The following is a 223,816-nucleotide window of genomic DNA, read 5'->3' as shown; positions in this document are numbered from 1 at the left end:
GATAGAGGCAGTCTCGATCGTCACGCCGAACCATGTGCATTTTGCCGCCGCCAAGGCCTTTCTCGAGCGCGGCATCCATGTGATCTGCGACAAGCCGCTGACCTCCAATCTGGAAGATGCTAAACAGCTCCAACGCGTCGCCCATGGCGCGGACGCACTGTTCATCCTGACCCACAACTATACCGGCTATCCGATGATCCGCCAGGCGCGCGACATGGTGCTCGGCGGCGAGCTTGGTACGCTTCGCGTCGTGCAGGTGGAATATGCGCAGGACTGGCTGACGGAAGCCGCCGAACTGACGGGTGCCAAGCAGGCGGTCTGGCGCACCGACCCGGAAAAGTCAGGCGCCGGCGGGGCGACCGGCGATATCGGGACGCACGCCTACAATCTCGCAAGCTTCGTCTCCGGCCTGACGTTGAAGAGCCTGGCCGCCGATCTCGACAGCTTCGTCGAGGGGCGCCGTGTCGACGACAACGGCCATGTGATGATGCGCTTCGAGGGCGGCGCCAAGGGCATGCTCTGGTGCAGCCAGGTGGCCCCCGGCAACGAGAACGCGCTGAAGCTCAGGGTCTATGGCGCCAAGGGCGGCCTGGAATGGGAGCAGGAGAACCCGAACCACCTCTGGTTCACGCCGTTCGGCGAGCCGAAGCGGCTGATCACCCGCAACGGTGCCGGTGCCGGTCACGCTGCCGCCCGTGTCAGCCGCATTCCGGGCGGCCATCCGGAAGGCTATCTCGAGGCCTTCGCCACCATCTACACCGAGGCCGCCGCCGCGATCCGCGCACGGCAGAGCGACACGCCTGTTGACCCGGCCGTCACCTATCCGACCGTCGATGACGGCGTGAAGGGGGTGGCTTTCGTCGCGGCTTGCGTGGAGAGTTCGAAGAAGGACGGGGCCTGGGTGAGCGTCTGAGCTGTTCCGTCCAAGACCGTGAAGTGCGCCCGACCGCGCCATGGCTCTCCCGTGCCGCGGCCGGGCGGCCGTGGATGACAATCGTCAGAGAGGTGAGGCTTGATTGTCCTTTTCGATGGATCGCTGATGGCCGACTATCATCAGGTGGTCGTGGCCGATGCGGCGGCGGCGCCTGATTTCGCCGTCGCATGGGACGCGGCTGCGCTAGACGCGCGCATGGCGCTCGGCAAGGGCTGGATGGTGGTCGCCACCGAACGAGACATGCCCGTCCCCGTCCGCGTGACGCTCTATGAGCGCGACCCGGAAGGGATCGATGACCTGGTCGATCATGCGGTTCTCGGCCACCTGCTGACACATGGCGACGTCGTCATCGCCGGCCTCAACGATTATTGGCCGACAGCCACGCATCTCACCGTACCCGCCGGCTGGCTATGGGCCCGGTGGCTGTCGATTGGCCTGTCGAGCCTTAGCGCCGACGGACTGGAGGGCGATGATCGCTACGAGATGCAGTTCTGGCCTGCAACGAGCGAAGGGGGTGCTCAGCCGATGATTTTGAAAAATCGAGCGCCGGACTGAGATTTTGCTTGCCAGGCGTGAGCAAGGTCCTTGCTGGCCCCCGTTCTCATCTGCCGGGACGTAGGCGAAATCCCTGCTCGCAGATCCCCCACAAGAAGGGAGAGTTCAACGTGGTGGTGCGTCAGTAACCAGACTTCTCTGAAAGGAAATATATCGTTCGGCCATGAAGGGCCTGCGCATGCCTGGTCCGGCGCCTTCGCCGCGCTCACCGTTTCGATAGATCGGGTAGAATCCCTGCAACGTTACAGTTTTTCCGCGGCGGCCCTTCACGCTTCCCCAGGTTTGTCGTAGAGGGTTTGCACCGGGCTGCTATGCGGCTTGGGGTTGCAGTGATGCCGGAAGGCTCAAGAAAAGCACGTGGAGACTGTACCATGATCGATCCCAAAGAATTCGCAGACCGGTTTCCCGGCGACTTCACCTTCGGGGTCGCGACCGCGTCCTTCCAGATCGAAGGGGCGGCGAGGGAGGACGGGCGCAAGCCGTCGATCTGGGATGCCTTCTGCAACATGCCGGGACGTGTCTTCGAGGGGCATAACGGCGATGTCGCCTGCGATCACTACCACCGGCTCGATGATGATCTCGACCTGATCAAGGCGATGGGCGTTTCCGCCTACCGGTTCTCGATCGCCTGGCCGCGCATCATTCCCGACGGCACCGGCCGGATCAACGAGCCGGGACTCGATTTCTACGATCGCCTCGTCGACGGGCTGAAGGCGCGCGGCATCAAGGCGTTTGCCACCCTCTACCACTGGGACCTGCCGCTGACGCTGATGGGGGATGGCGGCTGGGCGGCGCGGTCGACCGCGCATGCCTTCCAGCGCTATACCCGCACGGTGATGGAGCGTCTCGGCGATCGTCTGGACGCGGTCGCCACCTTCAACGAGCCCTGGTGCTCGGTCTGGCTGTCCCATCTCTACGGCGTGCATGCGCCGGGCGAGCGCAGCATGGACGCGGCGCTGGCCGCCATGCATTACACCAATCTCGCCCATGGCCTTTCCGTCGAGGCGATTCGGGATGTGGCCCCGCAGGTGCCGGTCGGCATCGTGCTCAATGCGCATGAGACCCTGGCAGGCTCCGACAGCGCTGCCGACCAGGCCGCCGCCGAGCGCGCCCACCAGTTCCACAACGGCGCCTTCTTCGATCCGATCTTCAAGGGCGCGTACCCGGCCGAGTTTCTCTCGGCCCTCGGCGACCGGATGCCGAAGGTCGAGGACGGCGACCTGAAGGTGATCTCGCAGAAACTCGACTGGTGGGGGCTCAACTACTACACGCCGATGCGGGTCGCCGACGATCCGGCCGAGGGAGCCGAATTCCCGGCGGCCGTCGATGCGCCGCCGGTCGCGGACGTCAAGACCGATATCGGCTGGGAGGTCTATGCCCTGGCGCTGAAGTCGCTGGTGGAACGCCTCTATGCGCGCTACGAGCTGCCGGACTGCTACATCACCGAAAACGGCGCCTGCTACAATATGGGGCCGGGGGCGGATGGCGAGATCGACGACCAGCCGCGTCTCGACTACTACGCCGAGCATCTGGGCATGGTCGCCGACCTGATCTCCGAAGGCATCCCGATGCGCGGCTATTTCGCCTGGTCGCTGATGGACAATTTTGAATGGGCGGAAGGCTACAGGATGCGGTTCGGCCTCGTCTATGTCGATTACGAGACCCAGGAACGGACGATGAAGAAAAGCGGCAAATGGTATGGCGCGCTCGCCAGCGAATTTCCGCGGGGCAATCACGGTGGCTGAGCCGGCCATCCGCCGTGATATCCTGTTCCTGCTGGGACCCGGATTCGAAGATCCGGCCTATCCCGGCCAGCAATTTTATTGCTGACACAGTGCCCTGATGGAAGGCGTGCTGGCCCGTTTCCGGCTTTGGCCGCGCGGCTCGACGTCAGGCGGATCGCCTGGACCAGACCGCCTCCGGCAGTCCTCGCCGGTGCTGGTGCTTGCCGATGGCGCCATCTCGCCGCACCAGACCGGACCGTATGCCGGGCATGCTTTCCTTGCCGAAAAGGACGCGATCCTGGCGGCACTTTCCGAGCGTCACGGTTTTCCCATGCCGCCTCCCTGAGGTCTGCCGTCTTCACCGACATCCGGCAGGAATTTCCCCGATCCTCGAAAAAGCCGGAATGGCTTTGCTCGGTTTTGGCCAGCCAAGGTGCGATAAGTCTGCAGCGACAGGCGCATGGCTGGCCTGCGGCTCCGGGGTTTGAAAACAGGAAAGCAAAGATGGTAAAGCGGCGCCAAGCCCTTCGAATGTGTCGATCGCTCTAGTCGTCGGTCACCCCATCTTTGCCCGGTTGCACCGGGTTTTCCTCTGCGAGACTTTCATGATCATCCCTCTGACATCCCGTGCTACCGGCAGGAGCGCGCCATGACCAACATCACCGCATCCCCATCCGATGCCGCACAATCCATGGTCCGTTTCGACGGTGTATCCAAGGTATTCCCGGCCTCTTCCGGCCGCTCGGCCTTCATCGCGCTCGACGGTATCGACTATGCCGTGCCGAAGGGCGCGATCACCGGGATTATAGGTCGGTCGGGGGCCGGCAAGTCGACGCTGATCCGGCTGGTCAACGGGCTGGAGACGGCAAGTGCCGGCAAGGTCGTCGTCGACGGCGTCGATGTCGGCGGGCTGGATGCCGCGGGGCTGAGAGGCCTTCGCCGTCAGGTCGGAATGATCTTCCAGCACTTCAATCTTCTGTCGTCGCGTACCGTCTATGACAATGTCGCGCTGCCGCTGGAGATTGCAGGGGTCGATCGCCAGTCGATCGACAGGCGGGTAACGTCGCTGGTCGATCTCGTCGGGCTCTCGGACCGTGCCCGGCGCTATCCGGCGGAACTCTCCGGCGGGCAGAAACAGCGCGTCGGCATTGCCCGGGCGCTCGCCACCGAACCGAAGCTCCTGCTGTCGGACGAGGCGACCTCGGCGCTCGACCCGGAGACGACGCAGTCGATTCTCGAACTGTTGAAATCGATCAACCGCGATCTCGGCCTGACCGTTCTGCTGATCACCCACGAGATGGAGGTGGTCAAGACCATCGCCTCGCAGGTGGCGGTGATCGACAAGGGCAAGATCGTCGAGAGCGGCCGCACCTTCGACGTGTTTACCCGTCCGGTTCAGGAGACGACGAAGATCCTGCTGTCGGCCGCATCGGGCGTGAAGCTGCCGGACTGGATCTCTTCCGACCTGAAGCCCGCGCCGTCCGCCGGCGACCGCGCCTTCGTGCGGCTGATCTTCATGGGCGAGACGGCATTCAAGCCGCTGACGGCACAGCTGGCGGCGGCCATCGGCCCCGATCTCAACATCCTGGCGGGCGCGATCGACGAGATTGCCGGTGAGCCCTTCGGCTCGCTGGTGGTCGCCTATCCGGCCGAGCCGGACATGCTTTCGCGTGCCGAAGCCTTTTATGCCCGGACAGGCCTGACAACGGAGGTGCTCGGCTATGGCGCCTGACATGCTCATCCATCTTCTGACCAAGGCACTCTGGCAGACCGTCCAGATGGTCGTGGTCGCCGGTTTCATCGGCAGCGTCATCGGCCTGCCCATGGGCGTCTTTCTGGCGACCAGCGGCAAGGGCGAACTCTACGAGGCGCCGCTTATCAACCGGATCGTCGGGCTGATCGTCAATGCCACGCGCTCGACGCCCTTCATCATTCTTGTCGTTGCGATCATTCCCTTCACGCGGCTGGTAACCGGCACGTCGATCGGCACCTGGGCGGCCATCGTGCCGCTGACGATCGCCACCATTCCCTTCATCGCGCGCCTGATCGAAGCCTCGATCCGCGAGGTCGACACCGGGCTGATCGAGGCGGCGCGCGCCATGGGTGCCACGCCGTTCCAGATTGTCACCAAGGTCCTGCTCGCCGAGGCGCGGCCGGGCATCGTGCTCGGCCTGACCCTCACGCTGGTCAGCCTGATCGGCTACTCGGCCATGGTCGGGGCGGTCGGCGGCGGCGGGCTCGGCGATCTCGGCATCCGCTACGGCTATCAGCGCTTCATGCCGGAGGTGATGCTGGCCGTGGTCGTCGTGCTGATCGTGCTGGTGCAGCTGGTGCAGAGCGCCGGCGATGCGCTGGCCCGCCGCTTCGACAAGCGCAGCCGCCGCGACTGATCCGGCGCAACATCTTCGAATACCAAGACAATACACCCAAGGAGAGAACATCATGAGGAAACTGTTTATCGCCGCTGCGGCCACAGCCCTTCTCGCGACCCAGGCACTGGCCCAGGACATCAAGGTCGGCGTCACCGCCGGCGAGCACGCCAAGATCATGGAGAAGGTCGCCGAGGTCGCCAAGACCAAGGGGCTGAACATCGATATCGTCGAATTCTCGGACTATGTGGTGCCGAACCAGGCGCTGAACGACGGCGACCTCGATGCCAATTCGTTCCAGCACCAGCCCTATCTCGACAACCAGATCGCCGATCGCGGCTTCGATCTGGTCAGCGTCGGCACCACGATCACCACGCCGATGGGCGTCTACTCGAAGAAGATCAAGTCGCTGGACGAATTGAAGGACGGCGCAACCATCGCCGTTCCGAACGATCCGACCAATGGCGGTCGCGCGCTTCTGGTGCTGCAGAGCAAGGGGCTGATCAAGGTCAATCCGGATGCGGGCCTGAAGGTCGGTCCGGCCGACGTCACGGAAAACCCGAAGAACATCAATTTCGTCGAGCTCGACGCCGCCCAGCTGCCGCGCAGCCTCGATGATGTCGATGCGGCCGTGATCAACACCAACTATGCCATGGAAGCCGGCCTCAACCCGCGCGCCGATGCCATCGCCATCGAGAGCGACAAGTCGCCCTATGCCAACGTCATCGTCGTGCGCAGCCAGGACAAGGACAAGGACTGGGTAAAGACCCTGGTCGCCTCCTACCATGACGCCGCGATCCGCAATTTCATCAACGAGGAATACAAGGGCGCGATCATCGCGTCCTGGTAACACTAGCCCGACCCGACGGATCGCAAATGGCTCTCCTTCGGGGGAGCCATTTTTTCGTGGACGGAGGTTCACGGGGGGGGAGGCCGGTGGCAGCCCCGGGGGATAATGGCCACCCGAATCGGCATTCAGAGGCTCCGATGACCCGCAGTTTCAAGCTCTATGCCGTCAGCGGGTCGTTGCGCGCCCGGTCGACCAACATGGCATTGCTGAGGGCCCTGCAGGATAATGCGCCTGCCGGCGTGGAGATCGCGATCTGCGACCTGATCGGCACCCTTCCGATCTTCAACCCCGATGACGAGGGCGCGGCGACGTCGGCAAGCGTTCTGGAATTTGCCGGACAGATCGCCGCCAGTGACGGCCTGATCGTCAGCACGCCGGAATACGCCCATGCGCTGCCGGGCGGCCTGAAGAATGCGCTCGACTGGCTGGTGTCGCGGTCGGAAATTCCGGGCAAGCCGATGATGATCGTGCATGCCTCGCATCGCGGCGACATGGCGCTCGAGGCCCTGCACGAAGTGCTGAACACCATTTCCGGTGCCGTCTGCGCGGAGGCTTTCCTGCGGGTGCCGCTGCTCGGCCGGACGGAAGAGGAGGTCGCCGTACGGCTGGCCGCACCGGACCTGCGCGCCGACCTGTCGAAGGCTGTCGGCCGATTCGTCTCGGCCATCGCGTTAACCAGCGACGAAACCTGACCCTCAGGGGCGCTGTGGTGCGGGCGACGGGCGGTATACTGCATGTGCCTTCTTGCGTCCTGCGCATCGATCCCTAACTAGGGGGCCACATCTAGGACGTGCCGAGCACCGGGTTTTCAGATCCGGTTTCGCGACTCCCGTCATCTCCCCGGAAAGGACATGCAAATGCTGCTCGAAAAGCTGAACTGGCGCTATGCCACCAAGAAGATGGATCCGGCCAGGCCGGTCGCGGCCGACAAGGTCGAGCGTATCCTGGAAGCGGCGCGGCTTGCCCCGACCTCCAGCGGCCTGCAGCCTTTCCAGGTGATCGTCGTCACCAATCCGCAGGTTAAGGAAAAGCTAAAGGCGGCGGGCTTTGGCCAGGCCCAGTTGACGGACGCCTCCCATGTGCTCGTCTTTGCGGCCTGGGACAATTACACCGAAGAGCGGATCGACGGGGTGCTGGAGCAGACCAATGCCGAGCGCGGTGGCCCGAACGAGGGGCTGGATGCCTATTACGCCCGACTGAAGGGCATGTATCTGCCGCGGGATGCGCAGACCAATTTCGAGCACGCCGCCCGCCAGGCCTATATCGGTTTCGGCATGGCGATCGCGCAGGCCGCCTTCGAAGGCGTCGATGCCACTCCGATGGAGGGTTTCGAGCCGGAGAAGTTCGATGAGATCCTCGGCCTTGGCGCCAAGGGCCTCAGGTCGGTCTGCATCCTGCCGCTCGGCTATCGCGGCGAAGGCGACTGGCTCGCCCCGCTGAAAAAGGTCCGCCGCCCGAAGGACAAGTTCGTCACCGAAATCGCCTGAGGCACGGTTGTCCCGGGGCAAATGTCCCGGGCCGCCGCCCCGCGGCCAACCTTGACTGGCTGGGCTTTGCTCAGCCGCCGATATGGCGCTCGCCACGTTTTCTGGCGAGCGCGATCTGTTTCTGCCGCTCCCGGTAACGGTTGCGATCCTCTTCCGTGCGGCCGTCATGGCAATGCGGGCAGGACACGCCTTCCTCGAATTTTTCCGAGGTCACGTCCTTAGCCGTCAGCGGATAGCGGCAGGCATGGCAGAGCGTATGCTCGCCCTCGGCCAGGCCATGGGTGACGGAGACGCGCTCGTCGAAGACAAAGCAGGCGCCTTCCCACAGGCTTTCCTCTTCCGGCACGTCCTCCAGATATTTCAGGATACCACCCTTCAGGTGGTAGACCTCGTCGAAGCCCTGTTCCTTCATGAAGGCGGTCGCCTTCTCGCAGCGGATGCCGCCGGTGCAGTACATGGCGATCTTCGGCTTGTTATGGAGGCCGGTATTGTTCTTCACCCAGTCGGGGAACTCGCGGAAGGTCTTGGTGTTCGGATCGACCGCGTTTTTGAAGATGCCGATCGCCGTCTCGTAGTCGTTGCGAGTGTCGATGACGATCGTCTCGGGATCGGAGATCAGCGCGTTCCAGTCCTTCGGCTCGACATAGGTGCCGACGATGCGGTTGGGGTCGATGCCCTCGACGCCCATCGTCACGATCTCCTTCTTCAGCCGCACCTTCATCCGGATGAAGGGCATTTTCGACGCGCGGCTTTCCTTGTGCACCAGGCCGGCAAATTCCGGCTGGGCGCGCAGGAAGGCGAGAACGTTCTCGATGCCCGCATCGGTGCCGGCAATCGTGCCGTTGATGCCCTCGGCGGCAAGCAGCAGCGTACCCTTCACGCCGTTGTCGCGCGCCACAGCGTCGAGTTCGTCCCGGAAGCTTTCAAAGCGCGGGAAACGGGCGAAGTGATAGAGGGCGGCGACGCAGAAGGCGCCGCCGTCTTCGTGACGGTGGGAGGAAAGACTGTCGCTCATGGGCGCGGACATACATCCAGATGCCGGTTTTCGCAATCGGCAAGTGCCGCCGAGGCCCTGCGACACAATGGATTGACGATCGTCAAGCGGCGGCCGTTTCGGCAAACACCCGGATGCGATGGCCGTCCGGATCGGCAGCCAGGAATGTGCGGCCGAAGACCATGTCGGTTGGTTGCTGGAGGATCGTGACGCCGTCGGCCTGCCAGTCGGCGAAGGTCCGGTCGACGGCGTCAGGGGCGTCAAGGACGATCCCGATCTCGCTGCCGCCCGGCGGGGTGACATCGGGTGCAACACTCGACACCGACCAGAGGCCGAGTGTCAGGCCGTCGCCGAGGCCAATGCTGGCAAAGGTCGGAAAGCTCTCGAAGGCTTTTCGGCCGAGACGTTTCTCATAAAAGGCGAGGCTGGCAAGGGTATCCGCGACATAAAGCAGGATATAGGCAGTGGGTCTCATGAGGATCTCCTTCGGGGTTGGGGCAGAAGGAGAGTAGCGCGGCATACTGCCAAAAAATGGCAGTATGTCAGCTGGCGACCTTGACAGGCTGGTAGGGGCCTTCCTCCGCGCGGAGTGCCCGCCATTCCTTCAACAACTGTAGCCGCCGACGGGGGTAGCGGGGTCCGCCGACGTTCAGCTGCAACACCCGGTCGGTGCGAAAATGGCGAAAGTTGTTGCGCAGTTCGCACCAGCCGATGATCAGCCGCTGTTTTTCGAAATAGCCGATTGCGATCGGCCAGATCGTCCGTTCGGTGGCGGCGCCGTTGACGTCGGAATAGCTGATCGTCAGCTTGCGTTCCTCGCGGATCGCTTTCCGCACCTGGGCGACGTCGATGGCATCCATGGCGTTGTCGTGGCCGGGGGGCACCAGCAGACCGGAATTGTGCAGGTGGTTCTTCAGGTCGGCGGGCAGCACCGCCTCGATCTTGGCGAGCGCATTGCGGGCGGCGTCATTGAGCTCATTGTCGGCGCGGCTGGCGACCCAGAGCGAGCCGAGCGCCAGGGCCTCGATCTCCTCGATCGAGAACATCAGCGGTGGCAGCATGTAGCCGGGGCGCAGCATGTAGCCGACGCCGGGTTCGCCCTCGATATCGGCTCCTTGCGCCTGCAGCGCGGCAATGTCGCGGTAGAGCGTGCGCAGGGATATGCCGAGCTCGTCGGCAAGCACGCGTCCGCTCACCGCCTGGCGATGGCGGCGCAGGATTTGCAGGAGATCGAGCAGGCGGACCGAACGGCTCATGGGGCAAGCATAGCGGAAATATGCTGACAGATCATGTCAGCATGATAGGCCGACCACAGGTGACAGTCAGCTGTTTCTGTGGGTCGCCGAAAGCCAGAGGGCGGCGATGATATCCGCCTCCTCCTGTGGACTGTCGGCAAACAGCTTTCCGGCCAGACAAAGGCTTTCCCGGCGCAGTGATTGCTGCTCGCGGATCAGGACGCCGAGCAGGTGCGACAGGGTCTGATCATCGCGAACCAGTTCGGGTTCCCGGTCGAGCAAAGAGGCGAGCATGGCGATATCGTGGTCGCGCCCGAGCAGGGCCGCGAGCGTCTTGGCCGTGGTGCGTTTTCCGGCAATCGCCGAGGGCCAGACCGGCTCGACAAGGGCCAGATGCCGCCAGTAGGTCTGGGTCGCCTTGCGCAGCTCGTGAAAGGCCTCGGCATCGGCCGTGACGCTGCAATTCTCAAGCGCGACCCGGGCTTTCTCCAATGCCTCTTGCCAGCCATCGGCAAGCAGGCGTGCGGCCTTTTTCGGCTTGGCCGGAAGGTCGAAACCGTCGAGTGCGGCGATCGCCGAACCGAGTTGCTCGATTGCGTGGGCCAGCGTGGCGGCCACATCGCCGCCGTCTCCCGCGACGTGGTCGCGTCTTTCCGCCAGTGCCTGGAGCGCCGTGTTGATGGCGCGCCGCTCGTCGTCGTTCAGCGCCTTCTGGCACAGGGCTGTCAGGGTCTCGATGAAGGCCGCCGCGTCGCGCAGCGCAGAAAGGCTGCTGGCGACATCCCGCAGGCGGGCATTCTCGCTCTTGTGAAAGTGTTTCCGGTCTGTCGCCACCAGCCGGTAGAGGGCGCGCACGCGCTTGATCGCCTTGCGCGACTGGTGGATCGCCGCATGCAGGCCGTCCGGTTGCCGGTCGAGCAGGTCGCGGGCCTTTTCGAGCTGCCTTCTGGCAACCCGTCTGGCTTCATCGCCGAGCGGATGGTCGGGCCTAAAGCGATAGGGCATGAAGCAGCTCCGCCGGGCCGGATTCCACCGCGAGATAGTGATTGGAATAGCGCGCGTCGCCGGTGACCTCGCGCCCGAGCCAGGCGGGCAGTTCAGGGTCGTCCTTGGTCGAGGACATCTCCACCTCGGCCATCACCAGGCCCTTATAGGCACCTTCGAAGACGTCGATCTCCCAGACGAATCCCCCGAACTTCACCTTGTGCCGGGTCTTTTCGATGACATTGCCGACGGCGAGCGCCATCATTTCTTCGGCCTCGTCGACGGGGATATCGTATTCGAACTCGTCGCGGACGAGACCGCTGCCGCCAATCTTGATCGTCAGCCTGGCCTTGCCCTTGGCGGTGATGCGCACCCTGACAGACCGGTCGGGGCCGGAGGCGATATAAGCCTGTCGAAGCTTGGCCGCGTCCCTGGCATTTTCCCGCCAGCTCCGGTCGGCCACGAGAAACTTCCGCTCGATTTCCTTCGCCACCGCCACTCTACTCCCGGCTGACACTCTTGCCATACACTAGCCGAAACGTATGGTGGTGCAAATGCTTGGCCCGCCGCATGCGCATTTGTCTCGACATCAATGTCGTGCCGGGCTAAGCCAACCCCAATTCAATCGTTTTAAGAAAGGCGCTTCATCATGGGTGCGAAAACCGAAAAGCTCCTCGCCGTCCTGAAGTTGCAGCCGGTCGTGCCGGTGCTGATCGTCGAGGATGTCGCAAGCGCGGTGCCGCTGGCCCGTGCGCTGGTCAAGGGCGGATTGAAGGCCATCGAGATCACCATGCGCACGGAAGCTGCGCTGGAAGCGGTCAGCCGCGTCGCGCAGGAAGTGGAAGGTGCCGTTGCCGGCGCCGGCACGATCCTCAACCCCGCCCATTTCGCAGCCGCAGTCGAAGCCGGTGCGCAGTTCATCGTCAGCCCCGGCACGACGCAGGAGCTGCTCGACACCGCCCGCAAGTCGGACATTCCGCTGCTGCCGGGCGCTGCGACCGCCAGCGAAGTCATGGCGCTGCGCCAGGAAGGTTATCAGGTGCTGAAATTCTTCCCCGCCGAGCAGGCCGGGGGAGCCGCCTATCTGAAATCGCTGTCGTCGCCGCTTGCCGGCACGATGTTCTGCCCGACCGGCGGCATTTCGCTGAAGAATGCCAAGGACTATCTGTCGCTGCCGAACGTGATCTGCGTCGGCGGCTCCTGGGTCGCGCCGAAGGACCTGGTTGCCAGGGGCGACTGGGACGGCATCACGCGTCTGGCCGAAGAGGCTTTCGCGCTGACGGCCTGAGGCACTCTCCAGACATCGTCATCGACATAGCATGGCCGCTTCCCTGTTCGGGGGGCGGCCTTTCCTTTGGAATTTGCCGCCCGCCTTCCTATCTGTGTCGAAGCACGGCTAAATGAGGGAGATGCACCGATGTTGGATGCGAAAAAGCTGCTCGACCAGTTCCTGGGTTCGGAAATTCCGGGGCTCACCGGCACGGTGAAGGAGAGGGCAGGGCAGGCGGGCGACATGGCGCGCAACAATCCCTGGAAGACCGGCGCGATCGCAGCCCTGCTGCTCGGCACCAAGACCGGCCGGTCCTTGACCGAAAATGCGGTGAAGCTTGGTGGTGTCGCAGCCGTCGCCGGTCTCGGCTATCTCGCCTACCAGAACTACAAGGCGGGCAAGATGCCCGAGCAGGCGGCGCCCGCAACGCCCGCTAACGCACCCGAGCTTCTGCCGCCGCCAGCCGAATCACCCTTCCATCCGCAGTCGGGCGAATTTTCCAACGATTTCGCCCTGACCCTGGTGCGGGCGATGATCGCCGCTGCCAAGGCCGATGGCCATATCGACGCTGACGAGCGCAAGCAGATCATGGAAAAGGTGCATGCGGTCGATCTCGGCGCGGAAGCGGAAGCGTTCCTGGAAGCCGAGCTTGCCAATCCGATCGATCTCGATGCTCTGGTAACGGCTGCCCGCACCGAAGAGCAGAAGGTCGAGATCTACACGGCGTCGCGGCTGACGATCGAACCCGACAGCCGGGCGGAGCGCGGCTATCTCGATCTTCTGGCCGGCCGACTCGGTCTTCCGGATGCGCTGATCGATCATATCGAGGCGGCGGTCGCTTCTGCAAAGACCAAGGCCGTCTGAACGGCGCAGGGCGCTTGCCGGAGAGTCTCGTTGCCTTTCTAAGCGGGCTCGCCTAATCCTTGCGCACTTCAATGCCAAAGGTAACCCGATGTCCGATCTCAGCCAGTACAAGGTGGAAGCGCCCAAGCCCGTCACGATCGAAGGACGGCGCGTGACCGTCAAGCCTTACGATCGCGCACGGCATCTGTCGGCACTCTGGGACGCGCTCGGCGGCGAGGAGGTCAACGCGCTGTTGAAATATTTCCCCCAGGCGCATTTTGCCGGACCCGCGCCATTCGGCGACTGGCTCGACCGTGCGCGCGACACGCTCGGCTGGGTGACCTGCGTTTTCCAAGACAAGGCGAACGGCGACATTCTGGGCATGGCGAGCTATATGCGGCCCGATCCGGCAAATGGTGTCGTCGAGGTCGGATCGGTTGCCCATGGCGCCGCGATGAAGCGCTCGCCGCTCTCGACCGAGGCGCATTACCTGATGGCGCGGCATGTGTTCGAGGGGCTTGGTTACCGGCGCTACGAGTGGAAGTGCCACAACGGCAATGAGCCGAGCAAGGCGACCGCGCGCCGATTGGGCTTCACCTTCGAAGGCGTGTTTCGCCAGCATATGATTTCCAAGGGCGAGAACCGCGATACCGTATGGTTTTCGATGATCGACGGCGAATGGCCGCAGCTGAAGGCCGTGTTCGAGGCATGGCTCTCGCCGGACAATTTTGACGCCGAGGGTCGGCAGATCCGCAAGCTGGATGATATCCGCAGCAGCATGGCGGGATCTGCCGCATGAGCGATCCCGCCAACAACGACCGCTCTTCGGCGATAGCCGCAGCCGTCATTCTCCTCGTGGTCGGAGCGGGGATCTATTTCCTGCCCAACCTGACCCTCTGGATCGGTCAGTATTCGCCGGTTCTGGCCGCGACCGTCGGCGCGGTCGTCATTCTGTCGTTCTTCCTGATTTTCTGGGTCAGGACGATCTACAAGCGTCGTCGCGACAACAGTCGATAGGACCGGTCAGTTCTTCAGCGTGGCCAGCAAAAGAAGGGTGCCGAGCGCGATCACGGCGATCGCGCCGGTGATCTCGATCGCGTGGCCGACCATGGCGCCGGATCTCGATTGCCGCCCGGCAAGTCGTGTCGCAAGGCCCTTGGCGCCGACGGCGAGAATGGCGAGCAGCGAGACGGTGATGGTCGTGCCGAGCGCCATGGCGAAGACCGACAGGATGCCGCCGAGATAAAGCCCGTTCAGCAGCGAAAACGTCATCACCAGCAGCGCGCCGGAACAGGGCCTTAGGCCAACGGCGACGATGGCCGAGGCCACTTCTCCAAGCCCGAAGCGATCGGCCTGCAGCAGCGAGGGATCGGGCAGATGGGTCATGCCGCAATCGGCGCAGACAGCACCTGCCTGCAGAGCCTGATGGTCATGACCGATCTCGATGGCGGAGAAGGAGAGACCGGTCGCCTGTGTCGTGCGGGTGGAGACACCGGACGTGCCGAACAGGGCGCTTGCCGTATCTCCCTGGCGGACAAAGACAAGCCCCTTGAGCTTGCGCACCAGCAGCCATGCGCCGAAGGCGATGACGAGACAGTAGCTGGCGATCTCCATCGCATTGGTCGCTTGCGTCAGCGTGATGCCGGAGCCGCGCAACAGGAGATAGGCGCCGGCGACGACGCCGATTGCGACGACCGCCTGCAGCAGGGAGGCGATGAAGGAGATCGCGATGCCTCGGCGAAGCTGGGTCTCGTTTGCCAGCAGATAGGAGGAGACGACCGCCTTGCCGTGGCCGGGGCCAGCCGCATGAAAAATGCCATAGGCAAAGGAAAGGCCGATCAGCAGCCATAGCTTGGCCGGATCCTGGCGCATCGCCACCAGCGCACCGGTGAGCTGCCGATAGAAGGCCTGCTGATAATAATTGACCCAGACCAGCAACGAGCCGAACAGGCCGGTGGTGTCGAAGGAGGGCTCGGCGGTGCCGACGCCGAGCGGCGAGCGGGCATGGGCGATGCCGGCGAAAACCGCCAGTCCGAGACTTGCAATCAGGGCAAGGCGCAGGCGAGGCGGCAATCTCATTTGCAGGTCAGCTCCAGTCGGGTGGCAAACAGTTTCGACATGTCGGTGCCGGTCGGATCGTTGAAGAAGGCATCGGTCAGGCTCGTCTGGTTCTGGGCGATCACCTGGTCGGCATCGGGGCGGACGACCTTGCGGGCGCAGCCCGTAAAGCCGGCACCCCTGGCGGTCAGGTCATCATCCTTCTTGAAGTCGAGCGAGGTGTAAAGCGTCGGATCATGGATGCCGAAGGAGAGGCGTCCCTTCAGCGGCAGCGGTGCCTTCGGCTGCATGGTGAAGGAGACGGTCAGCCGGCTGTCGGCATAGGTGGCCGTCAGCACCCTGGGCGGGACCATGGCGATCTGCTTGCCGTTGGCGGTGACGAAGGTGAAATAGTCGTATTCGCCAAGCGACGCGCGGATCGTCTCCGCCAGCTTCTTCAGCTCTTCGGTCCCGAGTTTCAGGTCCATATTGGTGTCGAAGTCCATGATCACGCTGGACGAGAAGACCTCGTCGAAGCGCCAGGTGTTTTTCAGATCCTTGATCGTCCCGTCCGGACCGGCAACCACGTCGAGTTTCGCATCGATGAAGACATGGGGATGGGCGGCCGCGGCGACCGGGGCCAGCAGGACCAGGCAGGCGGCGGCGGCGAACTTCTTCAGCATGATCGAATGCGGTTCCTTTGACGATTGGGTAGTCGTTAGCCGCGTCACCGGGCCAAATTGCGGCTGGCCGCGGCTAGGCGTTCTTGCGAAACCAGGCGTGCAGAAAATCGACAAAGGCCCGCACCTTGGCCGGCAGATAGCGACGATGCGGATAGACCACATAGATGCCCCGGTCGGTCGGCAGGAATTCCTCGAGGATCGAGACCAGTTCACCCGAATCGATATAGGCGCGGGCGATGAAGTCCGGGATCATCGCGACACCCAGGCCGGCGCGCGCCGCACGCAGGGTCGCAAGCGGGCTGTTGACCTCGATCGGGCCATGGACGGCCACCGATATCCCGCCGCCATCAGGCATGGCGAAGCGCAGCGAATTGTGCGAGCGGGCATTGGTGTCGACCAGGACCGGTACGCGGGCAAGGTCCTGCGGATGCTTGAACGGGCCGTGTTTCCTGATGAAATCCGGGGTGGCCAGGGCAAAGACGCGGAAGTCCGAGATCTTCTTGGCAATCAGTCCCGAATCATCCAGCCGCGTGATCCGGATGGCGAGATCGAAACCTTCCTCGATCAGGTCGACGAAGCGGTCTTCCGCCAGGATTTCCAGCGAGATGTCCGGGTTCTGCGTGGCGAAATCGATCAGCGACTGCCCCACTTCCGCGTCGATGAAGGTGCGCGGCACCGAGACCTTTACCCGGCCTTTCAGGTCGGTATTGTTCTCGCGCACGAGATCGGCAAGGCTGTCGATCTCCTTCAGGATGTCGGCGGCATTGCGGTAATAGAGCTGACCGGCCTCGGTCAGCGAGAACTGCCGCGTGGTGCGGTTCAGCAGCAGTGTGCCCAGTTCATCCTCGAGTTCGCGCACATATTTCGACAGCAGCGCCTTCGAGCGGCCGGTCTTGCGGGCGGCGGCCGAAAAGCCCTCCGCGTCGACGACATCGATATAGGCTCTGATCCGTGTCAGCGTGTCCATGGCCGTCTCCAGGTTGTCTACACTTCTTGAACGAAATCCTTTCGTCGTTCACCCAAAAAATCAAGTGAGCAAGCAAAAAACACTTGATTGTGACGGCGAATATTCTTATCTCCCGTCTTGCCCAAAGTCGCACGTGCCTGTGGGTGTCCGCCGATCCTCGAATGGTGAGAAATCGGTAAGGTACCTGGAACTAACCCCTCCAGTCGTTATTCCGGCCAACTGGAATATGCGAGGACATCTTGAAGCAACGACGGTGCGGGCCTTTCTGGTTCTCTTCCGGCATTCCAACCGCCGGGGTCACTGAAGAGGCACACCATCATTGCCGGAAGTGCGGTCGGGTCTCCCGTTCCAATCCATGGCAGACAAAGCGGACATGCGTACGTTCTCGTGCGTTGGTCCAATTCATTCGTCGAGCATTCGCCGATGCCAGTGTTTCCACCTGCTGGTTTCTGCCGGGTTTTCGTCGTCCTTTGTCCACATGGAGTCGCTAGACTCCAGCCGTTACTGTTTGGAAGGGTTGAGACCGATGACCACTGCACGCATCCTCGACTTCATCAAGACCCGTCGCCCCGAAGGCCCCTGCCTCGTCGTCGACCTGGACGTCGTTCGCGAGAACTACAACGCCTTCCGTCACGCCCTGCCGGACAGCGCGATCTACTACGCCGTCAAGGCCAACCCGGCTCCGGAAATCCTGAAGCTCCTGGCTTCACTCGGTTCGAACTTCGATTGCGCATCCGTCGCTGAAGTGCAGATGGCGCTCGACGCCGGTGCTTCGCCGGAGCGCATCTCGTTCGGCAACACGATCAAGAAAGAACGCGACATTGCCCGCGCCCATGCGCTCGGCATCGACCTGTTCGCCGTCGACAGCCACGAGGAAGTCGAAAAGATCTCCCGTGTAGCGCCCGGCGCCCGCGTGTTCTGCCGCGTACTCACCGATGGCGAAGGCGCCGAATGGCCGCTCAGCCGCAAGTTCGGCTGCGTGCCGCAGATGGCCGTCGACGTTCTCGTCTATGCACATCAGCTGGGCCTCACCTCCTATGGCGTCTCGTTCCATGTCGGTTCGCAGATGACCAAGGTCGATGCCTGGGATGCGGCGCTCGGCGATGCCAAGCGCGTCTTCGCACAGCTGGCCAAGCAGGGCATCCACCTGGAAATGGTCAACATGGGCGGTGGCTTCCCGACCAAGTACCTGCGCGACATTCCGTCGGCCGAGGCCTATGGCCAGTCGATCGCGTCTTCGCTGCGCAAGCACTTCGGCAACCAGCTGCCCAAGACGATCATCGAGCCCGGTCGCGGCATGGTCGGCAATGCCGGCGTGATCAAGGCGGAAGTCGTCCTGATCTCGAAGAAGTCGGACAATGACAGCCATCGCTGGGTCTTCCTCGACATCGGCAAGTTCGGCGGTCTGGCCGAAACCATGGACGAGGCCATCCGCTATCCGATCCGCACCGAGCGCGACGGCGACGAGATGGAGCCCTGCGTTCTCGCCGGCCCGACCTGCGATTCGGCCGACGTGCTCTACGAGAAGAACATGTATCCGCTGCCGATCTCGCTTTCGATCGGTGACGAGGTTCTGATCGAAGGGACGGGTGCCTATACCACGACCTATTCGGCTGTGGCCTTCAACGGTTTCGATCCCTTGAAGTCCTACGTCATCTGACATTGCTGAGGCTCCGGTCCGTGAAAGGGCCGGAGCCGACGACACCCCTTATTTCAGAGCCGCTTGAACGGTTTTTCAGCTTCGGAGGCCCAGAATGGCCACTGTACTTGAAAACGTGCGCGCATTTTTCGCGCCGCATACCTTTACCATCGATGCAGAGACGCCTTCCGACGTTGTCGCGCGGGAAAACCTGCTGGACCGCGCCATGGGGCCGGATCGCAAGAAGAAGTCGTCGGAAAAGATTCGCCGCGGCCGTCTGCCGGCCGAGGGCCTGGCCCTCGTCGCCCGTGACACCAAAGGCCATCTGGTCGGAACCGTCAGGCTCTGGAACGTCGAGGCAGGCGTGACCGCCGATGGTGAGCCGGTCTCGGCGCTGCTGCTCGGCCCGCTGGCGGTCGATCCCGCGCTGGAAGGCAAGGGCGTCGGCTCCGCGCTCATGCGTGCTGCGATCACCGAGGCGAAGAAGCGCGGCCACGGCGCGGTCCTGCTGGTCGGCGATGCCGCCTATTATGAACGCTTCGGCTTCTTTGCCGACAAGGCACGCCATCTCGTCATGCCCGGCCCGTTTGCCCGTGAGCGGTTCCTCGGTCTTGAGCTTTCCGCCGGCCATCTCGACGGTGCCGTCGGCGTCATTGTTCCGACGGGGCGCAAATTGTCGCGTCCGGGCGTCATCCACCGGGCTCGCCGGGCCGCGTGACGCGGCCGTCCGCTTTTCTGAAAAGTTCCGCAAGAGATTCAAGCCCTTCCGTTCACTCGGAAGGGCTTTTGCCTATCCGCCGATCGGATTGGGCACAATGGGTATGTGATATAACTGTCACGGTGGCCGGAGAGATGAGCCGAACGAGGGGAACCAACGGAAACATTGCCCCACTTTCGACAGTTATGAGGTCGTGAATAGCCACAGACGTTCCGCAGGACGGAGCGTTGATGAGTAAGACCCAATGGGGAGTAACCCAATGAACACCAAGATCCTTCTCGGCACAGCCGCAATCCTGCTGACCGCTTCGACAACTTCTTTCGCTGCAGACGTCGTCATGGAAGCACCGCCGGCTCCGCCGGTTGCCGTCGAAGCGCCCGCCACGTTCTCGTGGGCCGGCGCCTATGTCGGTGCTGAAGGCGGCTACGGCTGGGGCGACGGTGACGTCGACGGCTTTGGCTCGGGCGACTTCGACGGCGGCCGTCTCGGCGGCTTCGTCGGCTACAACTTCGATGTTGGCAGCAATGTCATCCTCGGTGTCGAAGGTAACCTCGACTACGACTGGAATTCCGACAGCGTTGCCGGTGCCGATTTCGAAACCGGCCTGAACGGCGGCATCCGCGGCCGCGTCGGTTATGCAGTCGACCGTGCGCTGCTCTTCGCAGCCGGCGGTTGGACGGCCACCGATGCCAAGCTCGACACCGGTGCCGGCGAGGACAGCAAGATGATGAACGGCTGGACCATCGGCGGTGGCGTCGACTACGCCTTCACCGACAACATGTTCGGTCGCGTCGAATATCGCTACAACGACTACGGCGACAAGGATATCGGCGGCACCAATGTCGACTTTACCCAGCACGTCGTCAATGTCGGTCTCGGCGTGAAGTTCTAAGATTGCCAATCGGGGCCCCCCGACGGTCCCGATGTCATAGCCGGCCAGTCTCCGAGAGGAGTCTGGCCGGTTCTGTTTTTTCGGGAGAACTGGCCTCTGCTGGCAAAAAGGCGCCGGCTAGAAGCTGCCGCTTAAGCGGGTAACTACACTCGTGTCGTCATAATCTTCTGCCGCGTCCGCTTCGGTATGCAGCCGGCGGACATATTCCAGTGCCAGCTTGCGCTCGTGCCCGACGTCAAAGGTCAGCGTCGCCGTCAGATAACGGTCCTTGCTCGCATAGTCGTAGTAGATCCAGTCCCGTCGTAGCTGCTCCAGGGCAAGGTCGAAGCCGATCCCTTCTGCGGGCTTCGTCCTGACCAGGACCTGGGTCTGACGGACGAACTCGCCGATCGGATCGTCAACATCGCTCAAGGCATAATCCTGCCGGTAGCTGGCGCCGAGCGCCAGCCAGTCGGCCATTTGCCATTCTACCTCCGTGCGCAGATAGGGGCGGGCGCGGTGCAGGGACGCGCCGACATCCGGACCAGCCAATGCCGTGGCTCCGAATTCGACCAGCGCGGTGATCCCGTGGCCGACCTCTCGCCCGTAGGCGATGGTGCCGCGAAGGGCGGAAGCGGGATAGCGAAGATAGAGATCGCGCTGGTCCTCGGGCACGAAAAGGCGGCGGTAATTGATCGCGACGCCCGCTTCTCCGCCGAGCAGCGCCACGACGTGCTTGCCCATCACGTCCAGCAGCGCCTCGTCGGCATCAAGCCGGGCCGGCAGCAGCAGGTCGGGCTTGAAATCGACCTTGCCGTTGCGCTCGCCGGAAAGCTTCGCCGTGAGGCTGGTCGAGCCGCCGAACTGCGTGGTCGTCACACCTGCACCGCCCTGCAGCCTGTAGCTGGTGTTGCGGTATCCGAGCGGTACAGTCGAAACCAGCGCCAGCAGATCTCCGGTCTCGGAGCGACTGCCGCGCAGCTCGATGGTCCACTGCGTCGTCTCGGTCGCGTCGACGGCCAAGCCGAGTTCCGCTACCGTTTCGTGCGTATCGGCGAAACGGTAGCGTGGCATGCGCCTTTCCAGGTGCGACAGACGCAGGCTGGCGGTGCCGCCATCAAAGGACTGGGTGCCCCGCAGCGCGACCTCCCCGACGAAAACATAGCCATCGAGCCGCTCCGGGCCGTCGAACAGGTTGCTGTGATAGCCTTGCTCCCCCTTGTAGTCGACGACCGTCTCGGCAGCGCCTGCGGCTGTCGCAACGACCATACCGCTTGCCATGGCTATCAATCGGGTTAACTTGCGCATCCTTTGCCTCCACTAATGAAGTAAATGCTAAAATTTATTCATTAACGGACTGTTTTGCTGAGTCTGTCCATTTTATGTCGTTTGCTCAGCACCTTAGCGACGGCAAGTACAGTTTTAACGGCATTTTAATCGTTAGTGTTAACGGTTTATTATAACATTCGACTTTGCTTGAATAAGAAATCGCTAACGATATTCTTCGACGTGTATCCAGAGGGGATACGACACTTCAGAGGAGGAAATACCATGATCGCCAAACTCGCCACAGTCAGCTTCGTTCTCGCATCCGTCGTCTGCGCGGCCCCGGCCCATGCCGGCATGTTCGGAGGCTCGTCTTCCGGCAGCTCGCTGATCAACGTCTCGCCGAACGTCAACGTCGATCGCAACAGCATCCTCAACGGCAATGCGATCCTCAGCGGAAACAATACCTCGGTGCTGAGCGGCATCCTGAGCGGCAATTCGACCGGCGTCGGCATCCTGAATGGCGGCGATGACGATCACGGGTCGAAGGGTAAGAAGAAGCGCCACCACTAGGCGCCAACCTGAGACGTGGCGAAGGGGAGACGCCACGCTTCATCCTGGTCCGGCCACCGGACCCCATGCCAGACGACAAGAGGCCGGGATCGATCCCGGCCTCTTCTGGTTCAAGATCAAGGGCAATGCTGGCTCAGGCAGCGATATCGACCACGCCGCAATCGCCGGCTTCGGACGCAAAGGCCAGCAGCTTGCCGTTGGCGTTCCAGGCAAGCGAGGTGATGGCGCCCTTGCCGGGGCGGCGCATCAGGGCTTCCTTGCCATCGGCCATCCGCACGGCCAGCACCATGCCGTCGATAAAGCCGATGGCGAGCACTTCTTCCGCCGGATGGAAGGCGACTTCCGTGACGAGGATATTGGAGCGCGTGCCGAGTTCCTGCGGCGCCTTGCCCATCGGGCCGTCCTTGCCGGCAAACGGCCAGACGATGGCAGCGGGGGCGCCGGAGGAGGCAAGCCATCGGCCCTTCGGCGACCAGGAGAGCGACTTCACCTTGGCCGGATAGCCGGTCATGCGCATATGGCGGCTGTCGGCGCCGGCTTTGCTGTCGAGCTTCCAGCCATGCAGGGCGTTTTCCTGCATCATGGTGACGACGAAACGGCCGTCCGGCGAGAAGGTGACGCCTGTGTGGGCGCCCTTCCACTCCAGATCGACGGGCGCGCCGGCGACACCGACCCAATGCAGCGAGACACCGTTATAGCGGGCGATGCCGATGCGCATGCCCTTCGGCGCAAAGCCAATGCCTTCGACCGTGCGCGCTTCGGTGAATTCCTTGACCGTGCCGTCGGCAAGGCGGACATAGGCGGTGCGCCCCTGCGCATAGCCGACCGCACCCTGCGGACCGGCCTCGACCACCGAGATCCATTTGCGCGGCACCTCGGCCAGTTGCTCGACGCTGCCGTCGGCCTTGACGCGGCAGACCCTGCCGTCTTCGCCGCCGGTCACCAGCGTATCGCTGGCGGTATCCTTGACGCAGGCCAGCAGGCCATTATGCGCCTCTGTGACCCTTTCACCGCCTTCCAGGCGGTGAATGGTGCCGGCAGCGGAGGCAAAAACCGGCACGTCGCCGAGGAAAGCCGTCTTCAGGATGTGGCCGTCGATGTCGAAGGGAGCAACCGACGGCATCAGGCGCGCGCCTCACGAAAAGTCCCATGGCTTGCAGTCTGCATCATGCCGTCAAGCCTCATGCCGCTGCCTCGCAGGCCTTGAAGCTGGCTTCCAGCTTTTCGCGGTCGAGTTCGCGGCCGATGAAGACGAGGCGGGATTCGTGTTTCTCGCCATCCTTCCACGGACGCTGGTGATCGCCCTCGATGATCATGTGCACGCCCTGCACCACATAGCGCTCGGCGTCGCCCTTGAAGGCGATGATGCCTTTCAGGCGCAGGATGTTGGGCCCTTGCGTCTGGGTCACCTTCTGGATCCACGGGAAGAATCGGTCCGGGTTCATCTCGCCGCCGCGCAGCGACACCGAGGTGACGGTGACGTCGTGGATCGCCGACGGGCCGTGATCGTGATGGTGATGATCGTGGCCATGGTCGTGATCGTGGTGATCATGATCATGGTGGTGATGGTGAGCATGGTCGTGCCCGTGATCGTGGTCGCAATCGGGACCGCAGACATGCTCGTCGTCGTGGCTGAGGAAATGCGGATCGTTTTCCAGCGCCCGTTCCAGGTTGAAGGCACCCTGGTTCAGCACGCGGGCGAGATCGACGCCCGAACGGCTGGTCGAATAGATCCGCGCCGACGGGTTGATGGCGCGGACGATGTCCTCGATCTGGTGCAGTTCGTCATGGGAGACGAGGTCGGTCTTGTTGATGACGACGACGTCGGCGAAGGCGATCTGGTCTTCGGCCTCGCGGCTGTCCTTCAGGCGCAGCGGCAGATGCTTGGCGTCGACCAGCGCCACGACGGCGTCGAGCTCGGTCTTGGCGCGCACATCGTCGTCCATGAAGAAGGTCTGGGCGACCGGCACCGGATCGGCAAGGCCGGTGGTCTCGACGATGATGCCGTCGAAGCGGCCGGGGCGGCGCATCAGGCCCTCGACGACGCGGATCAGGTCGCCGCGCACCGTGCAGCAGACACAGCCATTGTTCATCTCGTAGATCTCTTCGTCGGACTCGACGATGAGGTCGTTGTCGATGCCGATCTCGCCGAATTCATTGACGATGACGGCGTATTTCTTGCCGTGGCTTTCCGACAGGATGCGGTTCAGCAGGGTCGTCTTGCCGGAGCCGAGATAGCCGGTGAGCACGGTGACGGGAATGGGGCTTGGGGAAGTTTCAGTCATGGAAAGACCTCGACGGGAACGGGGCGCTTCAAGGACGCCGGTGTTACACAGTTACCTCCATATAGGCTGAGCCGCGAACGAGTTCAAAGGGTTTCTGAAACACCGCGACCAAGGGATCGGTAGAGGCTCGGCCGGTTTGACAGCGTGCCGGCTTTGCCATACCACCCGCAGCAATGGAAACCGGGCATCTGCGGTCGCCGGCCGGGTGCAAATGCAGGCAGGTTCATGCCGATCGCGTCTTTTCTCCAGGGTCTTTCAGGTCTGCCCGAACGCCTCGGCGAGGGCATTGCCGGCCGTCGCGACGGGGTCAAGGCGCTTTTGGCCTGGACCCGGTTCTCTTCATCCCTGCGCCACGATCCGGCCCAGTACGACCACCAGCAGCGCGATCTCATCCGGCTCGGCAGAATGGTCATGACGCTCTACCCGGGTATCATGATCGGCATGGCGCGCGATGTGGCGATGCTGGCCGAAGGCATGGGCGACGAACGGGCATTCCGGATCGCGATGCAGCGGGCGCTGAAGGACGCAGGTCGGCTGGAAGCCAGGCTCGATCGCGGGCTGGCGGCCACCGTCATGCTGTTCGACTTCTACGTCTCGCTGATGGATTTCGCCGCTGCCCGCCGTGTGGCCGAGCAATTGCTGGTGGATAATTCGCAGGCGGCCCATGACTTGCTCGAGCGGCTTGCCGACCTGAAGGCCGAATGCGCTGACTGGCTCGGCGTGTTGCAGGCCGCGCATGGGAGCCTGATGGCTCGGATCGAGGGCCAGCCGACGCCGGAGCGTGCCGGCACCGTCGTCGTCCATATCCCGGTTCCCGGTTTCCGCAGCAATATCCGCGACTATCCGGGCTTTCGCAGCGATATCCGCACGGCCTTTCGCCAGATGCTGACGGTGCTCGCCGAGCGGGGCGTGCCGGTGACGATCAGGGCGAGGCTTGCCAAGCACGGCGTGCTCGCAGGCGAGGGGCCGTATATCGCCTATCATACCGTCGGGTCCGATCGCCGCGGCCTGCACATCAAGGAGAGCGACCGGCGCCAGTATTTCAGTGGCGACCCCGGCGGCTATTCCGGCTGGGCCAGCTTTGCCGACCGACCCTTGCCGGAGGCGGATGCCTTCGACCGGCAAGCGGTCGAGGTCTTTATCGCCGAGGAAAAAGCGCGGCTGATTGCCGGCAACCTGTCGAAATACGATCAACCCGATATCGTTGCGGACCTTTCCCTGCGCGACCGCCCCTATGTCTTCGTCGCCCTGCAGGTCGTGGACGACGCCGTCCAGCGTCAGGCGAGCCTGCACATGTTCGACATGCTGCAGGAGGTGGCCGACACCTGTGCCGCGCGGGGCATCGATCTGGTGGTCAAGCGCCACCCGCTCTGCCGGTCTGTCGCCGTCGCCCATGTGCTGCGAAGGGGCGCGCGCCACGGCCGGTTCCGGGTCGCGACTGGTTCGATCCATCCGCTGATTGCCAATGCCTGCGCCGTCTGCGTCACCAATTCCGGGGTTGGTGCCGAAGCGCTGCTGCATGGCCGGCCGGTCTATACCTTCGGCCGCGCCGAATACCAGGCGGCGACCTTTCAGGTCCGCCGTCCCGGCGATTTCAACCGGCTTTTCCTGCCCGATGTGCTGCCGGCGGACCCTGTACGGATCGAGGCGCTGCTCTATGCCCTGCGGCACGACTATGCGGTGGATCTGCGCGACGAGGAACGGGCCATGGCATTCTGGCGTCGCCGGATCGACGATCTGCTAGAGGCCTGAGCGCGTCCGGTCGAACAGCGACAGATCGAAGCGGTCAACGTCTTCCAGCAGGTCGGAGATCCCGGCAACCGCGTGGGCGAGCAGTTGTTCGCCCTTTTCAGCCGTGGCGGCGGAGGCGTCGCCCGCCACGCCGTGGTCGTTCAGGTCGCGCATCTTCCAGCCGAAGGCATGCGGGCCATAGGCGCGCAGATGCGTGAAATCCCGGATGAAATCCGCCTGACGGGAGGAAAAGGCCGCAGCCTTCGCCATGTCGACCCTCTCGGGGCAGAGCGCCAGCATGACCGAAGTCTCGATGTCGCCGCCATGGATGTCGATCGCCTTCTTGTCCGGTGCGATGAAACCCTGAGGCTGGCCGAAGCGGGTCCAGCTGGTGGCGACGCAGAGCATGTCGAACTGCACGCGGGCTTCGGTCGCGACGATTGTCAGCAGCGGGGAATTGCCGCCATGGGCGTTGAGCAGCACGAGCTTGCGGACGCCCTGGCGGGAGAGTTCGCCCGCGATCGTCAGCCAGCGGTAGACGGCGGCATCGAAGGCGAGGCTGCGGCTGCCCTCGACATCCATATGCTCGATCGAATAGCCGATCGGTTCGACCGGCAGGAAGGTGACGGGCAGCGCAGCGGGCAGGGCACCCAGCAGCCGGTCGACAATGCCGGCGGCAATCAGCGTGTCGGTTTCGAACGGCAGATGCGGCCCGTGCTGTTCATGGGCGCCGAGCGGCAGGACGGCGATCCAGGTCCGCCGGTCCTCCGGGCTGAGCGACGGGTCGTTGTCTTCGAAGCGGCGGGCGGGGCGCGTCATGAAAAGTCCTGTTCTCCTGCTTTGACGAGCTCTTGCCCCGTGTCGTAAGGATGGGGGAACGAGGCTTGAGGTTCGGCGGGGCGACAATGGCGAAAAAGAACAAGGACGACAAGCTCAAGGCGGGCGAGCGGTCCGGCGCCGAGAAGAAGGACGCCGACAAGAAGGTGAAGGCGCGCAAGAAGGAGGCATCCGAGGATGCGCTTCGCGAGCTGGCGCCGGCCATCGTCCAGGCGGCCCGCTCCGTGCGCACCGAACTGTCGCGCAACCTTGCCGAATGCGGGCTCTATGCCGGTCAGGACGGGGTCATCCATGCACTGTCCGGCGCCGACGGCATGACGCCCGGCGCGCTGGCCGCCCGGCTGGGCGTCAAGGCGCCGACGATGACCCGCACGATCCACCGGCTGGAGGCGCAGGGCTTCGTCGAGCGGCGCGACGACAGCGCCGACGGGCGGCTGACCAAGGTCTACCTGACGGCGGCGGGCGAGGCGACATTGACCCATATCGAGGCCGCCACGGAGGAGTGCAATCGGCTCGCCGTCAAGGGCTTTTCCGGCAAGGACGTGCGCACGCTGGTAAAGCTGTTGAAGTCGATGGATGCCAATCTCCTCGACGGGCGGGCTTCGGACGGCTGAATGTTCCAGCCGTCCACAGCGGCCGCGGCCTGCCTGTTGCATATCCGGGTTAAATTGTTTAATTAAAAAATTTAACTGAGGGGCGTGCCGCCGGGTGAGGGCCCGGCAGGGAGGACATGTGGCGCAGAAGATCAAGCTTTCCACCATCGCGGAATCGCTCGGACTGTCGACGGCGACGATATCGCTGGCCCTGCGCGACAGCCCGCTGGTGGCCGTCGATACCCGCGAGCGGATCAAGGAACAGGCCCGCACGCTCGGCTATATCTACAATCGCCGCGCCGCATCCTTGCGAACTTCGCGCTCCGGCATCATCGGCGTCGTGGTCCACGACATCATGAACCCGTTCTACGGCGAGATCCTGAAGGCAATCGAGAGCGAACTCGACCGCAGCCGGCATACCTTCATCCTGTCCAACCATTACGATTCGGTCGAAAAACAACGCAATTTCATCGAGACCCTGCTGCAGCTCGGCGGCGACGGCGTGATCATGTCGCCGGCCATCGGCACGCCGGACGAGGACGTGATGCTGGCCGAGCAGAACGGCATGCCGGCCATTCTGGTGGCCCGATCGATGGAAGGTCTCGACCTGCCGACCTATCGCGGCGACGATGCCTATGGCATCTCGCTTGCCACCAATCATCTCATCGGCCTGGGCCATCGCGCCATTGCCTTTATCGGCGGCACCGACCAGACCTCGACGGGACGCGATCGCTACCAGGGATATGTGAACGCGCTGCGCAAGGCCGGCATCGAGGTCGATCCGGACCTGCGGATCCAGGGGCCGCGCACCAAGCAGGGCGGGTTCGAGGCGGCGGTGAACTTCCTCTCGCTTGCCCAGAAGCCGACGGCCGCCGTCTGCTGGAACGATCTCGTGGCGATCGGCCTGATGAACGGCATTGCCCGCGCCGGGCTGGTGCCCGGCCACGACATTTCGGTCACCGGCTATGACGATCTGGAAGAGGCCTCGATCGCGACGCCTTCACTGACGACGGTCGCCAACGGCCAGACAGAGGTCGGTAGGCTTGCAGCGCGCGCGCTTCTGGATAAGCTGGCGGGCAATCACGATCCCGATGGTATCCATCTGATCAAGCCCGAAATGCGGATCCGTCAGTCGACCGAGCCGCTCAACCGCTAAAGGCAATCACCGTGACCGACACCAAGCCGACCGTTCTCGTTCCAGGGAAGATCCATCCGCGCGTTCTCGAGCGCCTGCAGGGCCAGTTCGATGTGTTGCAGGTACCGGTCGGCGACGATCCGGCCTTGAGCGATGAACAGGCGGCGACCGTGCGCGCCATCGCGGTGGCCGGTGCGGTCTCGGAAACGCTGATGGCAGCGCTGCCGAACCTGGAGGTCATCGCCAATTTCGGCGTCGGTTATGACGGGGTCGATGTCGCCGCCGCAGCGAAACGCGGCATCGTCGTTACCAATACGCCGGATGTGCTGAATGACGAGGTCGCCGACACCACGATCGCGCTGCTGTTGAACACGGTGCGCCGCTTCTACGCCGCCGAGACCTGGCTGCGCGACGGAAAATGGGAGAGCGAGGGCCCGTTTGCGCTGTCGCCGCTGTCGCTGAAGGATCGCCATGTCGGTCTTTACGGGCTCGGGCGGATCGGACAGGAAATCGCCAGGCGGCTGGAACCGTTCAAGGTCAAGATCAGCTATCACACCCGCTCCAAGAAGGATGTGTCCTATACCTATGTCGGCTCCTTGAAGGAGCTGGCGCAAAGCGTCGATACCCTGATCTGCATCGTGCCGAAGACCGACGAGACCCACAAGGTGATCGATGCCGAAATCCTCGCGGCGCTTGGCGACAACGGCGTGCTGATCAATGTCGGCCGCGGCTGGTCGGTCGACGAGGACGCCCTGATCGCCGCCCTGGAAAAGGGCACGATCGCGGCTGCCGGTCTCGACGTCTTCTACGACGAGCCGCATGTCTCGAAGGGGTTGATGCCGCTTGCCAATGCGACCCTGTTGCCGCATGTCGCCTCGGCCTCGGTGCCGACCCGCAACGCCATGGCCGACCTGGTGGCGGACAATCTCATGTCCTGGTTCGACAAGGGCAAGCCGGTGACCCCGGTTGCCGAAACGCCGGTGAAATAACACCATGAGCGGGGTGGTCGACTGGTCCGCGCTTCCGGTGCCGACGGATGACGGGGCCGCGCGTCATCTCGCCGGCATGCGGTTGCCTTCGGTGACCCTGCCATCGACTTCGGGAGACAGGGTAGACCTCTCCACGCTCGCCGGTCTCAGCGTCGTCTACGTCTATCCTATGACGGCTCAGCCCGGTGTCGACCAGCCGCGGGGGTGGGAGATGATTGCCGGCGCGCGCGGATGCACGCCGCAGTCCTGCGCGTTCCGCGACCACTTCGCCGAGTTGAAGGCGGCCGGTGCCGACCATCTCTTCGGCGTCTCGGTCCAGGACGGCGACTGGCAGAGGGAAGCGGTCGAGAGACTGCATCTGCCTTACCCGCTGCTGTCGGATCGTGACCTGTCCTTTGCCCGCGCCCTGCAACTTCCAAGCTTTGCGGCGGGCGGCCAGACCCTGTTGAAACGCCTGACGATGATCGTCAAGGACGGCACCGTCTCGGCGGTGTTCTATCCGGTTTTCCCGCCGGATCGCGATCCGCTGAATGTTCTCGACTGGCTGGGATCCAACATGATCCGAGCCTAGGTTCTGCCCTCGGCATACGCGCGCGCTGCCTCGCCGAAGGCTTCGAACAGTTTGCGGGAGGGTTGGTCGGTCTCGGCCCAGTATTCCGGATGCCACTGCACGCCGACGGCAAAGCCCTTGGCACCGATGACGGAGACGGCTTCGACGGTGCCGTCGTCTGCGACCGCTTCGACCGCAAGACCGGGGGCAACCGCGCCGATCGCCTGGCGATGCAGCGAATTGACGGCAACGCGGCCGGCGCCGAGATAGCGGGCGATGCAGGAGCCCTCGGCGATCACCACCTCCTGGCGGATGGCGAAGGCGTCGTCACGGCTCTGCGTATCAGGCTTGCGGTGATCCCACTTGCCCTCCTGCTCCTGGATCTCGCGGGCGAGCGTGCCGCCGAGCGCGACGTTCAGCTCCTGGATGCCGCGACAGATGGCGAGCACGGGAATGCCGCGGGCGAGGGCGCGGCGGATGAGTTCGAGACTGGTGGCATCCCGGCCGGGATCGAAGGGGCCGTCGCGGCCCTCGTCGGAGGTCTCGCCGTAGAGCGAGGGATGGACGTTGGAAGCGGATCCGCTGACCAGCAGGCCATCGACCCTGTCGAGCAGCGCGTCGGCATCATTGCCGCTCTCGAAGGCCGGAATGATGACGCTCATGCAATCCGCGGCGACCAGGGCTGCATTCAGATATTGATGCTGGGCGGCGTGCCAGAGGGTTCCGTCGAGTTCGCGGACATCGGCAGGCACGGCAATGATCGGCTTGGGCATTTCGAGTGGGGCTCCAGTCGGGATTTTGCCCCTTTTTGCGGCCAAGCCGCGGATCAAGTCAACGGCTATCCGCAGGGCGCTGGCCGGTCGCGTGCTGCAGCGCGATCTCGCGCCGCAGTCCTTGCCCGATATTATCCCTCAATATTATTGGTCTTTTGTCTAATGCACCACGCTCGCCCGCTTGAAAGCCTTGAGGCAACATGGTTAGCTCGCTGCATCTCGCCGACGGGAGGAGCCATCGGCAGTGTCAGATCATGAGGGAGGATATTCATGGATCGTCGTTCGTTTATCAGAAAAGCAGGGGTGGCGGGTGCGGGTGCCGCGGCATCGACCGTGCTGGCAGCACCAGCCATCGCGCAGGAAAGCCCCAAGATCACCTGGCGCCTGACCTCGTCATTCCCCAAATCGCTCGACACCATCTATGGCGGCGCTGAAGATGTCGCCGAGCATTTGAAGGCTGCAACGGACGGCAATTTCAACATCCAGGTCTTTGCCGCAGGCGAGATCGTGCCCGGCCTCCAGGCCGTCGACGCGGTTGCCGCCGGCACCGTCGAGGCCGCCCATACCTGCTCCTACTATTTCTGGGGCAAGGATCCGACCTATGCGATCGGCACGGCCATTCCCTTCGGTCTCAATGCGCGCATGCAGAATGCCTGGTTCTACCAGGGCAACGGCAATACGCTGATGAACGAGTTTTACGGCACGCAGGGCCTCTATGCGCTGCCGGCCGGCAATACCGGCGTGCAGATGGGCGGCTGGTTCCGCCGCGAGATCAACACGGTCGATGATCTCAAGGGCCTGAAGATGCGCATCGCCGGCCTCGCCGGCAAAGTCATGGAAAAGGTCGGCGTCGTGCCGCAGCAGCTGGCGGGCGGCGACATCTATCCGGCGCTGGAGAAAGGCACGATCGACGCGGCCGAATTCGTCGGTCCTTATGACGACGCCAAGCTCGGCTTCAACAAGGTCGCCAAATACTACTACTATCCCGGCTGGTGGGAAGGTGGTCCGGTGGTTCACGCCTTCTTCAACCAGGAGAAATACAAGGCGCTGCCGAAGCACTATCAGGACGCGCTGACCGATGCCTGCGCCTTTGCCAACACCAACATGATGGCGAAATACGACGCCAAGAACCCCGGTTCCCTGCGCGAACTCGTCGGCCAGGGCACGGTCCTGCGTCCGTTCAGCCAAGAAATCATGAGCGCCTGCTACGACGCGGCCATGGGCATCTATGCCGAAATGTCGTCGCAGAATGCGAGCTTCAAGAAGGTCTACGACGACCAGCTGGCGTTCAAGAAGGACGCCTATCTCTGGGCCCAGATCGGTGAATACACCTATGACACCTTCATGATGATCCAGCAGCGCGCTGGCAAGATCTGACGCACTGGACGATCATTTGACCTGAACGATGAAAGCCCCGGAGCCGATGCTCCGGGGCTTTTTCCATTCTGCTGCGGATGTCGTGGCGGCTGCCGGCCGCGGTCGCTCAGTTGAACGACGGCGGCTGCGACAGGTCGGGGGCTGCCTTCGGGGCATCCGGCGGGACTGTCGGCGTCGTTGCGGCATCCGGAGCCGACGCGGGGCCGTCGAGCTTCAGCGGCGGCAGGCCGAAGGACGGGGCAGGCTGGCCGGCCGGGGCCGCATTGCCGCCGCCGGCACCGCCGAAGTCGAGTGGCGGCAGGCCGAGCGACGGGCTAGCCGGCGCACCGGCACCATTGCCGCCGCCATTGTCCTGATTGGCGCCATCGCTGCCGAGCGGCGGCAGGGACAGGCCATTGCCGCTGCCGAAGCCCGGAACATTGATCTGCACGTCTGCCGGATCGAAGACCGGGTCGTTGGCCTTGTAGCGGGTCACCAGGCTCGGGAAGACGATGACGATGACGATCACGATCGCCTGGATGATGATATAGGGCAGTACGCCCTTGTAGATCTGCGAGGTGCGTACGCCCTCCATCATCTTTCCGGTCACCGCGTCCTTCCATGTCTCGCTCGGCGTCGTCGAGCGCAGGTAGAACAGCGAGAAGCCGAAGGGCGGGGTGAGGAACGAGGTCTGCAGGTTGATGCCGAGGATGACGCCGAACCAGATCAGATCGATGCCGAGTTTTTCCGCCACCGGCGCCAGCAGCGGTACCATGATGAAGGCGATCTCGAAGAAGTCGAGGAAGCAGCCGAGAATGAAGACGACGATGGTGACAATCGCCAGGAAGCCGTATTCCTGGCCCGGCAGGTTCGACAGCAGGTCCTCGATCCAGACATTGCCGTTGATGCCGTAGAAGGTCAGGCCGAAGACGCGCGAACCGATCAGGATCATCATGACGAAGGCGGATAGCCGCGTGGTGGAATCGAGTGCGTGCTTGACCGTCTCGAGGTTCAGCCGCCGCTTCGCCAGCGCCATCAGCAGGGCACCGGAGGCGCCCATGGCGCCGCCTTCAGTCGGCGTCGCGATGCCGAGGAAGATGGTGCCCAGCACGAGGAAGATCAGCGCCAGCGGCGGGATCAGGACGATGATCACCTGCTGGGTGAGGCGCGAGATCAGCGACCAGCCGAACGCCTTGTTGGCAATGGCGACGACATAGACGATCAGCACGGCGAAGCAGAGGGCCGCCACCAGGCGCCATTCGGGCGATGCGATACTGGCAAACAGCAGGTGGAAGCTGGCGAAATACAGCACGAGCGAGAGCACCAGCATCACCAGCAGCGAGGTGACCCCCCCGCCGAGCGTGCGGGCTTCGGCCGGCAAGGCCGGTGTCCATTGCGGGCGGACCAGCGAAATGGCGAAGATATAGGCGCAGTAGAGGGCGACGATCAGCAGGGCAGGGTAGAGCGCGCCGACATACATGTCGCCGACCGAGCGTCCCAGCTGGTCGGCCATGACGATCAGGACAAGCGAGGGCGGCACGATCTGGGCAAGCGTGCCCGAAGCCGCGATGGTGCCGGCAACCAGCGGGCGGTTATAGCCGTAGCGCAGCATGATCGGCATGGAAATCAGGCCCATGGCGATCACCGAGGCCGCGACGACGCCGGTCGTGGCGCCCAGCAGGGCGCCGACGAGGATGACCGCATAGGCGAGACCGCCGCGCACGGGACCGAACAGCTGGCCGATCGTGTCGAGCAAGTCTTCGGCCATGCGGGAGCGCTCGAGAATCAATCCCATGAAGGTGAAGAACGGGATCGCCAGCAGCGTGTCGTTGTACATCACGCCGTAGATGCGTTCCGGGTGGGACTGCAGGAGCGGCCAGAACAGCTTGATCTGCGGCGATATAGACGAGAGTTCGACGCCGACGGCGAAGTAGATGAGACCGCCGGCTGCCAGCGTGAAGGCCACGGGATAGCCGAGCAGCAGCATGGCCATCACCGAGATGAACATGATCGGGGCGAGGTTGTGGGCGATGAAGTCGATCATGTCAGACGAGTTCCTTCTCGACCGAAGCGTGCGGCTGGTTGCCTTCCGGATCCTCGATGCGGCCGGCGATGATGGCGGCGCGCTTGATGATTTCGGAAATCGCCTGGGCGGAGAGCAGGATGAAGCCGATCAGCACCATGGCCTTGGCCGGCCAGATGATCAGCCCCCCTGCATTGGTCGACATTTCGCCGCTGCGGAAGGACAGCCAGAACCAGGGCCAGGCGAGCCAGACCATCAGGAAGGCGAAGGGCACCAGGAAGATGATGTGCAGGACAAGGTCGATCCAGTCGCGGGTGCGCTTGGACCAGTGGGCGGAGACGACGTCGATGCGGATATGCTCGTTCTGGAGCAGGGCATAGGCGGCAGCCAGCATGAAGACCGTGCCGTAGAGATACCACTGCAGTTCGAGCCAGGCGTTGGAGGAGATGTCGAACATCTTGCGCACGATCGCATTGCCGGCGCTGACCAGAACGGCCGCCAGCAGAAGCCAGGATACCGATCTGCCGATCGTGCCGTTGATCGTGTCGATCACCCGGCTCACCATTAACAACAGTCGCATGAGCGCTCTCCCTTTTCCCGTCGCTCAATAGAACATGGATGTGCCCCGCGCAACCGCCAGACATACGGGTTTTAAGGGGTTTTGGAGGATGCACTGCAGCGATTAGTCACCTGAGCAGATTTTCGCGCGCAGCTGTCGCTCGTGATGGCAAAGCAAGTGCTTGCGTGCGGTCGCGCGCAGTGCAACCTGGAGATTAGGCTCCGGTTAACGATCCCGCCAGCTTTCCTTTGCTTGCCCAGTTGATCTGGTGCAGGGATATTCCACTTTTGCTTGCAGATGTTCTTTTAAACCGCGCTATATTTCAGTCTGGACTAACTTCGCCTGTGCATGTGTTTCGTTCGCTTCTCCGTTTTCCAGGCCCAGGGAGGCTACCAATGAAGGTCTGGAGCGATCACGCATTGCCGCCGGAGGTTCGCCAGTCGCTTGTGGGTTCGCTGTTTGCGAACCGGGCGACGCTGCTGACCGGCGTTCTGGTGCATGTCTTTGTGTACCTGGTCGTCTTTCACAAGACCGCCGATCCCTTCTTCATCGCGCTCTGCTTCGCCATCCTGGCGATCTTCCTCTACCGGGCGCAGGTGTTTCTGCGCTTCGGTCGAGCCGACAAACCCGCCTCGACTGCTGCCGATGCATGGCGCTGGGAGCGTCGCTATCTCGTCGGGGCCACGTTGACCGCGGCGACGCTCGGCATCGGCTGCGGCTATGCGGTCTATGGTTATGCCGACAGTTTCGTCGAGCTGGCCTGCATCTCCGTCACGCTCGCATCTATGGTCTCGATCGTCGGGCGCAATTACGGCTCTGAGCGCGCCGTCGACCTGCAATGCCTCGCCTGCTGTCTGCCCATCATCGTCGGCGCCCTGGGCAGCGGTGACCTCTATATGATCCTTCTGTCCCTGCTGCTTCTGCCCTTCATTCTGACCACGCGGTTGATGGCCGCGGCGGCGCGGGACTTCCTGGCGGAAAACGTCATCGCTTCGCGCCAGATGAAGAAGATGGTCGACAGCTTCGACACGGCCCTGAACAACATGACCCATGGGCTGATCATGCTGGACCCGGACAGCCGGATCCAGGTGATCAACCGCAAGGCCTGCCATCTGCTGCGCCTTGGCGACCGCAACCGGCTGCAAGGCTGCGCGCTGGAAGTCGCGCTCGAATTCGGTGCGCGCGACGCCGCCGGCCCCGAGCCGCTGTCGCACGTGCTGCTGGATCAGATTCGCAGCCTCGGCGGTGGTGCGCAGGATCGGGTGCAGATGCACATTTCCGACGAGCTGATTCTCGAGTTTTCGGCAAACCGGCGCCCGGAAGGCGGCGTCGTGCTGATCTTCGAGGATGTCACCGCACGCATTACGGCCGAGCGCCGGGTGCTCGACATGGTGCGCTATGACAGTCTGACGGGTCTGCCGCTGCGGGACCATTTCATCGAGCTTGTCGGCGATCGGATGGGAGATCCGGACGGAGAGGCTGCGGCCGGACTGATGCTCCTCGATGTCGATGGCTTCCGCCATGTCAACGATCTGAAGGGACATCTGACCGGCGACGAGCTGCTGATTGCGATTGCCCGGCGATTGAAGTCGGTGCTGCCGTCCGCACCCGTCGCGCGGCTGGTCGGCGACCAGTTCGTCGTCTTCCTGCTCGATCCCGGTGGAGCGGACGGCCTGACCGCGAGGATGGAAGACCTGCGCGTGGCGCTTGGCCAGGACTACGATCTGCCGGGCAGCATGGTGCGGGTCAAATTCAGCGCGGGCGGCCTTGTCGGGGCGGAAGACGATGACCGTCTGCTCCAGCAGGAATGGCGGCGTCGGCTGGATCTGGCGCTGTTTGAATCCAAGGCGCGGGGCGGCAACAGCCTGACCATGTTCACCTGCGACATCGATGCCCGCTATGTCGAGCGCCAGCGACTGGAGGATGATCTGCGTCAGGCCGTGGCTGAGGGTGCCCTGACGATCGTCTACCAGCCTGTCTATACCGCCGACGGCACGCGGATCGATCGTTGCGAGGCGCTGGCGCGCTGGCATCACCCGGTCAAGGGCCATATTGCGCCCAATATCTTCATTCCGATTGCCGAGGAGATCGGCATCATCAGCGACGTCACCCGCGTCGTGATGGAGCAGGCCTGCCGCGATTGCATGACATGGCCGGAGCCGGTGTCGGTCTCGGTCAACCTGTCCAGCCAGGACCTGCGCGACGAGCGGATCGTCGAGGTCATCCGCAACGCGCTTGCATCGAGCGGGCTTTCGGCCTCCAGGCTGCACGTCGAGATCACCGAAACCAGCCTGATGGAGGAGATCGCGACGGCCCGTGCCGTGCTCGACCGGCTTCAGGAAGATGGCCTCACCATTGCCATCGACGATTTCGGCACCGGCTTTTCCAGCCTCAGCTACCTCGACAGGCTGCCGGCACAAGTCGTCAAGATCGACCGCTCCTTCGTGCTCGACATCGCCAACCAGCCGCGCCGGCTGCAATTGCTGCAGGGGATCGTCCAGCTGACGCGCCGGCTCGGCCTTGAAATCGTCGTCGAGGGCATAGAGACTGAGGATCAGCTGGCTCTGGTCAACAAGCACAAATGCGCCGATTTCGTGCAGGGTTTCGTCTATTCGACGCCGATACAGGGCGACAGGATCGCGGATCTGGTGGAACAGGCGCGCCGCAAGTACGGCGTGCGCGGCATCCATGTCGCCTGAGCGATCGGTCATTCTCTCTGACGGCTTCGGTCTCGTCCGGCGCTGGTGATAGCGAGGACAATTGCGCTACGGCGTCGATTTGTGTATCTGGGAAGGCAAGGGACGCTTGGGAATACCGGCGTCTTCAGGAGGTTGGCCAGGGCGAGATCAGTCGTCCGCGTCTAGGGGAGAGCAGGCATGAGCGAACATCACACGGGTCCGGTCGAAACCGGTGCGCAAATGGACTATGCGGAGCATGAGCGCACCTATAACCAGTTCATCGCCGCTGCCAAATACGGCACGGCCATTCTGGTCGCTCTGATGATCGGCATGGCTGCGGGCTTTTTCACGGCCGGTGGAGCGATCGGTGGCGTCGCCGCCTTCATCGTGTTCTCGGTGATCGGCGTTTTCATGCTGCGCTGAGCCCAACCGCTTCACCATAGGCTCCATACAGTTCGGCCCGCTTGCGCGGGCCGTTTGTCTTTCAGCGACAGGCTTTGCCGCGAGCTCAGCTGCCGAGGCGGGCCAGACCCTGCTGCGCCGGGCCGTATTTCGGGTCGAGGCCGAGGGCGTGGCGATAGGACTTCGATGCCTTGGCCTTGTCGCCCCGGCGCTCATAGATCAGCGCCTGGTTGGCCCAGGATTCGGCAATCTTCGGATCGAGTTCGATCGCGTGGTTGAAATCGGCGAAGGCGTTGTCGTCCTGGTTCAGCGCGACATACGAGACGCCGCGGCCGTTATAGGGCGCCGGCGAGCTGGGTGCGAGCGAGATCGCCTTGGAGAAGTCCTCGATCGCCTTGGCGTGCTGGCCACGCAGCTGATAGATCAGCCCGCGATTGTGATAGGCGCGCCCGTCCGTCGTGTTGAGCTGGATCGCGCGGTCGAAATCGCGGAAGGCCTCGTCGGTCCGTCCGGCCTGGCGGTAGAGATTACCGCGGCCGATATAGGCGGCGTCATAGTTCGGATTGATCTTCAGCGCCGCATTGTAGTCGTTGGCCGCTTCGACCTGCTTGCCCATGTTGCGGTAGACCAGCGCGCGGTTGGCATAGGCCTGGTAGAAGCGCGGGTTCAGCTGCAAGGCGGTATTGAAGTCGTCGACCGCTCTGGAAAACTCGCCTGCACGGCCATAGGCCGAGCCGCGGACGTTATAGCCTTCAGGGTCGCTCGGATTGGCCTCGATCACGCCGGTCAGCGAGGAGATGTTCTCCTTGGAGCCCTGGGCGGTGTCGATGCGGATGAGGTCGTTGCTCTGGGTCGACTGGCACCCGGCAAGGGCGACGGTGGCGGCCAGTGCCGCTGCCAGCAAGGGGAGGGGGTATCTGCGCGTGGTGTCTGCGCGGCGGGCTTCGGTCAACGAGGTCAGCATATTCAAACCCATGGAATGCGCGCTCTCCGTCCTGTGACTGGGGGCCAAGTGGCATATCTCTCTTGAGGCATTGAAAAAGGGCGGTGCGAACAGTCGCATCCGCCCTTTGATCATCGGAAAACGTCTAAAAGACGGCAATTAACGTGCGCGGGCAACCGTGCCGACGCCACTTTCGCGCTGGGCGCGCTTGCGAGCCAGCTTGCGGACCCGACGAACGGCCTCAGCCTTTTCGCGTGCACGCTTTTCAGAAGGCTTCTCATAATAGTCGCGCATCTTCATTTCGCGGAAGATGCCTTCGCGCTGCATCTTCTTCTTGAGAGCGCGGAGCGCCTGATCAACGTTGTTGTCGCGGACAAGTACCTGCACGTCTTAATCCCGTTCCTTTGGTTTGTTCGAGTTGGTATCCGCAGACTTGATCGGTTCAGCGGAAAGCAGAGATTCCACTCGCAAGGCCATGAGGCCAGGCGATTTGGCACGCGGGATAGCAGAACATCCCGGCAAAGTCCATATGCGCCAGTGCGTGTGGCGGGAAAAAATGCATGGCTGCGGCATAAATCCGGGGCGTGTCGAAACACGGCGCAAAATGCGTCGCAAAAGAGACTTCGCCGCAGTGCTTGATTTGCGACTGCTTAAACCATACCCAAGTGCCGGAACATGAGGAGTTGTCAGGCTAATGCGCAAATATTCGGTTTTTGCCGTCGCGCGCGAGGCACTGCGAGCCCACAAAGGTTGGGGCGCGCAGTGGGCATCGCCCGAGCCACGGTCGTCCTATGACGTCATCATCATCGGGGGTGGCGGGCACGGCCTGGGGGCCGCCTATTATCTCGCCAAGGAACACGGCATCACCAATGTCGCGGTGATCGAGAAGGGCTGGATCGGCGGCGGCAATACCGGCCGCAACACCACGATCATCCGCTCCAACTATCTCTATGAAGAGAGCATGGACATCTACGAGCATTCGCTGAAGCTCTGGGAGGGCCTCAGCCAGGATCTCAACTATAATGTCATGTACTCGCCGCGCGGCGTGATGATGTTGTCGCACAATATCCACGACAAGCAGTCGATGAAGCGGCACATCAATGCCAACAATCTCTATGGCATCGACAATGAATGGCTGACGCCCGAGCAGGCGAAGGACTTCTGCCGGCCGCTGGATATCTCGGCGTCCGCCCGCTATCCGGTCAACGGGGCTGCGCTGCAGCGCCGCGGCGGCACGGCCCGCCACGACGCGGTCGCCTGGGGCTATGCCCGCGCGGCCTCCGATCGCGGCGTGCACATCATCCAGAACTGCGAGGTCAAGGCGATCCGCCGCGGACCGAACGGCGAGGTGACGGGCGTCGACACGACCAAGGGCTATATCGGTGCGCGCAAAGTCGGGGTCTCGGCCTCGGGCCACAATTCGGTGATCATGGAGATGGCCGGCGTCAAGCTGCCGCTGCATTCCAATCCGCTACAGGCGCTGGTGTCGGAGCCGATGAAGCCAATCTTCCCCTGTGTCGTCATGTCGAACACCGTGCATGCCTATATCTCGCAGTCCGACAAGGGCGAACTGGTGATCGGTGCCGGCACCGACCAGTACACCTCCTATTCGCAGACCGGCGGCATCCAGATCATTACCCACACGCTGGATGCGATCTGCGAGCTGTTCCCGATGTTCCGCCGCGTCAAGATGATGCGCCAGTGGGGCGGGATCACCGACAACACGCCGGACCGCTCGGCGATCCAGAGCGTGACGCCTGTGCAGAACCTGTTCGTCAATGCCGGCTGGGGTACGGGCGGGTTCAAGGCGACGCCGGGTTCGGCCAATCTCTTTGCCCACCTGATCGCCCGCGGCGAGCCGCACAAGCTGGCCCAGGGTCTGACGCTGGAACGCTTCAACACCGGTCGGCTGATCGACGAGGCGGCGGCTGCCGCCGTCGCGCACTGAGGATACGGGCTGACCGATGAGCTGGAATGTGGACAACAGGGCGCAAACTGCCGCGGGCAGTGTAGCCTGGGGCTCGGCCGGTGACGGCCAGCCGCTGGTGCTGGCGCATGGCTGGCCCTGGTCGTCCTTTTCCTGGCACCGGGTAATCCCGGCACTCAGCCCGTTTTACAAAGTCCACTGGTTCGACATGCCGGGCTACGGCCGGTCCGACAAGACCGCCGGCCAGCCGACCTCGCTCGATGTGCAGGGTGCGGTGTTTGCCGAAATGCTGTCGGTCTGGGGATTGGCCTCGCCGCTGGTATGTGCCCACGACTTCGGAGGGGCGGTGACGCTTCGCGCACATCTGCTGCATGGCTGCGACTTCGACAGCCTGCTGCTGATGAATGTGGTGGCGCTGAGTCCCTGGGGATCGGCTTTTTTCGACCATGTCGGTCGCCATCGGGATGCCTTCACCGGGCTGCCGCCGCACATCCATGCGGCGGTCGTCGAAGCCTATATCAAGGGCGCGCTGGTGAATGATCTCGACAGTGACGATCTTGCGGCCCTGGTGGCCCCGTGGCTGGGCGCGGAGGGGCAGGCAAGCTTCTACAGCCAGTTCGCCCAGGCCGACGATCGCTACACCGACGAGATCGCCGACCGCTTTGGCGATATCCGCTGCCCCGTGACGGTGATCTGGGGCGAGGACGATCCCTGGATCCCGGTCGATCGCGGCCGGACGCTCGCTACCAGACTGCCGGGTTCCGGCTTTTCTACACTCTCCGGTGTCGGCCACATGCCGCAACTCGAGGCACCGGACACACTGCTTCACCTTCTGGCGTCGCTGCCGGACGACTTTCCCAAAGTGGAGGGACACTAAGCTCATGTTCCAGATCAGATGCCCCTATTGCGAGGAAGACCGCTCGGAGCTCGAATTCCGCGGCTCCGGTGAGGCCCATATCGCGCGGCCGACGAATATCGCCGAGATTTCCGACGCGGAATTCGCCGACTTCTTCTTCCTGCGGGAAAATCCGAAGGGCCTGATCTTCGAGCGCTGGCGGCATATCCATGGCTGTGGCCGCTTCTTCAACGCGGCGCGTGACACGGTCAGCGACAAGATCCATTTCACCTACAAGGCCGGAGAGCCGATGCCCGATGCGGAACTGCTCGCAGCATCTGGTATCGAGACGGGAGCGAAGAGATGAGTGCTGCCAATCGCATCCCCGGCAAGGGCCGCCTGACGCCCGCCCGCACCGCGCGCTTCACCTTCGACGGCCAGACCTACAGCGCCTATGAAGGCGACACGGTGGCCTCGGCGCTGATCGCCAACGGCATTCACCTGACCGGCCGCTCGTTCAAGTATCACCGTCCACGCGGTATCCTGACCGCCGGCCCGGAAGAGCCGAACGCGCTGCTCGACGTGTCGCGTGACAGTGCCCGTCGCCAGCCGAACGTCAGGGCGACCGTGCAGGAAGTCTTCGACGGCATGAAGACCGGCTCGCAGAACCGCTGGCCGTCGCTCTCCTTCGACATCGGCGCGCTCAACGATACCTTCTCGATGTTCTTTGCCGCCGGCTTCTACTACAAGACCTTCATGTGGCCGCGGGCCGCCTGGCATGGCCTCTACGAACCCTTCATCCGTCGCGCCGCCGGCCTCGGCGTGGCGCCGACCGAAGCCGATCCGGACCACTATGCCAACCGCTATGCGCATTGCGACGTGATGGTGGTGGGCGGCGGAGCGGCCGGTCTTGCTGCTGCCCTTGCCGCCGCGGAAGCCGGCGCCGAGGTCATGCTGGTCGACGAGCAGCCGGAAGTCGGCGGTGCCTTCCACCACGACACCGGTGCAACCGTCAACGGCGCGAACGGCTATGACTGGGCGCAGGAAACGGCAGCACGGCTTGCCGCCATGCCCAATGTCACGGTGCTGACCCGCACCACGGCCTTTGGCTACTACAACCACAATTTCCTCGGCCTCGTCGAACGCGTAACCGACCATGTCGCCAAGCCCGGCCGTCATGCACCGCGCGAGCGGTTGTGGCAGGTCCGTGCCAAGACGGTGGTACTTGCCACCGGCGCGATCGAGCGGCACATGGTGTTCGCCAACAATGACCGCCCGGGCATCTTGATGGCCTCGGCCGGCCGCACCTATCTCAACCATTTCGGCGTGGCCGTCGGCGCCAAGGTTGCCGTCTACACCGCCCACGACGCTGCCTATGAGGCCGCCTTCGACCTGAAGCGGGCCGGGATCTCCGTGCCGGTGATCGTCGATTGCCGTCCGCAGCCGGGTGCAGGGCTGCTCAACGAGGCCCGCGCCCTCGGCATCGAGGTGCTGTCCGGCTACTCGGTGCTCGATACCAAGGGCCGCCTGCGGATCAAGGCAATCAAGGTTGCGCCGAACGGCAGCCGCTCGCCGCGCACGATCGAGGTCGATGCTCTGCTGACATCGGCCGGCTGGACGCCCTCCGTCCACCTGTTTTCGCAGTCGCGCGGCAAGCTGAAATTCGATGCGAAAAACCAGCGCTTCCTGCCCGACGTCTACGTGCAGGAATGCGTAAGCGTCGGCGCCTGCAACGGCACCGACGACCTGCAGACCCTTCTCGGCGAAGCCCGTGACGCCGGGCTCGCCATGGCGCAGAAGGCGGGGGCCACAGGCGGGGCTGTCACCACGCTCGAAGGTACCAATGCGCATCCCTGGACCGGCGGCATGATCGGTGCTGCAGACGGTGCCGGGCCCGACGATGCGGTCAAGGCCTTCATCGACTTCCAGCACGACGTCTGCGCCAAGGATATCCGGCTGGCGGTGCGCGAAGGCATGCACTCGATCGAGCACATCAAGCGTTTTACCACCAACGGCATGGCCTCCGACCAGGGCAAGCTATCGAACATGCATGGTCTGGCGATCGCCGCCGAGACACTCGGCAAGGAGATCCCGCAGGTCGGCCTGACCACCTTCCGTTCGCCCTATACGCCGGTGACTTTCGGTGCGCTGGTCAGCCATTCGCGCGGCGACTTCTTCGATCCGGCCCGCAAGACGCCCATGCACGACCTGGAAGTCGCCCATGTTGCCGCCTTCGAAGATGTCGGCAACTGGAAGCGCGCCTGGTATTTCCCGAAATCGGGCGAGGACATGCATCAGGCGGTCAACCGCGAATGCCGGACGGTGCGTGAAACGGCCGGGATCTTCGACGCCTCGACGCTCGGCAAGATCGAGGTCGTCGGCCCGGATGCGGCGAAGTTCCTGAACCTGATGTACACCAATGCCTGGGACACGCTGAAGCCCGGCAGATGCCGCTATGGCATCATGGCCCGTGACGACGGCTTCGTCTACGACGACGGTGTTGTCGGACGCATTGCCGAGGACCGGTTCCATGTGACGACCACGACCGGCGGTGCGCCGCGCGTGCTCAATCACATGGAAGACTATCTGCAGACCGAGTTTCCCGATCTCAAGGTCTGGCTGACCTCGACCACCGAACAGTGGGCGGTGATCGCGGTGCAGGGACCGAAGGCGCGCGAGATCATCGAACCCTTCGTCGGGGGTATCGATATTTCCAACGAGGCCTTCCCGCATATGAGCGTTGCTGAAGGCACGTTCTGCGGCGTGCCGACACGCCTGTTCCGGGTGTCGTTCACCGGGGAAGTCGGGTTCGAGATCAATGTGCCGGCTGATTTCGGCGCTTCGGTCTATGAGGCCGTGTGGAAGCGGGCCGAGGCGCTGGGCGCCTGCCTCTACGGCACCGAGACGATGCACGTGCTGCGCGCCGAGAAGGGCTACCTGATTGTCGGCCAGGACACCGACGGCACGCTGACACCCGACGATGCGGGCTATGGCTGGGCCGTTTCAAAGAAGAAGACCGATTTCGTCGGTATTCGCGGGCTGAAGCGGCCGGATCTAGTGCGCGAGGGCCGCAAGCAGCTCGTCGGCCTGAAGACCCGGGATGGCAAGACCGTACTGGAAGAGGGGGGGCAGATCGTCGCCGACCCGAACCAGCCGAAACCGATGACCATGCTCGGGCATGTTACTTCGTCCTACTGGTCGGAAAATCTGGGGGCGCCGATCGCGCTTGCCGTGGTTGCCGGTGGCCGGGCTCGGATGGGCCAGACACTCTACGTGCCGCTGAAGGACAAGACCATCGCGGTCGAGGTCACCGATACGGTGTTCTTTGACAAGGAAGGGAGCCGGATCAATGGTTGATCTGATGCAAGCAATCCGCAAGCCTGTGCTTCAGGGCCTTCGTGGCGGTGGTTCCGGCGTTCGCCTGACCGCAGCCGAGCCTGCCGGGCGTTTGGTGCTGCGCGCCGCCGAAGTGGATGTTGCGGCCCTGTCGAAATCGCTCGGCGTCAAGCTGCCGGTGAAACCGAAGACCTCGGCTGCGGCAAAGGGCCGGCTCGCCTTCTGGATCGGGCCGGACGAATGGCTCGTCATCGACGAAAAGGGCGAGGGGTTGATGGCGGCGGCCGCTGCCAGCGAAACCGTCCATTCGGCGGTCGATGTCTCGCATCGCAATACGGCGATCATCGTCTCAGGCCCGCAGGCAGCCGAGGTGCTCAACAGCGCCTGCCCGCAGGACCTCTCGCTGAAGGTGTTTCCCGTCGGTGCCGTGTCCCGCACGGTCCTCGGCAAGATCGAGGTGATCGTCTATCGCATGGACCAGGACACGTTCCGGGTCGAATGCTGGCGCTCGTTTGCCGGCTATGCCTTCGGCCTTCTGGCCGAGGCGGCGGAAGAAGCCGCGGCCTGAATTCAGCCGGATTCCAGGCAAGAAAAAAGGCGGCGCCCGCAAGGGCAGCCGCCTTTTTTCATGGGATGTGGTGACGCAGGATCAGGAAGAGCACTTGGTGTTGAAGCGGTCTTCGAACTGCTTCAGTTCGGCCTTCGGACCCGACAGCAGGATGGCGCAGGCGGAATAGTTGCCGACCAGCTTGCCGTTGTCCATGTAAGTCCAGTCGTAGATGTCGTCCTTCTTGAAGCTGATCTTCTGGCCGTTACGGACATTGCGGACAACCTCCGGCTCGTTGGCGAGCGTGGCGCTGAAGCCGTCGCCTTCCGGCTCGACATCGATCAGCCAGAAATATTCCGCATTGCGCGGCTCGCCGCCGACCGTGACGCCACCGTTCTGGTCGTCTGCCAGTGCGACCTTGACCGCGTAGTTCGACGTGCCTGCCGGCGGGTTTGCTTCCTTGGCGAGGAAATCGTCCAGACCGTCATGGGCCTTCATCGATGCGGCTGCGAGGGCCGGGTCGGCCGTGGCCACCTGGTGGGCGGCCGTCAGATCGTCTGCGGCTACCGTAAGCGGTGCGATGAGCAGGAGTGCGGACAAGCACCAGGCGGATTTCTTAAACTGAGGCACCAACTAGGTCTCCATTGTACTGCATCGACGACGACGCCAGGCGCCTGTCGCGACGTGCAACGATGCTTAAAACTCTAGCATCGCGCGGGAGTTACTCCGGCCAGATGGCAGCCGATCTAGCCGAGACAAGGGATCGCGGAACGCGCCGTGAGGCTGCCAATTTCTAGGTGCTGAAATCATTTGTTGCAGTGCAAATGTCAAGTTACATTTGTGCAAGGCAGCGATGCATCACGCCATTTCGTGCGGTCGATCCTTGGGGTCGAACTGCACGATCGTCAGCCAGGACGCGGTGAGCGCCGGCTTTTTTTCCTCTTCGATTTCAACGGTCACGTCATAGGTCGTCATCAACATTCCGGCGCCGCGGAAGCGAGCTTCCGCAAGGACGAAATGGCCACGCACGCGCTTGCCGCTCTTGACCGGCGAGACGAAGCGGACCTTGTCGAAGCCGTAGTTCAGACCCATGGTCTGTTCGCGGATCTTCGGCAGCCCGCTGAAATTCATCGCCGATAGCAGTGACAAGGTCAGGAAGCCGTGGGCGATCGGACCGCCGAAAGGCGATTCCGCTGCGGCGCGCACCGGGTCGACATGAATGAATTGATGATCGGAGGTGGCATCGGCAAATGCGTCGATGACCGGCTGGTCGACGAGCATCCAGTCCGACACCCCGACCTCCGTACCTACCAGACCTTCAACCTCGGCCAGCGAAATCTCGCGTATCATGAACCCTCACAAGAGCGATTAGTCTCAAGGGGTTATAGGGCGGATTTTTCGGCTCCGCCATGCGCGTCGATACGATCCGCGTGAAAAATGCTCAGCATTCTACAAATATCGCGATGCTGCGTGGTGCAAGTTCCGCCGTCGATGTCGTCTCGTCGGAGGAAAGCGCCCGCCAGCCCTTGTCCGCAGGCGGCAAAGTGACGCTCTGCGGGCGCCGCTGACGGTTGATGGCAATGGTGATCCGGGTGTCGAAGCTGTGAAGCGTGTCATGCGTGGCAAGCACCATGAGGAGCGCCGGCGTCTCGGCCGCTTCCCATTCGCCAACCGTCATGGCGGCACCGCCGGCAGAGAACCAGGCGACATCGTTTCCGTCACCGGTGAAGAAGGTCGTCTGGCCGAGCGCGGAGAAGCGTTTTCGCAGACGCGCGAGTCGTGCCGTATGGTCGATCAGCGCTTCGTCGGCGGTGCTCCAGTCGATCCAGATGCTTTCGTTGTCCTGGCAATAGGCATTGTTGTTGCCATGCTGCGTCCGGCCCAGTTCGTCGCCGGCCGTCAGCATGATCGTGCCGCGACTGACAAAGAGGGTGGAGAGGAGCGCCATCACATCCTGGCGTCGCCGCGTGAGGATCCCGTCGTCGGCGGTCTCGCCTTCGGCGCCATTGTTCCACGACAGGTTGTCATTGTGGCCGTCGCGGTTGTCCTCGCCGTTCGCCTCGTTGTGCTTATGCTCGTAAGAGACCAGATCCATCAGCGAAAAGCCGTCATGGGCGGCGATGAAGTTGACCGAGCGGGTCCGCGGCGCACCATCGCGGGCAAAAACGTCGGAAGCGCCGGCCAGCGCGGTCGCCATGTCACCGGTCATGTGTCCGTCGCCGCGCCAGAACCGCCTGATGCGATCGCGCGACTGGTCGTTCCATTCGAGGAAGGCGTCGGGAAAGTTGCCGAGCTGGTAGCCGCCATGGCCGATATCCCAGGGTTCGGCAATCAGCATGCGATCGGCAAGCACCGGGTCAGCCATCATCTGTCTGAGGGTCTCGGCGTTCGGATCGAAGCCCTCGGGGCCACGGCCGAGTACCGGGCCGAGATCGAAGCGGAAGCCATCGACGCCGGCGTTGAGGGCGAAATGGCGAAGGCTGTCGAGGATCAACTGCCGGACGAAGGGATGGTCGCAGGCCAGCGTATTGCCGCAGCCGGTGACGTTGACGAGATCACCCGGCCGTCCCGGTTCGTGGGCGTAGCAGGACAGGTTGTCGAGGCCGCGCAGCGACAGCGTGGCGCCGTGCCGGTCGCTTTCGCCGGTATGGTTGAAAACGAGATCAAGGATCACGCCGATGCCGGCCGCATGCAGCGCCGCGACCGTATCGCGCAGTTCGGCCACACCACCCGGCGCCAGTCTGGGGTCGATGGTCATCAGGCCGACGGGATTGTAGCCCCAGGCATTGCTGAGACCGAGCGGCGGCAGATGCCGCTCGTCGATCCAGGCGGTGATCGGCATCAGCTCCACCGCATCGACACCGATGCGCTTGAGATGGGCGATCACGGAGGGGTGGGCGAGCGCCGCGATCGTGCCACGCTCGGCTTCCGGCACATCCGGATGCCGCATGGTGAAGCCCTTCACCGCAATCTCGTAGACGAAGCCGCCCGGGGCGAAGCGCGGTGGCGCGGGCTCGACCTGTTCATGCCGGCGCACGACGGCCTTCGGCATCAGCGCAGCCGTATCCTCGCCGAATTGCCCGAGCCTCGGATCATAGACGAAAGGCCGGTCAATCTCGGTCGCATAGGGGTCGAGCAGCAGTTTCGCCGGGTCGAACCAGAGGCTCTGGTCCGGGACGAAGGGGCCGTGGGCGCGGTAACCGTAAAGGGTGCCCAGCGCAATGCCGGGCACCGAAAGCTCGAAATGGCCATCGCCTTCGTTGCGCATCTCCAGCCGATCCGTCTCGACCGCGCCGGTCGGATCGTAAAGACAGAGATGGATGCGTTCGGCATGGCCGGACCAGACACGGAAGATCACGCCCGGTGGGGGCGATTGCGGGGCGTCTGCCCGCTTGTTGCGCGTCTTGCCGCCTGCCACGCCGTTCAAGCCTTAGGTGATCACGGTCGGCGCATCGCGCCCGGTGCGGCTCTTGATGCCGGCTAGCTCTTCCGCGGCTGCGATCAGATCGGCCAGGGCCTCCTGCGTCTCGATGTTGTGACGGGCCGCATCGGGCTCGTAGCGCTCGATATAGACGCGCAAGGTGGCGCCGGACGTGCCGGTGCCGGACAGGCGGAAGACGACGCGGGAGCCACCGTCGAAGAGGATGCGGATGCCCTGATGCTTGCTCACCGATTCGTCGACCGGATCATGATAGGCAAAGTCGTCGGCCTCGCTGACCGTCAGATCGCCGACCTTTGTGCCGGGCAGGGTGTCGAGCTTGCCGCGCAGAGCCTCGACCAATTCGTTGGCCGCATCGCTGTCGACGCCCTCGTAGTCATGGCGCGAATAATAGTTGCGGCCATAGGTGGCCCAATGCTGCTGGACGATCTCGCGGGCGCTGTCGCCGCGCGAGGCCAGGATGTTGAGCCAGAGCAGCACGGCCCAGAGCCCGTCCTTTTCGCGCACATGGCTGGATCCGGTACCGGCGGATTCCTCGCCGCAGATCGTCACCTTGCCGGCATCGAGCAGGTTGCCGAAGAACTTCCAGCCGGTCGGCGTCTCATACATGCCGATGCCGAGCTTTTCCGCGACCCGGTCGGCGGCGGCAGACGTCGGCATGGAGCGGGCTATGCCGGCAATGCCGTCGGCATAGCCCGGCGCCAGATGGGCATTGGCGGCAAGGATGGCGAGGCTGTCGGACGGGGTGACGAAAATGTCCTTGCCGATGATCAGATTACGGTCACCGTCACCGTCGGAGGCTGCGCCGAAATCGGGCGCATTGTCGCCGCTCATCATCAGGTCGTAGAGGTCTTTTGCATGGACAAGGTTCGGGTCGGGATGGTGGCCGCCGAAATCGGGAAGCGGGGTGGCATTGCGCACCGTGCCGGAAGGCGCACGCAGGCGATTTTCCAGGATTTCCTTGGCGTAGGGACCCGTGACCGCGCTCATCGCGTCGAACACCATGCGGAAGCCGAGCGAGAACATGTTGCGGATGCTGTTGAAGTCGAACAGCTCTTCCATCAGGTCGGCGTAGTCGGCCACCGGATCGATCACCTCGACCACCATGCCCTCCAGGTCGAAGCTGCCGATCTGGTCGATGTCGATATCGGCGGTCTGCAGCGTCTTGTAGGCATCGATCGACTTGGTGCGCTCGAAGATCGCGTCGGTGATCTTTTCCGGTGCCGGGCCGCCATTGCCGGTATTGTATTTGATGCCGAAATCCTCGGTCGGGCCGCCGGGATTGTGGCTGGCCGACAGGATGATGCCGCCGAAGGCCTTGTATTTGCGGATGACGTTCGAGGCGGCCGGCGTCGACAGGATGCCGCTGCGGCCGACCATGACCTTGCCGAAACCGTTGGCGGCGGCCATGCGGATGGCGATCTGCACGACCTCACGGTTGTAGAAGCGACCGTCACCGCCGATCACCAGCGTCTGGCCCTCGAAGCCGTCGAGGCTGTCGAAGATCGACTGGATGAAGTTCTCGGCATAGTTCTCCTGCTGGAAAACCGGCACCTTCTTGCGCAGGCCGGACGTGCCGGGCTTCTGATCCAGATAGGGACGGGTCGCAACGGTCTTGGTCATTCTGTCATTGGCCTTTCAAAAGGAGACGTTCGTAAAGGTCCAGATAGTTGGCGGCACTGCGTCCCCACGAAACGTCGGACTTCATGCCGTTCTTCTGCATCTGGCTCCAGGGCTTGCCGGCGTGAAACAGCCGGTTCGCGCGTCGTAATGCCTGAATAAGCCCCTCTTGCGACATGGGCGTGATATGAATGCCGGTCGCCACATTGGCGGCCAGGGCCGCTTCGTTGGCGTCGATCACGGTGTCCTTCAGGCCGCCGGTGCGGGCAACCACCGGCACGCAGCCATAGCGCAGCCCATAGAGTTGCGTGAGGCCGCAGGGCTCGAAGCGCGAGGGGATCAGGATGGCATCGGAGCCGGCCTGGATCAGGTGCGACAGCGGCTCGTCATAGCCGATCGTTACCGAAACACGGCCGGAGTGGCGCGCGGCGGCATCCAGGAAAGCGCCTTCCAGCGGTCCATCGCCCGATCCGAGAACCACCAGCATGGCACCGTCGGCAACCAGCTGGTCGATGATGCCGACCAGGACATCCATGCCCTTCTGCCAGGTAAGGCGGGAGACGACGCAATAGATCGGCCCGCCGTCATCGGCAAGGTTGAACCGGGAGACCAGAGCCTCGCGGTTTTTCACCCGCTTCTTCAGCGATGAGCCCGTGTAGTTGCCGGCAATCAGAACATCGCTGGAGGGGTCCCAAATGGTCGCATCAATGCCGTTGACGATGCCGTAGAGATCGCCGGCGCGGCTGGCGATGACGCCATCGAGGCCCATGCCGAATTCGGATGAGAGGATCTCTTCGGCATAGGACGGGCTGACCGTGGTGATCGCATGGGTGGTGTTCAGCCCGGCTTTCAGAAAACTCAGCCGGCCGTAGAATTCGAAGGCTTCATGGAAGGCATGGGACGGCAGGCCGAGTTCGCCGAAGATTTCCGACCCGAATACGCCCTGGAAGGCGATGTTGTGGATCGTCATCAGGTTCGGGATCTCGAGTGCCTCGCCGTAGCGCATATAGGCGGGCGTCAAGGCCGCCTGCCAGTCGTGGCCATGTACCAGATCGGGCTGCCAATCCGGCAGAAGCCCCGCCGCAATCCGTGCCCCCGCCAGCGACAGGGCCGCAAAGCGTTTCCAGTTGTCCGGATAGTCCCTGTTGTCGGTATCGAGATAGGGGCCGCCGGCACGATCGTAAAGCGTCGGCGCATGCAATAGCAGGATGTCGAGCCCGTGATGCTTGACGGCGAGCAGGCTTGCCTGTTCGCCGAGCAGGTCGAGATCCATCAGTTTCCGGGTCTTGCCGACTGCTGCCAGGACCGTCGGATAGCCGGGCAGCAGCGTTTTCGTCTCCACCCCCAGATGTTGCAGGGCAAGCGGCAGTGCGCCCGCCACGTCAGCGAGCCCCCCGGTCTTGATCAGGGGGTAGAGTTCGGAGGTGACGGACAGCACTTTCATGATCAGATCAGCTCTCCAGCTTGTCGATCATGGCCTGGGTAATCAGGCAGATGCCGCTTTCCGTGCGCCGGAACCGCTTGGCGTCCATTTCCGGATCCTCGCCGACGATGAGACCTTCCGGGATGACGACGCCGTGGTCGATCACCACATTGGCCAAGCGCGCATGCCGACCGATCTGCACCTTGGGCAGGATCACCGCCCCTTCGAGGCGCGAATAGGAGTTGGCCCGCACGCCGGTGAACAGCAGGCTGTTGAACAGCGAGGAACCGGAGATGATGCAGTCGCCGGAGACCAGCGAATAGATCGCCGAACCGCGACGGCCTTCGTCGTCATGGACGAATTTCGCCGGCGGGTTGATCTCCGCATAGGTCCAGATCGGCCAGGACTTGTCGTAGATGTCGAGTTCCGGAACGATGGCGGTCAGGTCGATATTGGCCTGCCAATAAGCGTCGATGGTGCCGACATCGCGCCAGTAGGGGGTCTTCTCGAAATCGGAACGCACGCAGGACTGGGCAAAGCGGTGAGCCACCGCCGTGCCGTTCTTGACGATATAGGGAATGAGATCCTTGCCGAAATCGCGGCTCGAATTCGGATCGGCGGCGTCGCGGCGCAGGAGATCCATCAGGAACTTCGTGTGGAACACGTAGATCCCCATCGAGGCCAGGGCGAAGTCGGGATTGCCGGGAATGCCCGGCGGATCGGCGGGCTTTTCGACGAAGTCGATGATGCGGTCCTTGTCGTCGACATGCATGACGCCGAAGCCGGTCGCCTCCATGCGCGGCACTTCCATGCAGCCGATGGTGACATCCGCGCCGGAATCGACGTGCTGCTGCAGCATCAATTCATAGTCCATCTTGTAGATGTGGTCGCCGGCGAGGATGACCATGTATTCCGGGCCATAGGGCTCTATGATGTCGATGTTCTGGTACACGGCATCGGCGGTGCCTTCATACCACTGGGTCTCGGATACGCGCTGTGACGCGGGCAGCACGTCGAAACTCTCGTTGCGTTCCGGCCTGAAGAAGTTCCAGCCGTGCTGCAGGTGGCGGATCAGCGAATGCGCCTTGTACTGGGTCGCCACCCCGATGCGGCGGATCCCGGAATTCATCGCGTTCGACAGGGCGAAATCGATGATGCGGGCCTTGCCGCCGAAATAGACGGCCGGTTTGGCGCGGCGGTCCGTCAGCTCCTTCAGGCGGCTTCCCCGACCGCCTGCGAGCACATAGGCCATCGCGTCTCGGGCCAATGGCTGTGATCGTCTTTCTGTCATGTCTTCCAAGCCTCCCATACGCTTTTATTCCTGCTCCAGCATGACCGTTGCCAGAGGTGGCAGTGACAGTCCGGCACGGATAGTGCCGTCCTCCTGGCGGTATGCGTTGACGCGCCCGCCATTTCCCTTGCCGCTGCCGCCGTAGATGTCTGCATCGGTGTTGAGGATCTCCCGCCAGCGGCCCTCGGCCGGCAGCGGTATCGTATAGTGCTCGTGATAGACGGGCGTAAAATTGCAGATGACCGCAACCGGCTTTTCGCCCGGCGCCTTGCGCAGCCAGGCAAATACCGAATTGGCATCGTCATCTCCGATCAGCCATTCGAAGCCGTCGGGTTCGCAGTCATGGGCATGCAGTGCAAGCTTGGCGCGGTAGGCGAAATTGAGATCGCGCACCAGCCGCCGCATGCCCTCGTGCATCCGGTATTGCAGGAGGTTCCAGTCGAGCGCGCCTTTCTCGCTCCACTCGCCCCACTGGGCGAATTCCTGGCCCATGAACAAGAGCTTCTTGCCGGGATAGCCCCACATGAAGGCGTAATAGGCGCGCAGATTGGCAAATTTCTGCCAGTCGTCGCCCGGCATCTTGGCAATCATCGAGCCCTTGCCGTGCACCACTTCGTCATGGGAAATCGGCAGGACGAAATTTTCCGAATAGGCATAGACCATGCCGAAGGTGATTTCGTTGTGATGGTATTTGCGGTGCACGGGATCGCGGGCGAAGTAGCTCAGCGAGTCGTGCATGAAACCCATGTTCCACTTGAAGCCGAAGCCGAGCCCGCCTTCATGCACCGGCTGGGAGACCTTCGGCCAGGAGGTGCTCTCCTCGGCGATGGTCATCACGCCGGTATTCTTGCCGTAGAACTGCCGGTTCATTTCCTGCAGGAAACGCACCGATTCCAGGTTTTCCCGGCCGCCATATTCGTTCGGCACCCATTCGCCTTCCTTGCGGGAATAGTCGAGATAGAGCATCGAGGCGACGGCATCGACGCGCAGGCCGTCGAGGTGGAATTTCTCCGCCCAGTAGAGGGCGTTGTTGATCAGGTAGGACACGACCTCGGTGCGACCGAAATTGTAAATCGCGGTGTTCCAGTCCGGATGAAAGCCCTGGCGCGGGTCCTCGTGCTCGTAAAGCGCCGTACCGTCGAACCAGCGCAACCCGTGCGCGTCCGTCGGAAAATGGGCGGGAACCCAGTCGAGGATAACGCCGAGGCCGACCTTGTGGCAGCCGTTGACGAAGCGGGCAAAGCCCTCCGGCTCGCCGAAACGGGCCGTCGGAGCATATAGGCCGGTCGTCTGATAGCCCCAGGAGGGATCATAGGGGTGCTCGGTGATCGGCAGGAATTCGATATGGGTGAAGCCCATGTCGACGCAATAGGGGATCAGCCGCTCGGCCAGTTCGTCCCAGCTGAGCATCGACCCGTCGTGATGGCGTTGCCAGGAACTCGCATGGACCTCGTAGATCGCAATCGGCTGCCGTCGCTGGTCGACGCTTGCCCAATGCGCCCGGTGGGCCTCGTCGTCCCAGGCAAAGTCGAGCTCGGCTGCGGTGACGGATGCATTCTTCGGCCGAAGCTCCGCCCGGCGTGCGAAGGGATCGGCCTTCAGGGGCAGGAGTTCACCGTTCTTGCCGATGATCTCGAACTTGTAGGCATGGCCGGTCGAGACGTCCGGGGCGAAGATTTCCCAGATGCCGGTGTCGCGGCGCAGCCGCATCACATGGCGCCGCCCGTCCCAGTCATTGAAGTCCCCGACGACGGAGACGCGCCTGGCATTGGGAGCCCAGACGGCGAAGTGGAATCCGTTGACGCCCTGATGGGTGATCGGATGGGCGCCCATCTTGTCGAAGAGCCTGAGATGCGAGCCCTCGCGGATATAATAGTCGTCCATCGGCCCGAGTACGGGCCAGAAGCTGTAGGGGTCGGTGACGGTCCATTCCGCATCCTCGCGGCTGGCGCGGTAGCGCACCGGATAGATTCCGTCGAGGGCGACCTTGCCGACAAAAAAACCTGCCGGATCGAGGCAGGTCATCTCACCGATCGGATTGCCATCGAGCGACAGCACCGTGACTTTCTCGGCGCCCGGAATGAAGCAACGGGCGACATGGCCCTTGGCTGTCTGGTGTACGCCCAGAACGCCGAAGGGATCGCCGTGGCTGCCATTGACGATCGCCACGATTTCCTCGTTCGAGGGATGCTCTGCCTGTCCGGTATTTTCGTTTGTCGTCTTTGCTTTGGTCTTGGCTTTCGCCATCAGGCCCTCCAGATCTCTTCGGCATATTGCCGGATGGTGCGGTCGGAGGAAAACCAGCCCATGCGGGCGGTGTTGCGGATGGTCTTGGCGTACCAGCTAGCCTTGTCGGTCCAGGTCTGATCGACCGAGCGCTGCGCTTGCGCATAGCTGTCGAAATCGGCAGCGACCATGAACCAGTCATGCTGGTAGATGCCGTCGATCAGTTCCTTGAAGCGGTTCCGGTCATCCGGCGAAAACACGCCGGACTGGATGGCCGAAAGGGCTTGTGACAATTCGCGCGATGCTTCAATGGTAGCGCGCGGGTTGTGACCCTCTGCACGGATTTTCGCGACTTCGTCTGCGGTCAGTCCGAAAATCACGATATTCTCCTCCCCCACATGATCGCGCATCTCGACATTGGCGCCGTCGAGCGTGCCGATCGTCAGTGCCCCATTCAACGCGAACTTCATGTTGCCGGTTCCCGATGCTTCCATTCCGGCGGTAGAAATCTGTTCCGACAGGTCGGCAGCCGGCACCATCACCTCGGCCAGCGAGACATTGTAGTTCGGCACGAAGACGACCTTGAGCAGGCCGCGCACCGACGGATCGTTGTTGATCGTGCGGGCCACGTCATTGGCGAGCTTGATGATCAGCTTGGCGTTATGGTAGCTCGGCGCCGCCTTGCCGGCAAAGAGCTTGACGCGCGGCACCCAGTCGCGTTCCGGATGGGAGCGGATCTGGTCGTAGAGCGCGACGGTCTCGATAATGTTGAGCAGCTGGCGCTTGTATTCGTGGATACGCTTTATCTGGATGTCGAATAGCGCGTCGGGATCGAGGCGTACGCCCATGCGGCTGGCGACCAGCTGGGCAAGGCGCTCCTTGTTGGCGCGCTTGACCGCGGCGAACTTCTGCTGGAAGCCCGTGTCTTCCGCATAACCGTCGAGCTGCTGGAGCTTGGCTGCGTCGTCGAGGAAGTCGTCGCCGATCGTTTCGCGCAGCAGATTTGTCAGTCCCGGATTGCACTGCATCAGCCAGCGTCGCGGCGTGATGCCGTTGGTCTTGTTGTTGATGCGGCCGGGGAAGAGCTTGTGCAGGTCGGCGAACACCGTCTGCTTCATCAGGTCGGTGTGGAGCGCCGAGACGCCGTTGATCGAGTGCGAGCCCATGAAGGCGAGATTGCCCATGCGCACGCGCCGGTCGCCGCTCTCGTCGATCAGCGAGATATGGCGGATCTCCTCGTCGGTGAAATCCGTCTGCTTGCGTGCATGGATCAGCATCTTGGCATTGACCGCATAAACGAGCTGCATGTGGCGCGGCAAAAGCCGCTCGAACAGCGGTACCGGCCAGCTTTCCAGTGCTTCGGGCAGCAGCGTGTGATTGGTGTAGGAGAAGGTCTTGGAGGTGATCTCCCAGGCATCGTCGAGGTCCAGGCCGTGCACGTCGCAGAGCAGCCGCAGGAGCTCGACCACGGAAATCGCCGGATGCGTGTCGTTCAGCTGGATTGCGACCTTGTCTGCGAGATCGGCAAGCTCGTTGCCCTGCTGCAGATGGCGGCGAAGGATGTCCTGCAGCGAGGCGGAACAGAAGAAATATTCCTGGCGCAGGCGCAGTTCCTGGCCCGCAGGCGTGGCGTCGGCGGGGTAGAGCACGCGGGTCAGCGTCTCGGCCTTGTTGCTCTCGCGCAGCGCGCCGATATGGTCGCCGGCATTGAAGGCATCGAGCAGGATCGGGTCGATCGGCTGGGCCGACCACAGGCGCAGCGTATTGACCCGCTCGCCGCGCCAGCCGACGATCGGTGTGTCGTAGGCGGTGGCGATCATCCGCTCATTGGGTTTCCAGACGTGGCGCATGTCCTCCTCGACGCCGACCAGCGCATCGACCGTGCCGCCGAAGCCGATCTCGTAGGAACTCTCACGCCGCTCGAATTCCCACGGATTGCCGTGGGCGAGCCAGGTTTCGGGCAGTTCGACCTGCCAGCCATCGGCCATCTGCTGGCGAAACAGGCCGTGCACATAGCGGATGCCGTAGCCATAGGCGGGGATATCGACGGTCGCCATCGATTCCATGAAACAGGCGGCCAGGCGCCCGAGACCACCATTGCCAAGCGCTGCGTCCGGCTCGAGGCCGGCAATCAGGTCGAGATCGACTCCAAGCGAACCGAGCGCTTCGCGGATGTCTTCGACGAGGCCCAGATTGGACATCGCGTCGCGCATCAGGCGACCGATCAGAAATTCCAGCGAGAGGTAGTAGACCCGCTTGGAGTTGGTGTCGTAGCTGGCGCGGGTCGATTCCATCCACTTGTCGATGATCCGGTCGCGCACCACCAGAATGGTGGCCGTCAGCCAGTCATGCGGGGTCGCGACCTTGGCGTCCTTGCCGATGCCGTAGGTCAGCCGCTCGATGATCTCGGCGGCGACGGTTTCCGGGTCGGACTCGCGCGGCTTGGGAAGCGGGATATCGGCTTTGCTCTGAGACTTGATCATCGTATCGACACCCACCTGGCTCGTCATGGTCGTCTCCCGCGAACTCTGGAACGCCGGCAACGTCAATCAGCAGTTATGCATCGATACGGGACAGTTGCAACATGGGAATGCCGCAGTTGCGAAAAACCAGAAGCCGTCACGGCTCAAGTTAAGCTACTGAAAATAAAGGGCCGCTTCGTCGTCTGACGAAGCGGCCCTGACGGACGGGTGATGTCGGCTGCCGGCCTTTTGGCAAAGACCCGCAAAAGCCTCAGTTCGTCAGGCGTGTACCGGCTGCGGCGGCCTCTTCACCGATCTTGGCGAAGGCTGCGATCAGCTGGTCTGCGTCCTGGGCGTCATAATAGTTCTTGGAGGACGAGGCGCAGGCCGACAGCAGCGCCTTGCCCCCGGACGGTGCCATGAAGGCCACGGTGTAGACGGTGATGTTCTGCTTCTTGGCATCGTCACACCATTTCAGAGTCGCGGTGTTGTCGCTGCTGCTGTTGTTGTCGCCGTCGGTCATGAACAGGATGAACTTGTCCGGAACCTGGCCATTCTTGGCCTTGTGGGCCTGGTCTTCCTGCTGCGACACCAGGGTCGTGTAGGCGAGCTTGACGGCCTTGGTCGATGCCGTGCTGCCTTCCGCGTCGAGTGCCTTGACATAACTCAGGGCTTTGGACGTACCCCAGGCAAAGTCGCTCTCCGGCTGGACATCGCCATTGTAGGACACGGCGGCGGTGCGGACGAACTTGGAGTCGGGATCGACGATCTTCAACTGGTTCATCAGGCTTTCCGTGGCCACCTGAAGGGTCGCAATCTTCGTCACATAGCAGGGGCTGGTGGCCTTGGTCTTGCTGTTGCCCCAGTTCTGCGCCGTCCAGTTGATGCACTTGCTCTGGGCCGTATTGATCGTGTCGGTGCGCCAGGCCATGGAGCCGGACTTGTCGAGGACCAGATACATCGAGATCGCATTCTGGGTTTCGGCCGTGCTCTTTGCCGAACTGGAGGCTGCCAGCGATGCCGTCTTCCAGCCCAGAAGCTGCGTCATCGGGTTCAGAGCGAGATTGTAGCCGGCCTGGACGGTGACGTCGAAGGCGGCATTGCCATCCTTGACGGTCTTGTTGGCGATGACCGCCGTGTCGTCCTGCATGTTCTTCTGCATCTCGGCCTGCTCTTCTGCGGAGAGCTCGGCGCCGGTGTAGAGATTGGCCATCTGGGAGGCGAGGAATTTCTTGGCCAGCTGGATGGCATCCTCTTCGCTCATGCCCTTGCTGGCCATGGCGGAGGCGGCTGCCAGCGCCGCGGAATCGGCTGCGTTCTGCAATTCCGACCGGATCTGGACCATGCGCGTCAGGTCCATTGCGACCCCGCCCGAAGCCAGCAGTACCGGCAGCAGAATTGCGGTTGCAACACCAAAATTGCCGCGTCGATCAAACGCGATTCCATGCAATATTTTTTTCAATGTGCTTTTGGAGATCATCATGGTCATCCAGACATACGGGTTCCAATTGAGGCGTACACTACGCCGCAAAAATAGACTTTCGCTTAATCGGAAGGTTCGAATTTTATAGAAGAAGCAACTATCCGGCAGGAACCACGTCGACGGCCTGGATGATGTCGTGACTACCGTAGCTTTTTAGCACACCGATGACCGGGGCGACATCGGAATAGTCACGGCCATAAGCGACAACCACGTGGTCGGCGCCTGCCGGAATGTCATTGGTCGGATCGAGCTCGATCCAGCCGGTGGCGCGGCCGCACCATACCCGAACCCAGGCATGCATGGCATCGGCGCCTTCCAGCCGTTCCTTTCCGGGCGGGGGCAGGGTGCGCAGAAAGCCGCTGACATAGCCGGCCGGAATGCCGAGACTTCTCAACGCCAGGATCATCACATGGCTGAAATCCTGGCAGACGCCACGCTTCAGCTGGAAGGCCTGGGCCGGGGTCGTGTCGACCGATGTGGCCTCGCCGTCATAGGTGAAGTCCTCGTGGATACGCTTGCACAACGCTTCGGCCACCTGTCGGACGGTCTGACCCGCCGCCAGCCGCTCACGCCCGTAGGCCGCGATTTCCGGAACCTCGGCGAGCCGCGGGCTGGGCCCGAGGAAATGATGCGGCGAGGACCCGTCCAGCGCCCGATGTGCCGTCAGTTCGCCGTCGAGCCGGTCTAGCATCGGCGAGAAATCGGCGCTGTCCTGCGCGGCGGTAACGGCCACCCGCGCCTGCATGCGGATGTCGAGCTGCTCGTGGGCGCCGCGCAATTGCAGATAGGTCGCGGGATGCCGGAAGAAATCGGTAAAGCCGGTGACCTCGTCCGGGTCGGGATCGACCCGGATGCTGCCAGCGACAAGGCGTTGCCGCTCGCCGAGATTCATCGGCACCAGCCGCAGGATGTGATGGGAACCGGAGGCCGGGACGTCATAGACGTAGCTCATCCGCAGGGTAATGTCATACAGCATCCGGGATCAGCTCAGATAGGTTCGAGACAGGAGATCGGAGAGCTTGTCGAGCTCCTCTTCGATGGACTTGTACACCGCAGCCGTAATGTCTTCCGGCACCATGACGGCGACGTTCGAATGCAGCTTCATCGCCTCGCGATAGAAGGGCGACATCTGACCGTTCTCGAAGGCGTTCGGCAATTCTTCCACCTGGTTCTTGATCGCGGTCAGCTGGAACAGGATCGAACGCGGGTTGAGACCATCCAGGACGAGCAGGTCGGTAACCGTCAGGTGGGCGGTGTTGACGTTGTAGCGTCGGCGATGGGTCATGACGCTGTCGGCGATTTCCAGAAGCATGTCGAGCGCTCCGTCGGGGGCGTCCTCCCCCAGGAGATGGCCGAGAAGGCGCGTCAGGTGCATGCTGCGCTCGACATAGCGCCCCAGGCTGAGGAAGCGCCAGCCGGTGAAGCGGTACATGTTTTCATGCAGCAGGCCCGCAAAGCCGGCGAGCTTGCGCAACAGCACGGTCATTGCGTGCGCCGCGTCATCACCGGCCTTGACCCGCTCATGCAGGCGGCGTGCCGTCTTTGCCAGGTCTTTCAGCGCCAGCCAGCCGTCCGGGGAGAAGCGGTCGCGGATCCGGCTTGCCGAATAGACGGCGCTGTCGATGTCGCGCATCAGGCTGTCGGGAACACCCTTGCCGTCTTCCATATCGACGCCGAGGTCGTCCAGATAGAGGCTGACATTGGCGAGCAGCGGTTCCTCGCGATTGGCCGTCTCGGCATAGCGCGAATGCCAGGCCCGCAGGATGCGCAAGGTGCCTTCCGCCCGCTCGATATAGCGGCCGAGCCAGTAGAGATTGTCGGCCGCACGGCTCGGCAGGCTGCCCGGCAGGTTGCGGGTGAAGGCGTCATTCGTCTGCAGCAGCGTGGTGCGATCGACCGGCTTGTCCGAGACGATCCAGACATCGGCGGCGCTGCCGCCGCGCTGCATGGCAATCGCCGCCACATCATTGCTGCTGCCGATGCGGGCAAAGCCGCCCGGCATGATCTGCCACCCGTCCTTGGTGCGGGCGGCATAGACCCGCAGGCTCATCGGGCGCGGCACCAACTTGCCGTTATCGTAGACCGGCGTCGTCGACAGCGTCACGACCTCCTGGCCGACCAGCGCATGGCCGTCGGTGTCGAGCCATTTGGCGACCGATTCCTGCGCGGTCGTGCGCAGTGCAGAACCGAGCACCGAGCGGCCATTGTCGTCGAAGAAGGGTAGGCGCGAATAGGCCGGGCCGATCACCATGCGGTCGATATTGCGCGATACGTGCTCACGCTCGCTGTCCTGGCCGCACCACCAGGTGGCGACCGAGGGCAGGGCAAGCTCCTCGCCGAACAGGTCGTGGCAGATCGTCGGCAGGAAGGCGAGCAGGGCGCGGGTTTCCAGAATGCCGGAGCCGAGCGCGTTGACCACCGTCACCGTGCCGCTGCGCAGCGCCTGGGTAAAGCCGGGCGTGCCGATATGGGAAAGCTGGTTGAGTTCCAGCGGATCGGCATAGGACGCGTCGAGGCGCCGCCACAGCACGCCGATCGGCTTCAGCCCGGCGACGGTGCGCACCATCAGCCGGTTGTTGACGACCGCCAGATCCTCGCCCTCCAGCAGCATGAAGCCGAGATAGCGGGCGATATAGGCGTGTTCGTAATAGGTCTCGTTGGCAAGGCCGGGGGTCAGCACGGCGATCCGGTCGTCGGGGTGCTGCTTGTGGGATTGCAGCGCATCGCGAAACGCGGTGAAGAAAGAGGCGAGGCGGTGCACATGGGTGTCGGCATAGATGTCGGAAAAGGCGCGCGCCGTCGCCACCCGGTTTTCCAGCGCAAACCCTGCGCCCGAAGGGGCCTGCGTGCGATCGGCCAGAACCCACCAATCGCCATCGGGCCCGCGGCCGATCTCGAAAGAACAGAAATGCAGATGATGCCCGCCGACCGGCTTGACGCCGACCAGGGGGCGCAGAAATTCCGGATTGGAGGCGATCAGGGCTGCCGGCAGGATACCCTGCTCGACCAGCTTGTTGTCGCCGTAGATGTCGGCGACAATCGCTTCCAGCAGGTTGGCGCGCTGCACCAGGCCGGCTTCCAGCGCCTGCCATTCCTTTTCGGCGATCAGCACCGGTATGGGGGAGAACGGCCAGGGACGTTCGGAACTCTCGCTGGCGTCATAGGCGCGGTAGAACACGCCGGCATCGCGCAGATAGCGATCGGCACGCGAGAAGCGTTCGTGCAGTTCCTGCTCCGACATTGCATCGATGGCGGCGACGAATTTCTGCCAGACCGGCCGGATCCTGCCCTCGGCGTCCAGCATCTCGTCGGCGACGCCGGGCAGCGCACGGTAATGCGCCGCCCCCAGCGCACCGCCGGCCGCCGCCTGCGGGCTCGCTTCCTTCACCGATGCATCCACCATTTACAATCCCCGGGGGCGCCGCAGATCCAGAGTATGCGGGAATTCCTGCGATGTCTGCTCTTGCGCCAACTGATATCGGCCGGCAGTGTGCCCCCAAGGTTCGAAACGCGCAAGCCGCCTGGCTTCCGCCTCGTTGCCATTCACAGGGAATGTCTCGTAATTGCGCCCGCCGGGGTGGGCGACGTGATAGACGCAGCCGCCGATCGAGCGCGACGACCAGGTGTCGTAGATGTCGAAGGTCAGCGGGGTGTTGACCGGCAGCACCGGGTGAAGCCCGGATGCCGGCTGCCAGGCCTTGTACCGGACCCCGGCAACGGCCACGCCGTTCATGTCGGTGCGTGCCAGCGGCACCATCCGGCCGTTGCAGGCCACGCGGTAGCGATCCGGATTGCCGGTTTCCAGCTGGACCTGCAGGCGCTCGACCGAACTGTCGACGAAGCGCACGGTGCCGCCGATGGCCCCTTGTTCGCCCATTACATGCCAGGGTTCCAGCGCCTGGCGCAGTTCCAGCTTCGAGCCTTCGTATTCGACCTCGCCGAAGAAGGGGAAGCGGAATTCGAGTTGGGCTGCAAACCATTCCGGCCGGAAATCGAAGCCGTTTTCGCGCAGATCCGCCAGAACTTCGAGGAAATCCTGCCAGATATAATGCGGCAGCATGAAGCGATCATGCAGCGACGTGCCCCAGCGGACGAATTTGCCGGAGGTCGGATTTTTCCAGAACCTGGCGATCATGGCGCGGATCAGAAGTTGCTGTGCAAGGTTCATCCGCGCATTCGGCGGCATTTCGAAGCCGCGGAACTCCACGAGACCGAGACGGCCGGTCGGGCCGTCCGGTGAAAACAGCTTGTCGATGCAGATTTCCGAGCGGTGGGTGTTGCCGGTCACGTCGATCAGCAGGTTGCGGAACAGGCGGTCGATAAGCCAGGGCAGCGGCGGTGCGCCATCGCCGGGCATCGGCACCTGGGAAATGGCGATTTCCAGTTCATAGAGGCTGTCATGACGTGCCTCGTCGATGCGCGGCGCCTGGCTGGTCGGGCCGATGAACAGGCCGGAGAACATGTAGGAGAGTGCGGGATGGCGCTGCCAGTGCAGCACCAGGCTCTTCAACAGGTCCGGCCGGCGCAGGAAGGGACTGTCGTTCGGATTGGCGCCGCCGACCACGACATGATTGCCGCCGCCGGTGCCGGTGTGGCGCCCGTCGATCATGAACTTGTCGGCGCCGAGACGCGTCTGGCGTGCTTCCTCGTAGATCGCCTGGGTGGTTGTTACGCAGTCGTCCCAGTTGCTTGCCGGGTGGATATTGACTTCGATCACGCCCGGATCGGGAGCGACGCGGATGACATTGAGGCGCTCGTCATGCGGCGGCGCATATCCTTCGATATGGACAGGCAGGCCGAGCGAATTGGCCGCCGTCTCGGCAGCCGTCACCAGTTCCAGATAGTCCTCGACGCGCTCGACCGGCGGCATGAAGACGCAGAGGCGGCCATTCAGCTTTTCAACCGAGATCGCGGTGCGCACGGCACCGCCGATCTCGCCAAGGACCTGTTCGACGCGGTCCTGCTGGCCCCCTTCATCGGCCTGGAACGAGGCTTCCGGCATGGCCCGGCCCGCCGGCTCCCGCTTGACCGGGTCCGGCAGCGGCTTGCGGGGCTCCGACGGATCGGCCGGGTGGATGAAGGGAAATTGCGACTCCGACAGATAGGGCAGGGTGCCGAGCGGCAGGCGGTAGCCGACGGGGCTGTCTCCCGGCACCAGGAAGATGCGGCCGCGTCGGGTCCGCCATTTCTCGCTCACCCATTTGCGGCCGGAACCTGTGGCCTGGCTGTTCCAGACCTGCACCGGCAATACATAACCGGCGGCCTCGGTAAGGCCGCGCTCGAACACCTTGGCAATGCGGCTGCGCTCCTCGGGATCTTTCAGCTTGGAGTTCGACGGATCGACATTGTCCGGCAGATTGCCTTCCTTCAGCAGCCATTCGGCCGGATCCTCATAGGCCGGCACCACCATGTCGGGTTCGATTGCAAGCTCGCCGGCAATGGCCGTCAGCAGCTTCTGCGCGTCTTGCGGCGTCGCCTCCGTTTCCTTGCCTTCCTCGGCAATCAGTTCCGGGTTCTGCCAGATCGGCTTGCCGTCGCGGCGCCAGTAGAGCGAGAAGGTCCAGCGCGGCAGGCTTTCGCCGGGATACCATTTGCCCTGGCCATAATGCAGGAAGCCGCCTGGGGCGAAGCGGTTGCGCAGGCGCCGGATCAGCGCGTCGGCCAGATTGCGCTTGGTTGGTCCCACGGCGCCGGTGTTCCACTCGTCGGACTGGAAGTCGTCGATCGAGACGAATGTCGGCTCTCCGCCCATGGTCAGCCGCACGTCGTAGTCGGCAAGCTCGCCATCGACCTTGCCGCCAAGCGCATTGAGCGCATCCCAGGATTCGTCTGAGAACGGCTTGGTTATGCGCGGATGCTCGGCGACGCGGCGGACCTTCATGTCGAAATCGAAACTGGTATTGGCCTCCCCGACATAGCCGCCGGAAATCGGCGCGGCATTGCGATAATGCGGCGTGGCGGCGAGCGGAATATGGCTCTCGCCGGTCAGCAGACCGGACGTGGGATCAAGGCCGATCCAGCCGGCACCCGGCAGATAGACCTCGACCCAGGCATGCAGGTCGGTGAAATCGACCTCTGTGCCGGAAGGGCCGTCCAGCGATTTCAGGTCGGGCGTCAGCTGGATCAGGTAGCCGGAGACGAAGCGGGCGGCGAGCCCGAGGCGCCGCAGGATCTGCACCAGAAGCCAGCTGGAATCGCGGCACGATCCCTTGGCAAGCGTCAGCGTCTCGTCGGGCGTCTGTACCCCCGGCTCCATGCGCACGATATAGCCGATCTGCTGCTGCAGGCTCGCGTTGAGGCCGACGATCATGTCGACGGTCGGCTGCCCTTCGGACCTGTCGATCGTGGCCATGAAGGCGGTCAGCGCCGGGGTATCGGGTTCGGTGCGCCGGTAGATCTCCAGGTCTTCCTTCAAGTCCTGCGGATAGGAAAACGGCCACTTGCTTGCCTCTTCCTCGACGAAGAAATCGAAGGGATTGTAGACCGACATGTCGGCGACCAGATCGACCTCGATCTTCAATTCGGTCACCGGATCGGGAAAGACGAAACGGGCGAGATAGTTGCCGTAGGGGTCCTGCTGCAGGTTGACGAAGTGATTGGCGGGCGAGACCTTCAGCGAATGACTGATCACCTTCGTGCGGGAATGGGCGGCAGGCTTCAGGCGGATGATCTGCGGGCTGAGGCGGATCGGATTGTCGTATTTATAATGGGTGAGGTGATAGATACTCGCCTTGATCGACATACGCGCCCCAGTCTGTTGTTTGATTATTGGCTTTAGCCTTGCATTGCGTCGATCTTGTGCAATGCAAATTTATAAAGCAAGCACAAGCGTCCGCCGGCCAGGGTCTTTTGGACCATGCTTCCCTGTTTGCCCGCGGCGGATGGCAATCGTCGAGACGGTCTAGCCGGGCGACAGATTGCAGACGACGAAGCGCGGGGACAGCAAGACCAGCGCAGCCGGCGAGCCGAGCAGCGGAACCTCGAAGACGAACAGGCCGGCAAGGGATGATGATAATGATGATGATGATGACGGTCTGCGCTTGGCCGACCGCCCCATAGGGCGCGAGCTTGCCGAGCATGATTTTCAGCGGCTTGATCGGCATGGAGAGCCGGTTTTCCTGGTGCCGCGCTCGATCTCGTGGCTGGCCGCAAGGGCGGCAAGCGGCCGGTGAGATGCAGCCCGGCGGTGAATGGATACCGTAAAGGGCTTCAGCGGCGGAAAAAGGGCTTCGGCGGCGGATGGGACGGACATCGAATTGCTGAAGCGGCTGCTCTTGTAGGTTCTGTTGAATGGCAAAACGAACGAGCCCCGCAGCGCGCGCTGCGGGGCTCGTTCACCTCATCTGCGATGGCGCGGGATCAACTGCGGCCGAACTCGTCCACCAGGCGGATAATGTCATCCTCGCCGAGATAGGAGCCGGTCTGGATCTCGATCAGTTCCAGGCGGATCTTGCCGGGATTGCCGAGCCGGTGGACTGAACCCTGCGGAATATAGATCGACTGGTTCTCGTGCAGCAGCGTCACCTTGTCGTCGATGGTGACTTCGGCGACGCCGCGCACCACGATCCAGTGCTCGGCGCGGTGATGGTGCTTCTGCAGCGACAGCTTCTTTTCCGGCGTGACGAAGATGCGCTTGACCTGGAAGCGGTCTCCATTGATCAGCGAGGTATATCCGCCCCATGGCCGCAGCGAGGTCGGGTGCAGCTCGGTCAGCTGTTCGGTCTTCTTCGAGCTCTTCAGCTTCTTGACCAGATTGCCGACTTCCTGGCTCTGGTCGAGGTGGCCGATATAGACGGCGTCCTCGCTGGCGATCACCGCGATACCGTCCATGCCCTGCACTGCCATATGGCTGTTGCGCGACATGACGAGCGAGTTCTTCGTGTCCACCAGGGTGGCATTACCGGCGACGACATTGCCGTTTTCGTCCTTCTTGCCGAGCTTCCAGATCGCGTCCCAGCTGCCGAGGTCGGACCAGGTGATCTCCGAGGGGACGACGACGGCATTCTTGGTTTTTTCCATCACGGCATAGTCGATGGAAATGCTCGGGCTCCTGGCGAAGGCTTCCCCGTCCAGGCGCACGAAGTCGAGATCTTCTGCCGCCTTTTCGAGCGCTTCGCGCGAGGCTTCCAGCACTTCGGGGGCCAGCTTTTCCAGCTCACTGATCATCTTGCCGGCGGCAAAGACGAACATGCCCGAATTCCAGTAATATTTGCCGCTTTTCAGCATTTTCTCGGCGGCTTCAAGTTCCGGCTTCTCGACGAAGCGCACGACTTTCAGCGCGCCTTCCGGCGTCTTGTCTCCACCCTCGATATAGCCATAGCCGGTGGCCGCTTCCGTCGGCTTGATGCCGAAGGTCGCCAGCTTGCCGGTCGCAGCGGCGCGGCGGGCGGTCTCGACGCACTGCTTGTAGGTGTCGTCCACCTCGATCTCGTGGTCGGAGGGCAGCACTTCCATGATCGCGTCCTGGCCAAAGCGCTGGGCGACCAGTTCTGCGGCGACCGCGATCGCTGCGGCGGTGTTGCGCGCTTCCGGTTCCAGCACGATGGCGGAAAGCTCTATACCGGCCTCGCGCGCCTGTTCGGCGACCAGAAAGCGGAATTCTTCATTGGTAACGACGATCGGCGCTTCGAATATGGCCGGATCGGACAGTCGCTCCAGGGTGCTTTGAAAAAGGGTCTTGTCGCCGATGAAACGGATGAACTGCTTGGCTGCGGTTGCCCGCGACAGTGGCCACAGGCGCGTTCCCTTGCCACCCGCCATTACAACGGGGACGATCCTGTTAGTCATAGAGCTTTACCTTTCTGCTGGAGAAAACCTGGCGTGGCGATGCGTGCGTAGGCCTCGCCTGCCATAGGCGCCGTGGGGCATGGGGATGCCATGCGCTGCCGCGTCTCGCCCGATGAAATGAGGAGGCCGAAATGTGTGTAGCGGCAAAGTATGAATTCTGTTCAGCCGTCATGGCGTCCGAGGCTATTGATGGGATAACTGTTGAAACGACAAGCGAAAAGATATGTTCCAATGTCTTATACGAATTCGCGCTGATGGGAACCTGCCGTGCTGCAGCATTTTTCCAGACTGACAGGAGCAAGCCTGAAGCCAAGCCTCGTTGTCCTGCTCCTTGCGACGACGATGCATGGCGCCGGGGCGGAGGAGAGGCGGGCCGATGCGGAGCGGCGCCTGCCGTTCGCGCGCGCCGGTGACCGCATCTGGACGGATCGGCCCGTCCGCGTCGATCGTGACAACCAGCCGTATCAGCGGATTCCCGGCATCAGATATCGGTTCACGCTCGGCCTGCGGGCCGGGCGCGGTGTGACGGTCACGGATGGCGGCTCGTTCATCCTGAAGGGCACGGTATATCTTCTTTCCAGGGTGTTTGCACCGCCACCGCACAGGCTCTGCCGCACGGATGAAGGTCAACGCTTCGTCTGCGGTGCACGGGCACGTGCCTATCTGCGAAAGACGATTCTCAACCATTATCTGGAGTGCCGATCCGATCGGCTCGGCCGGTATGTCCGGCTGATCGATTGCCGTCTTGGCAATCTCGATCTCGCGCAGGTGCTGGTAGAAAGCGGCAATGTGCGCGCGGTGGCCGGCGCCGGGCTGGAGGCGGTGGAGGCCCAGGCGGTCGCTTCGCGATCCGGTACCTGGGCCGATCCTCTTTGTCGCGCCGGCGATTGTTGACCGGTCAGGTGATCCTGAGCGGTGCGCGGCTGCGCTCATTGACCGCGTCGGCGGCCTTGCGCAGCATCCGCATGAACAGGATCCGTTCATCGGTATCGAGCCCCTGCAGGAGCAGTTCCTGCGTATCGCGCACAATCGGGCGCACTTCCTCGAGGATCTTGGAGCCTGTCTCGGTCAGATAAAGTTCGCGCGCCCGCCTGTCGGTGGCGCTGATTTCGCGGCGTACGAATTTCTTCTGCACCAGCCGGTCCACCACCCCACCAATGGTGACGCGGTCATAGGCGATGTGATTGGCAAGTGTCGCCTGGTCCAGGCCAGGACGGTCGCTGATGGCGATCAAAGCACCATACTGCACCGGTGTAAGATCATAGCCCCGCTTGCCGGTTTCTTCCATGAACATCGAGACCGACGCCTGGTTCAGGCGTCTTACCAAATGCGATGGCATCTCAAAGATTTCCAACATGTCGTGTCCCCTTCTGCCCCCGCAGATCGAATTTACTCGGCGTCGCGATCATGTCGCAACTAACTTTCACAAACAACTGACACGTAGATATTATTCTACTGCATTACCATCGGTTATCCTTCAAATCTTATTTATTTCGTCGGAGTACATATTAGCATAACTTCTAAAATAAGAAAGTAGAATACGACAGGAGCGTGCTTTTAGGTGTTCTGGCGGCGTCCCATTTTGCGACGCGACTGCAATCCTGGCATTTAAAACAACGACTTGCACGCACTATCCAGCCACCCAAAAAATTATCGCGACGTTCACTCCAATGGCGTGTTTCAAAGTTCGTCGCATTGAACTATGCCTTTCGGACCACATTTTCGAGGCCTCCACAGACGGAACTTTCTCTCATGAAAGCATTGTTCGAAACCCCCTCCACCCCTCTCGTTCCGGTTGCGGGCGAGGTGGACGGATTTCCTGTTCACCGCATCTTCTGCGTCGGTCGCAACTACGCCGCGCACGCCGCCGAAATGGGGGCGGAGGTCGATCGGGAGGCTCCCTTCTATTTCACCAAGCCGGCTTCGGCCGTGGTCATGGCTGGCGCAACGGTGCCCTATCCGCCCGGCACATCGAACCTGCATTACGAGATGGAACTGGTGGTGGCGATCGGCAAGCCTGCGTTTCGCGTCAATTCAGCCGATGCGATGCAGGCCGTCTACGGATATGCCTGCGGTCTCGATATGACCAGACGCGATCTGCAGAATGTGGCCAAGGAAAAAGGGCGGCCCTGGGATTTCGCCAAGGCATTTGAAAACTCGGCCATCCTGGGGACGATCAGCAAGGCTGAGGATGTCGCGCCGATCGTGGATCAGCGCATCACGCTCTCCGTCGGCGGCGAGACCCGTCAGGATGCGGTGCTGTCAGACATGGTCTGGTCGGTGCCGGAGATCATCAGCCATCTCTCCGGCTACTATCACCTGCAGCCGGGCGACCTGATCTATACGGGCACGCCGTCGGGCGTGGGCGCTGTGGTTACCGGCGATGAACTGCACGGGACGATCGAGGGGCTCGAACCCGTCAGCCTGATCCTCGGCCCGGCCGAATAGCAGGCCGGTTCATCCCTCATTATAACCGTGGCAGGAGCAGGCTCTGCTTGACGCGGACGCCTGCTGCATCTCCCGGTTTTCGCCGCAGCCGGTTCAGGCCGACGCGTCCGGCCCTGACTGCATGATGTGTTGGGTAATTAGTGCCTTGAGGCGATCCATGTCGCGCATTTCGAGACAGCGCACCATATCGTAGTGCTCCAGGCTCGATTGCTGAATGCGCGCGCGCGTCGTCCATTGGGAGACGGGGGCAGACGAGGTGCGTTGGCGGATTTCCGTCACGACCTTGACCAGTTCGGCATTGCCGCACAGCGACAGCAGACGATGATGAAAGGCAAGATTCGCCTCGTAGAGCTCGATCGTGGTGCCGGACATGATCAGCCGATCGAACTGGTCTGCAAGACTGTTGAGCGCCGTGATATCGGCAGCGCTTGCATTGTCGATGATCCGGCCCGCGACCCCCAGTTCCAACAGCAGGCGGACTTCGCTCACCTGGCGGGCCTGATCGCCGTCCGGCTCGAAGACATGATAGCCGCGATTGGGGACGTGCTCGACGATTCGCTTCTGCGTCAGTCGATCCAGTGCCCGGCGGATTTCGGGGCGCGCACAGCCATAGCGTTTTTCAAGATCGATCTGCTTCAGCCAGCTCCCGGGCGCCAGTAGCCCCGTCTGGATGTCATGAAGAATAAGGTCGGTGACATCGACGGTGTTATCGCCGCCCGCTTCGTCTCGCCTGTCCGGTTTCATCGCCTCTCCTCCGGCCCTTCGGAATCATCGCTGGCCGCAAAGCAGAAATATAGTTGAGACAGGCACTTGCGCAATTCAAAAATCGGAGCATAAATTGGCGCCAATATTGGTTTAGTAGAATTTCAAGGGCAGCGGCATGAATAATTCGGATTTGGTCTGGGCATTGGTCGATGACAAGGCACCCGCATTTGCCGAGCTCAGCGACCGTATCTGGGACACGCCCGAGACCAATTATCTCGAATATGCCGCCGCTGCCGAACATGCCGACATGCTGCGCCGGGAAGGTTTCCGGCTGACCGAAGGTGTAGCCGACCTGCCGACCGCCGTCATGGGCGAGGCGGGGGAAGGCGGACCGGTGATCGCCATTCTCGGCGAATACGACGCCCTTCCAGGGCTGAGCCAGGCAGCCGGCGTTGCCGAGCAGCAGCCACTGGTCGAAGGCGGCAATGGCCATGGCTGTGGCCACAATTTGCTCGGCTCCGCCTCGATGCTCGCTGCCGCCGCGGTCAAGGACTATCTCGCGCAGAACAACCTGCCGGGCCGCGTTCGCTATTACGGATGCCCGGCAGAGGAGGGGGGCTCGTCGAAAGGCTTCATGGTCCGCGCCGGTGTGTTCGACGACGTGGACATCGCCATCTGCTGGCACCCTGCCGCCTTCACCGGCGTCAACAACCCGGTGTCGCTCGCCTGCAACGAGATTCTGTTCAGCTTTACCGGCAGGGCGGCGCATGCCGCGTCCTCGCCGCATCTCGGCCGCAGCGCGCTCGATGCCGTCGAGCTGATGAATGTCGGGGCGAATTATCTGCGCGAGCACATGCCGATCAGCGCCCGTCTTCACTATGCGATCATCGATGCCGGTGGCCAGGCGCCGAACGTGGTGCAGGCGCAGGCCTCCGTCCGCTACCTGATCCGCTCGCGCAGCCTGCCGGAATTGCTGGAACTGGTCGAACGGGTCAAGGATGTCGCCCGCGGTGCGGCGCTGATGACAGGTACCACCATGCGCCACGAGGTGATCAGCGGCGATGCCGATCTCGTCGGCAACACGCCGCTGGAACAGCTGATGCATCGCAATCTGGAGCGCCTCGGTCCCGCACAGTTCGATGACAGCGACCGCAAGACGGCGGCGGAATTCCAGAAGACCTTTACGGACGCCGACATCAGGGCATCCTTCGAACGCTTCGGTGTCAAGCCGCGCAAGGGGCTGGCCCTGTGCGACCTGATCTTTCCGCCGGAAAGCGGGGATCGCAATTCGGTCGGCTCGACCGACGTCGGCACCGTCAGCTGGGTGGTGCCGACCGTGCAGATGCGCGGCGCGACCTACGCGATCGGTACGCCCGGCCATTCCTGGCAACTGGTGGCGCAGGGCAAGCTGCCGGCGGCCCACAAGGGCATGACCCATGCCGCCAAGGTGATGGCAGCCACGGCCGTCGACATGTTCAACAATCCGCAGGAAATCGAAGCCGCCAAGGCCGATCATGCCGAGCGGCTGGACGGTCGTCCCTTCGTCAATCCGATCCCCGACGACGTCGAACCGCCGCTGCCGGAAAAGCGTCATGCATGATATTCGACGCGCATCGCGTTTCCGCGTCCCCGGCGCTTGCGCCCCTCTCGGTCTGAGATAAGGATCCGTCATGGCGCAACCGGGTTTCTTCGAATTGTTCGGCTTCGGCCCCGAAGGCTGGGGAGCAGCGCTTCTGACCGGTGCCATGATGACCATCGTCATCGCTCTTTCCGGTTTCGCCATCGGTGCCTGCATCGGGGTGCTCGGCGCCTGGGTGAAGATTTCCGGCGGCGTCGTCGGCCGCGCCATCGCCGGTGCCTATACAACGGTGCTGCGCGGCATTCCCGATCTGCTGGTCATCTATCTCTTCTATTTCGGCGGCTCGGCGGCAATCTCGGCGATCGGGCGGCTTTTCGGCAATGACGGCTTCATCGGCTTTCCCGGCCTGCTGGCCGGTGCCCTTGCCGTCGGCATCACGTCGGGCGCGCAGCAGACCGAAGTCTTCCGCGGCGCCTTTCGTGCCGTGCATCCCGGGGAATTGGAAGCGGCGATCGCCTGCGGCATGCCGCGCTTCCTGCGCTTTCGCCGGATCATCGCGCCATTGACGCTGCGTCACGCGCTGCCGGGCATGGGCAATGTCTGGCAGGTGGTGCTGAAGGAATCGGCGCTCGTCTCTGTCACCGGCGTCGTCGAACTGTTGCGCCAGTCGCAGATCGGGGCGGGGTCGTCCGGCCTGCCCTTCGATTTCTATGTGGTGGCGGCAGCGCTCTACCTTGCCATCTCCACCGTCTCCGGCCTGGCGCTGAATGCGGCCGAGCGGCGCACCCGGATCGGCACGAGGAGAAACCCATGAACCTTCCCTTCATGTGGGCGACCTTCCTCGAACTGATCGCGGCGGTGCCGAAGACGCTGGAGCTTGCCGCCGCCTCGATCTGCCTTGGGGCGGTGCTGGCGCTGCTGCTCGCGCTTTGCCGCGTCTCGGGGATCGCCGTTCTCGACTGGCTGGCCCGGACCTATGTCTTCGTCTTCCGCGGCACGCCGCTTCTGGTGCAGATTTTCCTGATCTATTACGGCATGGGCCAGTTTCCGGCCGTGCGTCACAGCGTGTTCTGGGTGGTCCTGCGCGATCCGCAATGGTGCGCCATCATCGCACTGATGATGAACACGGCCGCCTATTCCAGCGAGATCATCCGCGGTGGCCTGCTCTCCGTGCCGCAGGGGCAGGTGGAGGCGGCCCGGGCCTGCGGCATGTCGCGGCCGCTTGCCTTTCGCCGGATCATCCTGCCGCTCGCCATTCGCCAGGCGCTGCCCGCCTATAGCAACGAGATGATCTCGATGGTCAAGGCGACCTCGCTCGCCTCGATCATCACCATCATGGAGGTGACCGGCGTCGCGGCCCGGATCATTTCGGAAAGCTATCGGGCCATCGAGGTCTTCGTCGTCGCCGGCCTCATCTATCTCGCCCTCAACTTCATCCTGACGCAAGCCGTCGCCCTGATCGAATACCGGCTGAGCGGCCATCTGCGCCCGCGTCAGTCGTCCAGGCCCTCAAGGATCGGAACCCCGTCATGACAGAGATCGCCGCGCCCAACGCCCCCGTCGTCGATGTCGCCGATCTGCGCAAGAGCTTCGGCCCGCTGGAGGTGCTGAAAGGCATCTCGCTCAAGGCGCAGCAAGGCGAGGTGATCTCGATCCTCGGCTCGTCCGGGTCGGGCAAGTCGACGCTGCTGCGCTGTATCAACATGCTGGAAACGCCCAATTCCGGAACGATCAGCATCGCCGGCGAGACGATCCGCATGGTGCCGGCCAGGCATGGCAAGAGCAGGCCCGCCGATCCGCGCCAGGTCGACCGCATCCGCACCGAACTCGGCATGGTCTTCCAGAGCTTCAATCTCTGGTCCCACAAGACCATTCTGGAAAACCTGATCGAAGCGCCGGTGCACGTGCTGAAGCGGCCGCGCGCGGAATGCATCGCCGAAGCCGAGGCGCTGCTCGAAAAGGTCGGAATCGCGGAAAAGCGCAACGACTATCCGGCGCATCTGTCCGGCGGCCAGCAGCAGCGCGCGGCGATCGCCCGGGCGCTCGCCATGCGGCCGAAGGTGATGCTGTTCGACGAGCCGACCAGCGCGCTCGATCCGGAACTCGTGGGCGAAGTGCTGCGGGTGATGCGCGCGCTCGCGGAGGAGGGACGCACCATGCTGGTCGTCACCCACGAGATGGGCTTTGCCCGCGATGTCTCCAGCCGGGTCGTCTTCCTGCACCAGGGCGAGATCGAGGAGCAGGGGACGCCGCAGGACGTGTTCAGCCATTCGCAGTCGGAACGCTTCCGGCAATTCATCAGCAAGTGACCAACAGGTCCAGAACCGCAACGAAAAGGGGAATACCGAAATGAAGAAACTGATCCGCACCGTATCGGCGAGCGTGCTCGCTGTCGCCTCGCTGGCGACCGTCTCGGCCCATGCCGAGGAAAAGCAGTGGACCGAGGTGACTATCGCCACCGAAGGCGCCTTTCCGCCCTACAACTTCACCCGGCCCGACGGCTCGCTGGATGGCTATGACGTCGAGCTCGGCAACGAGCTCTGCAAGCGGATGGAGGTGAAGTGCACCTTCGTCGCACAGGCCTGGGACGGCATCATCCCCGCTTTGCTTGCCGGCAAGTTCGACGCGATCATGGCCGGCATGTCGGCCACCGAAAAACGCAAGGAAGTCATTGCGTTCTCGGAATCCTACGGCAGCACCGGCCAGGCCTTCGCGACCCTGAAGGGCAGCGATCTGGTCGACCTGCCGGAAAAGGGCAAGCTCTACTCGCTGGCGAGCAATGAAGAGGGTGCGCGCAAGGCGGCCGAAGAGCTGAAGCCGCTGTTGAAGGGCAAGGTCATCGGCGTGCAGTCCGCCTCGATCGCCGCGCGCTTCGTCAACGAATATCTGAAGGATGCCGTCGAGGTGCGCGAGTACAAGACGACCGAGCAGCACGATCTCGATCTCGTCGCCGGCCGCGTCGATCTTACCATGGCCTCCATGGGCTATCTCAGCACCGCCGTCGAGAAGCCGGCCAATTCCGATATGGAAATCGTCGGTCCGCGCTTCCAGGGCGGCATGCTGGGGGCCGGCAGCTCTGTTGGCCTGCGCAAGGAAGACACCGGCCTGAAGGCAAAGTTCGACAAGGCGATCGCGTCCGCCATTGCCGACGGCACGACCAAGCGCCTGTCGGAAAAGTGGTTCGGCTTCGACGTCACCCCGCAATAAGCATGAACGCCCGGCCGGCTCGTCCTTGCCTTCGAGCCGGTGATGGCAATGACACCCCCCGTGGCGCGGCCGTGTTCCTTGATCCCTGGTGGAGACTGGACCACGGTCTCGTCAAAACCCTGCGAAAGCCGGCTGCCGCTGCAGCCGGCTTTCGTCGTTATGGGAGAGGGCGATCGGCGCATTCAAAACGAAGCCGCTGCGGTCGGATCGATTCGCGTTTGGAAGCCGCCAGGACGCTCCTGCAGGCGCACTTTCGTCCCATGGGTGGGACAGATGCACGTTCCGCCGTATTGCTGCCAGGGGCCGTCTCCGTGGTCTCGGGACCCGCTCCTCGTTTGAGGCGAGGGCGGTCTGCAGATGCGTCACAGATGCTCAGGTTTTGCGTGGCGTGGGCTGGAAAGCAAAGCGCCGGCCACGAGGGGCCGGCTGCTTTTTGATCTGGATGGTGGGCGTGACAGGGATTGAACCTGTGACCCCTACGATGTCAACGTAGTGCTCTCCCGCTGAGCTACACGCCCATCCGATGGCGGCGGATAGACCACAAAACCGGCGGAGGCGTCAATAGCCTTTTTCGGTTTGTGGCGGCTTTTTTCCAGAGCCCCCGCAATGCCTGCTCAGGCAGCCAGCATCTTGTTGACTTCATTGACAAGATCACGCAGGTGGAACGGCTTGGAGAGAACCTTCGCGTCCTTCGGAGCGTTCGAATCGGCGTTCAGTGCAACGGCGGCGAAACCGGTGATGAACATCACCTTCAGGTCCGGGTCGAGTTCGGTCGCGCGACGTGCAAGCTCGATGCCGTCCATCTCCGGCATGACGATATCGGTCAGCAGCAGCGAGAAGGGCTCTTCGCGCAGGCGATCATAGGCGCTGGCACCATTGTCATAGGACAAGACGGCATAGCCGGCCTTTTCCAGAGCCTTGACCAGGAACCGGCGCATGTCATTGTCGTCTTCGGCGAGGAGGATTTTCTGTGTCATTTCGTATTGACCGTTCAAGGAGTGGATGGACGCTTCGCCCGGGACGTTAACTTTTTCCCGGTAAACATCGGGTGAAGACATTCGTCTTAACCGTCGCGCACCGGATCGCCAGTATGGACTTTGCAGGACCCTGCTGGCAACATGCGCAAAAGACAACATAGTGATTTGGTAAAGAATGAGGCGCAATGAGCCAGGTGGTGCCCGAGGCTGACCTGTTCGAAGTGCGGGAGCCGGACACCCAGGCCATCCCCTTCGTCTATAGCTCGCCGCATTCCGGTCGTCGCTATCCGCCGGCCTTTCTGGAACAGTCGAAACTCGATGCGGCGGCGATCCGCCGGTCCGAGGATCATTTCGTCGACGAACTCTTCGGCGCAGCGCCCGATCTCGGCGCCCCCTTGCTGCTGGCCCATTTCCCACGTGCCTATGTCGATGTGAACCGCGAGCCTTACGAACTCGATCCCCGCATGTTCGACGGTGCCTTGCCGCCCTTTGCCAATTCGCATTCGCTGCGCGTCGCCGGCGGTCTCGGCACCATTCCGCGCATCGTGGCGGAGAACATGGACATCTATTCCCGACGGTTGCCGGTCAATGAAGCGATGACCCGGATCGAGACAGTCTACAAACCCTACCACATGCGGTTGCGCAAGCTGATTGCCCGCACCCATGCACGCTTCGGCCACGGCATCCTGATCGATTGCCATTCGATGCCCGGCAATATCCGTTTGAGCGGCAGCGGGCTTCGCCCGGATTTCATCATTGGCGACCGCTACGGCACCAGCGCCTCGGCCGACCTGTCGCGGGCGGCAATGGAATTCCTCGAAGACCAGGGGTTTACCACCGTTCGCAACAAGCCCTATGCAGGCGGCTTCATCACCGAACATTACGGGCGTCCGGCGCGTGGCCTGCATGCCCTGCAGATAGAGGTCAACCGCTCGCTCTATGTCGACGAGGCGACGCTGGAGAAAAAGCGCGATTTCGATGAGCTGAAAGGTGCCGTCACCACGCTCATGCAGCGCATGGCCGAATTTGCCGAGCATTTCGCCGGACCCGCCTCGCTGGCGGCAGAGTAGAGCCTCGTCGCGAGCGTCGCCTTTTGGCCTTGCGCGTCGCCATCTCCCTGATTTCAGGCAAAAAAAACCGCGCCATCGGCGCGGTTAAGTCTAGGGAGGAAACACCCAAGGAGGGTATTTACAGTCAAAAGACTGTGACATGACGTTAATGTTGCGATGCACAAGTGTCAATCATATTTTGTACGTTTTTTGATCGTGCCCAAAATTAATGCACAGGCGGTTTTCAGGGGGTGGCCTTGCATGTCGGCCCCGGATATCGAAAAAACCAAGCGCACTGCCAACAGGATCCAATTATCGTGAAACTTCCCGATCGTGCCTTTCTCGAACGCCTGGCCGATGCCGCCAAGGCCGAAACCCTGCCGCGCTTTCGCCGGGGCATAGATGTGGTCAACAAGGACGCCGGCGGCTTTGATCCGGTGACGGAAGGCGACCGGGCCGCGGAAGCCGCCATCCGCCGCGTCATCGAGGCGGAATTTCCAGACCATGGCATTCTGGGCGAAGAGCACGAGAATTTCGGCACGGACCGGGAATGCGTCTGGGTCATCGATCCGATCGACGGCACGCGGGCCTTTATCTCCGGCCTGCCTGTGTGGGGCACGCTGATCGGCTTTCGCCGTAACGGCCACGCCGTCATGGGCATTGCCGAGCAGCCGTTCACCGGCGAGCGCTATGTCGCCGACGGCAGCCATGCCTGGTATTCCGGCCCGGACGGCAAGCGGCAGATCCGCACGCGCGACTGCACATCGCTTGAACACGCGATCCTGTTCACCACCTCGCCGCATCTGTTTTCGGAAGGCACCGAAAACCGCCGCTACAAGTCGGTCGAATCGCGCGTGCGGCTGTTTCGCTATGGCGTCGATTGCTATGCTTACATGATGCTGGCCGCGGGCCATGTCGACCTGGTGATCGAGAACGGGCTGAAGCCCTATGACGTCGGCGCGCTGATCCCGCTGATCGAACAGGCGGGGGGCGTCATCACGACCTGGGACGGCGGTGCCCCGGATGGGGGCGGGTCGATCCTGGCCGCCGCGACGCCGGCCCTGCATGCCGAGGCGATGGCGTTGCTGACCGCTGGCTGAGCGTCAGGCGTCTGCCTCCAGCATCTTCTGGGCCTGGCCTTCGGGATCCGAGCCCGGAAAGAAGGCGGCGATCGCCGCCATTGCCTGGGCGCGGTAGCGCTCCTGCTCCTGCAGGATTTCGTGACGCGAGCCGGCAATCGGAATGAACCGCGACGCACGGAAATATTGTGACATCCATTCCTGCGCCGGAAAGGAGACGACCGTGTCGCGCACCGGCGCGATGACGATGGTCGGCACGGTAATGGCATAGAGATGGGCCGGCGTCAGGACGCGCCCCATCGCCTTCAGGCATTCATAGATCCAGCGTGCCGTCGGCGGCCCGATGTCGAGTTGCGGGTGTTCGACGATGATCGCCCGGTTGCGCGCATAGCGTTGCGGATCGGAGGTCACCGGATTGTCGTCGAAGGTTTCCGCCCGGCGCTTCTGCAATTGGGTAAGTCCGAGGCCGGTCCAGCTGAGAAGGCGGGTCAGCCAGAAGATCTTGCCGGCCGAAAGCGGCTGCGGCGCCAGCCCGACAAAGGGCGCCGTCACCGCCATGCGGTCGATGCGGTTGGCAAGCCTGGGCGCCATGTCGAGGGCGATCAGCCCGCCGGTCGAATGGGCCAGCAGGAAGAAGGGCAGGCGGGTATCGGGCAGCACCACCTGTTCGAGAAACAGTTCCAGGTCGCGGCAATAATCGCTGAAACGGTGGACGTGGCCCTTGCTCGGATCTTTGGTCACGCGATCCGACCCGCCCTGGCCGCGCAGATCGAAGATCGCCACCCAGAGGCCTTGGTCATTCAGCGCGCGGATCGTCTCGTAATATTTCTCGATGCATTCATTGCGGCCCTGGACGATGACCACGGTGCCCTTGGCAATCGAGACTGCGGCACGGCAGACCGCATAGCGCAGCCGGATCCCGCCATGGCCGGTGAAATGGCCGGCGGTGACATCGTCGGGCGCGGGATTGTTCTCGGTTGTAAAGAGAATGTCGCTGTCTTGCGTCATGATCGCGGCTGTTCCGTCAGTCCTGTCGGCAAAGGCATAGGCGCCACAAGGCCTGAGGTCAAAGAAAAAGCGGGGTGGTTTAGCCAAGTCTTGAAGTTCGAAAAAACAACTCCCATCTCATGCTTTGGAGGCCGCCAGCGGCTCCACAACGGGTCCAGGTATCGCCTGCGGGGATGCCGAAGGCCCATCATTATCGCAACCGTCGCTTCTTAGGAGGACACCTATGCGTCACGTTGATTTTTCTCCGCTCTACCGTTCCACCGTCGGCTTCGACCGGCTCTTCACCATGCTCGACAGTCTGGCCCAGCCGGACCAGGGACAGGCCTATCCGCCCTACAATATCGAGCGCACCGGTGAGAACACCTATCGCATCACCATGGCCGTTGCCGGGTTCGACGAATCCGAACTCAGCATCGAGGCCCATGCGCATGTTCTGACCGTCAAGGGTGAGAAGGGCGAAGGCGACACTGCCGAACAGAGCGAATTCCTCTATCGCGGCATCGCCAAGCGTGCCTTCGAGCGCCGCTTCCAGCTTGCCGACCATGTCGAGGTGCGCAATGCCTCGCTGAAGAACGGCCTGCTGCATATCGATCTTCTGCGCGACATTCCCGAGGCGATGAAGCCTCGCAAGATCTCGATCGCGGCAGAAAATGCCAATCAGGCGAAGGCGATCGAAGCGCACGTCAACTGATCTCTACGCCCCTCGGGGGCGGGATAGTTGGGCTATATGCATGGGCGGTTCCCTTCGGGGCGCCGCCCATCTTCATGTCCGCCAGTGCGTTACGGACTGTCGAGCCGGCTGACTGCCTCAGCGCAGCAGGTCGATGAACTGGTCGACATCCGCTTGCGTCGTTGCAAACGAGGTGACGAGGCGTACCAGAACCTCGTTGTCGCCCAGCATGTCTGGTGTTTCTGCCGGCACGGGCCAGTCGTAGAAGCGGGCGCCTTCGGCCTCCGCCTTCTTGGCGACAGCCTTGTCGAGAACGGCGAACACCTCGTTGCTGCTGGTGTTCCAGGCAATCCGGCTGGTGTTGGAGGAGGCGAGCGCGCTGCGCAGACGGTCGGCGGCACTGTTGGCCGTGCGAGCAAGTTCGAGCCAGAGATCACCCTCGAAATAGGCCTCCAGCTGCGCCGATATGAAGCGGGTCTTGGAGAACAGCTGGGCGGAGCGCTTGCGCAGGAACGGCAGGTCGGCGGCAAGATCCGGGTTCATCACGACGATGGCCTCGGCGCACCAGCAACCGTTCTTCGTGCCGCCGAAGGAGAGGATGTCGACGCCGCGCTTCCAGGTCATCTCGGCCGGGGTGCAGTCGAGCGCCACCAGCGCATTGGCAAAGCGGGCGCCGTCCATGTGCAGCGGCACCCTGGCGCCCTTGGCGATGTCGCCGATCACGGCAATCTCGTCTAGGCTGTAGACGGTCCCCATTTCCGTCGCCTGGGTCATGGTCACGGCCATCGGGCGGCCCTGATGCACGGCGCCGGGCGGAAAGCGGCCGATGGCGGCCTTGAGATTGTCCGGGTTCATCTTGCCGGCGGATCCCTCGACCGGATAGAGCCGTGTGGCGCTTGTCAGGAATTCCGGCGCGCCGCATTCGTCGGCCACCACATGCGCCTCGGAGTGACAGAAGGTCACGCCACCCGGTCTTCCGACCGCTGCGAGCGACAGCGAGTTGGCCGCCGTCCCCGTGCCGACGAAGAAGACCTGGACGTCGCGTTCGAAGATGTCGTTGAAACGCTGCTCGATCCGGCGATCGAGATCGCTTGTACCATAGGCGGCGGCATAGCCGGTTGCTTCCCGCACGAGGCTTTCAGCGATCGCAGGGTGGGCGCCTGCCCAGTTGTCGGAGGCAAAATACATCGAAACCATCCCGGGAAGTGACAGAGAAAAATCGAGCGGCAATCTAGCGGCTTGAGACGGGTTAGCAATCCCCGGCCAGATCGGACCCATTTTGCGTTGCGGCATGCGCATGGATAAGTCACCTGATGTCGGCATTTGCGCAACAAAAGAACGCGTTGAGCCGTCATACGATAATTTTGCTGCGCCCGTCGTTCGAAAAATTTATCACGTACTTGCGTGACGATTTTCTTTCTGGCATAAAAATTGAGAAAAATAGGTCAGCTAACTTGACCTAATTGGTAATGGCTTCCAGGTGACGCCCGCTGCAGCTTGCGCTAATGTGTCGAGCAACGTGCATGCTAAAGCCCCCTGAATTGCCGGACCGGAGGAAAGTCGATGAGCGATAGAGAACCGTCCAACAAGGTCAGCCTGAGTGCCGAGACCGCTCGCGGTAAGGCGACCGGCATCGGTGCGCTGCCGCCAAAGCAGGGTCTCTACGATCCGAAGAACGAACATGACGCCTGCGGCGTCGGCTTCATTGCCCATATGAAGGGCCAGAAGTCGCACCAGATCGTCAAGGATGGCCTGTTCATTCTGGAAAACCTGACGCATCGCGGCGCCGTCGGCGCGGACCCGCTGATGGGCGATGGCGCGGGTCTGCTCGTGCAGATCCCGGATCGCTTTTTCCGCGAGGAGATGGCAGCCCAGGGGATCACGCTTCCCAAGATCGGCGAATATGCTGTCGGTCACTTCTTCTTCCCGCAGGATGAAGAGCAGATCGCGCATTTCAAGAAGGTCATCGCCGAGGTCTGTCAGGCCGAGGGCCAGACGCTGATCGGCTACCGCGACGTGCCGGTCGACAATTCTTCGCTCTCCAAGGCGCCGGAGATTGCCGCAACCGAGCCGCGCCATATCCAGGTGTTCATCGGAGCCGGTCGCGATGCCGCCAACCAGCACGCCTTCGAGCGTCGCCTGTTCCTGCTGCGCAAGGTGATCTCCAACCGCATCTATGACGAGTTCGGCGGCCAGGAGACCGGCTTCTACCCGGTGTCGCTGTCGTCCTCGACCATCGTCTACAAGGGCATGTTCCTCGCCTATCAGGTCGGCGTCTACTATAAGGATCTGGCCGATCCCCGGTTCGAATCGGCAGTCGCGCTCGTCCACCAGCGATTCTCGACCAATACCTTCCCGTCGTGGAAGCTTGCCCATCCGTATCGCATGGTTGCCCATAACGGCGAGATCAACACGCTGCGCGGCAACGTCAACTGGATGGCGGCACGCCAGGCTTCGGTGTCCTCGCCACTCTTCGGCGACGACATCACCAAGCTGTGGCCGATTTCCTATGAAGGCCAGTCCGACACCGCCTGCTTCGACAATGCGCTCGAATTCCTGCAGCGTGGCGGCTATCCGCTGGCGCATGCGGTGATGATGTTGATCCCGGAAGCCTGGGCCGGCAACCAGCTGATGGCGCCCGAGCGCAAGGCCTTCTACGAATACCACGCAGCCCTGATGGAGCCCTGGGACGGGCCTGCCGCCGTCTGCTTCACCGATGGTCGCCAGATCGGCGCCACCCTCGACCGCAATGGCCTGCGTCCCGCCCGCTATATCGTCACCAATGACGACCGTATCATCCTGGCGTCGGAAGCCGGTACCCTGCCGGTTCCCGAAGAGCAGATCGTCAAGAAGTGGCGCCTGCAGCCGGGCAAGATGCTGCTGATCGACATGGAAGAGGGCCGGATCATCTCCGACGCGGAGGTGAAGTCCGACCTCGCCCAGAGCCATCCCTACCGCGAATGGCTCGACCGCACCCAGTTGATCCTCGAAGACCTGAAGCCGGTCGAACCGCGCGCGCTGCGCCGCGACGTCTCGCTGCTCGATCGCCAGCAGGCCTTCGGTTATACGATCGAGGATACCCGTATCCTGATGTCGCCGATGGCCACCACCGGCCAGGAAGCGATCGGCTCGATGGGCACGGATACGCCGATCTCGGCGATGTCTTCGAAGTCGAAGCTGCTCTATACCTATTTCAAGCAGAACTTCGCCCAGGTCACCAACCCGCCGATCGACCCGATCCGCGAAGAGCTGGTGATGAGTCTCGTTTCATTCATCGGTCCGCGCCCGAACATTCTCGACCATGACGGGGCGGCCAAGGCCAAGCGCCTGGAAGTGCGCCAGCCGATCCTGACCAATGGCGACCTGGAAAAGATCCGCTCGATCGGCCATACCGAAGACCGCTTTGACACCAAGACGCTCGACTTCACCTATGACGTGGAGCGTGGTGCCGAGGGCATGCCGGAAATGCTCGACCGTCTCTGCGAACGGGCGGAAGCGGCCGTGCGCAGCGGCTACAACATCATCGTGCTCTCGGACCGTCAGGTCGGTCCCGACCGCATCGCCATCCCGGCGCTGCTGGCGACCGCCGCCGTCCATCATCACCTGATCCGCAAGGGGCTTCGTACCTCCGTCGGCATCGTGGTGGAGACCGGCGAGCCGCGCGAAGTGCACCATTTCTGCTGTCTGGCCGGCTATGGCGCCGAGGCGATCAACCCCTATCTCGCCTTCGACACGCTGCTCGACATGCACAAGCACGGCGAGTTTCCGAAGGAAGTCGATGCCGATGAGGTGGTCTATCGCTACATCAAGGCCGTCGGCAAGGGCATCCTGAAGGTGATGTCGAAGATGGGCATCTCGACCTATCAGTCCTATTGCGGCGCGCAGATCTTCGACGCGGTCGGCCTGTCGTCTGAGCTGGTGGAGAAGTATTTCTTCGGCACCGCCACGACCATCGAAGGCGTCGGTCTTTCCGAGATCTCGGATGAAACCGTCAGCCGTCACCATGCCGCCTTCGGCAAGGACCCGGTCCTCGCCAACACGCTCGATGTCGGCGGCGAATATGCCTACCGCATGCGTGGCGAAAACCATGCCTGGAGCCCGGATTCGATTGCCTCGCTGCAGCATGCGGTGCGTGGCAACAGCAAGGAGCGCTACGCCGAGTTCGCCGAGATGGTCAACGAGACCGCGCTCAGGATGAACACCATCCGCGGCCTGTTCAAGATCAAGACCGCCGCGGATATCGGCCGCAAGCCGGTCTCGATCGACGAGGTCGAGTCCGCCGCCGATATCGTCAAGCGGTTCTCGACCGGCGCCATGTCGTTCGGCTCGATCAGCCGCGAAGCGCATTCGACGCTCGCCGTGGCGATGAACCGGATCGGCGGCAAGTCCAACACCGGTGAGGGCGGCGAGGAATCCGATCGCTATCTGCCGCTGATAGACGGCTCGCGCAATCCGGAACGCTCGGCGATCAAGCAGATCGCGTCCGGCCGCTTCGGTGTGACGACCGAATACCTGGTCAATGCCGACGTGCTGCAGATCAAGGTGGCGCAGGGTGCCAAGCCCGGCGAGGGTGGCCAGCTGCCCGGCCACAAGGTCGACGCGACGATCGCCAAGACCCGGCACTCGACCCCGGGCGTCGGCCTGATCTCGCCGCCGCCGCATCACGACATCTATTCGATCGAGGATCTGGCGCAGCTGATCTACGACCTGAAGAACGTCAATCCGGAGGCCGATATCTCGGTCAAGCTGGTGTCGGAAGTGGGCGTCGGCACGGTTGCCGCAGGTGTCGCCAAGGCGCGCGCCGACCACATCATCGTCTCGGGCTTCGACGGCGGCACCGGCGCCTCGCCGCTGACCTCGCTGAAGCATGCCGGCAGCCCCTGGGAAATCGGCCTTGCCGAGACCCAGCAGACGCTGGTGCTCAACGGTCTGCGCTCGCGCATCGCCCTGCAGGTCGATGGCGGCCTGAAGACCGGACGCGACGTGATCGTGGGCGCCATGCTCGGTGCCGACGAATTCGGCTTTGCCACGGCGCCGTTGATTGCGGCCGGCTGCATCATGATGCGCAAGTGCCATCTGAACACCTGTCCCGTCGGCGTCGCCACGCAGGACCCGGTCCTCAGGAAGCGCTTCAAGGGCACGCCCGAGCACGTGATCAACTATTTCTTCTTCGTGGCCGAAGAGGTTCGCGCCATTCTCGCGTCGCTCGGTGTCACCCGGCTCGACGAGATCATCGGTGCGTCCGAGCTGCTCGAAAAGGATGCCATGCTGGCGCACTGGAAGTCCGAGGGGCTCGACTTCTCGAAGATCTTCCACAAGGTCAAGGCCGAGAAGTCGGCCACTTACTGGACCCAGCGGCAGAAGCATCCGATCGACGACATTCTCGACCGCAAGCTGATCGAGAAGGCCATGCCGGCACTCGAAAACAAGCAGCCGGTCGTCTTCGACGTCGATATCAAGAATGTCGATCGGTCTGCCGGCGCGATGCTGTCGGGCGAACTTGCCAAGCGTCACGGGCACAAGGGCCTGAAGGACGACACGATCCATGTGACGCTGAACGGCACGGCCGGCCAGTCCTTCGGCGCCTTCCTGGCGCGCGGCATCACCTTCGATCTGGTTGGTGACGGCAATGACTATGTCGGCAAGGGTCTGTCGGGCGGCCGCATCATCGTCCGGCCTCCGGAGAACACCCGGATTGTCGCAGAAGATTCGATCATCGTGGGCAATACGGTGCTGTACGGCGCGATCGCCGGCGAGTGCTATTTCCGCGGGGTTGCCGGCGAACGCTTTGCCGTGCGCAATTCCGGTGCTGTCGCGGTTGTTGAGGGCGTCGGCGACCATGGCTGCGAATACATGACCGGCGGCGTCGTCGTCGTGCTCGGCGGCACCGGTCGTAACTTCGCGGCCGGCATGTCGGGTGGTGTTGCCTATGTCCTCGACGAGAGCGAGGACTTCACCAAGCGCTGCAACATGGCCATGGTCGAGCTCGAGCCGGTCCCGGAAGAAGACGACATGCTGGAAAAGCTGCACCATCACGGTGGCGACCTGATGCACAAGGGTCTGGTCGATGTGTCCGGCGACATGACGCGTCACGACGAGGAACGGCTTTATCAGCTGATTTCCAACCATCTGCACTACACGGGTTCGGCCCGCGCCAAGCAGGTGCTCGACAGCTGGGCGGAATACCGTCCGAAGTTCCGCAAGGTCATGCCGGTCGAATATCGCCGCGCGCTCGAAGAGATGGAGCGCATGCGCATGGGCATCGCAGCCGAATAAGAATTGCCACCCGGCATCCCGGCGCGTTCGTCGGGATGCCCTCGCGCACGCGTGTCGTGCAGACGAAGGCTCAAGGTATCAGGACGAAAAAATGGGTAAGGTTACAGGCTTCATGGAAATCGACCGGCAGGTGGGTAAGTACCAGCCGGCGTCCGATCGCATCCGCCATTTCCGCGAATTCACCATTCCGATGTCGGACCCGGAGGTGCAGAAGCAGGCGGCGCGCTGCATGGACTGCGGCATCCCGTACTGCCACGGCCCGACCGGCTGTCCGGTGCACAACCAGATCCCCGACTGGAACGACCTCGTCTACAACAACAAGTGGGAAGAGGCGATCCGCAACCTGCATTCGACCAACAACTTCCCGGAATTCACCGGCCGTGTCTGCCCTGCGCCCTGCGAGGAAGCCTGTACGCTGAATCTCGAGGACGCGCCGGTATCGATCAAGACGGTCGAACAGGCCATCGCCGACAAGGCCTATGAACTCGGCTTCATCGTGCCGCAGCCGGCCACCATCAAGTCGGGCAAGAAGGTCGCCGTCATCGGGTCCGGTCCGTCCGGCATGGCGGCTGCCCAACAGCTCGGCCGCGCCGGCCACGAAGTCCATGTTTTCGAACGCGAGAGCAAGCCCGGCGGATTGCTGCGCTACGGCATCCCGGACTTCAAGATGGAGAAGAACTTCATCGACCGCCGTGTCGAGCAGATGAAGGGCGAGGGTGTCACCTTCCATTGCGGCGTCAATGTCGGCGTCGACATGACCGTCGAGCAGCTCACGGCCGATCATGATGCCGTGCTCTATTGCGGTGGTTCGGAGACCCCACGCGCGGCCGGCATCCCGGGCGTCGAACTGAACGGTGTCTACGATGCCATGCCGTATCTCGTGCAACAGAACCGCCGGGTCGGCCGCGAGAACATCGACAGCAATGGCTGGCCGTCCGATCCGATTCTTGCCGGCGGCAAGCATGTCGTCGTCGTCGGTGGTGGTGATACGGCATCCGACTGCGTCGGCACCGCATTCCGCCAGGGCGCGGTCAAGGTGACCCAGCTCGACATTCGCCCGCGTCCGCCTGCGACAGAGGACAAGCTTGCGGTCTGGCCCTTCTGGGCAACCAAGATGCGCACCTCGTCGTCCCAGGCCGAAGGCGCGATCCGCGAATTTCAGGTGGGTACCCTCGAATTCGTTGGCGAAGACGGTGTGCTGACCGGCGTCAAGTGCTGCCAGGTGGACGAGAAGCGGCACCCGATCGTGGGCTCGGAATTCATCATCAAGGCCGATCTCGGCTTTATCGCCATCGGCTTTTCCGGCCCGTTCACCGACAGCGTGCTGAAGGAACTCGATGGCCGTCTCGACCTCAACACCGACCGGCGCGGCTCGACCAATGTGATCGCCAGCGAAAAGGACTACAAGACCTCAGTCGACAAGCTCTGGGCGGCTGGCGACGTGCGCCGCGGCCAGTCCCTGGTCGTCTGGGCGATCCGTGAAGGTCGTCAGGCTGCCCGCGCGATCGACGAGGCGCTGATGGGGTCGAGCGTCCTGCCGCGTTAAGCGGCGTTCACCGTGGTCCGACGGCAGATGAACAGACCGTTCCCTGGACACCAGGGAGCGGTCTTTTGTCTTTATGGGACGGGCGCCTTGGCTTCTGGCCCGCTTGCCAATGCAGGCGCCTTGCTGCCGGGCATTCTGAAATCATCGATCCGGCCGGCGGGAGCGGGCGGCGGGTCGCCCTTGTCGACCAGCATCTGGCGCGGGGAGGGGATCGGCGACGGCTTGAACTCGGCCGCGTCGAGCAGGCCGGCGCTGCCATCGAGATCGGGATCGGACAGATCGATCGGCCGCGTCTTGACGATATTCTGGATTTCGGAGGGCGGCAGGCTGACCAGTTCGGGCAGGTTGCTGCCGTCGAGATGCATCTGGTCGAGGCTCGGCAGGTCGCCGAGCACGCGCTTGACCGCCTTCTCGGTATAGAAAGCCATCTTGCGCTTGCCGGCCGCCGTCAGGCCGATGCCGTCTGACCCGCGCAGGCGCACCTGCTGACCGTTGATGTCCGAGCCGGTCATGACGAAGCGACCGTCGACATCGACGAAGCCGTCCCAGATATCGATGAATTCGCCACCGGCCTTGGTCGCCGCCTGGCGGTAGATGCTGTTGAGCTTTAGCGCATCCGCCGTCATCGTCGGCGAGCTGAAGGCCGGCACGCCGACCCAGACGAGGGGGATCTTGTGATCCGTGGCAATCTTGGCGAAGGCGGTGACGCGGCGCTCGTATTCCCGGTACCAGTCGTCGGTGCGGAAATCATAGCGTCCGGCATCGGTCACCAGCTGCTGGCGGTCGTTGGCGCCGATATCGATCATCACCATGGCCGGCTTCTCCTCCTCGATCAGGGCGGGAAGCTTTTCGGGCCAGTCGTAATAGTCGTCGCGCACCAGGCCGGAGGAACCGTTGGTGTGTCCTGAAATGACGACCTGCGGCGATTGGGCGAAGGCCTCACTGAGGCCATTGGCAAGACCGCTTGCGAAAAAATCCCCGACCACGAGGATCTTGCGGGCATTGTCGAGCTTTTCAGGTGCGGCGGGTTCTTTCGGCGCAGAGGTGATCGTCGTCACGCTACGGCTGGGCGAGCTCTTCTTCACGCGCGCAGGCGGCGCGCGTCGCACGGCGCGGGGACGCGGCTCGGTCTGCGGCGGGTTGCGATCGCCGAACAGCAATTCGAGCAGGGTGCGGCGCCGCTGCTGGGCCTCGGCCGTGCTGACAAGCGTCATCAGTGTCGCTGCGGCTGTTAGCAGGACAACGGTTTTGGCGATCGCTTGTCTGGCAGACGGCATGGTCATTGTTTCTGGTTTCGCCGGCGGCGCTCCCGGCTCCTTCGGTGTCGGAGCCGGAAACTGGAGCGCCGCGCAGCGGAAGTCAATTGCGCAGGGCGTTCAGCAACTGCTTGGAGGGCTCACCATTGCTGCTCATGCCGAGCCGCTTCTGGATGGCCTCGATGGCGCTCCTGGAGCCCGAGCCGAAATTGCCGTCGATATTGCCCTCGTAATAGCCAAGCTCTTTCAGTTTGGTCTGAAGCTCGAACTTCTCCGAGATATCGAGTGCCCCGTCAGGACGCGGCCAGCGCTGGTCGACGCCGCCGAAGCCGGCGATCTGGTCGGCGAGGAGCCCGACGGCAAGCGCATAGCTGTCTGCGGCATTGTATTTCTTGATGACGAAGAAGTTGCGGGTCATCAGGAAGCCCGGACCGTTGGCACCGCCCGGCATCTTCAGTTCGGCGCGGTCGCCGGGACGCGGGAAGCCCTTGCCGCCGGGGCGGCCGAAGCCGAGCTTGGCCCACTGGCCGAGCGTCATGGTCTTGCCTTCGTAGCGCGCGCCGCCATTCGGAACGACGGTCTCGTAGCCCCAGGTCTTGCCGGTTTCCCAGCCGTTCTTGGCCAGAAGATTGGCAGAGGTGGCAAGCGCATCGGGAATGGAATTCCAGATGTCGCGATGACCGTTGCCATCGGCATCCACAGCATAGAGCAGATAGCTCGTCGGGATGAACTGCGTGTGGCCCATGGCGCCGGCCCAGGAGCCGGTCAGCCCCTTGGCGGAGACATCGCCGTTCTGCAGGATCTTGAGGGCGGCGACCAGCTGCGTGCGGGCATATTTGGCCCGGCGCTTGTCGGCATAGGCAAGCGTTGCCAGGGCCTGCGGCACGTTATGCAGCCGGCTGTCGCTTTCAAGCGCGGCGCCGTAATTGCTTTCCATCGACCAGATCGCCAGCAGGACGTTGCGATCGACGCCGAAATGGCGCTCGAGGGCGGCCAGTGTCCGGCCATGCTTGGTGGCCATCTCGCGGCCGATCTGTACGGTGTAGGGATTGACCCGTGAATCCAGATAGTCCCAGATCTTGGACTTGAATTCCGGCTGGTATTGCGCCTTGCGCAGCACGTCGGTATCGGGGCTCGTCACGCCGGCAAAGGCGGTTCGATAGGTGGATTTGGTAATGCCGCTCTTGGCGGCAGTGGAATAGAAGTCATTGATCCAGCGCGTAAACCCACTGTCTGCATTGGCGCTCAGGGGCGTCAGGCAGGCGGCAGCGGAGAGAATGAGAGCCGGAAGCAGACCGTGGCGGAATCGTTTCATGATTGTGATATCCATCCATTCGTGTTTGCGGCCGCGCCACTTACGTGGCACTCATCGATCGAATATAACTCCAGTTGGTCAACAAATTCTTTACCATGTCGCAGCGCTGAGGGATTGCAATTTTTCCCGCAAATGATTGAATTTTGTCGGTTTGCAATAATTGTGCCTTAGATGCTCGGCTACGAGGGTGTCTCAGTTTTTTGTCAAGGAGCAGATTTTGGTCAACATGAAACCTCTACGCAAGGCAGTCTTCCCGGTCGCGGGCCTTGGGACCCGCTTTCTTCCGGCCACCAAGGCGGTGCCGAAGGAAATGCTGACCGTGGTCGACAAGCCGGTCATCCAGTATGTCGTCGACGAAGCCGCAGAGGCAGGCATAGAGCACTTCGTGTTCATCACCGGACGCGGCAAGGGCGTCATCGAGGACTATTTCGACATCCAGTTCGAACTCGAGCAGACATTGAAGAGCCGCAACAAGAATGCGGAGCTGACGCTGCTGGAAGACCTGCTGCCGACCGCAGGTTCTGCCAGCTTCACCCGCCAGCAGGAACCGCTGGGCCTCGGTCACGCCGTCTGGTGCGCCCGCGACATCGTTGGGCCGGAACCCTTCGCGCTGCTCCTGCCAGACATGATCATGCATGGCGAAAAGGGCTGCCTGAAGGGCATGGTCGAGCTCTACAACAAGGTCGGCGGAAACGTCGTGTCGGTCGAGGAATGCGCTCCGGAACTGGCCCATAAATACGGTATCGTCGGCATGGGCGAGGCGCTCGGCGACGGTTTCCGCATTACCGAGATGGTGGAAAAGCCGGCCAAGGGCACGGCACCGTCCAACTATTTCATCAATGGCCGCTACATCCTGCAGCCGGAGATCTTCGATATCCTGTCGACCCAGGAGCGCGGTGCCGGCAACGAGATCCAGCTGACCGACGGCATGCTGAAGCTTGCCGGCGACCAGTCCTTTGCCGCCTATCCCTTCGACGGCCGGACCTTCGACTGTGGTGCCAAGGATGGCTTCATCCTCGCCAACGTGTTCTTCGCCGTTCAGCGCGACGACATCCGTCCGCTGATCGCCGAGCCGCTGCAGCAGCTGCTCGCTGCCCTCAAGTAAGACGAGGATATCCGGCTTCAGCGCTTGGCGCTGACGCCGATGGTCGCACGCAGGGTCTCGGTGTCGTCCGAGCTCCGGCGCTGCGTATATTCATAGCCAAGACCGCCGGTCAGCGCGAAATAGCGATTGAGCCCATAGGCAAGTTCCGCCTTGGCGCCATAGGTGGTGCTGTTGCTGTCGGACAGTCCGGGATATCGCGTCCATTTCGTCTCGCCGGAAAGCGTTGCGACCAGATCGTCCCGCACCTGCTGGGTGATGCTGACATTGGTGGCATAGACCACCGAGCCGCTGGCTCCGGCCGTGCTGGTCGGGTCGAGGGAGGTGGAAAGCCCGATCGCCACGTCGGTGCCCTCATGCGGCGACCAGCCGAGGCTGCTGTCGATCGTCATCGCCGAAATGTCATCCAGACGGCCGTCGTCGAACCGCTCCTGGGTATAGCCGAGGGCCAGCTCGCCGCGCAGCTTGTCGCGCAGGTCGAGGCTGACGCCGGCCTTGGCGGCGTAGACGTCGGCGGATCTTTGATAGCCGGAGCTATCGCGCTTCTGGTCGTATTGCAGGCGGCCGAGCGATGCCTCGACGAAAGGCGTCAGCGCCGGCGAGACTTCATAGCCGAGACGCAGCCGGAGTGCGCCGTAGTTGCGGTCACGGTCGGAGAGCGAAAGTCTGGTGCCGTCATTGAGTTCGGCGTCGGTATAGATCCAGCGCGAGCCGCTGAGACCAACCGTGCCACGCAGGCGGCCGACGTCGTGTTCCACCGCCACGCCCGCGTCCAGCCGGTGAATGCCATATTGTGTCCTGGCATTGTCGACGGCCTCGTCGTTATTCGGGTCCTCGCGGCTGAAGTCATAGCCGGCATTGAAGGTCACCGTCGTCTGGTCTGCGAGATCCAGTCGCAATTCGGCGCCGAGATTGGCGCTGGAGCCTTCGTCGCTGCGGCCGGAGAGAACCTTTTCCAGCGTGCCATTGCCGGTGACGGTCAGCAGATGCCGCGACCAGTCCGACGTCAGGACGCCCTTCAGCTGGGTCTCCGAATAGACGCTGGTATCTTTGGAGGCACCGGTCCGGGTGCGTTCGACCTGGATACCCTGGGACAAAGTCGGGCGCAGGATCATCGTGCCGAGATGCACGCCGGAGGGATCGGCCTCGGCATCGCGCAGCCGCAGATCGTCGGGACCAGTCTGCCGCAGGTTTTCGCGCTCCACCGCGGCATTCGGCTTGAAGTCGGCATTCTCGTCACCCGCCTGCAGCAGGTCGTCCGATGTCGGCACGGCATTCGCAAGGTCCGTGCCATCCGTCCCCTCGGGCGCAGCCGCGGTGCCGGTGTCCTGGCCGTAGGTCGGCTCGGTGCTGTTGCCCGTGTCGGTCGTGCCGTAGGGGGATTGGGCCGAGGATTGCGCAGCGGTCTGGGCGAGGGCTGCGCCATGACCGGCAATGCCGAGTGCGGCCGCCAGCGCGGCGATGTGCACCCGGCGGCAGATCTTGCCCGTTCGGCGGTCGCTCCGCTGCTTGGAGGCCATGATGCGCTCGTTTATCCCTGGATATATATGATTACTCAAGTCTAAAGCGACATGGTTAACAATCCATTGCGCAACCGGAGATCAACGCTGGTTCACAACGCGATCGCCGGCGTAATCCTCTGTGACCCTTGCGGACTACGAGACACATGGACACATCCGTTCGAAGAGGTTAATGAAAGCACATGAACAAGCGCGCTGTAAAACTCGTAGAAGCCGGAGCAATCGCCTCAGCCCTGAGGACGATTTCCATTGAAAAGGCGGGTCTCGATGCCCTGGAAAGGGAGCTTGCCGGACCGCTGGCCGCCCCCTTCTGCAATGCAATCAAGATCATCGGCGGGGTATCCGGCCGGGTGATCGTCACCGGCGTCGGCAAGAGCGGCCATATCGGCTCTAAGATTGCCGCGACCTTCGCCTCGACAGGAACGCCGGCGTTTTTCGTTCATCCGGCGGAAGCCAATCACGGCGATCTCGGCATGATCGCCCGCGACGACGTCATCCTGGCAATGTCGTGGAGCGGCGAGAGCGCCGAACTGCATGGGATTATTTCCTATTCTCGGCGCTTCCAAATCCCGTTGATCGCGATGACGACGAATGAAAGCTCGACGCTCGGGCGCGAAGCGGATGTGGTTCTGCTGTTGCCGAAGGAGCAGGAAGCCTGCCCCCACGGCATCGCGCCGACCACATCGACCATGCTGCAGCTTGCCATGGGCGATGCGCTGGCGCTGGCTTTGCTCGAGGCGCGCGGTTTTACCGCGACCGATTTCCGTGTCTTCCACCCGGGCGGCAAGCTCGGCGCGATGCTGACTCATGTCCAGGACCTGATGCATACCGGCGCGGAGATCCCGCTGGTGCCCGCCGGCACGCTGGTGCCCGAGGCCATCATGATGCTGGCAGACAAGCGTTTCGGCTGTGTCGGCGTTACCGATGCGGACGGCTGCCTTTGCGGGATCGTGACCGACGGCGACATTGCGCGCGGTCTCAGTCGCAACCTCGCGGACATGGCGATCGAGGATTTCATGACGGCCAATCCGAAGACGGTAAAGCCCGATGCCTTGGCAACGGCCGCCATGGCCCTGTTGAACCAGCACAATATTTCGGCGCTATTCGTCGTCGGGGAGGATCGGATTCCGGCCGGCATCGTCCACTTCCACGACCTGCTGCGCATCGGCGTCGCCTGATTTTCTCGGGCCTGCCGGTGCTGTGCTGTCAGTGGAGCGGTGCGTTTCAGGCGGCTCTCACCGGTTCGACGCGCAGCTCGCGCCCCTTGCTTTCCATGATCCTGACGGTGCTGCCGGCTGCGGTATCCGGTCCGATCACCGACCAGGTCGTGTCATCGAGATGGATGCGGCCGCGTCCATTGACGATGGCTTCCTGCAATGTGGCGGTACGGCCAACGAGGCTTGCGCCCCGCTGGTTGAGAAAGGGCTCGTCCGTGGTCGATGAGCCGCTTGCCAGAAACTTGCGCCCGATCAGGATCGACACCACCGACAGGGCGGCGAAGACCAGCAACTGAACCTGCCAGCTCCAGAGATCCGCGCCCCACAGGAGGAGCGACAGGACGCCGGTCGCGATCGCGCCGAGGCCGATCCAGACCAGGAAGACACCGGGTACCGCGAGTTCCGCTGCCAGCAGGACCAGGCCTGCGACCCACCAGCTCCACGGTCCGAGTTCCAGGGCGAGTTTCGCCAGCATGGATCAGGTCTCCCCGCGCGGATCGAAGGGGTTGACCGGGGCGGCCGTCGTCGTTGTGCGGATGGAGGGCGTCGAGCGGGACGGCGCCGTCGGGCCGGGCGCGCGGCGGCTTGCCTGCCCGTCATCGCCGAACACCTCCCGCGCGATGGCGCCGATGCCGCCGAGCGAACCGATCAGGCTGGAGGCTTCCATCGGCATCAGCACGATCTTCGAATTGCTGGCGGTGCCGATCGCCGCCATGGCCTCGGTATATTTCTGCGCGACGAAGTAGTTGATCGCATTGACGTCGCCGGCCGCGATCGCCTCGGAGACCATCATCGTTGCCTTTGCCTCGGCTTCGGCCAGGCGCTCGCGGGCCTCGGCTTGGCGATAAGCGGCCTCGCGCTCACCCTCGGCCTCGAGAATGGCTGACTGCTTGGCACCCTCCGCGCGCAGGATCTGGGCATTGCGGAAGCCTTCGGCCTCCAGCACCTGGGCACGCTTTTCGCGCTCTGCCTTCATCTGCCGGGCCATCGCCGTCACGAGATCGACCGGCGGGGCAATGTCCTTGATCTCGATACGCGTGACCTTGATACCCCAGGGACCGACGGCCTCGTCGACCACACGCAGCAGCCGGTCGTTGATGACGTCTCGGTTCGACAGCAACTCGTCGAGATCCATCGACCCCATCACGGAGCGGATATTGGTCATGGTCAGGTTCTGGATGGCGAATTGCAGATTGGTGATCTGATAGGCGGCCTGGGCAGCGTTCAGCACTTGGTAGAACGCCACCGCATCGGCCGAGACCGAGGCATTGTCCTTGGTGATGACTTCCTGGGTCGGAATGTCGAGCACCTGCTCCATCACATTGAGGCGTGCGCCGACGCGGTCGATGAAGGGCAGGATCAGGTTGAGGCCCGGCTCCAGCGTGCGGGTATAGCGCCCGAAGCGCTCGATCGTATAACGGGTGCCCTGGGGGACCGTCTTGATGCCGGCGATAAGCACCAGGATGACGAGCGCTGCCAGTGCGATTACCATGATATCGAAACCGGTCATCTGGGCAAATCCTTGTTGAATTAATCGGTTACCGTCTGATGTAGCGATCCGCATCATAGGTTACCAGCCGTCGGCGGGCAATTCGCGCCAGCATGGGCCGCTTTCGGTGCGGGTTCCCTGCAGGCGCCGGTTTGCCAAACCGGTCCTGCATCGATAGAACGGCTCCGCAATTCCAACCGGTCGCAGCCTACCCGGTCAAAACAAGGGACAAAACCATGAAAACGCTCGTCGTCTGCTCCGGCGGACTGGATTCCGTCACGCTCGCCGACAAGATCGCGGCGGAACAGGAACTTGTCGGCCTCGTCTCCTTCGACTACGGCCAGCGCCACAGCAAGGAGCTGGCCTTTGCCGCCGACTGTGCCCGGCGGCTCGGCGTGCCGCATGAGGTCATCGATATCACGGCGATTGGCGCCAGCCTTGGCGGTTCGGCGCTGACCGACGACATCGACGTACCCGACGGACACTATGCCGAGGAAACGATGAAGGTCACGATCGTTCCGAACCGCAACGCCATCATGCTGTCGATTGCCTTCGGCATGGCGGCGGCGAAGAAGGCCGATGCCGTCGCAGTGGCCGTCCATGGCGGCGATCACTTCATCTATCCGGACTGCCGCCCGGGTTTCATCAACGCCTTCCAGGCAATGCAGGACGAGGCGCTCGACGGCTATGCCGCGGTCAGGCTGATGGCTCCCTTCGTGACCCTGTCCAAGGCCGACATCGTCACCGAGGGTGTCCGCAACAAGACGCCGTTCGAGGCGACCTGGTCGTGCTACAAGGGTGGAGACGTCCATTGCGGCCGGTGCGGTACCTGCGTCGAGCGGCGGGAGGCGTTTCACCTGGCAGGAGTCGAGGATCCGACCGTCTATGCCGATCCGGTATTCTGGAAATCCGCGACGAAGAGCGGGTGAGCGTACCGGACGCGAAAGCGCGCAAGGTGTTCAGAGCTTTCAGGCAGACGGGGAGGGGGCCATGGAACAGGATATGATTGGGAACAGAATATGACTGAGGGCTCCTGCCACTGCGGCGCGGCGCGCTGGCGTTTCAGGGGCAGGATCTCGTCTGCGACGATCTGCAACTGCACAGTCTGTCGTCGCTACGGCGTGCTCTGGGCCTATGGCCACGAGGGCGAAGACATCACGGTGGAAGCCGGGCCGGACATTCTCAAGCCGTACAGCTGCGGAGACGGCACGCTCTCCTTCAACACGTGCCGACATTGCGGCAATCTGGTGAGCTGGCTGGGACTGAAGGTCCAGGCGGACGGCCGCCGCAGGATCGCCGTGAACCTGCGGCTCGCTGAACCCGACGATGTCGCCGACATCCCCTTGATACGGTTCGACGGCCTGCATTCGTTCAAGCCCCTGCCGGACGAGGGGCTTGCCGTTTCGGATAGATGGTTCTGAACTGTCGGAGGGGGTTTTCTACACCCAGCCCATCAGCTCGCGCCGAACCACGGTTTCCAGCACCCGCATGCCGTCTTCGCTGTCGTTCAGACAGGGAATGTGGGTGAATTTCTCGCCGCCGTTGTGGGTGAAGATCTCGCCTGCCTCGCCGGCGATTTCCTCCAGGGTTTCCAGGCAGTCGGAGACGAAGCCCGGGTTGATCACGGCGATCTTCTTCACCCCGTCCTTGGCAAGCTTTTCGACGGTCTTGTCGGTATAGGGGTTCAGCCACTCTTCCGGCCCGAAACGGGACTGGAAGGTCAGCATGACCTTCTCCTTCGGCCAGCCGAGCCGGTCGATCAGCAGACGCGTCGTCTTGTAGCAATAGCAATGATAGGGATCGCCCTTTTCGAAATAGGACATCGGTATGCCGTGATAGGAGGTGAGCAGCAGCTCCGGTTCCCAGTCGAGGCTTGCGATGTGCTTCTCGATCGAATTGGCGAGCGCGTCGATATAGACGGGGTCATCGGCATATTGCGGCACGGTGCGAAGCGCCGGCTGCCAGCGCATGGAGAGCAGCTTCTTGAACGCCTCGTCGTTGACGGTGGCGGTGGTCGCTGCCGCATACTGCGGATAGAGCGGGAAAAGCAGGATCTTTTCGCAGCCGTCCTTTTGCAGTTCGTCGATCTTCGACTTGATCGAGGGCTGGCCGTAACGCATGGCCCAGTCGACGCGGACATTGGGCAGATCCGTCATCGCGATCGCCATCTTCTCCGCCTGGTTGCGGGTATAGGTGCGAAGATAGCTTTCGCCCTTTTCGTGGTTCCAGATCTCCTCATAGGCCTTGCCCACCTTTTGCGGGCGGCGGTTCAGCACGATGCCGTAGAGGATCGGATACCATTTCCATGGCGACCATTCGATGACACGCTTGTCGGTGAGGAATTCCTCCAGGTAGCGGCGCATCGATTTGTAATCCGTGCCGTCCGGTGTGCCCAGATTGACAAGCAACACGCCCACTTTGCCGAATTTGACGGGTGGATGGTTGACGGGCAGATGGTCACGATCTGTCATGGTGTTATCGGTTCCGGCTTTTGTTTGACGATGCAGAGACTTACGTTGCGGCAGACGTCCTGGCTCACTTATGTCATGAAAAAACCGGCCCGGGAAAGCCCGGACCGGTCAAAGACATGCGGCAAACCGTCTTACTTGGCCGGCAGGACCAGTTCCTGGCCGACCATCAGCGCATGGGGTGACTTCAGCCTGTTGGCCTTGGCAATCATGGTCCACATGTGCCCGTCGCCATAGGCTTCCTTGGCGATGATCCAGAGGCTCTCGCCCTTGGCAACCGTGTGGGTCTTCTTGTCGCCGGACGCCATGGCGCTGTCGGCGGCGGGCATGGCCGGTTCTGCGGGCTTGGCGTCTTGAGCGGCCTTGGCCGGGTTTTCAGTCGGGATCGGCGGCACCGAATTGGCAAGCGTCGCGGAGGCGTCGGGCATATCCGGGGTGGTGATCTCGGCTGCCGGGGCGGGCGCAGGTGCAGGTGCCTCGGCGTCCTTCTTCGCATCCGTAGCCGGCGCCTCGGCCGGTGTCATGTCGGCTGGTTTCTCAACCGGTTCGTCTGCCTTCGGCGCATCGGCACCCGCGGCCGCGGCCTCGACGATGCGGCCGTCGGTATAGGGCTTGTAGGGGCTGTTCTTGGCGATGTAGTCGGCGACCACCGTTTCGAGCCCCGGACCGTAGTCATAGGCGTTCATGCCCTTGGCCTCGAAGACGCTGTAGCCGTCACCGCCGGTGCGCATGAAGTTGTTGGTGGCAACCTTGTAGGTCTTGTCCATCTCGAGCGGTGTGAAGCCGTCGCCCTCCTTGACCTCGACCGAAACAACCCGGCTGCCGGCCGGCTTGGACTTGTCGTAGGTCAATTTCAGGCCGGAGACCTGCGGGAAGCGGCCGGCGCCTTCCTCGATCTGGCTGAGGCCGTTTTCGAGGGCTGCGACGATGTCGGCCCCCTTCAGCTCGAAGGTGGCAAGCGTGTTCTGGAACGGCAGGACCGTCAGCACCTCGCCCATGGTGACGGTGCCGGCGTCGATCGAGGCACGAAGGCCGCCGCCGTTCTGGAAGGCGATCGTCACACCCTGGTCCTTGACCCGGTCGACCATGGCGTCGGCGACCAGATCGCCCATCGAGCATTCCTCGGCCCGGCAGATGTCGCGCGAACCTTCGACCGGACCCTCGGTTTCGCCGATTTCCTTGGTCTTCAGTTCCTCGATCGGCCCGGCCAGTTCCTTGACCCTGGCAGCGGCGGCCTCGTCCGGCTTGAACTTGGCGTCGACCAGGATCGGATCGCCGGAGGCGGATTTCACCACGCCGCTATCGTCGAACACGACGTCGAGATTGCCGAGATATTTCGAATAGGCGCCGGCCTGGACGACGGGAACCTTGTAGCCCCCGGGATTGTCGACCATGGTCGGGTAGGGTCCCTCGGCTTTCTCGTCGGTGTTGGACAGGAGGCTGTGGGAATGGCCGCCGACGACGACATCGATATCCGGGATCTTGGCAATCGCTGCGAGGTCGCGCGGATAGCCGACATGGGTGAGCGCGATGATCTTGTCGACGCCTTCGCCCTTCAGCTTCTCGACCTGCGCGGTAATCGTCGCCACGTCCTCGGCGATCATGATGTTCGGGCCGGGAGAAGAAAGCTCGTCGGTGTCGTTGGCGACCGCGCCGACAATGCCGATCTTCTGGCCGCCGACGTCGAGCACGATCGACGGCTTGACCTGATCGCCGATCTTGGAGGAATAGCCGGGCAGCACATTGGCACTGACGACCGGGAATTTGACCTTGTCGAGAAAGCCCTTCAGGCCGTCCTCGCTGTCGTCGAATTCATGGTTGCCGATGGTCATCGCATCGAAGCCCATCATGTTCATGAACTCGGCTTCGGCGGCGCCCTTGTAGGTGGTATAGAACAGCGAGCCCTGGAAGTTGTCGCCGGCATTCAGCAGAATGACGTTCTGGCCCTCCAGCGATTTGCGGGTCTCCTTGATCGCCGTGATGAAGCGCGCCGCACCGCCGAAGCACTCCCCCTTCTCGTCGTCTTCGGACGCGCAGGTCGAGTCGTATTTGTTGATCGATTCGATGCGCGAATGAAAATCGTTGTTGTGCAGGATGTGAAGCTCGAAGTCGGCAAAGGCCGTGCTCGCCGATATGGCGAGCACCGATGCGCTGAGCAGGCCGAATTGCAAGATTTTCAACATAAGATGGTTCTCCTGATGCGCTTGAACAGGGTCGCCGCCTTTGTCCCCCGGCGGTTCCCGTCGACCCGTTGGCGGCAATGTTTTCATCGGCGGTTTCAAACTGCAAGTGAAAACAGGAACGCCCCCGACCTTGGTCGGAGGCGTTGCGCAAAATCTGCATGTTCGACCGGTGGCCGAACGAAAAGTCAGGACCGGCGGGTCAGGGAGAACTGCGAGCCGCCCTCGGCGGTGCAATTCAGCTGGTTGGAGGTCACCAGCGCGCAATTGACCTTCTGCTGGGTGTTGCGGATCAGCGAGGTCATGTTGATTTCAACCAGTCGCCCGGACAGCTTTGTATAGGTGCCGGATGCGAGCATCTGGTTGGTGTCGGTGGTGCGGGTGGTGAAGGCGCCGCCCTGGAAGGTGGAGACGATGCCGTTCGGATCGACCCAGGCGCCTTCGACGCCATCGGCCTGCATCGGCGGCGGAAGACGACGCGGGCCGGGCGAGGACATGCACGCACTGAGCGCCAGCGGAACGACGCTGAGAAATACGAGAACTTTGGTCTTCATGGATTTGCCTCCGGCATTCGCAAGTCACGGGCATGCGTCACACTTTTGCTCAGACCATGGCCCCAAGGCTTAGGAAAAGCAAGATCTTGGCGGCTTTGACAGCAAGTTATCCCAGTGCCGCCGCTTCAACGTCCGCATCATCACGGCGACAATGAGATGGGCCGCGGCGGGTTCCCGCGGCCCATGCAATATTGCGGCGTGCAGAGCATCAACGTACGAGGATGTTGCGGAACTGCCACGGATCCTTCTCGTCCAGATCTTCCGGGAACAGGCCCGGACGGCCATCGAGCGGGGTCCAGTCGGTGTAGTGGCCTTCGACCGGGCCGAGATAGGGAAGCTGGACTTCCAGGCAGCGCTTGTAGTCGATCTCGTCGGCCTCGACGATGCCGGCCTTCGGGTTTTCCAGCGCCCAGACCATACCCGCCAGGACAGCCGAGGTCACCTGCAGGCCGGTGGCGTTCTGGTAGGGGGCGATGTTGCGGGTCTCTTCCAGCGACAGGCGCGAACCGTACCAGTAGGCGTTCTTGTCGTGGCCGTAGAGCAGCACGCCGAGTTCGTCGACGCCGTCGACCAGCTCGTTCTCGTCGAGCACGTGCAGAACCGGCTGGGCCGTGCCGCCATTGCCGAACATCTCGTGCAGCGAAAGGACCGCGTCATTGGCCGGATGGTAGGCATAATGGCAGGTCGGGCGATAGCTGACATCGCCGTCCTTCTCGACGGTGAAGTAGTCGGCGATCGAGATCGATTCGTTGTGGGTGACGAGGAAGCCGTATTGCGGGCCCGGGGTCGGACACCAGGTGCGCACGCGCGTATTGGCGCCCGGCTGCTCCAGGTAGATCGCCGCCTTGCAGCCCTTCTTGTGCTTCTTGGCGTTTTTCGGCATCCAGTTTTCGTGGGTGCCCCAGCCCAGTTCGGCCGGCTGCAGGCCCTCAGAAATGAAGCCCTCGACAGACCAGGTGTTCCAGAAGACGTTCAGCGGCTTCGGGTTCTTGGCACGCTGGGTGTCGCGCTCGGCGATGTGGATGCCCTTGACGCCGACCTTCTTCATCAGCTTGGCCCAGCCCTCGCGGTCATCCTGCGAAGGCTCGTCGAACTTGACGCCGAGTTCGTTGGCGACGTTGACCAGCGCCTGCTTGACGAACCAGGAGACCATGCCCGGATTGGCACCGCAGGTCGAAACGGCCGTGGCGCCGCCCGGGTTCTTGGCCTTTTCCTTGCGCACGGTTTCGCGCAGCGCATAATTGGTGCGCTCGGAATTCTTCATGCTCTTGTCGAAGTAGAAGCCGAGCCAGGGCTCGACGACGGTGTCGATATAGAGCACGTCGAGCTTGCGGCAGAGCTTCATCAGATCGAGCGAACCGGTGTCGACCGACAGGTTGACGCAGAAGCCCTGGCCTTCGCCCTCGGTCAGGAGCGGCTTCAGCAGCGTCTTGTAATTTTCCTTGGTCACATGCGCTTGGATATGCTTGACGCCGTGCTTGGCCAGAATGCCGCTCTCGTCGGCATTCGGATCGATGACCACCATCCGGCTCTTGTCGAACTTGAAGTGGCGTTCGATCAGCGGCAGGGTGCCGCGACCGATCGAGCCGAAGCCGATCATCACGATCGGTCCGGTGATCTCGCCATGGACCGGATAGGTTTCACTCGTCATTTGCTTCTCCTAGAAAGAAAAATTGCCGCGGTAGCGTTCGGCCGACTAATCGCCCCATGCCCCGCAGACACCGTTTCGGCGGGAAGTTGAACCGGCTCTAACCACACTTCGCTGACATAATAAAGACAGCGCGCACGGCCGGTCATCGCGCTTCGTAACATTTTTTCGCGGCGACTACTCTTGCAAGTAGGCACAAAGGGCGTCGACCCAAGCAGAAAGTCCCTTGTAGGCGATCTGCTCGGGTGCCAGAGCAGCCAACTGATCGCTGAGCAGCCGGGCCAGACGCTTGCCGTCTGGTGACTTCTTGAAGGCTGCCAGCGGGTCGAGATAGATGCGGATGGTAAACACGATTGCACCGGTCACGGGCAGGCGGCGCAGGGTCTGGCGTTCGACGCGGATGAAGGCGTGCTCGGGTTCTCCCTGTTCCCTGGTCCATTTGAGCCCGGGCGGGTGGTAGAGCGCATAGGCGCGGTTGATCGACCAGTTGAACCGCTCGACCGGCAGATCCGGCTGCAGGTTGTCGAAGATCCGGTTGACCAGCGTCGCGTTGCGGGTGCCGCCGGAAAAGCCGGGCACATGTGCATGCACGGCGTCCATCGGCTGCAGAAATTTTTCTGCCAGTGACCAGGAGGACGGGAAAGCCAGATGCGCGGCCGTGATCGTCCAGCCCCCGGTCTTGCGCTCAAGGATCACCAGGTCGTCCTGCACCAGCGAACCGGCCGTGAAGATCGGCGGATGGGCCTCGTCTGCGAGATCGACGGCATCGCTGTCTGCAATCGTCATCAGGTCAGCGCTTCGCCGGTAGATGTTGGGATGCCAACGGGCCAGATAAGCGCCGAGCATGTCGAGACATTCGCGCTGGGCCGGCAGGCTTTCTGTGCTGGAACGCAGAATGTCGTCCAGTCGCTCCGCGGCCAGCCGGCGCTTTTCGGCAAGCTGGCTTGCCAGATCGCCATCCGGCTCGATCCAGCGATCCGGGTCGAGACCGGAAAGCCCGATGGTAAAGGGGCGCGAGGAGCCGTCATACGGCGTATAGGTGGGTGCAGCCATGGCCCGCATCATGAAGCCGATCATTTGCCGGCGGCAAGGGGGTCTGGTAGAATGAAGGCATTCTTTTGGAGATCGCATATGGCCGGCCGAACCCTGACGATTGGTGTGAGCAATGCAACGATGGAGCGCCTTGCGGAAACGGCTGCGACGAGTGCTCGCAAGCAGGACGATGTCGTGCAGGAAGCGCTCAGCGAATATTTCGACCGGCGTGATCGAGAAGTGGCACTTGTCGAGCGTAATAGGCAGGCAGCAAGCAGTGATACGGTGATATCCAATGATGCCATGACCGACTGGCTGCAAAGCTGGGCACGGGCACGGAGACCACACCCCCACAGCCGGAGACCGGTCGCCGTTGATGGCAAGGATCGTCTGGTCGACAGCGGCCCGGGACGATCTGATAGCCATTCGTCGCTACATCGCGACAGACCACGCGACTGCGGCACGCGTGGTAGCCCAACATATCCTTTCGGTCGCCCAACTTCTCGCGTCGCATCCCGAGATGGGAACGATGACGCGGATTATATCCGTCCGGCGGCTCGTCGTGGGCGCCAGTCCCTATGTCATCTGTTACAAGATAACAGGTGACGATCTCGAAATTCTGGACATCTTCGACGCCCGGCGCAATCTGCCGCGGACCGCACCGGACTGAAAGCCCGCTGTTGTTGGGCAGACCGGCTAAGAAAGCGGGAATATCTGGGAATATGCTAAACTTGGTGCGAGAGCCTGAAATTAGGCCGCCTTAAGAAGAGGGCCGAGAACAGTGTCTTGTCCTGTTTTTCGCACGCTTGATTCCCGTGCCATCTTATTCCGGCCTTACCCCTTCAACACCTCGAGCCCCTCGGCTGTGCGGCTCAGATGGACCTCGGTGATCTCGTAGTCGGCAATGCCTTCAAGCATGAAGGGGTCGCTTGCGACGAAGGCTTCGATGGCGTCGCGCGGGCCCTTGGCGAGGATCACGCCGCCGGTGCGGGGCTGCTTGCGGCCGGATGCCAGGAACCAGCCCTTGTCATAGCCTTCTGCGACCCAGGCGATATGCGCCTCCATCGCCTTGTCGGCCTCCTGGCTACTCTTCTTGTAGACGAGGGATAAAATCAGCATCAGCTGTCGCTTTCCTGCAATTGGGCGCGGATCAGGCCGCGCAGGGAATTTCCGACATATATCGTGCGGTCGACAATGTCCTGCGGCCGCAGCACGCCATTTCTGGCGCGGCGCTCCCGGATCAGTTCGGCGCGCAGCACGCCCGGCAGCAGGCCGCAGGAGAGGGCGGGCGTGATCATGCCACCATCAGGGCTCTCGGCGAAGAGGCTGGTGATCGTGCCCTCGCACAGTTCGCCCCGCTCGTTCATCAGCAGCACCTCGTCGGCTTCGTCTGCCGAATACTCGGCTCGCGCGGCATCGTAGACATCGCGTCTGGACGTCTTGTGGCGCAGGAAGCTGTCGTCGGATTGGACCCTCTGGACCGCGATGCGCAGCCGCCAGACCGTATTGTCGCTGACGGGCTCGAAGGGGGTGGTTGCGACTTCGACCTCGCCGCGGTGATTCAGCGTCAGCCGGACCCGCAAGGGAGTCTCGCCGCCTACCGCATCCGTCAGCGCTTTCTCGGCCTTTTCGGGGGCGCGGAAGCCCAGGGCGTCGGCCGAGCGGCCGAGCCGGCGCAGATGATGCTCCAGCCGGAGGAACCCGATGCCGGGTTCCCAGCGCAGGGTCTCAATCAGCTCGAGAGCTGCTGGTTTGCGAGCGCGAACCGCGCCTTTAGAAGACATTCCCGATATTCCGCCTCGACCTTCGAATCGTAAACGATGCCACCGCCGACATTGAAGACCGCACGATGGTCGTTGAATAGGGTGATCGTGCGGATGGCCACCGAAAATTGCATCGGACCTACCGGATCGCACCAGCCGATCGCGCCGCAATAGACATCGCGTGGACCGGTTTCCAGGCGATGCAGGATCTGCATGGCCGACAGTTTCGGCGCCCCGGTGATCGAGCCGCAGGGAAACAGTGCCTCGAAGATGTCGCCAAGCCCCGCGTCGGGCAGGAGTTTTGCCCTGACATGGCTGACCATCTGGTGCAGGGTCGGATAGGTTTCGATGTCGAACAGTTTCGGCACGTCGACGGAGCCGACTTCGGCAATTCTCGACATGTCGTTGCGCAGCAGGTCGACGATCATCCGGTTTTCGGCGAGCGTCTTCTCGTCGGAGAGCATCGCCGCGATGATCTCCCGGTCTTCTTGCGGCGAGGCGCCGCGGGCCGCGGTGCCCTTCATCGGATGGGTCTCGATCATGCCCGTGGCATCGACCCGGAAGAACAGTTCCGGCGAGCGCGACACGATGGCCGGGCCGCCGAGCTCGGCAAGCGCGCCGTAGCGCACGGGCTGGCGGGCCGTCAGCGATTGAAAGAGCGAGGCGGCGTCCCCCTGCCATCTCGCGCTCACCGGCATCGTCAGATTGGCCTGATAGCAATCGCCGAGGCGCAGGTGCCGGTGCAGGGCCTCGAAGCGCTGCCGGTAGGTCCGGATATCCCAGGCTGCCTGCGGGTTCGACAGGACGGCGCCGGTATCGATGACCGCGTCGCTGCCGGCAAGGTTGGCGGAGGCCGAGATCTCGGGCGGGTCGAAGACCCCCATACACACCAGCGGTGTTTCCCGGTTTTCGGGTGCCAGGGGCGCAAGCTTGGGTTCGAACGCAAAGCCGGCTTCATAGGCGACGTAGCCCGCGAGCCAGTATCCCTCTCTTTGCCAGCCTTCCAGTTGCCGGAAAGCCGGGCGAACTTCATCGATCGTTCTGGCGATCACGCAGGCGCGCGGCTCGGCAAACAGCCGGTTTTCCGCCCGCATGTCGTCGCGGAAAAGGATATAGGGTCTTTTGTCCGACATTGCCGCGTCCCGTTGAAGCGAAGGCTTCTATCAGGTTCGACTGCGCATTCGCCAGCCTCCCTGCGCCGCGGCGTCGCCGATATTAGACATGGCGAAATGCCGCAGCCGCCAGATGTTCGGAACCCTGCCTCCGGCCGGACCGTTCGCTCTCTGACATATACAGTCGGACAGAACGAAAGGACAAACACCATGGATCGCTTCAACGACAAGGTCGTCATCATTACCGGTGCCGGTTCCGGCATGGGCAAGGCAACCGCTGAACGGTTTGCGACAGAGGGCGCGAAAGTGGTGATTGCGGGGCGCCGAAAAGCCCCGCTCGACGCCCTTGCGGCCGAATTGTCTCCGGCAAAGGTGCTGGTTCAGACCTGCGATGTGTCGCAGGAAAGCGAGGTCGAGGCGCTGGTGAAAGCCGCGGTAGATGCCTTTGGCGGCATCGACGTTCTCGTCAACAATGCCGGTGTCGTCGTCTCCGGCGATGTGACCCAGACCTCGACGGCCGACTGGCGCAAGGTCATGTCGATCGATCTCGACGGCGTTTTCTTCATGAGCCGGGCCGCGATGCCGCATCTGAGGGCGTCGAAGGGATCGATCGTCAATGTCGCCTCCGTGTCCGGCACCGGCGGCGACTGGGGCATGGCGGCCTACAATGCGGCGAAGGGTGGGGTGGTGAACCTCACGCGGGCCATGGCAATGGATCATGGCAAGGACGGTGTGCGGGTCAACGCGGTGTGCCCGAGTTCCACCCGGACCCCGATGGGCGAGGGGGTCGTGACCAATGACGCGCTGATGGCAAAATTCCAGGAGCGTTTCGCACTCGAAGGTCCGGCGGAACCGGAAGATATCGCGGGCGCTGTCGCGTTCCTCGCCAGCAGGGACGCCCGCTTCATCACCGGCGTCAACCTGCCGGTCGATGGCGGCATCTCCGCCTCGAACGGCCAGCCGCAGCAGTAGCCCGTCCCCATCGACGCGAGCGACAAACGCCGAAGGGCCCCGGCGCGGAAATACGCGCCGGGGCTCTTCCATATTTGCGTCGACAGGTGCCCGATCAGGCGTCCGTGTCGAGCGCTTCGAGTTCGTCGATCAGGCCTTCGATCATCGACAGGCCCTTGGCCCAGAAGGACGGGTCGGTCGCATCGAGGCCGAAAGGCGCCAGAAGCTCGGAATGGTGCTTGGTGCCGCCGGCCTTCAGCAGTTCGAAATACTTGTCCTGGAAGCCCTGGTCGGCATTCTGGTAGACGGCATAGAGCGAGTTCACGAGGCAGTCGCCGAAGGCATAGGCATAGACATAGAAGGGCGAATGGATGAAGTGGGGGACATAGGTCCACCAGTTCTCGTAGCCTTCGGAGATCCTGATGGCCGGCCCCAGGCTTTCCTCCTGAACCGACAGCCAGAGCTGGCCGATTTCCTCGGCCGTCAACTCGCCGTTCTTGCGGGCGGTGTGAACCTTGCGCTCGAATTCATAGAAGGCGATCTGGCGCACCACGGTGTTGATCATGTCCTCGACCTTCTGGGCGAGCATGATCTTGCGTTCCTTTTTCGTCTTTGCCTTGTCCAGCAGGGCGCGGAAGGTCAGCATCTCGCCGAACACGGAAGCCGTTTCGGCAAGCGTGAGCGGCGTCTGGCACATCAGCGCGCCCTGTTCGCCGGCCAGTACCTGATGCACGCCATGGCCGAGCTCGTGGGCGAGCGTCATCACGTCGCGCGGTTTGCCGAGATAATTGACCAGGACGTAAGGATGGGCCGACGGGACCGTCGGATGGGCAAAGGCGCCCGGCGCCTTGCCGGGACGGGCCGGGGCGTCGATCCAGTTCTCGTCGAAGAAGCGCCTGGCGATCCCGGCCATTTCCGGCGCAAAGCCATCATAGGCCGACAGCACTGTTTCGCGCGCCTCGTCCCAGGGGATCACCCGGTTGACGGTGTCGGGCAGCGGCGCATTGCGGTCCCAGAAATTCATCTGGTCCATGCCGAGCCATTTGGCCTTCATCTTGTAATAACGGTGCGACAGGCGCGGATAGGCGTCCTTGACGGCGGCGGCCAGCGCGTCGACGACCGGGCGCTCGACGCGGTTGGCCAGATGGCGGCTGTCGGCGATGTCCTCGAAGCCGCGCCAGCGATCGGAGATCTCCTTGTCCTTGGAGAGCGTGTTGGTGACCAGCGTGAAGATCCTGAGATTTTTGGCAAAGACCTCGGACAGCGCCTTGGCGCCCTTTTCGCGGGTTGCCGGGTCGGGCTCCTGCAACAGGTTCAGTGTCGCCTCGAGCGGCTGTTCCTTGCCATCGACATTGAAGGTAAGGCTCGCCAGCGTCTCGTCGAACAGGCGGTTGAAGGCGGCAGCCCCCGTCATCGATTTCTCGAGAAAGAGCTGTTCGACCCGGTCTTCCAGCTGATGGGGCTTGTCCATCCTGAGGTCGAGCAACCATGGGTGGTAACGGGCGGCAACCGGATCCTGGTCGAGGCAGGCATCCACGGCCGCATCGCTCAGGCGGTTGAGCTCCAGGGCGAAGAACAGAAGGTGCGAGGACCAGTCGGTGAGCTTGGCCTGGACGTCGCCGAAGAACTTGGCGTTCTTCGCATCGGTCATGTCGGAATAATAGGTGAGGCCGGCATAGGAGGCGATGCGGCCGAGCAGATCGTCAAGCGCTTCATATTGGGTGATCGCGGCACCAAGCCCCGTCGCACCGGTGCCGGCAACGGCCTGTTCCAGCTTGCCCTTCCAGGTCGCCTCGAATGCGAGCGCCAGTTCCTCTGCCTTTTTCATGTCGCCAAGCAGCGCGTCGGAGGTCTGCGACGGATAGAGATCGGAAAGACGCCATACCGGCAGGTTGTCGATCGCGGTATCCGCGCTCACGGCTTCGGCGGGCATAGCGGGCAGGGTGGCGAGAGGCCACGAAAAGCGGCGCATGGCGTGCTCCTTCTGGAATTCGATACTGTCGGGTCAACCTAGTGTCCCGTCCCTGCGGAAACAAGCGCGTGAATATTAAGGAGCGGCAAGGATCGGACGGTCAGGGAATGTCGACAGGGACTGCGTCGCCTTTCGCCCCTTTGACTGTGCCATTGTTGGCATTGGTTAAAATCCGACCTTTTGTTCTCATCGCTTGTTGAAAGTTGGATGTCAGGTTCGGGCAACGGATAACGCTGCCTTCGGCATGCACCGACCTTCAGATCTCGGGAGTTCAAGTGGTGACCGCGCACATCCTCGTCGTCAACAGCGATCCGGCTCAGCGCCGGCAAATCAAGTCGCTGGTGGAAACCCAGGGCCATGTGGTGCATGCGGCCGAAAATGCAGCCTCGGCCTTTGAAAAAATGGTGAGCCTTGGCAGCGATCTGCGTGTGGCATTGCTGGATCTGACCATGAGCGGGCTGGACGTCAACCATTTCCTGTCGCTTGCCAATCAGTCCGAAGGCGATGCGGCGGTCGTGGTTCTGGCCGACGACGGCAAGGTCGAGGCGGCGGTCGATGCCATGCGCCACGGCGCCTTCGACTTCATCGTTTCACCGGCAGCCCCCGAGCGGATCGCCCATGCGGTCAGCAATGCTCTTCGCGTCAACGAACGCAGGGCCGCCCGGCTGTCGCGCAGCCGCCGCACGAGCCAGATCTCGTTTGGCGAGATCGTCGCCGTCAGCGGTGCGATGACCCGGGTCGTCGATCTGGCACGGCGTTCCGCCAGCAGCGCGATCCCGGTGATCCTCGAAGGCGAGAACGGTGTCGGCAAGCAGATGGTCGCCCGGGCGATCCACGGCGCAGGCGATCGCTCCGGCAAGCCCTTCGTCGCCGTCAGTTGCGGCGCGATGACGCCGGAGAGCCTCGATGCGATGCTGTTTGGCGAGGAGGGCGGCGCGGATGAGCATGGCGCGGGCAAGATCGCCTCGGCGCATGGCGGCACGCTGTTTCTCGATGAGGTCGATGCGCTGCCGCTGGACGTACAGGCGCGTTTGCTGCAACTCGTCCAGGGTGGTGAAATCAGCAGTCACGACGGACGACGCCAGCGCAAGGTCGACGTTCGGTTGACGTCGTCGACCCGCAAGGACCTGATCGAGGAAGTGAAGGCCGGCCGTTTCCGCGAAGACCTCTATTTCCGCATGAACGTCTTCCCGATCATGATTCCGGCGCTTCGCCGCCGACGCGACGACATTCCCTATCTGGCACGCGCCTTTGTCGAGCGCTTCTCGGCCGAACAACGCCGCGCGCATCCGCTTGGCATTTCAGCGGATGTTCTGGCGCTGCTGACCAGCTATGACTGGCCGGGCAATGTCCGACAGCTGGAAAATGCCGTCTACCGGGCCGTCATCCTGGCCAGCGGCAGCGAGCTTACCGAAGCCGACTTCCCCCAGATCGCGATCCAGGTCGCAAAGAATGCCGGAACCGACAGACATGCTGCCGCCCAGGAGCCTGCGGCACACCGCTCCTTCAACCGCGACGCGGAAGAAAAGGCTGCGGCCGGCAGCGCGATGGGGCTGTCCCACCGCGATTCCGAGCGGCTGGTGGCGGCCGCGCAAAATCCGGCCGTGCTGTCCGACAATTATATCGTCAGCGTCGACAGCGCCGGCAATGTTCGAAAGCTGTCGGAGATCGAGGAAGAGCTGATTCGCTTCGCGCTCAAATATTATCGCGGGCAGATGAGCCAAGTCGCACGCAAGCTGGGGATCGGCCGCTCGACCCTCTATCGCAAGCTGAAAGACTACGGTATCGACCCCGACAACCCGCAAAGCGACGTCGCCTGAGGCGCATGCTTCCCGCTTTTTGTTAACCCTCGTGCAAAGTTCGTCTGTTAGGACGGATTTGTTTATCTGTTAGTGTTTCATTCACCGACAGACAAAAGGTTGTGCGTCTGTGGCTAATTTGCCATGGTGTTACCGCATTTTGCAGTCAAGTGGGGTGGCGTGGGACGTCATCAATGTACGGGGACGGTTTTGCTGGACAGGCAAGCGATTAACACGCCTCTCGGCGTGAAGAAGCGTAGCTTTGACGTTACGCAAGGACGGACTGGTTTCAGGGCCGTTCTGACTGCGCTTGTCGTCGCGGTGGCGTGTGTCTTGATGCTGTGTTCGATGGCGGGCACGGCGTCTGCCGAGACGCGATCCCTGAAAATCTATTTCGTTCATACCGGCGAAAAGGCCGATGTCGTGTTCAAGCGCAACGGGCGCTACGATGCGGCGGGCCTGAAAAAGCTCAGCTATCTGCTGCGCGACTGGCGCCGCAATGAGCCGACCAAGATGGATCCCCGGCTTTTCGATCTCGTCTGGGAAGTGTATCGCCGGTCGAATTCGAGCGGCTATATCAATGTTCTTTCCGGTTATCGCTCGCCGCAGACCAATGCCATGCTGCGCGCCCGCTCCAGAGGCGTGGCCAAGAAGAGCCAGCACATGCTGGGCACGGCGATGGACTTCTTCATTCCCGGTACCGGCCTGAAGAGCCTGCGCGAGATCGGCATGAAGCTGCAGGCCGGCGGCATCGGCTATTATCCCAATTCCGGTTCGCCGTTCGTCCATATGGATGTCGGTGGCGTACGTGCCTGGCCGCGGATGTCGCGCAGCGAACTCGTGCGTCTGTTCCCGGACGGCAAGACCCTGCATATTCCCGCCGACGGCAAGCCTCTGCCGGGCTACAAGCTCGCGCTTGCCGACTACAAGAAGCGGCTCGCCAACAACGAGATCGTGATTGCCGGCTCCAGCGCGCCGAGCAAGCGCAAGAACCTCTTCGCCATGCTGTTCGGTGGCGGCGACGAGGACGAGGAAGAAGACGTCGCGATGCCGGAAGAACGTCCGAGCATGGTCGGTTCGGCCCCGGCCGTTGCTGCGCCGCCGCCCGGCGTCTCGGCTCCCGATCCGGTCTCCGTCGCACCGCCGGTCGAGACCGCCGTTGCCGCGATCGATGCACCGGTGCCGCTGGCACGCCCGTCGCTGACGTCAGCCAATGGCAGCACCAGCCTTGCCGTGGCGCTCTATTCGCAGAACGAGAGTGCGGCAGAGCAGGCCCTCAACAAGGTTGCGGCCGTCGACCAGACACCGCCCACCGGCGACTATCCCGATCTCCAGGCCTACAAGATCCCCGTTCCGACGCTGCTTGGACCGCGTGGGATGAAGGGTGACGCCGAGCCCGAAGTGCTGACGGCATCGCTGGCGCCCGACGCATCCTCGGCCACCGATATCAATGGCGAGCCCGTGCCGCTGCCGATCGACCGTCCGTCGATCGCTGAAAAGCTCGAGGCGCAGGTCGACGTGGATGCCGAAGCCGAATCCGATGTGGACGAGGTCCAGCAGGTTATCCTGTCACCCGAGGCGGCGCAGGCCATGGCCACTGCCGCCAAGCGCCTGTCGCAACCGCCGGCCATGCCGACGCTTGCACCGGCAGCTGTCGCTGCAGCCGTGCGTGAACCGCAGCCGGCGCTGACGGCCAAGCCTGCTGCCAAGCCATACCAGGTTGCCGCCATCGATCCGCCGCAGCCACTGCTTGATCGCTTCGGTGACGCCTTCGACGTGCCGGAAACCTCCGGGCAGAGTGTGAAGTCGGCAGAGCCGGGCAAGGGCGGACGCCCCGGTGAGGCGATGCGCGGCGGCAAGCTGACGAAGGACATGCTGTCGAACTGGGCGCTGAACAACAAGAAGTTCGACCCGGAAAGCCGCAAGGCACCGCGGGTTGCGGCCCGCACGCTGACGGCGGAAGCCTCCTATGTCTATGCCGTGGGCTTCAAGGAAACCCACGCCCCGGTCGATCCGGCCCGCTTCGGCAAGCCGGTGAACGACTGATCCGCGACCCACCCTGAGACACGCCATTAAAAAAAGCCGCGGAGTTCAATCCGCGGCTTTTTTGCTGATCGTCTTTGCGTGACGCTTATTCGTCGGCCGGCGGGCTCTCGAGCATGCCGAGGGCGGCCAGATAGGTGTCGAGGATCAGGTCTTCTTCCATGCGCTCCTGCTCGTCCTTCTTGCGCAGCGCGATGACCTTTTTCAGGATCTTGGTGTCGAAGCCCATGGACTTGGCTTCCCCGTAGACGTCCTTGATATCGTCGGCGATCGTCTTCTTTTCTTCTTCCAGCCGTTCAATGCGCTCGACAAAGGCGCGAAGTTGGTCCCGGGCAACGCCGTGGGCTGCATCAGACATCTGCATCTCCTGTAGAAAGTATTGGGTCGGGGCGTGACCTGCCGCGAAACCACGGCACGCGTCAAGGGGAAAGCCGACAATCGTGGCTATTCTGCGCGTGGCTTATTGTTTTCGAAGGCCTGTTTGTCCGCGTCCGACGCTTGCGTCTGATGCTGTTGCTTCCAGTCCTCATAAGGCATGCCGTAGACATGTTCGCGCGACTGGTCCTTGGTGACCGGCAGGCCGGCCTCGGCGGCGGCGTCGAGATACCAGTTCGACAGGCAGTTGCGACAAAATCCGGCCAGGTTCATCAGGTCGATGTTCTGCACGTCTGCGCGCTCGCGCAGATGCGCAACCAGCCGGCGAAAGGCGGCTGCCTCGAGTTCGGTCTGCTGTTCCCGCGTCAATTCGCTCATCAGGCAATCTCCAGGCGTTCGGGTGTATAGGGACCGGTGCGCGAGGCGTGCATCACGACCTCGTGCAGGTCCGGCCGGTCGTTGAGGGCGGCGAAGATTGGTGCAAGGCGTGCGGCCCAGGCGGCGACACCCGCCATATCGCCGATTTCGTCCTGGCGCACTTCGAGCAGCGCGTGGGCAAGGCCGCGCCGCATGCAATGGCGATACATCGTATCGCCCTTCAAGGCGCCATCATAAGGTTCGTTGTCGCCGACCACGATATCCCCGGCCGCCGCCAGCATGTCGAGCAGGGGGCTGACCGCCCGGTCGTCGCTGTCCCAGAGCACTGCCGCATGCCAGGGGCGGGCCACGCCCTTCCAGGCCGGCGTGAAGGAGTGTAGCGACAGGACCAGCGGCGCCTTGCCGCTTGCCGTCGCAACCTTGCCGATCGTCCGGTCGACAGCGTCGTGATAGGGCCGGTGGTAAAGGTCGATGCGGCGCTGCCATTCGGCCTCGCCGATCGGATGATTGCCGGGCACGACCGCGCCGTCTGAAATGCGCATGATCAGCGTCGGGTCGTCCTCGCCGCGATTGGGGTCGATCAGCAGACGGGAGAAGCAGCCGAGCACGGCGGGCACGCCCAGACGGGTGGAAAGATCGCGCGTCAGGGCTTCGACGCCGATGTCATATGCGATATGACGTGCAAAGGCGCTGTCGGGCAGACCGAGGCGATGGTAGTCTGGCGGCAGGCGGTTCATGGCGTGGTCGGCCAGAAGCACCAGACCTTTGTCATAATCGCCGTCCAATATCTCGAAAGGGACAAAATCTTGCATTTCTTACCGGTCTTGTTGTCGCGCAAGAGAGATGGCATGCAGGCCCGGTGGGTGCAAGCCCGGCCGCCGATGCCGGCTGTAACATAATTCCCGGCGCCGATTGCGGCGGGAATTTAATCGATTGAATTGACGTTGACATTCCGGCCCTATCGTCGCAAGAAGGTCCGTGTCGACAAACCGTGGAGTCCATCGGAAGCCGTGCTGAACCGATATAAACCCCATTCGCCTTCATGGTCCGGACTGGTATCCCGCATCGGTCTTTTCCTGGGCCTGTCCCTGGCATCCCTATTCCTGGCAAACAGTGCCCACGCGGAGTTCCGCGTCTGCAATTCCACGCCCAATCTCGTCGGCGTCGCGATCGGCTATCGTGCCACAAGCGGCTGGGTGACCGAGGGCTGGTGGCAGGTGCCGGCCACGACATGCGCCACGCTGATCGAAGGCGAACTGCAGTCGCGCTATTACTACCTCTACGCCGAAGACGCCGCACGCGGTGGCCGCTGGGCCGGTGACGTCAAGATGTGCGTGGCGGAAAACGAATTCAAGATTACCGGTGTCCAGGACTGCTTTGCCCGCGGCTATCAGCAGATGGGGTTCAAGGAATACGACACCGGACGTCAGGGCAGTTGGATGGTCCAGTTGTCTGATACCCCGGGTACGCAAGAAAGCCAGAATTGATGAGACGTAATCGCAAGGTCAAAATCCTCGCAACCCTCGGCCCCGCCTCTTCCGAGGAAGCGATGATCCGCCAGCTGCATGAAGCCGGAGCGGACCTGTTCCGCATCAATATGAGTCATGCAAGCCATGACGTGATGCGCTCGCTGATCCAGAAGATCCGGTCCGTCGAAGAACAGTGCGGCCGCCCGATCGGTATCCTCGCCGACCTCCAGGGCCCGAAGCTGCGCGTCGGCAAGTTCAAGGACACGACCGTCGAGCTGAAGGCCGGTCAGACGTTCACCCTCGACAGCAATGATGCACCGGGCGATGCGACCCGCGTCTACCTTCCGCATCCGGAAATCCTGGAAGCGGTCAAGGCCGGTGACCGGCTGCTGATCGATGACGGCAAGCTGCATCTGAAGGCCGAGACCTGTGACGGCAAGTCGATCGTCACCACGGTCGTCTCCGGCACGAAGATCTCCGACCGCAAGGGCGTCAGCCTGCCCGACACCATCCTCGAAACGGGTGTCCTGACCGACAAGGACCGGGCCGATCTCGACGCGGTGCTGGCTACCAACGAGGTCGACTGGGTGGCGCTGTCCTTCATCCAGCGTCCCGAAGACCTGGTCGAGGTTCGCCGTATCGCCGGTGGCCGGGTCGGCCTGATGTCGAAGATCGAAAAGCCGCAGGCCGTCGAGCGGATCGAGGAGATCATCGAGCTCTCCGATGCGCTGATGGTTGCCCGCGGCGACCTTGGTGTGGAAATGCCGCTGGAGGCTGTTCCCGGCATCCAGAAGCAGCTGATCCGCGCGTGTCGCCGTACCGGCAAGCCGGTGGTCGTCGCAACGCAGATGCTCGAGTCGATGATCTCGGCGCCGGTGCCGACCCGCGCCGAAGTGTCGGACGTCGCGACCGCCGTGTTCGAAGGCGCCGATGCGATCATGCTGTCGGCCGAATCCGCCTCCGGCAGCTATCCGGTCGAAGCCGTCTCGACCATGGCCTCGATCGCCCGCACGATCGAGCGCGAGCCCCACTATCCGGGCATCATCTATGCCCAGCGCGCCCAGCCGGAAGCTACCGGTGCCGATGCGATCTCGCTGGCTGCCCGCCAGATCGCCGAGACGCTCGATCTGAAGGCGATCGTCTGCTACACCTCGTCGGGCACCACCGGCATGCGCGCCTCGCGCGAGCGGCCGGAAGTTCCGGTCATCGCTCTGTCGCCGGTCATCCAGACCGCTCGTCGGCTGTCCGTTGCCTGGGGCCTGCACTGCGTGGTCGCCAAGGAACCGACGGATCTGGACGACATGGTCAACCGCGCCTGCCGGATCGTCGTCGAGGAAGAATTCGGCGCGCCCGGCGACCGGATCATCATTTCTGCCGGCGTGCCGCTTGGAACACCGGGGGCGACCAACATGCTGCGCATCGCCTATATCGGCGCCGACGGCCAGTCGGGCGTCTGAACGCCACAAAGCCGGACGTTGTAAAGAAAGCCGCCTCCGGGCGGCTTTTTTCGTCGGCCCGGTACCAGCGCTTCAGCGCTGCTCCTTCTCCAGCCGCGCCTCGACCTGCTTGGTGATTTTTTCGAGATCGGGTGTCTTGCCGGCGATGGTCTCGATGGTGGCAACCACCAGATCGGTGGCCTTGTAGTCCGGCTTGTGGCCGAGGCCCTTGACCCGGATCAGCCTTGCGCCCTCGATATCGCGTGCCAGGCCCTCGGAATGGATTTCCTCTGCGACGATGTGGTCGCTGTCGCCGGTGACGATCATCGTCGGCGCGGTGATCCGGCTGTAATAGGGCTGGAACTTGGTGACATAGTCGTTCAGCTTGACCACGTCGATGGCATTGGCGCGGAACACCTCCGGTCGCAACACCAGCTCCGGCGCGCTTTTGACATTGTAATCCAGCGGACGCTTGTTCGGCAGGAAGACATTCTGGGTTGCCTGGTCGAGGATCGCCAGACCCGCATGCAGCGCGACCGCCTTGCAGAAGAACCTGCCGTATTTTTCATGTGCGGCGAGCCGGTAATACCATTCGACACGGCCCGGCCAGGGGTGGCTTGCAGGGGCGAGCAGCACAAGGCCGGCTGTCCTTGCCGGCATCAGGGCCGCAAAGGTTGCGGCAATCGCGCCGCCGAAGGAGTGGCCGACGATGATCGCCCTGTCGATGCCGAAGCTTGTCATGGTTGCGGCGATCGCCTTAGCCTGGCCGAAGGGGATATCGTTTTCCGGGCTGCCGCGGTCTGAATAGCCGTGGCCCGGACGGTCGACGAAGAGCAGATCCGCGCGGTCATGCAGAATGTTGAGAAAGGCCCCCGCCTGATCGCGCAGATTGCCGCTGGCACCGTGGATGAACACGATCGGCGGCAGGTCTGCATTGGGGCCGGCCGGCATGTGGAGGGCGTTGATCATCACGCCGTCGCCGATATCGACGCGCGTTGCGATATTGGGGATCCGCCGGGTGATCTGGGCGCTGCGCCAGGGTGCGGCGACGGCGCCCGCAAGTACGGCCAGGGCCACCATGATTGCCAGGGCCATCACCATGGTAAAGAGGAGCACGACGAGGAGCATCAGGGACGCTCGCCACGGTCAGCTGAAGGCATCCGCGGCCTGCCGATCACAGCTGCGCTCACAGACGGCTGCCCGCCAGCTTTTCCGACAGCTTGGTGACGGTGTCCTGCGCCTTGCGGTCGGCGGGATAGATGTCGAGATAGCTCTGCCAGGCCGAGAGCGAGGTCTCCTCGCGTCCGGATGCATCCAGAATCGCCGCCAGCCCGGCAAGGGCGCCGAAATGATGCGGCTCAAGTTTCAGCACCTGATTGATGTCGGACATCGACTTGGCATAGTCCCCATGGGCGAAGTGCAGCGTCGCACGCTTGTTCCAGGCGCCGACAAAGCCCGGATCGAGACTGATTGCCTGTCCAAGAAAGTCGAGGGCAGCCGGCTCGCGATCCTCCGAGATCGCCTTGTCAGCCCATTGCATCAACAGATCGACCGTGGCGCTGCCGGACACGTTCCAGAGCCGCATCAGCCGGTTTGCCGTCTGCTGGGCCTTGTCGGGGTCGCGCTGACGTTTCAGTGCGGTGAGCAGCGATTCGACGGTGTCCGGCTCGGTGATCTGCTCTTGCGGCGGCAGCGTGATGCTTTCAACGGCCGGTGCCCCGCTGTCCGTCAGCGGTCCCTCGGGCGAGGGTATAGCCTCCGCCGCCAGAGCCGGCGCGGCAAGCAGGGGAATCAGAAGGGTGGCCAAACGAAAACAGCGCATGCAGACCATATTAGTCGGCATGCGCTGCCATTCAAATCGAAAATGCATCATCCCCGAAGCGTCGCTCCGGAACCGCAATCAGCCCTGACGAGCCTTGAAGCGCGGGTTCTGCTTGTTGATGATGTAAACGCGACCCTTGCGGCGGACCAGACGGTTGTCGCGATGGCGGGCCTTGAGTGCTTTCAGCGAGTTCTTGATCTTCATTTTACCGATCCGCGAGTTTTGGCTTGAACCGATCCGATTCGACGCCTGTCTCAAACATTCAAAAGCGCGCCGCGGGGCGCGCTCGTTTTGGGTTGATGGCACATACTCCGAGGGCGACCTCGATGTCAACCGTCACCGGTGTTTTTCCCCGTGCACACGGGGAAAAACGGGCGCCTAGCGCAATTCCGTGACGTGGCCCATCTTGCGCCCGGGCCGTGCCTCGGTCTTGCCGTAGAGATGGACGAGCGCCTGCGGACGGGCAAGCCAGGCGGCGAGATTGTTCATGTCGTCGCCGATCAGATTGGTCATCACGCAGTCGGAGTGCCGGGCCGGATCGCCGAGCGAAAGGCCGGCAACGGCGCGAACATGCTGCTCGAACTGCGAGATCACGCAGGCTGCCTCCGTCCAGTGGCCGGAATTGTGCACCCGCGGCGCGATCTCGTTGGCAATCAGGCTGCCGTCGGACAGCACGAAGAACTCGATGCCGATGACGCCGACATAGCCGAGGCCGGCCAGCAGCTTTTCAGCCGATTCGCGCGCGGCCTTTTCCGTCGCAGGGTCGATATGCGCCGGAACCGTCGAAGTGTGGAGGATGCCGTCCCGATGAACGTTTTCCGCTGCGTCATAGCAATGCACGGTACCGTCGACGGCGCGTGCCGCGATGATCGATATCTCGCGGGCAAAGGGCACGAAGCTTTCGAGGATCAGCGGGACGGCGCCCAGCGCATCATACGCGCCGCCCGGCGCATCGTCCTTCGAGCGGAACACGCGCTGGCCCTTGCCATCATAGCCTAGGCGGCGCGTCTTCAACACGCCGGCTCCGCCGAAATCGTCGAGCGCCTGCTCCAGATCCTGCTGGCTGTCGACCGCGTGGAAGCGGGCCGTCGGGATGCCGACATCGTTGAGGAAGCGCTTTTCGGTCAATCGGTCCTGCGCCACTTCCAGCGCCTTCGGCGGCGGGTAGACCGGCACCCTGGCCGACAGCATGGCGGCCGCTTCGACGGGCACGTTTTCGAATTCGTAGGTCACGACGTCGCAAAGTTCCGCCAGTTCGGCAAGGGCCGACTGGTCGTCATAGGCGGCGGTGATCTGGCGGTCGGCCAGCTGGGCTGCCGGACAGCCATCCTGTGGCTCGAGAATGATGGTCCTGTAGTTCAGGCGCGCTGCGGCCATGGCCAGCATGCGGCCGAGCTGTCCGCCGCCGATGATGCCGATCGTTCTGACGGTCATGGAGCCTCGTCTACCGGATAGTCTGCGATCGACGCGGTCTGGCTGGCGATCCAGGCGTCGAGCTGGTCGGCAACGACGTCGTCGTGAAGGGCAAGGACGCGGGCGGCGAGCAGGGCCGCGTTGATGGCGCCTGCGCGCCCGATAGCCAGGGTGCCGACGGGAATGCCGCCCGGCATCTGCACGATCGAATAGAGACTGTCTAGGCCGGACATGGATTTAGACTGGACGGGAACGCCGAAGACGGGGAGGGGGGTGAGCGAGGCGAGCATGCCGGGCAGGTGGGCCGCGCCACCGGCGCCGGCGATGATGATCTCGAAACCCTCGTCGCGCGCGCCCTTGGCGAATTCATACATCCGGTCTGGCGTGCGGTGCGCCGAGACGATGCGCGCTTCGTAGCTGATGCCGAGCGCTTCCAGCGTGTCGGCGGCGTTCTTCATCGTTTCCCAGTCTGACTGGCTGCCCATGACGATGGCGATGGGCGGGCGCTCTTCGCTCATTCCTGCTGGCCCTTCCTTCAGGCGATGATGTCGGGGATGATCTGATCTTCGAGATTGCTCATCCTGTCCTTGATGGCAAGCTTCTTCTTCTTCATGCGCTGGATCCGCAAGGTGTCGCAGCCGACCTGGAGCATGGCATTGATGGCGACATCGTAGTCTTCATGTTCCTGGCGCAGCCGTGCGAGAGAGAGCCGGACATCGGCTTGTTCCTGATCGGACATGGTTTGGTCCCCATTCGAGCGTGGCTCGATCTTTTCCTCGACGCCAAGGATTCGCGCAAGCTCCTATCATCAAATACCGGTAACGGGAAGTTATCCCTAGTCATGAAATGGCCCTTTGCGGGTATGTTTTCGCCTTCGACAAAACACATTTCTCATGTCACATTACCGTTGCAATGCCTGAAACTCCCGCGGTTGAGGGTGGGAGGTAGGCGAAAGGAAGGACGTGACAAATGACCATACAGGCTCATCTGGAATCGCTTGCTAAAAAACATGGTGCGTTGGAGGAACGCCTGCATGATGCCCTTACTTCTCCCTCCATTGATGATCGGGAAATTGCCGAACTCAAACGTTCCAAGCTGCGTATCAAGGATGAGATGGAACGGCTCAGGTCTTCTACCCGCCATTGAAGACGCCGGTTCTTGAACTGTACAGCGTAATTTGCGCGAATGCGTAAGGTAAGGCCCCGGAAACAGAGCGTTTCCGGGGCCTTCTTTGTGGAGGAATGCGTCCGGAACGTTGAGAGAGCGACGGTCCGGCGCGGGTCAGGACCAGAACTGGTCGAGCCAGATGGTCATGCCGTCGAAGCCTTTGGTATTGACCGCATAGATCCGCCGCGTGCCCTTGCTGGTGACGCTGACCAGATTGCTGTCGAGCAGTGCCTTCAGGTGCTGGGAAACCGCCGGGCGGCTGATCGGCAGGCCCTTGGCGAGGTCGTTGACCGTCTGCGGCGCACGTCTCAGCTCTTCCAGCAGATGACGCCGGTTCGGATCGGCTATGGCGGTGAACGGATCCTGGTTCATCATGGTGAAACGCTACGCCAAACCGGCCGGGTTCGCAAGTTCAATTGTGCGTTGCAACACGCAAGCGGCGTCAGAACCCGAGGCCGTCATAGAGCAGCTTCGATCCGGCGATCAGCGCCATTCCATAAGTGAATGGATAGAAAACCTGCGGTTTCATCAGGCGCACGACCCAGGCGCCGGCAAGCGTCGACACCAGCGCCACCGGCAGCAGGTAGGCCGACAGTTCCAGATTGCTGGTGTCGAGTTCGCCGAGCGCGAAATAGGGGATGACCTTGATCGCATTGACGATGGCGAAGAACCGCACGCTGGCGCCGGTATAGCTGCGCGGATCGAGCCTCAGCGGGAGGGTATAGATCTGGAACGGGGGGCCGCCGGCATGGGAAACGAAGCTGGCATAACCGGCGATCGTGCCCCAGAAGGTGGCAAGCGGCGTGCTGTGCGGCCGCGGATGGATCTCGATGCCCCGGTAGCTTTTCCAGGTCTGGACGAGATAGCGCAGCACGAAGAGGATGGTGATGACACCCAGCACAAGCCGCATGGCATTCGGCGTGATGTAGCTCGACGTCGCCCAGCCGAGCGCGATGCCGAACACGGCGCCCGGCAGGAGAATGAGCAATGTGCGCCGGTCGTTGTCGCGTCGCCAGGCCCAGAGTGCGACCATGTCCATGACGATCAGGATCGGCAGGAAGATCGCGGCGGCCTGCATCGGCGGGATCACCAGCGCCATCAGCGGCACCCCGATCAACGCGAAGGCGCCACCGAGGCCGCCCTTGGACAGGCCGACAACAGCCACCGCGGGGATGGCGACGAGAAAAAACTCTGGCGAGGGAAGCATGGAGGCCTGTTGATCCGTGGAGCGTCCCGGTCTATCGGATTTCCCTCGCGGATGCGAGCCCGCAGATGTAGAACAGCGCCGTGCGGCAGAATTGACGCATGGGGGACGCTGTAGCACTTTGAATTCGCATGAGACCCGGCAAACCCGAAGGGGCCCGAGGACTTGTGCCATCAAGACGACCCAGGAAAGGGATAGTCATTCATGACCGCTGCCGACAATCGATGCCGTCTCGTGCTGATTGCGCCGGATCATTCCGATACGGATGCCTGCGTCAAAATGATGGAGGATGCGCTGAAGGGCGGCGACGTCGCCTCCGTCATCATCCCGCAATACGGCCTGGACGACCGTCTGTTTCAGGATCGTGCGGAAAAGCTGGTGCCGGTCATCCAGGCGGCCGGTGCGGCAGCGCTGGTTGTCGACAACAGTCAGGTCGCCGGGCGCGCCAAGGCCGACGGCCTGCATGTCAGCGGGGCGGTCGCAGATCTTGCCGAAGCAATCGAGAAACATGCGCCCAAGCTGATCGTCGGGGGCGGCAACGCCAAGGAGCGGCATATTGCGCTCGAGATCGGCGATGCCCAGCCCGACTACGTCTTCTTCGGCCGCCTTGAGGGCGACATCAAGCCGGAGGCCCATTCTAAAAATCTGGCGCTCGGCGAATGGTGGGCGGCGATGATCGAGATTCCCTGCATCGTCATGGGCGGCACCGCAATCGAAAGCGCACTTGCGGTCGCGCAGACCGGGGCCGAGTTCGTCGCCCTTCGGCTTGCCGTTTTCGAGGTGCCCGAGCGGGCCGCAGCCGTCGTTGCAGAGATCAATGCGCTGCTTGACGAAAAAGCGCCACGGTTTGACGGTTGAAGCCTTTTATGACCTTTTTGCCAGCCGATCGCCGCCTGATCCGTCTTCCCGTTGTCGTCGTTGCATGCATGCTGCCGCTGCTGGCCGGTTCGGCGCGGGCGCAGGATGCGATCACGCGGCCCTTGGACGACAATGCAAGCGAACTGCAAAGAGGCGGGCGCGCCGGCACGGGCAGCAAACCGGGCGTTGCAAGTGGCGAAAAGGCGGACACAGGCGCGCCTGTCGCCCAGCCGACGATCAATGGCGAGGTGCCGCAGGGGCTGCAACTCTATCAGCGCATGGGCGCGCCGCTGCCGCCCTTGCCGAAGGACAAGCCCTACAAGGGGCCGGTCGACGAGGCTTACGGCGCCTATCAGCGCGGCCTCTACCTGACGGCGCTCGACAAGGCGCTGCCGCGGGCCAAGAAAGGGGATCCGGCGGCCCAGACGCTGATCGCCGAAATGACCGAGCGCGGTCTGGGTATCAAGCGCGATCCGAAGGCCGCGGCGTTCTGGTATCAGCAGGCGGCGGCCGGCGGCGATCCTGCCGGGATGTTCCAGTATGCCCTGATCCTGATGAACGGCAACACGGTCAAGCAGGACAAGGCCAAGGCCGACGAATACATGAAGAAGGCTGCCGATGCGGGCAATGCCTCGGCGCAGTTCAACTGGGCGCAGATCCTGGTGTCCGACAATCCCGGCCGAAAGGGGCTGGAACTTGGTCTGCCCTATTACGAGAAATCGGCCGACCAGGGCATCGCGGACGCCCAGTATGCGGTGGCGCAGCTCTATAATTCGCTGCCCGGGCTCGACAAGAGCAAGCGCGATCTGGCCCGCGACTATCTGCGCAAGGCCGCAAGAGCCGGCTTCGACACGGCGCAGTTCGACATGGGCATCTGGCTGGTCAACGGCATCAATGGCCCGCGGGACTACGAAAAGGGTTTCCGCTGGATGAGCATTGGCGCCAATCACGGCAATGTCGCGGCCCAGAACCGCCTTGCCCATCTTTATATCGAAGCGCTCGGCACCCGGCCGGACCCCGTCGAGGCTGCCAAATGGTATGTCCTGTCCCGCCGTGCGGGGATGAAGGATCCGGATCTGGAGGACTTCTATCTCGGCCTCACCGACGAGCAGCAGAAGAAGGCGATCGACAAGGCCAACAAGTTCAGGCTCCGTGCGCGCTGATGGTGTGCCGGCTTGGGCGGCCTTGCGTTGCGTGGGCATGTCCCGGGCGCCCAGACCCCATGGGCTGCCAAGACCCCTTGAATTCCGGCGTTATTTGTGGTCTTGAACCGGCCCGACGCTAAATCGCGATTGGCGCCCGCCGTTTTCGGCAGTGGCAGCCTGATACAGTCAACACCCTTGTCCGAGGAAACCGCCCGATGGCCCGCTCAGCCCTTCTTAATGTCATGGTCCAGGCCGCGCTCAAGGCCGGCAAGTCGCTGGCCCGCGATTTCGGCGAGGTGCAGAACCTGCAAGTCTCGGTCAAGGGACCCGGTGATTTCGTTTCGCAGGCCGACCTGCGGGCAGAGCGGATCGTCAAGGAAGAGCTGATGAAGGCCCGTCCGACCTATGGCATGCTGGCCGAGGAAAGCGACGAGACCGAAGGCACGGACGGTGCGCATCGCTGGATCGTCGACCCTCTCGATGGCACGACGAACTTCCTGCACGGCATTCCGCAGTTCGCCATCTCGATCGGCCTGGAACGCAATGGCGAAATGGTTGCCGCCGTGATCTTCAACCCGGCGACCGACGAACTCTATACCGCCGAGCGCGGCGGCGGAGCCTTCCTCAACGACCGTCGCATCCGCGTCGGCGCGCGCAAGGTGCTTTCCGACTGCGTCGTGTCCTGTGGCATGCCGCATCTCGGTCGCGGCCAGCACGGCAAGTTCCTGGTGGAACTTCGCCATGTGATGAACGAGGTTGCCGGCGTCCGGCGCATGGGGGCGGCGGCTCTCGACCTCGCCTATGTTGCGGCAGGACGCTTCGACGGCTTCTGGGAAGACAGCCTGATGCCCTGGGACATGGCGGCCGGCATTCTGCTGATCCGCGAGGCCGGCGGCTTCGTCGGCGACATGAAGGGCGGCAATGACATGTTCAACAGCGGCGCGCTCGTCGCCGGCAATGAATATATTCAGAAGGCCCTGATCGAGGTGGTCAACCGCCCCGTGCCGAAAGCTTGACTTTCAGGTGGTAAGATCGGGCTAAGGCCCTTCAATTCGTCGTATTTTTCCACTAGCCTCCGGTCCAAAGATTAGCCGGAGGCAGATGAATTATGACGCAAGTGGAGCTTACCGATCTCGATCGAGAGAGGGTCGCAGAGGCAAGCTACGGGAACAAGTTATCAAGTCCGATGCCGTTCTTCACGACGATGGTGTTTTTTCTCATCATCGTCGGGTTCATCGCTGCCATCCTGTACCGTCAGGCCCATGCCGCTTTCGTCACCAATCCCGGTCTGAACGGGTTGATCCTCGGCGTTCTGGCCGTCGGCATTATCCTGGTGTTCACCCATGTTCTCGCCTTGCGGCCGGAAGTGCGCTGGTTCAACTCGTTCCGGGCCGCCGGCGGCGCCGACAAGGCCGGGCGGGATCCGCGGCTTCTCGCGCCGATGCGGGCGCTGATCGGCAGCAATCGCAAGGTTGCGATATCGACCACGGCCCTGCGCTCCATCCTCGATTCGATTGCCACCCGCCTCGATGAAAGCCGTGACGTCTCCCGCTATCTCATCGGCCTTCTCGTCTTTCTCGGGCTGCTCGGCACCTTCTGGGGCCTGCTCGGCACCATCGGTTCGATCAGTTCGGTCATCCAGTCGCTCGACCCGGCGTCCGGCGATGGCAACGATATCCTGCAGGCGCTGAAAAGCGGGCTGACCGCACCGCTTGCCGGCATGGGCACTGCCTTCTCGTCCTCGCTGCTCGGTCTGTCCGGTTCGCTGATCCTGGGGTTTCTCGACCTGCAGGCCGGTCGCGCGCAGAACCGGTTCTATACCGAGCTGGAAAACTGGCTGTCTTCGGTGACCGACGTCGCCGGCGAGGGGCAGCAGGCGCCGCAACCGGCAACGGTTGCCGCCAATCTGGAAATGAAGAAGCTGCTAGAGCGCCTGACCAAGGCAACCGAAGCTGCCGGCGGCGGCGACCGCGCGTCTCTCGCCGGTCTTGCCGAGGGCATACAGGGGCTGGTCAAGAACATGCGCAACGAACAGCAGATGCTGCGCGACTGGATCGAAGCCCAGCAGGAGGACGCCCGCGCCATGCGCAAGACGCTGGACCGGCTGAACGACAAGCTGTCCGACAAGGTCGGCGGGGATAGCTGAGGATGGCCCTTTCCCGCAACCGTCGACGCGACCGTAGCGTCGATTACTGGCCGGGCTTCGTCGATGCCCTGTCGACGCTGCTGCTGGCGATCATGTTCCTGCTCACGGTCTTCGTCGTGGCACAGTTCATCCTGAGCCGCGAAATCACCGGCAAGGATGAAGTCCTGAACCGGCTGAACAGCCAGATCGCCGAACTGACCCAGCTGCTGGCGCTTGAAAAGGGCAACAAGCAGGACATGGAAGACCAGCTTGCCTCTCTGCAGTCGTCGCTTGCCCAGTCGCAAAGCGAAAGGACCCGGCTGCAGGAATTGCTGACCAACGGTGCCGGCGCTGCGGACACGGCCAATGCCAGGGTCAATGGCCTGACGGCCGAACTGGATGCCGAAAAGCAGGTGAGCGAGCGGGCGATGAGCCAGATCGAGCTGCTGAATCAGCAGATCGCCGCATTGCGCGCCCAGATCGCTGCCGTTGAACAGGCCCTGCAGGCGTCGGAAGCCAAGGACCGGAATTCGCAGGTCAAGATCGCCGATCTCGGCAAGCGCCTCAATGTGGCGCTTGCCCAGCGTGTCCAGGAGCTCAACCGCTACCGTTCGGACTTTTTCGGCCGCCTGCGCGAAATCCTGTCGGACCGCCAGAATATCCGCATCGTCGGCGACCGCTTCGTCTTCCAGTCGGAGGTGCTGTTTCCGTCCGGCAGTGAAACGCTCAATCCCGCCGGTCAGGTGGAGCTGGGCAAGCTTGCCGCGGCCCTGCTCGACATCGCCAAGGAGATCCCGCCCGAGATCAACTGGGTGCTGCGGGTCGACGGCCATACCGACAATGTGCCGCTCTCCGGTACGGGGCGCTACCGCGACAACTGGGAACTGTCGTCCGAGCGGGCGATCTCCGTGGTGAAATACCTGATCTCGCAGGGCGTGCCGGCAAACCGCCTGGTGGCTGCGGGCTTCGGTGAGTACCAGCCACTGGTGTCCGGCGACACGCCGGAGGCAAGAGCGCAGAACCGGCGTATCGAGCTGAAGCTCACCGAACGGTAGGGTCGGCGGTCTGCCGCCGGCCATGGCCGCTTGCCCGCAAGGGAGCGTTTGCGAAAGCCAGGGGGAGGTGGCCATGCAATGGGATGTTCTGGTCGTCGGGGCGGGGCTCGCCGGGCTGGTGGCGGCAACCGAAGCCGTCGATCGCGGTCTCTCGGTGTGCGTCGTCGATCAGGAGAGCGAAGCCAATCTCGGGGGCCAGGCCTTCTGGTCGTTCGGCGGCCTGTTCTTCGTCGACAGCCCCGAGCAGCGCCGGATGGGCATTCGCGACAGTCTGGCGCTTGCGCAGCAGGATTGGGCCGGCACCGCCGGCTTCGACCGCCCGGAGGATTACTGGCCGCGCCAGTGGGCGCAGGCCTATCTCGACTTTGCCGCAACCGAAAAGCGCGCCTGGCTGCACGGCATGGGCATGCGCTGGTTTCCGGTGGTCGGCTGGGCGGAGCGCGGCGGCTCGCTGGCAGATGGCCACGGCAATTCCGTCCCGCGTTTCCACCTGACATGGGGTACCGGCCCTGGCGTGCTGGCACCGTTCCTGAAGAAGGCCGAGGCGGCGGTCAGGCACGGCCGTCTCACCTTTTCCTTCCGCCACCAGGTGGAGCAGCTGCTGACGCGGAACGGCGCGGTTGTCGGTGCGCGCGGCGTCGTGCTGCAGCCCGACACGCAACTGCGCGGAAAGCTCAGCGGTCGCGAGGCTGTCGGACAGTTCGAGATCGAGGCCTCTGCCGTGATCGTCGCGTCCGGCGGGATCGGTGGCAATCATGATCTTGTGCGAAAGCACTGGCCGGTCGACCGCTTCGGCCCCGCACCTCGTGCGATGGTCGCCGGCGTGCCGGCCTATGTCGATGGCCGCATGCTGGACATCGCGCAGGCGGCCGGCGGCTCGGTGATCAATGCGGATCGCATGTGGCATTATACCGAGGGGCTGCGAAATTACGATCCCATCTGGCCCAATCACGGTATCCGCATCCTGCCCGGGCCCTCGTCCTTCTGGTGCGATGCGGAGGGCAACCGGTTTGCAAGCCCCGCCATGCCCGGCTTCGACACGATCGCGACGCTGAAGGCGATCCGGGCCACCGGGCACGACTACAGCTGGTTCATTCTCAATCGCGCGATCATCAAAAAGGAGTTCGCGCTGTCGGGGTCCGAGCAGAACCCGGACCTGACCGGCAGGAGCCTGCGCCTGCTGTTGCAGCGGCTCGGCCCCAATCCGCCAGGCCCGGTGCAGGCCTTCATGGACAAGGGCGAGGACTTCGTCGTGCGCGACACACTGGAGGATCTGGTGGCGGCCATGAACGAACGCACCGGCGAGCACCGCCTCGGCGTGCGTCGCATCCGCGAGCAGATCGAGGCACGTGACCGGCAGCTGGACAATGCGTTTACCAAAGATGCGCAGATCAATGCGATCCGCGGGGCGCGGGCCTATCGCGGCGACCGGTGGATCCGGACCGCCAGATTGCGGCCTCTGCTGGATCCGACCTGCGGGCCGTTGATCGCCGTCAGGCTGCATATCCTCACCCGCAAGTCCCTGGGCGGGCTGCAGGCCGACCTGTCGGCCCGGGTGCTCGACGCAGCCGGCATGCCGGTGCCGGGACTCTATGCCGCCGGCGAGGTGGCGGGCTTCGGCGGCGGTGGCATGCACGGCTATCGCGCGCTCGAAGGCACGTTTCTCGGCGGCTGCCTGTTTTCCGGCCGGGTTGCCGGTCGCGCGGTCTGCCTGTAGCGCTCCGCCGGCCGGCCCCGCACGGCGGCGGCCGGCCGCAGGATCAGGCGCGGTGAGCCGCCAGCTGGTCGCCGGCAATGTCGAATTGCAGCCGGGCGAGCTTGGCATAGATGCCGCCGTTGCGGCTCAGCGTCGCGTGGGTGCCTTCCTCGACGATGCGGCCGTCGTCGACAACGAGGATCCGATCGGCCTTCAGCACGGTTGCAAGGCGGTGGGCGATGACGATCGTGGTGCGGCCCTGCATCAGACCGTCGAGCGCCGTCTGCACCAGCTGCTCGCTTTCGGCATCGAGTGCGGAGGTCGCCTCGTCGAGCAGCAGCACCGGCGCATTCTTCAGGATGGCCCTGGCAATCGCGATGCGCTGGCGCTGGCCGCCCGATAGCGTGACGCCGCGCTCGCCGGCCGGCGTGTCGTAGCCACGCTCGAGCCTTGTGATGAACTCGTCGGCATGGGCAGCTTTCGCGGCCGCTTCCACGGCCTCGCGGCTGGCGCCGGGACAGCCGAACGCAATGTTGTCATGCAGGCTCGAGGCGAAGATCGTCACATCCTGCGGCACGATGGCGATGCGCTCGCGCAATTCGTGCAGATCGGCCTTGCGGATATCCACGCCGTCGAGCGCGATCGTCCCGCTGGTCGGATCGTAAAAGCGCAGGAGCAGGGAGAAGATCGTGCTCTTGCCGGCGCCGGACGGGCCGACGACGGCCACGGTCTCGCCGGGCTTCACCGTCAGGGCCAGGCCCTTGAGCGCGGAACGATTGGGGTCGCTCGGATAGGCAAAGCGCACGTCATCGAAGGTCACCGCGCCGCGCGCCGGCGAGGGCAGGGGTGTCGGCGTCTTCGGGTTTTCGACGGCGGAGACTTCCTGCAGCAGTTCGGTCAGGCGCTCTGCGGCTCCGCCCGCCTGCGACAGTTCACCCCAGACTTCCGAGAGGCTGCCGAGCGCGCTTGCGGCGATCACCGAATAGAGCAGGAACTGGCTGAGCGTGCCGGCGCTCATGGTGCCGGAGAGAACGCCCTGCGCGCCGACCCAGAGAACGGCAACCACGCTGCCGAACACCAGAGTGATGGCGATCGCCGTCAGTATCGAGCGGGCGCGGATAGCGGCACGGGCGGCGTCATAGGCAGCCTCGACCGATCCGCCGAAGCGGTTTGCAGCAGCAGCTTCGCCGCCAAAGGCCTGGACGGTGCGGGACGCGCCGATCGTCTCGGCGGCAAAGGCCGAGGCGTCGGCCAGCGTATCCTGGGCAGCCCTGGAGCGCTTGCGCACCGAGCGGCCGAAGGCCACGAGCGGGAAGACGATGATCGGGATGGCGATCAGCACCAGCACGGACAGTCGCGGGCTGGTGTAGGTCATCATGCCCATGGCGCCAAGACAGAGGATCAGGTTGCGCAGCGCCTGCGAGGCGGTGGCACCGAAGGCGGACTTGATCTGGGCTGTGTCGGCCGTCAGCCGTGAGACGATTTCGCCGGACTGGGTGACATCGAAAAAGGCGGGCGACAGGGTGGTGACATGGGCAAAGACGTCGCGGCGCAGATCGGAGACGATTCTCTCGCCAATGCTGATCACATAGTAGTATCGCAGGGCGCTTGCCAGGGCCAGCACCACGGCGATGACGAGCAGCATGCCGAAGTAGTTGTTGATGAAGCCGCGATTGGCTTCGTTGAAGCCGTGGTCGATCATGCGGCGAACGGCGAGGGGCAAAGTGAGCGTGGTTGCGGCCGCCAGCGTCAGGAAGAACAGGGCGGCGGCGACCATGCCGCGGTATCGCTTGAGATAGGGAATGAGGCTTGCCAGAGGTCTCGGTGAGCGTCGCGGCGATGCGGTGCCGCCGTCTCGATTTGTCACTTGATCCATGCTCCTGCGTTCACGTCGTTCGCTGCCGCCTTGGCTCTTGTTATCCGCGCGTCCTTCATGTATAGGCACCGCATCGAATTGGAAAGCCGTAGCCAAGTCAGACTACGGCTTCATTTATTCAAGACGGTCCGCTGACGCAATTGCGGCATATGGACCCTCCGGCAGATCAGGAACATCGCTATGAAGGCTGACATTCATCCCGAATACCACAAGATCAAAGTTGTCATGACCGATGGCACCGAATACGAGACCTTTTCGACCTGGGGCTCCGAAGGCGCAGTCATGAACCTGGAAATCGACCCCAAGTCCCATCCGGCTTGGACGGGCGGCAACCAGCAGCTCATGGACCGTGGTGGTCGTCTCTCCAAGTTCAACAAGCGTTTCGGCGGCCTCGGCCTCTAAGTCTCCGAACCGTTTTCGACTTTGCAAAAAGCCCGGCTTCGTCCGGGCTTTTTCACGTTGTTCGCTTTCGATCCAATCACGGCAGCGACACCGGGGAGAAAGGATACAAGAAAAAACCCGGTCTGCGTCAGGCAAACCGGGCGAAAATAGTGCTGAGTGGCGGTGGATCGTCGTGTCAGCCAGCGTTGAAGGCCGTGCGCAGCAGATTGAGCTGCGCCTGTACGCTGTTTTCATTGTCAGGAACGATGCTTGCCTCATCCGGGCGATAGATTTCGCGGTCGAGCAGGGAAATGCGGTTCTGCAGGCGCAGCGAACGTTCGACCAGGTCGCGGAAGGATTCCGGCAGATCGCTCCAGCCGGGGGCCGCACGATCGACGTTGAAGCCGTCGAGGCGCACCTTGTTCTTTTCCGACAGAACCTGATCGTGGCTCATTTCGCCGTTGTTGACCGCACGCTGCAGCAGAAGCCAGGAGGCCATCTGCATCAGGCGGGTGGTCAGCCGCATCGATTCTGCGGCATAAAGGACAGAGGCCATACGCGGCAAAACCTTGGCGGCAGCGCGGCCGGGGCCGTCGAGATAGGCAGCTGTTTCTTCAACCAGGCCCATGCCTTCGGCGTAAATCGTCTTGAACTGTGACGATTGGGCGGCGCGATTGGCAAAGCTGATTGTATTCGCGCTTTGATCCGTCATCGGTTGTTTCCCTGTTTCACGCATCACTTAGATAATTACCGGACCCTAACGCATTAGGATGGCTATTTGTTCTAAACATGATGCCAATACCTGAAAACCGCAAGCCGATAATTAAGAAAGGGTTAATTCCCACATCTTCGTGAAAACGGGGTGAGCATAAAAAAAGAGCCGCAAAAGCGGCTCTCAAGGTAAAACAGGGAGAAAAATCAGACCTATTCGCCGAGTGGAGAAACTGCCTGAGTCCGGAAGAACCGGACATATACATCTTGGCTGAAACTAGTTAATGTCCCGTTAATGCATCTGCCAATTCAGTGCCGGCCTTGGTCTGCTTGGCCTCTGCAAGTATTGCGTGTTTCGTCCTTATTTGCGGAAGAAGCTTTCCGCTGCAAGCTTGCCTGCCTGTTTCTTGCCGCATTCCACTTCGAGCCGGCGGATTTCTTCCGAAAGGAGATCAATCCTGGCGCGCAGCTCTGCGGCAGACAGCAATGTGAGGTCGCAGCCGATTTCGTGGCCGACAGGCTTTTTCGGACGATCGTCATCGAACAGGCTCATGCATCTTTCCTCTTCGTTGTCATTCGGCCGGGGCCGGACGCTCTTCTTGCAGGTTGGCACGCGGGTCGAGTTGCAGACCTTCCGGCGTATTGACCGGGTGGCCGGCGACCGACAGGCCCGGCGCCGGTCCACGGTCCTCGATCGGAACGGCGGCGCGCAGACGGCTGCGGAACATCGCATAGGCCGCAACGCCGACATGGGCAATGGCGGTGACGGCAAACAGCTTGTAGGGGCCGAACATGGTCATGATCGGACCGCCAAGGGTCGGGCCGATGATCGTGCCGATGCCGAACAGAAGCAAGAGGCCGCCGGATACCTTGACGAACTCCTCCGGCGAGGCAAAGTCGTTCGCATGCGCAACAGCGATCGGGTAGAGCGTGTTGGCGGCGGTGCCGTAGACCGCGACAAGGCCGATCAGCAGGATCGGGTTTGCCGGATTGATCACCAGGATGGCGATGGCCGCAAGGGCGGCCACAGCGGCAAGGCTTGCCAACACATAGCGCCGGTCGGTCATGTCCGATGCCTTGCCGGCCGGCATCTGGGCCAACGCTCCGAGAAAGATGGTGAAGGACAGCATGGCTGCGATGCTGCCAGGCGCAAGGCCCACGCGGGAGCCGAACACGGCGCCGAGCGTGCCATAGGCGCCATTGGCGATGCCGATCAGCAGGATGCCGACGCAGGAGACGGGCGAGTTCTTGTAGAGTTGCCTCAGATCGAGCTTCACCGATTTCAGCGGCTGCGGGGAGGCGGCAACCGAAAAGGTCGTCGGCAGCATGGCGATGCAGTAGAAGATGCCGCAGCACATGAACAGGATCGGCGTCAGCGTATCGCCGAAACCGACGATCATCTGGCCGCCGACCACGCCGATCAGGGTGATCGAGATATAGAAGGAAAAGATCGTGCCGCGGCTCTCGTTCGAGGCGCGCTCGTTCAGCCAGCTCTCGATGATCATCTGCGTGCCGGCGGTGCAGAAGCCGGTGAGCGCGCGAAGGCCGACCCAGGCATAGTCGTCGACGAAGATGCCGGTGGTCAGCGCGATGATGGCGATCATGGCGATGAAGCCGGAAAAGGCCCGGACATGGCCGATGCGCATGACGAGCTTCGGTGCATAGAAGCATCCCAGCACGAAGCCGGATGCCCAGGAGGTGCCGAGCAGGCCGAGCACTTCGTTGGAATAGCCTTCGGCCGAACCGCGAACCGGCAGGAGCAGACCGTGCAGGCCATTTCCGAGAAACAGGAAGAGGGTTCCAAGCAGAAGCGCCAGGACAGGCAGGAGATTTCGTCTCATGATGTCTTATCGTCAATCGTGGCTGGAGGTGGCGGAGGTTACGAAGAAGCGCTCTTCCTCGTAACGAGCTTTTGTCGCGTCGGTTGCACTGTAAACTTCAAAAGGCTAACGAATTCTGGCTCAAGCCTGAAGCCGAATGGTGGTCTGTTCGTGGCAGGAGCAATTTTGACCCGGGAGTCTGCATGGCCAAGATCATATCCGTTCTGCTGATCATGGCCATGATTATCCAGATCATCAAGCCGCTAGGCCTGCCGGGCTTTCGCAAGCGGCGGGATTTCTGGAAAATTGCGATCGTCGCTTTCATCGCCTGGTCGCTGGTCCTGCTGATAAGACCTTAAGACGCGCGCGATCTTTGCGATTCGGGGCCTCAGACGCGAAGCATGCCGCGCATCACCTCGACGCAGGGGCCGGCGACGCTGACGGCGCGCAACCTGCCGGCATCGCTTTCGACATCGACCACAATGCGGCTTGGCCGCCCCATCTCGACGCCCTGGTCGATGGTGAAGGTGGTCCGGCCCGATAAGGCATCGATATGCGCCAGATAACTGCCGAGCGCGGCGGAGGCGCTACCAGTGGCCGGATCCTCCGTGACATTGTCGAGCGGGGCGAACATGCGCGCCCGGATCCCGTTGTCGCCGCCCCGGACATAGAGGAAGGTGGCGCAGTCGCAATTCTCGTCCGCATGCGCCGCGCAGAGCGCCTTCAGCGCCTGCAGATTGCTTTCGGCCCTTGCCAGAGCATCGAGATCCCGGAGCTCGACCATGATGAATTTCAGCCCGACGGAAACGAAGGCCGGCAGGTGTCGCCCGGTCGCGATGTCACCCGCGCCTAGCGACAGGCACTCGGCAATGGTTGCCGTGTCCACCTCAGCGCCGATGGTGAGCGGACCGGGGGCGGTGATCCGCGCGCCGACGACTTCTCCTGCCTGCCGCTCAAGCCGCACCGCGACCAGCCCGGCCTTTTCCTCGAAGCGGAGATCGTCCCCGACAGGCTTGCCGAAGATCTCGTTCATCCGCCCCAGAGCAAAGCCCGTTCCGACATTGGGATGCCCGGCGAAGGGCACTTCGGTCACCGGCGTGAAAATCCTCACCTGCGCGGTATTGGCAGTGTCCTGCGGTGGCAGGACGAAGGTTGTCTCGGAATAGCCGAACTCGGCGGCGACCGCCTGCATCTGCAGATCGCTCAGGTCCTCGGCGTTGAAGACCACGGCAAGGGGATTGCCGCTGAACCGCTCTGCGGTGAAGACATCGACGGTGACGAAGCGGCATTCAGGCATGGGATCTCCTTAAGGTGTGCGGGGTGCAAACCTAAAGAAAAAGGCACTCGCGGGGAGTGCCTTTCCTGTCACGATGACAATAGAGAAGGGTGCGCCTGGCTGGGCCCTCAGGCCGCGCGCTCCAGTTCCTTCTTCCAGTTGCCGAGTGCCGCCAGGCCGTTCATCCGGGCCCGGTGGGTAAAGGCGCGCTGGCCTGCCGCCACGTTTTCCGACTTGCCACCCCATGCGTTCAGCGCATCTTCCTGCAGCGCGCGGCCATAGGAGAAGGTGAGCTTCCAGGGGAGGTCGTAGTTGGCGATCATCGCCGACAGATGGGCTGTCGCTTCTTCCGAGGTCTGGCCGCCCGAGAGGAAGGCGATGCCGGGAACGGCGGAGGGCACGGTTGCCTTCAGCACCTTCACCGTCTTTTCGGCCACTTCGGCGGCCGAGGCCTGGCGCAGCTTCTTGCCGTCGATGACCATGTTGGGCTTCAGGATCATGCCTTCCAGATTGACGCGGGCGTCATAGAGATCGGCAAAGACGGTATTCAGCACCTTCTCGGTCACCTCGGCGCAGGTGTCGATCGAATGGTTGCCCGGATCGCCATCCATCAGCACTTCCGGTTCGACGATCGGCACGATGCCGGCTTCCTGGCAGAGTGCGGCATAGCGGGCGAGCGCCTGCGAATTGGCCTTGATGCTGCCCCAGGTCGGGCGGTTCTCGCCGATGGCGATCACGCCACGCCACTTGGCGAAGCGGGCGCCGGCCCTGTGGTAGGCGGCCAGTCGTTCGCGCAGCCCGTCGAGACCCTCGGTCACGGTCTCGCCCGGGAAGGCGGCCATCGGCTTGGCGCCGGTGTCGACCTTGATGCCGGGAATGGCGCCGGCCTTCTTGATCAGATCGACAAAGGAGGTGCCATCTGCGGCCTTCTGGTAGAGCGTTTCCTCGAACAGGATGACGCCGGAAATGTGCTTCGTCATCGCCTCATCCGAGCGGAACAGCATTTCGCGATAATCACGCCGGCTTGTCTCTGTCGATTCCAGTCCAATGCTGTCGAAGCGTTTCTTGATGGTGCTCGTCGATTCGTCGGCAGCCAGCAAGCCCTTGCCATCGGCGACCATTTTGACGGCAATTTCTTCCAGACGTTCACTCATGGGATCTTTCTCCGGGTTCATCCTGAATCTGCGTTAGCAGATGTTTCGAGGCAGGAAAATATGGGCTAAGTTGTTGAAACGATTGAAAATGAATTCAATCGTTTGAATGTTCCGGAGAAAAAATCGGATCGACTTCGGTCATGAAAAAAGCGGCGCCGTTTCGGGCGCCGCCTTGCATGAGGCCGATAGCGGGTTGCGGGAGGCGTCAGGCGGCAGTCAGAACCGCGACGCCCGGCAGTTCCTTGCCTTCCATCCATTCGAGGAAAGCACCGCCGGCCGTCGAGACATAGGTGAAGTCGTCGGCGACACCGGCATGGTTGAGGGCCGCCACCGTGTCGCCGCCGCCGGCAACCGAGGTCAGCGTGCCGGCCTTGGTGCATTCGGCGGCATGTCTGGCCGCAGACACCGTCGCGGTATCGAAGGGCGGGATCTCGAAGGCACCGAGCGGGCCGTTCCAGACGAGCGTCGCGCCCTTGGAAATCCACTCATTGACCTTTTCGACCGATTTCGGTCCGACGTCGAGCATCATGGCGTCTGCCGGGATGGCGTTAACGTCCACCGTCTCGTTGTCGGCATTGGCCTTGAATTCGCGGGCGACCACGCCGTCGACCGGCAGAACGATGGCGCAGCCGGCGGCTTCGGCGTCCTTCAGGATCTGCCGGGCGGTGTCGGCGAGGTCATGCTCGCAGAGCGACTTGCCGACATCGATGCCCTGGGCGGCCAGGAAGGTATTGGCCATGCCGCCACCGATCACCAGCGCGTCGACCCTGGTGACCAGATTGCTGAGCAGGTCGATCTTGGTCGACACCTTGGCGCCGCCAACAATGGCGACGACAGGCCGCTTCGGCGCGCCGAGGCCCTTTTCCAGCGCTTCGAGTTCAGCCTGCATGGTGCGGCCGGCATAGGCCGGCAGATAGTGGGCCAGGCCCTCCGTCGAGGCATGGGCGCGGTGGGCTGCGGAAAACGCGTCATTGACATAGATGTCGCCGAGCTTTGCCAGCGCGGCTGCAAATTCCGGCGTGTTCTTTTCCTCGCCCTTGTGGAAGCGGGTGTTTTCCAGAAGCAGGATGTCGCCGTTGTTCATCGCGGCGATCGCGTCCTCGGCCGCCGTGCCGATGCAGTCGCCGGCAAAGGCGACGTGCTGGTCGAGCACTTCCTCGACAGCGATGGCGATCGGCTTCAGCGACATGTCGGCGACGGCCTCGCCTTTCGGCCGGCCGAAATGGGCGAGCAGGATGACCTTGGCGCCCTTCTGCGACAGTTCCCGGATCGTCGGGGCTACGCGCTCGATACGGGTCGCGTCGCTCACCTTGCCGTCGGAAACGGGCACGTTGAGGTCGACGCGCACCAGGGCGCGTTTGCCGCTTGCATCGCCAAGGTCATCGATTGTCTTGAAGGCAGGCATGAGACTTCCTGTTGTTATATCAGTGAAATTGAGGGTCTGTCTGGACTTTACTCCGCCCGCCCGTCGATGCAAAGGCGATCAGCCGGCATTTTCCTTTGCCGCCTCTGCTTCCTTTACCTTGGCCCTGACCGCGCGGCGCTTGGCGCGCACGCGCAGCATGATTTCGCGGAAGGCGGGCGAGAGTTCGCGCAAATTGAGGAAGATCGGCAGGCGCGTTGCCGGTGCCACGGCCTCCAGCGAAATGCCGACGGCCGAAATGCGCTCGTTGTCGTCGGTGTCGCGGACGATCAGGATCACATTGCCGATCCGTACGCGGTCGCCATATTCCGGCTTGCTGCCGATACGTGCCTCGATCACCTCGGCAATCGTCTTGCCCTTGTCGCTCTCGGCAATCAGGTGCGGGCCATAGGCGGCATCCAGTTCCTCGGCCGGGCGGGCCGGCGAAATGGTGAACATGCCGAAGAATTCGCTATCGTCCTCGGCCAGCGTCGTGCGCTCGGCAAACAGCCGGTCGAGCAGGCGCGAATAGCCGGGCGCGATGAACAGATAGACATGGTCGCCTTCGCGCAGACGTCCGGCATACTGGTAGCGCATGGACTTGCCGTCGCGAATGACAAGCGAGGGCATGGCCCAGCGCGGTACGCGCTCGCCGTTGACCACAGGGCTTCCGGCCACCACGCGGTAGGACAGAAGCTCGTGATTGGCCGTGCCCGGCAGGTCGAGCTCGAACTTCTCGATGGCGCCCATGCGCGGCGGCACGATCAGCCCGAGCGCCTTTGCCAGCGGCTTGATGGTCCAGCCCTGGATGGCGAGCGACAGCATGACGACAATGAAGGTGGCGTTGAAATAGATATGACCGTTCTCCAGTCCGCCCATCACCGGCAGGATGGCGAGCAGGATCGAGACCGCGCCGCGCAGGCCGACCCAGGCGACGAAGGTCGTCTCGCGCTGGGTGAAGTCGAGTGGCAGCAGGCAGAGCCAGACGGCGATCGGTCTGGCGATGAAGACGAGGAACAGCGCCAGCACGACGGAGGGTATCAGGATGACGAGGAAGTCCGACGGCGTCGCCAGCAGTCCGAGCACCAGGAACATGATGATCTGGGCAAGCCAGGTCATGCCGTCCTGGAAGCGCGATATGCTGGCGGTGGCCGGCAGCTTGCGATTACCCGCGACGATGCCGGCGACATAGACGGCGAGGAAACCGCTGCCACCGACGGCACCGGTGAAGGCAAACACTACCAGAGACAGGGCCAGCACAACGATCGGCAACAGGCCGCGGTCGATAGTCAGGTGCCTGGCGATGAAGGTGATGACATAGCCGCCGCCGAAGCCGAGCAGGACACCAAGACCCATCTGGGTGATGAACAGCCAGATGATCTCGAGGCCGACCGCCTTCTCGTCGCTGGCGACCAGGCCGACCAGCGCCATCGTCAGGAAGATCGCCATGGGATCGTTGGTGCCCGATTCGACCTCGAGGGTCGAGCGCACCTTGTCGCGGATGTTGATGCCGCCGATGCGTAGCAGGAAGAAGACGGCCGCCGCATCCGTCGAGGCGACGATCGAGCCGAGCAACAGGCCCTGAAGATAGCTGAAGTCGAAGAGCAGGGTGGCCAGCAGGCCGAACAGTCCGGCCGTGACCAGCACGCCGACGGTGGAGAGTGTCAGCGCCGGCACCGCGGCCACCTTAAAGGAATGGGGCGAGGTGCGATAGCCGGAGTCAAATAGGATGATCGACAGCGCGATCGAGCCGATCGCGTAAGCCGCGGTATTGCTCGAGAATTCGATCCCGAAGCCGTCGACGCCGGCCACCAGGCCGATGATCAGGAACAGCAGGAGGAGGGGGGCGCCGAAACGAAAGGCGATAAGGCTGGAAAATGCCGCTAACAGGATCAACGCCGTCAATATCAGCGTGACGATGTAAAAGGTTTCCAACGCTGGCCGCCCTCATGTCTTGTGTTGTGTTTTCTATGACCCTTGATGACCGCAAATCATCCGCCATTCGAATTGTGGCCGTTAAAGATGATCGGCTCAAGGCACTGTTGAAACAAATAAAGCGGGCCCCCGGGGACCCGCTTCCTTTTTGCTTCGGCTGTGGACCGGCCGCGGGGCGGCCGGTCGCCGAAATCAGATGAGCTTCGCCATTGCGACGGCCGTGTCGGCCATGCGGTTGGAGAAGCCCCATTCATTGTCGTACCAGGACAGGATGCGGACGAAATTGCCGTCGAGCACCTTGGTCTGGGCTGCCGCGAAGCTCGACGAATGCGAGTCGTGGTTGAAGTCGACGGAAACCAGCGGCTCTTCCGTATAGGCCAGGATGCCCTTCAGCTCGCCTTCGGCAGCCGACTTGATCGCAGCGTTGATTTCTTCCGCCGTGACATTGCGCGAGGGGACGAATTTCAGGTCGACGACCGAAACATTCGGGGTCGGCACGCGGATCGACGAGCCGTCGAGCTTGCCCTTGAGTTCCGGCAGCACGAGGCCGACGGCCTTGGCCGCACCGGTCGAGGTCGGGATCATCGAGAGCGCTGCCGCGCGGGCGCGGTAGAGATCCTTGTGCATCGTGTCGAGCGTCGGCTGGTCACCCGTGTAGGAGTGAATGGTCGTCATGTAGCCCTTTTCGATGCCGAAGGCCTTGTGCAGGACGTAGGCGACCGGAGCCAGGCAGTTGGTCGTGCAGGACGCGTTGGAGACGACCAGGTCGTCCTTGGTCAGGGCATCGTGGTTGACGCCGTAGACGATCGTCTTGTCGGCGCCGTCTGACGGAGCCGAGACGAGGACGCGCTTGGAGCCGTTCTGCAGGTGCAGCGAGGCCTTTTCCTTCGAGGTGAAGATGCCGGTGCATTCCAGGGCGATATCGACGTCGGCCCAGGGCAGGTCCTTCGGGTCGCGCACGGCGGTCACCTTGATCGGCTTGCCGCCGTCGATGACGATGGTGTCGCCCTCGACCGTGACGGTTGCCGGGAACTTGCCGTGGACGCTGTCATGACGCAGCAGATGGGCATTGGTCTCGACCGGGCCCAGGTCGTTGATGGCCACGACCTCGATATCGGTGCGGCCCGATTCGATGATGCCGCGAAGCACATTGCGGCCGATGCGGCCGAAGCCGTTGATGGCAACCTTTACAGTCATTACGATCACTCCCGCAAATTGACGGTTTGAGAATATTGATGGTGAAGCCGCAGGGACGCGAATGGTCCCAGCGGCGGTCGTTGATTACTTGGCCAGCGCCTTTTCGGCAGCGGAGACGACGTGTTCCGGCGTGATGCCGAAATGCGCGTAGAGTTCCTTGTAGGGACCGGACGCGCCGAAGCTGGACATGCCGACGAACAGGCCGTCGGAGCCGATGATCGCATCCCAGCCCTGGCGGATGGCCGCCTCGACGCCGATCTTGACCGGCGAATTGCCGATGATCGCGCTGCGATAGGCTTCCGTCTGCTCGAAGAACAGCTCGAAGCAGGGGACCGAGACGACGCGGGTGGCGATGCCCTTTTCGGTCAGGCTGCGGCGCGCCGTCATGGCGAGCTCGACTTCCGAGCCGGTCGCGAAGATCGTCACCTGGGCATCGGCGGCCGAGGCGATCTCGTAGGCGCCGTAGGAGCAGAGGTTCTTTTCCTCGTATTCGGTTCGCGCTGCCACAAGGTTCTGGCGGGTCAGCGCCAGTGCCGAGGGGTTGTGCTGGTCCTCGAGCGCCAGCTGCCAGCACTCGGCCGTTTCCATGGCGTCGGCCGGGCGGTAGACGCGCAGGTTCGGAATGGCGCGCAGGGCCGCGAGTTGCTCGACCGGCTGGTGGGTCGGGCCGTCTTCGCCCAGACCGATACTGTCATGGGTGAGGACGTGGATGACGCGGATCCCCATCAGCGAGGCAAGCCGGATCGGCGGACGGCAATAGTCCGAGAAGATCAGGAAGCCGCCGGAATAGGGGATCAGGCCGCCATGCAGGGCAATGCCGTTCATCGCGGCAGCCATGCCGTGTTCGCGGATACCGTAATGGAGGTAACGACCGGAGAAATCGTCCGGCGTGATGGACGCGGTCTGGCTGGTCTTGGTGTTGTTCGAGCCGGTCAGGTCGGCCGAGCCGCCAATGGTCTCGGGCACGACGCCATTGATCACTTCCAGCGCATTTTCCGAGGACTTGCGGGTGGCAAGCGTCGGCTTTTCCTCGGCCAGCTTCTTCTTGTAGTCGTCGATGGCCGGGGCCAAGGTCGCCGGCAGATCGCCGGCAAAGCGGCGGGTGAACTCGGCGCGCTTTTCCGCGTCGGCATTTGCCAGACGCTCTTCCCATTCCTTGTGGGTCTTGGTCGAACGCAGGCCGGCCAGACGCCAGGCGTCGAGCACGTCGCCGGGCACGACGAACGCTTCCTCTTCCCAGTTCAACGCCTTGCGGGTGGCGGCGATTTCTTCGGCGCCGAGCGCAGAGCCGTGGACCTTGTGGGTGCCGGCCTTGTTGGGCGAGCCGAAGCCGATCACGGTCTTGGCGGCGATCAGGGTCGGCTTGTCGGATGTCTGGGCCGCCTCGAGGGCCGCGGCGATCGCATCCTGGTCATGGCCGTCGATGGCGACCGTGTTCCAGTTGGCGGCGCGGAAGCGGGCCTGCTGGTCGGTGCTGTCTGCGAGCGACACCTTGCCGTCGATCGAGATGCCGTTGTCGTCCCAGATGACGATCAGCTTGTTGAGCTTCAGGTGGCCGGCAAGCGTGATCGCTTCCTGGCTGATGCCTTCCATCAGGCAGCCGTCGCCGACCAGCGCATAGGTATGGTGGCTCATCAGGTCGGAGCCGAATTCGTCTGAGAGCTTCTTTTCGGCAATCGCCATGCCGACGGCATTGGCAACGCCCTGGCCGAGCGGGCCGGTGGTGGTCTCGATGCCCGAGGCATGACCATATTCCGGGTGGCCGGCGGTCTTCGAGCCCATCTGGCGGAACTGCTTGATGTCCTCGATGGTCATGTCTTCATAACCGGTGAGATAAAGCAGCGAATAGAGCAGCATCGAGCCATGGCCGGCCGACAGGACGAAACGGTCGCGGTCGGGCCACAGCGGCGCCTTCGGATCAAAGGTCAGGTAACGCGTGAAAAGGACGGTCGCGATGTCGGCGCAGCCCATCGGCATGCCTGGGTGGCCCGAATTGGCCTTTTCCACGGCATCCATGGCGAGGAAACGGATCGCATTCGCCATCCGGTTGTGCTTTTCAGGAGAAGTCATGGCTGTTCCGTATAATTTCCGGGGTGTGAATGGGCCCCGCGCCTTAGGTTTGAACAGGGCGGGGTGATGAATAGCAGGTGGGTCACGCAAGTCAATAAATCCACCCTTCGTGTGACTTCTCCGTGGCAAGAATCGAACAATCTGCCGAAATTAGCAGCAGGGACAGGGGGACAGGCATGGCCGGGCGGGACGCCTTTCGTCCACAACAAGCCGTGGGCAGAAGGCCCGGATTCATTGACGGACATGATGGCCCATGGATACTGTGCCTAGCGAAAGATCCAAATACCAATTTGGCCGATTCGGAATTTCTTGAAGGATGCCCGGGATTACCAATGTCGACGGATAGCAAGGTAGAGGCGACGATTGACGCGCTGCGGCGGGCGATGTCCGGCCTTGAAAACGCCGTCGACAGCCGGATCGAGATTCAACGCGAGAACAGCGACGTCGAAGACGAGGTCAAGCGGGTCCATGCCGACCGCGCGCGGCTGGCACAGGAACTGGACCAGTCACAATTTCGCGCCAATCGTCTGGAGGAGGTCAACCGGGAGGTTTCCCGTCGTCTGGTGACGGCGATGGAAACCATTCGCGCGGTTCTGGATCGATGATCTCGTCGGCGCGTGCGAACTGAAAACGGTGACGTGATGGCGCAAGTAACGGTGATGATCGACGGCAAGGCCTACCGCATGGCCTGCGAGGAGGGGCAGGAAGAGCACCTGAGCGAACTCTCCGGCCAGTTCGATCGCTATGTCGGACATCTGAAAAGCCAGTTCGGCGAGATCGGCGATCTCAGGATCACCGTCATGGCCGGCATCATGGTGATGGACGAGCTGTCGGAGACAAACCGGCGGCTGAAGGTGATGGAGCAGGAGATCGCTTCGCTCAGATCCGGCCAGGACGATGCCCTCGCCTCGGCAGAAAAGCGCGAGGCGATGCTGACCGCCGCGGTCACCGAACTGACCGAGCGACTGACGGGCATGACCCGCAAACTCACGGTGCCGGCAGGCGGCTGAGCGCTGACATTTGGGTGCGGCTACGGCAGCCGGATAATTATTATCGCGGCGGGTGCCGTACCCTCTTTCAGCAGAGCCAAATCAGGCCTATATCTGAGTTGCGGTCTGCGCCTTTTGACAGGAAATCACAATCCCTGGGGCCATACCCGATCTTGAGGGAGCTGTCCCTGATCAGGCCCGTGGGCTTGGTTACACGGCGCCCACCTACTTTGTAGGCTCCCAGGATCGTTCATACTTCCATCGGAGGCGTGGATCGTATCTTTTCCCCATTCTCACGGTTCCGGCGTCAGCGCCGACGATATCGTCCGGCCGGAGACATTGCGCAGCGTGTTCCTCGCCTTGGCTGGACACTCACTTCCCCCAGGCGATAAAGAACGGATTGGCGAAATCGCTGTCGTCTTTCTGGTTGCGCTTGCCGTAGGGCAGGGGCTTGCCGTCGAGACCGACGGTTGTACCACCGGCTGCCCGCAGCACGGCGTCGCCGGCGGCCGTATCCCACTCCATGGTCCGGCCATAGCGCGGATAGACATCGGCCTCGCCCTCGGCGATCAGGCAGAATTTCAGCGATGAGCCGACCGAGCGGGTGTCGGTGACGGCGTTATCCTTCAGGAAGGCTTCGGTCTCGGCATTGTTGTGGGACCGGCTGGCGACGGCGACCGGCGGCTGGGCGCGCTTGCGGGCGCTGATCTCGCTGCGGCCGGTGACGGTAAAATCGGCGGAGACGGCGAGTTTCTGCGCACCGTCCTCGGTGCCGACATAGGCGACACCCTTGGCCGGGGCATAGACAATGCCGGTGACCGGCACATCATCCTCGATCAGGGCAATGTTGACCGTGAAATCCGGCCGTCGGTTGATGAATTCCTTCGTCCCGTCGAGCGGATCGACCAGTATGAAGCGCTGCCCTTCGGTCTGCGGGATATGACCGGCGGCAACCGCTTCTTCGGCCACCACGGGAATGCCCGGGAAGGCACGCTTCAGAATGCCGAGGATGATGGCCTCGGCCCGTTCGTCGGCTTCGGTGACCGGAGAGGAGTCGGCCTTGATGGTGACATTCGGCCCGGCCTCGTAGACCTCGAGGATCGCGCGACCGGCCTCGAGTGCTGCCTTTTCGAAGATATGGATCATCAGGGGTCTTTCGGGTTGGCGCGCGCGGCGAGCATGTCCTCGATGCGCAGGGCGAGCTCGACCGGATCGGTGCCGACCGTTAGCAGATGGAGCTCGGGCTCCTCCGGCGCCTCGTAGGGCGAGGAGATCCCGGTGAAGTTCTTGATCTCGCCGGTCTTCGCCCGCTTGTAAAGACCTTTCGGGTCGCGCCTTGCGCATTCCTCGATCGGCGTGTCGATGAAGACCTCGAGGAATTCGCCCTCGACCATCATGTCGCGGGCAAGCCTTCGCTCGGCGCGGAAGGGGGAGATGAAGGAGACCAGCACGATCAGGCCGGCATCGGCCATCAGCCTTGCGACTTCGGCGACACGGCGGATGTTTTCCACCCGGTCCTCGTCGGTAAAGCCGAGATCCCGGTTGAGGCCGTGGCGGACATTGTCGCCGTCGAGCATGTAGGTATGCCGGCCCTTGGCATGCAGCAGCTTTTCCAGATTGTTGGCGACCGTCGACTTGCCGGAGCCTGATAGACCGGTAAACCAGACGACGGCCGGCCGCTGGCCCATCAGGGCGGCACGCGCATCGCGGTTGATCTCCAGCGCCTGCCAGTGGACGTTTTCGGCCCGACGCAGCGGATGGTCTATCATGCCGGCGCCGACGGTGCGATTTGTCAACCGGTCGATCAGCACGAAATTGCCGGTGATGCGATTGTCCCGATAGGCATCGAAGGCAATCGGCTGCTGGGTCGAGAGGTTGCAGACGCCGACCTCGTTCATCTGCAGCGCCTTGGCGGCGATACGGGCGAAGCTGTTGACGTCGACGCTGTGCTTGAGCGTCGTCACGGTCGCGCTGACGCTGTCGGTCTCGGTGCGCAGGATATAGCGGCGACCGGGGATCATCGGCTCGGCGTCGAACCAGATCACATGCGCCTGGAACTGGTCGGCGACATGCGGCCGGGCATCGGGTGCCACCAGCATGTTGCCGCGCGAGACCTCGAGCTGATCCTCGAGCACGATGGTGACGGCCTGGCCCTCGACGGCGGTGTCGAGCGCGCCGTCCCGGGTAACGATCTGCTTGACCGTCGAGGCCTGGCCGGACTTGGCCACCGTGACCTTGTCGCCGACCGAGATGGCGCCCGAGGCGATCTGCCCGGCAAAGCCGCGAAAGTCGAGGTTAGGCCTGACGACGTACTGCACCGGAAACCGCAGAGGCTTGTCGAGATAAAGGTTCTCGACCGGCACCGTTTCCAGATGTTCGAGCAGGCTCGGGCCGTCATACCAGTCCGTCCTGTCGGAGCGCTGCGTGACATTGTCGCCGAAGCGGGCAGAGAGGGGGATCGCCTGCACCGAGGCGAAGCCGAGATCCGCGGCAAATGCCATGTAGGCCTCGACATGTTCGTCGAAGACCGCCTTGTCATAGCCGACGAGATCGATCTTGTTGACCGCGAGCACGATGTGGCGGATGCCGAGCAGCGAAGCGATGTAGGAATGGCGCCGGGTCTGGCGCAGGATGCCCTGACGGCTGTCGACCAGCACGATGGCGAGATCGGCGGTCGAGGCGCCGGTTGCCATGTTGCGGGTATATTCCTCATGGCCGGGCGTGTCGGCGACGATGAACTTGCGTTTGTTCGTGGCGAAGAAGCGATAGGCAACATCGATGGTGATGCCCTGTTCGCGCTCGGCCTCCAGCCCGTCGACCAGAAGCGCGAAGTCGATGTCCTCGCCGGCGGTGCCGTGTTTGGCGCTGTCGCTTTCCAACGTGGCCAGCTGGTCCTCGAAGATCAGCTTGGTGTCGTAGAGCAGGCGGCCGATCAGCGTCGACTTGCCGTCATCGACGGAACCGCAGGTCAGGAAGCGCAGCAGCGACTTGTTTTCCTGTTCGCGCAGATAGGCGGCAACGCCCTTGGACAGGTCAGGCGAGAGATCGATTGCAGGGGTATCGGTCATCTCAGAAATACCCCTCGCGCTTCTTCTTCTCCATCGAGCCGGCCTCGTCCCGGTCGATCATCCGGCCCTGGCGCTCCGAGGTGCGGGCGGTCAGCATCTCCCGGACGATGTCTTCCAGGCTTGCCGCATCCGAATCGATGGCGCCGGTCAGCGGATAGCAGCCGAGCGTGCGAAAGCGCACCATGCGGTCCTCGACACTGTCGGCCTCGGTCAGCGGCATGCGTTGGTCATCGACCATCACAAGCATGCCGTCGCGCTCGACCACCGGCCGCCTGGCGGCAAAATAGAGCGGCACGATCGGGATCTCTTCCTTCAGGATGTATTGCCAGATATCGAGTTCGGTCCAGTTCGACAGCGGAAAGACGCGGATCGATTCGCCCGGATTGACACGGGTATTGTAGGTCTTCCACATCTCCGGGCGCTGGTCCTTCGGATCCCAGGCATGGGCAGAATTGCGGAAGGAGAAGATGCGTTCCTTGGCGCGGCTCTTCTCCTCGTCGCGCCGGGCACCCCCGAAGGCCGCGTCGAAGCCGTATGTATCCAGCGCCTGGCGCAGTCCGACCGTCTTCCAGATATGGGTATGGGTCGAGGAGCCATGGTCGAAGGGATTGATATTGCCTTCCACGCCTTCCGGATTGATATGCACCAGCAGATCAAAGCCGAGTTCGGCCGCCATCCGGTCGCGAAAGGCGATCATCTCCTTGAATTTCCAGGTGGTGTCGACATGCAGGAAGGGGAAGGGCGGCTTTGCCGGATAAAACGCCTTCATCGCCAGATGCAGCATCACGGACGAATCCTTGCCGACCGAATAGAGCATCACGGGCTTGGTGAAGGTTGCTGCCACCTCGCGAAAGATATGGATCGCTTCCGCCTCAAGGCGTTGAAGATGGGTGAGGGGCATATGTCTTCCGGATCATTGATGTCCGAGGTCTTTTCTAGCCCGCGGCCAAAGTCATGGCAACGCGAATTGGCCCTCGCGCCCCGTTCCAGACTGTAGTGTTGGATATCCGTTGCCGCAGATTGCTGCCTTCGGTCTGATTTGTTACGCAAACATCTGTTTTCCGTTGAAGGAATATTAGATGAAGCGGGTTTGCGCTGTGGGTGCCGGGTTGAGTGGGGCTGTTATCGCGCGCGAACTGGCCGAGCGTGGATACAAGGTTCTGGTGATCGACGAGCGCCAGCATATCGCCGGCAATTGCCACACCGAGCGCGATGCCGAAACCGGTGTGATGATCCATCGCTATGGCCCGCACATCTTCCATACCGCGGACGAGCGCGTCTGGTCCTATGTGAACCGCTTTGGCGAGATGATGCCCTATGTCAATCGCGTCAAGGCGACGGTCAACGGCAAGGTCTATTCGCTGCCGGTGAACCTGCACACGATCAACCAGTTCTTCGGCACGCATATGGCGCCGGCAGAGGCCAGGGCGTTCATCGAGGCGCGGGCGCGGATGGATATCGAGGATCCCCAGTCGTTCGAAGAGCAGGCGCTGCGGTTTGTCGGGGAAGAGCTCTACAACGCCTTTTTCCGCGGCTATACCCGCAAGCAATGGGGCGTCGAGCCGAGCCAATTGCCGGCGTCGATCCTGAAGCGGCTGCCGCTCAGGTTCAACTACGACGACAATTATTTCAACCATCCCTATCAGGGCATGCCAAAACACGGCTACACGCAGATCGTGGCAGCCATCCTGGACCACGCGAATATCGAGCTCCGCCTCGGCTGCGCTTATGAGGATGTGGGGGAGAGCTTCGCGCATGTCTTCTATTCCGGCCCGCTCGACCGTTTTTTCCGCTATGACCTCGGCCGCCTCGGCTACCGGACCCTGGATTTCGAGGAGATCCGAGGACATGGCGACATGCTCGGCACGGCCGTGATGAACTATCCCGATGAGGATGTGCCCTTTACCCGGATTTCCGAGCACAAGCATTTCTCTCCCTGGGAAGCTCAGAATTTCGCCGAAACGGTCTGTTTCCGCGAATACAGCCGCGCCTGCGGGGCGGGGGACATTCCCTATTATCCGGTCCGGCTGCTCGACGACAAGAAAATGTTGGCGCAATATGAGGAGCGGGCAAGGATGCAGACCGGTGTCACGTTTGTCGGGCGCCTCGGCACCTATCAATATCTCGACATGGATGTCACCATCGGTCTGGCGCTCGATGTGGCGGCAGGCTTTCAGGCCGCACGGTCCTGACGCTTCGACAACGGCTCGCGCACAAAAAAGGCGGCCGGAGCCGCCTTTTTCGTGTCTATGGTTCAAATCCAATCCTGCCGGGTGCCAGAGGCGGGCAAGATGTCTGGCTCAAAACTCTTCCCAGTCCGCATCGCGGTTGGCGGCAGGCGCGGCGGCGCCCGGGGTGAGGGCCTTGGCGAGATTGCCCATCAGGCGGCGGGCCGGCGAGGGCGCCGGACGGCTTGCCTGCTCGGCAGCTTTCGGGCCGCGGGCCGGCATGGACGCACGGGCCGGGCTGGCATGGGCCTGGGCATGGGCCTGGCCGGCAGGGGCCGCAGACGCCGTGGTGCGGCGGGGTGCGGCGGCATAACCGTCGGCGGCAGCGCTCGTCTTGAACTGGCCGACCAGTTCTGCCAGCGTCGAGGCGCTTTCGGCCAGGCGGTGCGTCACGGCCGTGGTTTCTTCGACCATGGCGGCGTTCTTCTGGGTGAACTGATCCATCTGGCCGACGGATGTGTTGATTTCCTGCAGGCCGGTGGCCTGTTCGCGGGCCGCGGTTGCAATCGAGCCGATATGGCCGTTGATCTTGGCAACCTGATCGGAAATCTTCGTCAGCGCATCACCGGTGGCGCGCACCAGGCTGACGCCGTTGGAGACTTCACCGCTGGACTTGGTGATCAGCGATTTGATGTCCTTGGCAGCATTTGCCGAACGCTGGGCAAGCTCGCGGACTTCCTGGGCGACGACGGCGAAACCCTTGCCGGCTTCACCGGCGCGGGCGGCCTCGACGCCGGCATTCAGCGCCAGCAGGTTGGTCTGGAAGGCGATTTCGTCGATCACGTTGATGATCTTGGAGATTTCGCTGGAAGCGTTTTCGATCCGGCCCATGGCATCGACGGCGTCGGCGACGACCTTGGAGGAATTGCCGGTGCTTTCGGTCGCATCCTGCGCCATGGTGGAGGCTTCGTCGGCGCGTGTCGAGGCGGACTTGACGGTCGAGGTGATCTGCTCCAGCGCAGCGGAGGTCTCCTCCAGCGAGGCGGCCTGCTGTTCGGTACGCTTGGACAGGTCGTCGCCGGCCGAGCGCATTTCGTTGGCGCTGGCCTGGATGCCGTGGGTTTCGCGGGTCAGTTCGCCGAGCGTGGTGTTGAGCTTGGCGACCGAGCTGTTGAAGTCGGAACGCAGGCGGTCCAGATCGCCGTGGAAGGGCTGTTCCAGACGGACCGTGAGGTCGCCGTCGCGCAGCTTCTGCAGGCCATCGGCAAGCAGGTCGACGGCGTGCTGGACGCGGCGGGCTTCCTCGGCGCGGGCAGCCTCGTTGGCGGCGCGTTCCTGCTCGGTAGCCGTCCGGTTGGCCTTGGCCTGGTCTTCCAGGTCGCGGTTGCGGCGGGCATTTTCGCGGAAGACGTCCAGATTGCGGGCCAGCGCACCGATTTCGTTCTTCAGCGACTGGTAGGGAACCTCGGCGTCGAGATCACCGTCTGCGAGACGGCTGGCAACGGCCGTCAGCTGCGGGATCGGACCCATGATCTTGCGGGCGATGAACATCATGATGAGCGCTGCGATGACCAGCGTGACCAGCGAGGCAATGCCGACGGTCCAGGTCATCTGCGAGGCGACGCTGTCGATTTCGGCAGAGCGGACGCCGGCATAGAGAATGCCGATGACCTTGCCGGCCGGCGAGAAGATCGGCTGGTAGACGGTGTAGTAGGGCGTGCCGAGGATCACGGCCTGGCCGCGGAAGGTTTCGCCCTTGGTGACGACGGGATAGACGGCGCCGGTCTGGCCGAGCGCGGTGCCGACGGCGCGCTTGCCGTCGGGCTTGACGATGTTGGTGGTGCGGCGCCAGAAGTCCTGGGTCTTGTCATCCCAGCCGAAGATCGTTGCCGTCTGGCCGGTCATGCGGCCGACGGTGTCGATCATATTGTGGTTTTCGAAGCTTTCCGGGATCTCCGGTGCAACGATGCGCTCGACATTGCCGTCATTTGCCCAGGTGACCTGAACGCCGGGCAGATCGCGTTCGGCGATCGTGGCAGCCGTTCTGAGGCTGGTGTTCTGGCCATCGATCGCCTGCTGGGCGATACGGGTGGAAATGGTACCGGACATGGACACGGCAACCGCGGCCAGGGCCGCGATCATGATCACGATGGTGGAAACGGTCACCGTTCCGACCAAGCCAAAGCGAGACAAAAAGCGCATCTAGAGATCCCATCGATTGAAATGTTCTCTCAAAGGACTAATACGGATATATTAAATATTTCTTCTCCAAGGTTTCCGCGGGCGGGGAATACCGGCAGCGGTGGATCTTGAAGACATGCGCGGGACCGAGAAACGCGCCGGGATGCGGTATGAGTAACAGAGAGTTAAAGGCGCATCTGCGCCGCGATAGACTTGGCCTGCGGGATTCCCTTGCAATCGATAGGCGTATAGAGGCCTCTTTACATATCGCTGATCATGCCGCTGCGGGCATCGAAGTCCTGCCCGGCGAAATCGTCTCGGGATTCTATCCCCTGGGGTCGGAGGTCGATGTCCGGCCGCTGATGGCGCTGTTGAAGGACAAGGGGGCGAGGCTCGCGTTGCCGGTGGTGCTCGATCGCCAGACGATCGTCTTTCGCGAATTGCTGCCCGGAGCCGAGCTGACCGACACCGGCTTCGGCACCCGCGGCCCGGGACCGGAGGCGCCCGTGGTCGATCCCGATACCATGCTGGTGCCGCTGTCTGCCTTCGACCACCGGGGTCACCGTATCGGCTACGGTGCCGGCCACTACGATCGCGCGATCGCCAGGCTGATCGAAAAAGACAGTGCGCCGCGGCTGATCGGCATTGCCTTCGATTGTCAGGAAGTGCCAGAAGTACCCTTCGAACCGCACGATGTCGGACTGCATGCCATCGTGACCGAAAGCGGCATGCGCACCATCGCTGCCGGGCAGGAATAGAGTAAGAATGCGATTGTTGTTTCTGGGAGATATGGTCGGCAAGACGGGACGCACAGCCGTGTGGGAGCGTCTGCCGGGCCTGATCTCCGACCTCAAGCTGGATTTCGTCATCGTCAATGGCGAGAACGCCGCGGGCGGCTTCGGCATCACCGAGGACATCTATCTCGAAACGATCAATGCCGGGGCCGATGTGGTGACCACCGGCAATCACGTCTGGGACCAGAAGGAAGCGGTCGGCTTTTGCGAGCGCCACGATCAGTTCCTGCGGCCGGCCAATTACCCGCCCGGCACGCCGGGTCGCGGATCGGGCGTCTATTATGCCCGCAACGGCGCACGCGTCCTCGTCGCCAACATCATGGGTCGGGTGTTCATGCATCCGGAACTCGACGATCCCTTCAAGTCGGCAGAAGCGATCCTGGCTGCCTGTCCGCTCGGCGAAAACGCCGATGCGGTCGTGTTCGACTTCCATGCGGAGGCCACCAGCGAAAAGCAGTGCTTCGGCCATTTCGTCGATGGTCGCGCAAGCCTCGTCGTCGGGACGCATACGCATGTGCCGACCGCCGACCACCAGATCCTCAATGGCGGCACGGCCTATATGTCGGATGCCGGCATGTGCGGCGACTACGACTCCTCGCTTGGCATGGACAAGGAAGAGCCTCTGAACCGCTTCATCTCGAAAATGCCGAAAGGCCGTTTCGAGGCGGCTTCCGGGCCGCCGACGATCTGCGGCCTGGGCGTCGAGATCTCCGACAGAACCGGCCTGGCGGAAAAGATCGCGCCTTTGCGGCTCGGGGCCCGGCTTGCCGAGACGATCCCCGAATTCTGGACGTAAGTCCTGACCGGGTGCCGGCGATAGGTCCGGCTCTCCGGCCGCCGCTTGTCGGCGTCACGCGAAAGTGACGCTGCCCGCCCACGCCGCGGACTTTACCTTCGGCTGATCGTGTCGCATCCTGCCGTTCTTGACACGTCAGACGGTTGACACGGAGAGCGGCATGAAGCGCCTTCGGCTTGCGATGATCGCGGTAATGGCGGGGCTGTCTTTGTCGGGCAAGGCCCTCGCTGCCAATGATCGTCCACCGGCCAGCCAGTGCCAGTTGGTCGCCGAGGGACTGCCCCACGCGCAATTTGCCCGTTTCGACGACAATTCTCTGCCGATCCAGCTAGCCGGGATGCGCGACGAGGTGGTCATCACCTTTGTCGGCCATTCGACGTTCCGCATCGTCACACCGCAGGGGCTGACCATCGAGACCGACTATAGCGGCTCGTTGCGGTCTGCCGACGTGCCCGACGTGGTGACGATGAACAAGGCGCATTCCAGCCACTACACGCTCTATCCGGATCCGGCCATCACCCATGTGCTGCATGGCTGGAGCGACGTGCCGGGCGAGAAGGCGGACTGGCATGAGGTCGTCGCCGACGCCTATATCCGCAACGTCACCACCGATATCCGCTCGTTCGGCGGGGTCGAGACCGACGCCAACTCGATCTTCATCTTCGAAGTCGCGGGGCTTTGTATCGGCCATCTCGGTCACCTGCATTACGAACTGACGGAGACGCATTACGCGGAGATCGGTCGGCTGGACGTGGTGATGGTGCCCGTCGACGGGGGCCTGACCATGGGCGCGATCAGCATGAGCAAAGTCATCGACCGACTGCGCTCGGCGCTGATCCTGCCGATGCATCGCCGCGGACCGCCGCTGGACGGATTTCTCGCCATGTTCGATGCGCGTTTTGACGTCTCGGTATCCGATACCGACAGCGTTGCCGTGTCGATGCGCCATCTGCCAAAAAAGCCCCTGATACTGGTGCTCAGGGGCTTTTGATCGGGCTCGGCGGACGGACGGCCGCCGGCGTGTGGCTCAGGCGAAGTTGAGGTGACGATGCACGCCGACATCGGGCGTCTCGTTGTCGTTCATGTTGGCCTTGGCGATTTCCCAGCCAAACTTGATCGGGTTGCTGGTCGAGGCCCAGATCTCGCCGTCGTCCAGATGCAGGGCGAGCATGGTGAGCGTCGGGTCGGACTTGCCGCCCTCGTACCAGGCTTCCACCACCGAATTCCAGTATTCCTCGATCTTGGCCGGTTCCTTGCGAACCGAGATCACCCCGCTGAGGCTCGCATGGTAGTCGTGATCCTTGCCGATCACACAGAACTGGGCGCGCTGGCCGGGACGGATATGCTTGACCAGATCGGAATCCGTCTTGGTGTAGAACCAGATCGTGTTGGTCTTGGCGTCGACAAACGGGGCCATCGGCTGCATATGCGTGGTGGAGCCTTCCAGGCCCAGCATGCCGGCATGGATGTCGCCGATTTCTTCCCAGAGCTGCTTTACCGGTGTGTCGCGGGCTTCACTGAAGCTAACCATCGCTTGATCTCCTTGGCGGTTGTATTTGCCAGCATCAACGAGCGGAGGAGTGTCGCGGTTCCGCTGGAAAACGAGCGATGCCCACAATCGGCGAGGCAGGCCAATCGGCCTGCTGATGCCACTTGCCCTTGAACGGCGCGGCTTTGGCGCTTATAAGGCGCCCATCTCAAAAATCAGACCTGATCAGGGGTGCCATGGCTGGCCATTCACAGTTCAAAAACATCATGCACCGCAAGGGCAAGCAGGACGGCATTCGCTCGAAGATGTTCTCCAAGCTTGCGCGCGAAATCACCGTAGCTGCCAAGACCGGCCTGCCGGACCCGTCGATGAACGCCGCTCTGCGCCTGGCCGTGCAGAATGCCAAGGCGCAGTCGATGCCCAAGGACAATATCGACCGGGCGATCAAGAAGGCGTCTGGCGCCGACGCCGAGACCTATGACGCGATCCGCTACGAAGGCTATGGGCCGGGCGGCGTTGCCGTTATCGTCGAGGCGCTGACCGACAATCGCAACCGTACCGCCTCCAGCGTGCGCTCGACCTTTTCCAAGGCCGGCGGCGCCTTGGGCGAAACCGGGTCGGTCTCCTTCTCCTTCGACCACGTCGGCGAAATCACCTACAAGCTCGAGGTGGGAGACGCAGACGCCGTGATGGAAGCGGCGATCATGGCCGGTGCCGAGGACGTGACGACCGACGAGAACGGCCACAGCATCTATTGCGGCTTCGAGGATATCAACGAGGTATCCAAGGCGCTCGAAGAGGCGCTAGGCGAAGCCGATACCGTCAAGGCCATCTGGCGTCCGCAGAACACCATTCCGGTCGACGAGGAAAAGGCTGTCTCGCTGATGAAGCTGATCGACACGCTGGAGGACGACGACGACGTGCAGAACGTCTATTCGAATTTCGAGGTCGACGATGAAGTGATGGCCAAGCTGTCGGCCTGATCTTCTGGCAAAAGCCTCCAATAGAGAAGCCCGGTGTCATGGGTCGCCGGGCTTTTTGCTTGCGTGGCGTGGCGGCCGTTCAAGATCGATGCGGCCATGCCAGCTCTTGTGTGCCAAGATCAGGCGCCGAACGCCCCATCGATGGTATGCATGGCTCCGGTGACGAAGCCGGCTTCCGGGCCTGCGAGCCATGCCACCATTCCCGCAACTTCTTCCGGACGTCCGTGACGCTTGATGGCCATGAAACTGTGCATCAGGTCCTTCATCGGTCCGTCTTGAGGGTTCGCGTCGGTATCGATGGGGCCAGGCTGGACGACATTGATGGTGATCCCGCGAGGCCCGAAGTCGCGCGCCAATCCACGGGCCAGTCCCTGCAGCGCGGATTTGCTCACCGCATAGGAGGCCATGCCGGGAATGGGCATCCGGTCGCCATTGACCGAACCGATGACGATGATCCGACCACCGTCCGGCATCTGCCGTGCTGCTTCAACCGCGGCGTGGTAGGGTGTCTGGACATTGATCTGGAACAGTCGATCGATCGCATCGGCATCCTGTTCAAGGGCATCCCCGAAAATGGCGATCCCCGAATTGATCACCAGAATGTCCAAGGGGCCGCTGTCGCGCACCCGGGCGATCACCGCGTCGCGGTCGGCGCTATCCGTGCGCACGGCCGTGCTGCCCGTTTCGGCCGCCACCTGTTCTGCCGCCTCCCTGGACCCGGCATAGGTGAAGGTAACCTTGGCGCCATCGGCTGCGAGGCGCCGCACGATCGATGCGCCGATCCCCCGGCTGCCGCCGAGGACCAGAGCCGTCTTGCCATGAAAGTCTGTCATCTTGTGATCCTTGAGAATTTACGTAATGGATGCTACATAAATACTCGCCGGAAATCGTCAAGGCATTTTGTAATGAGCGCTACAGAAAAGTCACGTCCCCGCGGTCGTCCGCGCCGGTTCGACCCGGACCAGGCGGTGGCCGCGGCACAGCAATTGTTTCATGCGCGCGGCTATGATGCCCTGGGCGTGGCGGAGATCACGGCGGCACTCGGGATAAATCCGCCCAGCTTTTACGCCGCCTTCGGCAGCAAGGCCGGTCTCTATGCCAAGGTTCTCGAGCGTTATGCGGATACCAGGGCAATACCCCTCCGCAAAATTCTGCGGCCTGACCGTCCGGTTGCGGAATGTCTCGCGGCGGTCCTGGAAGAGGCGGCCCGGCGATATGCCGCGGATACCGATGCCACCGGCTGTCTGGTGCTCGAGAATGTGCGCTGCGACGATGCGGCGGCGCGTGCGGCGGCTTGCGTCTTTCATACGGCGGCGCAGGAGATGATCCGCGGCTATATCGCCGAGCGTCATCCAGAGGTGGCGGACAATGTTGCCGATTTCGTCTGTGCGACCATGGCCGGGCTCTCGGCCCGCGCCCGCGACGGGCTCGGCCTAGACCGGCTTCTCGCCACCGCACGCCTGGCCGGCCGAAGCCTGGCCGCCGAGCTGCCGGCCTGAATGCCTGGATCCCCTTCGGTTTGGCTGTGTCGGGGACGGGGATGGCCGAAAGGGACCGCGAGGCCAGTGTTGACCACACAGACACCGCTCGACGGTGAATGACGGCGCGGCGTCACCGTGCTGGGATCAGGACGATCTTGCCGGTATGGCGCTTTTCGAGAAAGGCCTGCTGGGCCTCGGCGATCCGGTCGAGCGGATAGGTCCGGTCCAGCAGCGGGCGGATTTCACCGCGCTCGATATAGGAGACCAGGTTCGGGAAGACCGGCTCGTCCCAGGCGGTGCAGCCGAGCAGTGTCAGGTTCTTGAGGTAGAAGACGCGCATGTCGAGTTCGACCAGCGGCCCGGCAATCGCCCCGGACGAGACATAGATGCCGCCGCGCTTTAACAGTTTTAGCATGGTGGCAAAGCCCGGGCCGGCGACATTGTCGATGACGACATCGATGCTTTCCGCGCCCAGTTGCTGGAGCAGGTCATCGCCCCGGTCGAGCATCCGGTCGGCGCCGATCGTGCGGACAAGGTCATGCTTGGCCGTGCCGGATATGCCGATCACCTCCGCGCCCCGGCGCCTGGCCAGTTGCACGGTGGCCGAGCCGACGCCGCCGGAGGCGCCCGGCACCAGAACCCGCATGCCCTCAGCGATGCCGGCGCGATGCACCATGTTTTCCGCGGTGCCATAGGCGCAGGGGATGGTTGCGAGTTCGGCATCGCTCCAGCCGCAATCGACCGGAAACACCTCGCCCGCGGGCACCTTGACGAACTGGGCGAAGGCGCCGTCGAAGTCCGATCCCATCCAGACATTGTCCATCGAGCCGAACCCGTTGGGGCGCATGCAGGCGCGAACCAGGACACGCCGACCGATCAGGGTCGGGTCCGCACCCTCGCCGACCTCAACCACTTCGCCGCAGCAGTCGGTGCCCTGGATCAGCGGGAAGGGGGTAGCGGCATTCCAGCCGCCGTTTTCCGGTGCGGTCGATGTAGGGTCCGCGGCGGCATCCGTACCGGTCTTCACCGATGCGGAATACCAGCCGAGGCGCGTGTTGAGCTCGGTATTGTTGACGCCGGCGGCGAGAACCCGCAGCAACACCTCGCCGCGCGACGGCCGCGGGATCGCAACGGTCTTGTAGACGAGCTTGTCGTAGCCGCCGGTGCCGGTGGTGACCACGGCCTGCATCCGGCCGCCGTCCGGCGGGACCGGGTCTTGTTTCGGCGCGTCGCCGCCCACAGGGGCTTACGCCGCTTCGCTGCGAACGCTGCCGATAATGCCGACGAGATCGTTGACGATGCGCTCGATCTGGCTGCGATCGTCGCCTTCGGCCATCACCCGGATCAGCGGCTCTGTGCCGGACGGGCGGATGACCAGACGGCCCTTCTTGGCCAGTTCCGATTCGGCGTCGGCGATCGCCTGCTTGACGCTGTCGTTTTCGAGCGGCTTGCCGCCGGCATAGCGCACATTGCGCAGCAGCTGGGGCACCGGCTCGAAGCGGTGGCAGATCTCGCTCACCGTCTTGCCGGTACGCTTGACGGCCGACAGCACCTGCAGCGCGGCGACAAGGCCGTCACCGGTGGTGCCGAAATCCGACAGCACGATATGGCCGGATTGCTCGCCGCCGACATTGAAATTGTTCTGGCGCATGTGTTCGACCACATAGCGGTCGCCAACCTTGGTGCGGGCAAGCGACAGGCCCTTGCCCGACAGGAAGCGCTCGAGGCCCAGATTGGACATCACGGTCGCGACGATGCCCGAACCGGTCAGCAACTCGTCATTGGCCCAGGTCTCGGCAATTACCGCCATCAGCTGGTCGCCATCGACGATGGTGCCGTGTTCGTCGACGATGATCACACGGTCGGCGTCGCCGTCGAGCGCGATGCCGATATCGGCGCGCACTTCATGCACCTTCTTCTGCAGGGCGGACGGATGGGTGGAGCCACAATCGAGATTGATGTTCGTGCCGTTCGGCTCGTTGCCGATGGTGACGACCTCGGCGCCGAGTTCCCAGAGCGCCAATGGCGCCACCTTGTAGGCCGCGCCATTGGCGCAGTCGATGGCGACGCGCAGCCCATGCAGGGTGACGTCGCGGGGCAGGGTGCGCTTGACGAATTCGATATAGCGATAGATGTCGCCCTCGACGCGCTTGGCACGGCCGATCTGGGTCGGCGGCGCCAGCTGGCCGGTGATGTCCTGCTCGAGCAGGTCCTCGATCTTGCCCTCGATCTCGTCGGACAGCTTGTAGCCGTCCGGGCCGAAGAGCTTGATGCCATTGTCGGCGAAGGGATTGTGCGAGGCGGAGATCATTACGCCGATATCGGCGCGCAGCGATCGGGTCAGCATGGCCACTGCCGGCGTCGGGATCGGGCCGAGGAGGAAGACGTCGAGGCCGGCCGCTGTGAAGCCGGCCACCAGCGCGTTTTCCAGCATGTAGCCGGAAAGACGGGTGTCCTTGCCGATCACCACCCGGTGCCGGTGCTCGCCGCGACGAAACAGCTTGCCGCAGGCAATGCCGACGCGCATGGCGATGTCCGGGGTCATCGGATGGATGTTGGACTGGCCACGAATGCCGTCGGTTCCGAAATAGCGACGTGTCATAAATTCTCCCGCAATATCTTGCGCCTGCAGATGCTGGTCGCTCCACTTCCTCCAAAGGGCGAGTGGGCGGACGCGTAATCAGGCTCGCTCATGCCACATAATGCGCGGTACATCACGTAAATTAAGGCAAAGAGCCCTTACATAGCGTTACCAATGAAAAAGGCCGTCCGGAACGTTCCGGACGGCCTTGATCGTTCAGACACCCTCGATCAGTGAGGCTGCGGTTCCAGGCCGCCTTCGGCCTCGCCACCCTTCGGTGTCTCTTTCTTGGCGCCGGCCGAGGGGACAGCAGAGCTGCGGCCGGTCGGCGTGTCGTCGGTGTCGCGGGTCGGACGCTGGCCCTTGATCAGGGCCTTGATCTCTTCGCCCGACAGCGTTTCGTATTCCAAAAGACCCTCGGCGATGGCGACGAACTCGTCGTTCTTCTCGCTGATGATGCGGTGGGCTTCCTTGTAGGCCTCGTCGATCAGGCGGCGCACTTCGTTGTCGATCTTCTGCGCGGTCGATTCGGAGATGTTCTTCGACTGCGACACGGAATGTCCGAGGAAGACTTCCTGCTGGTTCTCGCCATAGGCGACCTGGCCGAGTTCGTCGGAAAAGCCCCACTGGGTGACCATGGCGCGGGCAAGCTTGGTGGCCTGCTCGATATCGGAGGATGCACCGGAGGTGATGTTTTCCTTGCCGAAGGTCAGTTCCTCGGCAACGCGGCCGCCCATCATGATGACAAGCCGCGAGACCATCCACTTGTAGCTCATCGAATAGCGGTCGCCCTCGGGAAGCTGCATGACCATGCCGAGTGCACGGCCACGCGGAATGATGGTGGCCTTGTGCAGCGGGTCGGCGACCGGCACATGCAGTGCCGTGATCGCGTGGCCGGCCTCGTGATAGGCGGTCAGCTTCTTTTCGGCTTCGGTCATGGCGGACGAACGACGTTCGGCGCCCATCATGATCTTGTCCTTGGCGTCCTCGAACTCGGCCATGGTGACGATGCGCTTGTTGCGGCGCGCTGCCATCAGGGCGGCTTCGTTGACGAGGTTCATCAGGTCGGCACCGGAGAAACCGGGGGTACCGCGGGCCAGCACCTTCAGATCGACATTCGGTGCCAGCGGCACGTTGCGGGCGTGAACCTTGAGGATCCGCTCGCGGCCGATGATATCCGGGTTGGGCACGACGACCTGGCGGTCGAAACGGCCGGGACGCAGCAGGGCAGGGTCGAGAACGTCGGGACGGTTGGTGGCGGCGATCAGGATCACGCCCTCATTGGCCTCGAAGCCGTCCATTTCGACCAGCAGCTGGTTCAGCGTCTGCTCGCGTTCGTCATTGCCGCCGCCGAGACCGGCGCCGCGGTGACGACCGACCGCATCGATTTCGTCGATGAAGATGATGCATGGGCTGTTCTTCTTGGCCTGTTCGAACATGTCGCGCACACGGCTCGCACCGACGCCGACGAACATTTCGACGAAGTCCGAACCCGAGATCGTGAAGAACGGCACATTGGCTTCGCCGGCAACGGAGCGGGCGAGAAGCGTCTTGCCGGTGCCCGGAGGGCCGACCAGCAACACGCCGCGCGGGATGCGGCCGCCCAGGCGCTGGAACTTCTGCGGATCCCGCAGGAACTCGACGATTTCCTCCAGATCCTGCTTGGCTTCGTCGACGCCGGCGACATCCTCGAAGGTGACGCGGCCATGCGCTTCGGTCAGAAGCTTGGCCTTCGACTTGCCGAAGCCCATGGCGCCGCGTGAGCCCCCCTGCATCTGGCGCATGAAGAACAGCCAGACACCAAGGATCAGCAGCATCGGCAACAGGGTGCCGAGATAGCTGAGGAAGCCGGAGGAGCCGTCGGTTTCCGGCCGGGCGACGATCATCACGTTCTTCTGCTGGAGCTTGTCCACCAGGGTGTCGTCGATGACCGGCGAGTAGGTCTGGAACGAGGTCCCGTTCTCGGAATAGGTGCCGAGCACGCGGTTTCCGACGATGGTGACGTCACGCACGCGACCGCTATCCACTTCCTTGAGGAACTGCGAATAGGGAATCTCGCGCGAGCTTGTCGACGACGGTGACGTCTGGAACATGCTGAACAGGGCAATCAGCAAAAGTGCGATGATCGCCCACAGCGCGAAGTTTCTAAAATTTGGGTTCATGGAACTCCCCGGAGAATCCGTCAGCCGCTATCGACTGCTTAGTTAGCTCGTAACATAGGAGCGCTTGACGGCATTGCCAAGGCAAACGCAGTGATACGATGTGTTTTCCGTCAACAGGACCTAAACGGGCGGCCTTGAAAAGCCGTCGCGGCCGAAAAGTGCGGCAAGGGCGTTGGCAAGTTCCAGATCGAAGCCCGACAGGAAGCGATCGTAACCGCCCAGTTCCGGTTTACATGCCAGGGATAGCAGGTCTGGCTGGCGCGATGCTTGCGGTTGCGCAAGAAGGCTGAATCGCGGGGCGACGGCGTCGGCATGGCGGCGCATGAAGGGCGGCAGGAGGTCCTCCGTCTCGGCCTTGCGGTATTCCGCCGCGTCATCGGCATTCCTGCCGGCATGCACCAGCACGGGTTCATCTGAATGGCTGGTGATTCGAAACCGCCCGTCCCAGATGGCCGTGTCGCCCGGTTCAAGGCGCAGGCTGGGTAGGCCGCGGCACTCGCGGGCGATAAACAGGCCACCGGCGCTGCGCACGATCAGGCAGCGGCCGGCGGTCGTGCGGTCGGGATGGCGATCCTTGTAGGGACCGGTAACGAGGGCCATCACCTTGTCCATCTGCTCCCGGCCGGGGAGATGCCGTCGTCCGCCGAGCACCATGATCAGGGCCGAGATGGCATGGGCGAGCGGGGCTGGCGCCGCATCGGCGATATCCGGCGCAAGGACCGCGACCGTCCGGTCGATCATGCGCGCGCGGCTGTCCAGTAATGCTGCCGCCGCGTCGGACAGCTGTCGTCGACCTTCTGCCGCGGCCTTGATCGTCTTCAACGCGGCCTCATAGCCGTGATCGACGCCGAGAGTGCGGCGCGTGCGCACGCGTTCCGACCGCAGATCCTGATTGCTCGGATCGTCGACCCAGGGGATATCGCGCCGGGTCAATTCGTCGCGGATGTCCTGTCGGCGGCAGGCAAGCCACGGCCGCAGGATGAAAATGCGGCAGTCATAGAGGGTGAGGGCCGCCATGCCGGAAAGACCCGGCGCCTGGTCGCCGGTCTCGGTGCGGCTGGCGCGCATGGCAATCGTCTCGCGCTGGTCGTCGAGCGTGTGGGCGGTGACAATCCGTCGGGTGCCGAAATCCTCGGCAAGGTCGGCCAGCAGTCGGTAACGGGCCTCGCGGGCGCTTGCGGCGAGACCGGTTGTCGGCTTCTCGCCCTGCCAGCGGGCGATCCGGTGGGGAATGTCGCGTTGCCGGCAGAAGCTCCCCACCTGTTCCGCCTCTTCGGCAGCGCCTGCGCGAAGACCGTGGTCGATGGTGGCGGCGCAAAGCGTCACGCCGGGGCGGGGGGCTGCGGCCAAGGCCTCGTGCAGGAGCGTCAGCAGGCCGAGCGAATCACTGCCGCCGGAGACGGCGACCAGCAGCCGACCGGGTGAGAGGCGGTTCAGAAAGGTATCGATGGCAGATCGGGGATCTTCGATCGGGCACACGGCTTGCGCGCCCCGTGTCAGCAATGCTGCTGCTTCAGCTCCGAGGTCGCCTTCTGCAGGACGGCGCGCGATGCGCTCGGATAGCGTTTTCCGACCTCGCGATAGATCGCGCATGCCGTATCCTGATTGTCGAGCTTGGCCATGGACATGCCGAGCTTCAGCAGCATTTCCGGCGCCTTGGGCGACGAGCCGTAATTCTGGTGGGCGTTGAGGAAGGTCTTGGCCGCCTCGTTGTAATCGCCCTGCGAATAAAGGGCTTCGCCGAGCCAGAAATTGGCGTCGGCCGCGCGCTTGCTGTCGGGGAAGCGCTCGATGAAATCCTGGAATTCCGTCTTCGCCACGCCGTAGTCGCCTGACAGAACATGGCCATAGGCTGCCTGGTAGACATCGTTCTCGTTGCTGAGCGCCGCGGTCTGCTGGCTGTCGTCCTGCTTCTTCACCGGTGCCTGGCCGCCGTCTACGCCGGGCAGGGCACTCTCCTCGACCGAGGACGTGTTCTGGCTGGTGCCGACGGGCATGCCATTGGCGTCGAGCTCGATGGTTCCGAGCGTGCGCTCCGGAGCGCCCGTCTGATTGGCAGATGCCGTGTCCTGCGGGGTGGACGGGCCGGACGACGAGCCGCCGGCGTCAGCCGGCGGATCGGTGAAAATGCGGGCGATGGATTTGCTTTCCTGCTCGGTCTTGTCGACAGGCGCAGCCTCGCTCTTCTTGGTTCCGCCGCCTGCACCCTTTTCCAGGTCCTGGAAGCGGAATTCGTTGTCTTCCTGGTATTTGCGGATCTGCTCCTGCATCTGCAGAAGCTGATAGCTCATCTCCTCGATGCGGCCGTTGAGATCGCGAATCTCCTGCTCGAGATCCATCACCTTGGCGGCCTCGGAGCTTTGCTGGGCCAGCTGGACGGTTGCCTGCGGCGCCTGCTGCGGCGCAGGAGCACCCTGTGCACTATGGCTGCCGGTCAGCCAGTTCGGCGGAAACAGTCGCATGGACTGCGCCGTCTCAGCCTGGCTGACAAGGGCAGCAGTCGCCAGGAGTGCGGCGACGACAAATCGTTTCATGTTGCTAGTATCCTGTTGGTCGGCGAACGCACGCAAACGCGCGCACAGGAGTGTTTTTCCAATCGCGCGTAAAAAGCAACCTGAGTTCGGCCAAAGTGTGGAGAAAACAAAAAGGGCGGCCCAAAAAAGGCCGCCCGGAGTGCTGCTGGACCTTGAAGGTCCGGCTTACTGGCCACCGCCCAGGACGGTGACGGCGCGTCGGTTCTGCGACCAGCAGGAAATGTCGTCGCAGACCGCGACCGGACGTTCCTTGCCGTAGGAGATCGTCTTCATCCGGTTGGCCGGAACGCCGCGCGAGGCGAGATAGGCCTTGGTGGCGGCGGCACGGCGGGCGCCGAGTGCCAGGTTGTATTCGCGGGTGCCGCGTTCGTCGGCATGGCCTTCGACCGTGATCGGATACTGCGGGTAGCGCATCAGCCACTGGGCCTGGCGGTCGAGCGTCTGCTGGGCATCGGCGCGAACCGACGAGGAGTCGGTGTCGAAGAAGATGCGGTCGCCGACATTGACGGTGAAGTCCTGCGTGGAGCCGGGCGTTGCCGCACCTGCGCCGCTGCCGAGGCCGAGTTCGCCCGCATTGTTGGGCAGGTTCTTCTTCGAGGCGCAGCCCGCCAGTGCCAGGGTCAGGGCCAGTGCGACGATGGCGGGGTTGCTCGCAAGTTGCTGCATGCGGCTCTTTGCCGGGGTATTGATGCGGCTCATCGCCGGTCTCCTTGCATCAGTTCGAGTTTCGAAATTAGGGTTTCCGGAGGGTAACCGCACTCGGTTAACCGCGGCCGAAGGAACATGGTTAACAAGCCACTAACTTCCGCCGAAAACCACGCAATACAAAGGGTTTTGCGGCGAAAAAGCGGCCAAGTTGCGGCTATTCGAGGAGCGGCGACCAAGCCGGGTCGGAGCCGAAGGACGGTGTGGGGATCTTCTGCTCGTTATAGCCGGTCAGGTCGATGGAGAACAGCTGCGGCCCTGCCGCACCGGCAGCTTCGCGGAAGAACATGATCACGCGGCCATTCGGTGCCCAGGTCGGCCCCTCGTTGTGGAAGCCGGTGGTCAGGATGCGTTCGCCCGAGCCGTCCGGCTTCATCACGCCGATCGAGAACTTGCCGCCCGACTGCTTGGTAAAGGCAATCAGATCACCGCGCGGCGACCAGACCGGGGTCGAATAGGAGCCGTCGCCGAACGAGATGCGCTTCTGGCCGGAGCCGTCGGCATTCATCACATAGAGCTGCTGGCGCCCGCCGCGGTCGCTCTCGAACACGATCGAGTTGTTGTCGGGCGAATAGGAGGGCGATGTATCGATCGCCGCCGTCGAGGTCAGGCGGGTCGTCGTGCGCGAGCGCAGGTCCATCGTGTAGATGTTGGCATTGCCTTCCTGCTGAAGGCTCATGATCACCCGCTGGCCATCCGGCGAGAAGCGCGGCGCAAAGGTCATGCCGGGGAAGTTGCCGACCACCTCGCGCTGTCCGGTTTCCAGCTGCAGCAGGTAGACGCGCGGCTGGTCGTTTTCGAACGACATATAGGTGACTTCCTGCCGGTTGGGCGAGAAGCGCGGTGTCAGCACCAGGTTCTTGGCGTCGGTCAGCATGCGTACATTGGCGCCGTCCTGGTCCATGATGGCGAGCTGGCGCTGGCGTGCGGTCTTCGGTCCGGTTTCCGAGACGAAGACGATGCGGGTGTCGAAATAGCCCTTTTCGCCGGTGACGCGCTCATAGATCGCATCGGCGATGATATGGGCGACGCGGCGCCAGTTTTCCGGCTGGGTGAAGAACTGCTGGCCGGTCATCTGCTGGCCGGCATAGGTGTCCCACAGGCGGAACTCGGCGCGCAGGCGACCGTCGCCTTCCTTGCTCACACGGCCGACGACCAGCGCCTGGGCGTTGATCACCTTCCAGTCTTCAAGCCGCGGCTTCTGGTCGGGATTGGAAATCTGCTCGATGAAGGCGTTGTGCGCGACGGGGGCGAAGAGGCCCGACCGCTTCAGGTCGGCCTCGACCACCTGGGAGATTTTCGCGCCGATGCCGTCGGTTGAGCTGAAATCGGTGACCGCGATCGGCAGAGGTTCGACATTGCCCTTGTTGATGTTGATCTCGACAAGTGCGAATGCCGGCTGGACGAAGATGCCTGCCAGGCCCACTGCGAGCGCCAACGCCCGGACGAGGGTAAATTTCATCATGTTGCCAAGCCTTTCAGCATATTAAAGTGCTAGATCGCTGGGATCGAAATTGACGACAACTTCCGACCATGCGTCGTACTTGTCGCGAGGAAGGTTCTTGAACGGCTGCGCCTTCAGGATGGCGCGCCTTGCGCCGCCCATCAGCACCTGCTGGGTCTGGGAGGAGCCACCGGTGGCGCTCACCTGCGGACTGCCGATGACATTGCCCGATTCGTCGAGCTGGAACTGGACGCGGATCCGCACATCTGCGGCGTCCGCCAGGCCCGGGATGATCGACCAGTTCTGCGCGATCTGGCCGCGCAGCGCGTCCATCTCGGTCTGGCTCAGCGTCGATCCGCCCGTCGTCTTCTTGCCGCCGAGGGCTGCCTTGTCCTTGCTCGACTTGGCGCCGCCGGCGGTCGGATCGGTGTTGTTGAGCAAGGCGGCGACCTCGTCGTCGAGCGACTTGCTTTCCTTGCTCGACTTCGACTTGGCGGTCTCCTGCGTCTTCACATCCTTCTTCCGGTCCGGCGCCTTCGGCGGCTCGGGCGGCGTAGGCTTCTTCTCTTCGGCCGTCTTCTCCACCGGTTTCGGTGTTTCAGGCGGCGTCGGACGCTGTGCCGGCACGGGCACGCTGTCGGGCAGGGGGCTCTCTTCGGGCTTTGCCTCGGCCTCGGGTTCCGGCGTCGGCTCGGCCGGCTTTTCCGGGATCGGTTCCGGTTTCACCTCGGGCTTGGGTTCTTCGAGCTTGGCGATCTCCTTTTCCGGCTCGGCGACCGTATCTTCCTTGATGATATCCTTGATGTCGTTGGTTTCCTGGTCCTTGTTCGGCTGGACCTTTTCGGCGGCTTCGGGCGCCTTGGCCGATTCGGTGTTCGACGGCTTGGCATCCGGCGTCGGCACCGACTTCATGTCGATCTTGTTCTCGCCGACGTTTTCAGCGTCGGGTACGTCGTTCGGACGCTTGGTGGGAACCGGAGCGGAGGTCTCGGCCTTCGGCGCCTTCTTGTCGCCCTGCTGAATCTGGGTCAATTCGGAAATCGGGACCAGATCGACAGGCAGGGCCTCGACATCGGCGACGTCGAAGGACGCAGGCGCGCCAAGCGTCAGCAACGCCCAGGCCAGCGCTGCGCCGTGCAATACCGCCGATGTGACGAGGCTGACCTTCATGTGAGCGGATCACTTGTCCTGTTCTTGCTGGGTGACGAGACCGATATTCTTGAAGCCGGCGGCGGAAATCCGCGCCATGACCTGCATCACGGTGCCGTAGGCGGCAGCCGTGTCACCGCGCACATAGATACGTTCATTGTACCCGGTGGTGGCGATCGCCTCGAGCTTCGGCACGACGTCTTCCAGCGCGATCTTGGTTTCCTGCAGATAGACCTCGCCGTCGGGATTGACCGAGATCGTGATCGGCTGCGTATCGCTGTTCATCGCCTTGGCCTGGGTCTGCGGCAGGTCGATCGGCACGCCGACGGTCAGCATCGGGGCTGCGACCATGAAGATGATCAGCAGCACCAGCATCACGTCGACCAGCGGTGTGACGTTGATTTCGCTGACAGGCGCGCGCCTGCCACCGCGGCGGCGTCCGCGTCTTCCGCCTCTGCCGCCATTTCCACCTACGGACATTGCCATGTGCGTGCTCCCTTCGGGGGCTCGTTATTGTGCCGCCTGGCGCGGCTGCAGCTTCTCATCGATCTGACGCGAGAGAATGGCCGAGAATTCGTCGGCAAAGCCTTCCATGCGTGACGTCAGCTTGCCGGATTCGCCGGTAAACCGGTTATAGGCGATGACCGCCGGGATAGCAGCCACCAGGCCGATGGCCGTCGCCAGAAGCGCCTCGGCGATACCCGGAGCAACGACGGCAAGATTGGTCGACTTCGATCCGGCGATCGCCTGGAACGAGGTCATGATGCCGACCACGGTGCCGAACAGGCCGATGAACGGTGCGGACGAGCCGATCGTCGCCAACGAACCGAGCCTGGCCTCGAGGCTTTCGGCCTCGCGTGCAAGCGTCACGTCCATGGCGCGGTCGATACGCATCTGCAGACCGATCGGCGAACGGGCGCCGCGCTCGAAGCTCTTTTTCCATTCGCGCATGGCGGCGACGAACATCGCGGCAAGGCCGGTATTGTTGCGCTCGGCGAGGGTGCGATAAAGCTCTTCCAGCGACTGGCCAGACCAGAAAACCTGCTCGAACTGGTCGAACTGGCGCCGGGCCTTGCCGTAGTTGACGGCCTTGTCGATCACGATCGCCCAAGTCCATATCGAGGCGGCCAAAAGGCCCAGCATGACGAGTTTGACCACCCAGCCCGCTTCCATGAAGAGGGCCCACAGGGTCACGTCCTGCGTTGCTGCTGCCAATCCTGCTGTTTCCATCGGTTCTTTGCCCCCGAAATCCAAACGCCCGGCACAGGACCGGGCGGTTCACGGCTGTGCGGCGTAAGGCTCGTGTTGTGAGTTCGGCCTGTTATTCCGCTTTTCTAGTCCTGTGCCTTCTTGCCTTCAATTTTGGTCAAACGAAGGCGTTTACTGCACAAAACCAGTGGCTTTCAGTAGGACCCTATTATGGTTAAGGATTCGTTATTCAATCAAGGCCGTTTTGGGCAGTTTTCAGGCCAAAAACGCGGCGGCAAGACCTTCGGGCAGGCGCCGGGCGCGGCCGGCACGATTGACGGCGGCAATAACGACTTTGGCTTGTATTAGAGTTGTGTCGTCACGGGACACTATCTGCGTATAGACAATCTTCGCCCCGCTGGCCTTTTCCGTAACAGTATGAATTGTCAGGATATCATCCATTCGGGCCGAGGCCTTGAAGTCGATTTCCATGCGGTGGACGACGAAGGCCAGCCCCTGTTGATCCAGGTTGAAGAGCTTCGCCTGCTCGACGCCGAGACAGCGCAGATAATCCGTGCGGGCGCGCTCCATGAAGTGAAGATACCGGGCATGATAAACCGCACCGGAGAAATCGGTATCTTCATAATAGACCCGCTGGACGAGCCTGTGGCCATCCGCCGCAAGCGCGCCTGTAAGCGAAATGTTCTGGTGCGTCATATGCTTGCCCTTATTGAAATTGAACGTCGAGATTGCATCTGATCAATCAGGCGGCCGGTGTGATCCGTCTGTCATCTGCGGGCAGTACCAGATTTCGACATTCCAAGGCAAAGGAGAGCTTCATGAAGATTGCCGTGATGGGTGGTGACGGTTTCGTCGGCTGGCCGACCGCGCTGCATTTGTCGTCAAAGGGCCACGAGGTCCATATCCTCGACAATCTCTCCCGGCGCTGGATCGACACCGAACTCGGGGTGCAGTCGCTGACGCCGATGGATTCGATCCAGGAGCGCACCCGCATCTGGCATGCGCAGACCGGCCGGCGCATCCATTTTCACCTGATCGATCTGGCCAGGGACTACGAACTGCTGAAGGGATGGCTTGCGGAAAGTCGCCCCGACGCGGTCGTGCATTTCGCCGAGCAGCGCGCCGCGCCCTATTCGATGAAAAGCGACCGGCACAAGAACTACACCGTCAACAACAACGTCAATGCCAGCCACAATCTGCTGAACGCGCTGGTGGAGATCGGCCTTGACGCGCATGTCGTGCATCTCGGCACCATGGGAGTCTATGGCTACTCGACTGTGGGGGCCGCGATCCCCGAGGGCTACCTGCCGGTCGGCATCGAGACGATGGACGGCGAGACGGCCCGCCAGGAGATCCTCTATCCGGCCAATCCCGGCTCGATCTACCATATGACGAAGTGCCTCGATCAGCTGCTGTTCCAGTTCTACGCCCGGAATGACGGCGTGCGGATTACCGATCTGCATCAGGGCATCGTCTGGGGCACCCATACCGATCAGACGCGGCTGCATCCGCAACTGGTCAACCGCTTCGATTATGACGGCGACTACGGCACGGTGCTGAACCGCTTCCTGATTCAGGCGGCGATCGGCTATCCGCTGACCGTGCACGGCACCGGCGGCCAGACGCGGGCCTTCATCCATATCCAGGATTCGGTTCGCTGCATCGAGATCGCGCTTGGCAATCCGCCCGAGCGCGGCAGCCGGGTGGAGATCTTCAACCAGATGACCGAAACCCATCGGGTGCGGGATCTGGCGGCGCTGGTGTCGAAGCTGACGGGCGCCGAGATCGCCTGGCTTCCCAATCCGCGCAAGGAGGCGCCGGAAAACGATCTGGTGGTCAGGAACGACAAGTTCCTGTCGCTCGGTCTGGAACCGACGACGCTCGGCGAGGGACTGCTGGAGGAAATCGTCGATGTCGCAAAGAAATTCGCCTATCGCGTCGATCGATCGCGGGTGCCGGCCGTCTCGGCCTGGACGAAAGATATCGGGCGGACGATCAACCGTGATCCGGAAGGCAAGCAGCTGAAATCGGTGTCATGAGCATGGCAGCGGGCAAGGGGAGCGGCCTTGTCGCCGACCGTCCGGCGGGGGCAGGGCATGCCTTCGTGACGCTGGTCACCAATGCTGACTATGCCATGGGGGCAACGGCGCTTGTCCATTCGCTGCGGCGGACGGGGACTGATGCCGACATCGTCGTCCTGCACACCGGCGGGGTGGAGGCGGAAGCACTATTGCCCCTTTCGGCAGCGGGCTGTCGCCTCGTGGCTGTAGACCTGCTGCCGCTGTCGGATGCGTTTCGGGAGCGGCACGCCCGCGGCCGGCTGCATGCGGACGCACCCTTTACCAAGGGCCGCAAGCCGCAGTTTCATTCGCCGCTAGACAATTTTTGCAAGCTCCGGCTCTGGCAATTGGTCGAGTACAGCGCATGCGTCTTCATCGATGCCGATGCAATCGTCCTGCGCAACATCGACAGGCTCTTTGACTATCCCGAATTTTCCGCAGCGCCGAATGTCTATGAGAGCCTTGCCGATTTTCACCGGATGAATTCCGGCGTCTTCGTCGCCCGGCCCTCGATGGACACCTTCGACAAGATGCTCGGTCGGCTCGACCAGCCGGACGCCTTCTGGCGGCGCACCGACCAGACGTTTCTGCAAACCTTCTTTCCCGACTGGCACGGCCTGCCGGTGACGATGAACATGTTGCAATATGTCTGGTTCAACCTGCCGGAACTCTGGGACTGGAGAAGTATCGGCGTGCTGCACTACCAGTATGAGAAACCCTGGGAGAGGGATCATCCGAAGGCCCGGAAATTGCGGCCTCTGATCGATCTCTGGCAGGCTTACTACAAGGATTCCGGGATCCCCGACATCGACGGTCTGGCGAACCCGCGGAAAGGCGATGCGCCGTGAAGATCCTGGTCTCCGGCGGCACCGGCCTTGTCGGGCGCCATCTCGTCCCGGGCCTGCAGGATGCCGGCCATGCCGTGACCGTTGGCGGACGTCGGCCGCCGGCGACAGGCCTGTTCGACAGCAAGGTGGACGTCGTGCCGCTTTTGCTCGACGCCGATCGCGACCAGTCGATAAGTTTCGAGGGCATGGAGGCCTTCGTGCATCTGGCCTTCGATCACCAGCCCGGCCGCTACAGGGGCGGCGAAGGTGATGACGCGGATGGCTTCAGCCGACGCAATCTCGACGGCAGCGTCAGGCTTTTCGACGATGCCAAGCGGGCGGGGGTGCGCCACTGCATCTTTCTGTCCAGCCGGGCCGTTTATGACGGCCTGCCGGTCGGGAGCGTGTCGGATGAGAATTGCGGTCTTGCGCCCACCAGCCTCTACGGCAAGGTCAAGCTGGGGGCCGAGCAGGCGCTTAGACGCATGAGCGGTCCAACCTTTGGCGGCATCAGCCTGCGCGCCACCGGCATTTACGGTCCGCTGCAACCCAACAAATGGGACGTGCTTGCCGCCGACTACCTGGCCGGCCAGCCGGTTGCGACGCGGGCGGGCACGGAAGTGCATGCCGCCGATATCCTGCAGGCTGTCCTGCTGCTGCTGGCCTGTGATCCGGGTGCGGTTGCCGGGAGGCGCTTCAATCTCTCCGACATCGTGGTGGACCGCCGCGACATTCTGGAGCCACTGAAAATTGCAGCAGGCTGCACACATCCGCTGCCGCAACGGGCGGATACATCCAGGCTCGCGGTGATGGACACCGCAGCGATACGGGCACTTGGCTGGCGGCCGGGCGGACGGGATCGTCTGACCGAGACGCTGGCGCAACTGGTGCCATGCTGGATCGGCTGAACGGCGGCACGGTTCTCCGGGGCTACCGGGACCCCGCTTTCGTCACCTCCGACCGGCTTTTCAGCACCCGGTCGCCATCGTCCTGCACGATCAGATAGGCCGGATTGCTGCTCGTCGCGTGGCGCGTCACATCGGTGCCCTTGATCGTGCGCGTCACGTCATCGGTGAAACGCTCGGCGACCTTGCCGCTGGCGGTGTGGGAACCCCAGGTCCATTCGACCTTGCTGCCCTTCCTGATGCGTTGCATGCGTGCCTCCCTGGTCTTTCGAAAAAGACGCAATCGGGCGCGGATGGTTCCGGGCAAAATCCGGTTATTTGTCGTCCAGGTCGCCGTCATGCCAGACGAGATGGCGCGGCGTTTCCGGCAGATGCTCGATTTCGGCTGCGATGAAATAGGGCGGGATGTCGAGCGCCACCAGCGCATCCGTCGTCGCCTCGACCCATCGGAATTCGAGATCGTTCTTGCCGTCACGATTGCGGTGGATGATGTCGCTCGGGTGGAAGGGGAAGCGCTCCGGCACCTCCATCCGGTAATAGAAGCCAAGCTCCTGCAGCTTCTTCTTCTCGTATTCGTAGAAATTTTCAACGACCCAGAGCAGCGGTCCGACGCTGACCTCGACGCCGAGTTCCTCCACCATTTCCCGCTTCAGCGTTTCGACCGATGTCTCGCCGATTTCCGCCCGCCCGCCGGGGAAGCTCCAGAACTTTTCATGGGTGGCGCGATGCACGAGGACATGGTCATTCAGGAAGGCGAGGCCGGCGACCCGCATCTGGAACACCTTGCGCGGCTTTTCCTTGATGCGGATACGGGTGCGCTTGGTCATGGGTCAGCCCAGTTCGATCACGAGGATTTCAGGACGGCATCCTATGCGGATCGGTACCTCGGAACAACCGAGTCCCTGGGAGACGATCAGGTCGCGGCCATCTTCGTGGAAATGGCCGACCGGATAGCGCCTGGATCCGCGCGATGCCGCACGCGGTCGCCAGCCGAAAAGGTTGACCTGTCCGCCATGCGTATGGCCGCTCAGCGTGACGGCGATATGCCGGCCGACCCTCTGAAAGATGTCCGGTTCGTGCGCCATCAGGATCACCGGCGCGTCGTCGTCGACCTGCGACAGCGTGGCGTCGAGATCGTCGATGCCGATATTGTCCCAGCGGCGGATCGACCGATCGGCGCGGATCGCGGCCTGATCGGCGAGACCGGCCAGCCAGAACGGCCGTCCGTCCTTCACCAGCCGGACGGACCGGTTGACATAGACGGGAATGCCAACGGCCTCCAGGGCCTGCTGCGCCCGGCACGTGCCGATCGTCGGGTCTGCCTGGAACGCCGCGTCCTGCCAGTAGTCGTGGTTGCCGAGCACGGCGTGCAGACCGAGCGGTGCGCGAAGTCTGCCAAGTTCCGCCGCCCAGTCCCTGGACGGCACGTGGCCGCTCACCTCCGGCATGCCCGTCACATAGTCGCCCAGCAGCAGAATGATGTCCGCGGACTGCGCATTGACCTGGTCGCAGATCGTCCTGATCCGCGCGATCGACATGAAGGGATCGCAGCTGTGGATGTCGGACAACATGCAGATCTTCAGCCTAAAGTCGTCGGGCCAGCCTGCAGGCTTGAGCGCATAGCGCGACACGCGAGGCCTTGCCATGACCTGCACCAGCGGTGCGGTGGCGGCTGCAACTAAAGCGACGAGACCGGCCGGCAGCAGTTTCAGGAAGCGCCTGCGGCTCAGCACTCACTCATCCTCGAGGGTCAGCCGAAACTGCGCGGCCTCCAGGTCCTTCGGCGGCGTCAGCCCCAGATGCTTCCAGGCGGTGGCCGTCAGCACGCGGCCGCGCGGGGTGCGCTGAATGAAGCCCTGCTGGATCATGTAGGGCTCGATGATGTCCTCGATCGCGTCGCGCGGTTCCGACAGGCCCGCCGCGATCGTCTCGATACCGACGGGGCCGCCGGCGAAGTTCACCGCGATCATCTGCAGATAGCGTTTGTCGAGCTGGTCCAGGCCCATATTGTCGACGTTCAGCCGATTGAGCGCCTGGTCGGCGATCTCTTTCGTCACCGATTCGGCGCGGGCCACCTCGGCGAAATCGCGCACGCGGCGCAGCAGGCGACCGGCGATGCGGGGTGTGCCGCGGGCGCGACGGGCCACTTCGCGTGCGCCGTCATCGGTCATCGGCAGCCCCATCAGCCTGGCGCCGCGCCGCACGATGCTCTCCAGTTCCTCCACCGTGTAGAAGTTCAACCGCACCGGAATGCCGAAGCGATCGCGCAGCGGCGTCGTCAAAAGCCCGATACGGGTGGTGGCCGCGACCAGCGTGAATTTCGACAGGTCGATCTTGACCGATCGTGCGGCCGGGCCTTCGCCGATGATCAGGTCGAGCTGGAAGTCCTCCATGGCCGGATAGAGGATTTCCTCGACGGCGGGGTTCAGGCGGTGGATCTCGTCGATGAACAGCACGTCGCGCTCTTCGAGATTGGTGAGAAGTGCGGCAAGGTCGCCCGCCTTGGCGATCACCGGGCCGGAGGTCGAGCGGAAATTGACGCCGAGTTCCTTGGCCATGATCTGCGCCAGCGTGGTCTTGCCGAGGCCGGGCGGACCGACGAAGATCACGTGGTCGAGCGCTTCGCCGCGGTTTTTCGCCGCCTCGATGAAGACCTTCAGATTGGCGCGCGCCTCGGCCTGTCCGGTGAAGTCGTCGAGGGTCTGCGGGCGCAGCGCCGCATCAAGGTCCTCGCCCTTCTTTTCCGGCGACAGGATGGGATTGGGTGTGTTCATGCGAGCAATTCCATGCCGGGAACCCGTGCCGCGGCTTATGTGTCAATGGTTTTGACCGAGTGGCAGTCATGCTGCAATCGGCGGCGCATCAGATCCTCATTTTGACCGGACGATAGTCGAAACTCGTCCCGGATACAAAACCGCAGGCGCCCTAGCGGGCCAATTCCTTGAGACCGAGCCGGATCAGCTGCGCACTGTCGGCCTCTTCGCCGGCGCTGCGCAGGGCGGCTGCCACCGCGTTCGCCGCCTGGTCGCGCGAATAACCGAGATTGGACAGCGCCGAGACCGCGTCGGTGACGGCCGAGGAGGCGACGCCCTCGCCGAGTTCCTGCTTCAGGCCGATCGAGCCTGAAGCCTCGCCGGCAAACGCGGGCGCCTTGTTCTTCAGCTCGGTGACGATTCTGACGGCAACCTTGGGTCCGACGCCCGGTGCACGCGACACCGCCGTCTTGTCCTGCAGCGCAATCGCATTGGCGAGTTCCGATGGCGTCAGCGTCGAGAGGACCGCCAGCGCCACGCGGGCACCCACACCCTGCACGCCCTGCAGGATGATGAACCATTCCCGCTCCAGCGCCGTCATGAAGCCGAACAGCTTCAGCTGGTCCTCACGCACATAGGTCTCGATGAACAGCACGATGGCCTCGCCGGCAGAACCGATCCGCGACAGGGTGCGGGCCGAGCAGAAGGCGACATAACAAACGCCGTGCACGTCGACCAGCACATGGTCTTCGCCGATTTCTTCGATGGTGCCTTTGAGCTTGCCGATCATGGGATGTCCGTCAGGGATGGGTTTCGGGGGAGACGAGGGGAACCGTCGGGAAATAGGCGCGATAGCCTTTCGGATCGCGGGTCAGGATTGAGTATCCCCGAATGGCTGCATGGGCACCAATCAGGAAATCGGGCAATACGCGCTCCCGGCTACCGCCATTCTGGCGGTAGCGCCGAAACGCGACGCCGGCCGCAAAGGCTGCCGCCCATGGAAGTCCTTCGCGAAGAAACGCGTCTTGCGGCAGCAGGGTGTCGACCAGGTCGATGTCGTCGTATCGCACCGAAAATTCGGCGTAGATCACCGGATTGATAACCAGCGGCTCGGCTGCAGCGCGCCGGATAAGGGCCTTGCGCGACCATTGCATCCAGACCGGATCGCGCACAGCCACATCCACCAGAACGTCGGTGTCGACAAGCGTGGACATCGCTCAGCGGTCCCGCGTCATGCCCATCAGGGCTTCGGCGTCGACAGACTGGTCCCCGGACCCCTCCAGCGCATCGAGCGTCTGCAGAAAGGCATCGAGCCGGTGACGATCTTCAGATGCCGCTGCAGCGGATTTCGGGCTGAGGGTCAGCTTGCCGTTCTCGATGGCAAAAATGACTTCGCTGTTGGGTTCGATGCCGACGAGCTCGCGAAAATCCCGCGGTATGGTCACCTGGCCCTTCGATGTAACGCGCATGACGGCCTCCTTTAAAGTAAGAAATATTCTTACCAAGAGAACAAGTCAAGAACAAATCAGGCGCTTGCCATGATCTGCCGCATGCGGTTGCCGCCGCGATTGTGGGCGTGGCAGATGGCGATCGCCAGGGCATCGGCGGCGTCGTTGCCCTTGAATTCGGCCTTAGGCATCAGGATCTTCAGCATCATGTGGATCTGCTTCTTGTCGCCGTGGCCGACGCCGATGACGGCTTTCTTCACCGCGTTCGGGGCATATTCGGCGACGGCCAGGCCGGCGCGCGCGGGCACCAGCATGGCAATGCCGCGGGCCTGGCCGAGCTTCAGGGTCGCCACCGCGTCCTTGTTGACGAAGGTCTGCTCGACTGCCGCCTCCTGCGGCTGGTAGGAGTGGACGACTTCGGCCAGGCCGTCATGCAGTTGGCAAAGGCGCGATGCAAGGTCCATGTCGCCGTCCGAGGTGACGGTGCCGGAGGCGATGAAGCGCAGCGAATTGCCGAGCGTCTCGATCACGCCCCAGCCGCAGCGGCGCAGGCCCGGATCGATGCCGATGATGCGAATCGTGTCTTGCATGTCAGTTCCCAGAAGTTTCGCCGATCCTAACGGTATCGGGTGGCAAACTGCCAGCGGAATGTGAACAAAACAAAAACAGATTGCCCGCAATCGACTTTCGGGCGGAAGCATGGCGTCGCGAAAATCCGTTCCTATATAGAGCCCGGGAGGCAAGTCCATGTTGCCCGCGGAGTCACGATGATACCCTTTTCCATTCTCGATCTGTCGCCGATCTGCGAGGGGGAAACCCCCTCCCAGGCCCTTGAAGCATCCCGCCGGATGGCACAGCAGGCCGAGCGCCTGGGCTATACGCGCTTCTGGCTTGCCGAGCATCACGGCATGCCGGGCATTGCCAGTGCCGCGACTTCGGTGGTGATCGGCCATGTCGGCGCGGCGACGAGCAGGATCCGCATCGGCTCCGGTGGCGTCATGTTGCCCAATCATTCGCCGCTTGTCATCGCCGAGCAGTTCGGCACGCTGGCAGCCCTGTTCCCGGGCCGCGTCGATCTCGGCCTCGGCCGGGCGCCCGGCACCGACATGAAGACGGCGCGGGCGCTGCGCCGCAATCTCGAGGCCGGGGCGGAAAGCTTTCCGCACGACATTCTCGAATTGCAGCGACTGCTCGGCGAGGCGGACGAGGACGAGAGGGCGATCCTCGCTTATCCCGGCACCGGCAGCCATGTGCCGCTCTGGCTGCTCGGGTCCAGCCTTTACAGCGCCCATCTGGCGGCAGCCCTCGGTCTGCCCTATGCCTTTGCCTCGCATTTCGCGCCCGACGCCCTGTTCGAGGCGCTGCATATCTACCGCGAGCGTTTTCAGCCGTCGGCGCAGCTCGACAAGCCCTATGCCATTGTCGGCGTGATGGGCGCGCTTGCCGACGAGGATCGCGCGGCGCAGCGTCTGTTCACATCGGCCCAGCAGCAATTCGTCAATCTGCGGCGCAATGTCCGCCAGGCTTTTCCCAGGCCGGTCGACAGCATGGAAGGCTTCTGGCACGACATGGAAAAGATGACCGTCGAGCATACGCTGCGCTATGCCGTGGTCGGGTCGCCCGAGACGGCAGCCCCCAAGCTCGATCGCTTTCTCGAGGACACCAAGGCCGACGAGCTGATCATCTCGATGCCGATCCACGACGTCGAGGCCCGGCTGCATTCGGTCGAACTGTTCGCCGGGCTCGATGCGATGCAGCGCGTGGCGTGAAGGCGACGCGGTGGATCCCCGTTTGTCTCCGTTAGAGGACGATAAGGCCTGCCGGTAATCGGTGGGCCCTTTTTCAAGGCTTTGAAATGGCTTTGTTCTGACGCATCGACGAGCATGCTGCGCGTTATTCGCGGCGGTCCGATGAGGCTTGTCGGTATGCTTTAACGCCAAGTATTTTCACGCTCTGATTGTATTATTCTATGTAAACAAGCGTGGTTAATTCTAACTTAACCTTTCATCTCCATTATCCCTAATGAATTGCACGGAGCGGCCCGGGGTGGGCTGAAAAGCGGGACAATGGAGTTCTAGAGATGAAAATGCACCTTCTGGGTGTCGCGGCGGCCTTGCTCGTCGGCACCGCCGTACATGCGGCAGATCTTTATCAGCCGGAACCCTTGCCTCCGCTCGCCGCGGCGCCGGAGGTTCAGGTGGCTGAGGCCTCGGGCTGGTACCTGCGCGGTGATCTTGGCTACGACTTCAACCACATGCGTGGCGCGAAGTTCTTCCAGGGCAGCAACGACACGCAGGCCGATTTCGATTCCACCAAGCTTGACGACAGCTTCAATGTCGGCGTCGGCGTCGGTTATCAGATGAACCGCTATCTGCGTGGCGATCTGACCTTCGACTACATGACCGATGCCGACTTCAAGGGCAGCACGTCGTCCGCCGGCGGCGCCGGCGCGGGCGCCTGTGTGGGCGCCTGTACCTCGACCGATATTTCCAGCATGCATGCCTATGCGCTGATGGCCAATACCTATGTCGACCTCGGCACCTACGGCATCGTCACGCCCTATGTCGGCGGCGGTATCGGTGGCGCTTACGTCAAGTGGGACGACCTGAAGAACACCAGCTGCGCCGACGACGGCAGCGGTTGCGATGATACCTATCGCCACCGCGGCAAGGGAAGCTGGCGCTTCGCATACCAGCTGATGGCCGGCGTCGCGGTCGATGTCTCTTGCAACGTCAAGGCCGATGTCGGCTATCGCTACCGCCATATCTCCGGCGGCGACATGTTCGGCTTTGCCGAAGGCGGCGGCCCGGGCTACGACAAGGGCTTCGACAGCCACGAAATCCGCGCCGGCGCCCGCTATACCTTCGGCGGCTGCACCCAGCCCGTTACCTACGAGCCGCCGGCCGAGCCGCTGGTCTACAAGTAAGCGGCACTGCGCCACCTGCAGCCATCAAGGCGGTCCCCCGGGGCCGCCTTTTTCGTTGCGCGACGTCAGTGTTCTGATCCGACCGCGCCAAAATATTTGCTCTATGCGACGCAAGCCGTCTTGACGGTAAATCAGCAGAAGCGTATCAGCGACGGCGGGACACCTCTCCCCAACGAGAGGCTAACTATCTGGAAGGATAGATCATGACTGACCGCGCCAAGCCCGCATTGCGTCCGGGCAACACTCATTTTTCTTCTGGCCCTTGCTCGAAGCGTCCCGGTTGGTCGCTCGAAGCGCTTTCCGATGCGGCTCTTGGCCGTTCGCACCGTGCGAAGATCGGCAAGACCAAGCTGGCCGACGCCATCGACCTTACCCGTGAAATCCTGAACGTGCCGGCCGATTACCGCATCGGCATCGTGCCGGCGTCCGACACCGGCGCCGTCGAAATGGCGCTCTGGTCGCTGCTGGGCGAACGCGGCGTCGACATGGTTGCCTGGGAAAGCTTCGGTTCGGGCTGGGTCACCGATGTCGTCAAGCAGCTGAAGCTGGCCGACGCCCGCAAGTTCGAAGCGCCCTATGGCGAACTGCCCGATCTTTCCGCCGTCGATTTCGACCGCGACGTGGTCTTCACCTGGAACGGCACGACCTCGGGTGTGCGCGTTCCCAATGCCGACTTCATCCCGGCCGACCGCAAGGGCCTGACGATCTGCGACGCAACGTCCGCGGCGTTTGCCCAGGATCTCGATTTCGCCAAGCTCGACGTCGTCACCTTCTCCTGGCAGAAGGTTCTGGGCGGCGAGGGCGGTCACGGCATCCTGATCCTCAGCCCCCGCGCCGTGGAACGGCTGGAAAACTACGCACCGGCCTGGCCGCTGCCGAAGATCTTCCGCATGACCAAGGGCGGCAAACTGATCGAGGGCATCTTCAAGGGCGAGACGATCAATACGCCGTCGATGCTCTGCGTCGAGGACTATCTTGATGCGCTGAACTGGGCCAAGTCGCTCGGTGGCCTGGATGCGCTGAAGGCGCGGGCGGATGCCAATGCCAAGGTGATCTTCGATTTCGTCGAGAAGACCGACTGGATCGGCAATCTCGCCAAGGTGCCGGAGACCCGCTCCAACACTTCCGTCTGCCTGACGATCACCGACAAGGATGTCGCGGCACTCGACGCGGATGCCCAGGCGGCCTTCGCCAAGGGCATGGTCACCCTGCTCGACAAGGAAGGTGTGGCCTATGACATCGGTGCCTATCGCGATGCGCCGTCCGGCTTTCGCATCTGGGCCGGTGCCACCATCGAGACGGCCGACATGGAAGCGCTGATGCCGTGGCTCGACTGGGCATTCGCCACGCAGAAGGCGAGCTTGGCCAAGGCTGCGGCCTGATCGATCCGTTGCCCGCAAGGGCGGTCCTTCGGGCGGAGCATTCCTGTCATGGCACTTTCCACGCGACTGCTCAATTTCATCGCCGACACGCTGGCGCTGGTGATCTTCTTCACCATCGTCAGCGGTCTCAACGAGCGGTTCGTTGCGGGCATGGCCTGGAGCGAGGTTCTGGTGTCGCGCTCCATCGGTGCCGTGCTGATGGTGTTGACGGCCCGGCCTTACGGGCTCTGGCGTGACTGGGTTTTCGCCAGGCTGACGCCAAGGGGCCGCGCGCCGGAACTGCTGACCGATTGCGCCGCACTGCTGTCCTTTCAGGTTCCGATCTATGTCGCCATCCTGGCGATGGGCGGGGCGGAGGGACTGGCCATCGCCAAGGGGGCACTCGGCTTTGCCGTTCTCATGCTGGTGGTCGGGCGGCCCTACGGGATGTTTCTCGATTTCGTCCGGCGGCAATTCGGTCTGACCGGCTCCGGCCAGAAACCGATGTCGCTCGGCGGCTGAATATAGACACACGATACCGGGGCGTGCGCGGCCCGGGTTTAACGATCCGATATCTCATTCAGCCCGGCACGCGCCCGGCGACCAACCTCAGGAGGCCACGTCATGGCACCTCGCGTTCTCGTATCCGACGCCCTGTCGGAAACCGCCGTCCAGATCTTTCGCGATCGCGGCGTCGAAGTCGATTTCCAGCCGAAGCTCGGCAAGGACAAGGAAAAGCTCGCCGAGATCATCGGCAATTATGATGGTCTCGCGATCCGCTCGGCCACCAAGGCGACCGAGAAGCTGATCGCGGCGGCAACCAACCTCAAGGTTATCGGCCGCGCCGGCATCGGCGTCGACAATGTCGATATACCCGCCGCTTCCAAGCGCGGCATCATCGTGATGAACACGCCGTTCGGCAACTCGATCACCACCGCCGAGCACGCCATTGCGCTGATGTTTGCCGTCGCCCGCCAGCTTCCCGCCGCCGACGCCTCGACCCAGGCCGGCAAGTGGGAAAAGTCCAAGTTCATGGGCGTCGAGATCACCGGCAAGACGCTCGGCGTCATCGGTGCCGGCAATATCGGCTCGATCGTCTGCTCGCGCGCCATCGGCCTTCGCATGCGCGTCGTCGCCTACGACCCCTTCCTGTCGAAGGAACGGGCCGAGGAAATGGGCGTGACCAAGGTCGAACTCGACGAGCTTCTGGCCCAGGCCGACTTCATCACCCTGCATGTGCCGATGACGGACAAGACCCGCGGCATCCTCAACAAGGAGGCGCTGGCCAAGACGAAGAAGGGCGTGCGCATCATCAACTGCGCCCGCGGTGGCCTGGTCGACGAGGCAGCACTTGCCGAAGCGATCAAGTCGGGCCATGTCGCCGGCGCCGGCTTCGACGTGTTCGAGGTCGAGCCCGCGACCGAGAGCCCCCTCTTCGGCCTGGAAAATGTCGTCTGCACGCCGCATCTCGGTGCCTCGACCACGGAAGCCCAGGAAAACGTCGCCCTGCAGGTGGCCGAGCAGATGTCGGACTATCTGGTCAAGGGCGCCGTCTCGAACGCGATCAACATGCCCTCGATCACCGCCGAGGAAGCGCCGATCCTGAAACCCTTCATCCGGCTTGCCGACGTACTTGGTTCGTTTGCCGGCCAGGTCACGGAAAGCCCGATCAAGGAAATCGAGATCCTCTATGACGGCTCGACGGCCGGGATGAACACCCGGGCACTGACCTCGGCGCTGCTGGCGGGCCTGATCCGCAACCAGGTGGCCGACGTCAACATGGTGTCGGCGCCGATCATGGTGAAGGAAAAGGGCATCGTGCTCTCCGAGGTCAAGCGCGACAAGACCGGTGTCTATGACGGCTACATCAAGCTGACGATCACCACCGACAAGCAGACCCGCTCGGTTGCCGGCACCGTCTTTTCCGACGGCAAGCCGCGCTTCATCCAGATCAAGGGTATCAACATGGATGCCGATGTCGGGACCAACATGGTCTATATCGCCAATACCGACGTGCCCGGCATGATCGGCTTCATGGGCACGACGCTCGGTGCGGCCGGCGTCAACATCGCCAATTTCCAGCTCGGCCGCGACAAGAACGGGGGCGACGCCATTGCGCTGCTCTATGTCGACGAACCGCTGCAGCAGGACGTGCTCGACAAGTTGACCGCCAACGAGGCGATCCGCCAGGCCAAGACGCTGGTGTTCAACGTCGACTGATCGGCCAGATCCCCGGCATGAAAGCGCCCGCCGTGCAATCTGCCCGGCGGGCGTTTCCGTCGTGGCCTGTCTCCCGCAGCCGCGTGGGGCTGCTTGCTGGTGCAGGCCGTCGACGCACCGACCGCTCAGCTGGGGTGAATGGTGAGCAGTACGGCATTGGCCTTGCTGGACAGGCGCACCTTGGCCGCGCCTTCGCATTTGTGCGTCAGCGGAACGACGATCGTTGCCGTTGCCGAGCGAAGATCGCCGACCTCGTAGATGACCGGCTTGCCGGCGGCCACCGGATGGTCCTCGCCGTCGGTCACCTCGATGTGCAGTGAGGCCGGGTCGAGCGGGGCCAGGCCGACCTTGCGGCCCACGACGATATGAACCTCCGGCTCCTTGGTTTCCAGATTGATGGTCTGGTAGGTCCGCAGCACATAGTCGTCTTCGCCCAGAGGCAGAGGCGACAGGCCATTGTCCGCCATGGTTTCCTTCTCCGAGCTATGCGCGACCGTCTGGCCGGACACGGTCCATTCCTTGCTGACGAGAACTGCCTTCTTCGACGTGTCGATCAGGTCGGCCTTGAAAGTCAGGTCGATCTTGTAGGTTATATCCTTCTTGAGATGGTTGAAACCGGGGGCGTCGAACATGGCATAGGTGCAGCCGTCCGACTGGGACGGCGCGTAACGATCATAGCCGTCGCCAAGGCGGCTGCGATAGCCGTAGGCCCTGACGCCGGGTGCATTCCCGGGCGGGCAGCCATCTTCCTGATAGCTGCCCTTCTGGAGGTAGAAATTTCCGCAAAGCCTGTGCGACACCACCGAGCCGTTCGCCACGAACTCGCCCTTGACGAATTGGCGGTATTCGCCCTCGGCGCATTTCGGGGTGAATGTGGCCGTGTTGATGAAGTCGCCGAAATACCGGCCGCCGTTGATTACCGGAACGACATTGCCCTGCGGTGTGACGAAGCTGCTATAGCCTACCATGATCCTGTCCTTTCGATGAGGTGCTTTGAAGACGGATGCGGCGCGTCCACGGGCGGCCGCGCCGCTGCTCTGACGCTCGTGTTCAGTAGTATTCGGCCGAGAAATCGCCGTTTTCACCATGGGTTACGACCACCGAGGTCTGGGACCTGCCGGTGAAATCGACCACCTGCGCCTTCGTCGACACCTGCCCGTAGTCGATGATGGCACCCGGCACGAAGAGCCCGTCCGAGACGAAAAACTTGATGACGGGTGTGACGTTGTAGGTTTCGTTGGGCTGGGCGACGAAGGTTGCGACGGGCGAGGGAATGCCCGGAATGCTGCCGGGGCGGGCAAGGCCGAACAGATAACCGTTCGAGCGGTTGAAATCACAGGTCGTGATGATGCTGTAGGAGCCGGTGGACGCGCCGCCATGGGTGACCGGTCCGAAGCCCACTCCGCCGGTGGCCACCGAGCCGAAGAACGACAACGTGTCCTGCAGGGAAGTGTCGACCGGGGCATCGCCGGCCTCGCCCATCGTGGTGCCCGGCGCAACCTGGATCGGCGTCTTCGACCAGTAGGCGAAGGTCTCGTCGGTATAGATCACCGTGTCGTTGCTGCCGCTGGTCACGGCATTGAAGGTGACCCAGGCATTGGTGAACACCGGCGTCGAGCCGCCTTTCGACGTAACGATGGGCGGTTCCATGAACCAGACATAGCTCTTGGCAAACTCGGAGAGGTTGCGCACTTTCAGCGTATAGGTCGTCATCCTGCTTCTCCCTGTAAGGGGGGGTGCCCCCTGTTGACTGCTGATCATCATTCAGCATTCGAAGGATACTATTCTGGGTAGAAGCGAAGGAGTCTTGCCTATTCCCCTGCGTGCAATTTCGGCGATCGGTCATTGCACGCAGAGAAAAGGAAAAGACCGATCATGCACTTAAGGATTGCATGAAGGAATCCAGCAATTCGCGTGATTTGGGCGGAAGCGCCTTGTAGAGCCGGGCGAAGGTAACGATGCTGGGGGCTTCGGGGATGACCCGCTTCGCGGCCTCGGGAAGAGGACGCATTTCGCCGCGTCCGAGGACCAGCCAATCCAGCGAGATATTGAAGGTCAGGCAAATATCGGCCGCGCTGTCGAGCGACATCGGGCCGTTGGCAAGCCACCGGGTCACGGTGCTTTCGCTGACATCGAGCGCCACCGCGAAAGCGTGCTGCTTGGCGTAACCTTTCTCGCTCATCGCTTTGCGCAGCCTGCTGCCCCTGCTCAGATCCGCACGGTCCGATCCGGAGTGGTCCATCATAGGCAACGAACTCCACGCTTCTCGATTACGGAGATGTTCGCAGCAGGCAATGAACCTATGGAAGCGAGGCGGGGGTGCACGCTCAACTATTTTTCTTGAGGGACTGCTGTTGCGACCTCCCAGTCGTATCCGTCATTCCCAATGCGAAATCCCTGCGGCTGAGAATTGCAAAATTATTTGCTAAATCAACCGATCATTGATTTCTTGCTTAAGGTCGGATTCGATCCGCTATTAGGATAGGATGTGTGCACAGCTGTCGCATGGCGAGATGTCGCATTGCGATATGCGGGTTGGGGACTATTGTTCCGGCCATCCGCTCAGTCGTCGGCAGAAAAGGGATCGGACATCATGTTCTCAGGCAACGAAGCCGAACTTCTGGCCCGTGCACAATTTGCTTTCACGGTGATGTTTCACATCATCTTTCCGGCATTCTCGATCGGCCTTGCCAGCTATCTCTTCGTGCTCGAAGGCCTGTATCTCTGGAAGAAGGACCGGGTCTATCTCGAGCTCTTCAACTTCTGGAAGACGATCTTTGCCGTCGCCTTCGGCATGGGGGTCGTCTCGGGCATCGTGATGTCCTACCAGTTCGGCACCAACTGGTCGGTCTTCTCCGACAAGGCCGGTCCGGTGATCGGCCCGATGATGGGCTATGAGGTGCTGACGGCCTTCTTCCTCGAGGCCGGCTTTCTCGGTGTCATGCTGTTCGGCCGCGAACGCGTGGGTCCGGGCCTGCATTTTCTTGCAACCTCGATGGTGGCGCTCGGCACCCTGATTTCGGCGACCTGGATCCTTGCGGTGAATTCCTGGATGCAGACGCCGGCCGGCTACGCGATCAACGATGTCGGCCAGTTCGTGCCGGTCGACTGGTGGAAGATCGTCTTCAACCCGTCCTTTCCGTATCGCCTCGTGCACATGGTGCTTGCCGCCTATCTGACCACGGCCTTCGTCGTCGGTGCGGTCGGCGCCTGGCATCTATTGCGGGGCACCGCGCCGCGCCGGTCGGCGACGATGTTCTCGATGGCCATGTGGATGGCCTCGATCGTCACGCCGATCCAGATCTTTGCCGGCGACGAGCATGGACTGAACACGCTGGAACACCAGCCGGTGAAAATCTCCGCCATGGAGGGCCATTTCGAAAGCCATCCGAATGGCGCACCGCTGATCCTGTTCGGCATACCGAACCAGGACGAACAGCGCGTCGATTATGCAATCGAGATACCGAAACTGTCCTCGCTCATTCTCACCCACGATCTCAACGGGCCGCTGAAGGGGCTTGATGTCGTGCCGCGCGACAAGCAACCGCCGGTGGCGATCGTCTTCTGGTCGTTCCGTATCATGGTCGGCCTCGGCTTCCTGATGCTGGGTGTCGGTCTCTGGAGCCTGTGGAGCCGCTGGCGCGGCACGCTGGCGACCAACGACATGCTGCACCGGGTGGCGGTCGCCATGGGGCCGGCCGGTTTCGTCGCCGTGCTGGCAGGCTGGGTGACGACCGAGGTCGGACGCCAGCCCTATACCGTCTATGGCGAGCTCTTGACGTCGGATTCCATGTCGCCGCTCGCGACACCGGCGATCGCCACCTCGCTGGTCGCCTTCATCATCGTCTATTTCGCCGTGTTCGGGGCCGGGACCTTCTATATCCTGCGGCTGATGGCGCGCCTGCCGCGCGATTCCGATCTCGAACTGAAGGAAGGTCCGATGCGGTCATCCGGTGTGATGTCCGGAGCGCAACAGAAACCCCAGGGAGCATCCCATGGCCATTGACCTGCCTTTCATTTGGGCGGCGATCATCGCCTTTGCCGTCATCGCCTATGTGATTCTCGACGGTTTCGATCTCGGCGTCGGCATCCTGTTTCCGCTGTTTCCCGACAAGCCGGAACGCGACCAGATGATGAACTCGGTCGCCCCCGTCTGGGACGGCAACGAGACCTGGCTGGTGCTCGGCGGCGGCGGCCTGATGGCGGTCTTCCCGCTTGCCTATGCCACCATCCTGCCGGCGCTCTACATGCCGTTGATCGCCATGCTGCTCGGCCTGATCTTCCGCGGCGTCGCCTTCGAATATCGCTGGCGCACGGAACGCGGCGAATTCCTGTGGAACTGGGCCTTTGCCGGCGGCTCGACCGTCGCCGCCTTCAGCCAGGGCATTGCGCTCGGCGCCCTGGTGCAGGGCATCCCGGTGGAAGATCGCGCCTATTCCGGGGGATGGTGGGATTGGCTCACACCGTTTTCCATCGCCACCGGCATTGCGCTGGTCGTCGGCTATGCGCTGCTCGGCGCCACCTGGCTGGTGATGAAGACGGAGGGGCGGCTGGCGGTGCGCGCGCGGATGCTGGCCAAGCGGCTGACCTTCGCGACGGTCGCCGCCATGGTGATCTTCAGCCTCTGGACGCCCTGGCTGAAGCCGCAATATCTGGAGCGCTGGTTCGGCACCCCGACCTTCCTGTTCTCGATCATCGTGCCGCTGCTGGTGATCGGCTGCGTCATCCTGCTGGTGAAGGGACTTGCCGATGGGTACGACCGGCAGCCTTTCGTTGCCGCGCTCGGCCTTTTCGTCCTCGGCTATGCCGGCATCGGCATCAGCTTCTACCCCTATATCGTGCCGAATTCCGTGACGATCTGGGATGCGGCGGCGCCGGATTCGAGCCTCGCCTTTCTGCTGACCGGTGCGGTGGTCCTGGTGCCGATCATTCTTGCCTATACCGCCTATGCCTATTGGGTGTTCCGCGGCAAGATCCGCGAAGGCGAGGGGTATCACTGATGGCAGGGGAGGTGTCCGGCCCGCAGCGCTCGCCGGCCCGCCACTGGGGCCTGCGCTTGCTCTGGTTCGTCGGCCTGTGGGCGGCCGGCGTCCTGACCGTCGGCGCGGTCGCCATCGCCATCAGAATGGCGATCGGCGCCTGACCGATTTCCTTTGAATTTGTTGCACGTCACGCCCATATGAGAGGCATCACAGGCAAGATTGCCTCGAAGGGAGTGACACACATTATGAAATTGCTCGGTAAGTACCTGTCGATTGCGATGATCGCCCTGATTGGCGCGGCCAGCATCGTCGATACAGCGGACGCCCGTCGGGCCGGAGGCTTTTCCAGCTTCGGCAGCCGCGGCACGCGCACCTGGAGCGCACCCGCCACCACAAAGACGGCCCCCGGCACGGCCACCGGTATTGAGCGCTCGATGAGCCCGCGCACATTCGGCACGAGTGCTGCTTCCAGTGCCGCGGTCAATCGCACGCGCGGCTTCTTCGGCGGCGGCATGTTCGGCGGCCTGATGGGCGGCCTTCTGCTCGGCGGCCTGTTCGGCTCGCTGCTCGGCACCGGCTTCGGCGGCGGCTTCGGCTTCCTCGGCATGCTGCTGCAGTTCGGTATCCTCTTCTTCGTCGCCCGCTGGGCGATGCGTGCCTTCGGCAATCGTCAGGCCGGTTATGCCGGCTCGAATTCGATGAGCCGCGACAGCTATGAGGGCGGCAACAGTCAGCCGGGCTTCAAGATCCCGTCCATCGGCGGCGGTCTGGGGGGCGCGCTTGGCGGCGGGCTCGGCAGCGCGGCTGGTGCCAAGGCCGGCGGTGACGAACTCGGCATCGGGCAGGGCGATCTGGAACGTTTCGAGAGCTTGCTCAAGGAAATGCAGGCGGCCTATGCGACCGAGGACTATTCGGCGCTTCGCCGCATCACCACGCCGGAGGCAATGTCCTATCTCGCCGAGGAACTGGGCGAAAACGCCACCAAGGGCGTGAAGAACGAAGTCAAGGATGTCGAACTGCTGCAGGGCGACGTGGCGGAATCCTGGAACGAGAACGGCCAGGACTACGCGACCGTGGCGATGCGTTACCAGAGCGTCGACTTCATGGTCGACCGGTCCACCCACCGGGTGGTCAGCGGTGACCCGGACCATGCCGGGGAATCGGTCGAAGTCTGGACCTTCGTGCGCCGGCCCGGCACCGAGTGGCAGATCTCGGCAATCCAGGCCGCCGCCTGACAGATCCACGGCTCGGCTCCCTGATCGGGAGCCGAGCCTGCGATACGAAGAAAAAGGCTCCAGTCGCTGCCGCGGCTGGAGCCTTTCGTTTTACCTGGTCTGGTGGTCGCTGGAGACCTGTCCTCAGTTCGGGCAGTTCTGCAGCTGGCGCGCATAGGTATAGGTGATCTCGGTGAACCGCTTGGCGCCCTGGAGCGCTTCCGGACGGTTGCGATAGGCCCCGCGAGCATAGCCGATCTGGCCGGAATGATAGGCCAGATACAGGTTATAGGGATCGTTGTAGTCGATATTGTTCTTGATGTGGCTCTGCTGGTGGTACCAGCCGATGAACTGGATCGCATCGGCGAAGTTGGTCCGGCGCGCGCCGTAACGGCCGGTCTGGCGCTGATAGGAACCCCAGGTGCCGTCAAGGGCCTGCGAATAGCCGTAGGCGGTCGAGGCGCGTTTCCAGGGAATGAAGCCGAGCAGCTTGCCCCGCGGCGGACGCGCATCGTGGCGGAAGCTCGATTCCGTGTAGATCGTCGCCATCAGGATCGGGACGGGAATGCCGTATTCGCGCGACGTCTTCTCCGCCGCCCGGCGCCAGTTGTTGAACAACCCGTCGCGCTGTTCGAAAATGGCGCAGGCATTACGCGTCTGGCTCGGCGGCGTGGCGCAGCTTGCGACAGTCAGCATAAGGGCGATGGCCAGGAGAATACGCATGCACAAAACCTCATCGTTCAAAGAGAGGCTATTGATTAAAATTTAACGCAAGGTTCGAAGGATTGGTTAACAAAGGATAACGCCGCGGCGCGCGGCATTAATGTCACGGTTTTGCCGGATTGCTGCCCCTGCCGCGCCCTGATCTGTCGGGGTTTCTCAGAGAGACGCCGCGGCCCGCGAGGCCTGATCGTAGTGGCCCGAGAGCGCGCGGATACGGGCTGCCACCTGTGACAGCGTATCGCCGGAGACCTCGGTCGACAGCACCGAACGGACCAGCAGTTCTTCGCGGATCTCGGCATAGCTGGCGCAGATCTCGCGACCCTTGTCGGTCACCAGCACCAGCTTTTCCTTGCCCCGCCGGCCGCTCTCGATCAGCTTTTCCCGCTCCAGCTTCTTCAGCGCGTAGGACACCGTATGGGTATCCTCGATATTGAGCACGAGGCAGATGTCGGCGAGCGTCTTCGGCTTGTTGCGATGGTTGATGTTGTGCAGCACCAGGATGTCGAGCGGCGAAAGGTCCGGCACGCCGGCGGCGGCCATGCAACGCACCATCCAGCGGTTGAAGGCGTGGCTCAGCATGATCATGCCGAATTCCACTTCCGACAGCGCCGGCAGGGCGCCGCTTGCCAGATGGCCCGAGGAGACGATCGGGCCGATGTGTTTCAGGGCGTCCTTCGTGTCTTTGCTCATCCACTCTGTCCTAGCATCTGTGCCGGCAGCCACATTACCACATCGGGTGCGAGCGTGATCAGCACGATCAGGACCAGCAGGCCGAGGAAGAAGGGCAGGGCTGCGAGCGCAATATAGCCGATGCTGCGATTTGCCAAGGATTGCAGGACATAGAGATTGAAGCCGACCGGCGGGGTGATCTGGGCGATTTCCACCAGCAGCACGACGAAGATGCCGAACCACAGGAGGTCGAGGCCTGCCGACTGCACCGCCGGCAGCAGGACCGAGGTGGTGAGCACGATCATCGAGATGCCGTCGATGAAGCAGCCCATGACGAGGAAGATGCAGACAAGGGCTGCCAGCAGCGCCGGCTGCGGCAGGTTCATCGCGATGATCCAGGTGGCGAACTGCTCCGGCAGGCCGGTAAAGCCCATGGCGGTCGACAGGAAGGCGGCGCCGGACAGAATGAGGCCGATCATCGCGCTGGTGCGGGTGGCGGCCATGACGCTGCCCCAGAAGGTCGAAAGGTCGAGCCCGCCGCTCAGCAGCGCCAGCGCCAGCGAGCCGGCAACCCCGATGGAGGCCGCCTCCGTCGGCGTCGCGATGCCGCCATAGATGCAGCCGAGCACGAGGATGATCAGCACGCTGACCGGGATCAGACGCCGCGATTCCCAGAGCTTCGCCTTCAGGCTGAGACGCGGCTCGCGCGCCGGGATATGATCGGGCTTCATCAGGGCATAGCCGGCGACGATCGCCGAGAAGATCAGCATCAGCAGCAGGCCGGGAATAATGCCGGCGATGAACAGGCGGCCGATCGAGACCTGGGCTGCGACGCCGTAGACGATCATCATGATCGAGGGCGGGATCAGAAGGCCGAGCGTGCCGGAACCTGCCAGCGAGCCGACGATCATGAAGTCGCCATAGCCGCGCGAACGCAGCTCCGGCACCGTCATCTTGCCGATCGTCGCGGCAGTGGCGGCCGACGAGCCGGAGATCGCGGCGAAGATCGCGCAACCGATGACATTCGTGTGCAGCAGGCGGCCGGGGATGCGCTGGACCCAGGGGGAGAGCCCCCGGAACATGTCCTCGGCGAGCCGGGTGCGAAACAGGATCTCGCCCATCCAGATGAACAGCGGCAATGCCGTCAGCGCCCAGGAATTGTTCGATCCCCAGAGCGTCGAGCCGAAGATCAGGCCGGGCGGGCGCGAGGTGAAGAAGGCCATGGCGACATAACCGGCGGCGGCCAGCGCCATGCCGATCCACAGCCCGCTGGCCAGAATGACGACGAGAAAGACGGTAATGACGATACCTGCGGTCATCGGATCCATGTCAGGTCTTCCTCAGCGCTCGAAATGAATGTCTTCGCCGCCGGCATCCGCCGCGGCGATATAGCTTGCCGGCTGGCGCCGGGCGAAGCGGACGAGATCTTCCACAAGGGCAACCAGCAGGACGGCGGTGCCGATCACCATGGTCAGCTGCGGTAGCCAGAGCGGGATGGCGATCAGCCCCTGCGCCACGTCGTGGAAGCGATGGCTGTCATAGACCATGCGTCCCAGCCACCACGTGGCCCAGGCGGTGGCGATGGTGGCCAGCACGGTCAGCACGATTTCGAGCGGCGCCTTGGCACGGGGTGCCAGCCGCTCGATGATCAGGCCGACACGGATGTGCTCGTTGCGACGATAGGTGGGGCCGAGGGCCAGAAAGAACACGGCCACGAGGCCATAGGCGGCGAAGTCGTCGCTGCCGGCAAGCTGCATGCCCAGCATGCGCAGCAGAACGCCGCCGCCGACAAGCACGAATATCAGGATCAGCGACAATCCCGCCAGCACTTCGGCCAGCCGGTAAAGCGGGGTGAGGGGCGAGGACTGGATCGGCGAGGGGGGCAAGGTCATGCGAGCTGCTCCGAACGGAGGGCGCCAAGAGGTGAACGAAAAAGAGCCGGAATGACGGGCATTCCGGCTCTTTCCGCGGGTTACTTGCGATAGGCGTCGATGATCGCCTGGCCATCGGGCCCGGCCTTCTTGACCCATTCGTCGGCCATGGTCTTGCCGATGTCGCCGAGTTCCGACGTCATCTTGTCGGTCGGCTGCTCGACATGGATGCCGTGCTCGGCCATGGTTTTCTTGTAGCCCTCGTTGAGGTCGGCGGACTGCTTCCAGCCGCGCTCTTCGGCGTCCGCGGCAGCCTTGGTGAGAGCCGCCCTGTTCTCTTCACTCAGGCCGTCGAACACGTCCTTGGAGATGAACACCATGTTCTGCGGCAGGAAGGCCTGCAGGTCGTAGTAGTAGGAGAGATAATCCCAGGCCTGGCTGTCGACGCCGGTGGCGCCCGAGGTGATCATCGCATCGACCACGCCGGTCTTGAAAGCCTGCGGCACTTCTGCTGCCTGAACCGTAACAGGGCTTGCGCCCGTCAGCTCGGCAAAGCGGGCGGTGGCGGGGTTGTAGCTGCGGAATTTCAGGCCCTTCAGGTCGGATAGCGCCGTGAACGGCTTTTTCGCATAGAGGCCCTGGGGCGGCCACGGCACGGAATAGAGCAGAACGAGCCCTTGGTCTTCCAGATGCTTCTTCACCGTGTCTTCGGCGGCATGCCAGAGCTTGGCGGCGGCCTCGTAATTGCTGGCAAGGCCCGGAACGCTGTCGAAGGCGAAGATCGGATCTTCGTTGCCGAGCGACGAGATCAGCACTTCGCCCATCTGCACCTGGCCGGTCTGGACGCCGCGCTTGATTTCGGTCGCCTTCATCAGGGCGCCGTTGGAATGGACGTTGATGTCGATCGCGCCCTTGGTGGCGGTCTTCACCTCCTCGACGAACTTGCGGACGTTCTGGGTGTGGAAATTGCCGTCCGGATAGGGCGTCGGCATGTCCCAGCTTTCGGCGAAAGCGGTGGAGGCAAAGGTCATCGTCGCTGCAAAGGCAGCCGTCATAATGGTCTTCATCTTGGTTCCCCTGTGTTGGCAGTCTTTGTCTGCTGCAATCTATTGATCACGGCTTGACGACAAATTGTCAATAAATTATCGATGAAGGAGCTCAATTATTTATCTTGCCCGTTTGGTGGGCAGAAAACGGGGACGTGAAAATGGACATGCAGTGGGATTTCTGGATCGACCGTGGCGGCACATTTACCGATGTCATCGGCCGCGCCCCCGACGGGACCTTGCATGCCCGCAAGATGCTTTCGGAAAACCCTGAAGCCTATCGCGACGCCGCCGTTGCGGGCATTCGCGCACTGCTCGGGCTGAAGAACGCAGATGCGATCCCCGCCGGCCTCGTCGGCGAGGTGCGCATGGGCACCACGGTCGCGACCAATGCGCTGCTGGAGCGCAAGGGCGTCAAGGTGGCGCTGGTCACGACGAAGGGGTTCCGCGATGGCCTGGCGATCGGCTATCAGGGCCGCGCCGACATCTTCGCCCGCAATATCGAGAAGCCCGAACTGCTCTACGACCGGGTCGAAGAGATCGAGGAGCGGGTGCTGGCCGACGGCACCGTCGAGATCAAGCCCGACGCAAAAGCCGTCCGTGCGGCACTCACCGCGCTGAAGGACGAGGGCTATGAAGCCCTGTCGATCGTCTTCATGCACGCCTACCGCTATCCCGAGCATGAGCAGGCGGTCGCGGCGATCGCCCGCGAACTCGGCTTCGACCAGGTTTCCGTCAGCCACGAGATCTCGCCGCTGATCAAGTTCGTCGGGCGCGGGGATACCACGGTCGTCGATGCCTATCTGTCGCCGGTGCTGCGCCGCTATGTGGCGCAGGTGGCCGACGAACTCGATCTGGAGCGCACCGGCACGCGCCTGCTGTTCATGATGTCATCCGGCGGCCTGACCTCGGCGAACCTGTTCCAGGGCAAGGACGCGATTCTCTCCGGCCCGGCCGGCGGCGTCGTAGCGCTGGCTCAGACCGGCCTTGCGGCCGGTTTTCCCGATGTGATCGGCTTCGACATGGGCGGTACCTCCACGGACGTTGCGCATTTCGCCGGCGAATACGAGCGCGCCTTCGAGACCGAGGTGGCGGGCGTGCGCATCCGCGCGCCGATGATGCAGATCCATACGGTGGCTGCCGGCGGCGGCTCGATCCTGCATTTCGACGGTTCGCGCTTCACCGTCGGCCCCGATTCGGCCGGCGCCAATCCCGGTCCGAAATGCTATCGCCGCGGCGGCCCGCTGACCGTCACCGACGCCAACGTGATGACCGGCAAGCTGAACCCGGACCTGTTTCCGGCGATCTTCGGACCCAGCCAGGACCAGCCGCTCGATCTGGAGGCGGTTCGCGCGGGCTTTGCCGACATGGCGGACATGATCGGCGACGGCCGCACGCCCGAAGCGGTGGCCGAGGGCTTCCTGACGATCGCCGTTGCCAATATGGCCGAGGCGGTGAAGAAGATCTCCGTTGCCCGCGGCTATGACGTGACCCGCTATGCGCTCAACGCCTTCGGCGGCGCCTCGGGCCAGCATGCCTGCCTGGTGGCCGACGCGCTCGGCATGAAGAAGGTTCTCGTCCATCCGTTCTCCGGTCTGCTGTCGGCCTATGGCATGGGGCTTGCGGATGTGCGGGCGCTGCGCCAGGGCGCGGTCGAGATTTCGCTCGGCGATGCCATCGACGCCATCGCCTCGATCTCCCAGCCGCTCTGCGTCGAGGCCGTCGACGAATTGAAGACGCAAGGGATTGCCGGCCGCCAGATCGAGATCAAGCTTGCCGCGCTCGTGCGCTATGCCGGGACCGACACCACGCTGGAAGTGCCGGTCGCAACGCTTTCGGCCGGGGACGACTACAAGGCGTTGATCGCCGGGGCGGACCCGGCACCGATGAAGACGGCCTTCGAGGCCGCCCACAAGGCGCGCTTCGGCTTCATCGACGACAGCAAGGATCTGGTCGTCGAGGCCGTCTCGGTGGAAGCCGTCGGTGGTGCGACCGCACCGGATGCCATCGAGACGTCCGGGGAAGCGGAAGGCAAGGCCGTGTCGAGTGGCCAAACGCGGTTCTTCTCCGAGGGCAAGTGGCAGGATGCGGCGATCTACCGACGCGAGGACATCGCGGCCGGCGGGGTGATCGACGGTCCGGCCCTGCTGATCGAACCGAACCAGACGCTGATCATCGAGCCCGGCTGGCAGGCGAAGCTGACGGCAAGGGACGATATCGTGCTCGAGCGCGTCGTCGCGCTGCCGGATCGCAAGGCCGCCGGCACGACCGCCGATCCCGTCATGCTGGAGATCTTCAACAATCTCTTCATGTCGATTGCCGAGCAGATGGGCCTGACGCTGCAGAACACCGCCTATTCGGTCAATATCAAGGAACGGCTCGACTTTTCCTGCGCGGTCTTCGATGCCGACGGCACGCTGGTGGCCAATGCGCCGCACATGCCGGTGCATCTGGGGTCGATGGACCGTTCGGTGCAGTCGATCATCCGCAACAACGACACGTTCCATCCGGGTGACGTCTTTGCCATCAATGCCCCCTATAACGGCGGCACCCATCTGCCTGATATCACGGTCTGCACGCCGGTCTTCGACGACGCGGGCGCATCGGTGCTGTTCTGGATCGCCTCGCGCGGCCACCACGCCGATGTCGGCGGCATCGCGCCGGGCTCCATGTCACCGGATGCCCGCACGATCGAGGAAGAGGGCGTCTATATCGACAATTTCAAGCTCGTCGATCGCGGCCGGTTCCGGGAAAAGGAGCTCCGGGAATTGCTGCTCGGCGCCCGCTATCCCGTTCGCAACGTGATCCAGAACGTTGCCGACCTGAAGGCGCAGATCGCCGCCAACAATCGCGGCGTGTCGGAAATGCAAAAGGCGATCGGCGATTTCGGCCTCGATGTCGTGCAGGCCTATATGGGCCATGTCCAGGACAATGCCGAGGAGAGCGTGCGCCGTGCCATCGAGACCTTGGAGGACTGCGAATTCTCCTATCCGATGGACCAGGGCTGCGAGATCAGGGTGAAGATCACCGTTGATCGCAAGACCCGGTCGGCCAAGGTGGATTTCACCGGCACGTCGGGTCAGCGCGACGACAACTTCAATGCGCCGGAGCCGGTCACAAGGGCCGCGGTGCTCTACGTGTTCCGCATGATCGTCGACGGCAAGATCCCGATGAATGCCGGTTGCCTGCGTCCGATCGAGATCGTCGTGCCGGAACAGAGCATGCTGTCGCCGGCCTATCCGGCCGCCGTCGTCGCCGGCAATGTCGAGGTCAGCCAGGCTGTTACCAACTGCCTGTTCGGCGCGCTCGAGGCGCTGTCCTCGGCCCAGGGCACGATGAACAACCTGACCTTCGGCAATGACGTCTACCAGTATTACGAGACGATCTGCTCGGGCGCGCCGGCCGGACCCGGCTTCAACGGTGCCGATGCCGTCCACACCCACATGACCAATTCGCGGCTGACCGACCCGGAGATCCTCGAGCTGCGCTACCCGGTGGTGCTCGAAGACTTCCACATCCGGCCGGATTCGGGCGGCCGGGGCAAGTGGCATGCCGGCAATGGCACCAGTCGCACCATCCGCTTTCGCGAGACGATGGACTGCTCCGTGCTTTCGGGGCATCGCAAGGTTGCCCCCTTCGGCATCAAGGGCGGCGAGCCCGGCCAGTGCGGGCGCAATCTGGTGCGGCGCATGGACGGTTCGGTCGAGAGCCTGGCCGGCTGCGCCCATACCGAGCTTGCCGCCGGCGAAGCGATTACCATCATCACCCCGACGGGTGGCGGCTACGGCCGGGCGTGACGGCGCGGGCGCCTTCCCTCCAGGCGGGGAGGGCGCCTTTTCCGGCTGTCCATTGCCAAGGCGGCCGGGCTTTGGCCGCCGCATGCGGGAGCTTCCTAAAATAGTACGATTTCGTCGCTACAGCCGCCGGGTCCTCTCCTCGATCCGGCAGGCTTCATGTTCCGCTTGAGTTCCCAGACAGTTCGCCTTGTACGTTTTCCATCCCCGCGTCTGACTGTCATGACTGTCGTCACGCTTGCGGTGCTGTCGCTCGGCTGGCTGTGGCAGTCGGCGCTGCCGAGTGTGGCCTATTACTGGCTGCTGACCCGCCCCGAGGCCGGAGATGCCAACCGGCCGAGCCTCGACTTGCCAGGCTATGTCGCCGACATCCAGCACAGGCCGATCGCCGGTCTGAAGGACAATGTCTCGGGCGTGGCCTATTCGCCGGAGACCGGCACCCTGTTTGCGGTGATCAACCGCCGTCCCGAAGTGGCCGAGCTGTCGCTCGACGGCAAGCTCCTGCGACGCATCCCGATCGACGGCGGCAACGATCCGGAAGACATCACCCATGTCGCAGGAAACCAGTTCATCATCGTTGAGGAGGGCGACCAGAGCCTGCACTGGGTGCGCATTGGCCCGGATACGGAAACGATCGCGCTCGGCATGGGCCCGCGGCTGCGGCTCAATTACGGCGCCTTCGACAATTTCGGCTTCGAGGGCGTCTCCTGGGATGCGAAGAACGAGCGGCTGTTCGTCGTCCAGGAAATGCTGCCGTTGCGGGTACTGACAATCGACGGGCTCGAGCAGTCGATGGCTTTGAACACGCTCGACCTCGACGTGCAGCAATGGAAGTCGGACGAGTTCTCCAGCTTCTTCACCCAGGATCTTTCGGCCGTCAGCCTGCACCAGCCGACCGGTAATCTGCTGCTGCTCAGCCAGATGTCGGCGATGCTGGTCGAATATGCGCCCGACGGCGAGGCCATCGGCATGATGGCGTTGCAGGCAGGGATGAGCGGGCTCACGCACACGGTGCCGCAGGCCGAGGGCGTGGCCGTCGCACCGGACGGCACGATCTTCATCGTCTCCGAGCCCAATCTCTTTTACCGGTTCAGGCCGCCGCCGCGGACGTGACCGGGATCGCGCCCGGTCGCCTGCAGCATGCCTATCGCGGTTCCACCTGCAGGCTGAGATAGGTCGGGTCGAATTCGGCGATTTCCGACAAGCGGTCCCATTCCAGAATGGTCACCCGTTCGCTCTCGAAGGCGAGCACGCCGTCGCGGCGCAGGGTCTGCAGCGTCTTGTTCAGGTGGACGATGGACAGGCCGAGAACGTCGGAAAGTTCCTGCTGGGTCAGCGGCAGGCTGAAGGAGTAGCCTTCGGTGAGATTGACCACCTTCAGCCGCATGAACAATTCGCAGAACAGATGCGCCAGATGGCTTTTCGCCGATTTGCGGCCCATCGCCACGATCCGCTCGCGCTGCATGGCGCCATCGATCAGGGTCTGCAGCCAGAACAGCCGGGTCAGATGCGGCATGCCCTCGGTGATCGCGGTCAGGTACCCGTGATCGACCAGCGCCACGCGGCAGGGCGACATTGCCATGATGCCGTGGTCCATCAGCCGCAGCGGGAAGGCATGCAGGTCGACGAAGTCGCCCGGCAGATGCAGGGCGGTGATCTGGCGGGTGCCGCTTTGGGTCAGCTTGTAGCGGGCCGAAAAGCCTTCCAGCATCAATGTCGAATATCGGGGCCGTGACCGCTCCTGGACGATGTCCTCGCCCCGGGCGAAATGGCGTTCCAATGTTATCAGCTTGCGAAGATGAGCCTTTTCGTCATCGGTCAGGAGGTCCCGATGTTCCAGGTTCAAAATCAGACTGTCGATCATTCCTTACCCCAAATGCACGGTTTTCCCGGCTGCTTGCACGAGGAACCTTTTGCCACGCTTTTCTGTTAGCACAAAAACGAGTGGCGATGCCTATGACGCGCTATTATTTTGATCTTGCAACGGATCACTGGGAATGGGGGGACGACGAAGGCGTCGATCTGCCGGATCGAGCGAGGGTCGACGAGGAACTGGTCAAGCTGATGCGCGACCTGTTCAGGGAGGCCGTCATGCAACATCAGTCACTCAATCTGCAGATCAGCGTGCGAGACCCTGGTGGCAGCCGGGTGGCACAGGCCTGCGTCTGCTGGCGGGTCAGTTCGGACTGTTAGGCGGGCACGTGAACAAAAGTCAGGGCACACCCGCCTCCGGCTAGGCCGAAAGACGGGTGGCCCTGGGAGGAAGGGGAGGTCATGAGGGCACAGCCTCCCGGCTTCCGTTTCGAAAATGTCAGGCCGCGAGCTTGCCGTTCTGGCGCGCCACATGGGTCGCGATCGCGTCCATCAATGCCGGCGACAGCGCGTCATAGGGCGGAAGACCGAGCTCGTTCAGCCGGTCGCGGATTTCGCCCATCTTGTCGGGGCTGACCCCGCCCTCGATGACCGATGAGACGAAGGCGGCGAATTCGGGCTCGGACCAGCCCTGTTCGTCGCTGAGTTCGGTGTGGACGAAATCCAGTCCGTAGAAGGGATGATCCCGGTTCTCGATACGGCCATACATGTGCACGCCGCAGGCCTTGCAGGCATGACGCTGGATGGTGGCACTGGGATCCACGACTTCCAGCTTGTTTTCGCCTTCCAGCACCCGGACCTTGTCGCGGGATACGACGGCGATCTGGGCGAAGATCGCGCCTTCCGGCTTCCAGCATTTCGTGCAGCCGCAGGCATGATTGTGCGCGGTCTGACTGCCGATCTCGACGACCACCGGATCGCCCTTGCAGTGGCACACGATCGTCCCCCCGGTGAAACCCGGTTTTGCCGGTTGCCAGCCATTGTCGATTGCGGGATGCAGCTTAATCATAGGTCTCTCCTCCTTCAGCGGCGTGGAGCTGTCATGGCTCCATCCTCTGGCAGAATCCTGGCAAAACCCGGCTGCATCAAGATAGCGAAAGGTGGCGGTTTTGGTGTAGCGCCCCTGTCTTGAAAGGGGCTTTGACAATCATCTGCGCTGACGCGACAGTGCACGGGCCGGATCGTAGCCCCAGAGGGCGGCTGCCATGAACAGCACGAAGCAGAGGGCGACCACGCCGAGCGCCACCGTATCGAGCTTGCCATAGAGCGCAAAGCGGATCAGTTCGACCGCATGGGTAAACGGATTGAAGGCGCAGATCCTGAAGAGCAGCAGGGAGCTCTCCTTCATCTTCCACAGCGGATAGAGCGCCGAGGAGAGGAAGAACATCGGGAAGATGACGAAGTTCATCACCCCGGCGAAGTTTTCCAGCTGCCTGACGGTCGAGGAGATCAGCAGTCCCAGCGCGCCCAGCATCATGCCGCTCAGCACGAGGGCCGGCAGCACCGCCAGATAGCCGAGCGGCGCCATGCGGATGCCGTAGATCCAGGCAATGCCAAGGAAGACGGCGACCTGCACGATCGACACGATCACCCCGGCGAGCAGCTTGGAAAACAGGAGCCACCAGCGCGGCAGCGGTGAGGTCAGAAGCAGCCGCATCGATCCCATTTCCTGGTCATAGACGAGCGACAGCGACGACTGCATGCCGTTGAACAGCTGGATCATGCCGATCAGGCCGGGCACGATATAGACCTCGTAGGTGATATAGGTCTGGTAGGGCGGGATGATCGAGATGCCGAGTGCGGCGCGAAAGCCGGCGGCAAACACCAGCAGCCAGACGAGCGGGCGCACGAGGGCTGCGAGGAAGCGTCCGCGCTGCTTGACGAAGCGCAGGTTTTCCCGGGCAATCACCGCAAGCAGGGCCGTCAGCCAGAGCCTCATGCCGGCACCGCGGATGTGTCGGCGGTCATCGAAAGGAAGGTAGGGCCGAGCCCCTTGTCGCCTGCCAGCGTGGCCGCATTGCCATCGAACAGGACGTGTCCCTTGTGTAGCACCACGACCTGGTCGGTCGGGCTGATCTCGTCGACCAGATGGGTTGCCCAGAGCACCGCCATGCCGGCCTCGGCCAGGGCGTGCACATGGTCGGTGATCGCGGCCCGCGCGGCGGCGTCGAGCCCGACGGTCGGCTCGTCCAGCAGCAGGACCTGCGGCGCGTGCACAAGGGCACGGGCGATCTCCATGCGGCGGCGATGTCCGCCGTTCAGGGCCCGCACCTGCTCATCGCCGCGTTCGGCCATGCCGAGCCGGGCAAGGGCCGCGTCGATCGCCGCTGCCGCGCGCCGGCCGGACAGTCCGTGCAGACCGGAGAAATAGCGCAGGTTCTGCCGCACCGTCATGTCGAGATCGAGGGTCGGTTGCTGGAACACCACGCCGATCCGGGCAAGGGCTGCCCTCGGATGGCGTGCAAGATCGTGGCCGGCGACCGTGATCTGCCCCTCGCGGGTGACGATCAGCCGCGTCAGCAAGGAAAACAATGTCGATTTGCCCGCGCCATTGGGGCCGAGCAGCGCGCAGAAGCGCCCGGGTTCGACCGCAAGGCTGATGCCGTCGAGCGCCCGTTTCGATCCGTAGCTGTAGCCGATGGCGCGTACGTCGAGACCGTTCATCGCATGCGCCTTTTCAATTCCGGATCGACCGGTCGGTGATCCGGCAGCAGCGTCGTGTCCTTCAGCACGAAACTGCGCCCGGCCAGTCGTTCGGCCTCGCGGCGCGCATGGGTGACGAGAAGCACCGCCGGGCGGCTGTCGCGAATGAGCTTTTCGGTGAGAGAGATCATGTCGTCTGCGGTTTCCGGGTCGAGCGAGACATAGGGTTCGTCCATGATCAGCAGTTCCGGCCGTCCGGCAAAGGCGCGCGCCAGGGCCAGCCGCCGCTGCTGGCCGAGGGAGAGCTGGCCGGGAAAGAGGTCTGCCTTGTCGGCGATGCCGGTGCGGGCCAGCATGGCAATCGCCTCGTCGCGGCGCAGGTCGGAATGGACAAGGGTCAGGTTCTTCAGCACGCTGCGCCAGGGCAGCAGCACCGGCTCCTGGAACACCATGGCCAGGCGCTTGGGACGGACGATGCGGCCCTCGAACCGCTCGTCTATCCCGGCTGCGATGCGCAGCAGGGTCGACTTGCCCGCGCCCGACGGTCCGAGAATGGCGACCGTTTCCCCGGCGTCGAGCTGCAGATGCACATCGCGCAGCACCACCTTGTTCCCATAGGCCTTTTTTACAATGTCGATGCGGATCATGCCGTCCTCCAGGCGCGGACATGGCGCTCGACCGGCTGCAGGAAGGCAAGCTCGACGATCAGCATCACGACGATGAAGGCGATGGCATAGACCAGCACATTGGCGACGTCGAAAAGCTGGAAATAGAAGTGGATCTTGAAGCCGATGCCGCTGGAGCGACCGAGGAATTCGACGACCAGCACGATCTTCCAGATCACCGCGATGCCGGAACGGGCGGCGCCGGCGATATAGGGCGCCAGCTGCGGCAGGATGACGTCGGCAAGCCGCCGCCGGAGCGGCATGCGATAGACTTTCGCCATGGCATCGAGATCGGGCGACAAGGCCCTGGCACCCTCGCGCACCAGCGTTGCGACATTGGGGATCTTGTTCAGCACCACGGCGGTAATCGCCGCGGTCTCGTTGAGCCCGATCCAGAGATAGCAGAGCACGATCAGCACCAGTGCCGGCAGGTTCAGAAACACCACCAGCCAGGGATCGAGCCAGCGATCGACGGTCGGATTGCGACCCATCAGATAGCCGAGGACGCCGCCGATCGCCATGGCCGGCATGAAGGCGGCAATGACGCGGCTAAGGGTGACGGTGAGGTGATGGGCAAGGTCGCCGGAAGTCAGCGCCTGGCGCAGCGGTTCGGCCAGCGTCCAGGGCTGCGGCAGCACGGACGGATCGCCGCTCAGCGCCGCCGCAACGATCCAGGTCAGTAGGATGAGGGTGAGCGACAGGACGCGGACGACCGCGGAACTGCCGATTGCATCATTCAAGATCGAGGAACACTCCCTTCGGCAATGTGGTCGCCTTGCCGACGAGATCGGCGCCACCGAGTTTCGCCATCAGGCGCAGGAAGCGATCGGCGGAGGCCTCGTCGACAGGCTTGTCGGCCGGAATGCCCTCGCGGTAGCCGTCGCGAAGGGCGGCGAATTCGAGGTCATCGGCCGCATTCATCTGCTCGCGCAGGCCCTCCCAGGCGCTGTCGTCGGTTCTCAGCAGCGCCTTGGCATCACGGGAGGCGGCCTGGAGGCCCCTGGCCAGATCCGGATGCGCCTTGACCCACTCCCCCTTCAGCACATAGCCGAGCAGCGGGGTATCAGGGTCGAGACCGAGCGCCTTTGCCGCGTCGCCGACCGTCACCAGGTCATGCATGCCCTTGGCCTTCATCTTGGCGAGAAAGTGCCAGAAATTGATGGCGCCGGCCGTCTCCCCCGAAAGCGCCGACTTGAAGATCAGCGGCGGTGCGCCGAACACCTGCTCGGTCTCGGCGGCGAGATCCATCTGATAGGCCTGCTGGGCATAGGCGCGCAGGATCAGCCAGCTCTTGTCGAGCGGCCCGCCGGCAATGCCGATCGTCTTGCCTTTCAGGTCCGGCAGGGACATCACCGGACTGTCGTCCTTGACCACCAGGCTGCCGACCGCGCGGGAATAGGGGAAGAAGACATAGTCCTTGCCCGCGGCCCGCTGGTAGGCGACCCAGATCCAGTCGGCGACCATGGTGTCGGCCGCACCGCCCTCGAAGGCGATGCGGGTCGCGGCATTGTCGGCATAGGCCGTGACCTCGAGATCGAAGCCATGGCTCCTGTCGAAGCCCTGCGTCTTGATCGTGGTGACCTCCCAGTTGACGGTGCCGGAAGCAAGCATCGCGGCGCGCACCGTCGGCAGGTCCGCCGCCGATGCCAGGGGAACGGCGAGGGCCAGGAGGCCACCGACAAGTGCCGCAATCAGGCTGACCGGATATTTCATCGTTTCCTCCCCCATCTGTTTGTATCGTCGCTCCACCTGCCGGACTCGCAATGGCAACCGAACGCTGCAAGCCTTTGATCCGGTACGAGATAATCTGCATCAACCAGGCGCAGCGAACGCTTCCGGCGCATCTGCCGTCTCGCACGCCGGCTCCTCTCCGGCGGCAAGACCGGTCCCGTCATTCGATGGTGATCGTCACCTTCTGCGCATCGCCGGTGGAGCCCGGTATCTGCACCGTGTAACTGCCCGGCTTGATGGCGATGAAGGACAGTTTCGCTTCGCCGGCATCATCGAACTCGATGGAATCGACGGCCATCGGCCGGACTTCGATGTCGTTGATGACGATCTCGTTCATCCAGATCGCGCGAAAGAAGCCAGCTCCGTTGATCCCCAGTTCGTCGGAGCCGTCGGAGGTCACCATCATCTCGTAATAGGCGCCGGACTGCAGCTTCACATCGCCTTGCGAGAGCGGCTTGCCGGAGGCGAGCGTCAGCTGGATCGGCTCGCCGCGATTGCATTTGGCCAGCAGCCCGGCAAAGCCGAAATCGTCGCAGAGCGGCTTGGCATGGGCCGAAGCCGCGAGCCAGGCCGTCGCCAGAAACACGGATGCGAAAATGATCTTCTGCATGAAATCCTCCCTCAAATGTCTTGTTTTCTTCAGTCGGGTGCGATCACCACCCCCCAGGGCTGCTCGCCGACAGGCACCGACTTGATCACCTTCTCCGCCTTGACGTCGATCACGCTGACATCGTTGGAATTGCCGTTGGTGGTGACGAGAAACTTCTGGTCGGGGGTAAAGGCCATCTGCCAGACCCTCTGGCCGACGAGCAGGTAGTCGAGCACCTCGTCGGTCGCAGCATCGATCACCGCGACCCGGTTGGCGGGGCCGAGCGCCACGAAGATGCGGCTGCCGTCCTTCGTCGCCTTGATGCCGACCGGCTGCAGCCATTCCGGCAGCACGCCGGACACTGCAAACGAGATCTTCTTCTCGATCTCCGGCTCCGGCTTCGTCAGGTCGATCACCGACACGGTGCCGCCGATCTCGGAGCTGACATAGAGCTTGGTTCCGTCACTGGTGAACTCGGCATAGCGCGGCCGCTGGTCGACCAGGACGTTGTGGGTGATCTTGTAGGTGGCGGTGTCGATGAAATGCGCCATGTTGGTCGTTTCCGACGTGTTGATCAGCGTCTTCTGGTCCGGACTGATCGCCACGCCCTCGGGCTCGACGCCCACCGGTATCTCGGCGAGCACCTGCCGGGTGTGAACATCGACCACGGTCACCAGATTGTCGTCCTCGTTGGCCACATAGAGCGGATTGCCGGTCGGGTTAAGCGCGAAGAGTTCGGGATCGGGACCGGAGGGCAGGGTGTGCAACTCTTCGTAGGTCCCGGTATCGAAGACGCGCACGGTGTCGTCGTCGGAGGCGCAGACATAGAGCTCCCTGCCGTCGGGGCTGATGGTGATGCCGCGCGGGCGGTTGCCGGCCGGGAATTCGGCGATCTTCTCCCAGGTGTCGCTGTCGATCACGGTCACGCTGTTGCCGCGCTCGTTGGAGACGAAGACCTTGTTGGCGAGGGCCGGCAAAGCCGTCGCCAGGACCAGCGACAGGGACAGCGATCCCGCCTTCAGCATTCTAGTTTCCAAAGGCATGGCACTGGCTTTCCGGTTGATCGATGCCGAGCGTGTCGAGCGGCGAGACCTGATGCAGGAAGCCCTCCTGCGGCGAGACGGAGACGGTGATGCGGCCATCGGCGAGCAGGACCGGCTGGCGCAGCTGTCCGTCCCATGGCCTGAATGTCAGCTTCTGGCCCTTGAAGGCGGCGAGGTCGAATTTGGGCGAGAGCAGATAGGTGCGAAGGCTTGCGGCATCCGCCTTGCCGGTGCGGGTCACGGCCTCGCCGATCACCCGCATGGCAAGCCAAGCCTGATAGTCTTCCTCGCGCATCGGCCGCCCGGCGAGCTTTTCGAACCGGTTCTGGAACTGGGTCGCACCCCATGCCTCGTGCGCCGGATGCCAGGAGACGGGCCGCAGGCCGGCCGAGCCGGCGACGGGACGCGGGTCCCAGGAATGATAGGGCAGGTAGGCGGCAAAGACGTCCGCCTCGTCGGCGGCGACGGTCACGTCGTGCTCTTCCGCATCCTGCATGAAGACCGGGATCTGCCGCTGGACGAGCACCTGGCCCGTGTCGGTGCGCCGCGCGCCGCCGGTGTCCTTGAATTCGCGCTCTTCGACAATGCTGGCACCGAATTTCATAACCGACTTGCGGTAGGCGTCGGCCAGAAGCTTGTCCTCGGGATGCGAGCCGGTCACCAGCAGGATCTTCGTCCACTTCTTCCAGACCAGAAACTGGATGACCGCGTCGGTCAGCATCGCCCGGCTCGGTGACACGGAAAGTACATTGGCGCGGCAATCGGCATCGCGCAGGGAATCGTCACGGGCACCGGCATTGAGAAACAGTACATCCTCGCCGCCCTGGTCGGCCAGCATCGCCAGCGTGCGGGCGTCGGAAATCACCGTGATCAGCGATATCCCGTCGGCCCGCAACGCATCGAAGGCCGCCAGTGCCTTGTCCGGGGACACGGCCCTCGTGACGAGCTGGTAGTCCACGCCGGTGAAGCTGCCGGTGGTCTGGTTGTCCTGATTGCCGAGTTCGGCGCCGGCGAAGCCGAGGTCTTCCGGCTTGAGGTCAAGCCGCGAGATCGGCGGGCCTTCGACCGCATCGACGCGCAGCACCGCCTGCTTGACGGTCAGCGCCAGGCCGTCCAGGGGTGCACTGGTCATCGAAACAAAAAGGGCAAATAAAAACAATAAACTAGGCATGCGTGGAATGACCTCCCAATCCCTCCAGCAGCGCGCTGACATGGACACTAGCAGCGCCTATCGCGGCGTAGAACCGAGACTTATGGATAGTGGTACTCAGGTTTTGCGGGCGCTAGAGTTTCGCATGCGCATCTTCCTGACAGCCTGCGCGCTCGCGCTTCTCGCCATGCCCGCAGCTCCGGTTCTGGCCGCGGCGGACCTCAACGCGCCACTTGCCTGGGACGCCAAAGTCGCCTTTTTCGGATTCCACTTTATCGATACCTCGACCGAAGGCGCCTATAACGGTGCGCGCGCGGATGAGGAGGGCCGGCGGCAACTGCTGGAAGCGAGACTTCGCAAAGCCCTGGCGGACCGCGGCTTCGACCTCGTACCGCTCGCCCCCGTCCAGACCACGCTCAACGCCATTACCAATCCGGCCAAGTGCAATGGCTGCGACGTCGACATGGCCAGAGAACTCGATGCCGACTATGCTCTCGTCGGCGAGATCCAGAAGGTCTCGAACCTGATCCTGTCGATGAACCTGGTGATGCGCGACGCGGAGACGGGCAGGGCGGTCCGCGCGCTTGCCGTCGATATTCGCGGCAATACCGACGAAAGCTGGACCCGCGGGCTCGACTACCTGCTGAAGCACGGGGTGTTCAAGGAGTAGCAACTTTCTCCTGCTCCGGCTCCACAGCCACCGTCTCAAATCCCGCCGCCGCCCAGCCGTCGCTGCCGTCGGGCATCCAGTAAACATGCGAATAGCCGTTTTCCAGCGCCCGCTTGGCCGCATTCCACGACATCCAGCAGTCGGTAAGGCAGAAGAACAGCACCGGCCTGGTCGGGTCTCCGCCGGTCGCCTTTTCCAGCCCGGCGCGAAAATAGGTGAGCGTCTCGTCGGCGATATCGCCGTAGCCGGTGTTGGGAAGCCAGATGGCGCCGGGAATGGAGAGGCGCGGCTTTTCGTGCCAGACGGTGCCGTCCGGCAGGTTTTTCGGCTTCGGCGGGCGCGGCAGAACGTCGATGAAGGCGGCGGTGCGCGCCTCCCACAGGGCGTGCGCCGCTTCGATATCGACCACCGTGGCGCCACCGAGCGTCGTCGGCACCGGGGCCTTGTAGCTGTCCATCCGGTATCCGTCCGGCTCCGGCACCCGCGCCTCCTTGGCAAGTGCCGGCTCCTCCGCCTCGACCCCGGTTGCCGGCACTTCCGACTGCGCCATAACGGGTCCCGTCAGGGCAAACGGCAGGGCGACGGCGAACAATGCGGCAAGACGCGCCGCACGCCGATGCCCGCCCCGCCGCGTCATTGGCCCGGCTCCAGCGGTCCCGTGCCCATGTCGTTCAACAGCGGCACCCCGGCATCGGTCAGGATCGCGTTGATCTTGTCCTGGTTGCGCCGGATCAGCGAATTGAGCTTGCGCTCCCAGACCTTGTCGCCCGGCCTGACACCCATGGTGATGCGGTAGAAGAGCTTCGGCTTCATCGGCTCGCCGTTGAGCGGCGTGACCTTGAAATCGTCGGCATAGCCTTGGCGGACCAGCGGGCCGCCGATCGGTCCCCAGAGAATGGCGGCGTCGATCTCGCCCGCCTTCAGATCCTTCAGCATGTCACCGGGGGGATCCTCGTAGCGGCGGTCGACCATCAGGTGATAGCCCTTGGCCTTCTTCATCAGGCCGTTGCGCGCCATTTGCGTGCCGGGCGGCGTTCCGGCGATGACGCCCACCCGGGCCTGCTTCAGCGCCGGATCGCTGATCGTCGCCACGTCCTTCAACGGGCTATCCTTCGGCACGATCAGCACATAGGCGGAGGTGTAGTAGTGATTGGTGTTGAGCACCATCTCGTCGCCCTGCGCATAGCCGATCACCACGTCGCAGACATTGGCCGCGAGCGTCTTGCGGATGAAGCCGGTCGCCATCGGGAACCAGGTATATTCGAGCGGCAGGTCGAGTTCGGTGGCGAACAGTGCGGCGATCCTGTTTTCAAAGCCCGAGCCGTCCTTGGCCGACATCGGCACATTGGCCGGATCGGCACAGACCCGGAAGGCGGTCTTCGACACCAGATCCGTCGTCTGCTGGGCAAGGGCGGCGCTGCCGCCGCCCGCCAGTCCGATCGCCAGCGCCGCTGCCGCGACAAACCCTGCCTTACCCGCCAAGGCAGTCGTTCTCCGTCTGTTTGATCGCATCGGATTTCGCCTCCTTCTTCGGTGGCCGGCCGCGCGGCAGTTCGCCCGAACCGCGGGCCTTCAGATAGGTGTAGATGTCGTCGAGATAGCACATCACATTGGCATTGGCGCCGAAGGAGGGCATCACCGAATTCTGCGCGGCGTTGACCTTCTTGCGGCCATTGGTCACCACGTTGACGAAGTCGTAATAGTCGAGATTGATGGCCGAATTCTTCAGCGCCGGCGCATAGGAGGAGCCCTCGCCATCCGGGCCGTGACAGACATGGCATTCGGCGTGATAGCGGCGGAAGCCGGAATAGGTGGGCCAGTCGACGGTGCCGTCCTCGCCGATGTGGAAGGTCGGGATGCCGTCGGCGGTCAGATATTTTCCGTTCTCGTTTTCGGCGGCGGTGATGTTGTCGGGCTTGGCATCGTCGCCATGGGCGGCCGTCGCGGCGCCAAACGCAAGCAGCACGACGGGCAGATATTTCACGAAACTGTTCATGACGCATTCCTTGGGGGAAGGGTGGACCGGTGCCGGAGTTCGTCCGGCACCGGAAACAGGCACTCGATCAGGAGTTGGGCAGAGTGAACACCGTCAGCGTGCCGCCAAGGGCGGTGTAGTCGCTGAGCGCTGCATAGCCGCCGACCGCACCAAGGCCTTCGTTCGGGTTGGTCAACCCGGCTGCCAGACCGATACCGGCCCAGCCGCCGACGCCCGAAAGCACGGCCACATATTGCTTGTCGCCATGGCTGTAGGTCATCACGTTGCCGATCACGCCGGACGGGGTCTTGAACCTGTAGAGTTCCTTGCCCGTCTTGGCGTCGACGGCCTTCAGATAGCCTTCCAGCGTGCCGTAGAAGACCACGTTGCCGGCCGTTGCGAGTGCGCCCGACCAGACGGAGAACTTCTCCGGCAGCGACCAGACGATCTCACCCTTGCCGGCATCCCAGGCAATGAAGTTGCCCATGCCGCCATGGCTTTCCGGTGCCGGATACATCGACAGCGTCGCCCCGACATAGGCCTGGCCCGCCGTGTAGCTTACCCGATAGGGCTCGTAGTCCATGCAGACATGGTTTGTCGGGATGTAGAACAGCTTGGTCTCCGGCGAATAGGCCGAAGGCTGCTGATCCTTGGTGCCGAGTGCCGCCGGGCAGACATTGGTCGAGTTGACGTCCTCGCCGTTCTGCTCGGTGGAGTACTGGGCAACCACCTGCGGGCGGCCATACTGGTCGGATTCCTTGTCCATCACGACTTCGGTCGCCCAATTGACGGCCGGGTCGTATTTCTTGGCGACCAGAAGTTCACCGGTCTCGCGGTCCAGCGTATAGGCAAAGCCGTTGCGGTCGGGGTGGACCAGGACCTTGCGATCCGTGCCATCGACCGGAATGTCGGCCAGCACCATTTCGTTGACGCCGTCATAGTCCCATTCGTCATGGGGCGTCATCTGGTAGACCCATTTCGCCATCCCCGTGTCCGCGTCGCGGGCGAAGATGGTCATCGACCATTTGTTGTCGCCGGGCCGCTGGGACGGGTTCCAGGTCGAGGGGTTGCCGGTGCCGTAATAGATCAGGTTCAGCTCCGGATCGTAGGAGTACCAGCCCCAGGTGGTGCCGCCGCCGATCTTCCACTGATCGCCTTCCCAGCTCTTCAGCGAGGAGTCCTTGCCGACAGGCTTGCCGAGCTCCATGGTCTTTTCCGGGTCCATCAGCATTTCGTCGTCGGGACCGGTGGAATAGGCCCGCCAGGCCATCTTGCCGTCGGCAAGATTATAGGCGGTCAGCGAGCCGCGCACGCCGAATTCGCCGCCGGAGATGCCGATCAGCACCTTGTCCTTGACGACAAGCGGTGCGGAGGTGCCGGTCTCGCCCTTGGAGGCGTCGCCGTTCTTCACCGTCCAGGCGACCTTGCCGGTCTTGGCGTCGAGCGCCACGACGGTCGTGTCGGCCTGATGCAGGATGATCTTGCCGTCGCCATAGGCAACGCCGCGGTTGACGGTATCGCAGCACATCACCGGAATGACGTCCGGATCCTGCTTCGGCTCATAGCGCCAGACGATGCGGCCATCGTCGTTGAGATCGAGCGCGAAGACGGTGTTGGGGAAGGGCGCATGCACATACATCATGTCGCCGATCACCAATGGTCCGCCCTCGTGACCGCGCAGCACGCCGGTGGAAAAGCTCCAGGCAACCTGCAGCTTGTTGACGTTATCCTGGTTGATCTGGTCGAGCGTGGAATAGCGGGTATTGGCGTAATTGCCGCTCTGCATGACCCACTGGTTGGCGTTGTCCGCCTCCTTCATAAGGTCGTCATTGGCCAGAGCGATCTGGCCGCTGCCAAGGCAAAAGGCAGCCAGAATCGAGATAAGACGCTTCATTGTAACCTCCCATTCGGTAAGGCCGATCTGGGTGCAACCCCGCCGGGAAACCTTGCGAACAAAGCTCCTCCATCCCGGTATCGGCGTGTGTAAGAATGATTGTCGACCGGCAGCGCCGTTTTCACATCAGGCACGCGGCCGGTGGGTTCTTCAGTCTCTCCTGGTATGTCCTCCCCCTCAGGGGCGGCCGATGCATCGGTCATCGGCCGCCTTCTCTTCACAAAACCGCCTGTCGTCCCCGACGTGCTGTCGTCAGGCGGCCTTCAGTCGTTCGGCATGCCAGGCCACGTGGTCTTCGCCGAAACTGGCAACGAAGAAGTAGCTGTGGTCGTAGCCGGGCTGCATGCGAAACACGCCGGGCTGGCGCTTCTCGGCCATCAGCCTGGCCATGGCCTCCGGCTTCAGCAGGTCGAGAAACTGGTCCGACGATCCCTGGTCGATCAGGATGTCGCGCTCCCAGCCCAGTTCGGCCAGCAGCAGGCAGGCGTCATGGCGGGCCCAGAGCGCCTCGTCATTGCCGAGATAGGCCGACAGCTGCTTGCGGCCCCAGTCCGACCGGGTCGGATTGACGATCGGCGCGAAAGCCGAGACCGAGCGGAACTTCTGCGGGTTGCGAAAGGCGATCGTGAGTGCGCCGTGCCCGCCCATCGAATGACCGGTGATGCCGTTGACACCGTTCAGCGGCAGCTCCGCCTCGAGCAGCGCCGGCAGCTCCTCGACGATGTAGTCATACATCCGGTAATGCGGCGCCCAGGGCTTCTGCGTCGCGTTGACATAGAAGCCCGCGCCCTGGCCCAGATCATAGGCATCGTCATCGGCCACCCCCTCGCCCCGCGGGGAGGTGTCGGGGAAGACCAGAGCGAGCCCATGCTTGGCGGCATGGGCCTGGAGCCCGGCCTTGACCATGGCGTTTTCATGCGTGCAGGTCAGGCCCGAAAGATACCACAAGAGCGGTACCTTCCGCTCCGCCGCCTGGGGCGGCAGATAGACCCCGAGCGTCATGTCGACACCGCAGCTGGATGCGCGATGACGATAGACGAACTGGGTGCCACCGAAGCACTGGTTTTTCGAAACGACTTCCATCATCACTCTCAGTAGACCACGACCGAGCGGATGCTTTCGCCCGAATGCATCATCTCGAAGCCCTTGTTGATGTCGTCGAGCTTCAGCAGATGGGTAATCATCGGGTCGATCTGGATCTTGCCATCCATGTACCAGTCGACGATCTTCGGAACGTCGGTGCGCCCGCGCGCGCCGCCGAAGGCGGTGCCCATCCAGGACCGGCCGGTGACCAGCTGGAACGGACGGGTGGAGATTTCCTGGCCGGCGCCGGCAACGCCGATGACGACGGACTTGCCCCAGCCGCGATGCGAGGCTTCGAGCGCCTGGCGCATGACCTTGGTGTTGCCGGTGCAGTCGAAGGTGTAATCGGCCCCGCCGATCTGGTCTGCGCCGCGTTTCGTCATGTTGACGAGGAACGGCACGATGTCGTCGCCCGCATCGCGCGGATTGACGAAATGGGTCATGCCGAATTTCTCGCCCCATTCCTTCTTGTCGTCGTTGAGATCGACACCGATGATCATGTCGGCACCGGCAAGCTTCAGGCCCTGGATGACATTGAGGCCGATGCCGCCCAGACCGAAGACGATCGCGGTGGCGCCGATTTCGACCTTGGCGGTGTTGATCACCGCGCCGATGCCGGTGGTGACGCCGCAGCCGATATAGCAGATCTTGTCGAAGGGGGCGTCAGGGTTGACCTTGGCGACTGCGATCTCCGGCAGCACGGTGAAATTCGAGAAGGTCGAGCAGCCCATATAGTGATGGATCTTCTCGCCATTGACCGAGAAACGCGAGGTGCCGTCGGGCATCATGCCCTGGCCCTGGGTGGAGCGGATCGCGGTGCAGAGATTGGTCTTGCGGGAGAGGCAGGAGGGGCATTCACGGCATTCCGGGGTATAGAGCGGGATCACGTGGTCCCCCTTCTTCACCGAGGTGACGCCGGGGCCGACATCGACCACGACGCCGGCGCCTTCATGGCCGAGAATGGCCGGGAACAGGCCTTCGGGATCGGCGCCCGAAAGCGTGAAGTCGTCGGTGTGGCAGATGCCGGTCGCCTTGACTTCAATCAGGACTTCGCCGGCTTTCGGACCTTCAAGGTCGACTTCCGTCACGACGAGGGGCTTTCCGGCTTCGAGGGCCAGAGCGGCGCGTGTGCGCATGGATCAGTCTCCGCATGCTTAAGTGTGAACACCTGCCTCCCGCAGGTTGGGAGGCACATTACAAAGCGGGAAAGCGCCGTGACAATTGCGACCTTAGTGTGTGCGCAACCGCCTTTGGACTCACCCCCTTCGGGCCTATACTTGACCATGGAGGCCGGAGAGGGAACCATCTTGATGCGAAAAAACTTGTCGTGGCACCGACTTAGGCCAAAATGGCTACCTCTTGCGGCCATCATGGCGCCCCTTCTTCTGGGCTCTGAGCCGGCCTATTCCGATGGTTTTTCGGACCCGGACTGGCCGTGCATACAGCGCCGCGTCGACCAGCTTTCGCCAGCCCTGATGTGGCCGCAGCCGGTCAGCAAGATCAGTCTGCCTCAGGCGGCGCAGGATCTGGCGGCGCAGCTCTCCTTGCGCCGGGTCGGGCTCGACCAGGCCGCGACCTTGGTGGCGGACTTCGCCACGGCAAACCCGAAAGCGGATCCCGATCTTTTCGGCACGATCTTCTACACGGTGTTCGACCAGATCTCGGAGCGTCGCCAGAGGGTGATACGGGGCATCGTGCGCTATGCGCAGAACCAGACGGCCATGGCGGAGCGGATCAAGGTGAACCAGGACAAGATGGAGGCCATGACCGCCGCCAAGAGCAAGGACTTCGACGGCATGGACAAGCTTGAGCAACAGATCGACTGGGACGAGCGGATCTACCACGATCGGTCCAAGGCGCTGACCTATGTCTGCGAGACGCCGGTGATCCTGGAAAAGCGTGCCTATGCGATTGCCAAACTGCTGCAGCAGCGGGTGACAAACTAGGCCTCTACGTCCTCGCAGGCCTCACGTCTGCCAATACCCTGCAGTGCCCTTCGTGGGGTAGGGGAGGGCGCAAAGCTCACATATCACTTTAAGAAGTATGCGTAATATGAAATCTCATCTATCGATGTGCAAACATATGGTTAGCTTGCTTTCTTATTGTGATATGTCGACGAAGATTGTCGATCACTCCCATTCAAGCTCCGTATAGGCGGTCGTCGCATTGCGCGGGTTGTAGAGGTCGAAAAGGCGCCAGTTCTCGCGCTCGCCAGCGGCGATCCCCTTTGTTGCCGCGGAAAGCGGACTGCCGGCCGCAATGGCCGCCCGCGTGTCCCGCGCCAGGGTGTCGAGATAGCGCTTCTCCGGCTCGAGGGCGTCCGGAAAGGGCAGCAGCGGCCGTCCATGGCCCGGAACCACCCGGCGGGCGTCAAGCGTCTTCATGTCGTCGAGCACGGCAAGCCATCCGATCAGCGAGCCGTCGAGGGAGGGGGTATGCCGGTCAAACAGCAGGTCGCCGGCAAACAGCATTCCGGTGTCTGCGTCGAGCACCGTCAGGTCATTGGTCGTATGCGCTGTCGGCCAGGTCTGAAGCACAAGCCGGCGCCGGCCGAGATCGATCTGCATGCCGCCCTCGACCAGCCTGTCGGGCATCACGATCGTGGTGCCGAGGAATGCCCTGTCGCCCATGTCGCGACGGGTATTTTCGTTATAGGTCTCGGCCCGGTCGGCCAGCGCGCGCGGCAGCGTCGCGGCGCCGACGATCGTGGCACCCGCCTCGCGAAACACCGCCGCCCCCATCACGTGATCGGGATGCATGTGGGTCAGCACCAGGTGGGAGATCGGCTTTTCCGTGACCGTCCGGATCGCGGCATAGAGGACCTCGGCAATTTGCCGCGAACTGCCCGCATCGATCACCGCCACCGATGTGTCGCCGATGACGAAGCCGAGATTGGCGATGTCGCCGGCATTATCCGGCGAGACCTCCTCGACCTTGCCTTCATGGACAAACACGCCGGGCGCGACCTCGGACACGGAAAGGGGGCGCGGTATCTGGTCGGAGCAGAACGGGATGCTCGGCCGGATGGCAGGCTGTCGGGTCCAGTCGGGCAATGGCCCGCCGAGAAATGCCATGCAGGCCGCCTCGCTGCTTGCCCTGTGCCCGGGCAGGAGCGCGGAGCGACAGGCATTGCCGGGCCCGTCCGAAGCCGGTGTCGCGCCGGTCGTGAGTGCGCAAAGGACGATGAAGGCTTCGAACATGGCGGTCTTTCTGTCGCAAGCGAAGACCCGAGGCTCCGATGGCAACACCCATGGCGCAATACATCCGAAAGGCGCGGTTCAGGCCATCCGGCATCGGCCGTATAATCCCGTAAACGCGAAAGACCGGCCGGCAATGCGCCGCCGGGCGATCCCGACGATCGGAGGAGCCACGCCATGCGGTCCATCCTTGTCATGCTGACGGCGCTTGTCGCAACGACCGCGCAGGCCGAGGACGCGCGACAGTCGCCGGCCGCCATCAGCCAGTCCGCCAATCCGATGACCACCAGCGACACCTGGAACGAGATCAAGGCGGATCTGATCGGCACGGCCGAGCCGAAAAGCGCCGAGAGCTTTTTGACGATTGGTCTGCCGTACCGCGCCGAGGATGCGGCGACCGTGCCGCTGACGCTGAACGAGGCCCCGGGCCATGCGGACGCGATCCGCGCGGTCAAGCTGATCATCGACGAGAACCCGTCGCCGCTTGCCGCCGACATCCGCTTCGGGGCGGCGATGCTGCCGTTGAAATTCGAAACGCGGATCCGGGTGAACCAGTATTCCAATGTTCGCGCCGTGGTCAGCACGACCGCCGGCGAATACATGACCGGCCGCTTCGTCAAGGCCTCCGGCGGCTGTTCGGCGCCAGCGACCAAGGATCCGGAAACGGCAAAGGCCGGCATGGGCGAGATGAAGCTGCGCGTGTTCGATAGCGCAGGGCCACGCCGCGACGTGCAGTTGATGATCCGCCACCCCAATTATTCAGGCCTCCAGCGCGACCAGATCACCCATCTGTTCATCGGCGCGCAGTTCATCCACACGCTGGAAGTCCGTCAGGGTAAGGACCTGCTGTTTGCCATCGACGGCGGCATCTCGATCAGCGAGAACCCCGCCTTCCGCTTCTCCTTCCACGACAACGGCGCCCCGAGCCTTTCGGTGCACGCGGTCGATACCGACGGCAATGTCTTCGACCGCGACCTGCCGCTCGGCACACCGGCGTGATGGCTCTGCATCAGCGATGATATTTCGCGACTGCGTCATTCGAGACGGCGGGCGGATTCACGGTACTTGGAACCGGCGCCGGCCGAGCTTGCTCAAAAGCACAGCATCTCGGCTTCCGCCTGGGCGCGGCGAAGGTCGGCGACCATGTCGCGGGCAAAGACGGCGGATTTGAACAGCGAGAGGTTCTCGCCGCTGCCCTGCTGCAGGGAGAGCACCGTCTCGGCCTCGACATATTGGTCATAGGGCAGGATCGAGGCGATGGTGTCGATCGAGCAGGCGCATTTCCTCAGGATATCCTGCCCCTGGCCGTTGGCCGCCATGCAGCCGAAGACATAGTCGGCGCGCACATCCGTCGGGTAGTCGTTGAGACTGGCCGGCATGTCCTGGGCAAGGCCGGAGGCGGCGCCGGTCAGAAGGGGAAGGCAGACAAGGGCGCCGATCAGAGGACGAGCGGTCATCGCACCACCGCCCCGGCGTCCGGTGACGGCTGCAGCGTGATGCTTGCCTCGTAGGCGGCGCCCCCTTGCCGTTCCCCCTTGGGTGCCCTGGCGACGAAACTCAGATAGCCGCCCGGCACCTCGTTTGAGGTGATCACGGTGACCTCCAGCCCGGCGAAGCGGCCAAGCTTGCGGCGCTCGCCGGCGTCGATGAGCGGCGTCATCGTTACCTTGCGGGTTGCGATCTCGCGGCCTTCAAAGCGTGCCGAGCCCGCAGCGGCATCGACGGTCTTGCCGAGCGCTTCCTTCAACCGGTTGCGCAGGTAGAACGGGCTGCCCCCGGTCTCGTCGGAGATGTCCTTCAGCACGCCCTCGAGAAAATACATCACCATCGGGTTGCCGACCCGTGCGGGAAACCGGCCAAGCGAGCGGTGCCTGGCGCCGCGTTCCAGACGCAGATCCGCCTCGGTCGGCGTCAGCAAGGTCAGCGTCACCTTCTCCGTCAGGGCGGCCTCTGTCGGCGTCTGCGAGTGGCGGCTGTCATAGACGATCATGTCGCCGGGCCTCAGCGTCACACCGGCCTGCGTCGCGCCCTCCATGGAGGACAGCGTTCCCGGCCGGAACAACAGCTGATAGGCCGTCTGCGCCTTCGCGCCGGCCGGCGGCAGACAGGCGGCAATCGTAAGGATCAGGACGGGCAGGCGCATGACAACTCCTCTTCTCCAGAAGGATGCTAATCCCCGCATCGCGCATGTCACCGCCGACATTGGTCTTATTGCGCGCAACGATGACACGCGCCTAGGCGACCCGCGCACGGGTCATCCAGTCGATCAGGGCGCGCAGCCGCACGAGTTGCACGGGCTTGGTCATTACCGTGATCGACTGGGCGTCCTCCTCGCGGGCGAAGGGATGCTGGCGGTTGGCGGTGATCAGGATGGCCGGGATCTCGCGCCGCGCGCCGCGGCGCAGGGCGCGGATCGCAACCAGCCCGGTGTCCCCGTCGTCGAGGTGATAGTCGGCAAGAATGATGTCGGGCGGCGTACCGATCGCCTCGGTCAGCTCTTCGGCTTCCTTGGTCGAGCCTGCCGCCAGCACGCTGGCGCCCCAGCTTTCCAGCTTCTGGGTCATCGCGTGGCGCTCGTCCTCGTCGTTCTCGATCACCATGACGATCAGGTCCAGACTGGCCTCGGGCATGGCGACCAGCCGCGGTGGCCTGTGCTCGATCCGGCAGGAGGGGGCGGCAATCGGCACGTCGATCGAGAACATCGAGCCGTGGCCAAGCCGGGAGGTGAGGCCGATCCGGTGGTTCAGGTGGCGGCAGGCCCGTTCGACGATCGACAGGCCGAGCCCCATGCCGCCGCCGCCGCTGCCCATGCCGCGGGCGAATTCGCCGAAAATCCGTTCCTGATCCTCCAGCGAAATGCCCGACCCCGTGTCCAATACCTGGATCGAAAGCGTCGTCCCGCGTCTGCGGCAGCCGACAAGTATGCGGCCCCTGGCGGTATACTGGATGGCATTGACGATCAGGTTTTGCAGGCAGCGCGAAAGATAGCGCCGGTCGCTGGTAACGGTAAGCGAGGAGGGAACGATGACGAGGTCCAGCCCCTTCTCGCTGGCAAGCGGCGCGAGATCTTCGCCAAGCGTTTCCAGCACCGCGCCGATCTCGAAGCCGGTGACGTTGAATTCCGCGCCGGCGCTGTCGAGCCTGGAAATGTCGAGCAGCGCCTGCAGCAGGCTTTCGATCGAGGCGAAGGAGCGGTTGAGCCTGTCGACGACATCCCGCGGCTCGCGTTCATGCACCGTGTCGGCGAGCGTCGAGAGATAGAGCTTGGCAGCGTTGATCGGCTGCAGCAGATCATGGCTGGCGGCGGCGAGAAACCGGGTCTTGGAAGTGTGGGCGGTCTCGGCCGCCTCCTTGGCAAGGCGCAGGTCCGCCTCGATCTTCGCCTGCCGGGCGGCGTGGATCTTGAGACTGCGATTGGCCTCCGTCAGTTCGGCGGTCCGTTCGCGCACCCGGGCTTCCAACAGGGCCGCCGCCTCGGTTTCGGCCGTCACATCCATGATCGAGACGATGCAGCCGTCGTCGGGCAGCGAATGCAGGTTCATGTCGAGCACGATGCCGTCGAGGCGCCGCAGCCGCTGGCGCACATTGCCGCCACGCAGCACGGTGCGGATCCAGGCGGCGAGATCGATGCCCTCGGTCTTCTCCAGGATGCCGTGCCGCTCGATATGCTCGATCAGCCGCTGGAACCGGGCCCCCTTTCTCAGCAGCGGCCGGCCGAGCCCCAGCAGATGGCCGAAGCGCTCATTGCACACCAGCAGCTCGCCGCGCGACGAGAAGGTGCCGACGCCGAGCGACATGTGCTCGAAGGCGGCCTGCAGCAGATGCGCCTGCTGGTCGATCAGCCTTTCCTTCTCGCGCAGGTTCTCGCGCACGAGATCGGTGATTTCCGTCTGCAGCACGGCGATGCTGCCGGAACTCGTCTGGCGATGCGAGATCTGGTACCAGCGGTCGGTCCTCAGGGCCACGACGAAGGACGAGAAGCGTTTGCCGCCCGCGGGGCCGGAGATCGCCGCATGAGCATCCGGCTGCGGCGCCGATTTCGATCGTTCGGGATCGAGATAGCGGCTTTCGTTGAAGGCGGCGAGATAGCTGTTGAAGTCGAGGCCCGGCTTGATCAGCGGTTCGACATCCGGCAGCAGCGTGCGGAACTGGGTGTTGCAGACCTGCAGGCGCTCCTCGGTAAACAGGGCAAAGCCGTTGTCCATCGCCACCATGGCATCGGCCAGATTGTGCTGCATCCGCTCCTGGGTGCGGTAGGCGACCTCCAGCTCGCTCGATGCCTTGCCGAGCGTGTCGAGCGCGCGCTCCAGGTCCTTCGTCTTCTCCCAGACCTTGGCCTGCAGGCTGATGGCCGACTGGAACAGCGAATAGGCGCTGACGCCCACTTCATGACCGCGTTCGGCTCTGGCGATCAGCGCCTCGATGATCTTCGACTGCTTGGCGACCTGAACCTCGCAAGGGTCGTTCGGATCGACGATCACAACGGCAGCCTCCGGTCCGGGCGGAAGAAGGCGACGCCGACGAAGGTCTGGTTCACGTGGACGCCGAGATGCTGCTCGCCATAGGTATTGAAGCCGATGACACGATGCGTGCGGAAGACATCCGACGCCTGTCCCGCCAGTTCCTTGCGCTCGATCTCGAGCTTGCGCAGATAGCAGTCGAAGCCGAGAATGAAGTCCGGCTCGCCGCCGCTCTCGTCGCGGATGCTGAGGCCGCTCTCCAGCGTGCGGATGATCTCCTTGCCGCGCCCGAGCGTCAGCAGCAGGCCATTGTCGATCGCGGACAGGAAGGTGAGGCCGTGACCGTCATGGTTCTGCTGGATGGCGCGCACATGGTAAAGATCGCCATTGCGCACCAGAACGGGGTTTTCGGCAAAGATCGTCGGCGACAGCGCGTCGACCGAAACGCCGACCAGTCGGGCATATTCGACCGCCGCCGGCGCGCCGTTGAGTTCCAGCACCAGGCGTTCCTCTGCCACCGCCTCCGTCACCACCATGCGCCGATCGGTCGGCTGGAAGTGATCGAAGCCGAGCCCGCGGAACTCCAGGTCGGTCTCGACCAGCAGCAGGAGCGCGGCATTGGAGACGAGTTCGCCATTGCGCAGCACGCGGGTGCGCTGAAACCGCATGCCGTCACCGGCCGAGCCGCCGAACACCGGGATGTCGGTGAGCCCCGCCTCGAGCGCGGCCACCAGCACATCCTCCTGCTTCGACAGGCCGTCGGCAAAGATCAGCGCCAGCCGTTTCCAGCCCGGCGTGGTCCCGAACTGGTCGAGCAGCTTGTCGGTGCGGGCGACCACGTCGGCGATGGACAGCGGGGCGAGCGGCGAAAACAGGGCCGAGGCGACGCGGAAATGCCGCCTGTCGAAGGCGATCGCCACCAGCGCGTCGTTCTCGTAACCCTTCGGCGTAATCTGCCCGGCCGTCGAGCAGCCGAACACCAGCGTGTCGGGCAGGGCAAGCGGCAGAGCGGTCTGCAGGCCGTCCGGGTCGAGCCGGTCGGGGATGAGCAGATTGACGAAGCTCGGACGCATGCCCTTCAGCCCGGCTGCGATCTCGTCGAGGGCTGCACGCGGCGTTGCCGCTCGCGAGACGGCAATGCGAATTGTCTCGGGCGGATGGTCGGTAAACCCCTGCCGCTCGCGCTCGGCGGATTCGCGCGCCCCGGCAGGGGCAGGGGAAACGCATGCATCCATGCCACCGGAGTGGCCGTCCGGTCGAAGCCGCACCGTCATGCCGCTGCCTCCGTCAGTGCAGGCTGTGGCGGATGAAGACTTCACGCACCAGCATGGCGGCCTGCGTCCGGTTGTGCACGCCCAGACGTCGCAGAAGGGCTGTGATATGCGCCTTCACCGTCGCTTCGGCGAGCTGCATTTCGTAGGCAATCAGCTTGTTGGGCAGGCCCTCGCAGATCAGCGCAAGGATGCGCGTTTGCTGCTGCGACAGATGGGCGATCCGGCGCGACACATCCTCGACGGTGCTGTCGCCGGCCCCCTGTTTGGGCGGCGCGTGATAGCCCGGCGGCACGTAGATCTTGCCGTTCCAGATGTCGATCATCGCATCGTGGAAGGTCTGGCGTCCTGCGTCCTTGGGGATGAATCCGGCTGCCCCGGCCGAAATCGCCGAGTGGATGACGGTTTCGCTGGCAAGCGCCGAGATCACGACCACCGGGACGTCCGGCATCCGTTCCTTCAGCTTCAGGAAGCCACTGAGGCCCGAACTGTCGGGCAGATTGAGGTCGAGTATGATGAGATCTGGCTGGAAGCGTTGACGCAATTGCTGCATCGCTTCCCCGATGGTGGCTGCTGTTCGAACCTGCCGCGCATTGAAAACATGCTCCATGGTCGTCACAAGGGCGTCGCAATAGAGCGGGTGATCATCGATCACCAATGCGGATCGGATCGAAAGCGGCTCCACGGACATTTGCATCCGTTGCATGGCTTTGTCCTCCCAAGACGTGTCGTCGTATCCTCCCGTGACAGCGGCCCTTTGATTGGACCGTCTCCTCCGCCACCGGATAGCATGCCTGCATTCCCGTACAGTCAGCGCTCCCCAGCCGACCGCACGTATCAGTTGTTGCATGAAAGCGTATACGGCGCAATTGGATAACGCTT

212 protein-coding genes, 1 tRNA gene, 1 other RNA gene and 1 pseudogene (1 of these 215 only partly in view) are annotated in these 223,816 nt (G+C 63.0%); 88 read left to right on the top strand and 127 right to left on the bottom strand.

What is annotated here, in order from left to right; translation table 11 throughout:
* The 9 genes and pseudogenes from J2Z17_RS02140 to J2Z17_RS02100 all read left to right on the top strand — a co-directional run.
* A protein-coding gene (locus J2Z17_RS02140; RefSeq protein WP_209941779.1) for a Gfo/Idh/MocA family protein crosses the window boundary here: on the top strand, window positions 1-913 show its 3' portion. The gene continues 260 nt to the left of window position 1, outside the view; only the last 913 of its 1,173 coding nucleotides appear in the window; its start codon lies off the left edge, out of view; the stop codon is at window positions 911-913.
* Window positions 914-1,039: 126 nt separating this feature from the next.
* Window positions 1,040-1,489 (top strand): hypothetical protein, encoded by a 450-nt coding sequence (locus J2Z17_RS02135; RefSeq protein ID WP_209941778.1) that lies wholly within the window; start codon window positions 1,040-1,042, stop codon window positions 1,487-1,489.
* A 371-nt stretch (window positions 1,490-1,860) separates the two neighbouring features.
* Window positions 1,861-3,234 (top strand): GH1 family beta-glucosidase, encoded by a 1,374-nt coding sequence (locus J2Z17_RS02130; RefSeq protein ID WP_209941777.1) that lies wholly within the window; start codon window positions 1,861-1,863, stop codon window positions 3,232-3,234.
* Window positions 3,188-3,559: pseudogene (locus tag J2Z17_RS02125) on the top strand (DUF3088 family protein). The gene J2Z17_RS02130 and the pseudogene J2Z17_RS02125 overlap by 47 nt, the downstream one beginning before the upstream one ends.
* A gap of 303 nt (window positions 3,560-3,862) precedes the next feature.
* Complete coding sequence (locus J2Z17_RS02120) at window positions 3,863-4,945, top strand: methionine ABC transporter ATP-binding protein (RefSeq protein WP_377299927.1); 1,083 nt, start codon at window positions 3,863-3,865, stop codon at window positions 4,943-4,945.
* Window positions 4,935-5,603: a methionine ABC transporter permease gene (locus J2Z17_RS02115; protein WP_209941776.1), complete on the top strand. Its 669-nt coding sequence runs from the start codon at window positions 4,935-4,937 to the stop codon at window positions 5,601-5,603. Before J2Z17_RS02120 ends, J2Z17_RS02115 begins: the two co-directional genes overlap by 11 nt.
* A gap of 52 nt (window positions 5,604-5,655) precedes the next feature.
* Window positions 5,656-6,432 (top strand): MetQ/NlpA family ABC transporter substrate-binding protein, encoded by a 777-nt coding sequence (locus J2Z17_RS02110; RefSeq protein WP_209941774.1) that lies wholly within the window; start codon window positions 5,656-5,658, stop codon window positions 6,430-6,432.
* Between the two features lie 137 nt (window positions 6,433-6,569).
* Window positions 6,570-7,124: an NADPH-dependent FMN reductase gene (locus J2Z17_RS02105; protein WP_209941772.1), complete on the top strand. Its 555-nt coding sequence runs from the start codon at window positions 6,570-6,572 to the stop codon at window positions 7,122-7,124.
* A gap of 165 nt (window positions 7,125-7,289) precedes the next feature.
* Window positions 7,290-7,919: an NAD(P)H-dependent oxidoreductase gene (locus J2Z17_RS02100; RefSeq protein ID WP_209941771.1), complete on the top strand. Its 630-nt coding sequence runs from the start codon at window positions 7,290-7,292 to the stop codon at window positions 7,917-7,919.
* Window positions 7,920-7,989: 70 nt separating this feature from the next.
* Here J2Z17_RS02100 and trhO read toward each other — a convergent pair whose 3' ends face one another.
* The 5 genes from trhO to J2Z17_RS02075 all read right to left on the bottom strand — a co-directional run bounded on the left by trhO (window position 7,990) and on the right by J2Z17_RS02075 (window position 11,625).
* Window positions 7,990-8,934, bottom strand: a complete 945-nt coding sequence (trhO, locus tag J2Z17_RS02095) for an oxygen-dependent tRNA uridine(34) hydroxylase TrhO (protein ID WP_209941770.1) — start codon at window positions 8,932-8,934, stop codon at window positions 7,990-7,992.
* 82 nt (window positions 8,935-9,016) lie between these two features.
* A complete protein-coding gene (locus J2Z17_RS02090; RefSeq protein ID WP_209941769.1) occupies window positions 9,017-9,388 on the bottom strand; it encodes a VOC family protein in 372 nt (123 codons plus the stop codon).
* 67 nt (window positions 9,389-9,455) lie between these two features.
* Complete coding sequence (locus J2Z17_RS02085) at window positions 9,456-10,169, bottom strand: helix-turn-helix transcriptional regulator (RefSeq protein ID WP_209941768.1); 714 nt, start codon at window positions 10,167-10,169, stop codon at window positions 9,456-9,458.
* Between the two features lie 66 nt (window positions 10,170-10,235).
* Window positions 10,236-11,153, bottom strand: coding sequence for a CHAD domain-containing protein (locus tag J2Z17_RS02080; protein ID WP_209941767.1), 918 nt, complete (start codon window positions 11,151-11,153; stop codon window positions 10,236-10,238).
* Window positions 11,137-11,625, bottom strand: a complete 489-nt coding sequence (locus J2Z17_RS02075; protein WP_209941766.1) for a CYTH domain-containing protein — start codon at window positions 11,623-11,625, stop codon at window positions 11,137-11,139. Before J2Z17_RS02075 ends, J2Z17_RS02080 begins: the two co-directional genes overlap by 17 nt.
* Window positions 11,626-11,781: 156 nt before the next feature.
* On the opposite strand from J2Z17_RS02075, the gene J2Z17_RS02070 reads away from it, so the two are divergent.
* From J2Z17_RS02070 to J2Z17_RS02055, 4 genes are all read left to right on the top strand, one after another.
* Window positions 11,782-12,420, top strand: a complete 639-nt coding sequence (locus J2Z17_RS02070) for a 2-dehydro-3-deoxy-phosphogluconate aldolase (protein ID WP_209941765.1) — start codon at window positions 11,782-11,784, stop codon at window positions 12,418-12,420.
* A gap of 129 nt (window positions 12,421-12,549) precedes the next feature.
* Window positions 12,550-13,266 carry a tellurite resistance TerB family protein gene (locus tag J2Z17_RS02065; RefSeq protein WP_209941763.1) on the top strand — a complete coding sequence of 239 codons (717 nt, stop codon included), beginning with the start codon at window positions 12,550-12,552 and terminating at the stop codon, window positions 13,264-13,266.
* 88 nt (window positions 13,267-13,354) lie between these two features.
* Window positions 13,355-14,044 carry a GNAT family N-acetyltransferase gene (locus J2Z17_RS02060; protein WP_209941761.1) on the top strand — a complete coding sequence of 230 codons (690 nt, stop codon included), beginning with the start codon at window positions 13,355-13,357 and terminating at the stop codon, window positions 14,042-14,044.
* On the top strand, window positions 14,041-14,262 hold the full coding sequence (locus J2Z17_RS02055; protein ID WP_209941759.1) for a hypothetical protein: 222 nt from the start codon (window positions 14,041-14,043) through the stop codon (window positions 14,260-14,262). The genes J2Z17_RS02060 and J2Z17_RS02055 overlap by 4 nt, the downstream gene beginning before the upstream one ends.
* A gap of 6 nt (window positions 14,263-14,268) precedes the next feature.
* Here J2Z17_RS02055 and J2Z17_RS02050 read toward each other — a convergent pair whose 3' ends face one another.
* The 3 genes from J2Z17_RS02050 to J2Z17_RS02040 all read right to left on the bottom strand — a co-directional run bounded on the left by J2Z17_RS02050 (window position 14,269) and on the right by J2Z17_RS02040 (window position 16,932).
* On the bottom strand, window positions 14,269-15,324 hold the full coding sequence (locus J2Z17_RS02050; protein ID WP_209941757.1) for a nickel/cobalt transporter: 1,056 nt from the start codon (window positions 15,322-15,324) through the stop codon (window positions 14,269-14,271).
* A complete protein-coding gene (locus J2Z17_RS02045; RefSeq protein WP_209941755.1) occupies window positions 15,321-15,965 on the bottom strand; it encodes a DUF1007 family protein in 645 nt (214 codons plus the stop codon). Before J2Z17_RS02045 ends, J2Z17_RS02050 begins: the two co-directional genes overlap by 4 nt.
* Window positions 15,966-16,038: 73 nt before the next feature.
* Complete coding sequence (locus tag J2Z17_RS02040; protein WP_209941753.1) at window positions 16,039-16,932, bottom strand: LysR family transcriptional regulator; 894 nt, start codon at window positions 16,930-16,932, stop codon at window positions 16,039-16,041.
* Window positions 16,933-17,458: 526 nt separating this feature from the next.
* On the opposite strand from J2Z17_RS02040, the gene odc2 reads away from it, so the two are divergent.
* The 3 genes from odc2 (at window position 17,459) to J2Z17_RS02025 (ending at window position 20,181) form a co-directional block, all read left to right on the top strand.
* A complete protein-coding gene (gene odc2, locus J2Z17_RS02035) occupies window positions 17,459-18,592 on the top strand; it encodes an ornithine/lysine decarboxylase (RefSeq protein WP_209941751.1) in 1,134 nt (377 codons plus the stop codon).
* Window positions 18,593-18,686: 94 nt separating this feature from the next.
* Window positions 18,687-19,289 (top strand): GNAT family N-acetyltransferase, encoded by a 603-nt coding sequence (locus tag J2Z17_RS02030; protein WP_209941749.1) that lies wholly within the window; start codon window positions 18,687-18,689, stop codon window positions 19,287-19,289.
* Window positions 19,290-19,548: 259 nt separating this feature from the next.
* Entirely contained in the window at window positions 19,549-20,181 is a 633-nt protein-coding gene (locus tag J2Z17_RS02025) for an outer membrane protein (protein ID WP_209941747.1), read from the top strand.
* 117 nt (window positions 20,182-20,298) lie between these two features.
* Here the strand turns inward: J2Z17_RS02025 and J2Z17_RS02020 are convergent, their stop codons facing one another.
* Window positions 20,299-21,468 carry a hypothetical protein gene (locus J2Z17_RS02020; protein WP_209941744.1) on the bottom strand — a complete coding sequence of 390 codons (1,170 nt, stop codon included), beginning with the start codon at window positions 21,466-21,468 and terminating at the stop codon, window positions 20,299-20,301.
* A 243-nt stretch (window positions 21,469-21,711) separates the two neighbouring features.
* Between J2Z17_RS02020 and J2Z17_RS02015 the strand changes: the two genes are divergently transcribed.
* Entirely contained in the window at window positions 21,712-21,999 is a 288-nt protein-coding gene (locus tag J2Z17_RS02015; protein WP_209941742.1) for a hypothetical protein, read from the top strand.
* 133 nt (window positions 22,000-22,132) lie between these two features.
* Here the strand turns inward: J2Z17_RS02015 and J2Z17_RS02010 are convergent, their stop codons facing one another.
* Together J2Z17_RS02010 and J2Z17_RS02005 are read right to left on the bottom strand one after the other, a co-directional pair.
* On the bottom strand, window positions 22,133-23,122 hold the full coding sequence (locus tag J2Z17_RS02010) for a WD40 repeat domain-containing protein (RefSeq protein ID WP_209941740.1): 990 nt from the start codon (window positions 23,120-23,122) through the stop codon (window positions 22,133-22,135).
* A 58-nt stretch (window positions 23,123-23,180) separates the two neighbouring features.
* Window positions 23,181-24,284, bottom strand: coding sequence for a CobW family GTP-binding protein (locus tag J2Z17_RS02005; protein WP_209941738.1), 1,104 nt, complete (start codon window positions 24,282-24,284; stop codon window positions 23,181-23,183).
* A 225-nt stretch (window positions 24,285-24,509) separates the two neighbouring features.
* On the opposite strand from J2Z17_RS02005, the gene J2Z17_RS02000 reads away from it, so the two are divergent.
* Entirely contained in the window at window positions 24,510-26,036 is a 1,527-nt protein-coding gene (locus J2Z17_RS02000; RefSeq protein WP_209941737.1) for a capsular polysaccharide export protein, LipB/KpsS family, read from the top strand.
* Here J2Z17_RS02000 and J2Z17_RS01995 read toward each other — a convergent pair.
* Entirely contained in the window at window positions 26,025-26,834 is an 810-nt protein-coding gene (locus tag J2Z17_RS01995) for a creatininase family protein (protein ID WP_209941735.1), read from the bottom strand. The two genes, J2Z17_RS02000 and J2Z17_RS01995, sit on opposite strands and share 12 nt — an antisense overlap.
* 86 nt (window positions 26,835-26,920) lie before the next feature.
* Here J2Z17_RS01995 and J2Z17_RS01990 point away from each other — a divergent pair, with 86 nt between their 5' ends.
* The 4 genes from J2Z17_RS01990 to J2Z17_RS01975 all read left to right on the top strand — a co-directional run bounded on the left by J2Z17_RS01990 (window position 26,921) and on the right by J2Z17_RS01975 (window position 30,140).
* Window positions 26,921-27,466, top strand: coding sequence for a MarR family winged helix-turn-helix transcriptional regulator (locus J2Z17_RS01990; protein WP_209941733.1), 546 nt, complete (start codon window positions 26,921-26,923; stop codon window positions 27,464-27,466).
* Between the two features lie 118 nt (window positions 27,467-27,584).
* Entirely contained in the window at window positions 27,585-28,601 is a 1,017-nt protein-coding gene (locus J2Z17_RS01985) for a LacI family DNA-binding transcriptional regulator (RefSeq protein WP_209941732.1), read from the top strand.
* A gap of 11 nt (window positions 28,602-28,612) precedes the next feature.
* Window positions 28,613-29,569: a 2-hydroxyacid dehydrogenase gene (locus tag J2Z17_RS01980; RefSeq protein WP_209941731.1), complete on the top strand. Its 957-nt coding sequence runs from the start codon at window positions 28,613-28,615 to the stop codon at window positions 29,567-29,569.
* Window positions 29,570-29,573: 4 nt separating this feature from the next.
* Window positions 29,574-30,140: a peroxiredoxin gene (locus J2Z17_RS01975; RefSeq protein WP_209941730.1), complete on the top strand. Its 567-nt coding sequence runs from the start codon at window positions 29,574-29,576 to the stop codon at window positions 30,138-30,140.
* Here J2Z17_RS01975 and J2Z17_RS01970 read toward each other — a convergent pair.
* On the bottom strand, window positions 30,137-30,892 hold the full coding sequence (locus J2Z17_RS01970; RefSeq protein WP_209941729.1) for a gamma-glutamyl-gamma-aminobutyrate hydrolase family protein: 756 nt from the start codon (window positions 30,890-30,892) through the stop codon (window positions 30,137-30,139). The two genes, J2Z17_RS01975 and J2Z17_RS01970, sit on opposite strands and share 4 nt — an antisense overlap.
* A gap of 270 nt (window positions 30,893-31,162) precedes the next feature.
* Between J2Z17_RS01970 and J2Z17_RS01965 the strand changes: the two genes are divergently transcribed.
* Window positions 31,163-32,269: a TRAP transporter substrate-binding protein gene (locus J2Z17_RS01965; RefSeq protein ID WP_209941728.1), complete on the top strand. Its 1,107-nt coding sequence runs from the start codon at window positions 31,163-31,165 to the stop codon at window positions 32,267-32,269.
* 106 nt (window positions 32,270-32,375) lie between these two features.
* On the opposite strand, the gene J2Z17_RS01960 is transcribed toward J2Z17_RS01965, so the two are convergent.
* Both J2Z17_RS01960 and J2Z17_RS01955 read right to left on the bottom strand, forming a co-directional pair.
* Window positions 32,376-34,292: a TRAP transporter large permease gene (locus tag J2Z17_RS01960; protein WP_209941727.1), complete on the bottom strand. Its 1,917-nt coding sequence runs from the start codon at window positions 34,290-34,292 to the stop codon at window positions 32,376-32,378.
* Window position 34,293: 1 nt separating this feature from the next.
* Entirely contained in the window at window positions 34,294-34,851 is a 558-nt protein-coding gene (locus J2Z17_RS01955) for a TRAP transporter small permease subunit (protein ID WP_209941724.1), read from the bottom strand.
* Between the two features lie 374 nt (window positions 34,852-35,225).
* On the opposite strand from J2Z17_RS01955, the gene J2Z17_RS01950 reads away from it, so the two are divergent.
* Window positions 35,226-37,529 (top strand): putative bifunctional diguanylate cyclase/phosphodiesterase, encoded by a 2,304-nt coding sequence (locus J2Z17_RS01950; protein WP_209941722.1) that lies wholly within the window; start codon window positions 35,226-35,228, stop codon window positions 37,527-37,529.
* 177 nt (window positions 37,530-37,706) lie between these two features.
* Window positions 37,707-37,931 carry an aa3-type cytochrome c oxidase subunit IV gene (locus J2Z17_RS01945; protein ID WP_209941720.1) on the top strand — a complete coding sequence of 75 codons (225 nt, stop codon included), beginning with the start codon at window positions 37,707-37,709 and terminating at the stop codon, window positions 37,929-37,931.
* An 85-nt stretch (window positions 37,932-38,016) separates the two neighbouring features.
* On the opposite strand, the gene J2Z17_RS01940 is transcribed toward J2Z17_RS01945, so the two are convergent.
* Complete coding sequence (locus J2Z17_RS01940) at window positions 38,017-38,874, bottom strand: tetratricopeptide repeat protein (RefSeq protein WP_209942201.1); 858 nt, start codon at window positions 38,872-38,874, stop codon at window positions 38,017-38,019.
* A gap of 138 nt (window positions 38,875-39,012) precedes the next feature.
* On the bottom strand, window positions 39,013-39,240 hold the full coding sequence (rpsU, locus tag J2Z17_RS01935) for a 30S ribosomal protein S21 (protein WP_209941718.1): 228 nt from the start codon (window positions 39,238-39,240) through the stop codon (window positions 39,013-39,015).
* A gap of 307 nt (window positions 39,241-39,547) precedes the next feature.
* On the opposite strand from rpsU, the gene J2Z17_RS01930 reads away from it, so the two are divergent.
* The 5 genes from J2Z17_RS01930 to J2Z17_RS01910 are packed head-to-tail and all read left to right on the top strand — an operon-like array spanning window position 39,548 to window position 45,519.
* Window positions 39,548-40,801, top strand: coding sequence for a sarcosine oxidase subunit beta family protein (locus tag J2Z17_RS01930; protein WP_209941716.1), 1,254 nt, complete (start codon window positions 39,548-39,550; stop codon window positions 40,799-40,801).
* A gap of 16 nt (window positions 40,802-40,817) precedes the next feature.
* A complete protein-coding gene (locus tag J2Z17_RS01925) occupies window positions 40,818-41,657 on the top strand; it encodes an alpha/beta fold hydrolase (RefSeq protein WP_209941715.1) in 840 nt (279 codons plus the stop codon).
* Between the two features lie 4 nt (window positions 41,658-41,661).
* The gene (locus tag J2Z17_RS01920; RefSeq protein ID WP_209941712.1) at window positions 41,662-41,982 is read left to right on the top strand and encodes a sarcosine oxidase subunit delta; all 321 of its coding nucleotides are present in this window, start codon (window positions 41,662-41,664) and stop codon (window positions 41,980-41,982) included.
* On the top strand, window positions 41,979-44,972 hold the full coding sequence (locus J2Z17_RS01915) for a sarcosine oxidase subunit alpha (protein WP_209941710.1): 2,994 nt from the start codon (window positions 41,979-41,981) through the stop codon (window positions 44,970-44,972). Before J2Z17_RS01920 ends, J2Z17_RS01915 begins: the two co-directional genes overlap by 4 nt.
* Window positions 44,965-45,519, top strand: a complete 555-nt coding sequence (locus tag J2Z17_RS01910) for a sarcosine oxidase subunit gamma (protein ID WP_209941708.1) — start codon at window positions 44,965-44,967, stop codon at window positions 45,517-45,519. Before J2Z17_RS01915 ends, J2Z17_RS01910 begins: the two co-directional genes overlap by 8 nt.
* Before the next feature lie 81 nt (window positions 45,520-45,600).
* Here the strand turns inward: J2Z17_RS01910 and J2Z17_RS01905 are convergent, their stop codons facing one another.
* The 14 genes from J2Z17_RS01905 to J2Z17_RS01840 all read right to left on the bottom strand — a co-directional run bounded on the left by J2Z17_RS01905 (window position 45,601) and on the right by J2Z17_RS01840 (window position 68,229).
* A complete protein-coding gene (locus tag J2Z17_RS01905; RefSeq protein ID WP_209941707.1) occupies window positions 45,601-46,098 on the bottom strand; it encodes a DUF2314 domain-containing protein in 498 nt (165 codons plus the stop codon).
* A 258-nt stretch (window positions 46,099-46,356) separates the two neighbouring features.
* On the bottom strand, window positions 46,357-46,848 hold the full coding sequence (locus J2Z17_RS01900) for a MaoC family dehydratase (protein ID WP_245223802.1): 492 nt from the start codon (window positions 46,846-46,848) through the stop codon (window positions 46,357-46,359).
* 91 nt (window positions 46,849-46,939) lie between these two features.
* A complete protein-coding gene (glgX, locus tag J2Z17_RS01895) occupies window positions 46,940-48,916 on the bottom strand; it encodes a glycogen debranching protein GlgX (protein ID WP_377299949.1) in 1,977 nt (658 codons plus the stop codon).
* A 12-nt stretch (window positions 48,917-48,928) separates the two neighbouring features.
* The gene (locus tag J2Z17_RS01890; RefSeq protein WP_209941705.1) at window positions 48,929-50,560 is read right to left on the bottom strand and encodes an alpha-D-glucose phosphate-specific phosphoglucomutase; all 1,632 of its coding nucleotides are present in this window, start codon (window positions 50,558-50,560) and stop codon (window positions 48,929-48,931) included.
* A gap of 4 nt (window positions 50,561-50,564) precedes the next feature.
* Window positions 50,565-52,001 carry a glycogen synthase GlgA gene (glgA, locus tag J2Z17_RS01885; RefSeq protein WP_209941703.1) on the bottom strand — a complete coding sequence of 479 codons (1,437 nt, stop codon included), beginning with the start codon at window positions 51,999-52,001 and terminating at the stop codon, window positions 50,565-50,567.
* 7 nt (window positions 52,002-52,008) lie between these two features.
* Entirely contained in the window at window positions 52,009-53,271 is a 1,263-nt protein-coding gene (gene glgC / locus J2Z17_RS01880; protein WP_209941701.1) for a glucose-1-phosphate adenylyltransferase, read from the bottom strand.
* Between the two features lie 24 nt (window positions 53,272-53,295).
* On the bottom strand, window positions 53,296-55,518 hold the full coding sequence (gene glgB / locus J2Z17_RS01875; RefSeq protein ID WP_209941699.1) for a 1,4-alpha-glucan branching protein GlgB: 2,223 nt from the start codon (window positions 55,516-55,518) through the stop codon (window positions 53,296-53,298).
* Window positions 55,518-57,980, bottom strand: coding sequence for a glycogen/starch/alpha-glucan phosphorylase (locus tag J2Z17_RS01870; protein WP_245223835.1), 2,463 nt, complete (start codon window positions 57,978-57,980; stop codon window positions 55,518-55,520). Before J2Z17_RS01870 ends, glgB begins: the two co-directional genes overlap by 1 nt.
* Window positions 57,981-58,230: 250 nt before the next feature.
* Window positions 58,231-59,439 carry a pilus assembly protein gene (locus J2Z17_RS01865; protein ID WP_245223834.1) on the bottom strand — a complete coding sequence of 403 codons (1,209 nt, stop codon included), beginning with the start codon at window positions 59,437-59,439 and terminating at the stop codon, window positions 58,231-58,233.
* Window positions 59,440-59,539: 100 nt separating this feature from the next.
* Window positions 59,540-60,418 carry a transglutaminase family protein gene (locus J2Z17_RS01860; protein ID WP_209941694.1) on the bottom strand — a complete coding sequence of 293 codons (879 nt, stop codon included), beginning with the start codon at window positions 60,416-60,418 and terminating at the stop codon, window positions 59,540-59,542.
* A gap of 6 nt (window positions 60,419-60,424) precedes the next feature.
* Window positions 60,425-62,845 (bottom strand): circularly permuted type 2 ATP-grasp protein, encoded by a 2,421-nt coding sequence (locus J2Z17_RS01855; protein ID WP_209941692.1) that lies wholly within the window; start codon window positions 62,843-62,845, stop codon window positions 60,425-60,427.
* Complete coding sequence (locus J2Z17_RS01850) at window positions 62,846-66,184, bottom strand: transglutaminase family protein (protein ID WP_209941690.1); 3,339 nt, start codon at window positions 66,182-66,184, stop codon at window positions 62,846-62,848.
* A complete protein-coding gene (locus J2Z17_RS01845; RefSeq protein WP_209941688.1) occupies window positions 66,144-66,545 on the bottom strand; it encodes a hypothetical protein in 402 nt (133 codons plus the stop codon). The genes J2Z17_RS01850 and J2Z17_RS01845 overlap by 41 nt, the downstream gene beginning before the upstream one ends.
* Before the next feature lie 256 nt (window positions 66,546-66,801).
* On the bottom strand, window positions 66,802-68,229 hold the full coding sequence (locus J2Z17_RS01840) for a mannose-1-phosphate guanylyltransferase/mannose-6-phosphate isomerase (RefSeq protein WP_209941686.1): 1,428 nt from the start codon (window positions 68,227-68,229) through the stop codon (window positions 66,802-66,804).
* Window positions 68,230-68,496: 267 nt separating this feature from the next.
* Here J2Z17_RS01840 and J2Z17_RS01835 point away from each other — a divergent pair, with 267 nt between their 5' ends.
* Complete coding sequence (locus tag J2Z17_RS01835; RefSeq protein WP_209941684.1) at window positions 68,497-69,123, top strand: thermonuclease family protein; 627 nt, start codon at window positions 68,497-68,499, stop codon at window positions 69,121-69,123.
* Between the two features lie 4 nt (window positions 69,124-69,127).
* On the opposite strand, the gene J2Z17_RS01830 is transcribed toward J2Z17_RS01835, so the two are convergent.
* The gene (locus J2Z17_RS01830; protein WP_209941682.1) at window positions 69,128-69,586 is read right to left on the bottom strand and encodes a MarR family winged helix-turn-helix transcriptional regulator; all 459 of its coding nucleotides are present in this window, start codon (window positions 69,584-69,586) and stop codon (window positions 69,128-69,130) included.
* Between the two features lie 395 nt (window positions 69,587-69,981).
* Here J2Z17_RS01830 and J2Z17_RS01825 point away from each other — a divergent pair, with 395 nt between their 5' ends.
* Window positions 69,982-70,677 (top strand): fumarylacetoacetate hydrolase family protein, encoded by a 696-nt coding sequence (locus J2Z17_RS01825; protein ID WP_209941680.1) that lies wholly within the window; start codon window positions 69,982-69,984, stop codon window positions 70,675-70,677.
* A gap of 93 nt (window positions 70,678-70,770) precedes the next feature.
* Here J2Z17_RS01825 and J2Z17_RS01820 read toward each other — a convergent pair whose 3' ends face one another.
* Window positions 70,771-71,421 carry a GntR family transcriptional regulator gene (locus J2Z17_RS01820; protein ID WP_209941678.1) on the bottom strand — a complete coding sequence of 217 codons (651 nt, stop codon included), beginning with the start codon at window positions 71,419-71,421 and terminating at the stop codon, window positions 70,771-70,773.
* A 136-nt stretch (window positions 71,422-71,557) separates the two neighbouring features.
* On the opposite strand from J2Z17_RS01820, the gene J2Z17_RS01815 reads away from it, so the two are divergent.
* The 5 genes from J2Z17_RS01815 (at window position 71,558) to J2Z17_RS01795 (ending at window position 76,168) form a co-directional block, all read left to right on the top strand.
* A complete protein-coding gene (locus J2Z17_RS01815) occupies window positions 71,558-72,982 on the top strand; it encodes a M20 family metallopeptidase (protein ID WP_209941676.1) in 1,425 nt (474 codons plus the stop codon).
* Window positions 72,983-73,052: 70 nt separating this feature from the next.
* Window positions 73,053-73,775: an ABC transporter permease gene (locus tag J2Z17_RS01810; protein WP_209941673.1), complete on the top strand. Its 723-nt coding sequence runs from the start codon at window positions 73,053-73,055 to the stop codon at window positions 73,773-73,775.
* Window positions 73,772-74,494, top strand: coding sequence for an ABC transporter permease (locus tag J2Z17_RS01805; RefSeq protein ID WP_209941671.1), 723 nt, complete (start codon window positions 73,772-73,774; stop codon window positions 74,492-74,494). Before J2Z17_RS01810 ends, J2Z17_RS01805 begins: the two co-directional genes overlap by 4 nt.
* Window positions 74,491-75,270: an ABC transporter ATP-binding protein gene (locus J2Z17_RS01800; RefSeq protein ID WP_209941669.1), complete on the top strand. Its 780-nt coding sequence runs from the start codon at window positions 74,491-74,493 to the stop codon at window positions 75,268-75,270. The genes J2Z17_RS01805 and J2Z17_RS01800 overlap by 4 nt, the downstream gene beginning before the upstream one ends.
* 40 nt (window positions 75,271-75,310) lie before the next feature.
* Window positions 75,311-76,168 carry a transporter substrate-binding domain-containing protein gene (locus J2Z17_RS01795; RefSeq protein ID WP_209941666.1) on the top strand — a complete coding sequence of 286 codons (858 nt, stop codon included), beginning with the start codon at window positions 75,311-75,313 and terminating at the stop codon, window positions 76,166-76,168.
* 443 nt (window positions 76,169-76,611) lie between these two features.
* Here the strand turns inward: J2Z17_RS01795 and J2Z17_RS01790 are convergent.
* Both J2Z17_RS01790 and cpdR1 read right to left on the bottom strand, forming a co-directional pair.
* Window positions 76,612-76,686: transfer RNA gene (locus tag J2Z17_RS01790), tRNA-Val, on the bottom strand.
* A gap of 96 nt (window positions 76,687-76,782) precedes the next feature.
* The gene (gene cpdR1, locus J2Z17_RS01785) at window positions 76,783-77,145 is read right to left on the bottom strand and encodes a response regulator CpdR1 (protein ID WP_209941664.1); all 363 of its coding nucleotides are present in this window, start codon (window positions 77,143-77,145) and stop codon (window positions 76,783-76,785) included.
* Between the two features lie 185 nt (window positions 77,146-77,330).
* Between cpdR1 and J2Z17_RS01780 the strand changes: the two genes are divergently transcribed.
* Complete coding sequence (locus J2Z17_RS01780; RefSeq protein ID WP_209941662.1) at window positions 77,331-78,215, top strand: N-formylglutamate amidohydrolase; 885 nt, start codon at window positions 77,331-77,333, stop codon at window positions 78,213-78,215.
* Between the two features lie 296 nt (window positions 78,216-78,511).
* Window positions 78,512-79,294, top strand: a complete 783-nt coding sequence (gene hisN, locus J2Z17_RS01775; protein WP_209941660.1) for a histidinol-phosphatase — start codon at window positions 78,512-78,514, stop codon at window positions 79,292-79,294.
* Between the two features lie 3 nt (window positions 79,295-79,297).
* Here hisN and J2Z17_RS01770 read toward each other — a convergent pair whose 3' ends face one another.
* Entirely contained in the window at window positions 79,298-80,281 is a 984-nt protein-coding gene (locus tag J2Z17_RS01770) for an alpha/beta fold hydrolase (protein ID WP_209941658.1), read from the bottom strand.
* Window positions 80,282-80,504: 223 nt separating this feature from the next.
* On the opposite strand from J2Z17_RS01770, the gene J2Z17_RS01765 reads away from it, so the two are divergent.
* A complete protein-coding gene (locus tag J2Z17_RS01765; RefSeq protein ID WP_209941656.1) occupies window positions 80,505-80,972 on the top strand; it encodes an Hsp20 family protein in 468 nt (155 codons plus the stop codon).
* Window positions 80,973-81,089: 117 nt separating this feature from the next.
* Here J2Z17_RS01765 and J2Z17_RS01760 read toward each other — a convergent pair whose 3' ends face one another.
* A complete protein-coding gene (locus tag J2Z17_RS01760) occupies window positions 81,090-82,139 on the bottom strand; it encodes a threonine aldolase family protein (RefSeq protein ID WP_209941654.1) in 1,050 nt (349 codons plus the stop codon).
* A 375-nt stretch (window positions 82,140-82,514) separates the two neighbouring features.
* On the opposite strand from J2Z17_RS01760, the gene gltB reads away from it, so the two are divergent.
* Both gltB and J2Z17_RS01750 read left to right on the top strand, forming a co-directional pair.
* The gene (gene gltB / locus J2Z17_RS01755) at window positions 82,515-87,227 is read left to right on the top strand and encodes a glutamate synthase large subunit (protein WP_209941652.1); all 4,713 of its coding nucleotides are present in this window, start codon (window positions 82,515-82,517) and stop codon (window positions 87,225-87,227) included.
* A 91-nt stretch (window positions 87,228-87,318) separates the two neighbouring features.
* On the top strand, window positions 87,319-88,773 hold the full coding sequence (locus tag J2Z17_RS01750) for a glutamate synthase subunit beta (protein ID WP_209941650.1): 1,455 nt from the start codon (window positions 87,319-87,321) through the stop codon (window positions 88,771-88,773).
* 71 nt (window positions 88,774-88,844) lie between these two features.
* On the opposite strand, the gene J2Z17_RS01745 is transcribed toward J2Z17_RS01750, so the two are convergent.
* Both J2Z17_RS01745 and J2Z17_RS01740 read right to left on the bottom strand, forming a co-directional pair.
* Entirely contained in the window at window positions 88,845-90,056 is a 1,212-nt protein-coding gene (locus J2Z17_RS01745; RefSeq protein ID WP_209941647.1) for an SGNH/GDSL hydrolase family protein, read from the bottom strand.
* A gap of 76 nt (window positions 90,057-90,132) precedes the next feature.
* Window positions 90,133-91,344, bottom strand: coding sequence for a lytic murein transglycosylase (locus J2Z17_RS01740; protein WP_209941645.1), 1,212 nt, complete (start codon window positions 91,342-91,344; stop codon window positions 90,133-90,135).
* 226 nt (window positions 91,345-91,570) lie between these two features.
* On the opposite strand from J2Z17_RS01740, the gene galU reads away from it, so the two are divergent.
* Window positions 91,571-92,449 (top strand): UTP--glucose-1-phosphate uridylyltransferase GalU, encoded by an 879-nt coding sequence (gene galU / locus J2Z17_RS01735; RefSeq protein WP_377299921.1) that lies wholly within the window; start codon window positions 91,571-91,573, stop codon window positions 92,447-92,449.
* Between the two features lie 17 nt (window positions 92,450-92,466).
* Here the strand turns inward: galU and J2Z17_RS01730 are convergent, their stop codons facing one another.
* Window positions 92,467-93,966 (bottom strand): outer membrane beta-barrel protein, encoded by a 1,500-nt coding sequence (locus tag J2Z17_RS01730; protein ID WP_209941641.1) that lies wholly within the window; start codon window positions 93,964-93,966, stop codon window positions 92,467-92,469.
* Window positions 93,967-94,148: 182 nt separating this feature from the next.
* Between J2Z17_RS01730 and J2Z17_RS01725 the strand changes: the two genes are divergently transcribed.
* Window positions 94,149-95,144, top strand: coding sequence for a KpsF/GutQ family sugar-phosphate isomerase (locus tag J2Z17_RS01725; RefSeq protein WP_209941639.1), 996 nt, complete (start codon window positions 94,149-94,151; stop codon window positions 95,142-95,144).
* A gap of 46 nt (window positions 95,145-95,190) precedes the next feature.
* Here the strand turns inward: J2Z17_RS01725 and J2Z17_RS01720 are convergent, their stop codons facing one another.
* Complete coding sequence (locus J2Z17_RS01720; protein ID WP_209941636.1) at window positions 95,191-95,658, bottom strand: NfeD family protein; 468 nt, start codon at window positions 95,656-95,658, stop codon at window positions 95,191-95,193.
* A 3-nt stretch (window positions 95,659-95,661) separates the two neighbouring features.
* Window positions 95,662-96,693, bottom strand: coding sequence for an SPFH domain-containing protein (locus J2Z17_RS01715; protein ID WP_209941634.1), 1,032 nt, complete (start codon window positions 96,691-96,693; stop codon window positions 95,662-95,664).
* Window positions 96,694-96,908: 215 nt separating this feature from the next.
* Between J2Z17_RS01715 and queC the strand changes: the two genes are divergently transcribed.
* On the top strand, window positions 96,909-97,601 hold the full coding sequence (gene queC / locus J2Z17_RS01710) for a 7-cyano-7-deazaguanine synthase QueC (protein ID WP_209941632.1): 693 nt from the start codon (window positions 96,909-96,911) through the stop codon (window positions 97,599-97,601).
* Between the two features lie 90 nt (window positions 97,602-97,691).
* Window positions 97,692-98,093 (top strand): GFA family protein, encoded by a 402-nt coding sequence (locus J2Z17_RS01705; protein ID WP_209941629.1) that lies wholly within the window; start codon window positions 97,692-97,694, stop codon window positions 98,091-98,093.
* Window positions 98,094-98,111: 18 nt separating this feature from the next.
* Here the strand turns inward: J2Z17_RS01705 and hemH are convergent, their stop codons facing one another.
* The 5 genes from hemH to J2Z17_RS01680 form a co-directional block, all read right to left on the bottom strand.
* A complete protein-coding gene (gene hemH / locus J2Z17_RS01700; RefSeq protein ID WP_209941627.1) occupies window positions 98,112-99,143 on the bottom strand; it encodes a ferrochelatase in 1,032 nt (343 codons plus the stop codon).
* A 131-nt stretch (window positions 99,144-99,274) separates the two neighbouring features.
* Entirely contained in the window at window positions 99,275-101,323 is a 2,049-nt protein-coding gene (locus J2Z17_RS01695; protein ID WP_209941626.1) for a 5'-nucleotidase C-terminal domain-containing protein, read from the bottom strand.
* A gap of 185 nt (window positions 101,324-101,508) precedes the next feature.
* The gene (gene omp10 / locus J2Z17_RS01690) at window positions 101,509-101,874 is read right to left on the bottom strand and encodes an outer membrane lipoprotein Omp10 (protein ID WP_209941624.1); all 366 of its coding nucleotides are present in this window, start codon (window positions 101,872-101,874) and stop codon (window positions 101,509-101,511) included.
* 208 nt (window positions 101,875-102,082) lie between these two features.
* Window positions 102,083-103,525, bottom strand: coding sequence for a homospermidine synthase (locus tag J2Z17_RS01685; protein ID WP_209941622.1), 1,443 nt, complete (start codon window positions 103,523-103,525; stop codon window positions 102,083-102,085).
* Between the two features lie 174 nt (window positions 103,526-103,699).
* On the bottom strand, window positions 103,700-104,575 hold the full coding sequence (locus J2Z17_RS01680) for a heme-dependent oxidative N-demethylase family protein (protein ID WP_209941620.1): 876 nt from the start codon (window positions 104,573-104,575) through the stop codon (window positions 103,700-103,702).
* Window positions 104,576-104,930: 355 nt separating this feature from the next.
* On the opposite strand from J2Z17_RS01680, the gene J2Z17_RS01675 reads away from it, so the two are divergent.
* A complete protein-coding gene (locus tag J2Z17_RS01675) occupies window positions 104,931-105,224 on the top strand; it encodes a type II toxin-antitoxin system RelE/ParE family toxin (protein ID WP_209941618.1) in 294 nt (97 codons plus the stop codon).
* 164 nt (window positions 105,225-105,388) lie between these two features.
* Here the strand turns inward: J2Z17_RS01675 and J2Z17_RS01670 are convergent, their stop codons facing one another.
* Genes J2Z17_RS01670 through J2Z17_RS01660 form a run of 3 tightly spaced genes read right to left on the bottom strand, consistent with a single transcriptional unit; the run spans window position 105,389 to window position 107,450 of the window.
* Complete coding sequence (locus J2Z17_RS01670; RefSeq protein ID WP_209941616.1) at window positions 105,389-105,673, bottom strand: YciI family protein; 285 nt, start codon at window positions 105,671-105,673, stop codon at window positions 105,389-105,391.
* Complete coding sequence (locus tag J2Z17_RS01665) at window positions 105,673-106,338, bottom strand: aminotransferase class IV family protein (RefSeq protein ID WP_209941614.1); 666 nt, start codon at window positions 106,336-106,338, stop codon at window positions 105,673-105,675. The genes J2Z17_RS01670 and J2Z17_RS01665 overlap by 1 nt, the downstream gene beginning before the upstream one ends.
* Window positions 106,287-107,450: an aminodeoxychorismate synthase component I gene (locus tag J2Z17_RS01660; RefSeq protein ID WP_209941612.1), complete on the bottom strand. Its 1,164-nt coding sequence runs from the start codon at window positions 107,448-107,450 to the stop codon at window positions 106,287-106,289. The genes J2Z17_RS01665 and J2Z17_RS01660 overlap by 52 nt, the downstream gene beginning before the upstream one ends.
* A 189-nt stretch (window positions 107,451-107,639) precedes the next feature.
* Here J2Z17_RS01660 and budC point away from each other — a divergent pair, with 189 nt between their 5' ends.
* Window positions 107,640-108,401: a meso-2,3-butanediol dehydrogenase gene (budC, locus tag J2Z17_RS01655; protein ID WP_209941610.1), complete on the top strand. Its 762-nt coding sequence runs from the start codon at window positions 107,640-107,642 to the stop codon at window positions 108,399-108,401.
* A 94-nt stretch (window positions 108,402-108,495) separates the two neighbouring features.
* Here budC and J2Z17_RS01650 read toward each other — a convergent pair whose 3' ends face one another.
* Complete coding sequence (locus tag J2Z17_RS01650) at window positions 108,496-110,313, bottom strand: M3 family oligoendopeptidase (protein WP_377299948.1); 1,818 nt, start codon at window positions 110,311-110,313, stop codon at window positions 108,496-108,498.
* 317 nt (window positions 110,314-110,630) lie between these two features.
* Here J2Z17_RS01650 and J2Z17_RS01645 point away from each other — a divergent pair, with 317 nt between their 5' ends.
* Both J2Z17_RS01645 and J2Z17_RS01640 read left to right on the top strand, forming a co-directional pair.
* Window positions 110,631-112,172: a sigma-54-dependent transcriptional regulator gene (locus J2Z17_RS01645; RefSeq protein WP_209941606.1), complete on the top strand. Its 1,542-nt coding sequence runs from the start codon at window positions 110,631-110,633 to the stop codon at window positions 112,170-112,172.
* Window positions 112,173-112,487: 315 nt separating this feature from the next.
* Window positions 112,488-114,197 carry a peptidoglycan L,D-endopeptidase MepK gene (locus tag J2Z17_RS01640; protein WP_245223831.1) on the top strand — a complete coding sequence of 570 codons (1,710 nt, stop codon included), beginning with the start codon at window positions 112,488-112,490 and terminating at the stop codon, window positions 114,195-114,197.
* 85 nt (window positions 114,198-114,282) lie between these two features.
* Here the strand turns inward: J2Z17_RS01640 and J2Z17_RS01635 are convergent, their stop codons facing one another.
* The 3 genes from J2Z17_RS01635 to J2Z17_RS01625 all read right to left on the bottom strand — a co-directional run bounded on the left by J2Z17_RS01635 (window position 114,283) and on the right by J2Z17_RS01625 (window position 115,759).
* Window positions 114,283-114,552: a DUF2312 domain-containing protein gene (locus J2Z17_RS01635; RefSeq protein ID WP_209941604.1), complete on the bottom strand. Its 270-nt coding sequence runs from the start codon at window positions 114,550-114,552 to the stop codon at window positions 114,283-114,285.
* Between the two features lie 86 nt (window positions 114,553-114,638).
* The gene (locus J2Z17_RS01630) at window positions 114,639-114,947 is read right to left on the bottom strand and encodes a DUF1244 domain-containing protein (RefSeq protein ID WP_209941603.1); all 309 of its coding nucleotides are present in this window, start codon (window positions 114,945-114,947) and stop codon (window positions 114,639-114,641) included.
* Complete coding sequence (locus tag J2Z17_RS01625; protein ID WP_209941602.1) at window positions 114,947-115,759, bottom strand: N-formylglutamate amidohydrolase; 813 nt, start codon at window positions 115,757-115,759, stop codon at window positions 114,947-114,949. Before J2Z17_RS01625 ends, J2Z17_RS01630 begins: the two co-directional genes overlap by 1 nt.
* Window positions 115,760-115,999: 240 nt before the next feature.
* Between J2Z17_RS01625 and J2Z17_RS01620 the strand changes: the two genes are divergently transcribed.
* Window positions 116,000-116,434, top strand: coding sequence for a DUF1036 domain-containing protein (locus tag J2Z17_RS01620; protein WP_245223830.1), 435 nt, complete (start codon window positions 116,000-116,002; stop codon window positions 116,432-116,434).
* Window positions 116,434-117,873, top strand: coding sequence for a pyruvate kinase (gene pyk / locus J2Z17_RS01615; protein WP_209941601.1), 1,440 nt, complete (start codon window positions 116,434-116,436; stop codon window positions 117,871-117,873). The genes J2Z17_RS01620 and pyk overlap by 1 nt, the downstream gene beginning before the upstream one ends.
* 72 nt (window positions 117,874-117,945) lie before the next feature.
* Here the strand turns inward: pyk and J2Z17_RS01610 are convergent, their stop codons facing one another.
* The 6 genes from J2Z17_RS01610 to J2Z17_RS01585 all read right to left on the bottom strand — a co-directional run bounded on the left by J2Z17_RS01610 (window position 117,946) and on the right by J2Z17_RS01585 (window position 121,826).
* Window positions 117,946-118,980 (bottom strand): alpha/beta fold hydrolase, encoded by a 1,035-nt coding sequence (locus J2Z17_RS01610; RefSeq protein ID WP_245223799.1) that lies wholly within the window; start codon window positions 118,978-118,980, stop codon window positions 117,946-117,948.
* A gap of 58 nt (window positions 118,981-119,038) precedes the next feature.
* Window positions 119,039-119,683, bottom strand: coding sequence for a tetratricopeptide repeat protein (locus tag J2Z17_RS01605; protein ID WP_209942195.1), 645 nt, complete (start codon window positions 119,681-119,683; stop codon window positions 119,039-119,041).
* A gap of 69 nt (window positions 119,684-119,752) precedes the next feature.
* Window positions 119,753-119,878 (bottom strand): type B 50S ribosomal protein L36, encoded by a 126-nt coding sequence (ykgO, locus tag J2Z17_RS01600; RefSeq protein WP_003497670.1) that lies wholly within the window; start codon window positions 119,876-119,878, stop codon window positions 119,753-119,755.
* A 174-nt stretch (window positions 119,879-120,052) separates the two neighbouring features.
* Window positions 120,053-121,108: a 5-(carboxyamino)imidazole ribonucleotide synthase gene (locus J2Z17_RS01595; protein WP_209941599.1), complete on the bottom strand. Its 1,056-nt coding sequence runs from the start codon at window positions 121,106-121,108 to the stop codon at window positions 120,053-120,055.
* Window positions 121,105-121,605, bottom strand: a complete 501-nt coding sequence (purE, locus tag J2Z17_RS01590; protein WP_209941597.1) for a 5-(carboxyamino)imidazole ribonucleotide mutase — start codon at window positions 121,603-121,605, stop codon at window positions 121,105-121,107. Before purE ends, J2Z17_RS01595 begins: the two co-directional genes overlap by 4 nt.
* Before the next feature lie 17 nt (window positions 121,606-121,622).
* A complete protein-coding gene (locus J2Z17_RS01585) occupies window positions 121,623-121,826 on the bottom strand; it encodes a YdcH family protein (RefSeq protein ID WP_209941595.1) in 204 nt (67 codons plus the stop codon).
* 230 nt (window positions 121,827-122,056) lie between these two features.
* Here J2Z17_RS01585 and J2Z17_RS01580 point away from each other — a divergent pair, with 230 nt between their 5' ends.
* On the top strand, window positions 122,057-122,233 hold the full coding sequence (locus tag J2Z17_RS01580; RefSeq protein WP_209941593.1) for a YdcH family protein: 177 nt from the start codon (window positions 122,057-122,059) through the stop codon (window positions 122,231-122,233).
* A 135-nt stretch (window positions 122,234-122,368) separates the two neighbouring features.
* Here the strand turns inward: J2Z17_RS01580 and J2Z17_RS01575 are convergent, their stop codons facing one another.
* A complete protein-coding gene (locus tag J2Z17_RS01575; RefSeq protein ID WP_209941591.1) occupies window positions 122,369-122,629 on the bottom strand; it encodes an ArsR/SmtB family transcription factor in 261 nt (86 codons plus the stop codon).
* Between the two features lie 67 nt (window positions 122,630-122,696).
* Window positions 122,697-123,461 (bottom strand): sulfite exporter TauE/SafE family protein, encoded by a 765-nt coding sequence (locus tag J2Z17_RS01570; RefSeq protein ID WP_209941589.1) that lies wholly within the window; start codon window positions 123,459-123,461, stop codon window positions 122,697-122,699.
* A gap of 201 nt (window positions 123,462-123,662) precedes the next feature.
* Between J2Z17_RS01570 and J2Z17_RS01565 the strand changes: the two genes are divergently transcribed.
* From J2Z17_RS01565 to J2Z17_RS01540, 6 genes are all read left to right on the top strand, one after another.
* Window positions 123,663-124,316, top strand: a complete 654-nt coding sequence (locus J2Z17_RS01565; RefSeq protein ID WP_209941587.1) for a thiamine phosphate synthase — start codon at window positions 123,663-123,665, stop codon at window positions 124,314-124,316.
* Window positions 124,317-124,333: 17 nt separating this feature from the next.
* Window positions 124,334-125,479 (top strand): tetratricopeptide repeat protein, encoded by a 1,146-nt coding sequence (locus tag J2Z17_RS01560; protein WP_417715066.1) that lies wholly within the window; start codon window positions 124,334-124,336, stop codon window positions 125,477-125,479.
* A gap of 197 nt (window positions 125,480-125,676) precedes the next feature.
* Window positions 125,677-126,477 (top strand): inositol monophosphatase family protein, encoded by an 801-nt coding sequence (locus tag J2Z17_RS01555; protein WP_209941583.1) that lies wholly within the window; start codon window positions 125,677-125,679, stop codon window positions 126,475-126,477.
* Between the two features lie 92 nt (window positions 126,478-126,569).
* A complete protein-coding gene (locus J2Z17_RS01550; protein WP_209941580.1) occupies window positions 126,570-127,607 on the top strand; it encodes a flagellar motor protein MotA in 1,038 nt (345 codons plus the stop codon).
* Window positions 127,608-127,609: 2 nt separating this feature from the next.
* Window positions 127,610-128,641: a peptidoglycan -binding protein gene (locus J2Z17_RS01545; RefSeq protein WP_209941578.1), complete on the top strand. Its 1,032-nt coding sequence runs from the start codon at window positions 127,610-127,612 to the stop codon at window positions 128,639-128,641.
* 73 nt (window positions 128,642-128,714) lie between these two features.
* Window positions 128,715-130,358: an FAD-binding dehydrogenase gene (locus J2Z17_RS01540; RefSeq protein WP_209941576.1), complete on the top strand. Its 1,644-nt coding sequence runs from the start codon at window positions 128,715-128,717 to the stop codon at window positions 130,356-130,358.
* Window positions 130,359-130,401: 43 nt separating this feature from the next.
* Here the strand turns inward: J2Z17_RS01540 and J2Z17_RS01535 are convergent, their stop codons facing one another.
* A complete protein-coding gene (locus J2Z17_RS01535; protein WP_209941573.1) occupies window positions 130,402-132,213 on the bottom strand; it encodes an ABC transporter transmembrane domain-containing protein in 1,812 nt (603 codons plus the stop codon).
* A gap of 180 nt (window positions 132,214-132,393) precedes the next feature.
* Here J2Z17_RS01535 and rpmE point away from each other — a divergent pair, with 180 nt between their 5' ends.
* Window positions 132,394-132,615 (top strand): 50S ribosomal protein L31, encoded by a 222-nt coding sequence (gene rpmE, locus J2Z17_RS01530; protein WP_209941571.1) that lies wholly within the window; start codon window positions 132,394-132,396, stop codon window positions 132,613-132,615.
* Window positions 132,616-132,790: 175 nt separating this feature from the next.
* Here the strand turns inward: rpmE and rcdA are convergent, their stop codons facing one another.
* From rcdA to J2Z17_RS01515, 3 genes are all read right to left on the bottom strand, one after another.
* Window positions 132,791-133,306: a protease adaptor protein RcdA gene (gene rcdA, locus J2Z17_RS01525; RefSeq protein ID WP_209942193.1), complete on the bottom strand. Its 516-nt coding sequence runs from the start codon at window positions 133,304-133,306 to the stop codon at window positions 132,791-132,793.
* Window positions 133,307-133,666: 360 nt separating this feature from the next.
* Window positions 133,667-133,858, bottom strand: coding sequence for a DUF1192 domain-containing protein (locus J2Z17_RS01520; RefSeq protein WP_209941569.1), 192 nt, complete (start codon window positions 133,856-133,858; stop codon window positions 133,667-133,669).
* 19 nt (window positions 133,859-133,877) lie between these two features.
* Window positions 133,878-135,146, bottom strand: a complete 1,269-nt coding sequence (locus tag J2Z17_RS01515) for an MFS transporter (RefSeq protein ID WP_209941567.1) — start codon at window positions 135,144-135,146, stop codon at window positions 133,878-133,880.
* Between the two features lie 182 nt (window positions 135,147-135,328).
* Here J2Z17_RS01515 and J2Z17_RS01510 point away from each other — a divergent pair, with 182 nt between their 5' ends.
* Window positions 135,329-135,484, top strand: a complete 156-nt coding sequence (locus J2Z17_RS01510) for a hypothetical protein (protein WP_209941565.1) — start codon at window positions 135,329-135,331, stop codon at window positions 135,482-135,484.
* Between the two features lie 29 nt (window positions 135,485-135,513).
* Here the strand turns inward: J2Z17_RS01510 and J2Z17_RS01505 are convergent, their stop codons facing one another.
* From J2Z17_RS01505 to tkt, 6 genes are all read right to left on the bottom strand, one after another.
* Window positions 135,514-136,422 carry a PhzF family phenazine biosynthesis protein gene (locus J2Z17_RS01505; protein WP_209941563.1) on the bottom strand — a complete coding sequence of 303 codons (909 nt, stop codon included), beginning with the start codon at window positions 136,420-136,422 and terminating at the stop codon, window positions 135,514-135,516.
* Between the two features lie 107 nt (window positions 136,423-136,529).
* On the bottom strand, window positions 136,530-137,555 hold the full coding sequence (locus J2Z17_RS01500) for a class I fructose-bisphosphate aldolase (protein WP_209941561.1): 1,026 nt from the start codon (window positions 137,553-137,555) through the stop codon (window positions 136,530-136,532).
* Between the two features lie 205 nt (window positions 137,556-137,760).
* Entirely contained in the window at window positions 137,761-138,960 is a 1,200-nt protein-coding gene (locus J2Z17_RS01495) for a phosphoglycerate kinase (protein WP_209941558.1), read from the bottom strand.
* A gap of 78 nt (window positions 138,961-139,038) precedes the next feature.
* Window positions 139,039-140,892, bottom strand: coding sequence for a potassium/proton antiporter (locus J2Z17_RS01490; RefSeq protein ID WP_209941556.1), 1,854 nt, complete (start codon window positions 140,890-140,892; stop codon window positions 139,039-139,041).
* Between the two features lie 192 nt (window positions 140,893-141,084).
* On the bottom strand, window positions 141,085-142,089 hold the full coding sequence (gene gap / locus J2Z17_RS01485; RefSeq protein ID WP_209941554.1) for a type I glyceraldehyde-3-phosphate dehydrogenase: 1,005 nt from the start codon (window positions 142,087-142,089) through the stop codon (window positions 141,085-141,087).
* Window positions 142,090-142,173: 84 nt separating this feature from the next.
* A complete protein-coding gene (gene tkt, locus J2Z17_RS01480) occupies window positions 142,174-144,159 on the bottom strand; it encodes a transketolase (RefSeq protein ID WP_209941551.1) in 1,986 nt (661 codons plus the stop codon).
* Between the two features lie 332 nt (window positions 144,160-144,491).
* Between tkt and J2Z17_RS01475 the strand changes: the two genes are divergently transcribed.
* The 3 genes from J2Z17_RS01475 (at window position 144,492) to ssrS (ending at window position 145,428) form a co-directional block, all read left to right on the top strand.
* Window positions 144,492-144,764: a DUF4164 domain-containing protein gene (locus J2Z17_RS01475; protein WP_209941549.1), complete on the top strand. Its 273-nt coding sequence runs from the start codon at window positions 144,492-144,494 to the stop codon at window positions 144,762-144,764.
* Window positions 144,765-144,800: 36 nt separating this feature from the next.
* On the top strand, window positions 144,801-145,169 hold the full coding sequence (locus J2Z17_RS01470) for a cell division protein ZapA (RefSeq protein WP_209941547.1): 369 nt from the start codon (window positions 144,801-144,803) through the stop codon (window positions 145,167-145,169).
* Window positions 145,170-145,268: 99 nt separating this feature from the next.
* A non-coding RNA gene (ssrS, locus tag J2Z17_RS01465) (6S RNA) lies at window positions 145,269-145,428 on the top strand.
* A gap of 92 nt (window positions 145,429-145,520) precedes the next feature.
* On the opposite strand, the gene cysQ is transcribed toward ssrS, so the two are convergent.
* Genes cysQ through cysD form a run of 3 tightly spaced genes read right to left on the bottom strand, consistent with a single transcriptional unit; the run spans window position 145,521 to window position 149,117 of the window.
* Window positions 145,521-146,294, bottom strand: a complete 774-nt coding sequence (cysQ, locus tag J2Z17_RS01460) for a 3'(2'),5'-bisphosphate nucleotidase CysQ (RefSeq protein WP_209941545.1) — start codon at window positions 146,292-146,294, stop codon at window positions 145,521-145,523.
* Entirely contained in the window at window positions 146,294-148,216 is a 1,923-nt protein-coding gene (nodQ, locus tag J2Z17_RS01455; protein ID WP_209941543.1) for a bifunctional sulfate adenylyltransferase/adenylyl-sulfate kinase NodQ, read from the bottom strand. The genes cysQ and nodQ overlap by 1 nt, the downstream gene beginning before the upstream one ends.
* Before the next feature lies 1 nt (window position 148,217).
* Window positions 148,218-149,117, bottom strand: a complete 900-nt coding sequence (gene cysD, locus J2Z17_RS01450; RefSeq protein ID WP_209941541.1) for a sulfate adenylyltransferase subunit CysD — start codon at window positions 149,115-149,117, stop codon at window positions 148,218-148,220.
* A 178-nt stretch (window positions 149,118-149,295) separates the two neighbouring features.
* On the opposite strand from cysD, the gene glf reads away from it, so the two are divergent.
* Window positions 149,296-150,408 carry a UDP-galactopyranose mutase gene (glf, locus tag J2Z17_RS01445; protein ID WP_209941539.1) on the top strand — a complete coding sequence of 371 codons (1,113 nt, stop codon included), beginning with the start codon at window positions 149,296-149,298 and terminating at the stop codon, window positions 150,406-150,408.
* Between the two features lie 108 nt (window positions 150,409-150,516).
* On the opposite strand, the gene J2Z17_RS01440 is transcribed toward glf, so the two are convergent.
* Window positions 150,517-152,586: a methyl-accepting chemotaxis protein gene (locus J2Z17_RS01440; protein ID WP_209941537.1), complete on the bottom strand. Its 2,070-nt coding sequence runs from the start codon at window positions 152,584-152,586 to the stop codon at window positions 150,517-150,519.
* Between the two features lie 149 nt (window positions 152,587-152,735).
* On the opposite strand from J2Z17_RS01440, the gene J2Z17_RS01435 reads away from it, so the two are divergent.
* From J2Z17_RS01435 to J2Z17_RS01425, 3 genes are all read left to right on the top strand, one after another.
* Window positions 152,736-153,323: a 5-formyltetrahydrofolate cyclo-ligase gene (locus J2Z17_RS01435; protein WP_209941534.1), complete on the top strand. Its 588-nt coding sequence runs from the start codon at window positions 152,736-152,738 to the stop codon at window positions 153,321-153,323.
* 7 nt (window positions 153,324-153,330) lie between these two features.
* Window positions 153,331-154,155 carry a TIGR00282 family metallophosphoesterase gene (locus J2Z17_RS01430; RefSeq protein WP_209941532.1) on the top strand — a complete coding sequence of 275 codons (825 nt, stop codon included), beginning with the start codon at window positions 153,331-153,333 and terminating at the stop codon, window positions 154,153-154,155.
* A gap of 160 nt (window positions 154,156-154,315) precedes the next feature.
* Entirely contained in the window at window positions 154,316-155,146 is an 831-nt protein-coding gene (locus tag J2Z17_RS01425; RefSeq protein WP_209941530.1) for an MBL fold metallo-hydrolase, read from the top strand.
* Window positions 155,147-155,182: 36 nt separating this feature from the next.
* On the opposite strand, the gene J2Z17_RS01420 is transcribed toward J2Z17_RS01425, so the two are convergent.
* Window positions 155,183-155,686 carry a pyridoxamine 5'-phosphate oxidase family protein gene (locus J2Z17_RS01420; RefSeq protein ID WP_209941528.1) on the bottom strand — a complete coding sequence of 168 codons (504 nt, stop codon included), beginning with the start codon at window positions 155,684-155,686 and terminating at the stop codon, window positions 155,183-155,185.
* Between the two features lie 194 nt (window positions 155,687-155,880).
* On the opposite strand from J2Z17_RS01420, the gene J2Z17_RS01415 reads away from it, so the two are divergent.
* Window positions 155,881-156,627: a YebC/PmpR family DNA-binding transcriptional regulator gene (locus J2Z17_RS01415; RefSeq protein ID WP_209941526.1), complete on the top strand. Its 747-nt coding sequence runs from the start codon at window positions 155,881-155,883 to the stop codon at window positions 156,625-156,627.
* Between the two features lie 119 nt (window positions 156,628-156,746).
* Here the strand turns inward: J2Z17_RS01415 and bdcA are convergent, their stop codons facing one another.
* Entirely contained in the window at window positions 156,747-157,460 is a 714-nt protein-coding gene (bdcA, locus tag J2Z17_RS01410; RefSeq protein WP_209941524.1) for an SDR family oxidoreductase, read from the bottom strand.
* 72 nt (window positions 157,461-157,532) lie between these two features.
* On the opposite strand from bdcA, the gene J2Z17_RS01405 reads away from it, so the two are divergent.
* Window positions 157,533-158,126, top strand: coding sequence for a TetR/AcrR family transcriptional regulator (locus tag J2Z17_RS01405; RefSeq protein ID WP_209941522.1), 594 nt, complete (start codon window positions 157,533-157,535; stop codon window positions 158,124-158,126).
* Between the two features lie 112 nt (window positions 158,127-158,238).
* Here J2Z17_RS01405 and J2Z17_RS01400 read toward each other — a convergent pair whose 3' ends face one another.
* The 11 genes from J2Z17_RS01400 to ybgC all read right to left on the bottom strand — a co-directional run bounded on the left by J2Z17_RS01400 (window position 158,239) and on the right by ybgC (window position 170,588).
* The gene (locus J2Z17_RS01400) at window positions 158,239-159,297 is read right to left on the bottom strand and encodes an alcohol dehydrogenase family protein (protein ID WP_209941520.1); all 1,059 of its coding nucleotides are present in this window, start codon (window positions 159,295-159,297) and stop codon (window positions 158,239-158,241) included.
* A 57-nt stretch (window positions 159,298-159,354) separates the two neighbouring features.
* Window positions 159,355-160,710, bottom strand: a complete 1,356-nt coding sequence (gene glmM / locus J2Z17_RS01395; RefSeq protein ID WP_209941519.1) for a phosphoglucosamine mutase — start codon at window positions 160,708-160,710, stop codon at window positions 159,355-159,357.
* Between the two features lie 209 nt (window positions 160,711-160,919).
* The gene (gene ftsH, locus J2Z17_RS01390; RefSeq protein WP_209941517.1) at window positions 160,920-162,851 is read right to left on the bottom strand and encodes an ATP-dependent zinc metalloprotease FtsH; all 1,932 of its coding nucleotides are present in this window, start codon (window positions 162,849-162,851) and stop codon (window positions 160,920-160,922) included.
* A gap of 120 nt (window positions 162,852-162,971) precedes the next feature.
* Window positions 162,972-164,330, bottom strand: a complete 1,359-nt coding sequence (tilS, locus tag J2Z17_RS01385) for a tRNA lysidine(34) synthetase TilS (RefSeq protein WP_209941515.1) — start codon at window positions 164,328-164,330, stop codon at window positions 162,972-162,974.
* Between the two features lie 17 nt (window positions 164,331-164,347).
* Complete coding sequence (ybgF, locus tag J2Z17_RS01380; RefSeq protein ID WP_209941513.1) at window positions 164,348-165,385, bottom strand: tol-pal system protein YbgF; 1,038 nt, start codon at window positions 165,383-165,385, stop codon at window positions 164,348-164,350.
* Window positions 165,386-165,550: 165 nt separating this feature from the next.
* The gene (gene pal / locus J2Z17_RS01375) at window positions 165,551-166,084 is read right to left on the bottom strand and encodes a peptidoglycan-associated lipoprotein Pal (RefSeq protein WP_209941511.1); all 534 of its coding nucleotides are present in this window, start codon (window positions 166,082-166,084) and stop codon (window positions 165,551-165,553) included.
* A gap of 163 nt (window positions 166,085-166,247) precedes the next feature.
* A complete protein-coding gene (gene tolB, locus J2Z17_RS01370) occupies window positions 166,248-167,555 on the bottom strand; it encodes a Tol-Pal system beta propeller repeat protein TolB (RefSeq protein WP_209941509.1) in 1,308 nt (435 codons plus the stop codon).
* Window positions 167,556-167,576: 21 nt separating this feature from the next.
* Window positions 167,577-168,704, bottom strand: coding sequence for a hypothetical protein (locus tag J2Z17_RS01365; RefSeq protein WP_209941507.1), 1,128 nt, complete (start codon window positions 168,702-168,704; stop codon window positions 167,577-167,579).
* 9 nt (window positions 168,705-168,713) lie between these two features.
* Window positions 168,714-169,169: a protein TolR gene (gene tolR / locus J2Z17_RS01360; RefSeq protein WP_209941505.1), complete on the bottom strand. Its 456-nt coding sequence runs from the start codon at window positions 169,167-169,169 to the stop codon at window positions 168,714-168,716.
* A 24-nt stretch (window positions 169,170-169,193) separates the two neighbouring features.
* Window positions 169,194-169,913 (bottom strand): protein TolQ, encoded by a 720-nt coding sequence (gene tolQ, locus J2Z17_RS01355; protein WP_209941503.1) that lies wholly within the window; start codon window positions 169,911-169,913, stop codon window positions 169,194-169,196.
* 234 nt (window positions 169,914-170,147) lie between these two features.
* Window positions 170,148-170,588 (bottom strand): tol-pal system-associated acyl-CoA thioesterase, encoded by a 441-nt coding sequence (gene ybgC, locus J2Z17_RS01350; protein ID WP_209941501.1) that lies wholly within the window; start codon window positions 170,586-170,588, stop codon window positions 170,148-170,150.
* Between the two features lie 122 nt (window positions 170,589-170,710).
* Here ybgC and J2Z17_RS01345 point away from each other — a divergent pair, with 122 nt between their 5' ends.
* From J2Z17_RS01345 to J2Z17_RS01335, 3 genes are read left to right on the top strand one after another with little or no spacing between them, the layout of a single operon-like run.
* The gene (locus J2Z17_RS01345; RefSeq protein WP_209941498.1) at window positions 170,711-171,931 is read left to right on the top strand and encodes an NAD-dependent epimerase/dehydratase family protein; all 1,221 of its coding nucleotides are present in this window, start codon (window positions 170,711-170,713) and stop codon (window positions 171,929-171,931) included.
* A 2-nt stretch (window positions 171,932-171,933) separates the two neighbouring features.
* Window positions 171,934-172,800: a glycosyltransferase gene (locus tag J2Z17_RS01340; RefSeq protein WP_245223829.1), complete on the top strand. Its 867-nt coding sequence runs from the start codon at window positions 171,934-171,936 to the stop codon at window positions 172,798-172,800.
* Complete coding sequence (locus J2Z17_RS01335; RefSeq protein WP_209941494.1) at window positions 172,797-173,687, top strand: NAD-dependent epimerase/dehydratase family protein; 891 nt, start codon at window positions 172,797-172,799, stop codon at window positions 173,685-173,687. The genes J2Z17_RS01340 and J2Z17_RS01335 overlap by 4 nt, the downstream gene beginning before the upstream one ends.
* A gap of 22 nt (window positions 173,688-173,709) precedes the next feature.
* On the opposite strand, the gene J2Z17_RS01330 is transcribed toward J2Z17_RS01335, so the two are convergent.
* From J2Z17_RS01330 to ruvC, 8 genes are all read right to left on the bottom strand, one after another.
* Complete coding sequence (locus J2Z17_RS01330) at window positions 173,710-173,934, bottom strand: hypervirulence associated TUDOR domain-containing protein (protein ID WP_209941491.1); 225 nt, start codon at window positions 173,932-173,934, stop codon at window positions 173,710-173,712.
* A 64-nt stretch (window positions 173,935-173,998) separates the two neighbouring features.
* A complete protein-coding gene (locus J2Z17_RS01325) occupies window positions 173,999-174,511 on the bottom strand; it encodes an NUDIX hydrolase (RefSeq protein ID WP_209941490.1) in 513 nt (170 codons plus the stop codon).
* 3 nt (window positions 174,512-174,514) lie between these two features.
* Window positions 174,515-175,417: a metallophosphoesterase gene (locus J2Z17_RS01320; RefSeq protein WP_209941487.1), complete on the bottom strand. Its 903-nt coding sequence runs from the start codon at window positions 175,415-175,417 to the stop codon at window positions 174,515-174,517.
* The gene (gene ruvB, locus J2Z17_RS01315) at window positions 175,418-176,458 is read right to left on the bottom strand and encodes a Holliday junction branch migration DNA helicase RuvB (RefSeq protein WP_209941485.1); all 1,041 of its coding nucleotides are present in this window, start codon (window positions 176,456-176,458) and stop codon (window positions 175,418-175,420) included. It abuts the gene before it with no gap.
* A gap of 151 nt (window positions 176,459-176,609) precedes the next feature.
* Window positions 176,610-177,227, bottom strand: a complete 618-nt coding sequence (gene ruvA / locus J2Z17_RS01310) for a Holliday junction branch migration protein RuvA (protein WP_209941483.1) — start codon at window positions 177,225-177,227, stop codon at window positions 176,610-176,612.
* Window positions 177,228-177,237: 10 nt separating this feature from the next.
* Complete coding sequence (locus J2Z17_RS01305) at window positions 177,238-177,651, bottom strand: type II toxin-antitoxin system VapC family toxin (RefSeq protein ID WP_209941480.1); 414 nt, start codon at window positions 177,649-177,651, stop codon at window positions 177,238-177,240.
* A 3-nt stretch (window positions 177,652-177,654) separates the two neighbouring features.
* A complete protein-coding gene (locus tag J2Z17_RS01300; protein WP_209941478.1) occupies window positions 177,655-177,906 on the bottom strand; it encodes an AbrB/MazE/SpoVT family DNA-binding domain-containing protein in 252 nt (83 codons plus the stop codon).
* Window positions 177,907-177,962: 56 nt separating this feature from the next.
* The gene (gene ruvC / locus J2Z17_RS01295; protein ID WP_209941476.1) at window positions 177,963-178,475 is read right to left on the bottom strand and encodes a crossover junction endodeoxyribonuclease RuvC; all 513 of its coding nucleotides are present in this window, start codon (window positions 178,473-178,475) and stop codon (window positions 177,963-177,965) included.
* Between the two features lie 177 nt (window positions 178,476-178,652).
* Between ruvC and J2Z17_RS01290 the strand changes: the two genes are divergently transcribed.
* The 5 genes from J2Z17_RS01290 (at window position 178,653) to serA (ending at window position 184,392) form a co-directional block, all read left to right on the top strand.
* Window positions 178,653-179,654 (top strand): LLM class flavin-dependent oxidoreductase, encoded by a 1,002-nt coding sequence (locus tag J2Z17_RS01290; protein WP_209941474.1) that lies wholly within the window; start codon window positions 178,653-178,655, stop codon window positions 179,652-179,654.
* Window positions 179,655-179,965: 311 nt separating this feature from the next.
* Window positions 179,966-180,811, top strand: coding sequence for an outer membrane protein (locus J2Z17_RS01285; protein ID WP_209941472.1), 846 nt, complete (start codon window positions 179,966-179,968; stop codon window positions 180,809-180,811).
* Between the two features lie 203 nt (window positions 180,812-181,014).
* On the top strand, window positions 181,015-182,193 hold the full coding sequence (locus J2Z17_RS01280; protein ID WP_209941470.1) for a phosphoserine transaminase: 1,179 nt from the start codon (window positions 181,015-181,017) through the stop codon (window positions 182,191-182,193).
* Window positions 182,194-182,241: 48 nt separating this feature from the next.
* The gene (alaE, locus tag J2Z17_RS01275; protein ID WP_209941469.1) at window positions 182,242-182,694 is read left to right on the top strand and encodes an L-alanine exporter AlaE; all 453 of its coding nucleotides are present in this window, start codon (window positions 182,242-182,244) and stop codon (window positions 182,692-182,694) included.
* A 102-nt stretch (window positions 182,695-182,796) separates the two neighbouring features.
* Window positions 182,797-184,392: a phosphoglycerate dehydrogenase gene (gene serA / locus J2Z17_RS01270; protein ID WP_209941467.1), complete on the top strand. Its 1,596-nt coding sequence runs from the start codon at window positions 182,797-182,799 to the stop codon at window positions 184,390-184,392.
* Window positions 184,393-184,517: 125 nt separating this feature from the next.
* On the opposite strand, the gene J2Z17_RS01265 is transcribed toward serA, so the two are convergent.
* The 3 genes from J2Z17_RS01265 to J2Z17_RS01255 all read right to left on the bottom strand — a co-directional run bounded on the left by J2Z17_RS01265 (window position 184,518) and on the right by J2Z17_RS01255 (window position 186,637).
* Window positions 184,518-185,360, bottom strand: coding sequence for a hypothetical protein (locus J2Z17_RS01265; RefSeq protein ID WP_209941465.1), 843 nt, complete (start codon window positions 185,358-185,360; stop codon window positions 184,518-184,520).
* A gap of 82 nt (window positions 185,361-185,442) precedes the next feature.
* On the bottom strand, window positions 185,443-186,105 hold the full coding sequence (locus J2Z17_RS01260) for a hypothetical protein (RefSeq protein ID WP_209941463.1): 663 nt from the start codon (window positions 186,103-186,105) through the stop codon (window positions 185,443-185,445).
* A gap of 160 nt (window positions 186,106-186,265) precedes the next feature.
* Window positions 186,266-186,637, bottom strand: coding sequence for a helix-turn-helix domain-containing protein (locus J2Z17_RS01255; RefSeq protein ID WP_209941461.1), 372 nt, complete (start codon window positions 186,635-186,637; stop codon window positions 186,266-186,268).
* A gap of 348 nt (window positions 186,638-186,985) precedes the next feature.
* Between J2Z17_RS01255 and J2Z17_RS01250 the strand changes: the two genes are divergently transcribed.
* From J2Z17_RS01250 to J2Z17_RS01235, 4 genes are all read left to right on the top strand, one after another.
* Window positions 186,986-188,398 carry a cytochrome ubiquinol oxidase subunit I gene (locus tag J2Z17_RS01250; protein ID WP_209941459.1) on the top strand — a complete coding sequence of 471 codons (1,413 nt, stop codon included), beginning with the start codon at window positions 186,986-186,988 and terminating at the stop codon, window positions 188,396-188,398.
* On the top strand, window positions 188,388-189,392 hold the full coding sequence (gene cydB / locus J2Z17_RS01245) for a cytochrome d ubiquinol oxidase subunit II (RefSeq protein ID WP_209941457.1): 1,005 nt from the start codon (window positions 188,388-188,390) through the stop codon (window positions 189,390-189,392). Before J2Z17_RS01250 ends, cydB begins: the two co-directional genes overlap by 11 nt.
* The gene (locus J2Z17_RS01240) at window positions 189,392-189,535 is read left to right on the top strand and encodes a DUF2474 domain-containing protein (protein ID WP_209941456.1); all 144 of its coding nucleotides are present in this window, start codon (window positions 189,392-189,394) and stop codon (window positions 189,533-189,535) included. The genes cydB and J2Z17_RS01240 overlap by 1 nt, the downstream gene beginning before the upstream one ends.
* 84 nt (window positions 189,536-189,619) lie before the next feature.
* Window positions 189,620-190,609, top strand: a complete 990-nt coding sequence (locus J2Z17_RS01235; RefSeq protein ID WP_209941454.1) for a Tim44 domain-containing protein — start codon at window positions 189,620-189,622, stop codon at window positions 190,607-190,609.
* A 123-nt stretch (window positions 190,610-190,732) separates the two neighbouring features.
* Here the strand turns inward: J2Z17_RS01235 and J2Z17_RS01230 are convergent, their stop codons facing one another.
* From J2Z17_RS01230 to J2Z17_RS01210, 5 genes are all read right to left on the bottom strand, one after another.
* Window positions 190,733-191,311 (bottom strand): transglycosylase SLT domain-containing protein, encoded by a 579-nt coding sequence (locus J2Z17_RS01230; RefSeq protein WP_209941452.1) that lies wholly within the window; start codon window positions 191,309-191,311, stop codon window positions 190,733-190,735.
* A gap of 156 nt (window positions 191,312-191,467) precedes the next feature.
* Window positions 191,468-192,001, bottom strand: a complete 534-nt coding sequence (locus J2Z17_RS01225; RefSeq protein WP_209941450.1) for a winged helix DNA-binding protein — start codon at window positions 191,999-192,001, stop codon at window positions 191,468-191,470.
* Window positions 191,998-193,308 (bottom strand): TRAP transporter large permease, encoded by a 1,311-nt coding sequence (locus J2Z17_RS01220; RefSeq protein ID WP_209941448.1) that lies wholly within the window; start codon window positions 193,306-193,308, stop codon window positions 191,998-192,000. The genes J2Z17_RS01225 and J2Z17_RS01220 overlap by 4 nt, the downstream gene beginning before the upstream one ends.
* 12 nt (window positions 193,309-193,320) lie before the next feature.
* Window positions 193,321-193,872, bottom strand: coding sequence for a TRAP transporter small permease (locus J2Z17_RS01215; protein ID WP_209941446.1), 552 nt, complete (start codon window positions 193,870-193,872; stop codon window positions 193,321-193,323).
* A gap of 80 nt (window positions 193,873-193,952) precedes the next feature.
* Window positions 193,953-194,918, bottom strand: a complete 966-nt coding sequence (locus J2Z17_RS01210; RefSeq protein ID WP_209941444.1) for a TRAP transporter substrate-binding protein — start codon at window positions 194,916-194,918, stop codon at window positions 193,953-193,955.
* Window positions 194,919-195,058: 140 nt separating this feature from the next.
* Here J2Z17_RS01210 and J2Z17_RS01205 point away from each other — a divergent pair, with 140 nt between their 5' ends.
* Window positions 195,059-198,694 carry a hydantoinase B/oxoprolinase family protein gene (locus tag J2Z17_RS01205; protein WP_209941442.1) on the top strand — a complete coding sequence of 1,212 codons (3,636 nt, stop codon included), beginning with the start codon at window positions 195,059-195,061 and terminating at the stop codon, window positions 198,692-198,694.
* A gap of 219 nt (window positions 198,695-198,913) precedes the next feature.
* Window positions 198,914-199,804, top strand: coding sequence for an SdiA-regulated domain-containing protein (locus J2Z17_RS01200; RefSeq protein ID WP_209941440.1), 891 nt, complete (start codon window positions 198,914-198,916; stop codon window positions 199,802-199,804).
* A gap of 31 nt (window positions 199,805-199,835) precedes the next feature.
* On the opposite strand, the gene J2Z17_RS01195 is transcribed toward J2Z17_RS01200, so the two are convergent.
* Window positions 199,836-200,555, bottom strand: a complete 720-nt coding sequence (locus J2Z17_RS01195; protein ID WP_209941438.1) for a Crp/Fnr family transcriptional regulator — start codon at window positions 200,553-200,555, stop codon at window positions 199,836-199,838.
* Window positions 200,556-200,647: 92 nt separating this feature from the next.
* Here J2Z17_RS01195 and J2Z17_RS01190 point away from each other — a divergent pair, with 92 nt between their 5' ends.
* Window positions 200,648-200,884: a DUF6894 family protein gene (locus J2Z17_RS01190; protein WP_209941436.1), complete on the top strand. Its 237-nt coding sequence runs from the start codon at window positions 200,648-200,650 to the stop codon at window positions 200,882-200,884.
* A gap of 118 nt (window positions 200,885-201,002) precedes the next feature.
* Here J2Z17_RS01190 and gfa read toward each other — a convergent pair whose 3' ends face one another.
* The 9 genes from gfa to J2Z17_RS01145 form a co-directional block, all read right to left on the bottom strand.
* The gene (gene gfa / locus J2Z17_RS01185) at window positions 201,003-201,572 is read right to left on the bottom strand and encodes an S-(hydroxymethyl)glutathione synthase (protein ID WP_209941434.1); all 570 of its coding nucleotides are present in this window, start codon (window positions 201,570-201,572) and stop codon (window positions 201,003-201,005) included.
* A gap of 138 nt (window positions 201,573-201,710) precedes the next feature.
* Window positions 201,711-202,502, bottom strand: a complete 792-nt coding sequence (locus J2Z17_RS01180; protein WP_209941431.1) for an ABC transporter permease — start codon at window positions 202,500-202,502, stop codon at window positions 201,711-201,713.
* Window positions 202,499-203,227, bottom strand: a complete 729-nt coding sequence (locus J2Z17_RS01175) for an ABC transporter ATP-binding protein (RefSeq protein WP_209941429.1) — start codon at window positions 203,225-203,227, stop codon at window positions 202,499-202,501. Before J2Z17_RS01175 ends, J2Z17_RS01180 begins: the two co-directional genes overlap by 4 nt.
* On the bottom strand, window positions 203,224-203,853 hold the full coding sequence (locus J2Z17_RS01170; protein ID WP_209941427.1) for an ABC transporter ATP-binding protein: 630 nt from the start codon (window positions 203,851-203,853) through the stop codon (window positions 203,224-203,226). Before J2Z17_RS01170 ends, J2Z17_RS01175 begins: the two co-directional genes overlap by 4 nt.
* Window positions 203,850-204,611 carry an ABC transporter permease gene (locus J2Z17_RS01165; RefSeq protein WP_245223797.1) on the bottom strand — a complete coding sequence of 254 codons (762 nt, stop codon included), beginning with the start codon at window positions 204,609-204,611 and terminating at the stop codon, window positions 203,850-203,852. The genes J2Z17_RS01170 and J2Z17_RS01165 overlap by 4 nt, the downstream gene beginning before the upstream one ends.
* The gene (locus J2Z17_RS01160) at window positions 204,604-205,584 is read right to left on the bottom strand and encodes an ABC transporter substrate-binding protein (protein ID WP_209941425.1); all 981 of its coding nucleotides are present in this window, start codon (window positions 205,582-205,584) and stop codon (window positions 204,604-204,606) included. The genes J2Z17_RS01165 and J2Z17_RS01160 overlap by 8 nt, the downstream gene beginning before the upstream one ends.
* Before the next feature lie 178 nt (window positions 205,585-205,762).
* Complete coding sequence (locus J2Z17_RS01155) at window positions 205,763-206,212, bottom strand: cupredoxin domain-containing protein (RefSeq protein WP_209941424.1); 450 nt, start codon at window positions 206,210-206,212, stop codon at window positions 205,763-205,765.
* Between the two features lie 29 nt (window positions 206,213-206,241).
* Window positions 206,242-207,216, bottom strand: coding sequence for a YVTN family beta-propeller repeat protein (locus J2Z17_RS01150; RefSeq protein ID WP_209941423.1), 975 nt, complete (start codon window positions 207,214-207,216; stop codon window positions 206,242-206,244).
* Between the two features lies 1 nt (window position 207,217).
* Window positions 207,218-208,405: an ABC transporter substrate-binding protein gene (locus J2Z17_RS01145; RefSeq protein WP_209941422.1), complete on the bottom strand. Its 1,188-nt coding sequence runs from the start codon at window positions 208,403-208,405 to the stop codon at window positions 207,218-207,220.
* A 124-nt stretch (window positions 208,406-208,529) separates the two neighbouring features.
* On the opposite strand from J2Z17_RS01145, the gene J2Z17_RS01140 reads away from it, so the two are divergent.
* Window positions 208,530-209,054, top strand: a complete 525-nt coding sequence (locus J2Z17_RS01140) for a DUF3280 domain-containing protein (protein ID WP_209941421.1) — start codon at window positions 208,530-208,532, stop codon at window positions 209,052-209,054.
* Here J2Z17_RS01140 and J2Z17_RS01135 read toward each other — a convergent pair.
* The 6 genes from J2Z17_RS01135 to J2Z17_RS01110 form a co-directional block, all read right to left on the bottom strand.
* Window positions 209,044-209,604, bottom strand: a complete 561-nt coding sequence (locus J2Z17_RS01135) for a PQQ-dependent catabolism-associated CXXCW motif protein (protein WP_209942191.1) — start codon at window positions 209,602-209,604, stop codon at window positions 209,044-209,046. The two genes, J2Z17_RS01140 and J2Z17_RS01135, sit on opposite strands and share 11 nt — an antisense overlap.
* 83 nt (window positions 209,605-209,687) lie before the next feature.
* A complete protein-coding gene (locus J2Z17_RS01130; RefSeq protein ID WP_209941420.1) occupies window positions 209,688-210,566 on the bottom strand; it encodes a substrate-binding domain-containing protein in 879 nt (292 codons plus the stop codon).
* Entirely contained in the window at window positions 210,526-211,050 is a 525-nt protein-coding gene (locus tag J2Z17_RS01125) for a c-type cytochrome, methanol metabolism-related (RefSeq protein ID WP_245223794.1), read from the bottom strand. Before J2Z17_RS01125 ends, J2Z17_RS01130 begins: the two co-directional genes overlap by 41 nt.
* Before the next feature lie 67 nt (window positions 211,051-211,117).
* Window positions 211,118-212,923 (bottom strand): lanthanide-dependent methanol dehydrogenase XoxF5, encoded by a 1,806-nt coding sequence (gene xoxF5, locus J2Z17_RS01120; RefSeq protein ID WP_209941419.1) that lies wholly within the window; start codon window positions 212,921-212,923, stop codon window positions 211,118-211,120.
* A 252-nt stretch (window positions 212,924-213,175) separates the two neighbouring features.
* Complete coding sequence (gene fghA, locus J2Z17_RS01115; protein ID WP_209942189.1) at window positions 213,176-214,006, bottom strand: S-formylglutathione hydrolase; 831 nt, start codon at window positions 214,004-214,006, stop codon at window positions 213,176-213,178.
* An 8-nt stretch (window positions 214,007-214,014) separates the two neighbouring features.
* The gene (locus tag J2Z17_RS01110; RefSeq protein ID WP_209941418.1) at window positions 214,015-215,142 is read right to left on the bottom strand and encodes an S-(hydroxymethyl)glutathione dehydrogenase/class III alcohol dehydrogenase; all 1,128 of its coding nucleotides are present in this window, start codon (window positions 215,140-215,142) and stop codon (window positions 214,015-214,017) included.
* A gap of 234 nt (window positions 215,143-215,376) precedes the next feature.
* Between J2Z17_RS01110 and J2Z17_RS01105 the strand changes: the two genes are divergently transcribed.
* Entirely contained in the window at window positions 215,377-215,952 is a 576-nt protein-coding gene (locus J2Z17_RS01105) for a hypothetical protein (RefSeq protein ID WP_245223793.1), read from the top strand.
* A gap of 183 nt (window positions 215,953-216,135) precedes the next feature.
* Here the strand turns inward: J2Z17_RS01105 and J2Z17_RS01100 are convergent, their stop codons facing one another.
* Entirely contained in the window at window positions 216,136-217,080 is a 945-nt protein-coding gene (locus J2Z17_RS01100) for a quinoprotein relay system zinc metallohydrolase 2 (protein ID WP_245223792.1), read from the bottom strand.
* 300 nt (window positions 217,081-217,380) lie between these two features.
* Here J2Z17_RS01100 and J2Z17_RS01095 point away from each other — a divergent pair, with 300 nt between their 5' ends.
* Entirely contained in the window at window positions 217,381-218,202 is an 822-nt protein-coding gene (locus J2Z17_RS01095; protein ID WP_245223791.1) for a quinoprotein dehydrogenase-associated SoxYZ-like carrier, read from the top strand.
* A gap of 92 nt (window positions 218,203-218,294) precedes the next feature.
* Here J2Z17_RS01095 and J2Z17_RS01090 read toward each other — a convergent pair whose 3' ends face one another.
* The 5 genes from J2Z17_RS01090 to J2Z17_RS01070 all read right to left on the bottom strand — a co-directional run bounded on the left by J2Z17_RS01090 (window position 218,295) and on the right by J2Z17_RS01070 (window position 223,640).
* The gene (locus tag J2Z17_RS01090; protein WP_245223790.1) at window positions 218,295-218,660 is read right to left on the bottom strand and encodes a hypothetical protein; all 366 of its coding nucleotides are present in this window, start codon (window positions 218,658-218,660) and stop codon (window positions 218,295-218,297) included.
* Window positions 218,657-219,346 (bottom strand): hypothetical protein, encoded by a 690-nt coding sequence (locus J2Z17_RS01085; RefSeq protein WP_209941415.1) that lies wholly within the window; start codon window positions 219,344-219,346, stop codon window positions 218,657-218,659. The genes J2Z17_RS01090 and J2Z17_RS01085 overlap by 4 nt, the downstream gene beginning before the upstream one ends.
* A 91-nt stretch (window positions 219,347-219,437) precedes the next feature.
* On the bottom strand, window positions 219,438-221,681 hold the full coding sequence (locus J2Z17_RS01080) for a hybrid sensor histidine kinase/response regulator (RefSeq protein WP_209942187.1): 2,244 nt from the start codon (window positions 221,679-221,681) through the stop codon (window positions 219,438-219,440).
* Window positions 221,681-222,937: an FIST N-terminal domain-containing protein gene (locus J2Z17_RS01075; RefSeq protein WP_245223789.1), complete on the bottom strand. Its 1,257-nt coding sequence runs from the start codon at window positions 222,935-222,937 to the stop codon at window positions 221,681-221,683. Before J2Z17_RS01075 ends, J2Z17_RS01080 begins: the two co-directional genes overlap by 1 nt.
* 13 nt (window positions 222,938-222,950) lie before the next feature.
* Window positions 222,951-223,640, bottom strand: coding sequence for a response regulator (locus J2Z17_RS01070; protein WP_209941414.1), 690 nt, complete (start codon window positions 223,638-223,640; stop codon window positions 222,951-222,953).
* Between the last annotated feature and the right edge of the window lie 176 nt (window positions 223,641-223,816).

This window comes from Heterorhizobium halophytocola, from assembly GCF_017873095.1.
GTDB classification, from domain to species: Bacteria; Pseudomonadota; Alphaproteobacteria; order Rhizobiales; family Rhizobiaceae; genus Allorhizobium; species Allorhizobium halophytocola.
This window is presented reverse-complemented; position numbering and strand designations above follow the sequence as displayed.

What these genes read in the sequence shown, in the direction of transcription:
- J2Z17_RS01860 (WP_209941694.1), bottom strand. Translation starts at nt 60,418, where the DNA reads ATGCTGTATGACATTACCCTGCGGATGAGCTACGTCTATGACGTCCCG.
- J2Z17_RS01345 (WP_209941498.1), top strand. Translation starts at nt 170,711, where the DNA reads ATGAAGATTGCCGTGATGGGTGGTGACGGTTTCGTCGGCTGGCCGACC.
- J2Z17_RS01805 (WP_209941671.1), top strand. Translation starts at nt 73,772, where the DNA reads ATGAACCTTCCCTTCATGTGGGCGACCTTCCTCGAACTGATCGCGGCG.
- J2Z17_RS01965 (WP_209941728.1), top strand. Translation starts at nt 31,163, where the DNA reads ATGGATCGTCGTTCGTTTATCAGAAAAGCAGGGGTGGCGGGTGCGGGT.
- J2Z17_RS01685 (WP_209941622.1), bottom strand. Translation starts at nt 103,525, where the DNA reads ATGACGAGTGAAACCTATCCGGTCCATGGCGAGATCACCGGACCGATC.
- J2Z17_RS02050 (WP_209941757.1), bottom strand. Translation starts at nt 15,324, where the DNA reads ATGAGATTGCCGCCTCGCCTGCGCCTTGCCCTGATTGCAAGTCTCGGA.
- J2Z17_RS01720 (WP_209941636.1), bottom strand. Translation starts at nt 95,658, where the DNA reads ATGCTGGCGAAACTCGCCCTGGAACTCGGACCGTGGAGCTGGTGGGTC.
- J2Z17_RS02055 (WP_209941759.1), top strand. Translation starts at nt 14,041, where the DNA reads ATGAGCGATCCCGCCAACAACGACCGCTCTTCGGCGATAGCCGCAGCC.
- gap (WP_209941554.1), bottom strand. Translation starts at nt 142,089, where the DNA reads ATGACTGTAAAGGTTGCCATCAACGGCTTCGGCCGCATCGGCCGCAAT.
- J2Z17_RS01670 (WP_209941616.1), bottom strand. Translation starts at nt 105,673, where the DNA reads ATGCTGATTTTATCCCTCGTCTACAAGAAGAGTAGCCAGGAGGCCGAC.
- J2Z17_RS01760 (WP_209941654.1), bottom strand. Translation starts at nt 82,139, where the DNA reads ATGTATTTTGCCTCCGACAACTGGGCAGGCGCCCACCCTGCGATCGCT.
- J2Z17_RS01945 (WP_209941720.1), top strand. Translation starts at nt 37,707, where the DNA reads ATGAGCGAACATCACACGGGTCCGGTCGAAACCGGTGCGCAAATGGAC.
- J2Z17_RS01955 (WP_209941724.1), bottom strand. Translation starts at nt 34,851, where the DNA reads ATGCGACTGTTGTTAATGGTGAGCCGGGTGATCGACACGATCAACGGC.
- J2Z17_RS01425 (WP_209941530.1), top strand. Translation starts at nt 154,316, where the DNA reads ATGAAGCGCCTTCGGCTTGCGATGATCGCGGTAATGGCGGGGCTGTCT.
- J2Z17_RS02000 (WP_209941737.1), top strand. Translation starts at nt 24,510, where the DNA reads ATGCCGATCGCGTCTTTTCTCCAGGGTCTTTCAGGTCTGCCCGAACGC.
- J2Z17_RS01765 (WP_209941656.1), top strand. Translation starts at nt 80,505, where the DNA reads ATGCGTCACGTTGATTTTTCTCCGCTCTACCGTTCCACCGTCGGCTTC.
- J2Z17_RS02135 (WP_209941778.1), top strand. Translation starts at nt 1,040, where the DNA reads ATGGCCGACTATCATCAGGTGGTCGTGGCCGATGCGGCGGCGGCGCCT.
- odc2 (WP_209941751.1), top strand. Translation starts at nt 17,459, where the DNA reads ATGACCACTGCACGCATCCTCGACTTCATCAAGACCCGTCGCCCCGAA.
- pyk (WP_209941601.1), top strand. Translation starts at nt 116,434, where the DNA reads ATGAGACGTAATCGCAAGGTCAAAATCCTCGCAACCCTCGGCCCCGCC.
- J2Z17_RS01220 (WP_209941448.1), bottom strand. Translation starts at nt 193,308, where the DNA reads ATGGATCCGATGACCGCAGGTATCGTCATTACCGTCTTTCTCGTCGTC.
- J2Z17_RS01090 (WP_245223790.1), bottom strand. Translation starts at nt 218,660, where the DNA reads ATGACCGCTCGTCCTCTGATCGGCGCCCTTGTCTGCCTTCCCCTTCTG.
- alaE (WP_209941469.1), top strand. Translation starts at nt 182,242, where the DNA reads ATGGCACTTTCCACGCGACTGCTCAATTTCATCGCCGACACGCTGGCG.
- glmM (WP_209941519.1), bottom strand. Translation starts at nt 160,710, where the DNA reads ATGACACGTCGCTATTTCGGAACCGACGGCATTCGTGGCCAGTCCAAC.
- J2Z17_RS01650 (WP_377299948.1), bottom strand. Translation starts at nt 110,313, where the DNA reads ATGCCCGCCGAAGCCGTGAGCGCGGATACCGCGATCGACAACCTGCCG.
- J2Z17_RS01925 (WP_209941715.1), top strand. Translation starts at nt 40,818, where the DNA reads ATGAGCTGGAATGTGGACAACAGGGCGCAAACTGCCGCGGGCAGTGTA.
- J2Z17_RS01800 (WP_209941669.1), top strand. Translation starts at nt 74,491, where the DNA reads ATGACAGAGATCGCCGCGCCCAACGCCCCCGTCGTCGATGTCGCCGAT.
- J2Z17_RS01470 (WP_209941547.1), top strand. Translation starts at nt 144,801, where the DNA reads ATGGCGCAAGTAACGGTGATGATCGACGGCAAGGCCTACCGCATGGCC.
- J2Z17_RS01255 (WP_209941461.1), bottom strand. Translation starts at nt 186,637, where the DNA reads ATGATGGACCACTCCGGATCGGACCGTGCGGATCTGAGCAGGGGCAGC.
- cydB (WP_209941457.1), top strand. Translation starts at nt 188,388, where the DNA reads ATGGCCATTGACCTGCCTTTCATTTGGGCGGCGATCATCGCCTTTGCC.
- J2Z17_RS01405 (WP_209941522.1), top strand. Translation starts at nt 157,533, where the DNA reads ATGAGCGCTACAGAAAAGTCACGTCCCCGCGGTCGTCCGCGCCGGTTC.
- cpdR1 (WP_209941664.1), bottom strand. Translation starts at nt 77,145, where the DNA reads ATGACACAGAAAATCCTCCTCGCCGAAGACGACAATGACATGCGCCGG.
- gfa (WP_209941434.1), bottom strand. Translation starts at nt 201,572, where the DNA reads ATGATTAAGCTGCATCCCGCAATCGACAATGGCTGGCAACCGGCAAAA.
- trhO (WP_209941770.1), bottom strand. Translation starts at nt 8,934, where the DNA reads ATGAGCGACAGTCTTTCCTCCCACCGTCACGAAGACGGCGGCGCCTTC.
- J2Z17_RS01215 (WP_209941446.1), bottom strand. Translation starts at nt 193,872, where the DNA reads ATGACCTTGCCCCCCTCGCCGATCCAGTCCTCGCCCCTCACCCCGCTT.
- J2Z17_RS01675 (WP_209941618.1), top strand. Translation starts at nt 104,931, where the DNA reads ATGGCAAGGATCGTCTGGTCGACAGCGGCCCGGGACGATCTGATAGCC.
- ykgO (WP_003497670.1), bottom strand. Translation starts at nt 119,878, where the DNA reads ATGAAGATCAAGAACTCGCTGAAAGCACTCAAGGCCCGCCATCGCGAC.
- J2Z17_RS01870 (WP_245223835.1), bottom strand. Translation starts at nt 57,980, where the DNA reads ATGATCAAGTCTCAGAGCAAAGCCGATATCCCGCTTCCCAAGCCGCGC.
- J2Z17_RS01565 (WP_209941587.1), top strand. Translation starts at nt 123,663, where the DNA reads ATGACCGCTGCCGACAATCGATGCCGTCTCGTGCTGATTGCGCCGGAT.
- J2Z17_RS01605 (WP_209942195.1), bottom strand. Translation starts at nt 119,683, where the DNA reads ATGGTCTGCATGCGCTGTTTTCGTTTGGCCACCCTTCTGATTCCCCTG.
- J2Z17_RS01715 (WP_209941634.1), bottom strand. Translation starts at nt 96,693, where the DNA reads ATGACCGGTTTCGATATCATGGTAATCGCACTGGCAGCGCTCGTCATC.
- fghA (WP_209942189.1), bottom strand. Translation starts at nt 214,006, where the DNA reads ATGGAAGTCGTTTCGAAAAACCAGTGCTTCGGTGGCACCCAGTTCGTC.
- J2Z17_RS02025 (WP_209941747.1), top strand. Translation starts at nt 19,549, where the DNA reads ATGAACACCAAGATCCTTCTCGGCACAGCCGCAATCCTGCTGACCGCT.
- J2Z17_RS01195 (WP_209941438.1), bottom strand. Translation starts at nt 200,555, where the DNA reads ATGATCGACAGTCTGATTTTGAACCTGGAACATCGGGACCTCCTGACC.
- J2Z17_RS01280 (WP_209941470.1), top strand. Translation starts at nt 181,015, where the DNA reads ATGACTGACCGCGCCAAGCCCGCATTGCGTCCGGGCAACACTCATTTT.
- J2Z17_RS01285 (WP_209941472.1), top strand. Translation starts at nt 179,966, where the DNA reads ATGAAAATGCACCTTCTGGGTGTCGCGGCGGCCTTGCTCGTCGGCACC.
- purE (WP_209941597.1), bottom strand. Translation starts at nt 121,605, where the DNA reads ATGAGCGAAGAGCGCCCGCCCATCGCCATCGTCATGGGCAGCCAGTCA.
- J2Z17_RS01740 (WP_209941645.1), bottom strand. Translation starts at nt 91,344, where the DNA reads ATGAAACGATTCCGCCACGGTCTGCTTCCGGCTCTCATTCTCTCCGCT.
- hemH (WP_209941627.1), bottom strand. Translation starts at nt 99,143, where the DNA reads ATGACAGATCGTGACCATCTGCCCGTCAACCATCCACCCGTCAAATTC.
- J2Z17_RS01820 (WP_209941678.1), bottom strand. Translation starts at nt 71,421, where the DNA reads ATGAAACCGGACAGGCGAGACGAAGCGGGCGGCGATAACACCGTCGAT.
- J2Z17_RS01230 (WP_209941452.1), bottom strand. Translation starts at nt 191,311, where the DNA reads ATGCGTATTCTCCTGGCCATCGCCCTTATGCTGACTGTCGCAAGCTGC.
- J2Z17_RS02010 (WP_209941740.1), bottom strand. Translation starts at nt 23,122, where the DNA reads ATGCCGTCGGTTGCTCCCTTCGACATCGACGGCCACATCCTGAAGACG.
- J2Z17_RS01130 (WP_209941420.1), bottom strand. Translation starts at nt 210,566, where the DNA reads ATGCGATCAAACAGACGGAGAACGACTGCCTTGGCGGGTAAGGCAGGG.
- J2Z17_RS01780 (WP_209941662.1), top strand. Translation starts at nt 77,331, where the DNA reads ATGAGCCAGGTGGTGCCCGAGGCTGACCTGTTCGAAGTGCGGGAGCCG.
- cysD (WP_209941541.1), bottom strand. Translation starts at nt 149,117, where the DNA reads ATGCCCCTCACCCATCTTCAACGCCTTGAGGCGGAAGCGATCCATATC.
- J2Z17_RS01555 (WP_209941583.1), top strand. Translation starts at nt 125,677, where the DNA reads ATGGCCCGCTCAGCCCTTCTTAATGTCATGGTCCAGGCCGCGCTCAAG.
- gltB (WP_209941652.1), top strand. Translation starts at nt 82,515, where the DNA reads ATGAGCGATAGAGAACCGTCCAACAAGGTCAGCCTGAGTGCCGAGACC.
- tolB (WP_209941509.1), bottom strand. Translation starts at nt 167,555, where the DNA reads ATGATGAAATTTACCCTCGTCCGGGCGTTGGCGCTCGCAGTGGGCCTG.
- glgC (WP_209941701.1), bottom strand. Translation starts at nt 53,271, where the DNA reads ATGACAGAAAGACGATCACAGCCATTGGCCCGAGACGCGATGGCCTAT.
- tolR (WP_209941505.1), bottom strand. Translation starts at nt 169,169, where the DNA reads ATGGCAATGTCCGTAGGTGGAAATGGCGGCAGAGGCGGAAGACGCGGA.
- J2Z17_RS01705 (WP_209941629.1), top strand. Translation starts at nt 97,692, where the DNA reads ATGACTGAGGGCTCCTGCCACTGCGGCGCGGCGCGCTGGCGTTTCAGG.
- ruvA (WP_209941483.1), bottom strand. Translation starts at nt 177,227, where the DNA reads ATGATCGGCAAGCTCAAAGGCACCATCGAAGAAATCGGCGAAGACCAT.
- J2Z17_RS01305 (WP_209941480.1), bottom strand. Translation starts at nt 177,651, where the DNA reads ATGTCCACGCTTGTCGACACCGACGTTCTGGTGGATGTGGCTGTGCGC.
- J2Z17_RS01635 (WP_209941604.1), bottom strand. Translation starts at nt 114,552, where the DNA reads ATGTCTGATGCAGCCCACGGCGTTGCCCGGGACCAACTTCGCGCCTTT.
- J2Z17_RS01260 (WP_209941463.1), bottom strand. Translation starts at nt 186,105, where the DNA reads ATGACGACCTATACGCTGAAAGTGCGCAACCTCTCCGAGTTTGCCAAG.
- ruvB (WP_209941485.1), bottom strand. Translation starts at nt 176,458, where the DNA reads ATGAACACACCCAATCCCATCCTGTCGCCGGAAAAGAAGGGCGAGGAC.
- J2Z17_RS01595 (WP_209941599.1), bottom strand. Translation starts at nt 121,108, where the DNA reads ATGACCGTCAGAACGATCGGCATCATCGGCGGCGGACAGCTCGGCCGC.
- J2Z17_RS01930 (WP_209941716.1), top strand. Translation starts at nt 39,548, where the DNA reads ATGCGCAAATATTCGGTTTTTGCCGTCGCGCGCGAGGCACTGCGAGCC.
- J2Z17_RS01630 (WP_209941603.1), bottom strand. Translation starts at nt 114,947, where the DNA reads ATGAGCGAATTGACGCGGGAACAGCAGACCGAACTCGAGGCAGCCGCC.
- J2Z17_RS01515 (WP_209941567.1), bottom strand. Translation starts at nt 135,146, where the DNA reads ATGAGACGAAATCTCCTGCCTGTCCTGGCGCTTCTGCTTGGAACCCTC.
- J2Z17_RS01225 (WP_209941450.1), bottom strand. Translation starts at nt 192,001, where the DNA reads ATGAGCAAAGACACGAAGGACGCCCTGAAACACATCGGCCCGATCGTC.
- J2Z17_RS02085 (WP_209941768.1), bottom strand. Translation starts at nt 10,169, where the DNA reads ATGAGCCGTTCGGTCCGCCTGCTCGATCTCCTGCAAATCCTGCGCCGC.
- J2Z17_RS01495 (WP_209941558.1), bottom strand. Translation starts at nt 138,960, where the DNA reads ATGCCTGCCTTCAAGACAATCGATGACCTTGGCGATGCAAGCGGCAAA.
- rcdA (WP_209942193.1), bottom strand. Translation starts at nt 133,306, where the DNA reads ATGACGGATCAAAGCGCGAATACAATCAGCTTTGCCAATCGCGCCGCC.
- J2Z17_RS01290 (WP_209941474.1), top strand. Translation starts at nt 178,653, where the DNA reads ATGATACCCTTTTCCATTCTCGATCTGTCGCCGATCTGCGAGGGGGAA.
- J2Z17_RS02060 (WP_209941761.1), top strand. Translation starts at nt 13,355, where the DNA reads ATGTCCGATCTCAGCCAGTACAAGGTGGAAGCGCCCAAGCCCGTCACG.
- J2Z17_RS02005 (WP_209941738.1), bottom strand. Translation starts at nt 24,284, where the DNA reads ATGACTGAAACTTCCCCAAGCCCCATTCCCGTCACCGTGCTCACCGGC.
- J2Z17_RS01900 (WP_245223802.1), bottom strand. Translation starts at nt 46,848, where the DNA reads ATGATACGCGAGATTTCGCTGGCCGAGGTTGAAGGTCTGGTAGGTACG.
- J2Z17_RS01500 (WP_209941561.1), bottom strand. Translation starts at nt 137,555, where the DNA reads ATGAGTGAACGTCTGGAAGAAATTGCCGTCAAAATGGTCGCCGATGGC.
- glgB (WP_209941699.1), bottom strand. Translation starts at nt 55,518, where the DNA reads ATGGCGAAAGCCAAGACCAAAGCAAAGACGACAAACGAAAATACCGGA.
- J2Z17_RS01550 (WP_209941580.1), top strand. Translation starts at nt 126,570, where the DNA reads ATGACGCAAGTGGAGCTTACCGATCTCGATCGAGAGAGGGTCGCAGAG.
- J2Z17_RS01665 (WP_209941614.1), bottom strand. Translation starts at nt 106,338, where the DNA reads ATGTCTTCTAAAGGCGCGGTTCGCGCTCGCAAACCAGCAGCTCTCGAG.
- J2Z17_RS01330 (WP_209941491.1), bottom strand. Translation starts at nt 173,934, where the DNA reads ATGCAACGCATCAGGAAGGGCAGCAAGGTCGAATGGACCTGGGGTTCC.
- J2Z17_RS02110 (WP_209941774.1), top strand. Translation starts at nt 5,656, where the DNA reads ATGAGGAAACTGTTTATCGCCGCTGCGGCCACAGCCCTTCTCGCGACC.
- ybgF (WP_209941513.1), bottom strand. Translation starts at nt 165,385, where the DNA reads ATGAAACGATTTGTCGTCGCCGCACTCCTGGCGACTGCTGCCCTTGTC.
- J2Z17_RS01545 (WP_209941578.1), top strand. Translation starts at nt 127,610, where the DNA reads ATGGCCCTTTCCCGCAACCGTCGACGCGACCGTAGCGTCGATTACTGG.
- J2Z17_RS01815 (WP_209941676.1), top strand. Translation starts at nt 71,558, where the DNA reads ATGAATAATTCGGATTTGGTCTGGGCATTGGTCGATGACAAGGCACCC.
- J2Z17_RS01850 (WP_209941690.1), bottom strand. Translation starts at nt 66,184, where the DNA reads ATGTCGATCAAGGCGAGTATCTATCACCTCACCCATTATAAATACGAC.
- J2Z17_RS02070 (WP_209941765.1), top strand. Translation starts at nt 11,782, where the DNA reads ATGGGTGCGAAAACCGAAAAGCTCCTCGCCGTCCTGAAGTTGCAGCCG.
- J2Z17_RS01920 (WP_209941712.1), top strand. Translation starts at nt 41,662, where the DNA reads ATGTTCCAGATCAGATGCCCCTATTGCGAGGAAGACCGCTCGGAGCTC.
- glgA (WP_209941703.1), bottom strand. Translation starts at nt 52,001, where the DNA reads ATGAAAGTGCTGTCCGTCACCTCCGAACTCTACCCCCTGATCAAGACC.
- J2Z17_RS02040 (WP_209941753.1), bottom strand. Translation starts at nt 16,932, where the DNA reads ATGGACACGCTGACACGGATCAGAGCCTATATCGATGTCGTCGACGCG.
- J2Z17_RS01795 (WP_209941666.1), top strand. Translation starts at nt 75,311, where the DNA reads ATGAAGAAACTGATCCGCACCGTATCGGCGAGCGTGCTCGCTGTCGCC.
- J2Z17_RS01585 (WP_209941595.1), bottom strand. Translation starts at nt 121,826, where the DNA reads ATGTCCGATCAGGAACAAGCCGATGTCCGGCTCTCTCTCGCACGGCTG.
- J2Z17_RS01170 (WP_209941427.1), bottom strand. Translation starts at nt 203,853, where the DNA reads ATGATCCGCATCGACATTGTAAAAAAGGCCTATGGGAACAAGGTGGTG.
- J2Z17_RS01200 (WP_209941440.1), top strand. Translation starts at nt 198,914, where the DNA reads ATGACTGTCGTCACGCTTGCGGTGCTGTCGCTCGGCTGGCTGTGGCAG.
- J2Z17_RS02045 (WP_209941755.1), bottom strand. Translation starts at nt 15,965, where the DNA reads ATGCTGAAGAAGTTCGCCGCCGCCGCCTGCCTGGTCCTGCTGGCCCCG.
- queC (WP_209941632.1), top strand. Translation starts at nt 96,909, where the DNA reads ATGAAAACGCTCGTCGTCTGCTCCGGCGGACTGGATTCCGTCACGCTC.
- J2Z17_RS01240 (WP_209941456.1), top strand. Translation starts at nt 189,392, where the DNA reads ATGGCAGGGGAGGTGTCCGGCCCGCAGCGCTCGCCGGCCCGCCACTGG.
- J2Z17_RS01625 (WP_209941602.1), bottom strand. Translation starts at nt 115,759, where the DNA reads ATGCAAGATTTTGTCCCTTTCGAGATATTGGACGGCGATTATGACAAA.
- J2Z17_RS02080 (WP_209941767.1), bottom strand. Translation starts at nt 11,153, where the DNA reads ATGCCCTATCGCTTTAGGCCCGACCATCCGCTCGGCGATGAAGCCAGA.
- J2Z17_RS01505 (WP_209941563.1), bottom strand. Translation starts at nt 136,422, where the DNA reads ATGCCTGAATGCCGCTTCGTCACCGTCGATGTCTTCACCGCAGAGCGG.
- J2Z17_RS01265 (WP_209941465.1), bottom strand. Translation starts at nt 185,360, where the DNA reads ATGGTAGGCTATAGCAGCTTCGTCACACCGCAGGGCAATGTCGTTCCG.
- J2Z17_RS01435 (WP_209941534.1), top strand. Translation starts at nt 152,736, where the DNA reads ATGAGTAACAGAGAGTTAAAGGCGCATCTGCGCCGCGATAGACTTGGC.
- bdcA (WP_209941524.1), bottom strand. Translation starts at nt 157,460, where the DNA reads ATGACAGACTTTCATGGCAAGACGGCTCTGGTCCTCGGCGGCAGCCGG.
- J2Z17_RS01750 (WP_209941650.1), top strand. Translation starts at nt 87,319, where the DNA reads ATGGGTAAGGTTACAGGCTTCATGGAAATCGACCGGCAGGTGGGTAAG.
- J2Z17_RS01840 (WP_209941686.1), bottom strand. Translation starts at nt 68,229, where the DNA reads ATGACTAACAGGATCGTCCCCGTTGTAATGGCGGGTGGCAAGGGAACG.
- J2Z17_RS01695 (WP_209941626.1), bottom strand. Translation starts at nt 101,323, where the DNA reads ATGTTGAAAATCTTGCAATTCGGCCTGCTCAGCGCATCGGTGCTCGCC.
- J2Z17_RS01075 (WP_245223789.1), bottom strand. Translation starts at nt 222,937, where the DNA reads ATGACGGTGCGGCTTCGACCGGACGGCCACTCCGGTGGCATGGATGCA.
- J2Z17_RS01250 (WP_209941459.1), top strand. Translation starts at nt 186,986, where the DNA reads ATGTTCTCAGGCAACGAAGCCGAACTTCTGGCCCGTGCACAATTTGCT.
- J2Z17_RS01940 (WP_209942201.1), bottom strand. Translation starts at nt 38,874, where the DNA reads ATGCTGACCTCGTTGACCGAAGCCCGCCGCGCAGACACCACGCGCAGA.
- J2Z17_RS01830 (WP_209941682.1), bottom strand. Translation starts at nt 69,586, where the DNA reads ATGTTGGAAATCTTTGAGATGCCATCGCATTTGGTAAGACGCCTGAAC.
- J2Z17_RS01110 (WP_209941418.1), bottom strand. Translation starts at nt 215,142, where the DNA reads ATGCGCACACGCGCCGCTCTGGCCCTCGAAGCCGGAAAGCCCCTCGTC.
- J2Z17_RS02120 (WP_377299927.1), top strand. Translation starts at nt 3,863, where the DNA reads ATGACCAACATCACCGCATCCCCATCCGATGCCGCACAATCCATGGTC.
- J2Z17_RS01190 (WP_209941436.1), top strand. Translation starts at nt 200,648, where the DNA reads ATGACGCGCTATTATTTTGATCTTGCAACGGATCACTGGGAATGGGGG.
- J2Z17_RS01135 (WP_209942191.1), bottom strand. Translation starts at nt 209,604, where the DNA reads ATGGCGCAGTCGGAAGTGCCGGCAACCGGGGTCGAGGCGGAGGAGCCG.
- glf (WP_209941539.1), top strand. Translation starts at nt 149,296, where the DNA reads ATGAAGCGGGTTTGCGCTGTGGGTGCCGGGTTGAGTGGGGCTGTTATC.
- rpmE (WP_209941571.1), top strand. Translation starts at nt 132,394, where the DNA reads ATGAAGGCTGACATTCATCCCGAATACCACAAGATCAAAGTTGTCATG.
- J2Z17_RS01865 (WP_245223834.1), bottom strand. Translation starts at nt 59,439, where the DNA reads ATGATCTCCAAAAGCACATTGAAAAAAATATTGCATGGAATCGCGTTT.
- J2Z17_RS01575 (WP_209941591.1), bottom strand. Translation starts at nt 122,629, where the DNA reads ATGATGAACCAGGATCCGTTCACCGCCATAGCCGATCCGAACCGGCGT.
- J2Z17_RS01540 (WP_209941576.1), top strand. Translation starts at nt 128,715, where the DNA reads ATGCAATGGGATGTTCTGGTCGTCGGGGCGGGGCTCGCCGGGCTGGTG.
- J2Z17_RS01400 (WP_209941520.1), bottom strand. Translation starts at nt 159,297, where the DNA reads ATGCAGGCCGTGGTCACCACCGGCACCGGCGGCTACGACAAGCTCGTC.
- J2Z17_RS01105 (WP_245223793.1), top strand. Translation starts at nt 215,377, where the DNA reads ATGGCGCCCCTTCTTCTGGGCTCTGAGCCGGCCTATTCCGATGGTTTT.
- J2Z17_RS02030 (WP_209941749.1), top strand. Translation starts at nt 18,687, where the DNA reads ATGGCCACTGTACTTGAAAACGTGCGCGCATTTTTCGCGCCGCATACC.
- J2Z17_RS01680 (WP_209941620.1), bottom strand. Translation starts at nt 104,575, where the DNA reads ATGGCTGCACCCACCTATACGCCGTATGACGGCTCCTCGCGCCCCTTT.
- J2Z17_RS01910 (WP_209941708.1), top strand. Translation starts at nt 44,965, where the DNA reads ATGGTTGATCTGATGCAAGCAATCCGCAAGCCTGTGCTTCAGGGCCTT.
- J2Z17_RS01430 (WP_209941532.1), top strand. Translation starts at nt 153,331, where the DNA reads ATGCGATTGTTGTTTCTGGGAGATATGGTCGGCAAGACGGGACGCACA.
- J2Z17_RS01570 (WP_209941589.1), bottom strand. Translation starts at nt 123,461, where the DNA reads ATGCTTCCCTCGCCAGAGTTTTTTCTCGTCGCCATCCCCGCGGTGGCT.
- J2Z17_RS01950 (WP_209941722.1), top strand. Translation starts at nt 35,226, where the DNA reads ATGAAGGTCTGGAGCGATCACGCATTGCCGCCGGAGGTTCGCCAGTCG.
- J2Z17_RS01100 (WP_245223792.1), bottom strand. Translation starts at nt 217,080, where the DNA reads ATGGCATTTCTCGGCGGGCCATTGCCCGACTGGACCCGACAGCCTGCC.
- J2Z17_RS02020 (WP_209941744.1), bottom strand. Translation starts at nt 21,468, where the DNA reads ATGCGCAAGTTAACCCGATTGATAGCCATGGCAAGCGGTATGGTCGTT.
- J2Z17_RS01440 (WP_209941537.1), bottom strand. Translation starts at nt 152,586, where the DNA reads ATGCGCTTTTTGTCTCGCTTTGGCTTGGTCGGAACGGTGACCGTTTCC.
- tolQ (WP_209941503.1), bottom strand. Translation starts at nt 169,913, where the DNA reads ATGGAAACAGCAGGATTGGCAGCAGCAACGCAGGACGTGACCCTGTGG.
- J2Z17_RS01235 (WP_209941454.1), top strand. Translation starts at nt 189,620, where the DNA reads ATGAAATTGCTCGGTAAGTACCTGTCGATTGCGATGATCGCCCTGATT.
- J2Z17_RS01855 (WP_209941692.1), bottom strand. Translation starts at nt 62,845, where the DNA reads ATGGTGGATGCATCGGTGAAGGAAGCGAGCCCGCAGGCGGCGGCCGGC.
- J2Z17_RS01520 (WP_209941569.1), bottom strand. Translation starts at nt 133,858, where the DNA reads ATGAGCCTGTTCGATGACGATCGTCCGAAAAAGCCTGTCGGCCACGAA.
- J2Z17_RS01125 (WP_245223794.1), bottom strand. Translation starts at nt 211,050, where the DNA reads ATGAACAGTTTCGTGAAATATCTGCCCGTCGTGCTGCTTGCGTTTGGC.
- tkt (WP_209941551.1), bottom strand. Translation starts at nt 144,159, where the DNA reads ATGACTTCTCCTGAAAAGCACAACCGGATGGCGAATGCGATCCGTTTC.
- J2Z17_RS01890 (WP_209941705.1), bottom strand. Translation starts at nt 50,560, where the DNA reads ATGACCAAGACCGTTGCGACCCGTCCCTATCTGGATCAGAAGCCCGGC.
- omp10 (WP_209941624.1), bottom strand. Translation starts at nt 101,874, where the DNA reads ATGAAGACCAAAGTTCTCGTATTTCTCAGCGTCGTTCCGCTGGCGCTC.
- ybgC (WP_209941501.1), bottom strand. Translation starts at nt 170,588, where the DNA reads ATGACGCACCAGAACATTTCGCTTACAGGCGCGCTTGCGGCGGATGGC.
- J2Z17_RS01995 (WP_209941735.1), bottom strand. Translation starts at nt 26,834, where the DNA reads ATGACGCGCCCCGCCCGCCGCTTCGAAGACAACGACCCGTCGCTCAGC.
- J2Z17_RS01535 (WP_209941573.1), bottom strand. Translation starts at nt 132,213, where the DNA reads ATGGATCAAGTGACAAATCGAGACGGCGGCACCGCATCGCCGCGACGC.
- J2Z17_RS01640 (WP_245223831.1), top strand. Translation starts at nt 112,488, where the DNA reads ATGCTGTGTTCGATGGCGGGCACGGCGTCTGCCGAGACGCGATCCCTG.
- J2Z17_RS01660 (WP_209941612.1), bottom strand. Translation starts at nt 107,450, where the DNA reads ATGTCGGACAAAAGACCCTATATCCTTTTCCGCGACGACATGCGGGCG.
- ftsH (WP_209941517.1), bottom strand. Translation starts at nt 162,851, where the DNA reads ATGAACCCAAATTTTAGAAACTTCGCGCTGTGGGCGATCATCGCACTT.
- xoxF5 (WP_209941419.1), bottom strand. Translation starts at nt 212,923, where the DNA reads ATGAAGCGTCTTATCTCGATTCTGGCTGCCTTTTGCCTTGGCAGCGGC.
- J2Z17_RS01340 (WP_245223829.1), top strand. Translation starts at nt 171,934, where the DNA reads ATGGCAGCGGGCAAGGGGAGCGGCCTTGTCGCCGACCGTCCGGCGGGG.
- J2Z17_RS01825 (WP_209941680.1), top strand. Translation starts at nt 69,982, where the DNA reads ATGAAAGCATTGTTCGAAACCCCCTCCACCCCTCTCGTTCCGGTTGCG.
- serA (WP_209941467.1), top strand. Translation starts at nt 182,797, where the DNA reads ATGGCACCTCGCGTTCTCGTATCCGACGCCCTGTCGGAAACCGCCGTC.
- J2Z17_RS02015 (WP_209941742.1), top strand. Translation starts at nt 21,712, where the DNA reads ATGATCGCCAAACTCGCCACAGTCAGCTTCGTTCTCGCATCCGTCGTC.
- J2Z17_RS01210 (WP_209941444.1), bottom strand. Translation starts at nt 194,918, where the DNA reads ATGAAGACCATTATGACGGCTGCCTTTGCAGCGACGATGACCTTTGCC.
- J2Z17_RS01610 (WP_245223799.1), bottom strand. Translation starts at nt 118,980, where the DNA reads ATGCTCCTCGTCGTGCTCCTCTTTACCATGGTGATGGCCCTGGCAATC.
- nodQ (WP_209941543.1), bottom strand. Translation starts at nt 148,216, where the DNA reads ATGACCGATACCCCTGCAATCGATCTCTCGCCTGACCTGTCCAAGGGC.
- J2Z17_RS02115 (WP_209941776.1), top strand. Translation starts at nt 4,935, where the DNA reads ATGGCGCCTGACATGCTCATCCATCTTCTGACCAAGGCACTCTGGCAG.
- J2Z17_RS01810 (WP_209941673.1), top strand. Translation starts at nt 73,053, where the DNA reads ATGGCGCAACCGGGTTTCTTCGAATTGTTCGGCTTCGGCCCCGAAGGC.
- J2Z17_RS01730 (WP_209941641.1), bottom strand. Translation starts at nt 93,966, where the DNA reads ATGGCCTCCAAGCAGCGGAGCGACCGCCGAACGGGCAAGATCTGCCGC.
- J2Z17_RS01475 (WP_209941549.1), top strand. Translation starts at nt 144,492, where the DNA reads ATGTCGACGGATAGCAAGGTAGAGGCGACGATTGACGCGCTGCGGCGG.
- J2Z17_RS01580 (WP_209941593.1), top strand. Translation starts at nt 122,057, where the DNA reads ATGACCATACAGGCTCATCTGGAATCGCTTGCTAAAAAACATGGTGCG.
- J2Z17_RS01725 (WP_209941639.1), top strand. Translation starts at nt 94,149, where the DNA reads ATGAACAAGCGCGCTGTAAAACTCGTAGAAGCCGGAGCAATCGCCTCA.
- J2Z17_RS02090 (WP_209941769.1), bottom strand. Translation starts at nt 9,388, where the DNA reads ATGAGACCCACTGCCTATATCCTGCTTTATGTCGCGGATACCCTTGCC.
- pal (WP_209941511.1), bottom strand. Translation starts at nt 166,084, where the DNA reads ATGAGCCGCATCAATACCCCGGCAAAGAGCCGCATGCAGCAACTTGCG.
- J2Z17_RS01145 (WP_209941422.1), bottom strand. Translation starts at nt 208,405, where the DNA reads ATGCCTAGTTTATTGTTTTTATTTGCCCTTTTTGTTTCGATGACCAGT.
- J2Z17_RS01070 (WP_209941414.1), bottom strand. Translation starts at nt 223,640, where the DNA reads ATGCAACGGATGCAAATGTCCGTGGAGCCGCTTTCGATCCGATCCGCA.
- J2Z17_RS01140 (WP_209941421.1), top strand. Translation starts at nt 208,530, where the DNA reads ATGCGCATCTTCCTGACAGCCTGCGCGCTCGCGCTTCTCGCCATGCCC.
- J2Z17_RS01510 (WP_209941565.1), top strand. Translation starts at nt 135,329, where the DNA reads ATGGCCAAGATCATATCCGTTCTGCTGATCATGGCCATGATTATCCAG.
- J2Z17_RS01300 (WP_209941478.1), bottom strand. Translation starts at nt 177,906, where the DNA reads ATGCGCGTTACATCGAAGGGCCAGGTGACCATACCGCGGGATTTTCGC.
- J2Z17_RS01155 (WP_209941424.1), bottom strand. Translation starts at nt 206,212, where the DNA reads ATGCAGAAGATCATTTTCGCATCCGTGTTTCTGGCGACGGCCTGGCTC.
- J2Z17_RS01990 (WP_209941733.1), top strand. Translation starts at nt 26,921, where the DNA reads ATGGCGAAAAAGAACAAGGACGACAAGCTCAAGGCGGGCGAGCGGTCC.
- J2Z17_RS01160 (WP_209941425.1), bottom strand. Translation starts at nt 205,584, where the DNA reads ATGAAATATCCGGTCAGCCTGATTGCGGCACTTGTCGGTGGCCTCCTG.
- J2Z17_RS01365 (WP_209941507.1), bottom strand. Translation starts at nt 168,704, where the DNA reads ATGAAGGTCAGCCTCGTCACATCGGCGGTATTGCACGGCGCAGCGCTG.
- J2Z17_RS02105 (WP_209941772.1), top strand. Translation starts at nt 6,570, where the DNA reads ATGACCCGCAGTTTCAAGCTCTATGCCGTCAGCGGGTCGTTGCGCGCC.
- J2Z17_RS02130 (WP_209941777.1), top strand. Translation starts at nt 1,861, where the DNA reads ATGATCGATCCCAAAGAATTCGCAGACCGGTTTCCCGGCGACTTCACC.
- J2Z17_RS01960 (WP_209941727.1), bottom strand. Translation starts at nt 34,292, where the DNA reads ATGATCGACTTCATCGCCCACAACCTCGCCCCGATCATGTTCATCTCG.
- J2Z17_RS01845 (WP_209941688.1), bottom strand. Translation starts at nt 66,545, where the DNA reads ATGCCGATCAAGCCGCTGAAAATCATGCTCGGCAAGCTCGCGCCCTAT.
- J2Z17_RS01180 (WP_209941431.1), bottom strand. Translation starts at nt 202,502, where the DNA reads ATGAGGCTCTGGCTGACGGCCCTGCTTGCGGTGATTGCCCGGGAAAAC.
- J2Z17_RS01745 (WP_209941647.1), bottom strand. Translation starts at nt 90,056, where the DNA reads ATGACCATGCCGTCTGCCAGACAAGCGATCGCCAAAACCGTTGTCCTG.
- J2Z17_RS01770 (WP_209941658.1), bottom strand. Translation starts at nt 80,281, where the DNA reads ATGACGCAAGACAGCGACATTCTCTTTACAACCGAGAACAATCCCGCG.
- cysQ (WP_209941545.1), bottom strand. Translation starts at nt 146,294, where the DNA reads ATGATCCATATCTTCGAAAAGGCAGCACTCGAGGCCGGTCGCGCGATC.
- galU (WP_377299921.1), top strand. Translation starts at nt 91,571, where the DNA reads ATGAAACCTCTACGCAAGGCAGTCTTCCCGGTCGCGGGCCTTGGGACC.
- J2Z17_RS02100 (WP_209941771.1), top strand. Translation starts at nt 7,290, where the DNA reads ATGCTGCTCGAAAAGCTGAACTGGCGCTATGCCACCAAGAAGATGGAT.
- J2Z17_RS01150 (WP_209941423.1), bottom strand. Translation starts at nt 207,216, where the DNA reads ATGCTGAAGGCGGGATCGCTGTCCCTGTCGCTGGTCCTGGCGACGGCT.
- J2Z17_RS01915 (WP_209941710.1), top strand. Translation starts at nt 41,979, where the DNA reads ATGAGTGCTGCCAATCGCATCCCCGGCAAGGGCCGCCTGACGCCCGCC.
- J2Z17_RS01085 (WP_209941415.1), bottom strand. Translation starts at nt 219,346, where the DNA reads ATGCGCCTGCCCGTCCTGATCCTTACGATTGCCGCCTGTCTGCCGCCG.
- J2Z17_RS01420 (WP_209941528.1), bottom strand. Translation starts at nt 155,686, where the DNA reads ATGGTTAGCTTCAGTGAAGCCCGCGACACACCGGTAAAGCAGCTCTGG.
- J2Z17_RS01975 (WP_209941730.1), top strand. Translation starts at nt 29,574, where the DNA reads ATGAGCGGGGTGGTCGACTGGTCCGCGCTTCCGGTGCCGACGGATGAC.
- J2Z17_RS01095 (WP_245223791.1), top strand. Translation starts at nt 217,381, where the DNA reads ATGCGGTCCATCCTTGTCATGCTGACGGCGCTTGTCGCAACGACCGCG.
- J2Z17_RS01970 (WP_209941729.1), bottom strand. Translation starts at nt 30,892, where the DNA reads ATGCCCAAGCCGATCATTGCCGTGCCTGCCGATGTCCGCGAACTCGAC.
- J2Z17_RS01205 (WP_209941442.1), top strand. Translation starts at nt 195,059, where the DNA reads ATGGACATGCAGTGGGATTTCTGGATCGACCGTGGCGGCACATTTACC.
- J2Z17_RS01175 (WP_209941429.1), bottom strand. Translation starts at nt 203,227, where the DNA reads ATGAACGGTCTCGACGTACGCGCCATCGGCTACAGCTACGGATCGAAA.
- ruvC (WP_209941476.1), bottom strand. Translation starts at nt 178,475, where the DNA reads ATGCAAGACACGATTCGCATCATCGGCATCGATCCGGGCCTGCGCCGC.
- J2Z17_RS01325 (WP_209941490.1), bottom strand. Translation starts at nt 174,511, where the DNA reads ATGACCAAGCGCACCCGTATCCGCATCAAGGAAAAGCCGCGCAAGGTG.
- budC (WP_209941610.1), top strand. Translation starts at nt 107,640, where the DNA reads ATGGATCGCTTCAACGACAAGGTCGTCATCATTACCGGTGCCGGTTCC.
- J2Z17_RS01415 (WP_209941526.1), top strand. Translation starts at nt 155,881, where the DNA reads ATGGCTGGCCATTCACAGTTCAAAAACATCATGCACCGCAAGGGCAAG.
- J2Z17_RS02065 (WP_209941763.1), top strand. Translation starts at nt 12,550, where the DNA reads ATGTTGGATGCGAAAAAGCTGCTCGACCAGTTCCTGGGTTCGGAAATT.